The sequence below is a fragment of the Roseinatronobacter monicus genome, from assembly GCF_006716865.1.
GTDB lineage: Bacteria > Pseudomonadota > Alphaproteobacteria > Rhodobacterales > Rhodobacteraceae > Roseinatronobacter > Roseinatronobacter monicus.
The window spans coordinates 1-230,686 of record NZ_VFPT01000002.1 but is presented as its reverse complement, the minus strand read 5'-3'; the positions used below and the strand labels follow the sequence as shown (position 1 = coordinate 230,686).

The following is a 230,686-nucleotide window of genomic DNA, read 5'->3' as shown; positions in this document are numbered from 1 at the left end:
GTGATGACCTTCAGCCTTGTTTCCATGGGCAGCGGCGGCACCCGCGACGGCCTTGTCTTGTCACGCTTCAGCCCCGGAACGCCCTCGTCGAGATACCGCTCCTGCCAGCGCCAGACCGTCGGCTTCGACATGCCCGTCCGCCGCATGATCTCAAAGGTGCCGTGACCGTCAGCCGTGCCTAACACGATCCCGGCCCGCCAGACCAGCTTGCGTGGGGTGTTGCGGTTGGTGATCAGGGCTTGAAGCTCTGCGCGGTCGGCGGGGCCAAGATAAAGGCAAATGTCGGAGCGTCTCATGCCCCAACTGTGACATATCCCGCCGCCATTGGGAATCTACTGTCAGGTGGCGAACACTAGCATCATGGAAGGGCAAGCGAAGTGTCCTGTCGCGCGCTTGATAGCTGGATACTTCAGTGATCAGCATCCCTACATCTTCGGGCTTGTTAACGCTATATGCTTCGCCCGCACTCTCACGTTTCAGAGCGGTTTTCTGCAAGTCGCTTTTTGATCAAGGAAATCATTCGCATATGAATCAATGTTTCGAAGATAATTGATCTGATTGTATAAAAACACGTCAGACAAAAAAACCAAGAAAACAATATCCACGCCTCATCACTTGCAGTACCAGAAACGCCCCGAATATAAAATAAAAATACAACTGGATAGGCCAGTAGTAGAGCGAATAGCTCAAACATGCTTGCATTGAACAAAGGTTTACATGGATTATTCTTATAATAATCTTCTTTTAAAACGTCTATGCCGTCCCACCTGTAGAGATAATCCTCTCCACTCATTTCATAAAAATGCTTCAAATTTCGTGTTAAGTAGAAATGCGCTACTTGCGCATTGGAGCGATAAGTTTTCCACAGTGACCAAAAGCAAACACACACAGTAAACATCTGAATCTTCCATGAACCAATCACAAAAAAAGCGAAGAATACAGCGTTTAACAAAGGGCCCGTGTGGAACATGTAAGTGCCAAATAGGGAGCGAAAGAAAGGGCTCTTCAGTAAGGCTAGAACAATAAGAAATATCGCGAAAGCAACATGTATCGCAATCAATGCGATAAACGCACATCTGTAAATATCAAAGCTTATCTCTGTTCCGCTATCATTAAATGGATTCGGCGCCATTAGAAGCGGCAGCGCGTTAAACAACAAGCCCCCTAAAGGAGCAACCGATGCATACTTGTCACCGTTACGCTCCAATTTAACAATCAATTTTCCCACACATTCACCTTCGCAACATATTATCAATTCTATTCAGAACTGCGCGCAACATGTCTATCTGAACAAGCCCCCATTTCGGATCACATCGGCCCAGCCGCTGTTCCATGTCTGCCCAACCTCGCGGCCCATCTCACGATAAGCATCAACCGTTCGGCTCAAGCTGTCTGCGAAACGGCCTGTTACAACTTGCGCACCTTGCGCGGCAGCATTCAGCCCCTCGCCCAGTGCAGACAAAACACTGTTGATTTTCTGATTAACCCTTTCTATGGCCTGCTGGATACCGCTTACCGCACCGAATTTATCAGCCAGGCCTGTAAGGAACTGGCTTGTAAACGCAGCGGCGCCAATGCTCGCGATTCCAGCGGCGACCGCTGTCAAGAGCGTTGCTTTAACTGCTATCGCGGCGGCTGCCAAAATAATCATCCCCACCACTGCCGCAATTGCGACAATGGCAAATCCGACCAACAAACGGATGACCAGATTTATCCAGTCCTCGCGCGAAGCCGGATCGGCATACCATTCCAGTGTCTCGATTGCCCCCACAATCACGAAGCCCAGATAAGGCACGCGGCTGGCGCGATCCGCCGCAGGGCTGGACAGTACATTGCGCGCGCCGGTCACAATATAGGCCAGAGACCGGCGGGTCATCATAGCCGCAGCCCCCATGATGAAACCCCGCACAGCAGCAGACTTGATGCGAAATGAGACCATCAGCGCCCCGATCGCATTGCGAAACACATGAATTGTCTCGCGCGCGGCATCAACAAAAGTCCCGATCGCGGCCCGTGCATTCTGCGTGCGCAAGAATTCAATAACGTTCGCAAAAAACGGCACCCCATCCGTTCCACGAAGAGAAAAATCCATCCCTGTCCTGTCGCGCAACGCGGCAAGGCCCGTCGCCTCATCAATCCGGTCCAGCCCTGCAAGAATGGTAAGCGTAATGCGGGCCAGCATCCCCTCATCTGCGGTCGATATATCATACTCGCCCTCAGAAACACCAAAGCTCTCGGATATCTGGATCATCAGCGTATCGTCAGGATCCGCCGCCGCCCCCGCGCCTTGATAGCCGTCAGGCACCTCACTGATCAGCATCCCCACATCTTCGGGCGTGTTGCGGTAAGGTTCGATATCCTCGAACACGGTGTAGGTATTGTCGCCGATTTTGCATTCCAGACGTCCGCGCGTTCCCGCCAATGTGTTTGACAGCTTATAGACCCGCCCATCTGGCAGGGGGCCTGTGCTGTTGCCGTTCACAATGCCTTCAACCGATGTGTTCAGGTTCGCGGCATTCAACCGAAACAGGTTTCCGCTATCACAGCGTTGCAAAGGGTCGTTACACGCACGTGCATTCATTGATTTTCTCCTTACTTGGCCAGCTTCTCATTGACGAGCTGAAGTGCTTTTTTGGTTCGGTCAATCTGGTGCTGCGGCCCTTTCAAAATCTTGCGCAGGTCTTCAAAATTCTCTGGTGGTTGTCCAATGATCAGACATAACTTGCAATAATTTTCAACTGCTTCTTCATCGTCCAATCCGAATGCAAGGGCATGATCGACGATAGGATGGAGCATACTTTGTCCTTGATCAGGATCGAGCTCGCCAAAGGGCTGGAATGACTGCCTCAGGCTGTCCGCCAAATTGCGCTTAAACTTCTTCAGCTGTATGGCCTGAAAATCTTGCAGTAAATGAGGCCATCCCCCGCGCTGCTTGTCAGGCAATGTTGACAGCGGCACTGGTGCTGAGAAAGCTTGAGCGCAACTGGCAAGCTGTGAGACGAGTATAAATGTTTGCGTCCCAATAAACTGTTGTACATAGGCTTTCGCGTCCTCGTGATGTTCCTTGAGGTATTCGCCCAAAGGCCCCCCTTCCCAGAACCTGAAATAAAACCACTTGCCGGTTTCATCCTGCACGCGGGTAAACTTCCGCAGGTGTTTGCGCAGAGCGTCAAACCCGGCGCGGGAGCGGATGAAGATGCCGAGTTCCTTCTCCCACAGCCCGCCGATGCCGTCTGGCCCGGTGAACAGGCGGCGGGTGAAGTCGTGGCCGTCCTTCAGTTCCACAAGGTAAGGCGCGTGCTCGCCCAGTTCTTCCTGCGCCTCGCCCTGAAACAGCGACTGATATCGTAGGCCGGAACTTTCCAGCAGGCTGGTCAGCAGATAGGGCATCTTGGTCGCGTCCAGAACGGCATAGGTTGCCAGCGGTGGAATGTCCTGACCAAACGCCTCGCGCTCAGCGTCGCTTGGCGCTGGCTGGCCGAACAGAGCGTCACGCAGCGCATCGGGGGCAGATTTCTTCGGATGCACCCCGAATTGCGCGTCGAGCGGTTCAACCGGCCCCAGGTCCTCAACCTGCAGCCAATTCTGGTCTGGCGCGGCACCGGCTTCGCCCAGGGCCGCTAGTGCCATCATCGGCCCCAATGCGACCCGCCGCCCCGCATGCACCGAACGTGCGAGTTCAGCCCCGCCCGCCGCAGGGTGGCGCGCGACCCAGGGGCCTGCAGGCAGCACATCTTCGGCCCAATCCAGCCGGTAGCCCTGCGCCGCCAGCGCCGCGCCAACCAGCGCCTCAAACTCCGGGCGGTCTGCACAAAGCGCGGCCGCCACCAGCCGCATCTGATCCTCGCCGCGCGAGGCATGGCAATGCCCTAGAAAAAGGGTCATGGCGCCACCTTGCCCGTTGGTGATCCTGATGTGATGACCCCGCCGCAGCTGGTCTTGCAGCCTTGGTAGGCAATGGGTTGGCCGCCATCGCTGGACTGGCTTGACCCCTCGATGATCACCCCACCACAGGCGCAAACATCGCCCAGACGCGCCACAGGGCGGCCGTCAACCTTGCCCGCGCCCCCTGCTGCAATGCTGTTCTTACCATGGATCGGGCAATCATGTACGTCACCAAGACGTGCAATCGGGCGCATGTCTTATCCTTTGTCCTTGGGGCATTCTTCGGCCAATGGCAGCGCGTCATTCGCTGCCAGCGACAAGGTCGGCACTTGCGCCGAACCGGACCCGCCCATGCTGACCGCCCCTTTCAGGTTGATCTGGGCCGCTTCCAGTGTAATGCCGGAGGCATCAATCGTGATCTTGCCGCCCGGGCCGGAAATCTCGAATTTCTCGAATGCCATCAGTTTGTGCTGGCCGGTATTGGTCGTGATCGATGCGCCGACTTCAAGCTTGTAATCACCATTCACCTGACCGTCGAAATGACGCCCAGCCTGGTATAGGTGATCGGCAAATATATCTTGTTTGTAGATATTGCCTACATTGTGGATATGGTCTTTGCCGTAATCCTCAATCTGGTTCTGGCCGACGCTATAGGTCACGTCATTTGCGATGCTGTGGCGCGCATCATTGCCAATAGTCTCGGTGTGGTCATGGCCCACGGAAATGGTCTTGTCATTGCCAATTGCCTCGGATTGGTCATTGCCCACGGATTTTGACCTGTCACGCCCGATAGAATGGCTTTCATCGTTCAGGATGATCGTATTGTGGTCCTTCTGCGCATGCAGGAACACTTCCTCCCGCCCGGCCTCATCCTCAAACCGCAGCTCGTTGAACCCTGTCCCCTTGTGGGTGTCGGACTTGATGGTCATGCGGGTCTTGTGTTCGGGCAGTTTGTAAGGAGGGCGGTTGCGGGCGTTGTAGGTACGGCCGGTGATGATGGGTTGGTCGGCATCCCCGTCGAAGAAATCCACGATGACTTCCTGGCCAATGCGCGGGATGGCCATATGGCCCCAGCCGCCTCCGCCCCAGTTCTGGCTGACGCGGATCCAGCAGCTGGAGTGCTCGTCGGCAGGTGTGTGGCGATTCCATTCGAATTGGACCTTCACGCGGCCAAAATTGTCACAATAAATCTCTTCTCCGGGGGGGCCGGTGACCACGGCCATTTGCGGCCCGTCCACCACCGGTTTGCGCGGCACTGCGGGGCGATAGGGCAGATGTCCGGGCTGGGTGACGAAGCTGGCGGAATAGGTCGTGGGCGCGTCGCCTGCATCTTCTTCCAGCGCGGCGGATTGCTGGCCCGAATGCGACACGGCCAGCAGCCGGTGGCGGCTATTGGCGCGCGGGTCAGTATGGGCGGCCAGCGTCATCTGGAAGGCTGCGTTCAAATGCAGGCAATTCGTCTCACCCGCGCCAGTGGTGGCATCGACCCGCTCAGCCTCGATCCGGTGGCGGGTGAAGCGGTTGCCCACGCTGGCGGGGTCTTTGTAGCGGCCGGGATAGGCGAAATGCTCGTAGCGCCCTTTCAGCCCGTCCAGCCGCTCGCCCACGGCCAGCGTGCCCATCCCGGCGGGGGGGTTGTGGAACGTGTAATCCTCCATCGCATAATGCGAGGCGCGCAGCCGCTCGGTCTGACTGAAGCGGCTGACCCAGACCCCGCGCGACTGCCCGCCGGGATTGGCATTATAGGCCAGCACCGGATCGGCGATCATCGGCATGGCCAGCGGCGCATCGGTCACGATCAGCTTATGGCCGTCGGGCGAATGGGCGAAGGCGTAGAAAATCCCTTCCTCGGCCAGAATGCGCTCCAGGAACGCGCGGTTGGTCTCGCCCGCCTGGGTCAGATATTCGCGCGGCAGATAGGTCTCATCCAGCCGCCAATCCACATCCGTGACGCCCTGTTCGGACAGCAATTGCGCGGCCACTTCGGGCACGGTCATATCCTGCCAGATGCGCCAATCCGAGCCATGATCGAGCCGCGACAGGCTCGGGCGCAGCACCAGCGTATAAAAGGTGCGCCGGTACCCGCTATCGCCGCGCATGGCATCTGTGACAATCCCGTGGAAATGACGCGGGGTCTGGTATTTGCTATACAATCCCAGACAGGCCGGCGCATCCAGCAGGGCTGCCAGATCGATATCAGGGTCCAATGAGGCCAGATCCACAACGATCTCGAAGGGCGTGTTGATCGCCTCTTGCACCGAGAACCCCACAACCGTGAACCGCCCCGCCGCCGCTTCAAACCCGAAGGCCAAATCCTGATCCTGATCCAGAAACCGCTGCGCAAGGCTGGATATCGTCTCGAATGCACCCATCTGAACTTTCCTCTAATCATAATTACACCCGCCGCTGTGGCCACTCCAAGAGCTTCAGGGGAGCGCCGCAAGGGTGGTTCCGGCCCCATCTGCGCCACATGCACAGACAGGGCCGGAGGAGTGTGCCCCGAACGGGGCGTTACGAGATCCGCTGACATGCCGGTCAAACTTGTAACGCTCACACGTCCTCCCCGATAGCAATCAAGGAGCGCCCTGCACAGCCTAAGCGTGGCCAAGTGCAAGATATTCTGCCCGAGCCGAAATAGTGGGTTGGTTCGGGCGGAAATGCCTGAGGCGGATCAAATGGTTGCTAATTACGCCTGGATCGGATTGCGCCAGTCATCAGAGCCGGATGTGCCCGCGACCACATGATCCCACATGATCTTGCGGTAGGTCATCTTGACCTGCACAAGCTGGGTGTAATCCTTGGAGGTCATGTCCTTGCAATGTGGCATGTCGCAATTGATATCGACGATCAAAGCCTCTTCCAGCGCGGTGGTGAAGAAATGCACCTGCTCGGATGCCTGGGTGCGGTACCATTTCAGCTCGACCTTGGTGAGCAATTCGCCGGTGACCAGCGCGTTGTACAAAAGCGGCACCGATTTGTTCAGCGTGCAAGTAAAGGTAAAGGGCTGGTGGATGCGGGTGCCCGTGGGTGAGCCCGACTGCGGGTCGCGCGGTGTGATCACCGCATGTGAGAACGCCTGCACCATGATCTCGTCTTCATGGCCTGCTTGCCATTCATTGGTGATGGAATCAAATGTGGTCGCCCCTTGGGTGATCAGGCCCTGGGTTTCGCCTTCAATGGTCAGATACGCCGGCATTGGCATGGGAAGTCTCCTTATAAACACGCTACATCAGTCGCATCGCGGGTTTGGATGCACGCTGAGCCAAAACGGTCCGCCAGAAGTTTGAGCAAAATCAACAAAAATCTTCAAAAAAATGCACATCCTGTAAGCGGCTGTAATAAAACGATATTGCTGAACTTTCGACCGCTTGGTCGGGCGAAAATCCGCCCGATTTTGACCCCTCCGGGCGGATTTCCGCCCGCAGGTATTATGCTACCCCAAAAAACAGCCCAAAAAGGCGGTAGTTTAGCCATTGAATTATAGGGGGTATAGCACGAACACCGCTAGGTGATTCGAACCACCCCGAAAACCACCGATCATCACCCTGACTTGCAGCCTGCGCGCATAGCAACTGTCGCATCACGACGACCTAACATCCGCCTCGGTGTCCACATCACTCCAATCGATCGACACTTACAGCTTTGACACCCAACCGCGTGCCCGGCGCTGCAGGCCAGTGCCGCCACGACCGGCCGCTTTCATCAGATGCTGCAAGCGCAATTCCGCACTGCCGTCAGTCCGCTTTCCGCCCGTTGTGAAGGCGACCCGCGGGTCGTCGTGCCCGGCCCAAAGCCGCCTGTCGGAAAAGCAGAGGGCTTCCCCTAAAGCGGCCCTTCGTGCCATCTGTAGCGCTCGGCTGAAACTGCTGGTACTTGAATTCGTAGTTCCGATCAGGTCACCGGGATGAGATTAGATGATCTCACTCTCGGGCAAGAACCGTTGGGTTAGAACTGTTTCCTGCATCTGCATCAGACGGTGCGCATTTTTCATATGTTCAGACATGATCTGTCGGGCCGCGACAGCGTCGCCCATGCGCAAGGCCGCAATCAATTGGGATTGGTAATCAAGCCCTGACGACCACAACTCCCGGTTCGGTTGAGCATACAGACGGCGCGAAACAGTGATTTCGGCCAGCATGTTGGCGGTAAACCGGATCAGGAATCGCAGCAGCGGGTTGCCCGATATTTCGGCCAGAAGCGCATGAAATCTCAGGGACTCAACATGCTGCTCACGCTCTTCTTCGGCAGTGCGAGCTGGTTCGGCGTAACAGGCCATAACATCTTGCAGCGCGGCAAGCTGGCCATCGTTCAGGCGGCCTGCAAGGCTTGCTGCCAGTTCAGGTTCCAGCGCCTGCCGGATTTGGTAAACATCATCGATGGTCAGGTGCTCGAAGTAGAAGTAGTTCCCCAACAGCGCCATGGCCCGCTCTTCGGACACCTGATGCACAAAGACGCCACCGCCCGGCCCGGTGCGTGACTTTACCAACCCTTGAGCTTCCAGAATGCGGATGGCTTCGCGAATCGTGCCCTTGGCCATGCCAAAACGTGTAATCAGTTCCAGTTCCGAAGGCAGGCGATGACCTGGCCCCCATCCATTCGCCACGACCCAGGATTTGATCGCCTCGGCCACTTGTTGCGGTCGAGACAGGCGTTCATATTTCTCTGGGGTGGTGGCAGGCGGCAAACTGGTCTCCTTCGATCGCGCGCAATCTTGGCACTTCTGCGCGGCACTTGTCCGATACACGCGGACAACGCCCGGCAAAGGCGCAACCCGGCGGCGGGTTCAGCGGGTCCGGCAATTCGCCCGATTGCGCCCCCCCGAGCGGGCGGCCCACAACCGGCGCCGAGTCCGCCAGAAGCTTGGTATAGGGATGGCGCGGTGCTGCAAAGACCTTTTCGGCAGGGCCGGTTTCCACGACCGATCCGAAATACAGCACCGCGATGCGGTCGCTGACGGCCTCGACCACGGCCAGATCATGGCTGATGAACAGATAGGTCAGGTTGAATTCGGCTTTCAGATCGGCCAGCAGGTTCAGCACCTGCGCCTGTACCGACACATCCAGCGCCGAGACGGGTTCATCAAGGATCAGGATACGCGGGCTGGCCGCGAGCGCTCGCGCGATGCCGATGCGCTGCGCCTGTCCTCCGGAAAATTCATGCGGGTAGCGGGTCAGGAATTCGGGGCGCAGATTGACCGCGTCGAACAGTTCCGCGATGCGGTCGTCCAGCGCCTTGCCGCGAAGCCCGTGCAGCAGGCGCAGCGGCACTTCCATGATCTGACGGATCGTCTTGCGCGGGTTCAGGCTGGAAACCGGGTCCTGGAACACATACTGGATCAACCGACCAAACGCCGCCGGATCAGCGCGATTCAGCGCGCGGCCCTCGATTTCAATGCTGCCCGAAGTGGGTGGCAACAGCCCAACAAGCATCCGCGCAAGCGTGGATTTGCCGCAACCGGATTCGCCGACAATCCCCAGTGTTTCACCCGTTTGCACCTGCAAAGAGACCGGATGCACCGCATGAACCTGCGCACGCGGCGGGCCGATCAGGCGCTTGCCGATATCGAATGACTTGGCCAGATCGGTGGTCGTCAGCGCAATACTCATGATGCCCCCTCTGGATACAGGCAGCGGACCTTGCGCGCCTCGCCTGTCAGATCAATCTCGCCCGCGCGGCAAGCGGCCTGCGCCTTGTCGCAACGCGGGGCAAAGGCGCAGCCTTCAGGCAATTGGTCCACTGCGGGCGGCAGACCCGGAATCGCGGCCAGCACTCGCCGCCCGGCACCCAGTTCCGGCACGCAGGCAATCAGGCGTTTGGTGTAGGGATGGGCCGGCGCGGCCAGCACATCGGCGGTATCTCCGGCCTCGACAATGCGCCCGCCATACATGACTGCCACCCGGTCGCAAAGCTGGCCCACCACACCGAAATCATGGGTGATGAACAGGATCGCCAAACCGCGCGAGCGGCGCAGATCATCCAGCAGCGCCAGAACCTGCGCCTGCACCGTCACATCCAGCGCAGTGGTGGGTTCATCCGCAATGATGATGTCGGGATCATTGGCCAGCGCCATCGCAATGCCCACGCGCTGGCGCATGCCCCCCGACAGTTCATGCGGGTAAGCCTTCGCACGCGCAGCAGCATTGGGGATGCGGACATCCTCCAGCAGTTTAACCGCGCGCTTGTGCGCCTCGGCGTGGCTGACGGGTTCATGCACGCGGATCGCCTCGATCAACTGATCGCCGATGCGGTAGAGCGGGTGCAGGGTCGAGAGCGGATCCTGGAAGATATAGGCCACCTTGCGCCCGCGCAGACTGCGCAGTAACTCATAGGGCACGCCGATCAGATCCCGCCCTTCCAGCCGCACAGCGCCCCCGGTGATTACTCCGGGCGGCGAGGCGACCAGCCCCATCACCGACAGCGCCGTGACCGATTTACCCGAACCGCTCTCACCAATCAGCCCCAGACATTCGCCGGGTTTCAAATCCAGCGAGACCTTGTTGACCGCCTTGTAGATACGCTGGCCGACATGGAATTGCGTTTCCAGATCGTCAATGCGCAACAGCCCTTCGCCCTTGGGGGCGGGGGCCTCGGCCCGTTCCACCCGCGTCGTGGCCATGGGCCGCGCCAACGCACCAGAGCGCAGGCGCGGGTCAAGTGCGTCCCGGATGCCGTCGCCCAGCAGGTTGACGGACATCACGATCAGCAGGATCATCACACCCGGCACGATGGATGTATGCGGCGCCGTGATCAGCGCCGAGCGCGCCTCGCCCAGCATCGAGCCCAGATCAGCCTGCGGCGGCTGGCTGCCAAGACCAAGGAAGGACAGACCGGCGGTTTCAAGGATCATCCAGCCGATGGTGGTGGACATGGCGATCACCACGACGGGCACGATATTCGGCACGACCTCGGTCAGCAGAATGCGCGTGTGCCCCATGCCTGCCAGCTTCGCCGCGTCGATGAATTCGCGATGCGCGATGCCGACAGTGACCCCGCGAATGTTGCGCGCGAAGAACGGGATATTCACCACCGCGACCGCAATCAGCGCGTTCAGCAAGCCCGGCCCCAGCACCGCAACAATCGCCAGCGCCAGCAGGATATAGGGGAATGCCATCAGCATATCGATGCCGCGCATGGTGACGTTATCCGTGCGCCCGCCAAAATAGCCCGCCATCACGCCGATGGCCGCCCCCAAAAGCCCCGCGACAAGAGCCGCCGCGAAACCTACGGCCAGCGACAGCCGCGTGCCCCACATCAGGCGCGACAGCAGATCACGGCCCAGATGGTCGGTGCCCAGCAGATGCCCGTCCGACAAGGGGCGCAGAAAGCGGTTTGCGGTGTTGGTCTCATTCGGCGGATGCAAGGGCAGGATAGGCGTCAGCAACGCCAGCACCACGATAATTCCCAGCACGACCGCGCCAAACCCCGCCAGCTTGTTGCGAAACAGAAGACGCAGGAACAGGGTCATGTCTTGATCCCCCTCATGTCTTGATCCGGGGGTCGAGCCAGGCTTGCGCCACATCGACGATGATGTTGAAGCCGACATAACAGGCCGCGATGAACACAACGCCGCCCTGCACCAGCAGAATGTCGCGTTTCAGAATGCCATCGACCAGCATCCGCCCCACGCCGGGCCATTGAAACACCATCTCGATATAGACCGCGCCGGACAGCACGAACCCTGCCTGAATGCCCAGCACCGGAATGATGCTGACCATCGCGGCGCGCAGCGCATGGCCCCAGATCACGCGGCGCTCATGCACACCCTTGGCGCGCGCCGTGCGGATGAAATCCTGCCGCAGCACTTCCAGCATCGCGCCGCGCGACAGGCGCGCGACAACGCCCGTGGCCACGACCGACAGCGCAAGCGCGGGCATGGTCAGGTGGCGGATCAGGTCCGGCAGATCACCGCCGCCCCAGATCGAATACATCCCCGACACCGGAAACCAGCGCAGCTGCACAGCAAACAGCAGGATCATCATCATGCCGAGGAAAAACGACGGCACCGAAATGCCCAGGATCACGACAAAGGTGATCGCCTTATCCGCCAGCCCGTATTGACGCGCCGCCGAGACAACTCCGGCAAGGATGCCCAGAAGTGCACAGAGCACAAAGGCCGTCCCCGCCAGGATCAAGGTCGCCGAAAACCGATCAAGGATTTCGTCCAGAACAGGCCGGTTCAGCACGAAGGAGCGCCCGAAATCGCCTTGCAGCAGATTGCCCAGCCAGATGAAATATTGTCGCCAGAGCGGCTCATCCAGCCCCAGATGCCGGTTCAGACGCGCGACATTCTCGGGCGTCGCGTAACTGCCCAGAATAGCCGTGGCCGGATCGCCCGGAATCATCGCCATGATCAGGAACACGATCACTGTGATCCCCAGAAGCACTGGAATGGCCGAAAAAAGCCGTTTCAGGATATAGCCACCCATCCGCGCCCCCCTGCTGTTTCATCTTGCTGAAAATACTCAAAAAAGGGCGCGCGACAGCGCGCCCTTTCACCTGTATCAGTTCTTCACAACGTCTTTCAGCAGCAGAAAGAAAGAAGGCTCAAGCTGGAAATTCTCGACCGCATCCGAGGTCACGGCATTCTGCATCCAGTTCGCCACAAAGACCCAGGGCGCGTCTTCCTGCACGATCACCTGCATCTCGCGATACAGCCGCGCGCGCTCGTCCGGGTCAGTCTCGACACGGGCCGCTTCCAGCAGCGCATCGACTTCGGGGTTCGAGTAATAGCCCGAATTGAACCCACCCGCTTCGGGCCAGGCATCCGTGCGCAGCGCAAGGAAGGGCAGCGTGTCGGGGTCATTGGTCATCCAGGCCATCTGCGCCATGTCGGCCTTGCCTTCCAGACCGGGATTCACGCGGCCCAGAAAGGTGTTCCATTCATAGGTCTCAATCGTCACATCGAAGCCCACGGCGGCCAGATCGGCCTGAATCGCCGTGCCCATCGGGATCGGGTCCAGCATGCCAGAGCCGCCTTCGGTCACATAGAATGTCAGGCTTGCCCCTTCGGCCCCGGCCTCGGTGATCAGCTCGCGCGCGCGGTCGGGATTGTAAGGATAGGGTTCCAGCTCCTCGTTATAGGCCCATGCGAAAGCGGGCGGTGTCGGGCCCGCGGCGATGGTGGCCGTGCCTTCGAGCACGTCATTCACCAGCGCCTCCTTGTTGATCGCGTAATTCGCGGCCTGCCGGACGCGCTGGTAGGCAAAGGGGCCTTCCTTCGCGTTCAGGATCAGGAACCACAGATGCGGCCCGGCCTGTTCGTGGACCGTGTGCTGCGCGCCCTGAAACTGCGACACGGCAACAGGTGGCACTTCCACCATCACGTCAATCCCACCTGCCAGCATTTCGGCCACGCGGGTATTGGCATCCGTGATAGGGCGGAAGATCACGGCTTCGGTGCCTGCCGTGCCGTCCCAGTAACCCTCATTGCGGGTCACAACCACACGCTCGTTCGAGCGCCATTCGGCAAAGCGGAAGGGCCCGGTGCCCGAAGGGTTGCGCCCGAAATCCGCGCCATGTTCCATCACGGCGGCGGGCGACACGATCAGCCCGGTCGGATAGGCCAGATTCGACAGGAAGGGCGCATAGGGTTCGCTCAGCGTGAAGCGCACGGTCAGGTCATCGACGGCCTCGACCGTTTCGATCGCGCTGAAGAAAAACGACAGCGGGAACGGCCCGGTTTCGTGATAGGGGTGATCTTCGTTCAGCATCCGCTCGAAATTCCAGACCACGGCCTCGGCATTGAACGCGCTGCCATCATGGAAACTGACACCATCACGCAGGGCGAAGGTGTAGACGGTGCCGTCGTCGGAAATCTCCCATTCTTCGGCCAGGGCGGGTTCGACTTCCAGCGTGCCGGATGCGTAGCGCACCAGCCCGTCATAGATGTTCATCAGGATGCGGAAGTCGTTCACGGCAGTCACGGCATGGGGGTCCAGCGCCTGCGGCTCGGCGATCTGGCCTACGACCAGCACGCCCGGAGGGGTCTGGGCCGTCGCAGGCGCCACCAGCGCCGAACTGGCGAGCAATGCGGCGGCCAAAACCCCGAAGCCGCGACGGGTCAGTGATGAAAAAGCCATATTTGGCACTCCCTGTTGGTGATTTATTCCCCCCTATTTATCATGATAATTTGCATTCGTCAAAATTTTCATGATAATTGGACAAGACAGGGGAAACAAACAGATGACTTTCTCGATTCTTGCACAAGATTTGAACACCGGCGCATTTGGCGGCGCGGCGGCAACCGGGTCGCTCTGTGTGGGTGGCTGGGTCTTGCGGGGCGATTCGCGCGTCGGAATGTCGGCGTCACAAGGGGCAGCACCGTCGACCATGTGGGGCGAAGATGCGCTGGAGCGGATGCGGGCAGGTGACGGCGCCGAACAGGCGCTTTCGACTGTGACCGGGCAGGATGCCGGACGCGACTGGCGGCAGCTTGCGTTGCTTGACGGCGCGGGCGGCACGGCCTGTCATACTGGCTCGAAAAACACTGAATGGCGCGGATCGCTGGTTGCGCCCGGGCTGGTGGTGTCGGGCAATCTGTTGGCAGGGCCGCAGGTGCTGGAAGCCCTGCGCGACACATTCCTTGCCGCGTACGGCGATCTGGCCGAGCGGTTGCTGGCATCCATCGCCGCGGCAGAAGCTGCGGGCGGGGATACGCGCGGCCTGCAATCGGCAGCGCTGTTGGTGGTTTCTGACGACGCGCCCCCGCTGACCCTGCGTGTGGACTGGTCGGAAAACCCGATCTCTGACCTGCGCGACCTTTACCGGCGCAGCCAGAGCGGGGCCTATGCCGCATGGTTGCCCAGTGTTCCCACCCGCAATGATCCGGAGCGTTGCGATGACTGACATTAAATGGGGTGAATTGGCCCAGCACTGGCTGGACCGCTTGGCCGCCTGTTCCGAACCGGGCCCCGGCGTGACACGCCTGCCCTTTACCCCTGAACACCGCGCCGCGCTCGCCGTGCTAACCGAATTGATGCAACAGGCAGGGCTTGCGGTTCATCTGGACGCCGCAGGCACGCTGATCGGGCGGATGGAAGGACCAGAGGGCGTGCCTACGCTTTTGATGGGGTCGCATCAGGATTCGGTGCGCGAGGGCGGCGCTTACGACGGGATCATGGGCGTGGTCCTGCCCGTGCTGGCGCTGATGAAGCTGCGCGAGCATGGGGTGACGCTGCCTTTCGCGGTCGAGGTTCTGGCCTTCGCCGATGAGGAAGGCGTGCGCTTTCCCACCGCGCTGATGGGGCCGCGCGCGCTTGCCGGAACCTTCGACATGACTGCGTTGGATCTGCAAGACCACGACGGCATCACCCTGCGCCGCGCGATGGAAGATTTCGGGCTGAACCCCGACGCCCTGCCGGGGCTGCGGCGCGCGCCCTCTCAGACTCTCGGCTGGGTCGAAATTCATCTGGAACAGGGCCCCGTGCTGGCAGCCGCTGCACAGGATATCGGTATTGTCACCAGCATCTGCGGGATTGAGCGGCACATGATCACGCTGACCGGCAAGGCCGCGCATGCAGGCACAATGCCGATGCATCTGCGCCGCGATGCGCTGGCGGGTGCCGCGGAACTGACACTGGCCGCAGAATCACTGGCGCGCGAAACCGACGGGCTGCTTGCGACGGTCGGGGCCTTACAGGTTCGCCCCGGCGTGGTCAATGCCGTCCCCGGCGAGGTCGCCCTGACCCTAGAGATCCGCGCCCCCGAGGATGCCATGCGCGCGCAAGCCGGGGCAGAACTGACGCAAGCCGCTCATGACATCGCGCACCGTCGGGGGCTGGTATTGGAGATCGCGCGGACCTACGCGCAACCGGCAACCCCCTGTTCCCCACAGATCATCGAGGGCTTGTCAAAAACCGTCGAGCCAAGCGATCGGGGGGGGGCACAGCACATGGCATCCGGCGCGACGCATGATACCTCGGCCATGGCGGCGCTTTGCCGCGTAGGGATGCTGTTCACCGCTTGTCGCGACGGCGTCAGCCATCATCCTGACGAGCATGTGCCTGCAGCATCCATGTCATCCGGAATCACGGCGCTTGAACGGTATCTGCTGCAGCTTCAGCCGTCCGCTTGTCATCCATAAGACCCGGGTATCGTCAATACTATTGACAGCGTGTGATGACTTCGAACCTTGGGCCGAGGAAGGGCCGCTTTGCAGGTTTATGTAGATGCATCCACACCACCACAGCCCGCTTCCCGCCCCTCGCGAAGTGACGGTCACGCCGTCGAGGTCGGCCCGAAGCTGCCGGTCGGCTTGGCAGGCGTAGCGCGGTGCGGCTTCCCTAAAACTGTCACTCACCCTTTCTTGTTTGAAGGATGTGTTCCAACTTTCAGCTACTTGCAAACTGGCGGTCTTGGGATGAATGTGACTTCATGAAAAATGAAACCTTATGCCCCCGTCTGCGCATCCGCATCATCTTTGGGGATGAAGAGATGATTGGCCCTGGCAAGGCCGAGCTACTTGAACGGATTGATCGCTGCGGCTCCATCGCAGGTGCAGGCCGTGAGATGGACATGAGCTACAAGCGCGCCTGGCAGTTGATCGGTACGCTGAATGCCATGTTCAAAGAACCGCTTGTGGACAGCACGCGCGGCGGACCGGGCGGTGGTGGCGCGGTGCTGACCGATCTCGGGCGCGAGGTTCTGGGTCTCTATCGTGCCTTCGAGTCAGATGCACGTAATGCAGGCGCGGCCCGAATTTCAGCGATGCAGGCCCTGCTAAGGGATATTCCCGAAGAAAGATAACGGTTGACCGATCGGACATCTTCTGACGATATGTTTTCAAAAACATATCAACGGGAAGATGCCGATGTTCTTGATCCGCCGACTTGTCCTCGCCGCCACTGCGGCCCTTGGTCTCGCGTGGGGCCCCGCATTGGCGCAGGACGATGCTCCGGTCGTGGCGGCGGCCTCGGACCTGCAGTTCGCGATCGAGGAAATCGCCGCCGCTTTTGAGGTTGAGACAGGCATGCGGGTGCGGCTGTCGATGGGCTCGACCGGCAATTTCGCCCGGCAGATCCGTGAAGGCGCACCGTTCCAGATTTTCATGGCCGCCGACGAGCAATTCATCGCGGAACTTCATGCCGAAGGTCTGACCCGCGACGCGGGTGATCTTTATGCCATCGGAAGGATCGTGGTCATGGTGCCGCATGGCTCGACCCTGACGCCCGACGGCGAGATGGACAATCTGGCCGAGATGCTTGCGGCGGGCCAGATCACCCGCTTCGCCATCGCCAACCCAGACCACGCCCCTTACGGCATGCGCGCGCGGGAGGCGCTGATCACCCGCGGGCTGTGGGATGATCTGCAACCCTTCATGGTGTTGGGAGAGAATGTCAGCCAGGCTGCGCAATTCGCGCTGTCCGGCAATGCTGAAGGCGGCATCATCGCCTATTCGCTGGCGCTGTCACCACAGGTTGCCCCCCAAGGCAAATATGACCTGATCCCCGAGGACTGGCACGAACCGCTGCGCCAACGCATGGCGCTTCTGAGCAACGCAGGCCCCGTGGCCGAAGCCTTCTATGCCTATCTGATGGAGCCTATCGCGCGCGAGATCATGGAACGCTACGGCTTTGCCCTGCCCGAAGGCGAGTAACGCATGGACTGGACCGCACTCTGGCTGTCCCTGCGCCTCGCCGCCTGGACTGTCGCAATTCTACTACCAGTGTCCATATTCATGGGCCGGTTCCTTGCCTATCGGGATTTCCGGGGCAAGGGGCTGGTCGAGGCGTTGGTGATTCTGCCGCTGGTGCTGCCGCCGACAGTGCTTGGCTTCTACCTGCTGGTGTCATTCGGGCGGAACTCGCCCATTGGTCAATGGTGGCAGTCGGTCTTTGGCAGCCAATTGGTGTTCAGTTTCGAGGGGTTGGTGGTGGCGAGTGTGATCTTCAACCTGCCCTTTGCCATCCAGCCCGCACAGAGGGGTTTCGAGGCTATTGCCGTCGAGGTGCGCGAAGCTGCGCGGTGCTGCGGGATGTCCCCTATGGCCTCGCTTTGGAAGATCGAGCTGCCACTGGCCTGGCCAGGGGTGATGACCGCGATGGTGCTGACCTTTGCCCATACACTCGGCGAGTTCGGCATCGTCCTGATGGTGGGCGGGTCGATCCCGGGCGAGACAAAGACCATCGCCATCGCCATCTACGACCGGGTGCAGGGCTTTGACAACCGGGGCGCGGCGATCATGTCGGCCACGCTGGTCGCGATCAGCCTGTTCACGATCACCATCACCTACGGGCTGTCGGCCCGCATCGGCCGGAGGTTGTCCTGATGGCGCTGGAGGTCATGGTAAGGGCCAAGGCGCCGATTCCGCTCGACGTAGCTTTCCGGGTTGAACCGGGCGAGCTATTGGCACTGGTGGGCCATTCCGGATCGGGCAAGACCACGCTCCTGCGCACCATCGCTGGGCTATGGCGCCCTGAGACGGCGCGGGTCTCGGTGGAAGGCAAGACCTGGCTGGACACTGCCGGGCGGGTTGATCTGCCCACGCATCGGCGCCGGGTCGGGATCGTGTTCCAGAACTACGCGCTGTTTCCGCACATGACTGCGGCGCAGAACGTGATGGCGGCAATGGACGCGCAGGACCGGGCCGAGGCTGAACGCATCCTCGATCTGGTGAACCTGCACGGTCTGGCCGACCGCAAGCCCGGGCAGCTGTCAGGCGGCCAGCAGCAGCGGGTGGCCGTGGCGCGCGCATTGGCGCGACAGCCCCAAGCGTTGCTTCTCGACGAGCCGTTTTCTGCGGTCGACCGCGCAACCCGCGAAAAGCTTTATGGCGAGATCATCGACCTGCGCCGCCACTTGGCCATGCCGGTGGTTTTGGTCACCCATGACGTGAACGAAGCGCAGCTGTTGGCGGATCGCATGGTGGTAATCGAGAAAGGGCAGGTTGTGCGAACCGGCACCACAGCCGAAGTCATGGCCGATCCGGACGCATTGCGCGCCATGGGCATCCGCGAAGTCGCGGCGATGCTGCCTGCTGTCGTGGCCGAGCATTTTCCTGACGGCCTGACCCGCCTTGATGCGGCGACCGGGCCGCTGTTCTTGGCCGGAGTGGAGGGCCCGCCTGGAACGCGGTTGCGCGTGCGCATCATGGCGCATGAGGTTATCCTGTCGCGGCCGCGGCCAGAAGGGCTGTCGGCGCAGAATATCCTTGCAGGCACGGTCGCACAGATCGTTGAAGGCAAGGGGCCAGCCGTCACAGTCCATGTCGCCATTGGCGATCACGAGATTCTTGCCCGCATCACACGTCGTGCCGCCGAACAGATGGCTTTGCAGCCGGGTGAGAAAGTTCATGCAATCCTGAAATCCATGTCGATTGCCCGTGATCATGTTGCGCGCACCTATCATGAGGGCAATGTCGGATGACCCGCCCGAGCCGCCCCGTACTCTCCTTCGCTATTGGTGCGGCCGCAGGCTGGGCGGGCGGGCTGATCGGCCTTGGCGGTGCCGAGTTCCGCCTACCTGCGCTGGTGGGTGCCTTGCGCTTTTCGCCGCGCGAGGCCGTGGCCGTGAATCTGGTGGCCAGCCTCTTCGTGCTCGCTGCCGCGTTTCCGTTCCGGGCCGCCACCGTGCCAGTGTCCGACATCCTGCCGCATCTTCCGGCGATGATGGGAATGCTCGCGGGATCAATGTCAGCTGCATGGATTGGCGCGGGATGGTTGCGCCACACGTCGGATAAGTTGCTGGGGCGCCTGATTCTGCTCCTGCTTGTTGGGCTTGGTTGCATCTTGATCGCTGAAGGTCTGTTCGTGGCTGAACCAATCAGGCTCGTCGGCGAAGGTATGGTTCTGACCTTGCTTGTTGCCGCCGCCTGCGGAGTGGTGATCGGCCTCGTTTCATCCCTTCTGGGTGTGGCCGGTGGCGAGTTGATCATCCCTGTATTTATCCTTCTCTTCGGCGTCGATGTGAAGGTGGCAGGATCGATGTCAATACTCGTGGGAATACCAACGATCACAGTCGGGCTGACGCGGCATTTTGGGGCGGGCTCGGTTCTGCGCGCACGGGTGGTTTGGCGCGCCACCATCCTTCCTTTGTGCGCCGGCTCTATCCTCGGTGCTATCCTCGGGGCGCTGGCGCTCGGTGTAGTGCCCGGTCAGGCGCTTAAGGTCGGGCTCGGGATCATCCTGATCTGGTCGGCCTGGAGTGTGTTCCGGCATCTATCATCAGCGTCGTCATCTTCAGGTCCATGACATAGTCAGGACACTGTCTCTGCCGACATACGAGTGTCTGGTCTCGGGATCGAAAACCGATCAAAGACTGAAGACTGAATGACCGCAATCCGCCCTTTGCGGATCAATGGGTTGAACGCCCATGGGGATTTCCATGTACCAATGGCCACCACCGAGGCGGCGCTGGTCGCGTCCTATGCACGCGGGGCCTATGCCGCCACGAAATCGGGGGGCATCAGCACGGCAATCCTGTATGAAGGGGTCATCCGCACACCGGCATTTGTGTTGGAAAACCTGCTGAATGCAGGGCTGTTCGTCGAATGGGTCGTGACCAACGTGGACCAGTTGAAAGCGGCGGCGGAAGCCACGACACGGCATGGCAAATTGGTATCCGTAGAGCCGATGATCGACAATAACGTGGTGTTCCTGATCTGCCGCTTTACGACCGGCGATGCGGCGGGGCAGAACATGGTGACAATCGCCACGAATGCCCTGTGCGATGATATCGTCGCGCGCTGCCCTGTGCCCCTGAAAGCATGGTATATCGAGGGCAATTTTTCCGGTGACAAGAAAGCCTCGTTTCTGGGGCTGGTCACGGGGCGCGGGCGCAAGGTCAGCGCGTCGGTCACGCTGAAGGCAGATGTGGTGGAACGCATCTTGGGGACAACCGTTCAGGACATGCTTGATTATGGGCAGGTCGCAAATCTGGGGGCGCATCTATCCGGGCAATTGGGCGCACAGGCACATTACGCCAATGGGCTGGCGGCGCTCTATATCGCAACAGGGCAGGACGCTGCCTGTGTTGCCGAAAGCGCCATGGGCATCACCCGTATGGAAGCCCGCGGCGCGGATCTGTTTTGCAGCGTGACCATGCCCAACATTCTGGTAGGCTCGGTCGGCGGGGGCACATCGCTGCCCAGCCAGTCGGCGGGTCTGAACATCCTGGGGCTGAAAGGCGCAGGGCACGGGGCAGCGCTGGCCGAAGTGGTGGCCGCAACATGCCTGTGCGGTGAAATCTCGATTGTGGCGGCGATTGCGGCAGGGCATTTCACGCGTGCGCATGAAAATCTGGCGCGCCACAGATGAACCTTGCGGCACTCTGGACTTATCAGAAAGATCGTTTTCCGCTGGTCAGGACAGTACCATTGCTGGCGGTTTTCTCCGCCGCCAGCATCAGCGTATCCGCCGAGATGGCAGGGCGGCCGTTGCCGGGATGGGGCGCGTTTGCGGCAGGCTTCGCTGTGGCAATGCTGCTGTTTTTCCAGATGCGGGTCTGCAGACGTCTCAAAACCCGCGTAACACGCGTCATGTTGTGGCAATTTCAGAAATCGCTACAAACAAAATCAATCACTTAGCGTTTTTTCTGCTGAACTTGGGAGTCCTGAAACGCCGTCGGCAGCGATTCTCCCAGCCGTTGCCCAAGGGCCTGGAGCATTGCTTCGAGCCGCCGGTTCAGTCGGACATCTCCCAGATCGCATCCGGCAGTTTCCGTTTCCACCCAAGTCTGTCCCATGTCTGCACCTCAATCATTTGGTGCCACATGACGAATCATGATCGGGTCATTTCGAGCAAGACCAAGACTGACGGGTGAAGCACACTCGTCGCACCACACTTATGGGTAACTGCAAGTCAAATCGGGTGGTTACTCTTAACGCAACATTAACGCGAGCATAACGCGAGCATAACGCGAGCATAACGCGTCATTCCTAGCTTTGATCTTACCAAAGGTGGGGATGTTAGCACCTTTGGACTTTGAAGCCCTTCAAAAGGAGTAGATAAATGTCCACTGAACATGACAGTCTCAATAATGAACTTGACCAGATCCTTGAGGAACTGGGCGTTACCACCACCAGCGACGATGACAACGAAGCACTTTCCATGCTTAGCGCTGAACTGGACGGGACAGAATTTGACATGGGCGAAAGCGCCGATGTCATGACAATGCTGGGCATCGACGATGACCCAGAGATGCAGGAACTGGGCGTTGTTGCACGGACCTACGATGGTTTGAGTTTGCCCTTACCCGCTCATTTGGTCAAGCGACGACCTCGAACTTGGCACGGCCAAGCTCAGTCATCTTGTTCAGAATGTAGGTGCCGATCCTGGCTTCGGTTTTCTGGTTGGGAAAGCTGCGCGCTTTCAGTTTGGGGCCGATGACCATCTTCCAGCGACCCATTTGTGTTTCACCGCGGCTGCGCTGATTGTATCCGCTGCTCACCTGCCAGGCCATACGCCCGCCTGTGCGTATTGCGGCAATGCGCTGGTCGCGCAGCGTTGGATTGCCCACAGCCTCGGCGCTGAGAACCGCAGTCTTGGGAGGCGGAATAGTGATCTCGACATCAACCCCAAACAGCTTCACGAGCAAGTCGCTGGTCGGGTCGCCGTCATAGGCGCCGTCGGCGATGAAGCGTGTCACGTCCCCGTCAATCTGATCCAGAAGCTCTGGCAAGGCGGTGGGATCACCCACATCATCGGTGGTCAGTTCAGAGCAGGCAATTTCGCCGGTGACAAGGTCCAGCCCAAGATGCAGCTTGCGCCAGGATTTGCGTTTGGCCTTTGTTTTGTGCTTGTTTTCCAGCCACTCGCCTTCGCCAAAGATCTTCAGGCCCGTGCTATCTACCACCAAGTGGATAGGGCCATCCGTCGACGCGCGCGCTTTCATTGGCAAGATCAAACCGGCCCCGCGACGTGACAGGGTCGAGTAGTCGGGCACCAACAAATCCAGCCCCATGAGCTTCACCAGGCTGCCTACAAACCCTTCGGTCTGGCGCAGCGGCTGGTTGTAAACGATGCCAAGTGTCAGGCAGGTCACAATAGACAGGTCAGAATAAACTGGCTGGCCACCCCGTGTCTTGCGGCGCTCTGCACGCCATGCAGCTTCAACCTCGGGGCTTAGCCAAATTGTTACATCGCCCCGCCGACGCAGGCTTTCGTTATAGTCAGCCCAGTTCGTAATGCGGTACCGCTTCTTCTCGAATTTGTGCCGGCGGCCGTCATTGAATTTATGCGGCATCAACGCTATCCAATCGATCAGGGAAACGGCCTCCTAACAGAAACCGTAGGGTCCATGCAACAACGCCGGTCAGGTTGGTTTTGACGGAGGTTTCATCAATAAAGACAAGCCGATCAGGATGCGCTTGCATGGCAGGCAGGTGATGCCTGAACCAGTTCTTACGCCGCTCCTTCACATGAGCGCGCAACCGTTCGGTGGCAACCAGCGACTTTTTTTATATGTGTATCCGAGCTTGCGCAGAAACCGCCCGATGGAGGCCGCGTGCGCGGTAATGCCAGTGGCAGCTTCCAATGCACCGGCAAGTTCTGGCAAAGTGATATCACCATCCTGCGCCACCAATTCTTCCAGCAACGCTTGATGAGAAGACAGCTTCCCATGACCAGGAGGACGGCCTTGGGGCTCCGGCTCAATCGAACCCGTTTCCCGCAGCCTGCGTTGCCATCGCACACCGGTGGCGGCGGACAACTTCAGCCGTGCTGCTGCGGCACGACCGCTCAATCCTTCTACAATACACTGTATGCGCCGTTTCTGACCCATTGTTTTTTTCGATGCGCGCGGGTTGACATGCTTTGGGTTGGCGCGTTTTTGAGCTCGTCAGGGAGTCCCGGGCGAGCTCCTTTGTGAGGCGGCAGCATAGGCCCATGGCATCAAAGCATCGATATCTTTTTCGAGATGCCCATTGGCCAGCTTTGTGTATAGGTCATGTAGATAGGCGTATGGCTCGACGCCATTCATGCGACAAGTTCCGATCAGGCTCGCGAAGCGCGCCCAAGAACGGGCACCGTCATCGTGACCTGCAAAAAGTGTGTTGCGCCTTGTCATTGCGGGGGTTCTGATCGCGTTTTCGACCAGGTTGGAATCCATGTCCACATGACCGTCCTCGAGAAAGAGGCAAAAGCCATCCTGTCGGCTGAGCATATAGGCCAGAGCCTTGCCCAGTTCGGACTTGCGCGACACCCGGCCGGCTTGGGCATTGAGCCAGGCAAAGAATTTATCGACCAGTGGACGGGATTGATCCTGCCGGACGGCCCTACGCTGCTCGGGTGGCGCCCCTCGGATTTCGGCCTCAATCTTATATAGGGCTGCAATTCGCACCAGAGCCTCATCAACGATGGGCGATCCCGCTTTCGGCTGGGCTTTAATCAAGGCTCTTCGCCCATGCGACCAGCAATAGGCCAGTTTCAAGGGCTTGCCACCCACCCGCTTGGGCGTCGCCAATGCGCTATACCCGCCATAGGCATCAACCTGGATTGTGCCGTTGAAGCCGTTGAGGATTTCTGCCGCGTATTCCCCCTTTCGCCCGGGTCGATAGTGGAACACGACACCAGGTGGGGATGATCCGCTCCAACCACGATCATCTCGCAGCACGGCCCAGAAATATCCCGTCTTGGTTTGGCCGCGACCAGGATCAAGTACTGGCGCTGTTGTTTCATCGACGTAAAGCCGCGTGCTGCCCTTAAGCAGAACCATCGCCATGTGATCGACCACAGGGGCAAGCAGTGCCCCTGTGCGTCCCATCCAATCTGACAGGACGGCGCGATCAATTGGGGCGCCATTGCGGGCCATTGCTACGGATTGCCGGTTCAAAGGGTTGAAGTCACAGAATTTGGCTACACTGATATGGGCCAGCAAGGCTTCGGTCGGCCAGCTGTTTTCCAATAGATGCGCAGGAGCTTTGGCTTGGGTCACGCCCGTGCGGCCTTTCGGGCAGGCATACTTTGGACGCACGGTGACGATGACTTGGTACTGGGCGGGAATGATATCCAGCCGCTCCGAGCGATCCTCTCCGATCTTGACCATATCGCCGCAACCACATGGACACGCGATGCTGTCGGGTTCAATCACGCGCTCGACCCGGGGCAAGCCCTCTGGAAGGGCGCGAGGCTTGCGTGGTTTGCGCGGAGCCTTGCTCTTGTTTTGGGATTTTTTCTCGAGCGCGGCCTGAACAGCCTCGATTTCCGCCTGCGTCTCGGCGATGGCGGTCTCTTGATCTTCGAGTGCCAGCTCCAGCTGATCAGGGGTCAGCTTTTCGGATTTGGGTCCGAATTTTGTGCGCCGGTAGTCGGCCACCTGACTTTCCAGCTTCTCGACCAGCGCGGTCAACGTGACAACCAGCGCACCTTTTTCTTCGGCTTCCGCCTGATGATGCAGACGTGCTGCACGCTCAACAGTGACCTCGAACTGGGCCTTTTCGAGCGCTGCTTGCTGCGTCTCGAGGGCCTTGATGACCTCGGACGGCAAGTCAGGAAATCGGCTGAGATCGAGTAGTTTTGACATGACCATTTCTACCAAGAAACGTCAGAAATGGCCAGCAAAATAACACTATAATCAGTGTATTAGTTATCCTGCCGCAGTCGGCGGAGCAACCCGTTTGGGCACCATTTGTCGCCAATCCAGACCTTCGAACAGAGCCTCGTACAGAGGTGGTCGCGGAAATTCGGACCAGTTGCTAAGCTCTGGCAACTGAAGAAGGACGAACAATCGATATGGCGAAACAGAAGCGTTACACGGCAGAATTCAAGGCGAAGGTTGCCTTGGAAGCGATCCGTGAAGAGTTGACGACGGCAGAGCTGTCGAAGAAATATGAAGTACATCCGACGATGATCAACGGCTGGAAACGCACGGCAATTGCCAAGATGGCGCAGTCGTTTGACGCCAAGCCGGTTGGTGAACCAGTGATTTCCGGCAAGGATGTAGAGAAGCTGCACGCCAAGATTGGCCAATTGGTAGTGGAACGGGATTTTTTGGCGGATGCCTCCAGGCTCATTCTCGGGACTGGAGGCAAAAAGCCGTGAAGAAAGATCATCCCAAACTGAGTGTCCGGCGGCAATGCACACTGCTGTCGCTCGCCCGATCGACGCTGTACTATCAGCCCTGCGGTGAAAGCGCGGAAAACCTGAAATTCATGAAGATCATCGACGAGCAATTCCTGAAAACGCCATGGTACGGCTCGCGGCAGATGGCGCGTCATATGCAAAGAGAGGGTCACAAATGCGGCCGCCATCGCGCAAGACGGCTGATGCGGCTCATGCGTTTGGTGCCGATCTATCAGGAACCCAAGACCAGTAAGAAAAACCCCGAACACAAGGTTTATCCATATCTTCTAAAAGATCTGCCCATCACGCGTCCCAACCAGGTGTGGTGTACGGACATTACCTATATCCGCATGCAGCGCGGGTTTTTGTATCTGGTCGCCATCATGGACTGGCACAGCCGCAAGGTGCTGAGCTGGCGGCTGTCCAATACTATGGATGCCGGGTTCTGCGTCGAGGCCTTGAAGGAGGCACTGGCCACCTATGGCCCGCCCGAAATTTTCAATTCGGACCAGGGCAGCCAGTTCACCAGCACCGATTTCACCGACGTTTTGAAAGACGCAAAGGTGAAGATTTCGATGGATGGGCGCGGCCGCTGGATCGACAACCGCATGATCGAACGACTGTAGCGGCCAGACCGTCATGTCCCCGACGGAAGTCCACTGGTTTTGTCGCAATCACAATCGGCAGTCGCTGCCTGCAACAATCACGACACCCCCCGCACCAAACGGATCAATTCAGCCGCGCGCGCCACAGCAGCACTGGCCGGAACGCGGATAATGACATCAGATCCAATCGTCACCGTTATCTCATCACACGTCTCGTCGCGTTCACCGTACCCTGACATGCTGCCAGCGCCCTGTCGTGTCATTGCAACTTCCAATGGCACAAATGCAGGCTCAGACTTATCGGCTGACAGGGTTGCATCACTGACTGCTGTCATGACATCCGCAGGCAGAACCAATTTGCCATCACGCGCCATCCGCCGCCAATCTGACAACTGATGTGGGACAATGTCATAGCGTTTCGCAACGTCCACAACGCGCGCACCAGGTTGAAAACTCTCTGCCACAATCTGCGCTTTCACATCATCTGGCCAACGACGGTTGCCCCGAACAGGCTCAACGAGCCCCAGCCGTCCATCGAATCCACTTCCATCCGCCATAGCATCCTCCAACAATATCAGTCAGAGATTTATCGGCCCGAGACAGAAATGGCGAAAGACCTCAAATCAATGGGACGCAGACGGCGCATACAATACACTCTTGAAACCGCGCACGAAGCGCTGACGGCAATGCTGATGACATAAGACATCCTCCCAAGGAACATGAATCACAAATCAACCTCAAAGGGAATCCATCGATTCACGTTTCAAGCGCGGCGCTCTAAGTGCAACCCGAAGCCTGCGCTGGACATGGACGGTGCCCGCACCGGCGCCGGCACAGGCGGCGATTTCACCTGGACCGAGCCTGTGGCCGTTGTCCAGTATGGTCGCGCCCTTTTCCATCTGTTCTATGAAGCGGTCAAATATACAGCTTCGGGCCTGTTGGGCCTACTTCCGAATGGGACTTCTGAAAATAAAAATCACGCCTTATGATACCTCACCGTTCCAATCAGCCCGACGTCCCTCACTTGAGACATAAATAAGGTGCGTGCTCTCGCACGCACCTTACGAGAGGGTTTTACATCCTTACTTATACGCTTTGATCTGCCCAGATTTTAGCCGCTGCAGATAACTGTTTAACTCGCGCTTTACGATCGGCATCAGAAAATACAGCGCGATGATGTTGAAAATTGCCATTGAGAAGAGCGCCGCATCCGAGAAATCGATCACGGCATCCAGACTGGTGACCGCGCCCACGAAGATGAAGAAGCAGAAGATAAGCTTGAACGCCAGCTCCTTGCCCTCACCCTCGCCGAACATGTAGGTCCAGGCTTTCATCCCGTAATAGGACCAAGTGATCATCGTCGAGAAGGCGAACAGGAACACTGCCAGCGCCAGCGCATAGGGTGCCCATCCGAAGGCAGATCCGAACGCCGCCGAAGTCAACGGCACACCGGCTCCCACACCGTCGACATTGGCGATCCGGCCATTTTCGCCTAGGATATACATCCCCGTATTCGCATCGATCAGCAGTTGCTGCGTGATGATGATCACCAGTGCCGTCATGGTGCAAATGATCACCGTGTCGATGAACGGCTCCAGCAACGAGACAAACCCCTCGCTGATCGGCTCCTTGGTGCGCACCGCCGAATGGGCGATGGCCGCAGACCCGATCCCGGCCTCGTTGGAAAACGCCGCGCGCCGGAAGCCCTGAATGATCGCGCCCACCATCCCGCCGACAATGCCGCTATCAGTGAAAGCGCCGCGAATGATCTCGCTGAAGGCCCAACCGATCATGTCCCAGTTCAGGATCAGAATCGCCATGCCGACAATGAAATAGCCCCCGCCCATAAAGGGCACCACCTTTTCAGTGACCCGCGCAATAGATTTAATCCCGCCCACGATGACCAGAAACACGATCCCCGACAGCACCAACCCTGTGATCCATGTAGGCACGCCCAGAACTGAACTGACCTGCGACGCTGCCTGATTGGCCTGAAACATGTTCCCGCCGCCAAGCGAGCCCAGCACACAGAAGATCGAGAACATTACCGCCATGAACCCGCCAAGCGGCAAGCCGCGTTCTGCAAAACCCTTCTTGATGTAATACATCGGGCCGCCAGAGACCGTGCCATCAGGGTATTCATTGCGATATTTCACACCCAACGTACATTCGGTGAATTTGGATGCCATCCCCAATAAGCCCGCAAGGATCATCCAGAATGTGGCCCCCGCGCCGCCAATGGACACGGCCACGGCCACTCCAGCTATATTACCCAGACCCACAGTACCCGAAAGTGCGGCGGTCAGGGCCTGAAACGGGCTGACTTCGCCCGCATCCTTGGGGTCGGAATATTTGCCGCGCACGATCTGCAAGGCATGCCCAAAAGCGCGGAACTGGATGAAGCCGAAATACAGCGTGAACACCACCGCGCCGGCCACCAGCCAGCCCACGATCCAGGGCACGCCGGTTCCGGGCAGATTGGCAAAGATTAAATTGACAAACCACGTTGTCGACGCGGCAAACACCGCATCCACCTGCTCGGCCAGCGAGGCCTGCGCCGGCGCGGCCAGCACAGAGGCAGCGGCTAGAGCCGCAAAAGAATATTTCATATCAAATCTCCTGAAACCCGTTACGGAACAATCGTGCAAGGGACGAGTGCGGCTTGCGCCAAAGTGCCGGCCACCGATCCAAAGAGCCGCGCTTGCAACCCTTTCTCGCCGGAGCGCCCGACAATGATCTGCGTCGCGCTATATTCCGTCGCCAAATCACCCAGCACCTCAGCCACATGTCCATAGCGCACGACAGTTTCGACTCTTAGCCCCTGTTCGATCAGCTTTATGCGCACAGGCTCCAGAATGACGGTTTCAGCGCGGCCCACTTCCTCGGTGCGCCGCTTGTGCCGCTCGGCCACTTCTTCGGCGCTTAGAAAGGAATATGGGGACCATTCGAGCACATGCGCAAGCAGCAGCCGCGCCTTTGACGCATGCGCGCGCTCCGCCCCAAACTCCAGCGCTCGCTCGCTTGCGGCACTGCCGTCAAAGGCAATCAAATATGTTTCAGACATTTTACCTCTCTTGTCGGGTTTTCTCCGTTGGCTCAGAATACATGACTCTGTCATATTTCTATCAGGATTTTGTCTTTCACCAGCAAAATGCAGTAAATTCGATACTTCTGACTTTCAAAAATGGTAAATGCCATAAAATTGACTATTATTTTGAAGTTATTGGGATTTTTGCCTTTCCGGTAGTGGACAAAACTTGGTGACCTGCCTAGTAGCGTCATGCTGCCTGAAGCATCCTTCATTTCACTGGCGCTGCGGCTTCGCAGAAAGTCATCCATCATCTCTTGACTGACGGATGATCAAACTCGAAATCACCGCGCTGAAGATGTTTCAGTCGCAAATATTTCGGACAGGTAGCCCGGCAGGATGCTGCGATGCATAAGTTGATTTCTCTGGGCTGGTTGAGTGGTGACTATGATGGACTTCCATGACGCGCATTACCCGAATTCCTTGAACCTGTTCGAGTTGTTTTTCTATCTGCACTCCGTCATTCATGCGTGTCATCGGGCCTTGCATGCGCCGATGCTGTTGGTCCCGTTACCTGCGCATCATGCGCTTACAGTGTCTCAGCTGGGCTGTTCGGCAACAGCGGCGGTGACGATGATCTCGACCTTGAGTTCCGGCGCTGCCATACGCGCTTCGCCACAGGCGCGTGCAGGGGCATGACCTGCGGGAACCCAGGCATCCCAGACCGCGTTCATCTCGTCGAAATCGGCCATGTCGCGCAACCAGATGATGGCCTGAAGGATATGCGCGCGGGATGATCCCGCCTGGGCCAGAAGCGCGTCGATCCGCGCAAGGCAGTCATGGGTCTGCTCGGTCACTGTCGATCCGGCGCCGACCTGGCCGCACAGGAATATAGTTCCGTTGTGAATGACAATGCTGCTCATGCGGGTTTTGGTGTTCATGCGAGTGATCGACATCTGAAGATATTCCTGTGAGTTAGATTCCGAGAACGATGGTAGGAAGCCATAGTGATACAATGGGCACGAAGGTGGTGATCAGCACAACCGGAAGATAGGCAAACAGCACGAAAACAAGCGTTGGTGCCAGCATGCCGCCAATGCCCACGCGTCCGATAAGTGCTGCAAAATACAGGATCGGCGCAGTGGGCGGCGTGATCAGCCCCATGCCCAGATTGACGCCCATGATCGCAGCGAACTGGATCGGGTCAACGCCGGCCTGTATTGCGACCGGCAGCAAAAGTGGTGCGCCAAGCAGGATGCCCGAGACATCTTCCATGAACATTCCGATGATGATCAGCATCAGGTTGATCAGCAGCAACAGGATGATCGGCTCAGAGCTGATCGCCAGCAGGCCTGCCATGATCTGCTGCGGCACTTCTTCAAAGGTCCAGAGCCTTGCCAGCGTGGTCGCGAAGAAGATCAGCAGCATCAACACGCCTGCAATCTGGGCGGATTTCCAGATCACGTCGGACAATGTGCTCCAGGTAAGGTCACGATAGAGATAGATCGACACCGGAATCGCATAGACAACAGCCACGGCGGCGGCCTCGGTGGGGGGGGTGGTCACACCCAACAGCCTGTGGATATCTCGTGATTGACATCACCAAATCGGTCAAAAAAGCGACGAACACGTTTGAGTCTCGCCAATAGCGTTACCACGACAGAGGCGGAATAGTGATCTCGACATCAACCCCAAACAGCTTCACGAGCAAGTCGCTGGTCGGGTCGCCGTCATAGGCGCCGTCATAGGCGCCGTCGGCGATGAAGCGGGTCACGTCCCCGTCAATCTGATCCAGAAGCTCTGGCAAGGCGGTGGGATCACCCACACTGTCGGTGGTCAAATCCGTGCAGGCAATCTCGCCGGTGACAAGGTCCAGCCCAAGATGCAGCTTGCGCCAGGATTTGCGTTTGGCCTTTGTTTTGTACTTGTTTTCCAGCCACTCGCCTTCGCCAAAGATCTTCAGGCCCGTGCTATCTACCACCAAGTGGATAGGGCCATCCGTCGACGCGCGCGCTTTCATCGGCAAGATCAAACCGGCCCCGCGACGTGACAGGGTCGAGTAGTCGGGCACCAGCAAATCCAGCCCCATCAGCTTCACAAGGCTGCCTACAAACCCTTCGGTCTGGCGCAGCGGCTGGTTGTAAACGATGCCAAGTGTCAGGCAGGTCACAATAGACAGGTCAGAATAAACTGGCTGGCCACCCCGTGTCTTGCGGCGCTCTGCACACCATGCAGCTTCAACCTCGGGGCTTAGCCAAATTGTTACATCGCCCCGCCGACGCAGGCTTTCGTTATAGCCAGCCCAGTTCGTAATGCGGTACCGCTTCTTCTCGAACTTGTGCCGGCAGCCAGCATTGAATTTATGCGGCATCAACGCTATCCAATCGATCAGGGAAGCGGCCTCCTAACAGAAACCGTAGGGTCCATGCAACAACGCCCGCCCACTGCTTCTTCGCAATCGCGACTATCCCTCCTGAATTTTTCAGTTTCAGGATAGCTGCGCTACATAGATTGAGGCAGAGCCTCGTTAAGGGCAACGCGACAGCCGGACAAGGAAACGTTGCAGCCTCTCCGCGTCGGTCATGGCGCGCCCCCGTTGCGCGTGGCCTCCGCACTCAGCGCCCGCCAGAGCGCTTCGACCTCGGGGGCAAGCGCACGCCGCGGGCGATAGGCGCAGATTTCTACATCTAGCGCCCATTCCCGACCGCCAATCGGGCCGATCAGCGCGGCGGCGGCGGCATCGACGGCAGAGGCGGGCAGCCAGCCCACGCCGTGGCCTTCCGCGATCACCTCCTTGAGAACGTCCGACATGTCGCATTGTACGGTGATCTTGTAGCTTGGCTCGGCCTCGGCGCGTTCGAGGATATGGTCGAATAGCCGCATGAAATAGGCGCGGTGCGAATAGGCGACGAGGAGAAAGGGCGCTTGTGGCGTACCGGGAAAGCCGAAAGCGGCACGCCGTGCCGGATCGAGCACGGCATAGGGCGCAAAGAGATCGCGGCGCACCACCAGCCGTTCCTGCGCCTCAGAATGGACGGGGCTCGGCAGGGCGAGGCTGTCGTGGCACAGCAGGATATCCGCATCGCCCGCCAGATAGCGCGCGGTAACCTCGTGGGTATTGCCGACGCTGACCGAGAAGGACGAGCGCACCTTGCCCCCCAACATCCGCAGCACGGTTTTGAAATCCGACCGCGCCAGAACGTTGGGAATGGCGATGCGCACCTGACTCATCAGTTCGAACTGCTTGCCACGGATTTTGGCCCGCGCACCCAGCAGGCGTTCGACCGAGGCGGCGGCTTCCTCGCGGAACTGCGCGCCCGCCTCGGTCAGCCGCACTGGGCTTGCCCCTTTCACGATCAGCGCCGTTCCGACCCAATGTTCAAGCGACTGGATCCGTCGGCTGAAAGCAGCTTGCGAGACGTTGCGGAACTCTGCCGCGCGCGTGAAATTGCGCATCTCGACTAGTGTGAGGAAATCTTCGAGCCAGCGAATATCCATGGCCTGCCCTTCTACAACCCGATTGCGCGATAGTAGTCGGCTATCCGGGCGATGGAAACGGCATAGGCGGCGGTGCGCAGGTTGCCTGCCGTGCTGACCGAATGGGCGGCGATCTCATTGAAGGCGCGGGCCATGATCTCTTCGAGCCCCGACCGCACGAGGTCGATTTCCTGCGTCTCGCGCGCGATCTCGTGGCGCAGGTCTTCGGCCAGCGTGCGCCCGGCCACCTGTTCGAGTGCATTTATCATCGACACCCCGGCGCTGAGCTTCTGGCGCTTTTCCATCAGCCCGAATGGTAGGTGAGTGATGTTCTTGACCCATTCGAAATAGCTCACCACGACCCCACCAGCATTCACATAAAGGTCGGGTAGGATGCACACGCCCTGCGCCAGCAGCCGCGCCTCGGCCCCCGCCGTGATCGGCCCGTTCGCCGCCTCGACAATTAGTTCGTAGCGCATCGCGTCACAGTTCTGCTCGGTGATGGCGGCTTCGCGGGCGGCGGGAATCAGGATATCGGCGGCCATATGGGTCAGCCCCTCGTGGCTGGGCAGGCTCTGCGCACCCGCAAAACCGCCGATTGTGCCGTTTTCGCGCCGGTGCTGTGCTATAGCCTCGACATCCAGCCCCGCCGGGTCGAAGATCGCCGCGTCATATTCGACAATGCCGGTGATGCGCGCGCCGTCCTCGGCCAGAAACTTCGCGGCGTGATAGCCGACATTGCCAAAACCCTGAACCACGACGGACAGCCCCGCGATGCTTTTTTGTCCCGCCACCGGCGGCATGTCAGGATGGTCCAGATAGGCGCGAATCGCATATTGCACGCCTCGTCCGGTAGCTTCGATCCGGCCCTCGATCCCACCACGCGAGACCGGCTTGCCGGTGACGCAGGCATTGACGTTTATCGCGTCCGAGCGCCCCATCTTGCGGTATTCATCCGCGATCCATGCCATCTCGCGCTCGCCCGTTCCCATATCGGGCGCGGGCACGTTCCGGCCCGGGTGGATCAGGTCGCGCCGCGCCAGTTCCTGCGTGAAACGGCGGGTGATACGTTCCAGTTCGTCCTCGCTCCAGTCCGCCGGATTGATCCTCAGCGCGCCCTTCGAGCCGCCGAAGGGCACGTTCACCAGCGCGCACTTCAGGCTCATCAGCGCGGCAAGCGCCTCGACCTCGTCCATCGTTGCATCCGGTGCGTAGCGGATGCCGCCTTTGGCCGGTTCGATATGTTCCGAATGGACCGAGCGCCAGCCCTCGAAGCTGTGGATGCGCCCGCGCAGCTTGACGCCGAAGCGCACCGTATAGGTGGAGTTGCACTGGGTGATCCGTTCTGCCAGACCGTCAGGCAGCGGCAGATGCGGCGTGGCATTGGCGATGAAACGTTCGACGCTGGCAAAGAAGTTGTGTTCGGTCATGGTGGCCCACTGGGTTTCGGTTGCCCCGCTGCATCGCGGGTGTGGGCGCAGCCAAGCCCGGTTGGGTGGCGAAAGTCTAATGCCGTTTCTGCATAGGCAATGCACAGGCCGCATGACAGCGCCGGTGCCGCGCGGCGATATTGGAGAGCACCGTAAAGTGTGGGGCAACAATCTTGAACCTACGGATGGCCGCTGTGTGTAAAGCTTCAGTTGTCTTTGAAATAGGTGGTGCGATTGCGCTGCAAATTTGACTGCCCCACACTTTACGGTGCTCCCCCAAAAAGCGCATGCGCTGTAACTCGTCAGCCAACAGCCGTAATCGAATAGTGCGGCGTCCCATCCCAAACAAGATCCCAGGATACGCCCGGCCGGACGTTCTGGAGCGCGTGCGGCTCGAAGCAGACCAAGCAATTCCCGCCCGGCGCAGGCGCCCGGACTGAGGGGTAGATGAGGCCCCGTGATCCAGCCCGACGGAGCTGCTGGGCCAGGCTTTGGCCCTCGGGATATCCGACAGCCGGATCCCGAAGCAGTGCGGGATGGCCCGGCTCGTCGGTCATGTCGTCGAAGACGCCGATGAAATCTGCCAGCAATTCCACATAGCGAGCGCTGTCATGGAAGCTGCCGGTAAAGCCGAGTTCGCGCGTGCGGTGCCAGGCCACTTCGCTGACGGACACCATCACATCCCATGCGCAATACCACGCGCCGCGATCATCGGTGTTGAAGCGGTTTCCGCCGACACGGGTGTAAGTGAAGGCGGCGTTGACATGACTGTCGCCATAGATGCGCAAATCGCGGCTGCGGCGTTGCCAGGCAAGCTCGCGCGGGTCCAGATGCGGGTTACGCCCGCGCTCGGCCAAAAGACGGCCGCTGGTCATGCCCTCAATCTCTGCCAGAATCTCCATCTCGTCATCAGTATCGATGAGACCGCGCAAAGATGGCGGCTTGTGGTAGGTAGCGGGCAGAAGACGAACGAGACCGCGATCAGAAACCTCGGTCTGCTTCATGCCCCACCACGCAACGCATCCAGATAGGTCCGCACCGCGAGAATTTGCGGCAAGCCCCCGTCGATGGCGGTGTCAACCGGACGGCTACCCCCGAACAGCGGCCCTGTGTTCGGTCGGGTGAACCAGCTTCGCGCGAGCGGCTCGGAGAAGTAGAGTTCGAGCGATTTGTAGATGCCAATCACCGCACTGAGCCGCAGCAGTTGATCCTTGGTCAGTTCCCCCGCGAAATCCGGCTTCTTGGCGCGCTTCCAGGTGCTCTCTGACATGTCGGCAAGGCCAGCTGCTTCCTTGAGGCTGAGACCCCAGGCATCGGCCACACGAGCATAGGCTTTCAGCGCGACTGCGTTGATCTGTGCGGGTTCCCGGGTTTTCTCTGCAACGTACATGGCATCCTCCATTGACCTCAATATAGGCCATATGACCTCATTGTAAAGATCAAATGAACCTAGCGCAGTCTCACCCGAAGCGGCGCCCGGCTTCCGTGAAGGTGTACTCGTTCACGATGATCCCCTCCTCGATGGCCTCGTCCGAGGTCAGATGGTCGTATTCGCACTGCCAGCGGGCCATCTCAGGGTCATTCTGCCCATATAGGGGAGTTTGTGACCGTGCATTACCCTTACCATCGAGAGCACCGTAAAGTGTGGGGCAGTCAAATTTTCAGCGCAATCGCACAACCCATTTCAAAGACAATTGAAGCTTTGCGCACAGCGGCCACCCGTAGGTTCAAGATTGTTGCCCCACACTTTGCGGTACTCTCCAGACTGAGGCAGAGCCGATTTCAGGGCTACGCGACAGCGGCATGGCAAACTGATCAGTTCATCAGGCTCGCGATAACCTTTCCCACCTTGGGGTGATCAATGGTATCCAGCACAGCAATCACGACTTCGCACCATTCGGGTTTTTGACGCCCGAGCTGCCCAAGCCGGATGATGACATCCTCATTCGCGACAAAGCTGAGAGCCTCAAGCAGGGGCCGACTTGGCCGAACCAGCATCTCGCAGAGTAGCATATCGCGTGCCGCTTCTTCTCCAGCCTCGGCAAGGGTGATCGCTGCCGCTCGGCGGACCTCGCGTACAGGGTCCGTTAGGCTTGCATAGATGTCATCCCGCCCAAGACCGGATATTACTGCCAAACGCAGGGCCGCACAGCGCACATCTGCCTGTTTGTTGCGCAGACCAGCCTCTACCATTTCCGTTGGAAGCGCCGCCCCATTTGCTGCCGCCGCGCGGACCAGGAAAGGCTCAAAGCAAGGCAGAATCTGCCCCTCGACCATGATCGCGTCCAGCAAGCATCGATCTGCGGTTTCGACCGCCATTGTGAGGATGATCTCTTGTTCAACCATGGGTCTCTCACCCCCAAAGCCACGAAAGCGGCACCACAGCTTGATGGCGGCCTCTTGCCAGCCCGCTGGTCGCCGTTTGATTAGTTCAGCGCCCAGAGCCGAGACGGCGGCCACCGACGCCCTTGGAAACTCTGTAAGCAAGCACTCGTCGCTCATCTCCTCGGGTGGCACCGACGGGGCGGCAGCGGGTTTGTGTGCGGCTATGGTATCAGCGGGCGTCACGGGCTCTGACGGCGAACAATCCGGTGAAAAAAGGTCGAGCTGGACTTGGTTAGAGGGTGGTATGATCTTGCGCATATAATGATCCGAGTGTCGCGGGTGCCCATCATTTATTATGCTTTGGGCGGCATGTCATGTCGATGGGATTGAATATCAAGGGGGCATTGGGGGCGCACGCAGGCTTTGGCACGCTAAACAAGGCCCAACTGACGGGCTCGCGAGTCGTGACACGATCAAGCGACCGGCCCATTGTCGCCGATCAGGACGACCACAATGCTGCGGCGCAGCTCCCCAGAACCGGTACTCGTGCACTGCGCAGCATTTTGTACCCCGAATGTCGCTGATGCGGACCTTGCGGACGGCCGTCCAGCCACCGACCAATCGGATCACAGCTCAAGCTGTATCAAACCGGAGACGCGCAGCGGCAAATACGATCAGCAGACCACAGACAGCAGCGGCAACCAGATATGGGGCGTGAAGTGCATCGTTTCGCCCGATGACCGGAGTCAACACTGCTACCAACGCCCCCGCGCCCATGGCACCGAAGGGCATCGCCCCCCAACCGAAGAACCTGTAGACTGAGTTCACCCGGCCCAGCAGATCGTCGGGGATCAGGCGTTGACGGTAGCTGACCGTCACCACATTCCACAGCATCCCTGCCGCAGCTTGCAGAAACAGGGCAAAGCCCGCCACTGCCGGTGAACCGAACAGACCGAGCAGCAAATTAACAATAGCAAAGATGCCGAGCGCGGTCAGAAGGCTGCCCCTCATACCAAGACGCGTAGCTAAAGCGGGGGCAAGCAGGCCACCGGCCACCCCTCCCATCGCGCCGAAAGTCAGCAGCACCCCGTATCCCGTCGCGGACAGCGCCAGAACTTCCTGCGCGTAAAGCACTAGGATCGTCATGCCTCCTATGAAAACGGCGTTGATCGCACCCAGCATGATTGCCAGACGCAGGATCAGCGGATTGCGTCGCATCCATCCCAAACCTTCCAGCAGGGCAGGAAGAAACCGGGCAGAGACCGTAGTTTTCCGAGGCGGCAGGGCGATCAGCCAGATCAGCGCGGCGGACAGGGCATAGATCGAGGCGTCCACTCCGAACGGCAGCGCGACTGAAGATGCGATTAGCAGCCCTGCTACCGGCGGCCCGATGAACTGTCCGGTGACCTGCTCGGCGCTCCACATTTGGCCATTGGCGCGCTCCAGATCGCTATGCGCGACGATGGAGAGCAGGACGTTCTGGGCGGCGTTGTCGCGGATCACTTCGGCAGAACCGAACAGAAAGGCGATAAGTATCAGCGGCAGGATGGCCCCGTTGCCGGAACCCGGCGGGACAGACAACGCGGTATGAGATACTACCATCAGCAGGGTAATACCAATCAGCATTGATCAGAACTCTTGAGCCCAGTCGCGGGTTCCAATGGAGGTGATTGTGTCGGGCATGCTGACCAATTTGTTCCAAGCCTTGCAGCAATGATCTACGATGTCTTCATAGGTTTCGAAGATGAGGTTTGATAGCCAGTTGTCTCGCATGAATTGCCAGATGTTTTCGACTGGATTGAGTTCTGGGCATTTTGCGGGGATCGGGATGATGGTGATGTTGTCCGGAATGACCAGCTTGTCAGTCATGTGCCATGCGGCTTGATCCACGAGCACAGCCCCATGTGCTTTGGGTGCGACAGTTTGGGAGATTTCAGCAAGATGCAGGGCCATCGCTTCGGTATTGCACGCTGGCAGCACAAGACCTGCAGCTTTCCCGAGGGCTGGGCAAATCGCTCCAAAGATGTAGCTTGAACTCGTGCGCTGATCATGTGGGGCGGAAGGTCGCGTACCGCGCTTCGCCCATCGGCGCGTGATCTTGTTTTTCTGGCCGACACGCGCTTCATCTTGGAACCAGACTTCGATCACAGTGCCTTGCAGGAGCCGTGCGCGGAGCTTTGCTACTGCGGCTGCAAACCCTTTTTTTTAAAGTCCTCCAGTGCGGCTGTATCTTGCGCGTGATGGCGCGGGCGTGCTGTGAGTTTGACATAACCAAGCGCCCTGAGTTCCCGGCTTATCGACGTCTCGTGAAGTGAAATCCCAAATGTGTCTGCAATCCATTTCCTCAGATCACTCAGGCGCCAGCGGACGACCCCATGGACCGATAAGGTCGGACCGCTCTCAACAATTGCAGCAAGCGCCCTGCGCTGCTCATCGTTAAGCTTAGACTGCTGACCAGGAGCTTTGCCGTTGATCAAGCCGTCAGGCCCGCGGGCATTAAACCGCTCCACCCAGTCACGGACAATTTGTAGGCCAACACCACCAATCCGAGCAGCATCGCTGCGCCGACCGCCATCATAGATCTCCGCCAGCGCCAAAAGCCTGCGGGCTTGGTTGGCATCCTTTGTCTTTCGCGCAAGTTCTCTCAACTTCATGCCGTCGTAGTCTGTCCGTAACGCGAGCGCTGCGCCCATAGAGAGGCCCTCCCCAGAAAATCTGACGCCATTGAGTCAGATCTTCATAGATTTGGGAATCCCAAAACCCTCAGAAGAGTCAGATTTCGCGAGACTTGGTATAAGGGCCATCAAAGACATCCGTATCAGATCGGCGCGCACCATCAGCAACCTTCGATCCGCGCGGTCGGTCTAGACCCCGGCTGGCAGTGCGAACAGAAGCCATGGCAGGCGCTGAGCAGTGGCGACCGCCGCGATCAGAAGTGGGTCGCTCGTCAGCATGGTCGCCAGCCAAGGCAGCGCGACCATCGCGATTCCATCACCGAGGTTCGAGACCGAGCTGGCCGAGAGAAGCAGGCGATAGTCGCGATTGGTTATGACGAGATATCTGGACATGAAAAACCTTTAAACATGTTTCTCATACCGAGCATAGCGATTGCATCGAGCGGAAGGAAAGGTCTCCAAGCCGCCCTGCGGCAGTGCAGCATGGCCCGCCGACTCTTCGAGGTCGACCATCGACACACTCGGCCCATTGCCGACTTTCAGCCTTGCATTCATGCCGCGGCGCAGCATCACCGAGCCGGCCATCCGTGCGGCCCACAGCATTTTCCATTTTGCAGTGCGCCGATGCTGGGCAAGCCGGACACCCGCCCGATTTGCCCACTGAGTTGTCGCTAGAGCAAGAAGAGTCCCAACCCTTCGATCAACTGCCGTTTCGTAGCTGCTGTAGGCGGGTCGCATGGCGATTGAGCATCCTCTACAAATCCATCTGGACTTTCGCCCAATCCAGACCGAAACGCGCCAGGTATTTGCGCAGCCTGTCTGCATCATTCTGGCTGGTCTTGCTCTGACGTGAAGCGGCGAAGAGCCGCCTTCCTGCTGCCGAAATACTGGCGCTTTCGCGGCAGGCGCGCAGTACGGCGGCCAGTTGTGCGCGGTCGAATTCGTCGAACGCGTCGGGATCCGGCAGTACTTTCGCCAAGAGGGCTGCATCAGGATCAGACTGGGACACAGCCCATTGCGTTCGCAGGCGCGCGATCTCGGCCTGCACCATCGGCAGGGTGATGCGCCCGCGTTCGGCCAACGTTGCCATGCGGTGAACCGAGGCGCGCAAGTCCCGTAAATTGCCGGGCCAGAGCGTTGCGGGATTTGTCGCGAAGCGCAGATAGGCGTCTTGGGCATCCGTATTGAATCCCGTCTTGCGGTCAAGATTATGCTCGCTTTGGCCAATCAGATCCAGCACATGCGCCTGCATGTCACATTTCCGTGCCCTCAGCGGCGGCAAGTACAGGGCCCATTGTGACAACAGCGCGGCCAGTTCCGGGCGCATCGCGCCGCCGGCAACCGCTGCCGCTGGGTCATCGGCTGTCGTTGCAATCAGATGGAACCGGCTTGTCACCTCGGCATCCGATCCGACAGGGAAATAGCGCCCAGTCTCGACGGCCTGCACAAGTGCTGCCTGAAGATCAGGTGCGAGTTCATCCACACGATCCAGAAGCAGCACGCCGCCATCCGCCTCACGCAGCAGTCCCGCGCGCTCCTGCCTGGCCATGCCGCGCCGCTGGCCCAGAAGCGCCGCGAGGGCGGCATCTCCGCGCAGTGTGGCGCAATTCACGCTAACCAGCCGTCCCTTCACGCGTCTGCGGATCAGCTTCAACTCGTGCAGCCGCGCGGCAAGGACTGATTTGCCCGTGCCAGCCTCGCCCACAAGCGTGATCGGCGCATCGGAATGGCTGATGATCAGATCAAGTTCTGCAGCAAGCGCCAGCATCTCGGGGCTTTTCGTTTCCACGCCACCAAGCAACAGCGCGGAATGTTCGCGCGCCGCCGCTTCGAACCGGCGTTGCAGGGCATTGTAGCGCGCCAGATCAAGGTCGATGATATCGAGTGTGCCATTGGCTGTCTTGTCATCGCGCGGCGGGCCGGTCTGGATCAGTCGCGCCGGGATGTGACGGCTTTCAGTCAGCAGGAACCAGCAGATCTGCGCCACATGCGTGCCGGTGGTCAGGTGGATGTGATAGCGCTCGCGATCCTCGTCAAAGCCGTAATCCTTCGCGAAATCATAGAGCTTGCCATAGACTTCCTGGAAGTCCCACGGATCGGCCAGATCAATCTGGACCAGCCTGACTTCGGTTTCAGATGAGAGGCGTGCGATATCTGCCGCGACTTGGCAGGCCAGATGGTAATGACGCCCATCATGGATCAATTCCAGCCGATCAACGCCAAAACCATCATGCGCGCAAAGTTGGACGGATGGCCTCCATCCGCGCCGTTTGCCGCGATCGAGTTGCGTGCCGAGGAAGCCAATGACCACGTTGCGCATGATGTGTTATCCAAAGTTATAAAATACGCTACTATGGGATAGTAGCGAACGAGGCGAATTCCTGCAATTCAAGATTTATGTAAACAATATCATATATTTGCGTGATTTTCTTGCTTTTCTTGTGTCGCGTGGAGCGCCCTTTTATCTGGATGAGCACAAAGAAGGAGTCTCCAGATGTCGAGCGCTGCCACAATACCTGACACTGCCGTTACAGGCACAGAGTTGATCGACTGGGGCCACAAGCCTGGCCCGCAATTTCCTGCCCTGCTGGAGCGCGCCAAGGCTGCGCAGGCCAGCGGGCTTTGCCTCGCCGACATCCGCGCGATGCTGACCGCTGATCTGCCACCCCCTGACCCCGAGCCGCTGGCGCTGCAAAACGCAGGCGATGTGGCCCTTCATATCAATATCCGCGCCGAGAATGGCGATGAGCAGGACAATATCGCCAAGGTTCTGGAAACCATGGCCGCTGTGATGCGCACGCCCACGGTCACGGCGGGCGCGATCATGCCCGATGCCTGTCCGGCAGGGCCTGTTGGCACGATCCCTGTTGGCGGCGTGGTGGCGGCGCGCAATGCGATCCATCCGGGCATGCATTCCGCCGATATCTGCTGTTCGGTGATGATGACCGATCTGGGTGAGGTGGACCCGAAAGCAGCACTTGATGCCGCGCAGGCGATCACGCATTTCGGCCCCGGTGGGCGGACGCAGGGCAAACGCTTCACAGTTTCGCTCGATCTGCTGGATGCGTTTCGCGCCAATCCGTTCCTGGACAGCCAGCGCATGCTGCACGCAGCACAGGCTCATATGGGCACGCAGGGCGACGGGAACCATTTCCTGTTCATCGGGCGCTCAAAGGCGACAGGGCGCGTGGCGATGGTCACGCATCACGGCTCGCGTGGGCCGGGCGGTTTGCTGTACAAGGCAGGCATGCAGGTGGCCGAGCGGTTCCGCAAGGTGCTTTCGCCTGCGACGCTGAAGCAGAACGCGTGGATTCCGGCGGATAGTGACGAGGGCATTGCCTATTGGGACGCACTGCAACTGCTGCGCCGCTGGACCAAGGCCAACCACAATGCGCTGCATCAGGCCGTGGTCGAGGCTACGCGTGCCACGTCAGGCGACCGCATCTGGAACGAGCACAACTTCGTCTTCAAGCGCGGCGACATGTTCTACCACGCCAAGGGGGCAACCCCAGCATGGGACAGCTATGCCGAAGATGCGACGGGGCTGACGCTGGTGCCCTTGAACATGGCCGAGCCGGTGCTGGTCGTGAAGGGGCGCAATGCGGCGCATGGGCTGGGCTTCTCGCCGCATGGCGCGGGGCGCAACTTCTCGCGCACCGAGCATCGCCGCCGGATGGGCGAGAGAACGCCCGCGCAGGCGCTGGCCGCTGAAACGCAGGGGCTGGATGTACGTTTCCACTGCGGCGGGGTGGACGCGTCCGAACTACCATCGAGCTACAAGCGCGCGGGCGCGGTTGTTGACCAGATCCGCGACTACGCGCTGGCCGATGTGGTCGACATGATCGAGCCTTATGGCTGCATCATGGCCGGTGACGTGCCGCCCTTCTGGGCGAGCAAACGCCAGCGCCGGTAACATTCCCCCCGCCTGTCATGGGCGGGGGCTTGCGCGGAGGCATTGATGCAAGACACAATTGATTTTCTGATCCACGCGCTGATCTTCGCAACGGTCGGCATCAGCGCGGTCATGGTCCTGAGCCTGTTCTTCAAATTCCTGCCGCGTATTGGCAGGACGCCCGCCAGCGTCACGCTGCAAGAAGCGGGTGACCTGTTCGGGCGTGACCGCCGGTATGATCTTCTCTTGTCCTCTGGGCAAAGCATTGAGAACGTGGCGTTTCACGGCATGGTCACGACCGACGATCATGACCAATGGCCCCTGCGTGGTCTGGCGGCATTTCACCGCACTGACGGTGGGCGGGTTTTCGTGCGGCTGGATGCCGTGCGCGTGTTTCAAGAGAGGATAAGTGCAGATGATTGAACATTTCCTTTACGGCACGCGAGCAAAGCTCAAAGCCCTGCGCGCAGCCCTGCCCGATGGGCTGACCACCCGCGACATCAGCGGCGGGCTTGTTCTGCGCGAAGAGCTTGGCGCAGAAGACGACTTGGATGACGCCATATTAAGGATCGAAGCCCTCGCCGCGGCGCATGGTGTCGAATATGACGGGCATGGGGAATGGCTTGGCGAAGACCCCGAGGGCGTCGGCAAGGGGCTTGATATCCTGTCCCAGAGATTCACCAAGCGCACCGGCATTAAACCCGGTCACGGCTTTGCCTTTAACCTGCCGGACGGGCGGTATGGCCACGCGATTTATGTCGGCAGTGACCGGATGGGCTATGTTCTGCTCGATATCAGCACCCTGGTCACAGATCAGCCCGCGAGCCCGGATAAGCTACACGCGGGGTCCATCCCAACAAAGGTACGTAACCCACCACAGGATTTAACTACGTTTGGTGGACTTCGGCATGGTCCGCGCGTAGCTGTTTGATGCGATCTGTTGGGAAGTATCTGTAGAACGCTGTTCGTCCGATCTTGAGCTGATCGATTACATCTCCGATGAACGGGTAGTTTTCAGTGTCTTTGAGCATTGCCTCGGCATGTTTGATGGTTTGCTCATTCATAGCCCTTGGCCGTCCACCCCGTCGCCCACGTTTTGCAGCAGCCTTAAGACCGGCACGGGTATTTTCGACAATCAGTTCCCGTTGAAATTCATCAAAAGCAGCGGTCATGTGGAAGAACAACCGACCTTCGGGTGTGCTGGTATCTATATTTTTGGTAAGCACTTTCAATGCGATGCCACGTTCCGCGATATCTGCGGCGGTTTTGATGACTTGCGTCAGGGATCGCGCCAAACGCGATAATTTCCACACAACCAGAGTGTCGCCTTCCCGTAGATATTCGAGGGCTGCTTTGAGTTGGGGACGTTCCCGGTGAGAGCCGGATGCTTTCTCTATGTAGATTTTTTCACAACCCGCAGCCTGCAATGCATCCATTTGCAAAGCAGGGTTCTGATCCATGGTTGAGACACGAGCGTATCCGATGAGCATGATATTTGTTCTTAAAACCTATTTACACAACCGTATCGGAACTCGTGTTTCAGAACAAGGAAACTGTGTATGATTGACTAGCTTTAATCCCGTTTTGCATTCTGACGTGTTGGCATTCCCAAAACGACGGTTTTCAGAACATCAGTTTTTTGGAGTGACCATGGCCAGAATGCGGATTCTTACCGCCATTGAACAATACGCGTTTGATCAACCACCCGTCTTTGATCACAAGGAACGCAAGCAGTTCCTGACTCTCCCCAAAGGGCTGATGGATATCGCAAAGGGCCTGCGCACGCCTGATAGTCAGATCCGCTTCCTGCTGATGTGTGGGTATTTCAAAGCCACAAAGCGGTTTTATCAGCCCCAGGATTTTCGCGACCGTGACATTGCAGCAGCAATACACCAGTTGAAATTGCCCCAAAGCGCATTTGAACCGACCCAATATACGGAGACAACCCGCCTGCGTCACCAACGTCAAATTCTGGATTTCCATGGGTTTGCGCCGTTTGATCAAAGTGCGAGCTATGCCCTCGCTACCGAGGTCGCGACAATGGCACGGATGCATCTCAAGCCGCGTCTGATCTTTGATCGCTGCGTGGACTTCTTGATCCAGCACCGTGTGCAGGTGCCATCCGCCTATCGGCTGAATGATCTAATCCGCGCCGGTCTGCATGATCGCAAAGCAGAGCTGATTGCATTGATGGACAGTCAGTTACCCGCCGAAGCGCGGCACCTGCTCGATGATCTGTTCACGGCTCCTGACGATCAGAACCGGTATCGCCTGACCCTTCTGAAGAAACTGTCACAATCGACCAGCCCCTCAAGAATCAAAGAGGCCGTGGCCGATTTCGAGGTCCTGTCAGAGTTGCATGATCGGCTGGACGCCGTTCTCTCAATACTTGACCTTGGCACAGCCGGTATCCGGTATTTTGCAGGCAGTGTCCTGCGATCGGAAATCTTCCAGATGCAGCGCCGGGAGCGAAACGACCGTCACATCCATGCAGCCGCCTTTGTCGCCCATCAGTTCTATCGCTGTCAGGATAACATAATCGATCTCTGGTTCAGCGTGATGGCGTCGTTCAAGTCAGCGGCTTCTCGGGACTATCAGGAAGCCCTGGTGCAAGAACGCAAGGATCAGCAGCGGCAGATCGGCATTGTCATTGAGGGTCTGGAGAGAGCCGTCTTCGGTGTTCTGCGGGATATCCGCAGCGTCATGGCCGCTGCCAACCTGTCAGACGCAGAAAAGATCACTGCAACGCAGGCCCTTCTCGATCAAGGCAAGACAGACGATTTCAGCCGGCTCAAGGATGATCTGGCTGCAACTACCGGTGAAGCCGGTTGGCATGACATTCTGGAAGCGCGATCTGTGAAGCTGCAAAATCGCCTCAGCCCCTTGCTGCGGGCACTCACCTTTATGCCATCCAGTCGGGCGGCAGCGTTGCTGGAGGCGGTTGATCACTTCAGAAACGATGGGGATTTGTCCGCCAACCACGCGCCAATGGGTTTTCTCGACGCTGAACAGCGGGCGGCTGTTATGCGAGGTGATGGCTCTTTCCGGGTATCGCTCTACAAGGTATTTCTGTTTCAGGCAGTCACCGCTGCTATCAAGTCCGGTGATCTGAATGTCGAACGCTCGTACAAATACCGGCCCATGGACGCCTATCTGATCGACAAGAACCGCTGGCACCGGGAAAAGGCCCGGCTGTTGGAACGCGCAGGTCTAACGGAGTTTGCTGCTCCTGAACCCATTCTGGCGAGGCTGAATGCGGCACTCACGGAACAATACAAAGCAACCAACGATCGCGCGGCGGGTAATCCCCATCTCAAACTGCGCAAAGACGGTACATTCCACATTGCCACCCCGGCGCTTGATGCCCGCGACACTGATCCATTGGGCGATCTTTTTCCGCAGCGCCATGACGTGACACTCGCGCAGGTGCTGGAGACCGTCAACAATCACTGCAGCATGCTGCAATCATTCAAACACTGGCAGCAAACCCATGTACGACAGGCTACATCGCATCCCGCGTTGCTGGCTGGGATCATGGGACTGGGCTGCGGGATCGGCGTGCGCAAGATGGCAAGGATATCGTCCAGCGTCACAGAAAGCGAACTGGATCACACCGTGAATTGGCGCTTCTCACTGGAAAACATCCGGGCGGCCAATGATGCCGTGCTCAAGGCCATGGATGAAATGGAGTTGCCGAATCTTTATCGCCAAACACGGGATCAGCTCCATACCGCAAGTGACGGTCAAAAGTTCGTGGTGCGCGGCGACAGCCTGCATGCCAGCCGATCATTCAAGTACTTCGGGCAAGGTCAGGGGGGAGCTATGCTTGAATTTGGGTGACGCGCATTTTCAGGCGGCGCGGCTTGGTGCGTCAAAAATCACTTCGACGCCGTCGTTGAATGTGATTCCTTCGATGACTTTTGGCAACTGATTTCTGCCATTGAGGCGCAACCATTTCTTGGACGCGGCCTGAATGAGGGTAAAGACCATCAGTTTCGCGGTCTTTTGCGAGAGCGCACCCTTTGTGCGAACCGTTCTGTGCCGAACCGTGGCGAAGACGCTCTCAATGGGGTTCGTCGTGCGCAGATGGCCCCAGTGATCAGCCGGGAAGTCGAAGAAAGCCAGCAAGGCGTCACTGTCCTTGGTCAGGCAATTCACGCCTTTTTCGTATTTCTGCTTATATTTCTCACTGAACAGATCCATTGCGGCCTTCGCTTCCGCTTTCGTAGCGGCATGCTGGATATCATCGAGATCAGATTTCACGGCTGCGGCCATCTGCTTGGGAAAACAGTTCAGCACATTCTTCACCTTATGAACCCAGCAGCGCTGGTGCTTCGTGCTGCCAAATGCCTTGTCCAATGCATTCCAGAACCCCAAGGCGCCATCGCCCACCGCGATCTTGGGGGCGACAGACAGGCCCCGAGCCTTGAGATCGCTCAGCAATTCATGCCAGCTCTGCGAGCTTTCCCGAAGCCCAACCTGAAAGCCGATCAGTTCCTTCTTGCCCTCCGGTGTGGCTCCGATGATCACCAGCATGCATTCGGCATTTTCTTCCATGCGCGCCTGCAGATAGACGCCATCTGCCCATATGTAGACGTAATTGCGCGCAGACAAATCACGCCGCGCCCAGGCATCATATTCTGCCTGCCAACCTGCGGTCAGGCGGGATATGACACTCGGAGACAGGTTGGGTGCATAGCTCGGCCCATAATGGCTGACAGCGCTTCCTGGAAATCGCCCGTGGAAATGCCCTTCAGGTAGAGAACGGGCAACAGCGCGTCCAAGCTGACCGAGCGGCGCGCCCATTTCGGCAGTATATTCGAGGTGAAGCGGATCTTTTGCGCAGGATCGAGTGCCGCCATCCGGTCACGCACTTTGGGGCGCTGCACATTCAGAGCGCCAATGCCCGTCTGGATCTGACGTTCAGGGCCAAGTCCATGGCGGACGATCCGCTGGCGGCCATCGTCCAGCTTCTCGTCCGCAAAGCTGGCCACAAATGCATCAGCTTCGGCTTTCAGCGCTTCCGCCAGCATCCGGCGTGCGCCTTCCCGTGCCAGTTCTGTCAGCGGGTCGACGATAGTTTCTGATTGGCGAAACGGTAGAATGGTTGTATCGTTCTTCATAGGCGTATTGCTCCTCGTGAGGTTCTGGCTGGCTTTGACACCCGCCACAATACGCCGCCTTTCAATTCATGCCATCACCCAAATTCCCGCATAGCTCGTCAGGGGGTCAGCGCCTACACCTTTGTCGACGAGCGCAACTTCCTCTGGCATTCCTTGATGATCAGCGCCGCAGATCGCGAAAGCGCCTATGTGATCGACGGGCTCATGCACAACGACGTCGTGAAAAGCGATATTCATTCCACCGACAGCCATGGGTACACGGAAGCTGTCTTCGGGCTGACCCATCTGCTTGGGTTTTCATTTGCCCCACGTATCAAAGGCATCGGCAAACAGACCCTCTATATCTTCAAACCAAAAAACCAGGCCGATCCCGACTGGGTCATCCGACCGGACAAGACCATCAATGAGGACGCCATTCGCGACAACTGGGATGATCTTCTGCGCCTCGTGGCCACCATCAAACTCAAGGAAAACACCGCCTCCGATATTTTCCGGCGGCTGAATTCCTACTCGCGCCAGCATGCCTTATACCAGACCCTGAAAGCCTTTGGGCAGATCATCAAATCCCTCTTCATTCTGCGCTATGTCGATGGGCTGGCGCTCCGACAGGCCATCGAAAAACAGCTCAACAAGGTCGAACTCGCCAACCGTTTCACCCGCGCTGTGGCAGTCGGAAACCCACGCGAATACACCCAGACCGAAAAGGAAGAACAGGAGATCGCAGAGGGCTGTAACCGGCTGATCCGGAACTCCATCATCTGCTGGAATTATCTTTACCTCACCAGACAGGTCGAAAAGGCACCGGACGTCGGGGCCAGGGAAATTCTGCTGCGCCTGATTGCAGCCCACTCCCCCATGTCATGGGCTCACATCAACATGCTCGGCGAGTACGACTTCTCAGAAGAAAAGCTCCGCGACACGCTCGGTATCCTGCCCCCGAAAAAAGCAGCGTAGAAATGAAGTGAAAACAGGAGGACCAAAATCAACGAAAAGCGCATGAATGCAGGTCAACGCAGAAATTCCTGTGGTGGGTTACGTACCTTTGTTGGTATGAACCCACTGTGGCGTGTCGAAGTGTGATGGTTTGTGCTCTGCACAGCTCGCTTTGGCGCACGGATCAGGGGCATGATCATGAGTGTCCAAAAAAGGGTCAGCCGTAGGCTTTTAAAAAGATGTTTATATTTAATGCCTTAGGCGATAGCGCTGTGATGTCCAGAAAGGAAAACATTTGTGGACGACGCAATCTGGCCGAGCTTGCCAAAACCAGACCTGCAGCATGATGGTGAGCGTTCACTGTTGCCCTCTCGATTACGTCTTTTCAGAAAACGCGATTGCGCGCCTGACACTCCTCCCCGAGGCAGGTGTTTCAAATATCAGCCGATTGCCCATAAAAAACAGGTTCAAAACCGGGGTGCAGCCCTGTCGGCGACACAGCGGTACGTGATCAAGCACTGTTCGAGCAACAGCACTATCGACCGAGTGTGAACTTTTTACATGTACTTTCAACCTACCCCTGATAGACTTACAGGAAAGGTGGCAAGGCCCGCGGGCTATTCTCATGAGCCAATTTTTTGAAGAACTCGACTACTCCGTTACACAGATTGGCGCGCTCAGCCTTCGACGCAGACATGACCTGAGGCTCGGTATGGATGTCTTCGAGATAAAGCTTGGCGACGAATTCCTGATGACCAGCTATTTTACGGCGTCAGAGATCGCGCTGGCCCGGCTCGGGGTTTCAGCGTGTCAGGGCACCTCTCTCGATGTGTTGGTTGGTGGGCTCGGGCTTGGATATACCGCACAGGCCGTGCTGGAACATGCAGCGGTGAAAGAGCTGGTGGTCGTTGAATTCCTTGAGCCGGTGATCGAATGGCACCAGAGCGGTATACTTCCTATGGGTAACATGCTTGCTGAGGACACACGCTGTCGACTGGTGCAGGGCGACTTCTTTGCGATGGCGGCAAGCGAAACTGGCTTCGATGCGACCCGCCCAGGCAAGCTGTTCGATGTTGTTCTGGTGGATATTGATCATACTCCGGAAATGCTGCTTGATGCGCGCAGCGACAGTTTCTACCGGCCTGAGGGGCTTGCGAAGGTCCGCAAGCACCTGCGCCCCGGAGGTATCTTTGGCTTGTGGTCAAACGATCCCACAGATCAGGGGTTCTTGAGCCGGCTGTCTCAGGTTTTCCCATCCGCATGGGCTGAGCCTGTCACCTTCCATAACCCGCTGACCAACCGTCCCTTCACACAGACGGTTTATCTAGCAAGTAACAGTAACGACCAGATTTCCTGAAACTGGCCGCATGGTTTTTGTTCAGCGTGCGCAGTCGACACAGCGCATCAGCGCCGGGTCAAGGTCAAGCCGTTCGGTCCCGATGAAATCTCCGCATTCAGAACACCAGCCAAACTCGCCTTCCTCCTCCAGCCGCCGCAAAGCTGCTTCAATTGCAATCAACCGGGCGCGTCGGCGGCCTTCCTTTGCCGCCGACATTGCCTGCTGCTGCATCGCATCCATCCGGCTCAATCGACCCACGCTTTGCTGATCTAGCTCAACGGGGCGCCGATCTTTCGAAGTCTGTTCCGAGCTTACGCGCAACTCCTTCGCTTCTGACACAAGAAGCGGTCGGTAGCGTTGCGCCAACTCAGAGTCGGTAGGTTCCTTCATAATATCAGCGCAACAAAACAACCGGCACTTTGCACGACCGGATCATCGCGGTTGTGGTTGATCCGATGATCAGCGTGCGAATGCGGGAATGACCGTAAGCGCCCATGACCAGCATGTCAAAACCCGCCTCATCCACCATTTTGCCTAATGCGGTTTCAGGCTGGCCCGGGAGGACCGAGGTTTCTGCGTCCAGTCCCGCCGCCTTCAGCAGGGCTTTTGCATCCGCTAGACCTTTCTTGACCTCTGCGGTTGCTGTGCCCACTGTGACGACATGCACTGTCAAGCCCTGAAACAAAGGGCTGCGCAAAATATGATCGACAGCCTTCATGGCGGATGTGCCGCCATCATAGGCGACCAACACTTTCGAGATGGGCTTGAATGCGCGTGAGGCGACAAAGACCGGCTTGTGGCTGGCGCGGATGATACGCTCCAGATTAGAGCCAAGATGACCCTTGGCCAAATCCGCGTCCTCTCCGCGCTTGCCGATCATGATAACCCGGGCGTCTTCCTCAATTTCGCCAATCGCTTCGACAATATCCCCCTGGCGCAGCCGGGTGGTGATTTCATTGACCCCGGCCTTATCCAGAATCGCGCGCGCATCTTCCAGAATGGCCCGGCCCCGATGGCTGATCAGTTTCGCGCGTTGCGCATCAATATCTGCCAGTTCCTGCAACAGTGCAGAACGCGCGCCCAGTGCGATAGAGCCAGACAGATCGCGCTTCTCGGGCGCCTCGCGGCGGCCAAGCACATGGATCAACTCCACTGGTGCCTCGGTACGTTGCGAAATCCATGCTGCATGTTCGCACAGGCTGGCCGAATAGACAGACCCGTCGACAAGGGCCACGATTTTCTGTGGTTGTTCAGTCATGTCATGTCCCCCTTCAATGCGACATCAGCTTGTCCATCGCGCCCGGCTTGTCATGAATGGCAAGCTTGTCAACGATGGTTTCGGTCGCTTCATTCATGCCGATCACCTCGACCTCCGCCCCGTCACGGCGGAATTTCAAGATTGCCATGTCCAGCGCCTGAACGGAAGAGATATCCCAGATATGCGCGCGGCTGACATCAATGATGACCTTGTCCAGCGCTTCTTTGAAGTCAAAGGCGTCCATGAAATCCTCGACCGAGCCGTAGAACAATTGCCCCTCGACGATGTAGGTGCGTTCGCTGCCATCCTTGGAGATCATTGTCCGCATGGTGAAAAGCTGCGCAATCTTGCCGGCAAAGAAGATGCCCGACAACAACACGCCAACCAGCACACCAATCGCAAGGTTATGCGTGTAGACAACGGTCACCACGGTTGCGATCATCACGATGGAGCTGGAGCGCGGATGCACCCGCAGCGCCTTGATCGACGACCATGAGAATGTGCCGATCGACACCATGATCATCACCGCCACAAGCGCCGCCATCGGAATCTGTTTCACCAGATCGCCCAGCACCAGGATCATGAACAGCAGATAGACGCCCGCAGCGAAGGACGACAAGCGCCCCCGCCCACCGGATTTGACGTTGATGATGGACTGCCCAATCATCGCACAGCCTGCCATGCCACCGATAAAACCAGTGGCGGTGTTGGAAATGCCCTGCCCGATGCACTCCTGATCGCGGTTCGATTTTGTGTCGGTGAGGTCATCGACAATATTCTGCGTCATCAGGCTTTCCAGCAGGCCCACAACAGCGACGGCCACCGAATAGGGCAGGATGATCATCAGTGTCTCGAACGTCAACGGAATGTTTGGGATCAGAAAAACTGGCAATGTGTCGGGCAATTCGCCCATATCGCCGACAGTGCGCACATCCAGCCCCAGCACCACGGCCACGATGGTCAGCACCACGATGGTCACCAGAGGCGACGGGATTGCCTTGGTCAGCATTGGCAGGCCATAGATGATACCAAGCCCTGCAGCGACCAGAACATAGGTGATCCACGACACCTCGCGCGGGTCAAGTTCGGGCAATTGCGCCAGAAAGATCAGGATGGCCAGCGCGTTGACAAACCCGGTCATCACCGATTTCGACACATACCGCATGATGAAGCCCAGCTTCAGGATGCCCGCACCAATCTGCAACAACCCTGCCAGCACAGTGGCGGCCAGCAGATATTCCAGACCGTGATCGCGCACCAGCGTGACCATCAGCACAGCCGTGGCCGCAGTGGCCGCCGAGATCATGCCGGGTCTGCCGCCGGTAAAGGCAATCAGAACAGCAATTGAGAAACTGGCATAGAGGCCCACTTTCGGGTCCACACCTGCGATAATGGAAAAGGCAATCGCTTCGGGGATCAGCGCCAGCGCAACAACAAGCCCGGCAATCAGATCGCCGCGCACATTGCCAAACCACTGCTCGCGGTAAGCATTAAGTGAAATCATGTCATAGGTTCCTGACCGGCAGTGTCTGACACGCAGTGCGCCGGTGTTTCATGGTGTTTATTCAGGTTATCCGGCGGATCAGCGGCCGAAAGAGCCACCCGGGCTTGCACCGGGTCCATGCGATTAGTGCGACGCTTACGCGAAAAGACATATCTTGCGCAACTCGAAAAGGGCAAACTTCCGAAGCAGTGTGGCAAAGCCCGCTTCTGTTGCTATATTTCTAGTCGCCAGTATGGAAAAAGCGCGCGTCCCCGTTGATATCTATGAAGTCCTCTGCCAAGTCTATAAGTGGCGGTGGAGGCGCAATGCTCTTCGGGATCGCGCGCGTTGAGATCAGTGTGACGGGAACATCCATCTCTTCGAGCCGCCTGAACAAAGGCAAAAGTTTCGCATCTCCTGCGACGAACACGAGTTCAGCGCCTTTGTGAGCGGCGATAATTGCGTCCGCGGCAAGCTCGGCGAGATTTGTCCCATACCGCTCCCGTTGATACCAGGATTCGCTGAAATCTTGCGCTCCCCGGCGCTCGATGTCGTGCCGTTCCAGCCAGTCGAAAAAACGCGTCAAGCGATTGTATTCATCCATATCACGCGCATCCCGGTAATAAATCACCGAGACAGTCTTACCGTCTCCCTCAAAGAACTTTCGAAGCCTGATAAGATCAAGTGCCCGGCCAAGTTTTGAGCGCAGCCGATCTACATGACTGCCATCAATCAGCAATACTATCTGCTCAAAATCCTCAGGGTCGGTCATATGTTAGCAATCTAAACCATTTCCGGGGCGTCTGCGCTCAGGGGATAAGGTACAAGGTACCCGTCCTTGGGTGACTGATAACAGAAAGCGCACACCAAGGTATACCCAGCTCAAAATAATAGATTCTATACGAAGGCCATTCGATCAAATTCTTTCACCAAAGCTTCATTGCTTACGTCCAACCTAGAGGACCGACTTAAGGTTATCTTCGATGCTATCTCCCAAGCGGCAGTGGATGTGGGTTAAAAATCACCGATTATAAAGATAACGTAGCAGGGTAAAGGACGTAATTACGCAGGCTCGATTCGGGTCAAAGATAACTCCTGGGCCAGACGGTGAGAGATCATCCAGCATCCCAGCGCAAGCAAGAGGCACCAGCCCCCGATGAAAAGGCTCTGAACTGGAAAATTGATCCTGTAGTCGATCAATATGCCTGTGATGCCGGGCCCGATGGCTGTCGAGATGACCATGATGATCATGGTTAGGGAGCGGATCGAGCCAAGATGTTGGGTGCCATAAACCGCTGGCAACAAGACACCCCAGAGAGTGGTCGAAATACCTTGTGTGATCCCGATAAAGCCAAGCGCTGCATACCACGCCACCACATGCCCCGAAGGCGCCAGCAGGGCGATGCCGACCCCCATGGGCAAGAGCAGGATTGGCAGCAGACGATGTGGCCCCAGACGGTCAGCGGCCCATCCTGCGATGAGGGCAGAGGCCACGGTCGCAGTGGCGAAGGCCGAGTATCCGGGTGCCATGAGGGCGAGAGTCCAGCCCTTCACCTCTGCGATATGTGCCTGGTGGAAAAAGGTCACTGTGCTGATGAAGCCGGGCGTAAGGAGTACCGGCAGAAGTGCTGGCAAAAGCCAATGCTGTGCGGCATCACGCCTTTTCCATTGGCGGCCTTTAAGGCCGGGAGTGTTTGCCGCACGGGCATGACCCCTTGGCGCGCGATCATTTCGCAACAATCCCCAGAGCAGCGGAGCGATGACAAGGGCGAGGACCGCAGCGGTGCCCAGCCAAGCTGGCCTTGGACCGAACACCGCAATCGAGAGGACGATCAGGATAGGCACAATGATTTCGCCTGCGGGATGGCCAAGATTTGCAAGCGAAACCGCCTTGCCGCGTGTCGCCTCGAACCAACGACCCATGGCGGTCATGGCAATATGGCTGAACATGCCTTGGCCGCAGAATCTGAGCAAAAAAAGCGATATGCCCAGAATCCAAATCGATCCTGTCGCCGCCATCCCGACGCAAGCAACCGCGAACACAAGCGCCATAATAGGGGCAAGTCGTGACAGTGGGACCGTATCCGCCACTGATCCGCGCCAGAACATCAGCCCGGCGGCGCAGAGTGTGGCCACCGTGTAAAGGCTGCCCCATGCGCCATCTGTCAGCCCGTGCTCTGCCTTTATGGTGCTTGCGAACAGCGAGATGAACCATGTCTGACCAAATGCCGAGGCAAAGGTCAGCAGGAAGCCTGTTCCCAACCAACGCAGATTTGTCTTCAGGAAAGTGAGCATTCTTGCTGGCCAATCGTGATGTCAACAGATCGTTCCGGCTCGGAGTATGTTCCGAACGGTTATTACCGCGGGTTATGGATTTTGGAAACGTGTCGCCAAATGAAGTCTGACGCTCAGGGCGTATTTGCCTCCCATCACCAAGCACAGTTTAACAGTTTTCATAGCCTTCCGAGGGATGCAATCCCTCATGCGCGTAAAAGGGATGTGGTCATGCTTTGCGAGCATTATGCAGTCTGCTTGAGATGTATACAGTTTCACATCAGATTGCAGTTTCATGGGTTCAGTTTTGGTGGCATAGGCTTCGCCGAGGAACCAAGATTTCCCCCGATGGCAGGGACGGCTGTTCCGGGATGTCGAGTTCGACACGCTTTTGCTGGCCAAAAATTTCGATGCACGCTTGCGATAGTTGACTAAATCTTCAACTGCATGTGACGTCGCTCTCTATCTCTTTCTAAGCTCAAAAAGAAATGCTGCGAGACGAATGAATGGCAGCTTTTGGTAACCTGACAAAGAGAGCGGACCGACCCCCAAAGGGCCGATCTTACTCAGCCAGATCATCCAGACTTACGCCGAGCGCATTGGCCAAGGCCCGAAGGGTCGCGACCGAGCCCTGCTTACGGCCGGTTTCGATCTCGGCGACGGTCACGCGGTTCACGCCCGCTTTTTCTGCCAGGGCGGCTTGTGTCATCCCGCGCAGGTCCCGGTAGACGCGCAAAGCGTTTTCGCCGTTCAGCAGCCGGTTCACGTAATCCGCTGGGATCAGTTCATCCTCGCCCGCCGCAAGTGCGGCCTTGGCGCTGTCGTAATCTTGCAAATCGGCGAGATCTTCAGCCGCGGCCCGCAGGCGATCATATTCTTCGCGTGGAATCGTCACCATCTCGTTCATGTCATGCCCTTTCAGTCATAGATGCCGCCCCGAGGGCCGATGCCCAGCACGGCCAGGACATTGCCCTGATCGTCCATGATCACCCGCCAATCCCCGACACGCAGTCTTATCCCCTCTCGGCCTTTCAGGGATTTCACGTTGTTTGCCTGCGAGGCTGGGTCTGTCGCATATGCCTCAATTTTGGTGCGGATCAGCATAGCTGTGCTCGCCGGCATCCGTCGCAATACCTTGATGGCGGATTTCGTGTAGCTGATCTGCTTCATGATGTAGCCGTAAGCGACATGCGACCCAAAGTCAAGAAAATTGTCGCCCTTAGCGACATGCCTGGCCGGTATGAACCGGCCAGGCAAAGCTCAGAGATCGATCCCTTCCGACAAGGACAGCGCATCATCCAGATCAACGCCCAAATAGCGCACAGTGCTGTCCATCTTCGTGTGGCCAAGCAGCAGTTGGACTGCGCGCAAGTTGCCGGTCTTCTTGTAAATCTGGGCAACCTTGGTGCGCCGCATAGAATGGGTGCCGTAAGCGCTTGGTTCCAACCCGATCGAGAGCACCCAATCGCGCATGATCCGCGCATATTGCCGCGTGGACAGGTGCGGGCTGGCATGGAGACGGCTTGGCCAGAGATACTCACAACCGATCATTTCGGGATCCTTGATCCATCGCTCCAGCGACGCGCGCGTCGTATCGGTGATCTCGAACCGGACAGGTTTGCGCGTCTTGCTCTGCGTGACCGAAGCACGTTCCTTGACACGGCCTGCGGCGTAAACTTCGTTCACCTTCAGGCAGACCAGATCGCAACCCCTGAGTTTGCTGTCGACGGCCATATTGAACAGCGCGAGATCGCGCCTGTTGTCAGCCATTTCCAGCCGGACGCGGATGGACCAGACATGTTTCGGTAAAAGTGGCCGCTTCTGGCCAATGATGCGGCCTTTGTTCCAAGGGGCGCGAGTGGGGCGAAGGGCAGGTAAAGTTTCGATGGACATGGCTTCTCTCCTGTCCTCCAAACCCGCCACGTCCTCGGCCAGGCCGACGGACAAGCATAGCATGAGTCGCTATCTCTGGTGCTGATCAATCGCATCGGGCGGGGATCGACGGCGCTTCCAAGCTTTCTCAACAACAGCGCTGAAACCCTAGCGTGTCGCAGGCGCAGTCGAGCGTGACGGCGCGTTCATCCACATTGACCAGATCATGCAGCAAGGGGTCATTTCGTGCATCTTGAGTGAAGCCGAAGATCTCTGCCTCATTGCGCTGGCCAGGCGTGCCCGGCGGGGTCAGGCTGCCAAGGATGCCCTTGCCCTGCCGGTCCATTACGGCGATGCGGTGGGACAGCCGCGCGGCCTCGGTCAGATCATGGGTGATGAACAGCCCGCCAAAGCCGCGTGTTTGCGCCAGTGACAGCACCAGATCCTGCATCCGGCGGCGCAGCGCTGGGTCGAGGGCGGCAAAGGGTTCGTCGAAGATCAGGAATTCCGGTTCGACCACCAGCGCGCGGGCAATAGCCACGCGGGCGCGCATGCCGCCTGAGAGTTGCGCGGGCAGTTTGTCCAGATCCTCGGACAAAAGCGCCACGGCTTGGGCGGCGGCATTCGTGCGCGCAGTGATCTGAGAGCGGGGCAGTTTGCCAACGGTCAGCGGATAAGCGATATTGTCGCGCGCGCTGGCCCAGGGCAGCAGGCGCGATTGTTGAAACACCATGCCGTGGCGCTGATACTGGCGCAGGATGCGGCCTTGATCGGGCTTCATTATGCCGCCCGCAATTGCGGCCAGTGTGCTCTTGCCACAGCCAGAAGGGCCGACCAGCGCCACCAGCTCGCCCGGACGGATAACCAGCGAAACGGTATCCAGCACGCGACGCCCACTGAGGCTTTGGGTGATCGTGGCCAAGGTCAGCCCACTCATGCAGCACCCCGTTTCCATGCGCCCAGCCGCGTCTGAAACGGGCGGATGACCAGATGCTCGATGATGACCAGCCCCACCACCGCCAGTGCAACATTGGCCAGCGCCATATCAATATCCATATGCGACCGCGCCCGCGCCATTTGCGCGCCAAGCCCTGCGACATTGGTCACCAGTTCCGCCATAATCGCGACCTTGAACCCCAGCGCCAGAGCAATGCCGAAGACCGGACCAAGGCTGGACAGGATTTGCCGCAGCGCGATCGTGCGGAAGCGCGCCCAACGGGACGCGCCGAAACTCGCCGCCATATCCTCCAGCCGCCGGTCGCGGGTCAGCACGGCGTCAACCGTGCCGATATAGAGGATCGGGCCGATCACGATGGCGATCGTGAACAGGATCGAGCCATGCGAAGGGCCGAACCAGATCATCGTTAGGATCACCCAGGCTGTCGCAGGCATGCCCAGCAGGATCGTAGCCACCGGGGCCAGTGTCGCGCGGATCAGCCACAGATAGCCCGCAAGCAGCCCAAGCCCCCCGCCGATTACTCCCGACAACCCGAGCGCCAGCCCGACCCGTCCGAATGTCGCCCCCAGTGCAGCCCAGCCGCTGGCACTGGACAGCGTGACCGAGACCGCCAGTGCCGTCTGCAATGGCGAAGGCAGGATGAAGCCCCCGTAATGCCAATGCGCGGCTTGCCATGCCGCCAGAAACAGTATGATGCCCAAGGCTGGCGGCCCAAAACGCAACAGGTCGCGCGCGGCGAGAGTGGGCGCCATCTCTGCCCATTCCACCAGTCGCGCGCTTGCACGCTGGAGGACGAGATCAGAGGGCATAGAGCCCGTCATCCGGCAATGCGCCGCCGATGATGCCCGCATCAGCCGCAATCAGCGCCAGATACAGCGCCTCGATCTCGGGGCGGGCAACGCTGGCCGACAGCACGTTGATATTGGCGAAAGGAATCGCCTGCGCCAGCATGGGGGCGGCGCGCTCAAGAAAGGGGGCTGCGTTCTCGGCGGCCTGATCGGGCTTGGCGTTCAGGTCTTCAGCTGCCTCGGTCAGGGCCGCGGTCAATGCGCCTGCCAGCCACGGGTACTCGGCTGCGAAATCGGCGCGCATGGCCAGCGCGGCTTGCGGCAGTGACGGGCGCAGGCCGGTCACCAGGCCCAGTTCATCACGCATCTGCACGCCGCGATGCAGGTCTTGTCCATCTGCGCGCGCCCGCATCAGGGCCGCCGTGGCCCCCGGTTCGGCCAGAAGCGCCACATCGGCGCGGCCTGACAGCAGCACCTGCGCGGCCTCCATCTGTGTGGTGGCGGGGATCAGCGTCAGCGCATCCAGCCCCACGCCATGATGCGCCAGCGCCAGCCGCATCAAATGGCCAGTGAAATCGTTGAAGGCAGGCACCACCACCGATTTCCCGCGCAGATCGGGGATGGTGCAACCCTCCATCCCGCGCGCAACCAGCCCGCAATGCCCCTCGGTCAGCGTGGCGACCAGTTTGATGCCAAACCCGCGATTATGGAGGCTTGCCGCCGCCTGCGTCGGCACCACGGCCACAGGCACACTGCCCGACACCAGCCCCGCGCGCATTTCATCTCCCGTTGTCCAGATCGACAGATCGACCTCATCGGCGATCGGGGCAAACAGGCCCAAAGCACGTGCATGTGCCATCAGGATGCCAGGGCCAGAGCCGGGCGTTTGCAGCACCAGACGTGGCAGACGCACCCCTCCCGCCCTCAAGATCGCAGGCGATGCCAGCAGCGCCGCGCCCGCAAGCAGCGCCTTGCGGCGTGTGAAGTCGAATGAAGCCATGACAAATTCCTCTGTGTTGCTGGGGATGCATTGCGGTGCCACACGCCCTTTCATCCATGACACAGATCAAACCTTCCAGCGTGGGAAGGTTGGAACTAGTCAACTGTGCGCATCTGTCGCGGCGCAGATGCGACCCGCTGCCGCATGCCCGACAGAAAGGCCACACAACCACGTTGAAAGGCCACCACATCACAAAGGAAAACCAGATGACAAACACCCTGATCAGCGCCGGCACTGTCGCCCTGATGCTTGCGACCGGCGCACAGGCGCAAGGCAACGGCCAGCGCGGCGCAAGTTTCATCGCATCGTGGGACATGTCGCAAACCGGCTATGTCTCGCTGGACGATATGCAGACGCACCGGGGGGATATGTTCGACATGTTCGATCATGATGGTAACGGTTATCTGGCGGCGGATGAGTTGGCGCAGATGGCCGAGACGGTAACTGCCCAAGGGGAATTGCGGCTGGAGCGTCAGGCCGAGAACCGCGCCGAGCGGCAGGGCGAGGGGCGTCGCGGACAGGGCCAGAATGCCAACCCCACCGGTGCGATCATCCACTCTGCAATGTCGGTGGAGTTCAACGATACAAACGGTGACGGACGCATCTCGCGAGAAGAGTTCCTGACAGCGACCGAGCGCCTGTTTGCCGCGCTTGACCGAAATGGCGACGGACGCGTCGACCTGAGCGATTTTTGAAACAGTCACCCGCCGCGGGTGCGACCGCGGCGGGTCGATTATGACCTTCTCTCGAGTAGCAGGGCGCTGAAAGGTAACAGCGCAGTGCTTGCTTCTTGAGCGGCCGCTTTGGAGACACTAGCCTGACAGGCCGACCGTCAGCAAGGGCCGAACGCGTCGAGGTCGGGTCCGATCGTCGCAAGGGGCGGATGGACTAATACCAATCAGCATTGATCAGAACTCTTGAGCCCAGTCGCGGGTTCCAATGGAGGTGATTGTGTCGGGCATGCTGACCAATTTGTTCCAAGCCTTGCAGCAATGATCTACGATGTCTTCATAGGTTTCGAAGATGAGGTTTGATAGCCAGTTGTCTCGCATGAATTGCCAGATGTTTTCGACTGGATTGAGTTCTGGGCATTTTGCGGGGATCGGGATGATGGTGATGTTGTCCGGAATGACCAGCTTGTCAGTCATGTGCCATGCGGCTTGATCCACGAGCACAGCCCCATGTGCTTTGGGTGCGACAGTTTGGGAGATTTCAGCAAGATGCAGGGCCATCGCTTCGGTATTGCACGCTGGCAGCACAAGACCTGCAGCTTTCCCGAGGGCTGGGCAAATCGCTCCAAAGATGTAGCTTGAACTCGTGCGCTGATCATGTGGGGCGGAAGGTCGCGTACCGCGCTTCGCCCATCGGCGCGTGATCTTGTTTTTCTGGCCGACACGCGCTTCATCTTGGAACCAGACTTCGATCACAGTGCCTTGCAGGAGCCGTGCGCGGAGCTTTGCTACTGCGGCTGCAAACCCTTTTTTTTAAAGTCCTCCAGTGCGGCTGTATCTTGCGCGTGATGGCGCGGGCGTGCTGTGAGTTTGACATAACCAAGCGCCCTGAGTTCCCGGCTTATCGACGTCTCGTGAAGTGAAATCCCAAATGTGTCTGCAATCCATTTCCTCAGATCACTCAGGCGCCAGCGGACGACCCCATGGACCGATAAGGTCGGACCGCTCTCAACAATTGCAGCAAGCGCCCTGCGCTGCTCATCGTTAAGCTTAGACTGCTGACCAGGAGCTTTGCCGTTGATCAAGCCGTCAGGCCCGCGGGCATTAAACCGCTCCACCCAGTCACGGACAATTTGTAGGCCAACACCACCAATCCGAGCAGCATCGCTGCGCCGACCGCCATCATAGATCTCCGCCAGCGCCAAAAGCCTGCGGGCTTGGTTGGCATCCTTTGTCTTTCGCGCAAGTTCTCTCAACTTCATGCCGTCGTAGTCTGTCCGTAACGCGAGCGCTGCGCCCATAGAGAGGCCCTCCCCAGAAAATCTGACGCCATTGAGTCAGATCTTCATAGATTTGGGAATCCCAAAACCCTCAGAAGAGTCAGATTTCGCGAGACTTGGTATAAGCCGCCTTTGACCTGGCGGCATCTCAATCACGGCATTTGGCGATAGCGGCCAGTCTTAGTGCTGCTCTCGGTCGACAGTTGTCGCGTAGCAACGTCGCTTTGAAGAATCCGGCTTTGCCCATGTTCTTAAGTCGGTTCGAAGTAAATTTGTTTCCATGCCAATATCCCTTGATGATCGTCTTATACCGAACCGGGCTATACCAGGCACGCCGGACATTTACAGGACACTGGCCTGACAGGACGCGGCACCAGAGCATGACAGAACTGCTTGCCTAGCATAGGCGCTGTACGCCCAAGCCATCGGCAATCATGGGTCAGAGAATATAGGCGACATGCGGCGCGGGCAGAACTCTGGCCTGACCAGTCGGCAAAAATTTTGATCATTCGATCAAACCAATGTCTGATTCAGCGAGAACCGTCTTGCAAAACGACATTCGTACGGTCAGCATCGTCCCAATAAAAACCAGAAGTCTGAAACAGGGGGTATGATGATGAATACGCATTTTGGGTTGTTGCTACGGAGTACGGCGCTGGCAGGTGCAATCGGAGCAATCGGCGTGACGAGCGTAAGCGCGCAGGACACTACGGTCAGAATGTGGTTCAATGGCACGCCAGAAGCGCATGGCGCTGTGCTGGCGGAATTGATCCCGGCATTTGAGGAGGCCAACCCCGGTATCACGGTCGATTATGAGATCACCTCATGGTCGGCTTATCAGCAACAGATTGCGACTGCGGCAGCAGGTGGCACGTTGCCTGACATCATTTTCGGCTTCTCGAACCTTGTTGCAGGCTTTGCCGAACGGGGATTGCTGGCCGATCATTCAGAATTCTTCGATCCTGACGATTTTGTGCCCGCAACTGTCGAGTTGACGACTTGGAATGGCACATGGTCCATGCTTCCTACATGGTTTTCCGCAAATGGCCTGAGCTGGCGGTCCGACCTTATCGAGGCGGGTGGCAATGACGCCTCGGCGGCACCCCAGGACTGGGATGAATGGCTGGCCTGGGCTGAGGGTGCGACGGTGCGCGGGGCCGATGGTGGAATAAGTCAGTTGGGTTTCTATTCCTCGTCCTTTCCGTTCAACCGCTCCAACATGTTCACGCGCATGGTCGAGGGGAATGGCGGTGCGATGTTCTCAGACGACGGCATGACCGCCACCATGAATTCGCCCGAGGCTGTCGAGGCCGCGGCCTTTTTGCAGCAACTTGTGGAATGCTGTGACGTCCCCCGCTCGATTGAAGCAGATAATGTGGGCCTTGGTCAGGGACGCACCGCGATGGTGTATAACAATTTCGCCTTCCGCAACTGGCAGAATGAATTCCCGGATGTTCTGGAATATGCAGGCCTTGGGTTGGTCCCTCCTGGGCCACAGGGCACGCCCGATATGGCCGGCGCAGGCCTTGGGGCCAATGTGATCGGCATTACCTCTACATCGCAAAACAAGGAAGCGGCAGCAGCCCTGCTGCAATTCCTGATCGTCGAGCCTGACAATATCGTCCAGCTCGCCGGGCTTGGCGGGTCGATCCCTGGCGCGTTGCTCCCCGAAGGTCACCCGTATTTCGAAGAGAACCAGCTTGCCGCCCGGTATCTTGAATTGGCGCTTGAGGGGGGCTCGCCCGATCCGGCGCACCCGAATTTCTCAGAATATGAATCGATCATCAATGTCTGGTTGGATGAGTTGATGCTCAACGGTATGGACCCGCAAAAAGCCATGGACAACGCCGCTCGCGAAATCCAGTCTGAGATCATCGACCGCTCCGGCATCGGCTTCAACTGAGTTGCGCTGTCGGGCGGCACATGCCGCCCGACAGGGGCCAATAAGGGGACGGCATGTCCAAATCTGGCAAAGGCTGGTACAATCGCGATTGGGTCACACCCGCCGAGGCGCGTTGGGGCCTGATCCTTGTGTTACCTGTTATGGCACTGTTTTTGGCACTGAAAATCGCGCCGCTGCTGTATGGTGGCTATCTCAGCCTGACACAGTACTCATTGCTGCAACCACCGCGCTTCATTGGTCTTGCGAATTACGAGCGGCTGTTCAACGATCCACGCGCGATGCAGGCGTTTCGGGTAACGCTCTACTACACCGTGGGCACGGTGGTGCCTGCCACGATCTTGTCACTGGCAATCGCCGTGATGTTGGATACGAAACTGCGTGGCATGGCAGTCTTTCGCACTGTGTTCTACATGCCGCAGGTTGCCAGCTGGGTCGCGATCGGGGTGGCGTGGCTGTACATTATGAATCCGGCCTTTGGCCCTTTCAACTATCTGCTTAGCCTCGTGGGAATAGAGCGTCAGGGCTTTCTTGCCGACGGCTATCAGGCCTTGCCAACACTCATAGGTATCGGGATATGGCGACAGATGGGCTATTCGGTGGTCATCTTTTTGGCCGGCCTTCAGGGCATCCCGCAGCATCTGCGCGAGGCCGCGATCATGGATGGCGCGTCCGCATGGCGCAGCTTCCGGCATGTTACGCTACCAATTCTAATGCCAACGACAATGTTTGTTGTTGTGACTGCCGTGATCTTCAACCTACAGGTTTTTGACCAAGTGGTGGTTCTGACCGGCGGCGGACCGGGGCGCGCCACAACGACGGCGGTGCTTTTTTCCTACAATCAGGCGTTTCAGTCCTTCGCCATGGGCTACGCGGCAGCCGTGGCCGTGGTGCTGTTTCTGGCGATCATGGGACTGTCCATCGTGTTGCTACTGCTTTCCGGCCAGTTGCGCGCCAAGAAACGCTGAAAGGGCCTCATGAGCGATCTGGATTATTCCCCGCCCCTTGTTCGCAACACGCGCCGCACACTGGTCTATATGGCGTTGATCGCGCTCTCAGGCGTCATTCTTGCACCTTTCGTGATGATCCTTGTATTGGCCCTTTCCAGCCCTGCAGAGGTGTTCGCCTGGCCCCCGGTGCTCGTGCCCGACACGATCCGCTGGGACAATTTTGCGCGCGTGTTTGAGGTCACGAATTTCGGGCGCGCGATGTGGAACACCTTTATGATCGCCACAATCTCGACCATCGGAATTGTGTTCATTGACGGGCTGGCAGGCTATGCCTTTGCCAAGATGCGCTTTCCGGGGCGCACGACCATGTTCCTGCTGATCCTGGCAACACTGATGGTCCCGGTGCATGTGACAATTATTCCGCTGTTCATCATGTTCCGCAGCTTTCCGCTGGCGGGGGGGAATGACCTTTTCGGCTCGGGCGGCTTTGGTATCCTGAACACCTATCCCTCCATGATCTTGCCGTTTCTGGCCACGGCCTATGGCACGTATCTCATGACCTCCTTCATGAAGATGTTGCCCGACAATCTGGTCGAGGCTGCGCGCATGGACGGCGCGCATGAATTTGCAATCTTCTGGAAGATCTATCTGCCGCTGGCAGCCCCTGCGCTGGCGGTGATAGCCATGTTCAATTTCACCGCTGTCTGGAACGAGTTTTTGATCCCGCTGGTCATGACCTCGACCTCGGATATGAAGGTGATCCAGACAGCACTCGCTGATTTCTCCGACCAGGAAACAGTGCTCTGGAACCTGCTGATGTCAGCGGTTCTCATCTCGATATTGCCCTTGGTGCTGATGTTCATCATCGGGCAAAAACATCTGGTCCGCGGCGTGGCGGTCAGCGGCTCTAAGGGATAAGACATGACGAAAGCTGTGGAAGCGCGCGATCTGTGGAAAACCTATCCGGGTGACATTCATGCTGTGAAGGGGATTAATTTCCGGATTGAACCGGGTGAATTGATGGTTCTGGTCGGTGCATCTGGTTGCGGCAAGACCACCACCCTGAGGATGGTGGCAGGGCTGGAGAGGATTTCAGATGGCGAAATTCTGGTGGGCGACAAGCGGGTCAACGACTTGCATCCGGCCAAGCGCGGCGTGGCGCTGGTGTTCCAGAATTTCGCGCTTTACCCACACAAGACCACGTTCCAGAACATTGCCTTTCCGCTGGAATCGTCTGGCGTTGCACGTGATGAAATCCGGCGCCGCGTGACCGAGGTAGCTGAGATGCTCGAGTTGTCTGCGCATCTGGACAAGACGCCCGACGGTCTGTCGGGCGGCCAGCAGCAGCGCGTCAGCCTAGGTCGCGCCATCGTGCGTAACCCCGATGTTCTGCTGCTGGACGAGCCATTGTCGAACCTTGATGCGCGCTTGCGTGTGGTCATGCGGTCCGAATTGAAGCGCATTCAGCGCCGTGTTGGTTCGACCGCGCTTTATGTCACCCATGATCAGGTCGAGGCGATGACCATGGGCGACCGGATTGTGGTCATGTCTGGTGGCAATATTGCACAGATTGGCACACCGCAGGATGTCTATCTGCTGCCAGCCGACATGGCTGTGGCGCGCACCATCGGCAGCCCTGCCATGAACCTGATGCCGGGAACCGCCACCGCGTCTGGGGGGAATGTCTCGCTTCAGGGCGATGGCTGGAAGCTGGCTTTGTCTGGAGACGTGGCAGCAGCGCTTGCTGCGCGCCTGTCCGGACCAGAGCAGAAAATCACGCTGGGCATCCGGCCCGAAGATGTCAGGCTCGCGCCTGGAACGGAAGCCGCTGATGGGCTGGCCTCAGGGGTGTGCCTTACGGCAGAGCCGCTCGGGTCGGAAACGCTGTATACGGTCGATCTCAAGCCTGAAGGGCTGCGGATTTTGCACCGCGAAACCCATGTTTCATTGCCTGAAGGCACAAGAACCACTGTCCTGTCGAGGCAGGACGCACGCGTGCATGTTTTTGACAGCGCAAGCGGAGCGCGGCTGTTCTCGATGATTGATCGGGAAGGGGTTTGGCAGGTCACGGAAACCTCTGCCGCCTGAACTCTGGTCACCTTTGGCAATGCACTGAGAGTGGCCGCAGTTCTGATGAAAGCTGCGCATATTATGCCCGCATCCTCTGAGCGCGGTGTAGGGCGACAGGGAATGGCAGGGCGTGACGCTTCGTCCCGCTTGCCTGAAATGGAAGCGGTCAGCATGATCCTTTTCTCGGACATGCTTTCGGCCATTGGTACAGCACACGGGAACCTTGGTCAGCCAGAGACTGCTAGCAAGTTGCGATGCGTAGACCTATGATTTCTCAAAACGTTGCGCGAACTGAAGGAAGACTAAACACGACCCGCCATGCGATAGACATATCCGGCGACAATCACACCAAAGATACAGATGGCAATCGATAGGCCCGCCAGTCCCCACAGGCTGCCCGCCACCAACGCAAAGAGCGGCGTGCCGCTGAATGTTCCGACATTGCCCAGTTGCGCCATAGCCCCGTTGGCCAATGCCTGATCACGCGGGGCGTTGTTCAGCAGGGGTATAGCAGCAAAATTACCCCCCGCCACGACGCCTGTGGCCAAGAATGCAAGCACTGCTAGGGTGGGGAGGCCGCTCACCGCCATCGCTGCGAAAAGTAGCGCCGAAATACCAAACCCCCAGACCACAATGCGCGGTGCGGCCACATGGCGGGCAAGAAAACCGTATGCGCCGTTTCTGACCCATTGTTTTTTTCGATGCGCGCGGGTTGACATGCTTTGGGTTGGCGCGTTTTTGAGCTCGTCAGGGAGTCCCGGGCGAGCTCCTTTGTGAGGCGGCAGCATAGGCCCATGGCATCAAAGCATCGATATCTTTTTCGAGATGCCCATTGGCCAGCTTTGTGTATAGGTCATGTAGATAGGCGTATGGCTCGACGCCATTCATGCGACAAGTTCCGATCAGGCTCGCGAAGCGCGCCCAAGAACGGGCACCGTCATCGTGACCTGCAAAAAGTGTGTTGCGCCTTGTCATTGCGGGGGTTCTGATCGCGTTTTCGACCAGGTTGGAATCCATGTCCACATGACCGTCCTCGAGAAAGAGGCAAAAGCCATCCTGTCGGCTGAGCATATAGGCCAGAGCCTTGCCCAGTTCGGACTTGCGCGACACCCGGCCGGCTTGGGCATTGAGCCAGGCAAAGAATTTATCGACCAGTGGACGGGATTGATCCTGCCGGACGGCCCTACGCTGCTCGGGTGGCGCCCCTCGGATTTCGGCCTCAATCTTATATAGGGCTGCAATTCGCACCAGAGCCTCATCAACGATGGGCGATCCCGCTTTCGGCTGGGCTTTAATCAAGGCTCTTCGCCCATGCGACCAGCAATAGGCCAGTTTCAAGGGCTTGCCACCCACCCGCTTGGGCGTCGCCAATGCGCTATACCCGCCATAGGCATCAACCTGGATTGTGCCGTTGAAGCCGTTGAGGATTTCTGCCGCGTATTCCCCCTTTCGCCCGGGTCGATAGTGGAACACGACACCAGGTGGGGATGATCCGCTCCAACCACGATCATCTCGCAGCACGGCCCAGAAATATCCCGTCTTGGTTTGGCCGCGACCAGGATCAAGTACTGGCGCTGTTGTTTCATCGACGTAAAGCCGCGTGCTGCCCTTAAGCAGAACCATCGCCATGTGATCGACCACAGGGGCAAGCAGTGCCCCTGTGCGTCCCATCCAATCTGACAGGACGGCGCGATCAATTGGGGCGCCATTGCGGGCCATTGCTACGGATTGCCGGTTCAAAGGGTTGAAGTCACAGAATTTGGCTACACTGATATGGGCCAGCAAGGCTTCGGTCGGCCAGCTGTTTTCCAATAGATGCGCAGGAGCTTTGGCTTGGGTCACGCCCGTGCGGCCTTTCGGGCAGGCATACTTTGGACGCACGGTGACGATGACTTGGTACTGGGCGGGAATGATATCCAGCCGCTCCGAGCGATCCTCTCCGATCTTGACCATATCGCCGCAACCACATGGACACGCGATGCTGTCGGGTTCAATCACGCGCTCGACCCGGGGCAAGCCCTCTGGAAGGGCGCGAGGCTTGCGTGGTTTGCGCGGAGCCTTGCTCTTGTTTTGGGATTTTTTCTCGAGCGCGGCCTGAACAGCCTCGATTTCCGCCTGCGTCTCGGCGATGGCGGTCTCTTGATCTTCGAGTGCCAGCTCCAGCTGATCAGGGGTCAGCTTTTCGGATTTGGGTCCGAATTTTGTGCGCCGGTAGTCGGCCACCTGACTTTCCAGCTTCTCGACCAGCGCGGTCAACGTGACAACCAGCGCACCTTTTTCTTCGGCTTCCGCCTGATGATGCAGACGTGCTGCACGCTCAACAGTGACCTCGAACTGGGCCTTTTCGAGCGCTGCTTGCTGCGTCTCGAGGGCCTTGATGACCTCGGACGGCAAGTCAGGAAATCGGCTGAGATCGAGTAGTTTTGACATGACCATTTCTACCAAGAAACGTCAGAAATGGCCAGCAAAATAACACTATAATCAGTGTATTAGTTATCCTGCCGCAGTCGGCGGAGCAACCCGTTTGGGCACCATTTGTCGCCAATCCAGACCTTCGAACAGAGCCTCGTACTGAGCCCGAGACAGCTGCATGACGCCGTCCTGGATTTTGGGCCAGACGAAGTTGGAAATCTCCAACCGCTTGTAAATCAGCACCAGTCCGGTGCCATCCCAGAGCAGGATTTTCAACCTGTCACCACGCTTGGAGCGGAACACCACCGTCAGGCCAGAATGCGGATCCAACCCCAGTTCGTTTTGCACTGTAGCGGCCAGACCGTCATGTCCCCGACGGAAGTCCACTGGTTTTGTCGCAATCACAATCGGCAGTCGCTGCCCTGCAACAATCACGACACCCCCCGCACCAAACGGATCAATTCAGCCGCGCGCGCCACAGCAGCACTGGCCGGAACGCGGATAATGACATCAGATCCAATCGTCACCGTTATCTCATCACACGTCTCGTCGCGTTCACCGTACCCTGACATGCTGCCAGCGCCCTGTCGTGTCATTGCAACTTCCAATGGCACAAATGCAGGCTCAGACTTATCGGCTGACAGGGTTGCATCACTGACTGCTGTCATGACATCCGCAGGCAGAACCAATTTGCCATCACGCGCCATCCGCCGCCAATCTGACAACTGATGTGGGACAATGTCATAGCGTTTCGCAACGTCCACAACGCGCGCACCAGGTTGAAAACTCTCTGCCACAATCTGCGCTTTCACATCATCTGGCCAACGACGGTTGCCCCGAACAGGCTCAACGAGCCCCAGCCGTCCATCGAATCCACTTCCATCCGCCATAGCATCCTCCAACAATATCAGTCAGAGATTTATCGGCCCGAGACAGAAATGGCGAAAGACCTCAAATCAATGGGACGCAGACGGCGCATACAGAAAACCCGCAGCAAAGGTACCCAGCAGATTGGCTACCGGCAGCACCATCAGAAGCCACGCGGCCCCCATTGCGGCAGGTAAAAACGCCACCAGGGCGATAAAGAGCGCCGTGTAGGTGCCATGGCCCAGCCCCGATGCGGCCAGCCGCGGGTTGGTATAGATCCGGCGGTGGATCTCGACAGGGTTGGGCACAGGCGTGCGCTCTGCCATGATGCCACGCGGCAAGGCCCACCACAGCAAGGGAAACACCGCAACAAGCAAAAGCCCGTGGCCGACAAACACCGCCTGCAGCCCGCCCCAAGCCTCTACCGGCGGCACAACTACCGCCATCAGCGCATAGCCGACGCCGAAAAACGTGCCCCAAAGTCCCATAACCACGCTTTTGTCTGTCTTGCGCGCCCGCGAGGCCATCAGGGTCGGCAAGGCAACGACAAACAGCAAATGCCCGACCCCTTCAGCGATCCGCAGGGTCATATAGGCCCAGAACGGCAGTTCCAGCCCTTGAGCCAGCGCCAGCAATGCCGAGAGCCCACAGGCCCAGAGCACTGCATGGCGCAGTCCAAACCGCGCCACCACGAACCCCGCCATGGCCCCGCCCAAGATTCCCACTACCGCCACACCGGACACCGCATAGGCGACTGGCGCACCGGCATAGATTAACTTCAAGCTGTCCAGCGTCAGGGTCACTTTGGCAAATTGCGATGCGACCAGGAGGCCCGTTGTCCAGAGTAGGAGGATCAGCGGCCAGTCGGGTTCATACCAACAAAGGTACGTAACCCACCACAGGAATTTCTGCGTTGACCTGCATTCATGCGCTTTTCGTTGATTTTGGTCCTCCTGTTTTCACTTCATTTCTACGCTGCTTTTTTCGGGGGCAGGATACCGAGCGTGTCGCGGAGCTTTTCTTCTGAGAAGTCGTACTCGCCGAGCATGTTGATGTGAGCCCATGACATGGGGGAGTGGGCTGCAATCAGGCGCAGCAGAATTTCCCTGGCCCCGACGTCCGGTGCCTTTTCGACCTGTCTGGTGAGGTAAAGATAATTCCAGCAGATGATGGAGTTCCGGATCAGCCGGTTACAGCCCTCTGCGATCTCCTGTTCTTCCTTTTCGGTCTGGGTGTATTCGCGTGGGTTTCCGACTGCCACAGCGCGGGTGAAACGGTTGGCGAGTTCGACCTTGTTGAGCTGTTTTTCGATGGCCTGTCGGAGCGCCAGCCCATCGACATAGCGCAGAATGAAGAGGGATTTGATGATCTGCCCAAAGGCTTTCAGGGTCTGGTATAAGGCATGCTGGCGCGAGTAGGAATTCAGCCGCCGGAAAATATCGGAGGCGGTGTTTTCCTTGAGTTTGATGGTGGCCACGAGGCGCAGAAGATCATCCCAGTTGTCGCGAATGGCGTCCTCATTGATGGTCTTGTCCGGTCGGATGACCCAGTCGGGATCGGCCTGGTTTTTTGGTTTGAAGATATAGAGGGTCTGTTTGCCGATGCCTTTGATACGTGGGGCAAATGAAAACCCAAGCAGATGGGTCAGCCCGAAGACAGCTTCCGTGTACCCATGGCTGTCGGTGGAATGAATATCGCTTTTCACGACGTCGTTGTGCATGAGCCCGTCGATCACATAGGCGCTTTCGCGATCTGCGGCGCTGATCATCAAGGAATGCCAGAGGAAGTTGCGCTCGTCGACAAAGGTGTAGGCGCTGACCCCCTGACCTTGCCCGAAGTACTTGAATGATCGGCTGGCATGCAGGCTGTCGCCGCGCACCACGAACTTTTGACCGTCACTTGCGGTATGGAGCTGATCCCGTGTTTGGCGATAAAGATTCGGCAACTCCATTTCATCCATGGCCTTGAGCACGGCATCATTGGCCGCCCGGATGTTTTCCAGTGAGAAGCGCCAATTCACGGTGTGATCCAGTTCGCTTTCTGTGACGCTGGACGATATCCTTGCCATCTTGCGCACGCCGATCCCGCAGCCCAGTCCCATGATCCCAGCCAGCAACGCGGGATGCGATGTAGCCTGTCGTACATGGGTTTGCTGCCAGTGTTTGAATGATTGCAGCATGCTGCAGTGATTGTTGACGGTCTCCAGCACCTGCGCGAGTGTCACGTCATGGCGCTGCGGAAAAAGATCGCCCAATGGATCAGTGTCGCGGGCATCAAGCGCCGGGGTGGCAATGTGGAATGTACCGTCTTTGCGCAGTTTGAGATGGGGATTACCCGCCGCGCGATCGTTGGTTGCTTTGTATTGTTCCGTGAGTGCCGCATTCAGCCTCGCCAGAATGGGTTCAGGAGCAGCAAACTCCGTTAGACCTGCGCGTTCCAACAGCCGGGCCTTTTCCCGGTGCCAGCGGTTCTTGTCGATCAGATAGGCGTCCATGGGCCGGTATTTGTACGAGCGTTCGACATTCAGATCACCGGACTTGATAGCAGCGGTGACTGCCTGAAACAGAAATACCTTGTAGAGCGATACCCGGAAAGAGCCATCACCTCGCATAACAGCCGCCCGCTGTTCAGCGTCGAGAAAACCCATTGGCGCGTGGTTGGCGGACAAATCCCCATCGTTTCTGAAGTGATCAACCGCCTCCAGCAACGCTGCCGCCCGACTGGATGGCATAAAGGTGAGTGCCCGCAGCAAGGGGCTGAGGCGATTTTGCAGCTTCACAGATCGCGCTTCCAGAATGTCATGCCAACCGGCTTCACCGGTAGTTGCAGCCAGATCATCCTTGAGCCGGCTGAAATCGTCTGTCTTGCCTTGATCGAGAAGGGCCTGCGTTGCAGTGATCTTTTCTGCGTCTGACAGGTTGGCAGCGGCCATGACGCTGCGGATATCCCGCAGAACACCGAAGACGGCTCTCTCCAGACCCTCAATGACAATGCCGATCTGCCGCTGCTGATCCTTGCGTTCTTGCACCAGGGCTTCCTGATAGTCCCGAGAAGCCGCTGACTTGAACGACGCCATCACGCTGAACCAGAGATCGATTATGTTATCCTGACAGCGATAGAACTGATGGGCGACAAAGGCGGCTGCATGGATGTGACGGTCGTTTCGCTCCCGGCGCTGCATCTGGAAGATTTCCGATCGCAGGACACTGCCTGCAAAATACCGGATACCGGCTGTGCCAAGGTCAAGTATTGAGAGAACGGCGTCCAGCCGATCATGCAACTCTGACAGGACCTCGAAATCGGCCACGGCCTCTTTGATTCTTGAGGGGCTGGTCGATTGTGACAGTTTCTTCAGAAGGGTCAGGCGATACCGGTTCTGATCGTCAGGAGCCGTGAACAGATCATCGAGCAGGTGCCGCGCTTCGGCGGGTAACTGACTGTCCATCAATGCAATCAGCTCTGCTTTGCGATCATGCAGACCGGCGCGGATTAGATCATTCAGCCGATAGGCGGATGGCACCTGCACACGGTGCTGGATCAAGAAGTCCACGCAGCGATCAAAGATCAGACGCAGCTTGAGATGCATCCGTGCCATTGTCGCGACCTCGGTAGCGAGGGCATAGCTCGCACTTTGATCAAACGGCGCAAACCCATGGAAATCCAGAATTTGACGTTGGTGACGCAGGCGGGTTGTCTCCGTATATTGGGTCGGTTCAAATGCGCTTTCAGTCAATTTCAACTGGTGTATTGCTGCTGCAATGTCGCGGTCGCGAAAATCCTGGGGCTGATAAAACCGCTTTGTGGCTTTGAAATACCCACACATCAGCAGGAAGCCGATCTGACTATCAGGCGTGCGCAGGCCCTTTGCGATATCCATCAGCCCTTTGGGGAGAGTCAGGAGCTGCTTGCGTTCCTTGTGATCAAAGACGGGTGGTTGATCAAACGCGTATTGTTCAATGGCGGTAAGAATCCGCATTCTGGCCATGGTCACTCCAAAAAATTGATGTTCTGAAAACCGTCGTTTTGGGAATGCCAACACGTCAGAACGCAACACGGGATTAAAGCTAGTGCCTCGCTTCGGGGTATTTGACAGCTTTGATTTTTCCTGAATCTCTGTGGAGCGTAGCAGCTTTCTGGGGGTGAGATGATGACAAGAGGGTGCAAGCCGAAGTATGTAGTTCGACTGACGACAGAGGAGCGTGAACACCTTGAAGGGATGATCAGAACGGGTCGGCAAGCCGCCTACAGACTGCTGAAGGCGCGGATTTTGCTGAAGGCGGATGTGTCCTCTGATGGCCCGGGATGGGAAGATGCGCGCATTGCCGAGGCATTAGAGACCAGTCTCTCGACTGTTTTCCGCACCCGGCGCCAACTTGTGGAGGAAGGGCTTGAGGCGACTTTAGCGCGCAAAGTTCCAGCGTCGCTTTCACAACCTCGGATCTTCGATGGGCAAGCCGAGGCCAAGCTGATCGCGCTTGCCTGTTCCGAACCACCCGAAGGATATACGCACTGGACACTCAGGTTGTTGGAAAAGCGGGTTGTCGAACTGGGCATTGTTGAGCAGGCCAGTGATACCACAATCCAACGCACGCTTAAAAAAACGCGCTCAAACCGCACCGGAACCGGTACTGGGTAATCCCACCCAAAGCCAACGCTGGTTTCGTGGCGGCCATGGAGAATGTGCTGGACGTCTACACCCGTCCACACGATCAAAACCGTCCGCTGGTTTGTCTGGACGAGACCAGCAAACAATTGACCCGTGAGACCCGCACACCCATTCCCATGCAGCCAGGGCGCGAGGCGCGCCATGACTACGAATATGAACGCGCAGGTGTCGCCAGCCTGTTCATGTTATTCGCTCCTCTGGAGGGCTGGCGCCACGTCGAGATACGCGATCGACGCACTGCCATCGATTATGCCCATATCCTGCGCGATCTGGCTGATCTCCACTTTCCCTATGCCGAAAAGATCGATCTCGTGCAGGATAATCTGAACACCCACAACCCTGCATCGCTGTACGAGGCTTTCCCGCCTGCCCAAGCGCGCCGCATCGCACAACGGTTCGAATGGCACTACACGCCAAAACATGGGTCTTGGCTCAACATCGCTGAATGTGAACTCAGCGTCCTCGCTCGCCAATGTCTGGCCCGGCGCATCCCGGACAAAACTATGCTGAAGGCCGAAGTCGATGCATGGACAACAAATCGCAACTCCCAACGCGCCAAAACCAACTGGCAGTTCACAACTCAAGACGCGCGCACAAAGCTTATCCGGCTTTATCCGCAAATCGAGTGAATCGCAGGACTAGTCACTCATACACAGTTACCTTGTTCTGAAACACAAGTTCCGATACGGTTGCGTAAATAGGTTTTAATACCAAGTCTCGCGAAATCTGACTCTTCTGAGGGTTTTGGGATTCCCAAATCTATGAAGATCTGACTCAATGGCGTCAGATTTTCTGGGGAGGGCCTCTCTATGGGCGCAGCGCTCGCGTTACGGACAGACTACGACGGCATGAAGTTGAGAGAACTTGCGCGAAAGACAAAGGATGCCAACCAAGCCCGCAGGCTTTTGGCGCTGGCGGAGATCTATGATGGCGGTCGGCGCAGCGATGCTGCTCGGATTGGTGGTGTTGGCCTACAAATTGTCCGTGACTGGGTGGAGCGGTTTAATGCCCGCGGGCCTGACGGCTTGATCAACGGCAAAGCTCCTGGTCAGCAGTCTAAGCTTAACGATGAGCAGCGCAGGGCGCTTGCTGCAATTGTTGAGAGCGGTCCGACCTTATCGGTCCATGGGGTCGTCCGCTGGCGCCTGAGTGATCTGAGGAAATGGATTGCAGACACATTTGGGATTTCACTTCACGAGACGTCGATAAGCCGGGAACTCAGGGCGCTTGGTTATGTCAAACTCACAGCACGCCCGCGCCATCACGCGCAAGATACAGCCGCACTGGAGGACTTTAAAAAAAAGGGTTTGCAGCCGCAGTAGCAAAGCTCCGCGCACGGCTCCTGCAAGGCACTGTGATCGAAGTCTGGTTCCAAGATGAAGCGCGTGTCGGCCAGAAAAACAAGATCACGCGCCGATGGGCGAAGCGCGGTACGCGACCTTCCGCCCCACATGATCAGCGCACGAGTTCAAGCTACATCTTTGGAGCGATTTGCCCAGCCCTCGGGAAAGCTGCAGGTCTTGTGCTGCCAGCGTGCAATACCGAAGCGATGGCCCTGCATCTTGCTGAAATCTCCCAAACTGTCGCACCCAAAGCACATGGGGCTGTGCTCGTGGATCAAGCCGCATGGCACATGACTGACAAGCTGGTCATTCCGGACAACATCACCATCATCCCGATCCCCGCAAAATGCCCAGAACTCAATCCAGTCGAAAACATCTGGCAATTCATGCGAGACAACTGGCTATCAAACCTCATCTTCGAAACCTATGAAGACATCGTAGATCATTGCTGCAAGGCTTGGAACAAATTGGTCAGCATGCCCGACACAATCACCTCCATTGGAACCCGCGACTGGGCTCAAGAGTTCTGATCAATGCTGATTGGTATAATACCAAGTCTCGCGAAATCTGACTCTTCTGAGGGTTTTGGGATTCCCAAATCTATGAAGATCTGACTCAATGGCGTCAGATTTTCTGGGGAGGGCCTCTCTATGGGCGCAGCGCTCGCGTTACGGACAGACTACGACGGCATGAAGTTGAGAGAACTTGCGCGAAAGACAAAGGATGCCAACCAAGCCCGCAGGCTTTTGGCGCTGGCGGAGATCTATGATGGCGGTCGGCGCAGCGATGCTGCTCGGATTGGTGGTGTTGGCCTACAAATTGTCCGTGACTGGGTGGAGCGGTTTAATGCCCGCGGGCCTGACGGCTTGATCAACGGCAAAGCTCCTGGTCAGCAGTCTAAGCTTAACGATGAGCAGCGCAGGGCGCTTGCTGCAATTGTTGAGAGCGGTCCGACCTTATCGGTCCATGGGGTCGTCCGCTGGCGCCTGAGTGATCTGAGGAAATGGATTGCAGACACATTTGGGATTTCACTTCACGAGACGTCGATAAGCCGGGAACTCAGGGCGCTTGGTTATGTCAAACTCACAGCACGCCCGCGCCATCACGCGCAAGATACAGCCGCACTGGAGGACTTTAAAAAAAAGGGTTTGCAGCCGCAGTAGCAAAGCTCCGCGCACGGCTCCTGCAAGGCACTGTGATCGAAGTCTGGTTCCAAGATGAAGCGCGTGTCGGCCAGAAAAACAAGATCACGCGCCGATGGGCGAAGCGCGGTACGCGACCTTCCGCCCCACATGATCAGCGCACGAGTTCAAGCTACATCTTTGGAGCGATTTGCCCAGCCCTCGGGAAAGCTGCAGGTCTTGTGCTGCCAGCGTGCAATACCGAAGCGATGGCCCTGCATCTTGCTGAAATCTCCCAAACTGTCGCACCCAAAGCACATGGGGCTGTGCTCGTGGATCAAGCCGCATGGCACATGACTGACAAGCTGGTCATTCCGGACAACATCACCATCATCCCGATCCCCGCAAAATGCCCAGAACTCAATCCAGTCGAAAACATCTGGCAATTCATGCGAGACAACTGGCTATCAAACCTCATCTTCGAAACCTATGAAGACATCGTAGATCATTGCTGCAAGGCTTGGAACAAATTGGTCAGCATGCCCGACACAATCACCTCCATTGGAACCCGCGACTGGGCTCAAGAGTTCTGATCAATGCTGATTGGTATATACCCGCCTTACGCGAAAACCCGAAAATTGTCGTGTGAGATGACACGGAAGTTGTCGGAGATGGTGTCGCGGAAGCTCCGCCATTCGTTGGGGAGGGTTTTTCGAAAAAATGCGAGTATCGCATCGGCAAATTGCTTTTGCGTGGGATAATACTGATTGTGTGTGACACAGCGGTGCATGACGGCCCACAATCGTTCAATCGGGTTGAGATGTGGGCAATATGGCGGCAATGGGATCAAGTGGATGCGGCAGTCCGGCCTTGCAAGGAAGTCTCGCACCTCTTGCCCTTTATGATACGCCGCGTTGTCCCAGATCACGTGGATGAGGCGCTTGTAAGGGTTGGATGCCTCGATTTTGGCCAAGAGCTGGACAGCGCTGATCCCGTCTACCGTAATCGGCTCGACAAACGACAAATCGAATGTTTCCAAGTTCAGTGCACCATGGATGTTCACACGCCCACGCCCTGCTGTGGTCTGCACGGCAGGATTTGTCCCGGCCTTCACCCAACCATAAGCCGGTTTCGTCTGATACTCCGGATGCACGGCATCTGCGAAATAGACAGCTTCATCAGCCCCCAACTCGTTCAGCAAGCGCTGATACATCTCGATGAAGGCGGCTTGTGCTGCGGCAGGCGCAACGCGCGGAAGTCCCTTCGGCTTGCGATACTCAAACCCCAGACGCGTCAGAAGCTTGATGCAGCCAGAATGGGAATACTCCAAGCCATACGTCGCGGAGATATGGGCCCGGACCTCGGTCGTCGAACGACAAAAACGATCCTCCAGCCACGCGCTGAGTTCGGCCTCCTGAGCCGAGGTCATCCGGGATTGACCGCCCTTCCATCCATCAGTGGATAGGAGGTCCCAGCCCCCTTCGCGGTAAGCCTTGTACCAAAGACGAACCGTATCATCGTCAAGGTAAAGAAATTCGGCGATCAGTTGGCAGGATTTGCCCTCATCCAGCAGCAAAATCGCATTGGCGCGACGCGCAACACCGTGATCCTCGCGATGGCGTCGCACACAGGACATCAGCTCAGCACGTTCTGAAGATGTCAGGAATTTCGGCTCAATACGCATGAACCCATCAGAATCCAATCAAACCGAACCGTCAAGCAAAACTCGGGTTCCACAGGACTCGGAGTATAAGAATAAATATCATGCTCATCGGATACGCTCGTGTCTCAACCATGGATCAGAACCCTGCTTTGCAAATGGATGCATTGCAGGCTGCGGGTTGTGAAAAAATCTACATAGAGAAAGCATCCGGCTCTCACCGGGAACGTCCCCAACTCAAAGCAGCCCTCGAATATCTGCGGGAAGGCGACACTCTGGTTGTGTGGAAATTATCGCGTTTGGCGCGATCCCTAACGCAAGTCATCAAAACCGCCGCAGATATCGCTGAACGTGGCATCGCATTGAAAGTGCTTACCCAAAACATCGATACCAGCACACCCGAAGGTCGGTTGTTCTTCCACATGACCGCTGCCTTTGATGAATTTCAACGGGAACTGATTGTCGAAAATACCCGTGCCGGTCTCAAGGCCGCTGCAAAACGTGGGCGACGGGGTGGACGGCCAAGGGCTATGAATGAGCAAACCATCAAACATGCCGAGGCAATGCTCAAAGACACTGAAAACTACCCGTTCATCGGAGATGTAATCGATCAGCTCAAGATCGGACGAACAGCGTTCTATCGATACTTCCCAACAGATCGCATCAAACAGCTATGCGCGGACCATGCCGAAGTCCACCAAACGTAGTTAAATCCTGTGGTGGGTTACGTACCTTTGTTGGGATGGACCCGATTTTTTTGCGCTTCATGTGTCCCCCGAAAGACTGGTGCCACGCAGGGACCGACCATGATACAAATGCTCATAGAGCAGTGTCAGAATGGCAATACCAACCATCAGCGGAACGAACCATGTCAGGTTTTCGACCAGATAGGCCAGACGGACATCTATGCGCGCTGCTCCTGCCCCTAAAAGCTCCACCGCCGTTAACAGCCCGCTTTCGAACGCTGCGGCGACCCATAACGCTCCTGCCAGCGGGCGGGTTTCGAACCAGCTGTCGAAGATGGATCCTTTCTGCCCGATGGCGGCCTCCGGTAGCGCCAGGCTGAGGCGCATGATGACCCAGCCCGCGATGATGCTGATGGCTGCGCCAAAGAACAGCCATGATACCGGAAGGCGCGCATCATCCTGATGCTGGGCGAAATCGACAGAGAGAATAGAGACCGCGAATCCAAAGATCAGCACCACTGGCAACACCCCCAAAATGGTAGCGCCTGCCAACTTCCCCAGATAGCTGATCGGATGACGCAGCCCCAATGGCGCGATTGGCCCCACGCCATGCGCGCCCAGTACATGCCGGTGCCACAGGATCGCGATTGTGATCAGGCTCGACAGCCAGACGACCCAGATTGTCAGGATCTGCGACAGCGATGCCCCGTTTTCAGGCGCGCCGACATAGGGATCATTGACATGCCATTGCAGCGGGCCGCGCGTGATTTCCCCCATGACCTGCAGGCGTATCCATATGTCGATGGCGAAGGCCAGCAGATAAATCGGCAGGCAGACCCGCAGGGCAAAGCCGCGATACTGCCAGACCAGCCCCAATGCGCGGATGAAGATGAAAGCGCCGGTTTTTGCCGGGATCATCTCAGCACTCCTTCGCGTCTTGGGGCCGTGTAATCACACAAGCGCCCGACAAGGCATCTGCATCAGGTGACACGGCGATAACCACGAAATCCTGTGCCCGTGGCCAGTGGTCCTGAAGGCGGTTGCGCAGGTCACTTATGGTCAGCGCGTCAACCATTTCCAGCATGGTCAGAGAATGGCCGGTGGCGAACCCGTCCAAAGTCGTTTCCAGCTCCATATGGCCCTGGTCCACGACATAATTTTGGCTTTGCTCGAATGCGCCGCGAAAGGGCGCGGCGCGGTCCTTGATATCGCCATCCGGGCCACTGTCCCGAAATCCCGTGTAAGCTGCGCGCACGACATCGACAGCCTCGGCCAGTTTGGCGGCCTCCAACGCACCGGTCATTATCACAAAGCGGTTTTCGCGATTGTAGTTGGCCAGTCCGGCGTTAAAGCTGTAGCTGGCGCGCAGCCCGTCGCGCACGGCGGCAAATAGGACGCTGTCTTCACCGCCCCCAAACGCCGTGGCAAGGATCAGGTCTTCCAGATCCCCGCCGAGGCGCGTGGCAGGCAGGGGGGCGATGAAGGTCAGATGTGCCTCGGTCACATCCGGCAGGTGCAACAATATCTGGCGCGGGCGATAGTCCAGCACGATCTCGCGCGCCTGCGAACTCCCTTCCGGCAGCCCTGCGAGAAGTGCGTCAAGCCCTGCGCCTGCCTGCTCGGGCGCAATGTCGCCGGTGATTACAACAGAAACGGGCCGTCCCGTGACTGTGGCACTGTGCCATGCGCGCAGATCCTCCAGCGACAGGTTTTCGAAGGCGTCTGCGTCATCAAGCGACAACATGGCGCGGAGCGGGTGATCGCCCAGAATCGCCCAACGCAACGCATCAAAGCCCTGATGCATCGGCTGCGATTGCGCCTCTGCGATGTTCTGCGCGAACCCTGTGCGAATGCGGTCGAACCAGTCGGGGTCAAAACTTGGCTGTGTCAGATGGGCATTGGCGATTGCAATCGCGTCTAACCAATCGCCTTTCTTGGCAGCAAGCATCCCGTAAAGATGGTCGGCACTGACGGGCAATTCGCCATTGGCATCCATATCCGCGAAACGCTCGACCACCTCGCCCGCCGGATAGCCCTCGGCCCCGCCAGCTAGGATAAGCTGTGCCCCGATATAAGACGCGGTCGGGTTGCGCCCCTCGGCCCAGACCCAGTCATTGGGCCACGCGGCCAGAATCGCGGCATACTCATTGCCGGGCATCTGGATCAGGCGGTAGGGCGTACCATTCGGGCTGATCTGGTCGGACGCAGTCGGTGTCTTGTCGCCGTCACAAAAGGACAGACCAAGGACAAGCGGCAGGGCAAGGGCGAAACGGATCATTCCAAAAACTCCTTTGGGGCAATGAAGGCGATGGCCGTGCGGCCGTTTTGGGACAGCGCGGCAAGAATAGTGTTCACGCTTTCGCGGGTGATGTGTGGCGGGATCTCTTGCAACACGCGTTTGGATGCCGGATCGCGCAGCGCCAGCACACGGTCGGTTGTGTAATCGGCCATCCAGCGGCGGGTGTTGTCGCGGTCGCTCCAGTTGGGCCAATAGCGGTCCATCCGCCCCATGACGCGCGTGTAGGTCGGCACAGGGATGCCGCTGGCGGCGATTTCGTCCAGTGCGGCCTCAAACGCGGCGCGCAGCCCTGGCAGGCTGGTGCCTGTATCGGGGCTGGCCTGAAAGCGCAGTTCAATATGGCGCTCATCAATCGCGGTCAGATCAAGCCGGAACTCGCGCGCAATCCGGGCATCAAACCGCAATGGCCCCGCCAACCCACCGGGCAGATTGGTGTCGAGCATCGCGCGCAGGTGAGCAAGCTGCGCTTCCAGCAGATCGTAGGGCACAGGCGTGTCCAACGCCACCACCCGCCGCCAGATCATGCGCGGGGCGGCGCTCGGGTCGGGGAATTCGGCCAGATGCACCAGGTCCTGCCCCATGTCATAGGCGGGCGGTGTGCGCGCATCGCCCGTCAGATCAAGCTGCAACCCCATCAAGACGCACCAGACCTGCAAGCGCCCGACATCGCCGCGAAAGATGAACGCGGCGTTTTCCGGCAGGTGTGTGGCGCTGTGCCACGCGCGCGCGGCGTCATAATCCAGCGCGCCGATCTGCTCAGGCGTGCCGATGATCGAGGGGCCAAGCGGCGTACCCGCGTGCAGAATTTCCGACAGCGCTTCATCCGCGCGCGCCCCTACGTTTTGCCCCAAGAACATCTGATACTCGCGATGGATGATCTCGCGCTCTTCTTCGGCAAAACGTGGGGCAAGCGTGATCGGGTCAAACACCCGCGCCAGTGTGGCGGTCAGTTCGGGCAGGTCTTCGGGCTTGCCGCTCAGGCTGTAGAAAACCGCACGGTGGCTGGTCCATGCGCCCGAATGCCGATCCGGGCCGCGCGCCTCCTCGCCAATGGCGGAATACCACGCCAGATGCTCGGCATAATGGGCCAGCCCCACTTGCTCATCCGGGTCAAAGGGGCGCGCGATACGCAAGATCACCTCGGCGCGGCCAGCGGTGTCGGTGGGGGTGATATGGTAGCTGATGGCACGAATGGGCTGCATCAGATACCATGCACCGGCCCCCATGGCGCAGAGCGCGAGCGCAAAAAAGCTCATTTTCTTGAAAAGGGTCATTCTGAAATCCCGCAGGCGTTTTGATCAGTCGTCAGGCATGGCTTCCAGCAGGTCGCCCGGCTGGCAGTCGAGCGCGGCGCAAATCTTCGCCAGCGTTTCAAACCGGATGCCGCGCACCTGACCGGTTTTCAGCAGGCTGAGGTTTTGGGTGCTGATGCCGATGACCTCGGCCAGATCCTTGGATTTCATCTTGCGTTTGGCCAGCATCACATCCAGCCTGACGATGATTTGCATCAGACAAAGCCCTCATTGTCATCGGCAATACGTATTGCCTCGCGCATGATCCAGCCGACCAGCCAGAACATGGCCCCGCAGACGATCAGCCCGGCCGTGTCAGAGTGGAAGAAGACATCGGGCGCAAGCGCGCCGCCCTGGTTGTGCCAAGACAGGATGGTGGGCCTGAGCCACGATATCGCCATGCCCAGAATGCCCGAAACGGCTGTCGCCACCCCGGCCACGCGGAACCCCTGCGCGATGCGTTCATCAAACAGCACGCCTTGGCGCACAAGGTTAAGCACATAGATCGCCATGAACACGGCCACGAGCCCCGCGATGACCGGGCTAAGCATGGCAAAGGCCGCGATGATCCGCGTGCTTTGCGCGATTTGCGCTTGCGGATCGGCATATCGGCTTTCAAGCCAGCGCTCGGGCGTCAGGATGGCCAGATCAAGCGCATCATGCCCGGTGAAGATAACGTAAAACAGACAGAACACGCCCATCACGGGCAAAAGCGCTGTCGCCATGCGTTGAATGCGTTGCATCTGCCCCCCGAGTATAAATTCATGTCATGCATGAATTTATGCTTGCACGATGCTTGATATGCAAGTCATATTGCGCGTGTTGAGGATCGTTCGGGTATTTCGATGACAGACAAGGCGGAATTCGACCGCAAACTGGCCGCTGCACTGGCAGAGCTACGGGCAACCGGCATGTGGTCCGCGAATTATGACCCCCATATGGATCACGCCTTACGCAGACTGGGCCTGCGGTTGCGACCACCGCATTATCGGTCATGCATGCGCGTGTTCCTTGGATATGCGCTGTTTTTCGTCATCGGGTGGGGCGCCTTGATGTGGATGTGGGCCTGGCGGGAAGCGTGGGTTACGGCGGGATTCGTCGGGGTCCCGTGGGAGTATCTTGTCAGGTCTGGCATTTTTTGGAGTGTGATGGGCTTGGGCTTGGCCCTGTCGCTGCTTTATGACCGCCGCAAACACCGCTTGCGCGACTGGGACACGCTGTGAAAACCAACCGTGATGCGCTCTGGTCGCTGGTTTTCCTGGCCGGGCTGCCCGCGTTGTTCCTCGGGGCGATGCAAGTGGTGGCGCTAGCCATGCCTGACACCCCGCGCGAACCTTATCACACCGCACTGGTCATGGCCTTGGCGTTGATCTGGCTTGCGCCCTCTGCGTTGTGGCAAGAGCGAAACAGTGCGGTGCCGAACGGCCCACGCAAGATGCGGCGGCGCTTTATCAGCTTTGCAGGCATTCTGGCCCTGCTATTGGCGCCCGGCGAACCGCAGCTCAATGATGACCTTGCAACGATGCTTCTGAAATGGTTGCCCTTTCTTGGGGTGATTGCGGCTATGAGCCTGTGGGAACTTCTTTTTCATGTCAACCACATACGCCCGTCTGCCCGCCGCGCTTTGGGCCGCCGCGCCGCGCTTCGAGTGGGAATCACCTCGCTCTTGGCCGTGCCGCTTTGGCTGATTGCGCAGTCCACGCCGGCGCACGCCCTTTGGATATGGTTGATATGTCTGGGCGTGGTCAGCACTGTCGTGCTGCCCGAAACGCTGCCCCGGCATGGGGCCATCCGACTTGGACGCGGGGTCATCAGCATCGGCGAACATTTGTCCTTTGGCGCGGCGCTACTGACTTTTCTTGTGCTAAGCGGGTTTGGCCGCCCTGACGATCCAGATCAGCAGATTGCCTATCTCGTCATCTCGACCATCGGGATTGCAGGGGCATTGACTGCGGTGACGCTTGTCTTTGCATGGTTGGATTGGCGGGGGCAGACCCCGAACCGGCCTCATAAATTCTATCGCCATTAGCCCTGAGGCGGATTTTATTGATGGATATAAACAAATGACAACCGACCGCGATACCCACCTCTCGTTTGCCGTGCTCGCCTTTGTAGTATTTCTTTTCGTAGGATTGGGGGCTTTTCTGTGGTGGTTGGATTCTCCGGCAGCAGGCAGTTCAGATGATTTTCTCTGGCTGTCAGTCCTTGTCGTCATGCTGATGCCCGGCCTACTGATGCAACATAACTGGCCCGCATCCACCTATGGCCCACGCATGGCCCGACGTCATATCATGGTGATTTTCGGGATTCTGTCCCTGTTCATGGGCGCCGTGGGGTTTCTGCCGGTGGCTGTGGCACTGGATCGCGAAAGCATCTGGTGGCTGGTTCTGCTATGGATTGCTGTTGGCGGGGCTGTGTGGCTGTGGCGTTACCTTCCCAGTATTCGGAAAAACCCCCGAATGCGCCGTGTGTTGTTCAAAGAGATCAGCATGCTGATCGGGGCATCGCTTGCCCTTGCTGCATTTTTCGGGGTCATGAGCGGCTGGTCTGTGGCTGAAATGATCTGGGCATGGGTGTTCATGATCGGCCTGTTGGAAAATGTGATTTTCCCCATGGCACTTGCCCGAAGACACGGTGCGAGCGCACTGGCAAACCTGACCTTGCTGATCGGAGAATGGATGTCTACGGCCGCGTTTTTCAGCATTATATTCACGCTCACGTTGGGGCCTGATCACGACCCTGTCGCAAGTGTTATTGGGGCCGTGATCGGAGCGGGGATCGGGGCGATGATTTTCGTCCATGCGCGCAAAAACAACAACAAGCCACCCGCCTATACGCGCCGTTTTTGACCCGTGCCAGAAAGCACCCCATGACCACAGATCGCGGCGCTACAATCGCTTTGGCCATAATCTTTGGCTTTCCTGTGCTCATGGCACTGGCTTGGGCGTTGGTCTATTTGCACTGGGGTTTTGTCCCCGAATGGCGGCATCAGGCGTTTGCGATGGCGCTGGCCTATGTCGTGTTCATGCCGCTTGCCTTGCAGCAACATTTCAACCCAGCCAACCCCAAAGGCCCACGCATGGCCCGCCGCCATGCCATGTTCATTCTGGCGCTGCTGGCGTGGAACCTTTCCATGACCCCGCGAAATGGGCTGCCGCTGTTGGAGTATCTGCGTCTGTGGTGGCCAGGCTTTAGTATTCTTGCACTGCTCACCGCAGCGTGGCTTTTGCACTACCTGCCCGTGATCGTCGCGCAAAGGCGCGTGCGCAAAGCACTTCGGAGCGTTTTTCTTATTCCCACGATTTTCGCTTTCGGCTTCGGACTGGCCGTCGCGACACCGCAAAATGGCGGCCTGTGGACGATCCTGATCCTGTTCGGCGCAGGGGTGAACACACTGTTCCCCTACAGCTTGCCCCGACGCCATCGCGCACCGCGGGTCCACTGGACGTTGCTCTTAAAGCGTTTCGCGTTTACCTTGAAACATCACGTATCACGTAACGCGTTGAAATCGAAGATTTCAGGCAGAGTTAGGTGATTCAGGTTTAACGCGAAACGCTATAGGCGAAACATTATCGCTTGCTGGCTGGTGCGCTGTGATGATGTTCCTGTTGCGGCCTGTAATTCCAGCAGAGCACTATCCCATACTGACATTTGGCTTCATCGGGCTGTTCATAATGGTGCTCGCAGGGCTTTATCGGCGCCGCCAGCGCGGAAAGCTGTCGATGGGGTTGATACGGCTTTGAGGGTGGATGTTGAAATTGCCCCGCTTATTGCGTTGGTTGAAAGGAAACAGCTCAGCGACCGGCCGCTTTCGCGAGTTTCTGCAGACGCAATGCGGCACCGGCAACAGACAGCTTTCCGCCCCTTGCGTCGAAGGTAAGGTAATCGACGTGCCCGGCCCAAAGCGGCCGGCCGGCTTGTGGTGCGACATTCCGCGAAGCGGTCTTTCAGAATCCGCGCAGCGTCGGACAGAGAGGCAGCCTCTTTCGAATACGCCTGCAAGCGGCAGTATCGGCAGGTGGGCAGATTCTGGTCGCTACGCTAATCTCCGAAAAAAGAGGCTTCAAAAGGCCGGGTGCGTCTACAGAAAGTAGCTGTATAACCAGAATACGAAGCAATTACCGATGAAAGAGTGCCTGAATGATACCATCATTTTAGGGGATCAGCGAGTTCCAATTCATACAATAAACGGCGGTGCTTTTGTAAGGATCTCCAACATGCCAGAACATATATCGGAAGCGAGACCTTCAGAATAGCAATCCACGTGGCAGAGGTATGTTAATCAGTTGAACAAACAGAACCCAGATTACTGCTGTGGCAATGATCGGAACCACAATTGTACTGGGCCAATGCTGAAAAGGATGGCGCGTCAGCAGAAAGCTCGCTCCGATCAGCGTCGCGGCCACGCTGACGATCAATCCCAGTTTTCCAATCAACCAGAACATACCCATGCCTATTGCGACCAACCCCACGCCCGTCAGCAAAATCGCGCGCAGGTTTTCCGGGGGGTCATCAGATTTGCCGCGCAGCACATCAATCCAGATTGCAAGACCTGCAATGATCAGGGTGATGTAGGCAAGCTGCGGAAAGGCATGAGGCCCCAGTCCGGGCCCCGGACGCCAGTTGCCGTAGGTGATGTCCAGCAGGCCAACCACGCCAATAATTATGGTGACCAGCCCAGTGAAAAAGTCCAGACGGGTAAAGGCAGTTGAAAAGATATTCTTCATCTTTGGCACCCTTTCGGAACACAAGTTACTTTCGCTCGCGCATAACCACGGTAAAGGTGAAGATCATGATCGCAGCGGTCGCATACAGGCCAATGGCAATTGGGCTCGACAGCAAGTGTGTCCATTCACCCCGACCGATCAATAGCGATTGACGCAAGGCGCGCTCTGCTCCGGGTGCGACGATGAAACCAAGAATCAGCGGCGCCAGCGGAAAATTATAGACCCGCAACACAACCCCTAGCAGTCCGGCAAACAGCAGCACCCAGACATCAATCACCGAATTGCCTGCAGCGAAGGTGCCCAGAATAGCTAGCACGCAGACAATGGGCAGCAGAATACGCGACTTGATCATGGCAATCTTGGAATACAGTGGCAGCAGGAAATGCGATAGCGCGAGATTGATGATGTTGGCATAGATCAGGATCAGGAACAGCGCATAGATGACCTCAGTATGATCATAGATCAGTCGAGGGCCGGGCGTCATCCCCATCAAGATAAAAGCCGCCCCAAATAGCGCGGCAGTAGCACTGCCCGGAATGCCGAAGGCAAAAAGCGGAATGAGCGTGGAGCCGGAAGTCGCACTATTGCCGGCCTCGGCAGCAGCGACACCTTCAAGCGATCCTTTTCCGAACTCGCCAGGGTGCCGTGAAAAGCGTTGTGCAAGCCCATAGCTGATGAACGCCGCCAGAGATGACCCCGCGCCGGGCAGGGCCCCGATTAGCGTGCCCATCGTTGTGCCAATCCATGTGGCCTTCATCGTGGCGCGGAACTCGGCGAAGGTCAACTTGTCTTTGCTGGCGTCATAATCGCCCAGCAGTGATTGCGCCTGTTGTTTGGTCTCATCAACGATCCGGCGGACCCGCTCCATCCACGCCTTCGACAACTGTATGATTAGTTCTGACACCGCGAATATGCCGACAAGCACAGGGATCAGCGCAAGGCCACCCGACAGTTCAGGGATGCCGAATGTCAGCCGGACCGAGCCCCCGATAGGGTCGCGACCGATCATGGCCAGCAGAATGCCGAGCGCGGCCATCGCCACCCCTTTCGCCACTTTGCCTTTGGTCAGCGCCGAGATCAGCAAAAGCGAGAAAGCATAGAGCGCGAAGAATTCCACCGGCCCGAATGTGAGCGCAACAATAGCCAGCGGCAGCGCTAGGAAGATAAGCACAAAGTCACTTGTGGTGTCGCCGATCACCGACGAATAAAGCGCCGTATTCAGCGCTTTGTTCGGGTAACCTTTCAGCTTGGCCTGATAGCCATCAATCGCCGTTGCCGCAGAGCCGGGCGTGCCCGGCACCCCGAATGAGATTGCAGAAATCGACCCGCCAAACATCCCCCCCTTATAAATGCCCGTCAGCAATCCAAGTGCCGCAGCCGGTTCAAGGAAAAATACGATCGGCAGCAAGATGGCGATTGCCATGTCGCCGCTCAGGCCGGGGATTGCACCCAGTGTAACCCCCATGAAAACACCGATGGCCACATACAGAATGACTTCGGGGCTGAAGGCAAGGTAAAGCGCATCAACAAAGGCTTCCAGCATCATTGGGACCGCCTGAATGGTTGTTTTGAATTTTCAATCTGGCGGATCGGGAACCGCCGATGTTTGGGATCGAAAAAGGCCCCCGCGCGTTTCCACTTGCGGAGGCCGGAGCAGTTTAATCGATCTCGCCCATGCTGCGTAGGATGTCACCAATCGAGGCAACCGTCGCCTGATAAAGCGCTGTCGAATCCGCCGCGTTCAGAGGCTCGATACCCGCGTTGACACGATCGCTCATTGCGATCGCCGTGGGCGATGCCAGGGCTTCCATGAAGCAGTCCTGCAAGTATTCGACCGTTTCCGCAGGGACGTCAGAAGTAGCGATCACCATCAGCCATGCTGGCAACACAACATCATATCCGGCTTCGCGGAATGTCCGTGTATCGGGTAGGACAGGCGAACGTTCTGCCGAGAAAACCCCCAAGGCTGTCAATTCTCCAGATGCGACTTCTGATGCAATGCTCGGCGGCAGTGTCATGCCAAGGTCGATGTGACCACCCATGATCAGACTGCGGGTTTCGCCGCCGCCAGAGGTTGGTACGTGAATATTTTCCAGCCCGGTTTCCATTTCAAACAGGATGAGCGGCAGATGCACCAGCCCCATAGGATTGGCATGGCCGAAAGTGATGCTACCAGGATCAGCTTCGGCGGCCGCGACCCAGTCCTCTATGGTTTGGATCGGATGGTCGGGGCGTGTGTAAACAGTCGGCAGCCATTCCGTGAAATTCATGACAGGTTGCCAGTCATCGTGGCTCCAATCTACATCATCAAGAAAGCCTGATGTTACAACAGGGCCATAATCCGAGACGAGCAGCGTGTGCCCATTGGCAGGGGCATTACGGACAAAATTTACGGCCTCAAGGCCTGCGGCACCCGACATGCTGACCACGTCGATCCGCGGGCCACAAAACTCGGGTGCAGTCGCGGACAATACGCGTGCCGTAATGTCGCTGCCGCCACCGGGGCCGAACGGAATGACCAAGCGGATCGGATCGCTACCCAGCGGGCTTGCGCTTGCGAGCGCAGGTGCAAACGCCATAGCTGCTGTAGCTATCACCGCTGCAGAGCCTTTGAGTGAGGGTGTGATGTTGAACATGATTTTCTTCCTTGTTGGATTTCGCGGCGAAGGGTCGCGTTGGTGGTTGCTCTGATCAGGTTGTTCCTGAATTGGTATTTGCTGGATCTTAAATTATCTCGGAGCGGTTTAAGACGATGTCAGGCGACGGAGCTGGTGTTACAGTTGATTGGAATGGGTAACCATTCCAAGAACACGCTAGCAGCTAAACAGAAGGCTTTTCGACTACATTTTACATATAAATGAGGAAATGGACCGAAGAAATTGGAAAATTCAGGAGTGATGACTGCAATTGGCCATTTTGGCAGAGCACCGTCTGATCGGTATGTCATTTTGAAAGGTCTGATGCGATTGTTCCCCCTTACTGACCTGATTACAAGGTATCTCTGTGATGACCGCATTCCCGAAGGGCCCCCAGCAGATCTGGCCGCAATTTGGCCTGCTTGTCGGGGCGCACTGTCTGGGCGCTATGAATTTGCTGGCAGTTCTGGCTTGCAGCCCATTGATTGCCGCAGAACTCCAGCTTTCGGCAACTGAGATCGGGCTTATCGCAAGTGCCTATGCACTGGGTATCACCTTGCTATCGATTCCTGCCGGACGCTTGAGCGATGTCATCGGAGTGCGGATGTCACTGCTTTTGGCGGGGCTGGTCATGGTGGCCGGGACAGTGGTGTTCGCACTCGCGCAAGGTATCGGCCAAGCGTTTGCGGGGATGTTCATTGTCGGTTCCGGATACAGCCTTGTCAATCCGGCAGCGGGGCGTGCGGTCATGCTGTGGTATCCGACCGGGGTCCGCGCCACGCTCATGGGCATAAAGCAGACCGGCGTGCCATTGGGCGGCGCATTAGGCACCAGCGCGGCATTGCTCGCCCCGGTCGCAAGCTGGCAAGGTGTTGTCATGGGCGTCGGGGCTGTGACAGCCGCCTGCGGCGTGGCCTTCCTGCTTTTACCCGCTGACAATGATAAAAATGCCACTCCGAGAGTTGCTCTGTCAGAGGAACTCGCAGCCATCCGGTTGTTGTTCAGAAATCCGGTTCTGGGCCGCAATAATTTGGCCAGCGGCCTGAATAACGGCGCGCAGTTCATCCTGTGGAGCCACCTGATAGAATTCTTGCGCCTTGGTGCCGGGTTTGGCCTGCCTATGGCGAATGCCTGTCTCAGTCTGTTGCATATTTGTAGCATAGCTGGACGGGTTTTTTGGGGCTGGGCCACCGATTGGTTCTTTCGCGCGGACTCTCGCCTGACGCTGATGATTGTTACCGGGGTGTCCGCAGTCAGCTTGCTGGCGATGGCAACTATCGGTCCGAGCAATGCGGTCCTGCTTGCTCCGCTTGTGGTCGCAGTTCTCGGGCTTACGATTTGCTCTGCGACAGGGGTGCAGGTGGCATTGACCTTGCAGAGCATTGACCCGCCACGATCTGGTGGTGCGATTGGCTACAATATGGTTGCCACCAATCTGGGCGGGGTACTGGCGCCACCACTGTTCGGGATGATCGTTGAAACCAGCGGAGGGTTTGCGCTAGCGTGGTGTCTTATCGCAGCGGCCGTCATTTTTGCATTTGGTTTGCTGTGGGTCGATCGTCAAAATTTCTGAGCCGCAGGGGCTGAATGCTATGTTGTAACCATCAATGCATATGATGGAGGTCCGCTACAGGTTTATTCTGCGGGTGTCGCTTTGCCCTTAAATCGGCTCTGCCTCACTTTGTGTGGCACAACTATCCTGAAACTGGAAAATTCAGGAGGGATAGTCGTGAGCTCGAAGAAGCACTGGTCGCCCGGGAGCGATGTTGCCGTTCAAAGCGTTGAGCGAAGTGAATCCGGCGGGTGGATTGTATCTGGCGTCTTGGCACCCAACGGCATTTGCCCAGACTGTGGATTGCATTCACGACGACGTCACGGCTGGCGGCGTCGGCGACTGCAGGATTATCCCGCCCATGGAGATGGGGTTACGGTTGATCTCGCGGTTTGCCGTTGGCGATGTTTGGCGTCCGCTTGCCCGCGCCGGACTTTCTCGGACCAGGTCGTCTCGATTGCGCGTCCATTTGCACGTCGTACTTCGCGTGTCGGGGAGATTGTCAGCCATCTTGGGCATGCGACCGGCGGACGGCCTGCCGAGCGGTTGTTGCATCGTTTGGGCCTTGGGGTCAGCGATGACACGGTGCTCAGGCAGCTGAAGAAGCGTACTCAAGACATCGCCGAGGCGCCGACGGTCATCGGGATCGACGACTGGAGCTGGCGGAAGTCGAAAACCTACGGCACGATTATTGTGGATCTGGAGCGTCGCGTGGTGATCGACATTCTTGAGGATCGGGATGTCGTCACCTGCACCAACTGGCTGAAGCGACACCCCGAGGTGGAAGTGATCAGCAGAGATCGCTGTGGTCTCTACGCCCAGGCTGCACGGCAAGGGGCACCGCAGGCGAAGCAGGTCGCGGACCGGTTCCATATCGTGCAAAACCTGCGGCAGGCCATTGAGGAGCAAATGAACCTTCACGGCCGTGCGACCGGCAGGGCGCTGCTGTCCGACGCCGACAACATCGCCGCGGCCGGTAACCTTCTGAAGTCACGCCTTGCGCACAGGACGTCTCGAGAGGAGATTTTCACGACCATCCATGGGCTCCGAAATCAGGGGCTTTCCTGCAGCGAGATCGGGCGGCGAACAGGGTTCCCGCGTCGCAGCATCGCGAAATGGCTGCAGTTCGAGACACCACCGGACCGCAGGCGGGCAGCTTTGAAGCGGACTTCGCCGTGGTACTTTGAAGAGTTCCTGCGCCAAAGCTGGCAGGACGGCATTCGAACTGGAAGCGCCCTGTTCCGTCTGATCCAAGAGCGTGGTTACGAGGGGAGTCTAACGCATCTGCAGCGGTTGCTGGCGGGTTGGCGCAGAGCCGAACAGCAAGCAATCGACCCCAAGGTAGAGCACGAAATCCTTAAGCCAGTCCGGGACCCGGAAACTGGGCACGCGATTTCCCCGGTCATCGCGGCCGCGCTGTGCATCAAACCCCGCGGAAAGCTCACCCCGGATCAGGCGCGGAAAGTTGACGCGCTCAAAACCGGCTCTCCCGCCTTCGCAACGATGCGCCGTTTCGCCATGCGGTTCAACGTATGCGCCGTCTGCGTCCCATTGATTTGAGGTCTTTCGCCATTTCTGTCTCGGGCCGATAAATCTCTGACTGATATTGTTGGAGGATGCTATGGCGGATGGAAGTGGATTCGATGGACGGCTGGGGCTCGTTGAGCCTGTTCGGGGCAACCGTCGTTGGCCAGATGATGTGAAAGCGCAGATTGTGGCAGAGAGTTTTCAACCTGGTGCGCGCGTTGTGGACGTTGCGAAACGCTATGACATTGTCCCACATCAGTTGTCAGATTGGCGGCGGATGGCGCGTGATGGCAAATTGGTTCTGCCTGCGGATGTCATGACAGCAGTCAGTGATGCAACCCTGTCAGCCGATAAGTCTGAGCCTGCATTTGTGCCATTGGAAGTTGCAATGACACGACAGGGCGCTGGCAGCATGTCAGGGTACGGTGAACGCGACGAGACGTGTGATGAGATAACGGTGACGATTGGATCTGATGTCATTATCCGCGTTCCGGCCAGTGCTGCTGTGGCGCGCGCGGCTGAATTGATCCGTTTGGTGCGGGGGGTAGAGGTGGTCGCGGAAATTCGGACCAGTTGCTAAGCTCTGGCAACTGAAGAAGGACGAACAATCGATATGGCGAAACAGAAGCGTTACACGGCAGAATTCAAGGCGAAGGTTGCCTTGGAAGCGATCCGTGAAGAGTTGACGACGGCAGAGCTGTCGAAGAAATATGAAGTACATCCGACGATGATCAACGGCTGGAAACGCACGGCAATTGCCAAGATGGCGCAGTCGTTTGACGCCAAGCCGGTTGGTGAACCAGTGATTTCCGGCAAGGATGTAGAGAAGCTGCACGCCAAGATTGGCCAATTGGTAGTGGAACGGGATTTTTTGGCGGATGCCTCCAGGCTCATTCTCGGGACTGGAGGCAAAAAGCCGTGAAGAAAGATCATCCCAAACTGAGTGTCCGGCGGCAATGCACACTGCTGTCGCTCGCCCGATCGACGCTGTACTATCAGCCCTGCGGTGAAAGCGCGGAAAACCTGAAATTCATGAAGATCATCGACGAGCAATTCCTGAAAACGCCATGGTACGGCTCGCGGCAGATGGCGCGTCATATGCAAAGAGAGGGTCACAAATGCGGCCGCCATCGCGCAAGACGGCTGATGCGGCTCATGCGTTTGGTGCCGATCTATCAGGAACCCAAGACCAGTAAGAAAAACCCCGAACACAAGGTTTATCCATATCTTCTAAAAGATCTGCCCATCACGCGTCCCAACCAGGTGTGGTGTACGGACATTACCTATATCCGCATGCAGCGCGGGTTTTTGTATCTGGTCGCCATCATGGACTGGCACAGCCGCAAGGTGCTGAGCTGGCGGCTGTCCAATACTATGGATGCCGGGTTCTGCGTCGAGGCCTTGAAGGAGGCACTGGCCACCTATGGCCCGCCCGAAATTTTCAATTCGGACCAGGGCAGCCAGTTCACCAGCACCGATTTCACCGACGTTTTGAAAGACGCAAAGGTGAAGATTTCGATGGATGGGCGCGGCCGCTGGATCGACAACCGCATGATCGAACGACTGTGGCGGTCCTTGAAATACGAATGCGTCTTCTTGAACACCTTCGAAACTGGCCGGGAGGCGCGCCAGGGGATCGGCACCTGGATCGCTTATTACAATGAAGAACGCCCGCATTCATCCCACGGCCTGATGACCCCGGACGAAGTTTATGATAATCGCAAACCAAACATGAAACTTGCCGCGTGATAGGAAACCCATGCCAGAGCGCTGCGCGGCATAAAACTGGTCGAAAAACCAGGACCACCTCTAAGCAAGCTGAGCACGATCAATATGACGGCCCCCAAAAGCATGTTTTTTGCTTGTTTAAGGGTTCTGTGCGCCTGCTCTTGAGCGGCCTGCAGCGTAACAGTGGCCTGCGATGCCTTCGCAATTTCCTCTTTCAGCATTTCCCGCTTTGGTTCTGAGGCAATGATGGTTCGGGTGGCGGCTTCAGTTCGATTCTCAAGGTCTTCGATTTGCCGGTAAGCATGGCTGAGACCTTCTTTAAATTCATTGTATCCGCGCTTGATTGCTTCTTGTGCAGCAGAAAGTGTTTCTGAAGGTTCTGTCGCAAATATCTCGTGCATGCGGGTAGCACGGCATGATGCGGCGCTGTAGAAGCTGACTTCGCAGTGATGATTGGATGGAAACGATGATTGACTTCAAGGGCGCACATTACCCGAAATCGGTGGTCTTGTTCGCAGTGTTTTTCTATCTACGCTACCCTGTGTCCTATCGTGACCTCGAAGAGATAATGCAGGAGCGCGGTGTCGATGTTGACCACGCAACCCTGAACCGTTGGGTGGTCAAGTACTCCCCATTGATTGCGGCAAAAGCTCAGGCGAAAAAGCGTCCGACGGCCATCTCTTGGCGGATGGATGAGACTTACATCAAGGTTAAGGGCAAGTGGATGTATCACTACCGCGCGGTGGACCGGAACGGCCAAACCCTTGATTTCATGCTATCTGAGCGGCGTGACAAGCCGGCGGCGCGGCGCTTCTTCCGACGTGCAATCGGCAACAACGGCATCCCCGACCGCATCGTTATCGACAAAAGTGGGGCAAATCTGGCGGGCCTGGAAGCCGTGAATGTGACCCTCAAATTCACAGGAACTGGGCAGACCATCAAGATCCTGCAGGTCAAATACCTGAACAATATCCTCGAGCAGGACCACCGGTTCATCAAGCGCATCACAGGTCGAATGCTCGGCTTCAAGGCATTCCATTCGGCGTCTGCTACGCTTGAAGGAATCGAGACCGCGCATATGATCCGTAAGGGACAATTCGGCGCCAACGGCATGACCGCATTCCAGCAGTTCGCCCAGCTCGCAGCATAATTATGTCCAGCGCCAGCCTGATCTCAACCTGACTGAAAATTTGCGACAGAACCCTTCGCGCGCTCGCACGCTGGATGGGATCACGCGATGAGCGAAGTACCGTCAGTTCCAGAATTTCAGATGCTGCCGTTGGATCGACGGCAGGAGGCCATCGCACTGTTGGGGCGGATGGCGCTGCGCCAGATCCGCAGCGCGATCGAGACCAAGGAGAGCGATGATGACGTCAGAATCGATCATGGTCCCGCGCGCCCAGAGTTTACCCGAGAAAGTCTGCGGACAGCATCGCGATCGCCAAGCGATCGTTTATATTCGCCAATCAACGCTGCAGCAGGTTGAGCGCAATCAGGAATCGACACGGCTGCAATACGCTCTGGTTGACCGGGCTTTCGCACTTGGCTGGCCGCGGGAAGCGATCGTCGTGGTCGACGATGATCTGGGACGCTCGGGCGCCTCGATCGAGGGACGGCTTGGCTTTCAGCGGCTGGTAGCAGAAGTCGGACTGGGTCGTGTCGGATTGGTCCTTGGGGTCGAGATGTCACGGCTTGCGCGCTCGTGCCGGGACTGGCACCAGTTGTTGGAGATTTGCTCCCTATTCGATACATTGATTGCGGATGCCGATGGCGTTTACGACCCATCGAATTTCAACGATAGGCTCCTGTTAGGCTTAAAGGGGACAATGAGCGAGGCCGAACTGCATATTATCAAGGCAAGAATGCTGGAGGGGCGACGTGCGAAGGCCCGGCGCGGCGAACTCGCAAAGAGTTTGCCAGCGGGTTATGTAGCGCGCCCGTCGGGGGAGGTCATCTTCGAACCTGATGAACAGGCCCAGGGCGTCATCCGTCTTATCTTTGATTTGTTTGAGCGGCTGCGGTCGGTTGGAGGTGTGCTGCGGTATCTGAACGAGCACAATATACAGATGCCGATACGCAGGAAAGATGGCCCGACCAAGGGTGATCTTGAGTGGCGCCGCCCAAGCCGAGCCACGCTGCATAACCTGTTCAACAATCCTATTTATGCCGGTGTGTATGCCTGGGGTGCGCGGCCCGTCGACAGGCGGCGCCAGAAGCCGGGGCGTCCTGGAACCGGGCGCTGCGTGAAGGCGCCGGACAATGTCGAGGTGTTTCTGCCAGACCGGTTGCCGGCCTATATCAGCTTGGAGCAATTCGAGAGCATCCAAGCGCAGATTAGGGCCAACCTGCCGAGCGCGCAGGGGCCGGTCCGGGCTGGAAGCGCTTTGCTATCGGGCATGGTGATTTGTGGCGCGTGCGGCTTGAGGATGCAGCCAACCTATAACAACAATGGTCAAGTCGCGCGCTACATCTGCAATGGCATGCACATGGCCTACGCAGAACCAATCTGTCAGTCGCTTAAAGCGGCCCCGGTTGATGAGGCTGTGTCGCGCGCTATCCTGCGATCGCTGGAACCAGCCGCGCTCGAGATCAGTCTTGCGGTCGCCAGCGACCTTGAAGCGGAACGCAAATCTCTCGATCGTCAATGGCAGCAGCGTCTTGAGCGCGCCCAATTCGAGGTTGATCGCGCCCGGCGGAGTTATGCCAGCGTCGAGCCAGAGAACCGACTGGTTGCGCGTAGTCTCGAGAAGAGTTGGGAAGAGGCGCTGGCGAGCCAAGCGCGCCTCATGGTTGATTATGACCGCTTCCAGCGCGAACGTCTGCAAGCACCGAGCCGCACTGAACTGGAGGCGATCCGTACCCTTACCCAAGATCTCCCCGCGCTTTGGCAGGCGGCAACAACCACACAAAGAGAACGACAGGAAATTGTACGGCTGCTGCTCGAAAGGGTTATCATCAAGATGGTTGATGACACCGAGCATGTGGAGGTCACGTGTCATTGGCATGGCGGCAATCAAACGATGCACAAGGTGATCCGTCCTGTCGCGCGGATCACCGCGCTCAGCAGCTATCCGGCACTGATTGCGCGCATGAAGGAACTCTACGAAGCTGGCCACAGTAGCCGCTGCATTGCCAATATTCTCAACGAAGAAGGCTTTGTCCCCCCCAAGCGTCGTAACACCTATACCCCCGAAATGGTCCGCCACCGCCTGGTTGCGGCGGGCATCGCCAAACCACAGCGCAAAAAACCCAGCGCCTCAGCGATGATTGTGCGCGAACCCGACGAGTGGACAATCCGAGAATTAGCCGAAGCCATCGGCATGCCTCAAGCGACCCTGTATTATTGGGTCGCCAACGGCCGCCTAAGCAGCCGCCTGGTTAAACATGACCGCAAACCGGTGAAGCTGGTGACTGCTGACGCGACAATGATCGAGGATCTTAAAGCGATCCGCGCGAGCCCGCCCCACCTGAGGCGCCTGCCGCCCCGGCAAAGCGCAGAACAACTTAAACTTATCACTTGAGAGTCGAAATGTCTGGTCGATATCGATATCTGCCAGTGCCTTGTAGCGCCCGACTGCGTCAGCGGGGGTGATCTCGGGGACATTGGTCAGCAGGACGAGCTTCCCATCAAACAGGGCTGCCCGAGCGATGGCGTCTTCATCTATGTCCCAACTGAAGCGATCCGCTGTCAGATCGGCCTTGATGAAGCGCGTCAGTTCCGCGTCTGAAATGGCGCGGACAAACCGGCTATAGGCCCCCCGGTCTGAGGCGCGGCGGCCTTTCTCGCTTTTTCCTTCATCTTGTCGATCGAGCTTGGCGACCATGGCATTGCCCATGGCATCGAGCTCATCAATCCTTGCACGACGCGCCGCACCCTGTTCCTTCGCGCGCCCGGCATCATGCGCGACAATCAGGCGGTGCCCTTCAAAGCTGCCTTCGCGCAACCCGTCACGGTCGCTGAAGTCGAAGTTCTGGAAGGTTTCCAGAAGGTCGCTGTAGCGCCGTGCAGGCACGGCCAGGATGAACTCCAGCTTGCGCCCGTCCTGATCGGCCATGTCCGTTAGGTGGTGGATGTTGTCGAGGCTTAGCAGGCCCCGATCTGCGACAAGAATGATGCGCTGGATGGGGAAGCGTTCCAGCACTGTCGAGAGCATGCCCTGAAGGGTCTTGGTCTCGGACACATTGCCCGGATGGACTGTGTGCATGAGCGGCAGGCCTTCAGCGGTCTGAACCACGCCCAACACGAATTGGCGTGCGATGCCGCCGGTTTCCTTGTTCATGCCAAAGGCACGGACATCATCTTCCAGTCGAGCCTCACCATGAATGCGTACGGTCGTCAGATCATAAAAGACCATCGTCAGCTCATGATCGACAAGCGGGCGGATCTGGCGCGCCAAAGCTTCCTCGACCCCTTCAGCGTTGTCCATCAACGCGTCCATGGCGCGCAGCAAATGCTGATGGGTGACGGTCTCGGGCATGGCCGGCGTGGCCACGGTCTCCAGCCAGCGCAGGCAACCCAGCTTGCTTTTGGCATCGCAAAGCCGGTTGAACACCATCGCCCGGACGAGTGCTTCGGCATCAATGCTGCGCTTGCCCGAGCGCAGCGCGCGGTTGAGGGCGCGATCAAACCCAAGGTCTTTCCACAGCTCATGCAGCGCAAAGACCGTGCCATAGGTGCGGGCGGGATCGTGTGTAATCTCGTGCGCTGTGTTCTCTATGCGCCCGATGGCTCTGTTCAACCCGTTGATCAGGGGGTCGAGCTTCTCGGGTGACAGCCTGTCCAAGCGACCAAGGTTGGCGACCACCTTGATCCTGACCTTTCCTTCCGCGTCGCGATGCCCCTCCACCAGTTGGAGATAGCTTCGCCCGCCTGATTTTGAGATGCGCGTATACATTGGACTAACGTTAAGTCCGAATGCACCAAACATGCAAGCTAATTATCAGTCAAACGTGTTACAACAAAGCTTCGCCGAAGCAGGAGGCCAGAGGGCGGTAACTCATTGAAAACTATAGTGTCAGAAAGTTGCAGACAGCGAATTTACCGGATTTGCTGTCGAACTTCGGGGTACCGCTTCTTCTCGAATTTGTGCCGGCGGCCGTCATTGAATTTATGCGGCATCAACGCTATCCAATCGATCAGGGAAACGGCCTCCTAACAGAAACCGTAGGATCCATGCAACAACGCCGCTTCAAGGCATTCCATTCGGCGTCTGCTACGCTTGAAGGAATCGAGACCGCGCATATGATCCGTAAGGGACAATTCGGCGCCAACGGCATGACCGCATTCCAGCAGTTCGCCCAGCTCGCAGCATAATTATGTCCAGCGCCAGCCTGATCTCAACCTGACTGAAAATTTGCGACAGAACCCAAAACCCGCAACGCTGGTCAGGCAAAACCCGAAACTGGCAACCTGCTGGACCCGTCTGGCTCAATCCAGAAACCGATATCAGCGCCCCTGAAATCAGAGACGCTGCATGAAATCGGCGGACAACTTGTTTGACAAACACCGAGCCTGATCTCAACCTGACTGAAAATTTGCGACAGAACCAGCGCGGTATATCCAATCGATCAGGGAAACGGCCTCCTAACAGAAACCGTAGGGTCCATGCAACAACGCCTTGTTCAGGATGAACTAACGACACAAAAGTTCTAAAATCGCACCGGGTTCAAAATCCGGCACTTCTACCGCACAGGCGCTGCGATCCTCAGTTACCGTTATTCGTGTTCCTGGTGTGGCAAAGTTAACCCAAGCTTCCCCATCAACACCTACTACCGAAGTTTCGGACTGCCCCGCCACGGTTATCTTTGCTCCTCTCGAAACAGGCTTACCTGATGTCGAAACGAACCTAATCGTTAATCCACTAATCTCGCGCACACCCATAGAAAGGGCTAGGCCTGAATTAGGATACACTGCGAGCGTTCGAGAACTCATTTCAGAGAACGTGCCAGATATTGGCTCGTGACTAATCCGTTGACGATTGAACGAACCGATTGGGACGACAACACCACCCAGCACAGAACTACTGCCAACATGAATGCCCGAACGGGTAATGCGGACATTTGGCCTCCCGGTATCAACCAGCGCAAATGAATCGTGCACGTATTGGCCGTAATACAGACCGCCCGCGCCGGCACCAATCGAACCGGTCAACCGTAGCCGCTGTTCACTGTAGCTGGCCCGTTTTGCGATGGAGCCTTCGACCGTCCCCGCGACTGTTCTTACTTGGGCACGGGCTTCACCGCGGATACCGCTGTCAGAGCGGCTCAACATTGCCGAGTATCCAACATCACCGATTTCGCGGCCTAGTGGCTGACGAATAGACGCTGTAGAAACTGTTCTGTCGTTAGCACGTCTTACAGTGCTGCTAACAGACCGGCCACCAAGCTTGAAGGATACGCCCGCGCGAAGTGAGGTGTCGTTTCTGCTGAAATCATGTCTAAGCGACGCGAAAACATTCATCCGATCAGATGGACTACCAGAAATATTTAGATTTGCACGGTGTGCCATTTCACCATTAATGCTTCTGGAAGCGGCGGTGAAGCTATAGCGATAATCATTCCAAGTCGTAGAGTAGTTCGCGTAGGCCTCAAAGCGACTCGGGGCCTCGGCCAAAGTCGAAAGACCTTGTATTTCATTGAATTGGACCGCGTAGCCCAGATCGCTATAGCCTTTCTCTCTGTATGTAACATTCAAACTGGCATTGCCGTTTGCGATTCGGGTACCCATTGAAACCCGACCAGCTGCCGCTAGGTTTCTTTTAAACCGGCTTATGCTGACATCGGCATTTGCAATCACCCCGCGACCGAAAATCGTGTATGCACCAATACCGATATTTTGATAACCTTGGGTGAAAGATCCCTCGAATTTCGTAGTCAAATTGTCGCTTAAACCAAAGACTAGGTTACCATGGAACACAGGAATATTGGTATAGCTTTCAGTATTCCCGATGGTTCTGCGTGCAACACCCGCTTGTAATTGGTATTCAATAGCGCCTTCTGGCAATAGCCGGCTATTATCGGCAGCGCTGACAGCCACGTAGGCATCATTGCCGTTCTCGTCGGTTACACGTGCGACTAAGCCCCCATCTTCTGCTCGAGTTACCGGCATTCCCAGGGCCTCTGAGTAATCATCAAGCGTCCAAGTGTCTTCAAGCGAAAGCGAGTCGTAGACCACCTCCGCATCCGTACGTTGCAATCCGCGGTCGAAGTAGACATAAGGTCTGGTGCGCCGGTTACCGCCCTGCTGGAAACGCATTTCGGTTCGAACGCCGACACCGGCAATTTGGACACGACGATCCGAATTCGGCGTTATCTGCATATCACCAAAGGTGAAAATGCGGCCTTTATCAGGATTGAAGACTTCGATATAAGTTTCATTGCGCCGGTAATCCAGCGCTCCATCCAAAAGGCTTACCCGCCCGGTGTTCACCAATGTTCCAAAGGGCGTGGAGAAAATACCCTTCAAACGGCCTTGGATGCTGTCATCCACCGACTGTGTGTCCGCGCGACGGTTGCGGTAATTCAGGTCATAACTGAGAACTGCACCATATCCGGCCTCAAACCGATCTGCCCGCATGGAACGGTTCTGGTGGGGGGCTTCATAGTACTCGTCGGGAACAAACACTTTAACTGTAAGCTGTCGGTGATCTACCACAACTTTCATATAGTCTACCCTCTCAGGCCCCACTCTTCCGAGAACATACCAAGGCAGCTTAATACCATTATCTTTTAGCAAGCGCGCCGTTAGGGGCGGAGCATTACCATTCTTGCCTTTAATCAAGACATTTGTTCGCTCCCCATTAATAAGCAGTGCATACTCGAAAACCGTAGAACGTGCTAAACTGGGTTCATACACCCACCCTCTCTCTTCAGAGAAGACCAGCCCAGAATTGAAAATCGATTGTGTTTCCGCACGAAGCATTCCGGACTGCAACGCAGTGGACAGCAGCAACACAGATGTGAACTTTGAGAGCTTTAGTATCTTCGGTCTGTACGATGCCATGAACAGAACGCCTTCAGAAGCAGAGAGGAATGGAGTGGCGGACGCTAATCAACGCCCCAGTTGTCACAGCCGACTCCGAAGAAGGTCCCGGTGGCGTCGGGGCGACGTCGACAAGCACACGATAGCATCCGGGCTTTACCGAAGGTGAGGCTATTATTGAGATTTCCTGACGAGCACGAGGGCCAACATCCAAACTTGTGGTCGAGATAATGAACCCACTCGTACGCTCAAGCCGGTTTGGGTCGTCACCAATCTGTCGAAACACACGGACTTGGGCCAGTTCACGTCGTATTCCAGTGTTATCAAACTTCAGAACTGCCGTTCTGCTTTCAGCATCAAGCGAAAGTCGTGTGGGGTGCACCAGAAGGGCAGCAAGGGCCTGATTGGGCAACCAGTTTATTAAGAGCATTGCAATCAGGAAATGCAATACGGAATAGCTAGTTCTTTTCATCATGGTTCCCTCGATGCGTCGTTGATTCATAAGGTATGAACCAATTATCTATAAAACGGTAGCAATACTTCTATATTGCTACCGTTACTTTTTATGTAAAGACAATCACTCGCAATAAAGCGATATGAATATCTACCGATTAGTTATATACAATCGTAAACAGGTTGGTAATTACGTATTGGCCCGCCGGAATGACATTATTCTCATAGTCTGCGAAACCTTCAGCTAGGTAGCGAGTGACGATTTGTGCCGCCTGATTTGGGAAGAAAACATCCGACACCTCGTCCGCCGGGTCCAAGCGGCGCCCCAGGGTAACGTTTCCGGTCATACCTGCATCGATCATTGACTGGCTGAAGTTCTGTTCATAATTAATTTCATCAATATCAACCGTTCCTTCGCAAGCCAACGTAACTTGGCCAAAAACAATTTCAATTTGCCCTGAGCCAAACTGATTGTCGAACATGTTTTCGCCAACTTCCCTTGTGACTTCTTGGTCACCACCGGTGTGATCTACAACACAGGTTTGAGCTGGCTCTTCGACGTTCAGCGTGGTTTCATAGGTGACTTCTTCCGCAAAAGCGCTGCCCGACACCATGATGGCAGCAGCGGCAACGGACAGCTTGAGCTTTACATTCATTTAGTTGTTTCCTTTTTATTGGATCTCAGGAGTTTTTAACGCACCCTTTTTCAGGGCGATTCTAGTGTGCGCTCGATCGCGAATTTCACCTTAGCTACCTGCCCCCGCAGTGTCGGGTCCTGTGTCGCGAAATAGTCTAAAATGTCGCGAAAACGGCTGCGATTCTGAGGTGAGCAGAATCAAAACGGCCCTCAGGTGGGTGAGGATCTTACGGATGTTGTGGAATTGGTTCTGTCGGCGTTGTTGCACGGACCTACGGTGGTTTGAGTTTGGCCCTTACCCGCTCATTTGGTCAAGCTACGACCTCGAACTTGGCACGGCCAAGTTCGGTCATCTTGTTCAGAATGTGGGCGCCGATCTTGGCTTCGGTTTTCTGGTTGGGAAAGCTGCGCGCTTTCAGTTTGGGGCCGATGACCACCTTCCAGCGCCCCATTTGTGTTTCACCGCGGCTGCGCTGATTGTATCCGCTGCTCACCTTCCAGGCAATACGCCCGCCTGTGCGTATTGCGGCAATGCGCTGGTCGCGCAGCGTTGGATTGTCCGCAGCCTCGGCGCTGAGAACCGCAGTCTTGGGAGGCTGTTGAGCGACAACCACCTTGGCCGGTAGCGACAACCACCTTGGCCGGTGGCGCTGATCGGAGGGCGGGCTTGCCCGCCTGGAGGTCAGCGCCACCGGCCAAGGTGATTTTGGGTTAGGTGCTGGTCGCTGTGGGTTGATAAGCCGGAAGCCTCTGCGTTCCAACGGAGGACCCCGGTTGGCCTATCAATCCATCACCGACCAGCAATTGAGATTATACATGACCGACCTCAAAAATCACAGCCAATGCACATCAGCCGCCCGTGCTGGGTTCAGCGAAAGAACCGCTCGGCGATTTGATGCAGATCCAACGCCCCCTTCACAGCGCAAGATTGTTCACGGGCGTACAGTATCCGATCCGCTTGAAGGGTATTGGGAGAATGACATCCTTCCTGTTCTGGAGAACGACAATGCCCTGCAGGCCGTGACGTTGTTGCGCTACCTTCAGGGTCTACATCCTTTGGCTTTTCCAGATGATCGCATCCGCCGAACCCTGGAGCGAAGGGTCCGGCAGTGGCGCGCGCTCAAAGGCCCGGAGCGCGATATCATTTTCCGCCAGACACCAGAGCCAGGCTATATGGCACAGTCCGACTTCACCCAAGCAGCCGAGCTGGAAGTGACCATTTCAGGCGCACCATTCCCGCACCTGCTTTATCATTTCGCTATGGTCTATAGCCGCTGGGAACATGTTGGTGTTGTCTTGGGCGGGGAGAGCTTTACGGCCTTGGCCGAGAACCTCCAGCACGCGCTGTGGTCCTTGGGGGGTGTTCCACAAAACCATCGAACGGATAGTCTTTCAGCCGCATTTCGTAATCTGACGCGTGACGAGTGTGAGGATATTACCAAGCGCTATGAAGCTTTCGTCGGTCATTATGGTATGGATGCCAGTCGCAACAATCGTGGTGAAGCCCATGAGAATGGCGCCGTGGAATCGCAGAACCGTCACTTGAAGAAGGCCATCGCACAGGCACTGATCCTGCGCGGCAGCCGTGATTTTGCATCTGTGGCCGAGTATCGTCGCTTCATTGACATTCTGGTGGCGCGGCGCAACCGACAGCGGACGCAAGCGGTTGAGGTAGAGCAGATGTATCTTAAACCTTTGCCGCCGCGGCGCACCACAGACTACACGGAAGTCATCGTGCCGGTCACAAGAATGGGCGGCTTCAGGGTCAAAAGCATCTTTTACAGCGCGCCATCACAGCTCATCGGGCAGCGTTTGCGCATCCATCTATATGATGACCGCCTCGACGCATTCTTGGGCAGCACCCTTGTCGCAACGCATCCCCGTGGCCGAGGCCGTAACGATGGCCATCGTGTCCATGTCATCAATTACCACCACGTCATCCATGCCTTGAAGCGCAAACCACAGGCCCTTTGGAGCTCGATCTACCGCGATAGCCTCTTCCCCCGCACCGAATACGCGCAAGCTTGGGAAGTGCTGCAGCACAGCCTGCCGCGACGCGACGCCTGCCGCCGCATGGTCGCTCTGCTCTTTATTGCCCACGATCAAGCCTGCGAAGCGGAATTGGCACATCTTCTTGCTGACGATCTCGGCTCTGGTTTGATACCGGACCCAAAGTCGCTCGCGGCCCAGATCACCCCTAAACACACGGCGCTGCCAAAGGATGTTGTGGTTTCTCATCCGTCGCTGGACAGCTTCGATGCGCTGCTGGAGGCACGCGCATGACCTCCCGGGAGATCGACATCCACACGCTGCCCAGCATGCTGAGCGCCCTGCGCTTACCCAGCTTCCACAAGCTCTGGCAGGAAATCGCCACACGAGCCGATACCGAAGGCTGGCCGGCTGCGCGCTTCCTGGCCGTGCTGGCCGAATACGAACTCGCCGAGCGGGACATGCGCCGCATGCGCCGTCATCTGAATGAATCCCAGCTCCCAGCTGGAAAGACTTTGGCAACCTTCGATTTCAAAGCCCTGCCTACCTTACCACGCGCCCGGGTCGAAGCTCTGGCTGCGGGAGATTGGTTGGACGGCGGCGCAAACCTGATCGCCATTGGCAACTCCGGCACGGGCAAGACCCACATTCTCTGTGCCATTGGCCATGCCCTGATCGAAGCAGGCCATAGGGTCTTCTATACCCGGACCAGCGATCTCGTCCAAAGACTGCAAGCCGCACGTCGGGATCTGGTGCTCGAAGCAGCTTTGGCCAAGCTCGACAAATTTGACCTGATCATCCTTGATGACATTACCTATGCCCACAAGGATCAGGCCGAAACCGGGGTGCTCTTCGAACTGATTGCCCGGCGATACGAATATCGCAGCATCGCCATCGCGGCCAATCAGCCGTTCAGTGGATGGGATCAAATCTTTCCCGACAAAGCCATGACCGTCGCGGCCATCGACCGACTTGTCCACCATGCCAGCATTCTTGAGATGAATGCGCAAAGCTTTCGCCAAAGAAGCGCTGTGGCCAACATGAAAATGCAAAACGAAGCCTCAGCGACAACCAAAAACGACAACCAAGAAGAAGGAAAAAACCTGACCTAAAGAAAGCAAAAAACACAACCCCGGCGGCCGCTATAACCGGCCAAGGTGGTTGTCGGCACCGGACAAGGTGGTTGACGCGCTACACTTTCGCGGGCGGGGTGTTGGTGGTCGGTCCGGTCATGGTCTTGTTTCCATTATGCGATGGGGGGGAGTTATGCGGTCGCAAGAGCATTCATTGCAGCGGCGCGGTCGGATGCTTTCTTTTTCAAAAGAGCGGCGCGCGCGCGGTAATCTTGCTGGTCATTGTGCAAGGCTGCGAAGGCATCTGCTTCACTTGGTGTGTTGAAGAAAAACCGCTGGACCACGACAGAACGTGCCATGTATGCGCGCCCTCCCAGTGCCAGTGATACCAGCTTCGGCTCATAGGCCATGATTGCGACCGTTGGCTCGCGCGTCTCGGCATCGGATGTGGCGAATGCGTATGTCATGGTGTTTCGTCCTCTTGAGCGATGGGCGGTTGGGGTTTGTCCCTGTTCCCGCCGATGGGCTGCGCCTCGGCCAATCTGTTGCCGGATACGCATGTGTTCGGCGGAACAGAGTGGGAGAGGGCGAAGCCCGACCCACGGGCCTGAGCGAGACTGTCACGGGGTCAGAACACCCACTGGCGCGGCCCGCAGACCGCAGGTCGAGGACACGGGTGGGTGGGCTGACGACGCGCCCCGCGCGGCGCTTGCCCCTTGACCAGCTTGATCAGGTCTGTTGGGCGGACAAGAAGAACAGCAAGATCGTCAGCGCGGGCGGTGAGCGGGCCACAGGCCCGTCGATCCCCCGCGCTGTCCTTCGGATCACCTCAACCCGCGCAATCGCGCGCGGGTTTCCCCTGATCTATTGCGATAGCGGTCGTGACCCGTAAGGGCCGAGACGGGCGGGGCAGGGGTGGCAGGACCGGACGGGCAGATGGCTGGCTCGGAGAGACGGCCAACGCCCATCCGCAGCCGCCACCATCGCCCTGGCTGGCTTGGGTCTGGCCTTGGCCAGACCAGGACACGGGCGACCGCGCGGGATCGCCCTGTTCAATATCTTCAATCTGGGTATAAGGCCCAACCAACTGATGATGCTTATTTTGCGGGTGGATTGATGGGTGCTGACCTGAAGAGCCGTTACGGCACTGGCAGGCTTTTTTTCGAGCTTCTGGTGATCATTGGCATATTGATGATCGTGGCCGGCCTTTTGTTGATTGCATTTGGGTGGCTGTCGGGGTGGGGAGCGACCTATCTATGGATCGGTGCGGGTGTTGGGTTTTTGGGGCTGGTCGAGATAGCTGCGGCACAGGTTTCGATAGCGATCTTGGACATGGCGGATGATATGAGATTGATGCGCGAGAAGATCCTCGTGCTGACCGTGCTGACGGGCGACAACAAGAAGGCGACATCGCACAATCAACGATCGGAGCCGACGCTGAGGAAACCGGATGAAAAAGCGTCTTCTTGAGTGGTTGAACAACCCCTGGAGCGTAGCGATTGTGAGCGGGTTGTTTTTGATGACAGCGGCGCCGGTTGTGACGGGTTTTGTTCAACTGACGTTCAGCGTGAAAAGTTGGCAGGTGTTCGGAGCGTCTAATGCGACGGGAGCGCCAGGGTCATTTTTGCGCGCGGGCGCGGTCTATAGAATGCCCAATGGCGAGCGGTTCCGCGTAGCGGATGATTTATTCGCGACAGTCCGGTGGGAATACATCAACAGCGTCCGCGCTTCGCTAACGACCATCGAAGGGCAAGGGTCAAGTCAAGACATCATGCGTGGGCAATCCGTTTCACTGTCTGGCGCATGTCAGACAGTGACACTGATGCTGAAGAAAAGTGGCGCGGAATTGGCAAGCGCCTGCGCGAGACCAGACAAGCCCTTGGGCTTTCGCAGCGAGAAATGGCTGACAATATGGGCGTTGGGTTTAGAGCTTACCAGAATTACGAAAAAGGGGTGCGCGGTGTGCCTGTCGAGGCCATAGCCAAGCTCATGCAGTGGCGCGGTTAGAAGGACGCAAGCTGGATTCTTCTGGGCAAACGTGTTGTCCGAATCCCGGAAGATCTGGATGCCTTAAAGCGGATCAGCGCGCAGCTCGATGAGCGCCTGATGTTACGCGATCAGACCATTCCAAGCCAGAAGCGCGCGCGCCTGATGGCACGTTGGTATGAGAGTTTTCTGGACGGGCGGGAAATGACGCAGAACGACATCGATGCCTTGATCGATATGGCCGCGTGATTGCCGGTATTCGACGCCAATTGTCCTTGTCGGACTGAAGATGGGACAGGTGGCCAAGGGGCGCTTTGAACAGCGGGTGATGGAGCTGGTCGAGGGCAATCCTATGCTGGAAGCCGCAGCCAAACCGATCCTGAGCGCGCGGAGCGCGCTGCGCCAGGAGCTGGCTGGCGTGGAAAAGATCCTGCGTGATCATGCCAAATCTGATCCCGTCTGCCCTCACCTGATGACCATGCCAGGGGTCGGCGCCCATGTCGCTTTGACCTACAAGGCTGCGATCGATGATCCTGATCGCTTTTCATCCTCCAGGGATGTTGGTCCTTGGGTTGGTCTGACCCCGCGGCGCGAGCAATCCGGAGAACGGGACATCATTGGCGAAATATCACGGGCAGGCGATGCTTCGTTGCGCACGGCGCTTTATCAAGCGGCGACAGTGATGTTGAATCGTGGTCGCCCGAATTGGCTGAGTGCCTGGGCATGGACTATCGCCAAGCGGCGCGGCAAAAAGCGCGCCACGGTTGCACTGGCGCGACGGATCGGGGTGGTTCTGCACCGTATGTGGCAGGACAGCACTGAATTTCGTTTCACCCGTGCTGACACCGCGGCCGCAACAGCCGCCGCATAGCCTACGCGTCTCCATAACGCCCATGCACATCAGAGATTTTGCAGCAAAAGGAGAGATAGGCCGCGCCTGAAGGCGCAGGCTTACCGAAGTCCCAAGCCGGGACGCGGTCCCCGATGATGCCGATGTGCTCGTGGATTAATAGCCACGGTCCGCTCCGTCCCGCATCAGCGACGTTCAATAGCAAAAAATGCTGCGCGATACACGATTGGCCGGTTTGGTGAAGCCGCACTGCAGCGTGCCACCGACGCTGATTGACCGCAATGCGGGTTTATTTGTCACGCAAGACTATACCGCCAAAGAGCTTACATGCGCTGTCGGCCAAATCATCAGCGGTGAATATGAGACGCATGGCTGGGTTTACTGCCGTTCAGAGGACGGTTCCGCCGGTTGGGTTCCTCGGAGAAATCTGACACCCATTGGCGCATGAACCCTCCGCACCGTCCTTGGGCATCTTTGTGCAGACGCAAGCCCAAGGGCGGCAAGGCACATTACGCCGTGCCTTGCTACAACCGTATCAGCATCTTGGGATTATCAGCTCTCCGCCAGAGCATCCTTGATCGCCTTGAGCGGCGTTGCTGCCACACGACGATCTGCGGGTTTTTCAATGGACTCGCCTGTCGCCGGATTGCGCACTGTACGCGCGCCCCGGTGCTTTGCAACGATTTTGACAATCCCAGGGAGTGTCACGCCACCGCCATTGACCACTTCAGACTGGATCGTGTCAGCCAGAGCATCCAGCACGCTGGACGCGGTTTTCTTATCAACACCAGCGCTATCGGCCAGAACAGCGACCAACTGAGTTTTCGTGAGCGGTTTCGTCATTTGGCATCCCTTCTTTGCTTCGAATTCACCATAACTTTATTGACGGATGGCAGCGCTATGTCCAGACGCCACCTAATCAATGCAAAGTCCGGTTCGGATATTGCATCCCAAAACGCTCTGTCTGGCCAATACAGACGAGGCAGTGGCTATCGCCTTCGCCCGCTTTCACTCGGCCTTGCTGAACTCCCGCGAGAGAACTGCCCGCGCATGCGCGATGCCTTCGGGCGTCAGGCTCAGCGATTTCGCCTTGTCTTTGGGATCATAGATCAGACCCTTTTCGTGCAGCCTGTTCGTGATGTCCCAATCGATCCCCTTCCAGACCCGATCACCGTCATGCAGCGTCAGGCTGAGGATCGCGAGGGCCGCATCATCGATCTTGTCGGAGTCGAGCGTCATCATCCCCCCGATGTCCGGTCAGGCTTTGCACCGTGTCCCCGCGCCCGCGTCACGCATATCCCCGCCGCTGTTTCGCGCGTGCGAGTTTCATCAGCGCGGTCACGGCCTGCCCTTCATCGGCATGCGGCTCGCTCATCATCTGGCCGCGATATCCGATCCGGCCCCATTCGCGCACAAGGCTGGCACCGCCGAACAGGTCCGGCTGGATGCTCATGCGGTAGAACCGACGCATGTTGCGCGCAGGATCGACCCGGCGCATCTGCAGGTCGGTCGGGAAGATTTCCAGTTGGCTGTTTGAAGCCGCGCCGCTCTTGCGGCAGGACTGCCACCATTTACACACAAGATGTCATTTCCAGCGCAGTTCAATATTGCCATTCTCGTCCTCAGCTTCCGCCTCGATGCGCTGTAGCAGGCGCCACATGCGCCAAATGGGGGGCATGAAATAGCCAATCGCCGGAATGGCCACGGCACCGAGCGTGGTCATCGCTGTGGCATGAAGATCAGGGCCCGTGCCCGGATCTACCCACCGCGCGAGAAGCGTCAGGATGATATAGCCCGCACCACCGCCGAGGGGCGCCCCAACGATGACCACGGCCCCATAGACCCAGAACACGATCCGGATCATGGCGTCGATCCGATCACCCGGGCGTGCCGGTCTGTACATTCCGGCAGTGCTTTGCCTTTCGTCAATTGTCATGGTGCCTAGACCAGCGCGGAAGCGTCGCCGCAGGCCGCGTTCCATCACATCCGCATCAAGTATCTGATGCCGGCCAGCAAGAATGCCAAGCATTAGTCCCAATAACAGCACGGCCTGCACCGCAAGCCCGGGTGCTGTCCAGGGTGCCAGATAGGCAGCAGGCACAGACATGAAAGCCGCAATGGAAAGGACACATAACGCAAACATGGATGCGCCATAATAGCTTTGCCGAAATCTACCCAGCCGACAGAAGCGCAGCGACAACACAAATGCGATGATGGGGACAACGCCGAACGGGATGGCAAGCCATGGGCCCCAATGCGTAGCAGAGAAAGCGCCTAGGGAACCAATCATCGGCGGAATAAAGCTGAGGATCACGGTATGCGCCGTTTCTGTCCCATTGGTTTTTTCGAGGCGCGCGGGTTGACAGGGTTTGGGTTGGCGCGTTTTTGAGCTCGTCAGGGAGTCCCGGACGAGCTCGTTTGTGAGGCATAGGCCCATGGCATCAAAGCATCGATATCTTTTTCGAGATGCCCATTAGCCAGCTTTGTGTATAGGTCATGTAGATACGCGTATGGCTCGACGTCATTCATGCGACAAGTTCCGATCAAGCTCGCGAAGCGCGCCCAAGAACGGGCGCCGTCATCGTGACCTGCAAAAAGCGTGTTGCGCCTTGTCATTGCGGGGGTTCTGATCGCGTTTTCGACCAGGTTGGAATCCATGTCCACATGACCGTCCTCGAGAAAGAGGCAAAAGCCATCCTGTCGGCTGAGCATATAGGCCAGAGCCTTGCCCAGTTCGGACTTGCGCGACACCCGGCCGGCTTGGGCATGGAGCCAGGCAAAGAATTTATCGACCAGTGGACGGGATTGATCCTGCCGGACGGCCCTACGTTGCTCGGGTGGCAAACCTCGGATTTCGGCCTCGATCTTATAGAGGGCTGCAATTCGCACCAGAGCCTCGTCAACGATTGGCGATCCCGCTTTCGGCTGGGCTTTGATCAAGGCTCTTCGTCCATGCGACCAGCAATAGGCCAGCTTCAAGGGCTTGCCACCCACCCGCTTGGGCGTCGCCAATGCGCTATACCCGCCATAGGCATCAACCTGGATTGTGCCGTTGAAGCCGTTGAGGATTTCTGCCGCGTATTCTCCTTTGCGTCCGGGTCGATAGTGGAACACGACACCAGGTGGGGATGATCCGCTCCAACCACGATCATCTCGCAGCACGGCCCAGAAATATCCCGTCTTGGTTTGGCCGCGACCGGGATCAAGTACTGGCGCTGTTGTTTCATCGACGTAAAGCCGCGTGCTGCCTTTGAGCAGCACCATTGCCATGTGATCCACCACAGGAGCAATCAGTGCGCCTGTGCGTCCCATCCAGTCTGATAGGACTGCACGATCAATTGGGGCACCATTACGGGCCATGGCCACCGATTGCCGGTTCAAAGGGTTGAAGTCGCAGAATTTGGCCACAGTGATATGGGCCAGCAAGGCTTCGGTCGGCCAGCTGTTTTCCAATAGATGCGCAGGAGCTTTGGCTTGGGTCACGCCCGTGCGGCCTTTCGGGCAGGCATACTTTGGACGCACGGTGACGATGACTTGGTATTGGGCGGGAATGATATCCAGTCGCTCCGAGCGATCCTCTCCGATCTTGACCATATCGCCGCAGCCACATGGGCAAGCGATACTGTCGGGTTCAATCACGCGCTCGACCCGGGGTAACCCCTCTGGAAGGGCGCGAGGCTTGCGTGGTTTGCGCGGGGCCTTGCTCTTGTTTTGGGACTTTTTCTCGAGCGCGGCCTGAACGTTCTCGATTTCCGCCTTCGTCTCGGCAATCGCTGTCTCTTGATCTTCGAGTGCCAGCTCCAGCTGATCAGGGGTCAGCTTTTCGGATTTGGGTCCGAATTTTGTGCGCCGGTAGTCGGCTACCTGACTTTCCAGCTTTTCGACCAGCGCGGTCAACGTGATCACGAGCGCGCCTTTTTCTTCTGCATCAGCCTGATGATGCAGGCGCGCCGCACGTTCAACGCTGACCTCGAACTGGGCTTTTTCGAGCGCCGCTTGCTGCGTCTCGAGGGCCTTTATGACCTCGGGCGGCAAGTCAGGAAATCGGCGAAGATCGAGTGGTTTTGACATGACCATTCCTACCACAAAGTGGCAGAAATAGCCAATAAAATAACACCAAAATCAGTGTATTAGTCACCCTGCCGCAGTCGGCGGAGTAACCTGTTTTGACACCATCTGCAGCCAGTCCAAACCCTCAAACAGGGCCTCATACTGGGCGCGAGAAAGCTGCATGACGCCGTCCTGGATCTTGGGCCAGACGAAGTTGGAAACCTCCAACCGTTTGTAGATCAGCACAAGACCCGTCCCATCCCAGAGCAAAATCTTCAACCTGTCCCCCCGCTTGGATCGGAACACCACAGTCAGACCAGAATGAGGATCCAACCCCAGTTCGTTTTGCACTGTCGCGGCCAGCCCGTCATGTCCCCGACGGAAGTCCACAGGTTTTGTCGCAATCACAATCGGCAGTCGCTGTCCTGCAACAATCACGACACCCCCCGCAACGCCCGGATCAACTCAGCAGCGCGCGCCACATTGGCATGCGTTGGAACGTGGACCACGATATCTGATCCAATCGCGATCGTTATCTCGTCAATCTCAGCCTGCTGTAATGCGCGATCAGTGCCTTGCGATGTCAAAGCAATCTGCAACGGAACAAAAGCTGGCTCCGACTGCTTGGTGGGCGTAGCTGCATTGCGGGGTGATTTCACAACATCCGCAGGCAGAACCAATTTGCCCTCGCGCGCCATGCGCCGCCAATCTGACAACTGATGCGGAACAATGTCATGGCGTTTCGCAACGTCCACAACGCGCGCACCAGGTTGAAAACTCTCCGCTACAATCCGCGCTTTCACATCATCTGGCCAACGCCGGTTGCCCCGAACCGGCTCAACAAGCTCCAGCCGACCGTCAAATCCACTTCCATCCGCCATAGCGTCCTCCATCACTAACAATGGAGAATTAATCAGTCCGATCAGGAATTTGCGAAAGACCTCAAATCAATGGGACACAGACGGCGCATACGGATCACGAGTTTGAAACGCAATTTCTGAGCCTCGTTGCACATGGAGTTGCTGCACGGACGCTCTGCGTTCTGTTTGCGCGGGGCTTTCAGAGGTGGTCCTGGTTTTTCGACCAGTTTTATGCCGCGCAGCGCTCTGGCATGGGTTTCCTATCACGCGGCAAGTTTCATGTTTGGTTTGCGATTATCATAAACTTCGTCCGGGGTCATCAGGCCGTGGGATGAATGCGGGCGTTCTTCATTGTAATAAGCGATCCAGGTGCCGATCCCCTGGCGCGCCTCCCGGCCAGTTTCGAAGGTGTTCAAGAAGACGCATTCGTATTTCAAGGACCGCCACAGTCGTTCGATCATGCGGTTGTCGATCCAGCGGCCGCGCCCATCCATCGAAATCTTCACCTTTGCGTCTTTCAAAACGTCGGTGAAATCGGTGCTGGTGAACTGGCTGCCCTGGTCCGAATTGAAAATTTCGGGCGGGCCATAGGTGGCCAGTGCCTCCTTCAAGGCCTCGACGCAGAACCCGGCATCCATAGTATTGGACAGCCGCCAGCTCAGCACCTTGCGGCTGTGCCAGTCCATGATGGCGACCAGATACAAAAACCCGCGCTGCATGCGGATATAGGTAATGTCCGTACACCACACCTGGTTGGGACGCGTGATGGGCAGATCTTTTAGAAGATATGGATAAACCTTGTGTTCGGGGTTTTTCTTACTGGTCTTGGGTTCCTGATAGATCGGCACCAAACGCATGAGCCGCATCAGCCGTCTTGCGCGATGGCGGCCGCATTTGTGACCCTCTCTTTGCATATGACGCGCCATCTGCCGCGAGCCGTACCATGGCGTTTTCAGGAATTGCTCGTCGATGATCTTCATGAATTTCAGGTTTTCCGCGCTTTCACCGCAGGGCTGATAGTACAGCGTCGATCGGGCGAGCGACAGCAGTGTGCATTGCCGCCGGACACTCAGTTTGGGATGATCTTTCTTCACGGCTTTTTGCCTCCAGTCCCGAGAATGAGCCTGGAGGCATCCGCCAAAAAATCCCGTTCCACTACCAATTGGCCAATCTTGGCGTGCAGCTTCTCTACATCCTTGCCGGAAATCACTGGTTCACCAACCGGCTTGGCGTCAAACGACTGCGCCATCTTGGCAATTGCCGTGCGTTTCCAGCCGTTGATCATCGTCGGATGTACTTCATATTTCTTCGACAGCTCTGCCGTCGTCAACTCTTCACGGATCGCTTCCAAGGCAACCTTCGCCTTGAATTCTGCCGTGTAACGCTTCTGTTTCGCCATATCGATTGTTCGTCCTTCTTCAGTTGCCAGAGCTTAGCAACTGGTCCGAATTTCCGCGACCACCTCTTTCCTGATCGATCGGATAGCGTTGATGCCGCATAAATAAGGATCGCCTAACGAGTTTGGCGATCCTTGCAAAGTCTGCCTGAGCACAGCTACCGCTCAGGCCTGCATATGCTGCGCTAGCCGCGACCGCACGCCCCATCCCTCTAAGTGATTGCTCATGGACCATTCATTTCGCAGGTACAGCATGGCCAGCGCTGCACCCTGCATGACCTTCCGCTATGAGGCTGGCTACGGAAATATGCTGCGCCGGATACGAATGGCCGGTTCGGGGGACCCAGCGCAATGGGACGACCGGCCGTTATGGGCCGGGTGCGCAGATCGAGCCATCACCTTCGCACAGGGCGGAAAGCCGACTGTGATCTTGCAGCATTGCGCCCGCGGCATGTGATCAAGAAGGCAGCAGCCATCGCCTTTCGGCGTCAAATGCTGCTGTAAAGTCGGCCATTCATGAAAACTATGTTTGTTATACCCGCCTTACGCGAAAACCCGAAAATTGTCGTGTGAGATGACACGGAAGTTGTCGGAGATGGTGTCGCGGAAGCTCCGCCATTCGTTGGGGAGGGTTTTTCGAAAAAATGCGAGTATCGCATCGGCAAATTGCTTTTGCGTGGGATAATACTGATTGTGTGTGACACAGCGGTGCATGACGGCCCACAATCGTTCAATCGGGTTGAGATGTGGGCAATATGGCGGCAATGGGATCAAGTGGATGCGGCAGTCCGGCCTTGCAAGGAAGTCTCGCACCTCTTGCCCTTTATGATACGCCGCGTTGTCCCAGATCACGTGGATGAGGCGCTTGTAAGGGTTGGATGCCTCGATTTTGGCCAAGAGCTGGACAGCGCTGATCCCGTCTACCGTAATCGGCTCGACAAACGACAAATCGAATGTTTCCAAGTTCAGTGCACCATGGATGTTCACACGCCCACGCCCTGCTGTGGTCTGCACGGCAGGATTTGTCCCGGCCTTCACCCAACCATAAGCCGGTTTCGTCTGATACTCCGGATGCACGGCATCTGCGAAATAGACAGCTTCATCAGCCCCCAACTCGTTCAGCAAGCGCTGATACATCTCGATGAAGGCGGCTTGTGCTGCGGCAGGCGCAACGCGCGGAAGTCCCTTCGGCTTGCGATACTCAAACCCCAGACGCGTCAGAAGCTTGATGCAGCCAGAATGGGAATACTCCAAGCCATACGTCGCGGAGATATGGGCCCGGACCTCGGTCGTCGAACGACAAAAACGATCCTCCAGCCACGCGCTGAGTTCGGCCTCCTGAGCCGAGGTCATCCGGGATTGACCGCCCTTCCATCCATCAGTGGATAGGAGGTCCCAGCCCCCTTCGCGGTAAGCCTTGTACCAAAGACGAACCGTATCATCGTCAAGGTAAAGAAATTCGGCGATCAGTTGGCAGGATTTGCCCTCATCCAGCAGCAAAATCGCATTGGCGCGACGCGCAACACCGTGATCCTCGCGATGGCGTCGCACACAGGACATCAGCTCAGCACGTTCTGAAGATGTCAGGAATTTCGGCTCAATACGCATGAACCCATCAGAATCCAATCAAACCGAACCGTCAAGCAAAACTCGGGTTCCACAGGACTCGGAGTATATTCCCATTAAATATTTGCAGAATGCTCGGTCTGCTGTAAAAGATTTCGATCATAACAAGAGCCAACATGGGAGATGCTCGATGAATTTTTCCAATATTTCCAGAGCCTTGACTGCGGGCGCGCTGAGCGCGTTGATGTCGACATCTGCACTTGCAGATGTTGTTACATTGCGCTTCGCAGGTGTTTTTCCGATTGATCACCAAGGCACAAAAATGATGCAGCAGATTGCAGATGAGGTTGCTGCTGCAGATGTCGGCCTCAACATTGACATTTACCCTGCAAACCAGCTGGGTTCCGGCGAAGCCCTTTTCGAGATGGTGGCACGCGGCAATCTCGATCTTGCGTCAGCATTCATCTATGCTGACACGGACCCGCGTCTCGAATTTCTTTCCATGCCATACCTTGTGGGCGACTGGGATGACATGGACAATATCATGCGCAGCATGGAGTCCGAGTATAACAAGATCCTTCAGGAAATTACGGACGAGTATCGCGTGCATGTCTTTGCACAGAACCCCGAAGGTTTTGTTGGTGTCGTCGCAACGCAAGAACCGGCGAACTGGAACACACTTGGCGACAAAGGCATGAACATCCGGGTCTGGTCCTCGACGCTTGTCAGGTCCATGATGCAAAACAAGGGGTATAACACCACGACAATGGCGTGGGGCGACATCTTCCCTGCGATCCAATCTGGTATCGTTGACGGCGCGATCTGTTGCACCAAAACAGCGACCTACAACATCTTTGCCCAGTCCGACGTGGGCACGCATTTTGTAGAATATAACTCGATCTCCGAACTCACCAGCTATTATGCGTCACAGCGCACCCTCGACCGGCTGACCCCTGAGCAGGTTGAAGTTCTGCAAGCGGCCATGACCAAAGCGTCCGATGAGTTCTTCGAGTTCAACCGCACTAGCGACGAGGAGTACGCGCAAAGATTGCGGGACAGAGGGTACACGATCCTGAGCCTGAGCGAAGAAGAAATGGCCGTTATGATAAACATGGTCCGCGAAGAAATCTGGCCTTCGATGGGAGACAGCATCGGTCACGACATCGTTGATCGACTCAAAAGCTCGCTGGAGTGAGTCATCAAGAAAGAAAGCGCCGGCAGGAATGCCGGCGCTTTCTTCTTGCAGGAATAAGCAGACCAACAGCAGAGGGCGAACGGCTTGTCACATCCACATCCTGAATTGCCGATTGGGCCCGATGGCGCGGTTGTCAACCATCCAATAAAAATCACAGATGAGCTGCCCAGGTTCATAGGCGCGCCCCTGAACTGGATATCGATCGCGATGATGGGTATCGTGATTTTCTCCGGCTTTTTGATGGCCTGCACCTTTGGTGCCGTCGTCGTCATCAGATACGGTTTCGGTGGCGATCTTTTCGCTTATGAGGAATGGCTGCTTGCCATCAGCATCGTCGGTTTTTTTGCCGGTGCTGTTGTGGCTTCCGAACGCCAGGCGCATATCAGGGCCGATGTACTTGGCAGCGCCATTACGAATTCAACAGCGATCTGGTGGCGCAACTTCGTCGTCCTGGTGATTGAATTGTTCGTGACGTTGTTCATTGTCTATGCCTGCTATATCTCTATTGCTGAAGACTTTTCTTTCCCCAGACTACGTTCCACGCCCGTTCTGGGTATTCCATTCGTATCGTGGCGCATCGCAATCATGATCGGTTTCACCCTGATGGCCGTGTTCACAGCCGCTTATCTTTACGTCCATATCCGGAAGGGGCTGGGCTTGCCACTCAAGTCCAATAGCGCGAAAGAGTCAAAGAAATGATCGTCACCGTAAGTCTCTTGATTGTAGTTGGTATGCTGCTGCTAGGCGTCAGCGTCTATGTAGCATTCGGGTCTGTATTGCTGTTTATCGCGCTTGTCGGGGATCAAGGTGTCGCAGGATTCCTGCCTAGAGGATCAGAGGGCCTTCGTTCGCTGGTCCTGCTCGCGGTACCATTGTTCATGATAGCCGGCGCCATCATGGAGAGAGGCAAGATCGCGGCCCCTCTTGTTTCTCTGGCCGAAATGTTCATTGGCCATATTAAAGGCGGCCTCAGCGCCGCGGCCGTTCTGGCCAGCGGTGTATTTGGGTCGATTTCGGGCAGTGCGAACGCGACACTGACCTGCATTGGCGGCATCATGATGCCGCACCTCAGACGCGCAAATTACCCGGAAGGAACATCTGCCGCGCTGATCGTGTCGGCAGCTCCTCTGGGCCTGCTTATCCCGCCAAGCGCATCACATATCCTGTATGGGTGGGTTGCGCAGCAAAACGTCTTGAGATGCTTTTTGTCAACGGTCATTCCAGCTCTTATCCTGATCACGCTTCTGATTGCGACGAACCAGTTCTTGCTGAGGAAAGTAACGGACCTCAAGCTCACAGATCGTCCAACCCCGTTCATACCAACATTCATCGGTCAAGGCCGTCTTGCCGGTCCTGCACTGATGATGCCCGTGATTATTCTGGGTGGTATCTATGGCGGGATCATGACCCCGACAGAAGCGGCTGGTATCGCAGTGATCTATGCCATTCCGATTGCGATCTACTATTACAAAGGGCTTACATGGAAAACGCTTGCCGAGACCGTCGGTCGTTCGGGCATCACAATCGGTGTCGTATTGTGTATGGTCTTCATGGTTCTGATTGTCTCTGACAACCTGATCGCTCAGGGCGCACCGAGAATGGCCCAGCAGATGGTCTACACGATTTCAGAAAATCCGATTGTGATCCTGTTGATGATCAATGTCGTGATGATCTTGATCGGGATGCTGATGGACGACATTTCGGGAATGCTTCTGGCAACTCCGATCCTGCTGCCCATCGCACAGAGCACAGGCATGGATCCTATTCACTTTGCCGCAGTGATTGGTGTGAACCTTGGCATGGCGAATATCACCCCGCCGACAGCCCCCTTGCTTTATCTGGGCGCGCAGGTTTGTGATGTTTCAGTTTCGCGGATGCTGTGGCCAACCGTCATCTTCATCGTGTTCGCTTGGCTGCCGACACTCATGCTGACGACGTTCATTCCGGAACTGGCACTTTGGCTGCCCGATCTTCTCCTCAGCGGCAGGTAAGCTGGCAGGTTCACAAAAAAGGCACCCTATCATCGGGTGCCTTTTTCTTATCCGAAGTTTGATCAGTGTTGATCAAGTGTATATTCCCCATCCGGGAAGCTCGGACAGCGCGCTGCCTTGTGCCTTACTGGACAAACATCCATGAATGCAGGCCGATAAATGCCGCGGTGACCGCGACCAAAGATGCGATCCCGAAAGCGTCTTTAGCGAGTTTCGTCATTGTAGTTTCCTTGTTGCCAGAGACCAATTTTTCAGCCACCTACAGCAGAAATCCGGACCGGAGTAGAACTATTTTCACATAGTTGATATGCAACTTGTGCACGGGTGCATAGCGAACCATTTGTTTCCGCGCCGCCAGAAGGAGAGTACCGCAAAGTGTGGGGCAATTGCCGTTGGCAGCCATTGATGGCACGATAGGTACATGGATGCGCTCGGTGAGATTATTCAGCTGAAGGTTCGGCTTTTGGGGATCAGTCCGATGATCTGGCGCCGCGCGATGGTTCCAACAACCATGACGTTGCACGAGCTGCATGGGGTTTTGCAGGTGGCCATGGGATGGGAGAGCATTCATCTGTACGCCTTCGATATCTATGCGGTGCAGTACGGCTCCTTTGAATTGATGATGGGCAGTCCGAGGGTGCCGCTGGCGCAATTTTCGTTTCGAAAGAACGGCAAGTTTTCCTACACCTACGACATGGGCGATGGCTGGGTGCATGAGATCCGTATTGAGAGCGTCAGCGCTGCTGATCCGAAGCAGTCTTATCCCTTGTGTGTTGGCGGTTCCGGAGCCTGCCCACCTGAAGAATGCGGCGGCCCGCAGGGTTATCTCGAGCGCCGCGATGAGGCGGATGGGTATGGCGCGTGGCAGGATTTCGGCGTCATGGCTGAGTGGCTGGATGACTTGATTAAGCGGGATACGACTGATCTGACAGTGCGAGACGTGCTGACTGATGAGGTCGAAGCCGCGATGCAACGTGTTGTTGCAAGAGAGCCTTACCAGGCAGGCAAGTTTTCGCGAAAGTTGGTCAACCAAGCATTTCGGGACGGGCGGCACCGCGATCTGATGCATCAGCAGTTCGGATAAACCGTCCGAAACCGACCGGTTCCGGACAGGGCGTGTAAACCTGTCCACAAACTATCTTGAACCTCTATCGAACAGGTGTATAATTCTGGACAGCTTTTCCGGACAGAATTGCAATGCTGTGACCAGAACATTTGCCTACGCCAGAGTATCGACTCTCGAACAAGACCCCGAGAACCAGATCCGGGAGATCGCTGCCGCGGGATTTGCGGTGGAGCCACACCGGATAATCGCTGAGACAGTTTCCGGCTCACAGGCCATCGCACAGCGGAAGGGCTTTGCGCGTCTTCTGGACAAGATGGAGCGTGGCGATGTTCTTGTCGTGACCAAGTTGGACCGGCTGGGGCGCGATGCGATTGATGTCAGCACCACCGTGGCCAAGCTGGAAACCCTGGGCATCCGTGTGCATTGCCTCGCCTTGGGGGGTGTTGATCTGACCAGTTCTGCAGGCAAGCTGACGATGGGTGTGATCAATGCAGTTGCCCAGTTCGAGCGCGACCTTCTGATCGAACGCACGCAATCGGGGCTGGCGCGCGCCAAGGCTCAAGGCAAAACACTGGGGCGTCCATCCACGCTTTCGGCTGATCAGCAGGCGCTGGTCCGTGAAAAACTCGCCACCGGCGCGACAGTTTCCGCCATCGCACGCGAAATGGGCACCAGTCGGCAGACGATCATGCGGACAAGGGATTCAGAACCAACATAGCCAATCATGCAGGACCCCGAAGATGGATATTGAAATCAGCGTCACTATCACTGCGCCAGACGGCGCCGCCCACACGGACAGGATTGGCACCTTCTCCAAAGGCTTTGAGGCCGCTGGTGACATTGGCCTGTCCATAGAGGAAGGCAAAGCCGTTCTTTTGGGCATCCAGCAGAAAGTTGTTGCCGCGCAGTGCGAGGCATTTTGCATCAAACGCGCGCGCTGTACGTGCTGCGATCGAAAGCTGCGTGGCAAAGGGTGGCGGCAAATTCGGTATCGGACTGTCTTCGGCGACATCGCCATTGAAAGTCCGCGCGTCTATTCCTGCCAGTGCCACAATGGCCCAGCCAAAACCTTCAGCCCCCTGAACGAACTCTTGCCCGACCATATCGCCCCGGAGTTGCTCTGGCTTGAGACGAAATGGGCTTCGCTTGTGTCCTTCGGGGTCACGTCCGACCTGCTGAAAGATGTGCTGCCGATTGATGCACGGCTCAATCCAAATACCATCCGCAGGCATTTGGGGCGCGTGGCCACGCGGATGGAGGCAGAACTGGCCGATGAGCGTTACAGCTTCATTGAAACCAGTTCCCACCAGCGTGCCCAACTTCCCAACCCTGAGGGTCAAATCACCGTCGGCATCGATGGCGGATATGTGCGGTCCCGCGATGCTCGCCAGTCGCATTTCGAGGTCACAGTCGGTAAATCCATACCCACAGATCGCCCGAGCCGCTACCTTGGGCTGGTCCAAAGTCATGATGAAAAGCCCAAGCGGCGGCTACATGAAGTTCTGAAGGACCAAGGGTGGCAGGAAAATCAGCCTGTAACATTCATGACCGACGGCGGAGATACGGTCATCAACATGGCGCGACACATGGCACCCGCCTCTGAGCATATCCTGGATTGGTTCCACATCACCATGCGCATCACCGTCATGCAGCAATACGTCAAAGGGCTTGCACATCACAATCCCGCAGAGGCCGAAGCCATTGCCCGTCTGTTGCGCCAGATCAAAGGGTTCCTTTGGAATGGTAACCTTCACGATGGTCAGGCAGTAATCGAGGAACTTGTCATCGATCTGGAAGTTGTCGAGACGGGCTATGCCAGCATCAAGGCACTTCGCAAGGCCGCGTCCGAGTTCGACACCTACATCGCCAACAACGCCTCGATGATCCCGAATTATGCGGAAAGACGGCGGTACGGTGAACGTGTTTCAACTGGCTTTGTCGAAAGCACCGTCAACACTGTCGTTGGAAAGCGCTTCGGCAAGCGTCAGCAAATGCGCTGGTCAAAACGCGGCGCGCACCTCATGCTGCAAACCCGAACCAGAGCCTTGGATGGCACCCTGCGCACTAAGTTCGAGCAATGGTATCCCGGACTGAAACCATCGTCCGAAATCGCAATGGTTGCATGATTGCCCCACACTTTGCGGTACTCTCCTATTACTGCCAAACGCAGGGCCGCGCAGCGCACATCTGCCTGTTTGTTGCGCAGACCAGCCTCTACCATTTCCGTTGGAAGCGCCGCCCCATTTGCTGCCGCCGCGCGGACCAGGAAAGGCTCAAAGCAAGGCAGAATCTGCCCCTCGACCATGATCGCGTCCAGCAAGCGTCGATCTGCGGTTTCGACCGCCATTGTGAGGATGATCTCTTGTTCAACCATGGGTCTCTCACCCCCAAAGCCACGAAAGCGGCACCACAGCTTGATGGCGGCCTCTTGCCAGCCCGCTGGGCGCCGTTTGATTAGTTCAGCGCCCAGAGCCGAGACGGCGGCCACCGACGCCCTTGGAAATTCTGTAAGCAAGTACTCGTCGCTCATCTCTTCGGGTGGCACCGACGGGGCGGCAGCGGGTTTGTGTGCGGCTATGGTATCGGCGGGCATCACGGGCTCTGACGGCGAATAATCCGGTGAAAAAAGGTCGAGCTGGACTTGGTTAGAGGGTGGTATGATCTTGCGCATATGATGATCCGAGTGTCGCGGGTGCCCATCATTTATTATGCTTTGGGCGGCATGTCATGTCGATGGGATAGAATATCAAGGGGGCATTGGGGGCGCACGGAGGCTTTGGCACGCTAAACAAGGCCCAACTGACGGGCTCGCGAGTCGTGGCACGGTCAAGCGACCGGTCCATTGTCGCCGATCAGGACGACCACAATGCTGCGGCGCAGCTCCCCAGAACCGGTACTCATGCACTGCGCAGCATTTTGTGCCCCGAATGTCGCTGATGCGGGACCTTTCTGCCGTTCGCTGCATCTGCGCAAAGACCATTCGCGGTCGCAGCATCACCGACGTGCGGGGCGCAAAGCGGCCTGACTGCGGTGCGGCATGGAAAGTGCTTGCCCGTGCATACCGTTGAATCAGCCAAAAACTATTCAACGAGACCGACGAAAATCGTTCCATGCCTCGAGAACCAGACTTGTGAACGATTCAGAAGCCTGACCGAGATGGGCACTCCCTGCCGAAGCTATCCATTTGGTATCTTCCGGAAAGTAGGCCACAGCCTGCTCAAAGAGGCACACCCACTGCTCGGCCGTATCAAGGCCCATCCGCTCGAGCTCCTGAACAGGGATACGCAATACGTCTTTATTGTCCCAGTTTGTCTTTTGGGTAGAATGTGTAATCGCCAGCGCGATTACACCGCAGCGGGTCTTCCCGTCTTTCTGTCCGACCCGGCTCATCACGACTATGCCGGGATGCGGATACCGAATATTTTGTTCGCCAAACGAGAACCGGAAGCCATGGACAGACCCAACAGCAGGAACTTGGGTCCCCGCAGGCACAGCAGCAGCGTCTCGCAACTACTCAGCGCTCCAGTCCGAAGAACGCCAAGTCCTCATCACGCATGTTGCGGGGATCCCCACACCACACTTCCATCGGCTCAACCACCGCAAGGCCAGCATAAGCCAAGTCAGGTTGACGATAAGCAAGATCAACGGTGACCTGAACAGCCTCAACCTTGGTCGCGCGCTCTTTGGGTCGTTCCAATTTCGAAAATATTGCGTGCTTCTTGACCATAAATTCGCTGGTCTTGGCCTCCGCGACGACTTTGGAGCCATCCATTTGTAAACCCATCCCGCTCGTCGCGAAGCCTGCAGTCAACTTTCCAGAGCTTCGAGTCATCGCACCAATCCTTCGCCAGAGGCTATGAATGTAAGGTGTAAGTCCTTTAGAGTCAATGAACAGAGCGTCCACGGAACGTGTCAACGACTTTGAGACAGTGGGCCAAGCGATAGATCAAGCCTAACAAGACGCGGGATCGGACAGCTAAACACGCGTCGCTCCGACTGCAAGTCCAGTGCAGCAGGAAGTTTATCCGAAGAAGCACGGTGTCCCATTGGGAAATGCTGCGTCGCTGCATGCGCCCGATGCCGACCGTCCGCTATGGGCCGGGCTCGTTGCTGCAGATGCGAAAGGCTTCAGCTCGCTGCGACATGCCTGAATGTCGCTGATGGGGCTCGAAGCCGCCCTGCGGCGGTGCAGCATGACCCGCCGACTCTTCGAGGTCGACCATCGACACACCCGGCCCTTTGCTGACGGTCGGGATGACCACAGCGCCGCGGTGCAGCTTTTCCCGAACCGGTCACTCGTGCATTGCGCAGCATCGTAGCAGCCGCGCAACTGAGCCCGGCGCAGAGGTCTTGTCCCCGCTTGGCATCACGCCGGAACCTCGCCGGTATCTGAGCCGCTGGTGATTGTGCCGCCGCAGCTGGTTTTGCACCCAACATATGCGACGGGTTTGCCGACAAGCTCGGCCACTGATGATCCCTCGGTGATTAGCGCGCCGCAGGCGCAGGCGTCGCCGAGGCGGGCAATCGCGCGGCCATCGACCTCGCCTGATCCTCCTTCGGTGATCGTGTTCTTTCCATGCCTGGGGCAGTCATGAACATCTCCAACGCGGGGCGATTGCGGGCATTACGCGGCCTCCCATATGTCGAACTCCGTGCCCTTTACCGTCGCAGTCCAGATCACGATCAGCTGGTCTTCATCAGGGCTTCGGACGGGTTTTTGCAACATGCGTGACTTGAAGAAAGCTGCGAGCTGGGGTTGGGGAACTGACTGGAGGGTCTCAAGTGACATGTCGAAGTCCAGCGGCTCGGGGGAATGGGCAATCATGACGCAGAGCGCAAAGGCATTGGGTTGCGCGGCCTCTACCAGCGCCGAGAGGCTGCGGGTCTGGGGCAAAAGCGTCGGGTTGAGGAGGCGTGCAGGGCGTTCATACTCGGGCAGAGGCTTGAGCGAGAACCCCGATGCGAGCCATGCGTCGAGGACCTGCGGCAATGTGGCGCCTTGGCACCAGGAGAGGGCAACCGCACCGTAGGAGGTCCAGCCAGCTGCGGTGCAGAGAGCGGACCAACCTGCGCCAGGATAGGCTGCAAGGGCACGCAATACACTTAAATCCGTCCCATCAATCAGCGTACGGTTCTGGGCTGCACTGGCCAAACCGTATGGATTCACCGGCCAGGCTTTCGCATTCGCATGCAATCCCTGCCAAATATCAACGACCGTCAATCCATCGCCCAAATCGGTGACACCGGCCATTGGATTACATAAGTTATCCTCCGGCATAGACATTTCCTGAAGCTGCTGCCATCGCACCGCCGCAATCTACAGAATCGCCCAATCTGGCAACGGGGCGACCATTGACAAACACAGTTGCGGACCCACCTGCCACACTGCGGGGATGTGGGGGGCATTTGCCACACCCGTGCGCAGCGACCGCATCCCCCTGCCGCAAGGCTGGGATGTCGTTGATATAGACATTCGGGCTTGCAGATACTGCCGATGTTGGCGGAAAGCAACCATGTCCGGATGCACTATCGCCCTTGCGTGAAATGGCGGGCATCAATCTGTCCTCTGTGGTGGCGCGGCGAACGGGTTGTGTTGCTCCGCCAGTGGTGGGCGCGGGCCAGTTCTTCGGCTGACCTGGTTGCGATCAGCAATGCTGAGCAAGTTGGCAACCTCACAACTTGCGAACAGCTCGCTCAGATAATAGCCACTTTCCGGCGTGAGGGATAAGGGGGGGCGGCAGCGACGGCTGCTTTCAATTGTATACAATACGCCACCTGTGCATCGCCCCCGCGCAAGCGATACGGTTTCCTCGGGGTGGAAAGATCGGCGAGGGCGCGGTTCAACATCGGAACACATTTCAAGCGCGCCATGCATCAGTTGCGCCCCCGGAATACCCTCAAATGCCTCCGGTGGTATCTGCCCCAGCAGCTCCGTCGCGACATCATCCATCTCGTAATTCAACAAGCCGCAGATATAATCGGCTGTTTCAGAGAGCTTTGTCTTATCCATCACTTGCATGAGTGGTATACATAGACCACTCAACGCCATCGCATCTTGCAAAGTCTCTGACGGTGTGGGTTGCGTACGCAGCCAGGACCAAAAGCTGTCATCGTAATGCCATGCAGACCATGCCTGAAACGCTATTCTTACCTGTTCCGGCGCGACATGTTCGAACCATTCATCCGGTGGTGGCGCTTCGCCACGGTTCAGAAGCGGGTATGGCCGTCCGCGCGTCACATGCCCATTCAAGAAAAACAAATGCGCGTAAATATCTGCCCGCAACAGCGTTGAAAAAGGTTCCTCCGGCAGTTCCGGCAGCTCGGAAATCACAAGGTCCCGCTGGGTCATCACGCAGCTTCTTTCATCCTCGTGTTGATACGTCGGATTGATCGCCTGCATGAATATCTGGCACATACTGCGTTGATCGGACAGCCCCTGTGCCGCGCGATCCCACAATCCATCTCTCCCGAATTGTGCACGATAGCTATAATGAATGGCCCGTTTTCTGTTTTCTGGCTGTGCCGCATAATCCGCAAAACGCTGTGCGATCTGATCTGCATAGATGGTGCGCAACCGAAATGCGCGTGGGATTTCAACATGATGCATTTCGCGCGCGCGCACGGGCGAGACCAGGTTGGATGCAAGGTAAAACAGGTCATCCGGGTCAGTCGGATCCCCGCGTTCCAGCGCATCAAAGAACAGGTTCACGTTCTCCTCGAAGCTCAGGTCCAGATCAAGCCGCAAGGGCGTATCCGCATGCGCCGAAGGCACAGCCCACAGGCATGTCGAGAGTGCAAGGCCTCTGAGCAGGTGATCAATTTTCAATCGTGTCAACATCGCTATGACCTACAGCCCTTGCGTGAAATGCCGGGCATCAATCCGTCCTCTGTGGTGGCGTGGCGAACGGGTTGTGTTGCTCCGCCAGTGGTGGGCGCGGGCCAGTTCTTCGGCTGACCTGGTTGCGATCAGCAATGCTGAGCAAGTTGGCAACACGGCAACTTGCGAACAGCTCGCTCAGATAATAGCCACTTTCCGGCGTGAGGGATAAGGGGGGGCGGCAGCGACGGCTGCTTTCAAGTGTATGCAATACAACACCTGTGCATCGCCCCCGCGCAAGCGATACGGTTTCCTCGGGTTGGAAAGATCGGCGAGGGCGCGGTTCAACATCAGAACACATTGCAAGCGCGCCATGCATCAGTTGCGCCCCCGGAATATCCTCAAATGCCTCCGGTGGTATTTGCCCCAGCAGCTCCGTCGCGACATCCATATCCATCTCGTAATTCAACAAGCCGCAGATATAATCGGCTGTTTCAGAGAGCTGTGTCTTATCCATCACCTGCATGAGTGAGATACACAGGTCGCTCAACGCCATCGCATCTTGCAAAGCCTCTGGCGGTATGGGTTGCGTACGTAGCCAAGACCAGAAGCTGTCGTCGTAATGCCATGCGCGCCAGACGTCGAACGCGGTTTTGACACGTTCCGGCGCGACGTTTTCGAACCATTCGTCAGGTGGCGGCTCGCTGCCACGGTCATACGTATATATCCGGCCGGTGAAACGGGCGTGGTCATTTAAAAAAAATAAATAGGCATGAATATCTGCCCGCAACAGCGTTGAAAAAGGTTCCTCCGGCAGCTCCGGCAGCTCGGCAATCACAAGGTCCCGCTGGGTCACCAGGCAGCTTCTTTCATCCTCGTGTTGATACGTCGGATTGATCGCCTGCATGAATATCTGGCAGATGCTGCGTTGATCGGACAGCCCGTCTGCGTCGCGATCCCAAAGACTGCCCCCCCCAAATCTGGAGTGATAGCTGTAATAGATCGCCCGCTTCTTGTTCTCTGGCTCTGCAGCATAATCCGCAAAACGCTGTGCGATCTGATCTGCATAGATGGTGCGCAACCGAAATGCGCGTGGGATTTCAACATCATGCATTTCGCGCGCGCGCACGGGCGAGACCAGGTTGGATGCAAGGTAAAACAGGTCATCCGGGTCAGTCGGATCCCCGCGTTCCAGCGCATCAAAAATCAGGGTCACGTTCTCCTCGAAGCTCAGGTCCAGATCAAGCCGCAAAGGCGTATCCGCATGCGGCGAAGGCACAGCCCACAGGCATGTCGAGAGTGCAAGGCCTCTGATCAAGTGATCAATTTTCAATCGTGTCAACATCGCTATGACCTACAGCCCTTGCGTGAAATGCCGGGCATCAATCTGTCCTCTGTGGTGGCGTGGCGAACGGGTTGTGTTGCTCCGCCAGTGGCGGGCGCGGGCCAGTTCTTCGGCTGACCTGGTTGCGATCAGCAATGCTGAGCAAGTCAGCAACACGGCAACTTGCGAACAGCTCGCTCAGATAATAGCCACTTTCCGGAGTGAGGGATAAGGGGGGGCGGCAGAGACGGCTGCTTTGCACTGTCCCGCTTGCTCCCCTTGTACAAACACCTCGCGCGCGCGCGACAGTTTCCTCGGGGTGGAAAGATCGGCGATGGCGCGGTTCAACATCGGAACACATTTCAAGCGCGCCATGCATCAGTTGCGCCCCCGGAATATCCTCAAATGCCTCCGGTGGTATCTGCCCCAGCAGCTCCGTCGCGACATCTATATCCATCTCGTAATTCAACAAGCCGCAGATATAATCGGCTGTTTCAGAGAGCTTTGTCTTATCCATCACTTGCATGAGTGGTATACATAGACCACTCAACGCCATCGCATCTTGCAAAGTCTCTGACGGTGTGGGTTGCGTACGCAGCCAGGACCAAAAGCTGTCATCGTAATGCCATGCAGACCATGCCTGAAACGCTATTCTTACCTGTTCCGGCGCGACATGTTCGAACCATTCATCCGGTGGTGGCGCTTCGCCACGGTTCAGAAGCGGGTATGGCCGTCCACGCGTCACATGCCCATTCAAGAAAAACAAATGCGCGTAAATATCTGCCCGCAACAGCGTTGAAAAAGGTTCCTCCGGCAGTTCCGGCAGCTCGGAAATCACAAGGTCCCGCTGGGTCATCACGCAGCTTCTTTCATCCTCGTGTTGATACGTCGGATTGATCGCCTGCATGAATATGTGGCAGATGCTGCGTTGATCGGACAGCCCCTGTGCCGCGCGATCCCACAATCCATCTTCCCCGAATTGTGCACGATAGCTATAATGAATGGCGCGTTTTCTGTTTTCTGGCTGTGCCGCATAATCCGCAAAACGTTGCACCAGATAGTCGGCATAGATGCTGCGCAACCGAAATGCGCGTGGGATTTCAACATCATGCATTTTGCGGGCCAGAACGGGGCTGAGCAGATTGAATGCGATATAAAACAGGTCATCCGGGTCAGTCGGATCCCCGCGTTCCATCGCATCAAAGAACAGGTTCACGTTCTCCTCGAAGCTCAGGTCCAGATCAAGCCGCAAAGGCGTATCCGCATGCGCCGAAGGCGCAGCCCACAGGCATGTCGAGAGTGCAAGGCCTCTGAGCAGGTGATCAATTTTCAATCGTGTCAACATCGCTATGACCTACAGCCCTTGCGTGAAATGCCGGGCATCAATCCGTCCTCTGTGGTGGCGCGGCGAACGGGTTGTGTTGCTCCGCCAGTGGTGGGCGCGGGCCAGTTCTTCGGCTGACCTGGTTGCGATCAGCAATGCTGAGCAAGTCAGCAACCTCACAACTTGCGAACAGCTCGCTCAGATAATAGCCACTTTCCGGCGTGAGGGATAAGGGGGGGCGGCAGCGACGGCTGCTTTCAAGTGTATGCAATACAACACCTGTGCATCGCCCCCGCGCAAGCGATACGGTTTCCTCGGGTTGGAAAGATCGGCGAGGGCGCGGTTCAACATCAGAACACATTGCAAGCGCGCCATGCATCAGTTGCGCCCCCGGAATATCCTCAAATGCCTCCGGTGGTATTTGCCCCAGCAGCTCCGTCGCGACATCCATATCCATCTCGTAATTCAACAAGCCGCAGATATAATCGGCTGTTTCAGAGAGCTGTGTCTTATCCATCACCTGCATGAGTGAGATACACAGGTCGCTCAACGCCATCGCATCTTGCAAAGCCTCTGGCGGTATGGGTTGCGTACGTAGCCAAGACCAGAAGCTGTCGTCGTAATGCCATGCGCGCCAGACGTCGAACGCGGTTTTGACACGTTCCGGCGCGACGTTTTCGAACCATTCGTCAGGTGGCGGCTCGCTGCCACGGTCATACGTATATATCCGGCCGGTGAAACGGGCGTGGTCATTTAAAAAAAATAAATAGGCATGAATATCTGCCCGCAACAGCGTTGAAAAAGGTTCCTCCGGCAGCTCCGGCAGCTCGGCAATCACAAGGTCCCGCTGGGTCACCAGGCAGCTTCTTTCATCCTCGTGTTGATACGTCGGATTGATCGCCTGCATGAATATCTGGCAGATGCTGCGTTGATCGGACAGCCCGTCTGCGTCGCGATCCCAAAGACTGCCCCCCCCAAATCTGGAGTGATAGCTGTAATAGATCGCCCGCTTCTTGTTCTCTGGCTCTGCAGCATAATCCGCAAAACGCTGTGCGATCTGATCTGCATAGATGGTGCGCAACCGAAATGCGCGTGGGATTTCAACATCATGCATTTCGCGCGCGCGCACGGGCGAGACCAGGTTGGATGCAAGGTAAAACAGGTCATCCGGGTCAGTCGGATCTCCGCGTTCCATCGCATCAAAGAACAGGTTCACGTTCTCCTCGAAGCTCAGGTCCAGATCAAGCCGCAAAGGCGTATCCGCATGCGCCGAAGGTGCAGCCCACAGGCATGTCGAGAGTGCAAGGCCTCTGAGCAGGTGATCAATTTTCAATCGTGTCAACATCGCGTTGCAACCTTTTTAAATAATCCAGCATCTGTTGGGCCTCGGCAAGATCAGCTTCACGGCGCGGGATGGTCGATTCCTCAATCCTCCTGCGTGCTCTATGATCACGCTCCGTGGCGAGCATGCTATAGATCCTGCGCACAGAGTCGAACAGGTTGGAGCCCGGATCAAGCTCTTGTTGGCCAGTCTGTCTTTCGGTGATCTGCTGGGGTAGGTCGACCTGCATTCTTCGCATCTCTGCGATGATCTGCGCTTCGATCGCCGCAATCCCGGCTTCATAGGCAGCGATCGACTCTGCGATCGGCCCTCTGGGGATCAGCGCCGGATTGGACAATATCGCCATGTCTTCAACACTTGCCCCCCAGTTCTTGATGGCCTGCCCTTCCGCGTAGAGATTGGCAAAAACATCCACGGCATCAGGTGGCACATCGCCCGCAGCGCGTGCAAAATCGATCAAGAACGACCGCACATGATTGGAGTAGACCACGGCAGATTCCACATGTTTCTTTAGTTCGGCATCATCCTGGTAAGAACTCTCAATCACCTGCAACAGACCTTGCTGTGTTCTGTATGTGATATGCATATGGACGAATTGGAAGGCCGCATGGTTTCCTAGATCCTCGCCAATTCCAAGCTTCCCCCAGGCGCGCCCAAAACTGCGAACTGCGCGTTCGAATCTGGGGCGCGAAAAACCTCGATATTGTCGCGCCACATCTTCACCAACATCCTCATAGGTCTCGATGAAGTATTCCCATTCCGGACTATCCTTCTCAGTCAACCTGCTCACGCCATCGGCGATTTGTTCGACCGCCGTGCCCAGATTCTCCGCCACGCTGTCAGAGGCCTGCTCGTTATAATACCACGCCCCCGAAGTGACCAGTTCACCGCGCGTGAATTTGGCAATCTCCAGTCCCATCTGTTTGAACTCTGCCAGCACCAGTTCCTTGAAATCATCCGCGTCTGCCATCAGTTCAACCTTATCTCGCCTGCTTTGGCGTCTATCTTGTCTTCCATATCGATCTTGAAAGATTTCCCCGACAAGATAACTCGCCCATCCTTATGCATCGTCAAAACCGATTTCCCCACCTTGATTGCGACAAGAGAATGAGCGGAAAGATCCAGAACCCTATTTGCGGTCACCGTCACATTGGTGCCCGCATTCAGGCTGATTTGTTGACCGGCGCTGATGTATTTATGCGAGCCCACAGTTTCCGATGACAACACGCCAACAGCCTCGGTCTTACTTTTTTCCACGGTCAAGGCGTAGTTGCCCGTCCCTGGATTGATCACACCGGGCAGTCCAAGGGCACTCGCAACTTTGCCAATGCCTTCCGTCAGGGTTTGCAGCCCGCGAGAGAACATTTGCCCAAGATTGGAAGGGCCGACAGATATGAAAACATTTCCACCGATACGTTCGATGTGATTGTCTCCGACCTCTATGACCTTTTCCGCACCTACACTCTGCACCCAGTTATTGTCGATGCGCTCTGTGTGGTTGTTACGGGTCTTCTCGTTCCTGTCCTTCTGCGCATGCAGGAACACTTCCTCCCGCCCGGCCTCATCCTCAAACCGCAGCTCGTTGAACCCTGTCCCCTTGTGGGTGTCGGACTTGATGGTCATGCGGGTCTTGTGTTCGGGCAGTTTGTAAGGAGGGCGGTTGCGGGCGTTGTAGGTACGGCCGGTGATGATGGGTTGGTCGGCATCCCCGTCGAAGAAATCCACGATGACTTCCTGGCCAATGCGCGGGATGGCCATATGGCCCCAGCCGCCTCCGCCCCAGTTCTGGCTGACGCGGATCCAGCAGCTGGAGTGCTCGTCGGCAGGTGTGTGGCGATTCCATTCGAATTGGACCTTCACGCGGCCAAAATTGTCACAATAAATCTCTTCTCCGGGGGGGGCGGTGACCACGGCCATTTGCGGCCCGTCCACCACCGGTTTGCGCGGCACTGCGGGGCGATAGGGCAGATGTCCGGGCTGGGTGACGAAGCTGGCGGAATAGGTCGTGGGCGCGTCGCCTGCGTCTTCTTCCAGCGCGGCGGATTGCTGGCCCGAATGCGACACGGCCAGCAGCCGGTGGCGGCTATTGGCGCGCGGGTCAGTATGGGCGGCCAGCGTCATCTGGAAGGCTGCGTTCAAATGCAGGCAATTCGTCTCACCCGCGCCAGTGGTGGCATCGACCCGCTCAGCCTCGATCCTGTGGCGGGTGAAGCGGTTGCCCACGCTGGCGGGGTCTTTGTAGCGGCCCGGATAGGCGAAATGCTCGTAGCGCCCTTTCAGCCCGTCCAGCCGCTCGCCCACGGCCAGCGTGCCCATCCCGGCGGGGGGGTTGTGGAACGTGTAATCCTCCATCGCATAATGCGAGGCGCGCAGCCGCTCGGTCTGACTGAAGCGGCTGACCCAGACCCCGCGCGACTGCCCGCCGGGATTGGCATTATAGGCCAGCACCGGATCGGCGATCATCGGCATGGCCAGCGGCGCATCGGTCACGATCAGCTTATGGCCGTCGGGCGAATGGGCGAAGGCGTAGAAAATCCCTTCCTCGGCCAGAATGCGCTCCAGGAACGCGCGGTTGGTCTCGCCCGCCTGGGTCAGATATTCGCGCGGCAGATAGGTCTCATCCAGCCGCCAATCCACATCCGTGACGCCCTGTTCGGACAGCAATTGCGCGGCCACTTCGGGCACGGTCATATCCTGCCAGATGCGCCAATCCGAGCCATGATCGAGCCGCGACAGGCTCGGGCGCAGCACCAGCGTATAAAAGGTGCGCCGGTACCCGCTATCGCCGCGCATGGCATCTGTGACAATCCCGTGGAAATGACGCGGGGTCTGGTATTTGCTATACAATCCCAGACAGGCCGGCGCATCCAGCAGGGCTGCCAGATCGATATCAGGGTCCAATGAGGCCAGATCCACAACGATCTCGAAGGGCGTGTTGATCGCCTCTTGCACCGAGAACCCCACAACCGTGAACCGCCCCGCCGCCGCTTCAAACCCGAAGGCCAGATCCTGATCCTGATCCAGAAACCGCTGCGCAAGGCTGGAAAGCTGCTCAAATAAGCTCATGAAATCTCCTCTATGCTGTCAATTTTAGCCGTCCGCGCCATCTGGGCTGACGAGTAATCAGGGGGCTCTGCAAAGGCCAGTGCCAGGCCGGAAGCGCCCGCACCTTCAGGCGCCATTTACGGTCCGCCGGAAATTGGAATTCCAACGCATGATCCTGTGTCACCGAGGCAGAAATTTTCGGCGGCGTCCCGGCGAGGGGCTGTGAAATGTCAATCTGCTCTTGCAGCCTGTTCTCACCAATCAATAACAGGCTCAGCTGCTCTTCGTGCAACACACCATGGGTGACGAAGGCCAGATATTCCTGCGCGTTGCCCAGCTGCCAAACTTGGTCGATGTAGCGTCCCGCTATGGGCAGATCGATGGCGGTCATCGTGCTGCGCAGGATCGCGGGCGTATCCTCATCCCCATCTGACTGATCCAGCCAGAAATTCGGCGTAACATCGCGCATCAAACCCCCACCACCACAAAGCTGCCCGCCGCCGCCTCAAACCCAAAGGCAAGGTCCTGATCCTGATCAAGAAACCGCTGTGCAAGGCCCGAAAGCTGCTCGAATAATCCCATTATATACCCTCTACCTTAAAACTGGATCGCGCTGCCTGCAGACAGGCGCAGGAAATCCACGCCTTCGGGCGCGGGCGTGATTGTCTGAAACACGGCGGGCAAGCGGCGCGCCTGACCGGCACAATCATCACGACACATCAAAGCGGTTGTGTCATCGACTGCAGTGGCCTGAAGCTGCGGCTTGAAACTGTAGTTCTTATGGCTGCCAACTGCGCCTTGTCGGCGCCAGATATCTTCAGCCGTCGCCTGGCCGACCGGATGGCAGGCTGCTATGGCTTCTGACTTCGACAGGATCCCCAAGCCTATATAGAAGCCGATCAGATTGGACACGAGATCTTCCTGGGAATAGCCGCTATCAGTCATCCAGCGCGGCGGAATGCTGCTTTGAAATCTCTCGAAACGGTGCGAGACATCCATGAAGATCGACAATGCCACAGCGCGGGCGCGCGTCTGGGTCAAGCCATGTTTGATCAGAAAAATGCCCTCGCGGCCTGGACGGCCCGGGTAGCCCGCATGATCCTGACGGTAGCGGACCCGAAACCCGGTCGACCCATCGGCAAAGCGCAGATAGGGGTCATCTGCGCATCGCGCCAGCCGCGCACGCAGAATGCTGCCCGCCACACCGTACATCACCCTGTCACCCAATGTCGGGTCGCAAGCATTGCGCATGACTGCCGGTCCTTGGGCGTTCATCGCACGCCATAGATTTGCAGCCCCGATTTCAGGGCGGGTGCTGAAGGGGTTCAGATGGCCCAGATCAACCCAGCCACAATTGCATGTGTAGATCAGCCCGTAATTCACCCCATCCCAGGTTCGGCGCTGATTGTATTGGTTCCATGCACGCGCGATGTCAGCGAATTCACTCATCTCAACCTCGCGTCAAATACCAGGTCGATCTGGCTTGGCACGCAATTGGCTTGCGTATCTTCCGACCAATAATGAACATCATCAGCGCGGCTTTGAGCCTGAAGCGCGGCAAGATCAGGTTCGGATGACAATGGCAGATGCAGGGAAATCCGCGTGCCACATATGCCGCCGCATTCCAGAAAGGCGCGGCTGTAGCGCATTGGTCCGCACTGCCCGTCAATCTGCAGATGTCGGATGTTTCGGGTGATGCCAAAGACAACGCGCGGATCATGTGCTGAAACAGACGAGAATTCCATCGGCACCAGCCGGACAAAAGCCCAAAGGAGCCCAGCACTCGCAACCCCGAAAGCGCATAGCACAAGTACAAGACGCTTCATTTGCGCCTCGCAGACGGGCCCTTGCGCAACGGGTTTGAGAAGCGAGCGTAGATGCGGGTTACGTATTTAAGGATATCTTCGGGCAGCCAGTATCGGGCGGGGCGGGCGTTGCGTTTGGTGGCGGCTACGGCAAGGGTCTCGGGGCGGGCGGCTTCAACGGGGCTTAACGCCTCGGGCTCGATCAGAGAGAACACCCCCTCACGCGCGACCACCGGATCAGGCTTGCGCCGCTCGGGGCTGCGGTCATCTGTGATCTCGAGTTTGAACATGGCGCGCTTCCAAATGCAGACGGGCCCGCAATATCCCATCTGGCAGGGATTGGGGCCGGTTTAAGTAAGATAATCCTTCAGCCCTGCCTGAAATACGGACAGGGCTGAAGGGGTACCCAGCCGCCCGTGTAATCGGGCGGCACTCGTTACAGACACTTTTGTGCCCCCGAGGCCGCGCAGTTGGGCTGCATGCCCGCGCGTGGCCCCGGGGCTAATGGATCAGGCCTGGATCGGATTGCGCCAGTCATCAGAGCCGGATGTGCCCGCGACCACATGATCCCACATGATCTTGCGGTAGGTCATCTTGACCTGCACAAGCTGGGTGTAATCCTTGGAGGTCATGTCCTTGCAATGTGGCATGTCGCAATTGATATCGACGATCAAAGCCTCTTCCAGCGCGGTGGTGAAGAAATGCACCTGCTCGGATGCCTGGGTGCGGTACCATTTCAGCTCGACCTTGGTGAGCAATTCGCCGGTGACCAGCGCGTTGTACAAAAGCGGCACCGATTTGTTCAGCGTGCAAGTAAAGGTAAAGGGCTGGTGGATGCGGGTGCCCGTGGGTGAGCCCGACTGCGGGTCGCGCGGTGTGATCACCGCATGTGAGAACGCCTGCACCATGATCTCGTCTTCATGGCCTGCTTGCCATTCATTGGTGATGGAATCAAATGTGGTCGCCCCTTGGGTGATCAGGCCCTGGGTTTCGCCTTCAATGGTCAGATACGCCGGCATTGGCATGGGAAGTCTCCTTATAAACACGCTACATCAGTCGCATCGCGGGTTTGGATGCACGCTGAGCCAAAACGGTCCGCCAGAAGTTTGAGCAAAATCAACAAAAATCTTCAAAAAAATGCACATCCTGTAAGCGGCTGTAATAAAACGATATTGCAAAACTTTCGATCGCTTGGTCGGGCGAAAATCCGCCCGATTTTGACCCCTCCGGGCGGATTTCCGCCCGCAGGTATTATGCTACCCCAAAAAACAGCCCAAAAAGGCGGTAGTTTAGCCATTGAACTATAGGGGGAATAGCACGAACACCGCTAGGTGATTCGAATCACCCCGAAAACCACCGATCATCACCCTGACTTGCAGCCTGCGCGCATAGCAACTGTCGCATCACGACGACCGAACATCCGCCTCGGTGTCCACATCACTCCAATCGATCGACACTTACAGCTTTGACACCCAACCGCGTGCCCGGCGCTGCAGGCCAGTGCCGCCACGACCGGCCGCTTTCATCAGATGCTGCAAGCGCAATGCCGCACTGCCGTCAGTCCGCTTTCCGCCCAGTGCGACGGCGAAGGCAAGATCGTCGTGGTCGGCCCACAGCTGCCGGTCGGGATGACCACAGCGCCGCGGTGCAGCTTTCCCGAACCGGTCACTCGTGCATTGCGCAGCATCGTAGCAGCCGCGCAACTGAGCCCGGCGCAGAGGTCTTGTTCCCGCTTGGCATCACACCGGAACCTCGCCGGTATCTGAGCCGCTGGTGATTGTGCCGCCGCAGCTGGTTTTGCACCCAACATATGCCACGGGTTTGCCGTCAAGCCCGGCCACTGATGATCCCTCGGTGATTAGCGCGCCGCAGGCGCAGGCGTCGCCCAAGCGGGCAATCGCGCGGCCATCGACCTCGCCTGATCCTCCTTCGGTGATCGTGTTCTTTCCATGCCTGGGGCAGTCATGAACATCTCCAACGCGGGCGATTGCGGGCATTACGCGGCCTCCCATATGTCGAACTCCGTGCCCTTTACCGTCGCAGTCCAGATCACGATCAGCTGGTCTTCATCAGGGCTTCGGACGGGTTTTTGCAACATGCGTGACTTGAAGAAAGCTGCGAGCTGGGGTTGGGGAACTGACTGGAGGGCCTCAAGTGACATATCGAAGTCCAGCGGCTCGGGGGAATGGGCAATCATGACGCAGAGCGCAAAGGCATTGGGTTGCGCGGCCTCTACCAACGCCGAGAGGCTGCGGGTCTGGCGCAAAAGCGCCGGGTTGATGAAGCGCGCAGGGCGTTCATACTCGGGCAGAGGCTTGAGCGGGAACCCCGATGCGAGCCAACCGTCGAGGACCTGGGGCAATGTGGCGCCTTGGCACCAGGAAAGAGCGGCGGCGCCCGTTGCCGTCCAACCGGCTGCTGCGCAAAGGTTTTCCCAATCCTGTACAGCAACGCTTGCAAGGTCAGCGGCCAATTCGGCTTCCGAATCTGCGATCATGCGCAATGTGCTCCCGTCTCCGCTAGGTGTGTCAATCATCCCGAAGCGAAGTTTGAGGAACATATTGTCATGCAAGATGCGCCAAAGGTTGGGTAAAGTCTGACCACCTGCGCTGCGGATTGCCCCAGCCAAAGCCATGTTTTTTGGATCATCGAACACGGTATCGTGCATCTGCCGGTTCTCAGTCATTGGGGGAGCAACGAAGCGGGGTTGAACTCGGTTTCTGAAATGCTGCAGCCAGCTGGTGGTAGTTGGGCGATAATTGGATGGACATCTGCAATTTGCCTGTAGGGCTGAGCGTAACCTGGGATTTGGTCTTTAATGGCGCAGCTGGCTTGAGCTGAAGCTCCTAGTTCAAGATACAGATTATACCAACGCTCAACGCTCCAGACGCCTGACAACATTCCTAAGCCTGCGTTGACCAGGCCATCACCTGTATTCACAATTGACTTTCTGAAGTATACAGGCGACACGCCGCCCTCGATGATGTAACTTCCCGCGGCGGCCCCAAGCTCGATGTGGGCACCCGCCACTGCCCCCGACATACCTGCAAGATCCGAAAGCGAAAATGGCTGTAAAGCTTGCATAAAATTAGGATATCCGCTCTGCATCCGTTGATATAAGGCCATCCCCTCCCCGGCACTACGTTGCGCCTGCTCCATTTCAATTGTCGAAGCCACGTCATACGCATTTGAAATAATGCCGTGGCCGTGCTCAACGCGGCGCGCTGCTCGCGCATTTGCTCCCGCTGCACCAAATAGCTTTCCAACGGGAAGACCAACTGAAACACCGCAGCCATAGAAACGGACAACTGCAATTGTCAAACTTTCCAGCCCAAGAAAAATAAAGCTGTGATAACCACATATGACTGAAAGCCCGCCATCATAAAACACGTACCAATTGGTAGATTTTGCATTCATATGCCCTAACCAAGATTCGGCTTGGCTAAGTTCATTGCCAAATGGAAATGTATTGCTCATTGGTCCCCCTGAAATGGTGCGATCAGGCAGTGGTCTTGCTCGCGAAAGCGTACTGCTAGATGTCTACAAAAATTTCCTAGATCTACACTGATCGTAGCTTCGCCACATTCGGACCGCGCTCGCGCGTATTCTCCCCAAGTGCAACGTTCTTCTTCGCAAGTGTAGGTATAGGTGTCACCGGTCGGGATATGTGCGGCAATGAAGACTGTTTCCGGCCCATCAAGTTCGAGTGCGTCATAGGCGGCCAAAAGGCGATCAACATCCTCGGCGCTTTCAAGGGTTGACATCCCTATATTGGCACCAATTTCGGGGCTAATTCGAACATACTCCATATGCGCTTCCTCGGAACATATCAGCCTGCCCGAAGGCGATATCACCTCTCCGCGCAGAGCGCCCTGTTGTATTCGATACCTTGCAAACTCCCCTAGGGCGACCACAAAAATAACGAAACCAACAACTGCGAAAATAGCGACTTTTACTAACCGAGCCATCTTATTTCCCTCAATTCAGATTTATCTTTGAAGCGGCCATCTTGATCTCTTTGCCGCCCTCAACCTCAACGCCATTTTCGAAATCGAGGTAGAGCGTGTCTCCCTTGAGCCTGATGAAACCATCCGCAGTCATCCGCAATTCCGCTTTACCGACCCGGATTTCAATCTCGCCTCCACTGGTGACAGTAACCGTGTCCCCTGCATCTATGGACATCTGAGAGCCGGAAGCAAGCTGGATTGAGTTCCCTGCTTGCTCGACCAAAGTGCTGCCAACCTGGACGGATTTACTCACACCAATGACCTGCGACTTCACGCCAGGCGTTGTTTCTGAGATGACCGCATCAGCATGTAATGAATAGAATCCGGCCGCAGCATCGCGCAGGCCCGGGATTCCTAACTTCACCGCGATGTCGCCAATACCTTGCTGCGAAGACCTATCTGAGTTTGCAAGAGCGCGTCCCCGACTGCTTCGACCGATGTGAACCGCCATACTGCCGTGCACGGATTCACTATGGCTGCCATCCACTTCTACGACCTTGTGGTTACCAATAGATTGCACCCAGTTATTGTCGATGCGCTCTGTGTGGTTGTTACGGATCTTCTCGTTCCTGTCCTTCTGCGCATGCAGGAACACTTCCTCCCGCCCGGCCTCATCCTCGAACCGCAGCTCGTTGAAACCCTTGCCCTTGTGGGTGTCGGACTTGATGGTCATGCGGGTCTTGTGTTCGGGCAGTTTGTAAGGAGGGCGGTTGCGGGCGTTGTAGGTACGGCCGGTGATGATGGGTTGGTCGGCATCCCCGTCGAAGAAATCCACGATGACTTCCTGGCCAATGCGCGGGATGGCCATATGGCCCCAGCCGCCTCCGCCCCAGTTCTGGCTGACGCGGATCCAGCAGCTGGAGTGTTCGTCGGCAGGTGTGTGGCGATTCCATTCGAATTGGACCTTCACGCGGCCAAAATTGTCACAATAAATCTCTTCTCCGGGGGGGCCGGTGACCACGGCCATTTGCGGCCCGTCCACCACCGGTTTGCGCGGCACTGCGGGGCGATAGGGCAGATGTCCGGGCTGGGTGACGAAGCTGGCGGAATAGGTCGTGGGCGCGTCGCCTGCATCTTCTTCCAGCGCGGCGGATTGCTGGCCCGAATGCGACACGGCCAGCAGCCGGTGGCGGCTATTGGCGCGCGGGTCAGTATGGGCGGCCAGCGTCATCTGGAAGGCTGCGTTCAAATGCAGGCAATTCGTCTCACCCGCGCCAGTGGTGGCATCGACCCGCTCAGCCTCGATCCGGTGGCGGGTGAAGCGGTTGCCCACGCTGGCGGGGTCTTTGTAGCGGCCCGGATAGGCGAAATGCTCGTAGCGCCCTTTCAGCCCGTCCAGCCGCTCGCCCACGGCCAGCGTGCCCATCCCGGCGGGGGGGTTGTGGAACGTGTAATCCTCCATCGCATAATGCGAGGCGCGCAGCCGCTCGGTCTGACTGAAGCGGCTGACCCAGACCCCGCGCGACTGCCCGCCGGGATTGGCATTATAGGCCAGCACCGGATCGGCGATCATCGGCATGGCCAGCGGCGCATCGGTCACGATCAGCTTATGGCCGTCGGGCGAATGGGCGAAGGCGTAGAAAATCCCTTCCTCGGCCAGAATGCGCTCCAGGAACGCGCGGTTGGTCTCGCCCGCCTGGGTCAGATATTCGCGCGGCAGATAGGTCTCAGCCAGCCGCCAATCCACATCCGTGACGCCCTGTTCGGACAGCAATTGCGCGGCCACTTCGGGCACGGTCATATCCTGCCAGATGCGCCAATCCGAGCCATGATCGAGCCGCGACAGGCTCGGGCGCAGCACCAGCGTATAAAAGGTGCGCCGGTACCCGCTATCGCCGCGCATGGCATCTGTGACAATCCCGTGGAAATGACGCGGGGCCTGGTATTTGCTATACAATCCCAGACAGGCCGGCGCATCCAGCAGGGCTGCCAGATCGATATCAGGGTCCAATGAGGCCAGATCCACAACGATCTCGAAGGGCGTGTTGATCGCCTCTTGCACCGAGAACCCCACAACCGTGAACCGCCCCGCCGCCGCTTCAAACCCGAAGGCCAGATCCTGATCCTGATCCAGAAACCGCTGCGCAAGGCTGGATATCGTCTCGAATGCACCCATCTGAACTTTCCTCTAATCATAATTACACCCGCCGCTGTGGCCACTCCAAGAGCTTCAGGGGAGCGCCGCAAGGGTGGCTCCGGCCCCATCTGCGCCACATGCACAGACAGGGCCGGAGGAGTGTGCCCCGAACGGGGCGTTACGAGATCCGCTGACATGCCGGTCAAACTTGTAACGCTCACACGTCCTCCCCGATAGCAATCAAGGAGCGCCCTGCACAGCCTAAGCGTGGCCAAGTGCAAGATATTCTGCCCGAGCCGAAATAGTGGGTTGGTTCGGGCGGAAATGCCTGAGGCGGATCAAATGGTTGCTAATTACGCCTGGATCGGATTGCGCCAGTCATCAGAGCCGGATGTGCCCGCGACCACATGATCCCACATGATCTTGCGGTAGGTCATCTTGACCTGCACAAGCTGGGTGTAATCCTTGGAGGTCATGTCCTTGCAATGTGGCATGTCGCAATTGATATCGACGATCAAAGCCTCTTCCAGCGCGGTGGTGAAGAAATGCACCTGCTCGGATGCCTGGGTGCGGTACCATTTCAGCTCGACCTTGGTGAGCAATTCGCCGGTGACCAGCGCGTTGTACAAAAGCGGCACCGATTTGTTCAGCGTGCAAGTAAAGGTAAAGGGCTGGTGGATGCGGGTGCCCGTGGGTGAGCCCGACTGCGGGTCGCGCGGTGTGATCACCGCATGTGAGAACGCCTGCACCATGATCTCGTCTTCATGGCCTGCTTGCCATTCATTGGTGATGGAATCAAATGTGGTCGCCCCTTGGGTGATCAGGCCCTGGGTTTCGCCTTCAATGGTCAGATACGCCGGCATTGGCATGGGAAGTCTCCTTATAAACACGCTACATCAGTCGCATCGCGGGTTTGGATGCACGCTGAGCCAAAACGGTCGTGCAGAAGTTTGAGCAAAATCAACAAAAATCTTCAAAAAATGCACATCCTGTAAGCGGCTGTAATAAAACGATATTGCCGAACTTTCGACCGCTTGGTCGGGCGAAAATCCGCCCGATTTTGACCCCTCCGGGCGGATTTCCGCCCGCAGGTATTATGCTACCCCAAAAAACAGCCCAAAAAGGCGGTAGTTTAGCCATTGAACTATAGGGGGAATAGCACGAACACCGCTAGGTGATTCGAATCACCCCGAAAACCACCGATCATCACCCTGACTTGCAGCCTGCGCGCATAGCAACTGTCGCATCACGACGACCGAACATCCGCCTCGGTGTCCACATCACTCCAATCGATCGACACTTACAGCTTTGACACCCAACCGCGTGCCCGGCGCTGCAGGCCAGTGCCGCCACGACCGGCCGCTTTCATCAGATGCTGCAAGCGCAATGCCGCACTGCCGTCAGTCCGCTGTCCGCCCCTTGCGAAGGTGATGGCCCGATCTGCGCACCCGGTCAGTCAGCGTCGGTGGCTTGCTGCAGTGCGGCTTCACCAAACCGGCCAATTGTGCATCGCGCAGCATTTTTTGCTATTGAAGGGACGTCGGGCTGAGCGGAACGGTGAGGTATCATAAGGATTTTGGCCGATAGCATCATTTATTGATGGCGCCATAGAATATCATTTGTTATCAATGCCCTGGCCTTCGATTCTGCTTTTTGCTATGGCTTTCAGCTCAGAGAGACTCTCCGCGGAACTCCCATTTCTGGGCGCGCGAAACGTCATGCAAAATGCGCTTAGTTTCACACATGACTTTTGCCACCAGATTTTCCTTTGGTTTCAGTAGCAAGCACTGGCTGTGCGGAACTTACGACATTTGCGAAACCTGAATTGCGCACAGGTGTTGTGAGGCGGTTTTGGCGCGCTTATGATACTTGGGCGTTCCGCTCAGCCCTACGTCCCTTGTCGGCAGGGCGGGGTTTGCGGACCGCGCCCGCTGTCTGTCAGAACTTCATTGCGGGCCCTTGCGACATTCGCGCCATTTCGCGAGTATGGTTGTACAAGGCAGCCGTTCTTGATGAAACACCGTGGCAACAGGCAAGCATTATGGAATTCCTCCTGACTTTGATAAGCGTGGCGGCATTATGGATCGCCCTGTCATCGCGCACGCGCATAAAGAAGCTGGAGCAGGACCTTGCGACATTGCGCGCACAGGGCGTTGCGGCGGAAACCGATCCGGTGGCCCTTACCGACGTGCCCGCTACCCCTGCGCCCGACATTCCTGCGCCTGAAACATCCGCACAGAAGGGGCCTTGGGGTGTTTCTTCGCGCAATGGTGCGACAAAAAAAGGCAGCGCGACAACAGCAAGCGTGCCCAAGGCCGGTGCAAAATCGTCCAAAGAAAGCACATTCGCGCGGCTGCGGCCATGGTTGCGCGATAACTGGATTTACCCCGTTGCGGGGGCTGCACTGGTGCTTTCGGGGGTGTTTTTGGTGCAGTACGCGGTTGAAACCGGCAAACTGACCCCCCTGACGCAAATTGTGCTGGCGCTGGTTCTGGCCGCCGGGCTGGTCGCGGCGGGCGAATGGCTGCGCCCGCGCCCTGTTGCCGGCCCTGTTCTGCCCGCGACGCTGACAGGGGCGGGGCTGGTGATTGCAATGGCGGCAGTTCTGGCCGCGCTGCATTTGTATGCGATGATCGGGCCTGCCACAGCGTTGGCCTGTCTGGCGATATTGTCATTCGCGGCCATCGGGCTTGGCTGGCTATACGGACCCATGCTGTCGGCATTGGGGCTGGCTGCGGGGACTTTGGTTCCTTTCGTCCTTGGCGGCGGGGGACCACCGCCCGCTGCGCTGTTGGGCTATTTCGCGCTGCTGGCCCTTGCCGGACTTGGAATCGACGCAAAACGGCGCTGGGGCTGGGTTACATGGCTGGCGCTTGCAGGGCCGCTGGGCGCTATGGTCATTTGGCGGATGGCAGGCGCGGATGAGTTGGGTTTCGCGCTGGCCGTGATCATTGTGGCTGGCGCTGCGATGACGCTGCCTTTCGGCTATATCGCGCCAATGGTGCAGGGGCCGCGCGCCTTGGGGCGGGTCAGACCCGCGCAAGGGGTGCGCGCCAGTTTCGTGGCCTCCGCGGTGGCGGGGTTTGGTCTGGCGCTGTTGGTGGACGGGGGGATGGCAGGGCCGATAGGCATTGCCGCGCTGGCGATATTGATTGCTGTCTGGTGTCTGCGTGCGCCTGCGTTGTCCGACCAGATGGTGCTGCCCATTCTTGCGCTGCCGCTGTGGATTGTGGTGCAGGCATGGCTGGGCGGCGGGTCGGTCGTCTATGGCTTTCATCTGCCGCGTCCGCCGGAATCGCCCATGCCGCTACAGGCCAGCTATGTCTTGGGGTTGGCGCTGCTGGCCGGTCTGGCCATGATCTGGCGGGGCGAGGCGGAAGCCCCCGACCGCTACGCGCCCTTCACACTTGCCGGGCTTATCCTGCCCGGTGGGGCATTGGTCGCGCTTGAAACCATGTGGCAACCGGCAAACGTGATCGGCCCCTACGCATGGGCATTGCATGCGATGGCTGCGGCTGGGTTGGCGACCATGCTGGCCTTGCGCTACGCCGCGCGCGACAACGGCCAGGGGCCGCGACTGGGCGCTGCTGCTGCTGCGGCCTTCGCCTTCGTGGGGCTGGGCATGATGCTGCTGCTGGGGCAGGCGGCACTGACGATTGCGCTGGCGGTGCTGATGGTGGCCGCAGCCGCAATGGACCGCCGCTTCGATATTCCCGGCATCGGGGCGTTCATGGTGCTGGCATCGCTTGCGTTGGGCTGGCGGCTGGTGCTGGATCCCGGCATCACATGGCATCTGGATCAGGCGCATAGCGTTCAGTTTCTGGCGTCCATCGGTGCGACACTTGCGGGGCCGTTTTTGGCGCTTTGGCTGATGCAGCGCCTTGCGGATGTGCATATTCGCCGCGAGGCGCGTCTGGTTGTCGAAACCGGATTGATGGGCAGTGCAGCGGTCGGTGCGGGGCTTGTTATTGCGCGGCTGTTACCCGACCAGATTGGCCCTCATGCGCAGTTGGGGTTGCAAGCCGGTGTCCTGATTGCGTTGACATGGGTGCAGGTCCGGCGTGCCGCATTGCCGTTACTGCAACGTGTCCGCAAAACCCTTGCATGGCTGCTTGCACTTTGGGCCGCGGTGGCGCTGGTCGCGGCCGCGATTTTCCCGGCTTCGCCGCTTGTCGGCATTTGGCCATTCTGGGGAGAGGTTGCGGGATGGCCGGTGTTGAATGACCTGCTGCTGGCATATCTGTTTCCCGCCCTTCTGCTGCTGGCCTTGGCGCGGGCGCGCTATCTTCAGTTTGTGGCGTGGGGACTTTGTGCGCTGTGGGTCGCAACAGCAATCCGTCACCTGTGGCAAGGCCCCGATCTGCGCCTATTGAACGGAATCGCACAGGGAGAGCTTTATGCCTATACATTTGCATTGCTGTTGGCCGGTGCTGTAGCGTTGGCATGGGCCTTGCACACGCGGCGGCCGGACCTGCGCAAACTTGGCGTGGCACTTGCTGGGCTTGCAGCCGCCAAGGCGTTTCTGGTCGACGCGTCCGAACTGGAGGGGCTGTTGCGTGTGGGCGCATTTCTGGGGTTGGGGCTGACGCTGGCGGGGCTGGCATGGTTGAACGGCTGGGTCGTTGCGCGCGAGGGCACGCCCGAGGCGCGCGACACCTGACCGAAAATCGTGACCTACCAGCCATCTGGCGGCCCTGATCGCGCGGCGCCGCCCCGTCTGGTCTCGACGCTAAGGCTGATCCTGTTGTCGCGTTGCCGTTAAATCTGAGATATAAAATCAAATGAAATCAAAGACCTTCCTTTGCCCTTAAATGTGATATTTTGCCCTTTCCAGCCCCCTCACTGCGCTGGATCTGCTTGCACGCATCCAGAAGCATACTGCCCATATCGGCGATCGCACATTCAACGGCACCAGCAAAACCACACTGGAGCAACTGGACCTCTTCGAGGCCATGGGCCTCAAAAAACCCGCCTGACCGGCGCTGTAGTCACACAAACACGATTTCCGTGCCGACCTGGACCGATGCGCTGGCGCTTGCGGATGGGACGCTGCTGCTGGCAGGGAATACCAAGATGCCAGAGCGGCGTGATCGCTTTGCAGACATGCCGCCGCCACCTGTGACCGACAGGCCGCTGACGCCTGCGGAGCAAGCCGCTTATCAGCAAGTCTTGCAATCCTATTTCCTGACGCAAAACGCCGAACGCGCCACCCGCTTCCCGATGGAGACACTCGGCTTTATCGCGCGGCGCGACGCGCAGGGCTGGGATCTGGCCCGGACGGTTCAGAAAGGCGCGATCTTCGGGCTTGCGCAGGACCCTGACGGGGCCATCTGGGCGGTGGAAGATGGCGGACATAAATGCACAACAGGGACACCTTCATGAGCGAGGCGAGAAGTTTCAAATCGGTAGCTGAATTATAGGCAAAATGGAAGCACCCCCCTACTTTCCGCTAGGCGATTCACACATTTCTGAGTTTCCATCCGTGTGAGACGGATTTGAAGTATTGTAGGCCATGTCGGAATGTAATTGGACCTGGCGGTTTGGATTTTGGGTAGCCGTCCCATCCGCCGAGCTTGGCGATGATCCACGCGGCCCAGGCAAGTGTTTCCGGCGGGTGAGGGTTTTTCTGGAGCGCGGTCTTGCCTTCGAGTTCGGGCAGGAGAGCATGAAGGGTCTGGATTTCGGAGGATGAGAAGGCGATTTTGGCGTCTTGCCCGGACTTGCCATCGCGCGCCTGAACGAGTTGCATGATGGTGCAGGCCGCGCGGGCGGCAATCGCGGTCAGCTTGATCAACCGCTCGGCATTTTCCAGTTGGCTGTCCTCCAGTTGCAACCCCTGTTGCTTCAGGGTGCGGAAGAATTGTTCGATATGCCAGCGTTGCCGGTACCAGCTTACCGCGCGCCAGGCCATGTCCGCATCCTCGACCTTGTGAGTGGTCAAAAGCCGCCATGAGATGGGCTCGGCGCCCGGTGGCGCATTCACCTCGCTGACTTCGATCAGGCTGACCTCCACCGTCTCGGCCAGCCCCGGCTGTCTGGCCAGATTGGCAGGACGCTTGATCGTAACGGGGCCAAATCGGGCCTCAAGTCTGGCGGTGCGCGCCGGGCGCCCTGGGCGTGCGCGCATCGCCACTTGTGCCGTACCTGCCAATTTCAGCGGGGCAGAGGACAGCTTGCCGCCACCTTCCAGGATTGAGCGATCCGTCATGGCACGGGTCAGGATGTGAAAGCCCGGCTCCGGCAATCGTGCCCATTTCTCATAGATATCGCTCTCGCGATCGCCGATTTCAGTCACCATATGCGCCTGGGCCAGAACTGTCTTGGCAGCCTCTGCCGTGCTCAGCCACCGATGCGATTCCTTCTCGGACAGGGGGCGGGCCCGGTGGGGAACACTTACGCGGCCATCGCGTGTCCATATCCGGCCCGCGGCCAAACCCAGAATGCCACCCGTCTCGGCATCCACACCCAGCATCGCGTGGAGCAAAACACCGCGCCCAGACCCCTTGCCGATTGCACCCAGTCCGCGACTGCGCTCTTTGGTTGTCGAGAAATTGAAGTCGCTGCTGTCCTGAATCGCAAGAATATGCCGCCCCGCGCAGGCTTGCGAAAGCTCCGCTCCCCAGCCTTCAATCACCGCCTCAGCCGTCACGCGCGGATTGGCCAGAAAGCGCGAAAATCCGACAATCCCACTGCGGCGGCCACCCGCCAGACGCCGAAGACAGGTGCTCGTGCGCGCCACCATTGCTGCGAGCAGCAGACCCCCCTTTTTGCCAGGCGTTCGTCTCCGAAATCACCCAGCCTCCAGCCTTCCGAAGTCACCACAGACGCCCTCCCACTTTAGGTAGAGCGATCGAATCATGCGCAACAAAAACGGTCAAGTGCCGAAAACCGGAGCGCACAGCCAAAGATGTGTGCATCCCTTAGCTACTTTCCGGCGAGGTGTGCAGCAGTTTGGGCTCCTTTGAATATTTTGGGGCCATTGTGAGAGGCGGTGACATCCGCGCCTCAATCGCCATTGAGCTTGAGGATATCATCCCGACCGGCCGCTTACAGAGGTTGCTGCAGGTGCAATGCCGCAACGTCACAGTCAGCAAATTCCGCCCGTCACGTCGATGTCCACCGCAAGAATACTGGTCAACTGCCACGCCACTACCCGCGTTCCCAACCGCCATACCGGCCCAACCTCGATCACACAGATCCGCTATCCGCTGCCTATTTCACATCATCCCCCCACCATTGCCTTGAATATGGTCTCGCCGATGATCCGGATCGGGTGGCCTGCGGCCTGCATTTCGTTAGCTTTACGGTGCTTGCTGCTTTTGGAATGCCCGCCAAGGACGGTCAGATCCTGGTCCCCCACCACCAGATAGGTGGTCAGACGGGTGACGCCGGCTTTCACGGTCATCCCGGATTGTGCAGCAAGATCGGCCGCGGCTTCGCGTGACAGGCCCAGTGCGCCGGTGAACACCACGACTGCCCCGGCATACGGGCCAGCGGCATTGCCTTTGCGGGTGACAGGTGACGGATAGGCCTTGCGTTTCGGGGCGACCAATTCATCAAAGGGCACACCCATATGCGCTTCGGCATGCAAGACCACCTGGGCGGCGGCGCGGGCGTCTTCGCCTGCGTCGTGGTGGCGGAAATTCAGGTTCAGGACTTTCTTGAGGTTCCCCAAGCCATGCCCGCCATTGCCTTTCAACTCGGGCCAGGCGCGGCGGGCGATGGTCACGCTGTCGATCCAACGGAAATCGGGTGCATCACGCCCGTAGGTGCGGCTGGCGGCATTCACGGCCTGTTTGTCGAAATTGCTGTGCTGAACCAGATGATGGCGGGACAAGACTGGAAAAAGAAGGTCAATCACTTCATCAAATCCAGGGGCATTCCTGACATGATGCGGGCCAATCCCGTGCAGGCGAGTGTTGAAAGCATCGAAATCGGTGTGGGGGTTTACAACAGCATAGCTGGCACCGACAGTTCTGGCTGCACCTTCTCGTTGGCTAGATAACCAATCGTTAACTTGCCGCTTCAAGAGCAACATTTGGAGTTTAAGATGAAATCTGCTGCCCTCTTTTTGATAATTGTGCTTTTTGCGTTTTCAGGTTGCTCCGAAACCACAAGTGCTTTGTATGGCGGCGGGGCTTCCATCAACCAACCTCGTGAAATTGCGCCTTCCCTATACAGCATCACGTGCCAGCGTGGGCGCGCAACCGAGTGCATGGTCGCCGCAAGAAATGCCTGCGGAAGCAATATTGAAATAATTGAACAATTTTCACGAACTGGATTTGTGCGTGGTGATCCAGCGCACTTGATCGATGCATCCTTTAAGTGCAAAGCTTGAGCCTTTCGCGAGCATCGGCATTATGGTCGTAGTGACTGGTTCGCAGAACCTGCACCGCGGCGCAATGGTAGTCCCGCCGGCGGCTTTGGGCCGGGTGTGTCGATGGTCGACCTCGAAGAGTCGACGGGCCATGCTGCACCGCCGCAGGGCGGCTTCGAGCCCCTTGCTGACGGTCACTTTAGCTTAAGGTTCCGACGATCACGGCCAAAATGGCGGAGCCAATCAGAGGCGCTGTTGCGGTCAGGCACTTGACGGATAGGTTGAGGTCGAGGGCAAAAACACGCCAGATGATCGCAGCGGAAACAAGCCCCGAAAGCACCAACGTCCAGCCGACATTCGCGTTCACCGCATACCACACTGCTTCATCGCTCAAGGTCCTGCCGGTGCGGAAGGTTCTGTCGCAAATTTTCAGTCAGGTTGAGATCAGGCTGGCGCTGGACATAATTATGCTGCGAGCTGGGCGAACTGCTGGAATGCGGTCATGCCGTTGGCGCCGAATTGTCCCTTACGGATCATATGCGCGGTCTCGATTCCTTCAAGCGTAGCAGACGCCGAATGGAATGCCTTGAAGCCGAGCATTCGACCTGTGATGCGCTTGATGAACCGGTGGTCCTGCTCGAGGATATTGTTCAGGTATTTGACCTGCAGGATCTTGATGGTCTGCCCAGTTCCTGTGAATTTGAGGGTCACATTCACGGCTTCCAGGCCCGCCAGATTTGCCCCACTTTTGTCGATAACGATGCGGTCGGGGATGCCGTTGTTGCCGATTGCACGTCGGAAGAAGCGCCGCGCCGCCGGCTTGTCACGCCGCTCAGATAGCATGAAATCAAGGGTTTGGCCGTTCCGGTCCACCGCGCGGTAGTGATACATCCACTTGCCCTTAACCTTGATGTAAGTCTCATCCATCCGCCAAGAGATGGCCGTCGGACGCTTTTTCGCCTGAGCTTTTGCCGCAATCAATGGGGAGTACTTGACCACCCAACGGTTCAGGGTTGCGTGGTCAACATCGACACCGCGCTCCTGCATTATCTCTTCGAGGTCACGATAGGACACAGGGTAGCGTAGATAGAAAAACACTGCGAACAAGACCACCGATTTCGGGTAATGTGCGCCCTTGAAGTCAATCATCGTTTCCATCCAATCATCACTGCGAAGTCAGCTTCTACAGCGCCGCATCATGCCGTGCTACCCGCATGCACGAGATATTTGCGACAGAACCCCTCGACCTGCGGTCTGCGGGCCGCACCAGTGGGTGTTCTGACCCCGTGACAGTCTCTGTGGATTCGCAGGCACTTTTGCCTTGCGAAGCCGACCATGGCACGCGCAATCGGTATGCTGCGCCACGCATTTTTGCCTCATTCGTCAGGCAAAGTTGCCTTTGCGCTGGACGAGCCCACACTTCTGACGCTTCACATGGCACGGGCAAGGATCGAACACCCGATATGGGCCGGGCAGGTTGCTTCACCAACAAAAAGGACTTCCGTGCTGCGTCATGTCTGAATGTCGCTGATGGGCTCTACCTCCCCTGCGGCGCTGCAGCATACGAAACGCGGTCCGACCGGCAGCTGTGCGGACCTTGCAGTCATTCGCTGCATCGGCACAATAATTGTTCGCGGCTGCCGCATCATCGACGCAGAGGGCGGATTGCGGACCGATGCAGGTGCGGCAGCGGGCTCACCGCGTACGGCCAAAGCGGCCGTTCATCGAGGCGCCGGCACGGGTCGAGCATGCCCCACTGCGCCTTTGCCCATCGAGCGAGCCCACGGTTGGTCATTCCCCTCTGCCACAAGTCCTGGCAAAACGCGGGCTTATGGGTAGAATTTCGAGCCCGTGCGCGCGCCTCTGAAGTCACAGGCGTTCTTGTTGCACCCGCTTGACTTCCTGTCCCGAGAACCGCAAAAATCTTGCGATTGTGTGTATGGGGTTTGGGATGAGTGTCTTTCTTGGCTTTTGCCATGTCAGCGGTGGGGATGCCCCGTCTCAGCTTATAGCCGCTGCCTTTTGCGCGGATCGCCCCGAGTTTGAGGCGCTTGTTGGTGCTGCGCTGGCGGCGCAGGGTTATCGGCTGGACTGGGCAGAGGATGTGCTGCCCGCAGGCCCATGGGTTGGCCGGCACCCTTCCGCAGGCGGGGCGGCGCTTGCACGTTTGGTACATGAGGGTCGCCACGTTGCCCTTGGGCCAATGACACCGCTGGGTGGGGTCAACGCGCCGCAGGATGAAGATCAGGACTGGCTGCATGTCGAAGAGATCGGCCCCATTACTCCGCTGGATGCGCAGTTTGGGGTGCATCCGAAGAAATCCGTCCCCGATGCCCTGCATGACGCGCTGTTCGGCCAGCCCGAGCCGAGCGAGGCCGAGCGCGCGGCTGTGGGCGACGCCCTGCCGCCTCTGGCCACCTATGCCGTTCTGGACGCGGCCAAGATGCCCTATCTGCTGACCAGCCTGCTGGAAAGTTCCGGCCTACGATATCAGTCGCTGTTTCAGGGCGCGGCGCAAGAAGACTTGGGCGAGCACGCGCCTTACCTTGTGGAACTGAAGGACGGCCACGACTTCACCCGCCGCCTGTTCACCGGACCCAACGGCATCGGCGGGCTGTGGGGGAAAGAACTGGGCATCTTCCTGCGCTCCCGCGCCGGGTTCGATGCCCTGCGCAAGCATCTGCGGAAGTTTACGCGCGTGCAGGATGAAGAGGGGAAGTGGTATTATTTCAGGTATTGGGAAGGTGACAGAACCTGCAGTCTATGCATGAGGCTGGATCATCCCACGGCCAGCACGATGCTGTGCCTGAATGGGTTGCCCCTCCGCGTTATCGTGGCTCCTTCACATCAGGGCGCTTGCGTGTTTTGGTTGAAGCTGTTGGCAGAACCCAGGCCTTTCCGGCTACCCAGTGATCTGCTGCAAGACCTTCGTCAGCAGCAAGGTGAATCCTTTTTGCGTGAAACGCTTGACTGGATGAAATCCCATTACACGCCCCTTCCACCCGATGATGATGTGATGGCGTCATTCAGGCGCGCATTAGCTCCGCTTTCAAGCGTTGCCATCAGATCGGCCTATGCAACGCGCTATGCGCTGGCGGGGCTGGCTTTGCTCGAAGCCCATGGCAAGCCCCTTGATGCAGCCATGCGAAAAACGCTTGAACAGAAAGATCGCGACGATGCCCGACGGGCTGAGGAGTTTCTGACGATGGTGCAGCAACATGTGAGGCCGGGTATATGACAACAGCGGATACGCTTCCTCCGAACGACGCCTCGCGGCTGGATTATGATGCCATTTTTGCGCCCTGTCTGGGGGCGCTGACCGTTAACCTGCACTACGGAAACGATGCCGATACCCAGCCGCCCTATATGCGTGACAGCCGGGTGCTGGTTGGGGGCGAGGTCACTGTAAGTATTTCAGGGCCAGCAAACCGTGAAGAAAAAACCACGAATGGCCGCGCAACCTTCGATGCCATTCCGTGCGGCATCTATACCGTTGAAGCCAAGTTCACCGGAACTGATCGAATGGTGGAAGAAGCCTTGCCGCATGTGGGCAGCAGAAGGTGGGCCTATTGGCGCTCTATATCTTCGTTTGACGGCCAGATGAGCATGAGGCCTGCAACGAACAAATGCAACTTCTTTGCTTATGACATGATTGAACGCACCTTCGGTGTCTCACCAAGTTTTACACGTTCACGCGAGGGCTGGCGGAGCTTTTTTGGCGATGTGACAGCCCCTGTTCTGGCGCGCCATTGGAGCGAAACTCAAGAACCCGATCTAACGCCGGACTGGTTGAATATTGAGTTTCAGAATCGCCGGACCCCTGTTCCCCCTGGGGCGATTCTGGCAATCGCGCGCGAGTCAATAGGGGCTTCAGGTCATGTGGGTATCATCGCCTATCCGGAAGAAGGCAGGGCAACGGTTCGGGTCGATCATGCCACCACTTACGGTGCCAGTGTAATCATGCAGGGCAGGACGATTTCAGCCGATTTTGAAAAAGTGGTTCACAATGACTGGGGTTTTCGCACAAGTAGAGGCGACGGTGGGGCAAGTCTGAACAATCCCACGGCAGGGATTGAGGTGCGGGAGGAAACCGAGGGATGAAGCGGAAGTTACTGTTAGCATTATTGGCAGGAGCGCTCATCGCCTTCACGAGCAGTTTCTGGATCATGACACGTGATCACAGCATAAGGTTGGTAGAAATGGAATATACGGAATTCAAAGAACTGGCCGAGCAGCATTTGGCTCCAGATTATCCAGATGTCAGCTTTTCTCCCCCTAGTACCGATTTTTTCCAAGAAATGCGGCAGGACCCATCAGGGTGGAGCTTGCTTGTTAGGCAGCTTGTTGTTGATCCCTTGGTTGATATGGGAACAAAAGCGGGAGCATCGGCGGCTTTGCTGGATCTTCCGCCAGACCAACTGGCCGAGTTTCTGGAGTTTCTGCTGACCCGAGCCTATGAAGATGCGGAATATATGAGGATTGCGATAAACATCGCCTTCAACAGCTATCGCGGTGCCATCGACGTTACGCCAGACATGCTGCCGAAGGGCAGTATCTTCGATCACTCGCACCGCCCTGCAGTGCGGCGTGTCTTGCAGCGCATGTGGGAGCATCCTGCATATCCTGAGCGGGGCGATGATTACTATGGGATGGACCCGCTCGAAGAACTGTTTCTCCAAAGGTGATCATTCGCATAAAGCACGTTCACTGATATCGCCCACCACAGCCTCAATGCCGCAGTCGCGGAGGCAGCGAATGACCGAAAGGCCCCGCATCAGCGACATTGGCCTGCAAGAATCGCTGCGGCATTCCTGAGTGACCGGTTCGGGGAAGCTGCACCGCCGCGCAGTGGTCATCCCGACCGGCAGCTGGGGGCCGGGGCACGTCACCGCACCCGCATCCTTGTCGTGAGCGCGGCATCGAGGGCGAACGGCCGGTGTTGGGCTCAAACCTGCCAGTGGCAAGCCCCGCGAGCGGGGCCAGGCTGCTGAGGCTACGCCCCGAACCCTGACAGCCATCGCTCCCTGATCCAATGCGCCCTGCCCCGTCTCTTCCAGAGCCGCGCCAGAACACTTGTCTCATGGTCGCCATGACTGACAGGTTTCGGCCCCTGCGGGTCTGCATCCTTCTTGCAAGACCGTACCGCCAAGCGGTTATGCACGGCGCTTGCGGGAAGGTGGCCTGTCTCGTCGATCAGCCCATGGAAGATCCTACAAACTGACTTTTGCAGCGAAGGACAAGACGCGGATCACAAGCAAGGGCGAAGGGCGGTGACATAGGGAGGAGAGATGTCACCGCCGAGTTTTGTCTGGCCTAAGGAGGAGAAGTGACCAGTCTGAAACTGGATGTGCCTCTATTGGGAGTTTCTCAAGCCCGCAACCAGATTTGCCGCAGCGCAGCATTGGTGGTTGCATTTTTACAACGCCCGACTTGTGCCGGGCCTGTTGTGCGCTGCCCTTTTTATTAGCCGCGCCTGCCGCGCGAAGACCTGCGGGGGATTTGGGCAAGCCAAACGCCCCGCTTTGTTGGGCCGCGCAAGCGCGTCCGGCCTGTGGGGACGCTGTCCCCCCCACGCAACCAGAAAATGCTGCGCCGCCTACGGGGCCGTGTCCTCGACCTGAAGGTCTGCGGGCCGCACCACCCCCTTGTCGGCTGGATTTTCAAGTTGCGTGGACCCCCCCCTGCGTTCGCCACGTGGCAGGGTTTCAGGAGAGGGGCCGCTACGCGGAACCTCACCAGAAACCCATGCCCGATTTTAAGGGCACCCCAGACCGAAGGCCCGGACCAAGGCGGGGATCGCTAGTCCTGCGATTCACTCGATTTGCGGATAAAGCCGGATAAGCTTTGTGCGCGCGTCTTGAGTTGTGAACTGCCAGTTGGTTTTGGCGCGTTGGGAGTTGCGATTTGTTGTCCATGCATCGACTTCGGCCTTCAGCATAGTTTTGTCCGGGATGCGCCGGGCCAGACATTGGCGAGCGAGGACGCTGAGTTCACATTCAGCGATGTTGAGCCAAGACCCATGTTTTGGCGTGTAGTGCCATTCGAACCGTTGTGCGATGCGGCGCGCTTGGGCAGGCGGGAAAGCCTCGTACAGCGATGCAGGGTTGTGGGTGTTCAGATTATCCTGCACGAGATCGATCTTTTCGGCATAGGGAAAGTGGAGATCAGCCAGATCGCGCAGGATATGGGCATAATCGATGGCAGTGCGTCGATCGCGTATCTCGACGTGGCGCCAGCCCTCCAGAGGAGCGAATAACATGAACAGGCTGGCGACACCTGCGCGTTCATATTCGTAGTCATGGCGCGCCTCGCGCCCTGGCTGCATGGGAATGGGTGTGCGGGTCTCACGGGTCAATTGTTTGCTGGTCTCGTCCAGACAAACCAGCGGACGGTTTTGATCGTGTGGACGGGTGTAGACGTCCAGCACATTCTCCATGGCCGCCACGAAACCAGCGTTGGCTTTGGGTGGGATTACCCAGTACCGGTTCCGGTGCGGTTTGAGCGCGTTTTTTTAAGCGTGCGTTGGATTGTGGTATCACTGGCCTGCTCAACAATGCCCAGTTCGACAACCCGCTTTTCCAACAACCTGAGTGTCCAGTGCGTATATCCTTCGGGTGGTTCGGAACAGGCAAGCGCGATCAGCTTGGCCTCGGCTTGCCCATCGAAGATCCGAGGTTGTGAAAGCGACGCTGGAACTTTGCGCGCTAAAGTCGCCTCAAGCCCTTCCTCCACAAGTTGGCGCCGGGTGCGGAAAACAGTCGAGAGACTGGTCTCTAATGCCTCGGCAATGCGCGCATCTTCCCATCCCGGGCCATCAGAGGACACATCCGCCTTCAGCAAAATCCGCGCCTTCAGCAGTCTGTAGGCGGCTTGCCGACCCGTTCTGATCATCCCTTCAAGGTGTTCACGCTCCTCTGTCGTCAGTCGAACTACATACTTCGGCTTGCACCCTCTTGTCATCATCTCACCCCCAGAAAGCTGCTACGCTCCACAGAGATTCAGAAAAAATCAAAGCTGTCAAATACCCCGAAGCGAGGCACTAGAAGGATGCACGACATGACAAAGTTTGATCTTTACGAGACCGTCACCAACGAAATCATCGCTTCCATTGAAGAGGGCACCCCCGCATGGCGCAAGCCGTGGACAGGTGAGACAGGTGGCGCAGCTTTTCCTTTGCGCTCCAATGGCGAAGGCTATCGCGGGATCAACGTGTTGATGCTTTGGCTGGTCGCATCCAAGCGCGGATATCGGAGCGCCTATTGGTTCACATATCGCCAAGCGAAAGAGGCAGGCGCACAAGTCAAGCGCGGCGAAAAGGGCGCAACCGTGGTCAAATATGGAACCGTTGCGCGTGAAGACGAGGCGACCGGCTCAGAAAAGGCCATTCCCTACCTGAAATCTTACACGGTATTCAACGCCGAGCAGATCGAAGGATTGCCCGCGTCATTCTATGGCACAGCAGCCGAGGAAGCGCGCGATCTTGGGACCAAGACGGACCCCGAGCTTGAGGCATTTTTTGCCGCAACAGGTGCAGAAATCCGCACCAGCGAAGACCCGCGCGCCTATTATGACCTGATCGGGGATTTTATCCATATGCCCCCTGTCAGCACGTTCCACAGCGCCGCCGGATATTTTTCAACCCTTGCCCATGAAACTTGTCATTGGACAGGCGCGTCAAGTCGCCTTGACCGGTTTGAGAAATTCAACGACTGCAAGGCGTATGCGTTTGAAGAACTGATCGCCGAGATCGGAAATTGCATGGTCTGCGCCCATCTTGGCCTGACCCCCGACTTTGGCCAGTCAGGGGCTTACATAAAGGGATGGTTGCGCTAATGGTGAGCTCATCATTAGCGCAATTATCGTGAGGACGGCATAATGCGGAGGAGAATTTCGTAGCCCGTTTGATTTCAATGTGTTGGGCTGGGGTGCGGTTGCCCTTGCTGCGCATTATTTGAGACAAGAGGCTCCCTTGGTTGACCCAAAAACCAAGGAGAACCAAATGTCATCATCGCAATCTGAGGAACTTTCCAAGCTTCGCGACACGCTGAGCCGTCAGCGCTATAGCCCTACTGTCATTCACAATTATTGCCTCTACGCGGGTCAATTCCTCGCTTATCTAGTCCCATGTGTCACGGTATTTGACTTCGTTGAGGTTTTCTGAATCACTCTGGGATAACTTTCAGAGGAGGCTGAAATGGGCAAATGTGGACCCGCTGTGAAATATGTTGTTCGTCTGGATGCTGAAGAGCGCCAACAACTGGAAGGTATAATCCGCACGGGTCGTGGCGCGGCGTATCGGCTGCTCAAGGCGCGAATATTGTTGAAGGCGGATGTGTCCACGGAAAATTGCGGCTGGGATGACGCGCAGATATCTGAGGCGTTGGAGACCAGCCTTTCGACCGTCTATCGCACCCGTCGTCAACTTGTGGAAGAAGGGCTTGAGGCTGCTCTTGCACGCAAGACACAGTCAACACCGCCACCGAGGATCTTTGATGGGGAGAAAGAAGCAAAGCTGATCGCTCTGGCTTGCTCCGAACCTCCCAAAGGCTATGCGCGCTGGTCGTTGCGGCTCTTGGAAAAGCGCGTGGTTGAGTTGGGTATCGTAGATCAGGCCAGTGACAGCACGATCGGGCGCACGCTCAAAAAAACGCTCTCAAACCGCACAAGAGCCGCTATTGGGTGATCCCCCCCAAAGCCAGCGCTGCTTTTGTCGCGGCCATGGAAGATGTGCTCACCGTCTACACACGCCCATACGACCCTGCGCGTCCGCTGGTCTGCCTGGACGAGACTTCCAAACAATTGACCAAAGAAACCCGCGCCCCCATCCCGATGCGACCGGGTCAGCCCGCGCGGTCTGACTATGAATACGAACGCAACGGCGTCGCCAGCTTGTTCATGGTATTCGCTCCGCATGAGGGCTGGCGCCATGTCGCCGTTCGGGCCAGACGCACCGCCGTCGACTATGCTCATGTTCTCAAAGAGCTGGCTGACATCCACTTTGCGAAGGCTGACAAGATTGATCTGGTTCAAGACAACTTGAACACCCATAGGCGCGCGTCTCTTTACGAAGCCTTTCCCCCGGCCGAAGCTAAACGCATCGCTGATCGCTTCGACTGGCATTACACGCCCAAACACGGGTCTTGGTTAAACATCGCGGAGTGCGAACTTAGTGTTCTGGCGCGCCAATGCCTCGATCGGCGCATTCCAGATCACGCTACTCTGGAAACAGAGGTTGCTGCTTGGACCCAAAATCGGAACAACGCACAAGCCAAAACCAACTGGCACTTCACCACCAAAGACGCCAGAACCAAACTCCTTTACCTTTACCCGCAAATCGCCTGAATCAGGGGACTAGAAGAGCATGCGATTGACGTGCAGGACGTCACCCCGGACCTTGTCGCACGGTACCTGCGCCACGCAGTCCGGCAGTTCCAACTGGATCGCGGGCGCGCACCGGGGTCCAGCTGGGCATCAATCCCGCGGTCGGGCATTCACGCTTTGCTCCGCTCCGCTTTGTCAGAATGGCCGCCAGCGCCGCCTTCCATGACCGAAGCGGAGCGCTTCGCCCGCGATATCTGCGATCAGTATGAGCGATGGCTGCGGGCCGAACGCGGTCTCGCCGAGCCCTCGATCACGGCGCTGATGTGGGAGGCGCGCCATTTTTGCAAATGGCTCATCCAGCGAAATGGGAAAGCCGGTTTTGCCGATCTGAGCGTGCGCCACATCGATGCCTACATGGATATCAGGGCGCCTGGCCTGGCTCGCAAATCGCTCAAGGACGTGGCCGAACGGTTGCGTGGCTTCCTGCGACATCTACACCGGAGCAAGCTGCATCCGGATGATCTCTCGGGTCATGTGATTGCCCCGCTTCTCTACGCCTACGAGGGCATTCCGTCGGTCCTGACTGCGGATCAGATAACGGAGGTGCTTATACTTGCAGGGCAGGACAACTCGCCTTTGGGGTTGCGCGATCACGCGATCCTGCAGCTTCTTGCCAAGTATGGCCTTCGATCCGGTGAGGTCGGTCGCCTGCAGATCGAGGATATCAACTGGCGGTCGGATACCATTCGGGTGCATCGCTCCAAATCCAATGCCACGGCTGTGCTGCCCTTGATGGAATCCGTAGGGGAAGCGATCCTGCGTTACCTGCGGGACGGCCGTCCGGACACTGATATGCGCACCGTCTTCGTGAGAAGCCGTGCGCCTTATCAACCGATGACGGCAGGCGGCCTCTATGGTGTGGTCAAGCGACGTCTCGCAGTCGCCGGAATTGAACCGGTCGGCAAGCGTGGTCCTCATGTCTTCCGCCATGCCCGCGCGGTCAGCATGCTGAGGGCATCCACCCCGCGCAAGATCATTGGCGATGTGCTGGGCCATCGATCCCCGGAAGCGACAGCTCCCTATCTGAAGCTCGCCACCGAGGACTTGCGTTCGATTGCTATCAACCTTCCAGGTCTGGAGGTGAAGCAATGACGCGCTGGCCTGAAGATGGCGATGTGATCATCGAGAACTACATCGCCCAGCTTCCACTGCATTACGCGATAACGCCAATCTACTATCGCCAGGCGCTGAACAGCTTCTGGCAGGCGGTGTTGCGGTTTGGCGCAACCGACCAGCAAACACTTGAATACTGGCTGCGTGAGCGCGGTGAGGTCTGGGCCCATTCAACGGTGCAGAACCGCGCCCGGATTGTGGCCCGTTTCCTTGATACTCTGGCGGATGATGGAAGAATTACCAGCAACCCGATCTCCGACCTTCGCCGCAACTATAATGCCAGTAGCGACACCGGCGTTGTCAGGGCCTTGATGTCCCCCAATCCCGATCGGGCGCTCGAGGCATTGCGACAACCCCGACCCTACGCGAGTTCGTTGGGCGAGTTGATGCGCGACCATGTCGAGCGGATGCAGCGCCGGGGATATCGATATGAGGCGGCCGATGTCATTTGCCGCCGGTTCGACCGCTTTTTACAGCAAAGGCGCGATCTCGATGACCAGCCGCTGGAGATCATGCTCGAGCACTACCGCCGGGTAAAGGCGAACGCGAACCATCTGGCCGAATGCGAGAAATTGGCCCGTATCCTGAACAAGGTCCTGTGTCACGACGATCCATCACGGCCCGAAAGGCGACCGGACAACCGGCCAGTGAAGCAGGTTGCTCGCGGCTGGCGGCGTCCGCATATCTACAGCCCCGAGGACATCCAGAAACTGCTTGCAATCGCCCGGACCTACCCGTCGCCGCGCGCTCCTTCGCGTCCGATCAACCTCTACACGATGCTGGTTCTGACCTATTGCGCCGGATTGCGAATTGGCGAGATTGCAAGGCTGACACTTGGCGACGTTGACATGCAGGTGGGGAGCATCGCGATCCGGGAAACGAAGTTCTTCAAATCCCGCATCCTGCCGCTGTCGGAGAGCGCGATGGATGCCTTGTCTGCGCTTCTCAAGGCGCGGCAGGAGGCCAACGTCTCGCGTAGCCTTGACGCTGGCTTGTTCTGGCATGATCAGAATAACCGGCAGTACTGTCGGGCATCCATCAGCACCCACTTCGTCGCCATTCTGCGCATGGCTGGTTTGAAACCAGCCGCAGGCAAGATCGGGCCACGCATCCATGATCTGCGCCATACTTTCGTTGTTCACCGGATCCTCGACTGGTATCGGCAAGGCGTAAATCCGCAGGAAAAACTGCCGTATCTCGCCACGTACCTGGGCCATCGCGACATCAACTCAACCCTGGTTTACATCACCGTAACCCAGGAGCTGTTGCACGAAGCGAGTGAGAGGTTCCGGTCCTTCGCTTCGCCCGGTAATGCTGAACCGGTGGAGGTGACATCATGAAATCTGATCCGCTCCCACAGTTGCTGCGCATGTTCTTCACCGATTGGATGGTCCAGCAACGCAACGCGTCCCAACACACCGTCAAATCCTATCGGGATACCTGGCGGCTCTTTCTGCGTTTTGTCGCGGACCGGCGTGGCAAGCCGGTTGTTCGTCTGGCGCTGAGCGAATTGACCGCGGCAGAGGTCATCGCCTTCCTGCAATATCTTGAGATCGAACGCGGTGACACCATCGGTACCCGGAACTGCCGTCTTGCGGCCCTGCGCGGCTTCTTTGGCTTCGTGGCGACACGCGAACCGCAGCTCATGGCGCAATGCGCGGAGGTTTTGAACGTGCCGACGAAAAAAGCGCCGATCCGCGCGCCAGACTACCTTGAACCCGAAGAGGTGCAGGCGATCCTGGCGCAACCCGACCAGTCCACGTTGATCGGCCAGCGAGACCATACCTTGCTGTCGGTTCTATACAATACTGGCGCGCGTATCCAGGAAGCGCTCGACCTTTGCCCCCAGGCGATCAGGTTCGATGCTCCGGCCTGCGTGCGATTGTACGGGAAAGGCCGTAAAGAACGGATCAGCCCGCTTTGGCCGGAGACGGTCGCCTTGCTGAAGTCGCTGCTTGAGCGAACACCGAGGCCGGTCGATGCGCCACTCTTCGTGAACCGCTATGGCAAACCGCTGAGCGCCTCCGGCGTGCGGTTCAAGCTTGCGGAATATGTCCGGGCGGCTGAGAAGACCGTGCCAACCTTGGTGGCAAAACAAGTGACGCCACACAGCTTCCGGCACGCAACAGCCGTGCACCTGGTCGCCGCCGGCGTGGACGTCACGGTGATCCGCAGCTGGCTGGGTCATGTCAGCCTCGAGACCACAAACCACTACGCCCAGGCCAACTTGGAGACCAAACGCAAGGCGCTAGAGCGGGTCGAAAGACCAAAGACCGATAGTCCGCCATCGTGGCGGCGCGACGAGAGCGTGCTCGACTGGTTGGACACACTCTGACGCGCATCAAAGATAATGCGGAGGAAAAATGCGGGAAGTACCGAGAAACAAGGGGCTTGTCGGACGTCCTCCGCATTATGCCGTCCTCACGATAATTGCGCGCCTTGCAAGATGACAAGCGTCTGATCTTCAAAGCCGCCGCCGAAGCCCAGAAAGCCGCCGATTTTATCTTTGCGGCGCAGTACGAGCAGCAACACGCTATCGCTGCAGAATGAGCCAACGGTGAGGGGCTGGACAACAGCCCCCACCAAAGCCGCCAAGGCGATGATTTGCCCGCCCCGAAATGGGCGGGTTTTGCTTGGGGCAAGCACAGTACATGACCGGGCGGGTTTTGGTGTCTGTCGCGGGGCCGGGTGGAACCCCCCCCGCCCCTCGACAGACCGGCGCTTTCAGCGCCTGAGCCGCTGCGCGGCGGTCATTCGGCTCGCTGTGACAGCTTGATGTAATCACTGAACTTTGGAGATAAGTATCGGGTCAGAACAAGCGTCTCCGGTTCGAGGGAATGATTGCGATGCGTGTGGAGGATTTGGTCTATCACGTCTGCGCTCAAGCTTAAAACGATGCGGTAAGGACGCTGGTTGCGAGACTTTCCTGTGTTAGGTTTCCAGTCAGCCTTGATGGTTTTTGCAAAGGATTTCGCGATCGTCGCTTTGACGTGCTTGCGCAGCTTTGCGGGCATATCCGCAACTTGGGCCTCAAATGTCGCCAAGACATCTGCGTCAATGTCGAGCCTCAAATCGACGCGTCGTGACAGGCCGGGTTTATCGGTCTGCGCGGGGCTTTTCGGGAGGGGTGGCTTTTGGGGGGGCACTTGGGTTTCGGAGGGGCGCGGCGAAGAAGAGGCCGGTGCGATCGGCCGTACAGGATCGGCTGGAGATGCCGCGTGGCTGACCGTTTCGGCTTCAGGGTCCGGTTTTTTGAAATCCAGGGGGCTGCGCGCGCGTAAACCTTTGTTGATCATTTTTCCGCCTCATCGATTATAGCATTGATCTCGGTAAGTAGATCGCGGCAATCTTGTAGCGCTGTCTTTAACCTGGGGATTTCAGCCTTTTCCAAGCCGACAGCATGATCCTCATAATAAGCCAGCGTTCGCCCAAGTAGGCCGCGCATGACAAGATCCGCGATGATGGCAGTGTCTTTGATTTGCGTCTGAAGCACCGGGAAGTTTTGAAGAACGGCGTCAATATCCCTGTTATTGGCTGCTGTTCGCCTGGTCTCAGATTTCATGCGCGTAAATAAAACTCTGGCTTCGCCCACCCTTCCCTCTTTGGAGAGCTGGCGGATCACGTCCAAGGCGGGGGGCACTTCCATCAAATCCAGGGCGGATGGGGCAAAAGGAATGAGAGTAACCTCCGCGTATTGTAAGGCGCAGCGGTTGAAAGGGTGATCGACACCCGGGAGGTTGATCAGGCAGTAATCATACCTGCCGGTATCATTGGCGTTGAGAAGATTGCCTTCAAGCGTCAAAGCATCAACTTTGTCATAGGGATAGTAAACCACATCAAAGCGTTCGCTCCACGCTCGCGTTAGTGCGCAAACACTGTGGTTTCGGTAGGCTGCAAATGATTGGTGGGGGTCGCTGTCAATCAAGAGCGCGGATTTGCCCTGTGCATCTATAGCCGAGGCGAGCATCATAAGGGCGGTCGTTTTGCCTGTTCCGCCTTTGTGGCTGTAGGCGGTTATCAATTTCATGGGGTTATGTGTCCCTGTCTCTATGTATGTGGGGAGATAGGGCTGTCTTGGCGGGCAAGTCAATTGGAAAGTCGGAAGATTGGAAGATTGTACAAATGGAGCATTGGAGACTCGGAATATCGGAAAGGCGGGACGTCGGAGCATAAGGACATAGGAGGATTGGACCTGTGGAAAATCGGTACGTCGGTGGATTGGATGATAGGAAGATAGGACCATTGGGTTATTGGTTAGTTGAAAGGTCGGAACAGTGGAGAGTGGGGGGGATGGGCCGTTGGACAGTAGGTAGATTGGGCAATTGGAGTGTCGGTCCGTTGGAACATTGGGCAGTCGGATAGTTGAACCCATGGAAGATAGGGCCGTTGGAGCATTGGAACGTCGGAGCATAGGAACGTCGGAGCATAGGAACGTCGGAGGGTTGGTTTGTTGGGTGATTGGACGGCTGCCAAAACGGACCGCTGAGCGCGCCCTTCTGCTCTGCCTTGTGTCCAGGTGCGATTTTGCGCGACCTGGCAGTGTGAGCGCGCCTTCTGCGCTCTGCGGGGGCATTCGGGGGGCTGGCGGTGCCTATCTGTGCGCGCGTGGTTTCTTCAGGCGCGATAGAGGGTAACTATTGGGGCGCTGCAGGAGGCGCAGCCCTGCGGGGGAGACCTGGCCCCTCAGTGGGGAGCTGAGGGGCTTTCAGGGGTATTTTGGGCCTGCTGCGTGGGGAATATCTTTTCCATTGCATTCTCGAAGGCTTCTCTTGTGATTGTGGCCTTGTTGCCTGCAATGCCTTGATAGCGGCTTTGGCCGTTGGGCAGGGGGAAGCCGGCCCAGATTGCGGCGAGATTATCCATGAAGGCTGCGCGGCTGATCTGGCCTCTACGGAAGCGATGATATCCGGCCTCTTCGATCAGCATATTGGCGAATAGGTCCTGTGTGTCGGGAGTGAAGGGAGTAGTGCTGCTGATGCCGCTATTTCGGACAAGGCCAGCGAGGGTCGCGGGGATGATCTGATAGCGCCCGATTGCGTGATGCTGGCCTGGGGTTGCCTCAATCCATGCGAAGATTTCGGCGATGGTCATCTGTGTGGGTTTTTTGGGGGGTAGGAAGCGGGCTTGATACTGGACAGCGTTATAGTCTGCGGATCCGGCTTCGGCGGCTGCGATGAGGGCGCGCAGCTGGGCAAGCTGTGAAGCGTTTGGGGGGAGGTTGATAGAAGACCGCGCCTTTTGCGGGTTTGCCGGGGCCGGGGTGTCGAATGTGGACATGGTCGATGTTTGGAACGAAGATCCTGCTGGCGGGGCCCGGCGTGTTGCGGGTGGATTTGGGGAAGGGCGCGCGGCATTCCAGGGTGAGCTGGTTTGGGACCATGTCGAGGAAGTGGCTTCGCCCTTTTGGGGGCTCAGGGTGAGGGAGATAATGAGCAGGCATCCGCCTGCGTTGGCGAGCGAGACGCGGCCTATGGCGCGAGAGGAGCAAATCAACATATTGTTTCTTGCTCCTGAGAGGGAGCACACCTGACGCAGCAAGCTGCAAACGTTGGTAAGGCATTGCTTTGCAATGCTTTTTAAACAATTGTAAGCCAATATCGCTGAGATATTATATTTTAGATTATATTTCATAGTGTTATCTTGTCCGCGAGATGTCCGTGCCACTTTGTGGCTGGCGAAAGCCATAAAATGGCACAGCCTGACATACTATATATAGTATGTTGTCGCGCCGCATCACCGTTCCATTTCCTGCTGTCTTGACTCTTTTTGCTGCTGCTGGGCAAGGGCGCGGGCATTGATCATGCGTGCCTCGGCGAGCAGTCTCTCATGTTCCTCTTGCATCTTCTGGCGGTCATATTCGGGCATCTCCAACCCCTCACGGGCACGCCAAAAGGCGAGTGTGTTGCGCGTCTCGGCGACAAGATCCTCGACCACTCTCATCGCGGCATCGAAGTCACCTTCGCGCATTTCATCGGAGCTTTTTGCTGAAACCAAAAGCCCGACTAACCCAAGAATTCCCTTCAGTTCTCGATGGATTTGACCATGCAACATCAGGTGGCCACAGTCACTTCGGACACGCAATTCTTCGGTTTTGTCGAAACGATGCAACAGCTCCGAGAGGGTGTCTTGCGCCTGCTTCAGCGCCGCTTTCGTCTCTCTGAGCTCTGTCTTGAGCGCAACAATTCCACGATCCAAATCCCGTGATGTGATGCCTGCTTGCGCGTCACCGGCTGACTTTGCAAGCTCGATCGCGTCATCCCCGAGGACCATTCTAGGGCGCTCAGTATCGACATTGGCACTTCTCATCTGGTGGGACCTTCCTTGATTTTCTGTTTCTGGTTATCGTTTATGCGGTCTTGGATCCGCTGCAATTCGGCGTCAAACCGATCCTGTTTGATCTTCAGCTGCTTGGCGAAGTTTTCAAATTCGGGGTCTTTGGTGTGTCCACTTATGTCGTATTGCTTGTGCTGATCGTGCTGTTTGCCTTGCTCAAGCGCCTTATCCTTGTCGTCATTATCCATCCTGAGCTTCAATGCATCGAGCGCCGTTGAGCGCTCACCGGTGTTTTTTTCGATCCTGTCAGCCAGTTTGGCGGGGTCATCTGTAACCAGAATCGCGCTATTTCGAGCCCGTGAGATGTCCACATAAAAGGATTTCTGGTCGCTCAGGCGTTCGTTTGCCGTCATGCCGACGAGGATATTGTTGACCGTAGCACCCTGGAAATCATGCGCTGTGGCCGCGTAGATATGCTGCAATCCGCGCGCGGCGGGGCTATCTATGGGCAGCCGGACAGGCTCCCGGCCCTCCGCTTGCAGCTCGATTTCGTCTCTGCCAATCCTTTTGACGCTCATTCGAGCGCCGTTGATGATGCCGGTTTCCTTATCGGCGATGGTGGCTTTGACTTTATCACCCGTAGCGAATTCGCGCGGCTCCGTCTCATAGGCTGCGGTGTTTTTGATGATGTTCTTGCCATGCCCCAGCCGGACGGTCACGGCGTCACCGCCCTGCTCGGGGGTCAGTGTCAACGTATTATAGCGCTGGTGGGTATCAGTGACGACATAAGGCCTGTTGAGTTCAAGCACGCCGGCCTTTGCGAAGGGGACGATAATATCGCCGCGGGTATAGCTTTGGGCGTCGCGTTTTTCCGCATCACTGAGATTGAGCGGGCTGAGGCCGCGCGCCTCAACATCTTGCTGACCTAACCCTCCCTCGGCCTTGAGCGTTGCTCTGATCTTTGTATTGACCGCAGCGCGCATTCTATTGGTCAGCACAACGATCCCGGTCTGCTCACGCTCGTCCGGCGAATGTGCCAGCCATTTTCTGGCGAGAGTGTCGGCTACGCTTTCTTTGTACTCGCGGTCGGGTGTCTCAATGCCTTGCAGCTTGGTAAAGGCCTGGTGGATTTCGCCGCGAATGGAGTGCAGAACCGCGGCGTGTAGCGCAGGGGTGTCGCGTTGGCGTTGGATGTCGGCCATGACAGCCGTTGGCATGCCGGCCTTTTGGAGCTGGGCAAAGGGGCTGCCTGCGGCGACTGCGTCGAGCTGTTTGATGTCGCCCACCATGACCACGCGCGCATAGCCTGCCTTATTGGCGTGGGTCATCAATGCTTTCATATCTTGCGTGGACATCATGCCAGCCTCATCGACCACGAGGATGGTTTTTGCCTTGCTCTGCCTGCGGGCTTGCGGGTCTTCCATCATCATCAAGCGGCGGGCGACTGTGCTCGCATTGGGAATGGCCTCTTGCAACTCTTGGGCGGCTTTGTTGGTGGGCGCGGCGCCTTCAACCGTATAGCCGGATTTCTCGGCATAGCGCGCCAATGTGGCCAGCATGTAGGTTTTGCCCGTCCCCGCATAGCCCTGCACGCCAACGTATCGACCCTTCTCAGACAGGCCCAGCTTCACAGCTTCTTTCTGGCCGTCGGTCAAACTGGTTTTTCTAAGGGTATGTTCGAGATATGCTTCCGGTGATGCCTTAACTACACCAGTGACACTATATCTCGCACGAAGATTAACGCCACCCTGCCGCTTGCCTTGCTGAAACGCTGTCAGCACGGCCTTCTCGTTTGCGATCGTCGTGTCGTCAGAATACATTCGCACCGTTTTGGTCGCAAAGCCTTTACCTTGGGCAGGCGTGGCATCGACCTGATTGGCGGACCACAGATTGCGCTGCACTGTTCTGGTTACGCCAGTACTGTCGTCGGTGATCGTGACCTCCCGGGAGCCTGTCACGGCCAGATGTACCATTGTGCCAGACCGATACATCGTGCGTTGCATTTCCTGCTTCAGGCCCGCACCCCACAAGGTATGCGTTCCCGAGCTGTTCTGGATCGTGACGTAATAGCTCATGCGGTTGCCTGGCTTGTATTCATAAGGCAACTCGCCATGGCCGATCAGCCGCCCGGTAAAGCCGTCGCCAGGCCGGAACGATTCTGCTTGATGCTTGTGATCGCGAATTTCGACATCGACAGGTACAAGCCTGCCTTCCTTCTCCTTCGCGGCGATCGCTTTTTCCAAGGCCGGCAGCGGAGCCGCGCCATTGCGGCCGAGCGCTGTGCGGATGATATCGTCTCGTGAGTAAACCGCATCGCGCTCGCTGATATGTTTGATCGCAAATTCGACGGCAGCCAGCGCACGCTGATCGGGGCTTTCGATCACTTGCCCGTCTCGCGTTTGCCCCGGCAGCCTTAGCGCCTTGTCACGCGACGCGGCCTGAACGATCCGATCAAGCTGGTCTTTTCCAAAGCCCATCTTCCCGGCTTCATCAAGCCAGGCCTGTTTCAACTCGTCACGATCAACACCGCTCTGCTTGTTGCGCCGCGTGGCCAATGTGGCCAGAGCGCTGTCGATAGCATCGGGTGTCTCCTTGCCGCGTGCGGACAGAGCTTGTTCAATCTCTTCGCGCCGCTTCGACCACGCGGCGACAGCGTGCTCGGGCACAGCGGAAATTTCGGGGATCGCATGTTTGCCGTTGCGCGATACCTCATAGCCAAGCTCGATCAGGTTCTCGGCCAAAGCACTGCGATAGAGCGCGCCAATCAGCATCTTGTTGTTGTAGATCTCTTCGTTGGTCAGCGCGGTCCATTTCCCATCAGATCCGAGAACCATGTTCTGGATCACGGCATGCGTGTGCAATTGCGGGTCCATCGCGCGCGACGTGTCATGGCGAAACAGCCCCGCGATCATCTCGCCCTTTTTGTGGACGATCTCGCCATTCTCTTCACGGCGGGTATAGACGAAGCGCGTTTCGACAATCGACATCGCTTCTTTCACCGCCGCATCATGCGCGGCCACGACACGTTCATCGCCGGCGACCAGTGCCATGATCGAGACAGTCTTCGGCGCCGAGAACGTCAGATCAATGCCGGGTCGATGCTGCCGTTCTCCATCCACATAGCGCCCCATGGTCTGGCCCTCGCGCCAGGCGCCAGAGATATCCTTCTGTGCGGGCGGGGCATGGCCTTCAAGCATTTCGGCGAATGTGGGGTCATCGACGCGCCCCCCGAAAACACTCTGGCCTTTCTCAGCCAATGTTTCGGCGGCTTTGCCAAACCAGCTGGCGGCCGCCTCGGCTTCGGGACTGCCCGCGATATAATACCCTTCGGCTTTGTAATAGCCGCTGGCAGCGGCACCAGCGGAGACATTGCTGACTGACAGCATAAGGAGGCACCTTTGCTTGTGGACTGTTTGAATTTCGAATGGCTGGGTTACTTGCTGGGCGCGGCAGCTTGAATCATATCGCGCATGCCCCCGAGTTCCGGGGCGGCATCTGCCCGGTCGCCGGCACCCTTGAGCTGGCTTTTGGGCTGCTTTGCCGCCGTCTGTTCAGCGTCGCTCGAGGGAAAGGCAGGGGGAGCGCCGGCATTGTCGTCGCATGCCGGAATATCCCTTTTCGCCAATTCGCGTATCTCTCTTAATTTAGGGATATGCACCCGAGGCTTGTTTTTCGGGCGGGGCGTGTTGCTCATCATATCTTCAGCATAATAGGTAAGGACGACATAACTTGGCATGTCATTGCCATGCAGGCGTTGTCGATAGTAATGCTCCCAGAGCATGTAGTCGTCTTTTTCAGCGTCAATCTGTGGGACAAACTTCATCTGTTGGGGATCGAATTGCAGCTTGCGGCCTTCGGCCCACCACTCTTCAAATGCCGTCAATTGCTCGCGCGGTGTCCATGTCGCAAACTTACGCTTATTTTCTTGCTTGATGGTGTCGAGCAATTCCGGCGCGTTTTGTTGCGCTATTGATTGCATTTCGCCCTCTGGCACAGGCGCGTTCGCATCCATGCTGTCGAGATCAAAGCCGGTGCCAGTATATTTGATGAATTTCTCCGCGCATGGCTCCACATCGATTGGCCCGAAAGTAATCTGGGCAGTCGGGCTGTCATAGGCAAAGCGGATATAGGCTTCGAACTGGGGCAAAGACTGGATCTCGGAGGCGGTGACGATCGGGCGTTCCACACGCTGGCTGACGACATTGACACCGTCTCGGGTTTCATGCGCACCAAAGCTGAGGTTCTCTCGGTGCTCGATGACATCTTCAAAGCCAAGGCTTTCCGAAAATAGCTTGGCTGTGCGCGCATCAGGGGTGTTGAAGACGATGCGGTTGTTGAGATTGCCCGCAATCGTTTGGGCGCCTTTCTCTCCATAGATGTCTTCGAGCTGTGAAAACACCTGATAGCCCAGAACGAAGGCTCCGCCGAATTGCCGGATTTCGGCAAGCTTTGCAGTCAGAAAGGGAAGCTTGTTGAGCGTCGGGACTTCGTCGATGAAAAACCACAGCGAAGGGTCGCGCTGTTCCTCGCAGGTCATCAGCGCATTGGCCGCCACTTCCAGACACGCACTGATGATGTTGCGGGTGGCGGCCGAATGTTCGGCATCCCCGCTTAGGAACACAAAGCCGGGCTTGTCGCTGATAACCCAATCCTTGATCGAGACGGGGTCGCCGTCATCGCGCAAGAATTCCAAAAAGCGCAGCTCGGCAATCATATTGGCGCGGATCGAGGCGGAGGTCTTTTCGACATGCTCGCCGAAGAAGTGGCCACCTGGTGTCCCTGCGATCAGGTTGGACAGCTCTTGCGCCGACATGGTCATGATCGCGCGGCGCAGCTGCGCGTTGGTCTGGGTTTTGCGCTTGATCAAAGAGCGTGCGGCGTATTCGAAGACAAGCCGCGCTGTCTGCGACCAGAACGGATCGTTGCTGCCAGGGCGTTGTGGTATCAGGACCTCTGCCAGCTGGGCAATCGCGGCGGGGTCTTTGGCCTCGAAAAAGGGCGACCAGATTTTGGATCGCTCATCAAAAGGGTTGATGATGATGTCAGTTTCGGGATCATAGAAGTCGCGCACCAACGAGCCCATGCGGTCGTAGATGATGGCGCGTCCATTGTTGGCTCGGATCGTCTTTAGCAGTTCTTTCATGGCGTTGGTTTTGCCGACGCCCACCGTCCCGAAAATACCCGTCTGTGCTTCGACTGCGTTCGGGGGAAAGGGGATGCCGCCGATTGTGTATTGGGGCCCTGTTTTGGCATCACGGCCAAAATTCTTGAAATAGGTTTTCCACTTGTGCTTCGACCATTTCACAAGGTCGTCGCGGTCTATGAGCCGAGTACCTCGAACATGTTCCTTCTGTGCCAGGGAGTTCCCGACGAAGATGAATACAAACAGGGAGACTGCGAACCCAAGCAGGGCCAGCACACCTGCTATGACCGCAAAGCGGACAGCGTTATCGTTGTAGCGTTGTGATAGCGCGCTTAGACGCGGGTCTTCTGCGATCTCCGAGGATGTGCGAACCTGGCGATGGTTTTTGTGGTCGAGGTAGCTGACAATCTTGTCACCTCGGCCGAGCTTAATGTTAAAGTCTGCCACCCATGTAGCGGCGGTTTCGCGCACGTGCTTGATTTCGTAATTCCGGTATACGAGTGCCGCGTAAATGACGATAAAGACTGCCAGGGTCACGAACAACGACGAGCGCAGAACCTGCGTGGCCATTCTGACCCAATGCTGGGTCGTCTGTCCGCCGCGAACGAATTGCGTCGAACGATTTTTTGCGGAATTTGCCATGGCCTGCCCTTTTTTTGTTCTCTTTTTGTAGCCCATCGAATTTGCTTGTGCTAGGTGTGGAGGGCATCGTAAGCGAATTTATCGCTTCAATTCTTACTTTTGGTGGCGGTTCATGAAATACGGAAAATTCTTTTGCTTTGCGGCTTGTGTCGCATTGGTAGGACCTGCGGCGCAGGCCGAGCCTAAGCCTTACTCCGAAGAGTTTGGAGCGGCGGTCAGAGCCTATCTTCTGGATAACCCGAATGTGTTTCTGGAGGTTTTTGCGAGGATCCAGGAGTTGGAAGAACAAGAGGCGGAAGCGGCTAAGCAGGCGATGATCGAGCAGTACGCCTCTGAACTGTTCAATAGCCAAGCGCCACGCATTGGGTCTCCCAATGGTGATTATGTTGCGGTCGAATTTTTTGATTACGCTTGTGGTTTCTGCAAGCAGGCTCTCGGTGAGGTAGATCGCGCTCTGGATGGCCGTGATGACATTACCGTGGTTCTCAAAGAGTTTCCCATTCTTGGTGCTGCGTCTGAACTGGCTGCAAGGGTCGGTATGGCATTGAGGCAGAGTGAAGGCGATGAAGCCTATGTCAGCTATCACAGAGCTCTGATGTTGCATCCCGAACGGCTAGATGAGGATTTGGTTGAAAGCGTAATCGACGAGCTTGGTTTCGACTTTGGGGCGTTGAAAGAGCACGGCCAGAATCCCGATATATCGGCAGAACTGCGTGCAAACCGTCAGCTTGGTGTTGCCTTGGGGATCAACGGGACGCCGGCTTTTGTCTTTCGCAATGACATAGTTGCGGGGCTTATTCGCGCGGACGCTTTCGTTGAGAAAATCGAGCAAGCGGCACAGAGGGTTGAGTAAATCGGGACGTTTCCCTGCTCTACATCTGAACAGTCTGTAATCAGTATTAAGTACGTCAGCATCACTGACTTTGTCGCCCGCAGAATACATCTAAAAAGGACCCAATGATGTCAGTGAAAATATGACCCGTAGCGGCTATCCTGGCGCTGTCCGGCTGTGCCATGGCCTAAGGCCCTAAAATAGTGAAGGTTGGTCCGTGAGATTCTTTGGTAGAAATGACTCCGGGCAAGCGGACGCCAAACATCGCCAACGGCAAACCGCGAGATCAACCGTAACCCCATCTCCATGGGCGGGATAATCCTGCAGTCGCCGACGCCGCCAGCCGTGACGTCGTCGTGAATGCAATCCACAGTCTGGGCAAATGCCGTTGGGTGCCAAGACGCCAGATACAATCCACCCGCCGGATTCACTTCGCTCAACGCTTTGAACGGCAACATCGCTCCCGGGCGACCAGTGCTTCTTCGAACTCACGACTATCCCTCCTGAATTTTCCAGTTTCAGGATAGTTGCGCCACACAAAGTGAGGCAGAGCCGATTTAACGGCAACGCGACAGCGGGTGAGATGCCGGTTGTTTCAAGGTCGTAGAACGCGAAATTCATGAAATCAGCATAGCTCGCATCAAAACAAATTCCGAGGCAAAGAATACCTTTGAGGCAATGTTGTTTACTCCAGTACAATCTCGGGTAAAACGACTTCCCAAAGTTCTCGGTTGAGCTTTGTGCGATGTTCCTCGCCACTCTCATGCGCGTGGCGCGTCACTATTGCTCCGACCCGAGCAGAAACGATCCGTCGTCCTGATGGCACAGCCCAATCACCCCGCATTGCAGACAATCGCCGCCCCTGTCTGTCCGTCACAAACCAGCGCCCGTGCATTTGCGAGATGGTCACAGGGGCACCGACCTGCACTTGCTCGATCGCTTGGACACTGCGGTCGCGCGCAGGCAATCGCCCGGCCCAATCAATGAACACCTGTCCAAGCTCGGGCAGGATATAGTGCCGTTCCGGCGGCAGATCGCGCAGGTCCAGAACCGCTGCTTCGCGCCGCAGGATGTTGACCCCATTGGCAGGAACAAAGGCATGCCCGCCTTGCGTCATCACAGCAAGGCTACGGCGGGCGCGGGTCATCGCAACATAAAAAAGCCGTCGGGGCGCGTCGACATCCTCGTTATCTGATGGGTGGTCCCATCCGCCGTTCAGGATCACCACATCATCGAATTCGAGACCCTTGGCGCGGTGTGCCGTCATCAAAAGCAGCCCGCGCTGTTCGCCTCGCGCATCGCGCGCCCATTCGCCAAACCATTCGATCAGGCCGGGAACCGATGCCGCGCCCACTCCGATCTCCTGCGCGAGCGCGGCAATGCCCTCGGCCACCAGATCAGACCAACGGTTGCGCGGCAGTGTATTCGCAATCTCCAACAGATCGGTCACGTTCAGCAGGCGGGTCCGGTCACGACAAATCGCCTCGATGAACAGGCGCATTTCTCGCATGCGCCAGAGACTCGGCGTGTTTTCATTGGCCATTTCGACCGGGATGCCCTGCGCCTCGGCATAGGCGCGCCCCGGGACCAGCTGCCGCCAGTTGCGCGCGATGATCGCCGTGCGCGACCAGTTCCACCCCTCTTCCAGCGCGGCCAGACGCTGCAACTCGCCGATCGCTGCTACAGCCTGCGCCCGGTCACCCGGCGGGCAATGCAGCAGTTGAACACGCCCCTGCCCGACCGGATCGGGTTGTGCCATCACGCCACCTCCCGGGTCACGACGGCGCTTGCGGTCGATCGTGATATCATGGCCCAGCTTCATCCGGCCTGCGGCCCTGGAGATCACGATATTCGACGCTTCGATGATATGCCGGGTCGACCGGTAGTTCTCGACCAGGTATTCCGGCTTCGCCCGGTAATCCTGTTCAAACTGACGAATGTAGCGGATCGACGCCCCGGAAAAGGCATAGATGTTCTGATCGTCGTCCCCGACAGCAAAAAGGCTCAGCCGAAGGTCTTCATCCTCAATCGTCCGCCCGGCTACTGCTGCTATCAGCGCATACTCCTGGGGCCCAACATCCTGATACTCATCCACAAGGATCCACCGATAGCCCTGAATCAGCGTCTCGCGCTGGGCTTCGGCCTCGGTCTTGCTCAGACCCTCGCCGTTCAACTGGCGCACGGCTTCTGCAACGACGTTCTTGAAATCATCGCTCTCAGCACGCGTACCCGCGAAGCTCGCGCCCACAAGCCGCATAGCCAGCGCATGGCAGGTGGACACCGTCACGCCGTAAGCCTCGTCGCCCACGAGATGCCTGAGCCGCGCCCGGATTTCGACTGCGGCGTGACGGTTATAGCTGAGCACAAGTATGCTGCGCGGATCCTCACGCCGGACCCGAATCAGATAGGCGATGCGATGCACCAGCACCCGCGTCTTGCCCGACCCCGGCCCGGCCAGGACTAGCACATTGGTGCTATCTCGTTTGTCGGCCACGATCTTCTGTTGAACCGGGTTGCCCAATGCCTCGACAACGGCGGCCCATGACTTGCCGGTTGTCTGGCGCTTGACCTCTGTGCTTCTGCCTTTCATCCAGCGGCCCATGAAGGCCTGTTGATCGAGAGTGAAGTAATCCTCTGACAGGCGCATCGCATCGGGCATGGAATTCAGCCCTGTTTCAGCATAAGCGGCCATGACATGGGTCTGGACAGTCTGTTCCTCGTAATGCTCGAGCAGGGGCGCGAAATCTTCGTCTACAAACCGCGCCTTACCGGGTGCAAGCTGCACTGTCATTGCAGGCCGAAACACGGTCAAACCCTTGCCCAGCGTTACGACATCTTGTTCGTGGAGCCACATGAGCGCGCGATCCATCAGCCGCGTCATTTCCTTGACCTGTCCGCGCAGAAACGCATCGCCGGACAGGCTTGCGAGCAGGTCGCCCAGCGTGGTTTCGACCTGCAAATCCTTGCCGCGCTGACCTTTCTCCAAACGCCCCAGAAGATGCCCGACCAACGCTTCCCCTGCTTGCTGGCGCAGGGCAGCTGACTGTTCGATCACCCGCCATGACCGTTGCAACGCCACCGAGAGCGTATGCCGCGACGGTTTGCGCAGGCGCAGATTGCCCTTTCCACCATCAAGATCCCGGCCATCGCGTGCCATGCCGCGCAAAAGCTTCTCAACGATATCGGGGCGTACATGGCTATGCCCGCCGTCGCGCAGTTTCTGGCTGGCCAGTTGTAAGTTCAACGGTGTGGTCGCGTGATCGTCGGCGTCAGGTGCCTCCTCCCGCATGAGCGCGATCAGGTCACTTTCAAGCCGTGTGGCCACCCCTAACCGATTGACCGAACTGTCCTGCACGGAATTATGCACAAACACAGTCACAGCAGTGTCGTTGCGCGCAATCCCCAGCGATTCAAGATCGGCCAGCGCCTTGGTCAGCTGTCCACCGGTCAGCCCGCTGATCCCGGTCAACTCGTCCGTGGAGATACCCTCATCGGGCGGCGCGTTGATCAAGTGGCGGACTATGTCCATCAACTGTGTGCGCCGCATGCCCGTGATCTGCGCCTTGTCCAGCAGAACCTTGGCCTCATCGATGCTGCGCACCCGCAGTGAGGACGGGAAAACCTGCACGCGGTTTTCCTCTCGGGTCAGCAGTTTCGCTTCTTCCAGCCAGGACAGCGCTGTCTTGACCCGCGTATCATCCGTGGCGCTTTCACGCTGAAACTCGCGATCCTGCTCGTTGCGCACGATTTCACCTGCGGTCGCAACCACAGTGCCTGTGCTGCGCGACCTCGCATCCATGCGCCGCACAGCCTTCAGGATGGCACCGATCTCGTGCCGGGCGAGGCGCGAGCGCGCAGAAAGCTGGAACTGTCGTTCAACATCATCGGCCGCAAACAGAAGAACGCAATTTGCATGGTCCCGGTCGCGACCGGCGCGGCCTGCCTCCTGCAGGTAGTTCTCGAGCGAGCCGGGAATGTCGCCATGCACGACCAGCCGGATATCCGGCTTGTCGATCCCCATCCCGAACGCATTGGTCGCCGCGATCACCCGTAACTCACCGATCCGGAACCTTTCCTGAATGGTCTTCTTCTCGTCGGGCGTCAGCCCGGCATGGTAGCGTTCCGCCGAAAGGCCCTGCCCTTGCAGGAACTGCGCCACATCCTCGGTCGCCTTGCGTGTCGCGCAATAGACCACGGCGCCAGAGACGCCCTCTGGCGGCAAGCGCTGTTCGATGACCTCAAGAATGTCAGCCAGCTTGGTGCGCTTCCCCGTTTCACGCACCTCGAATCTCAGATTTGTCCGAGATGCACCCCCGTCTAGCAACAACAGCTCCATCCCGAGCCGCTGCTGGAAATGGTCACGGATATCGCGCACGACCTCGGGCTTCGCAGTCGCGGTCAGACAGATCACGGGGGCGGGGGCCGCATCGCCTGCGGTTTCCTTGATGAACCGCGCGATGTAGCGATAGTCGGGCCTGAAATCATGCCCCCATTTCGAGACGCAATGCGCCTCGTCCAGCACCCAGAGGCCGATCTCGCGCTGCGAGAGCACGGATCGCACACCGACGCTGCGCAACTGCTCGGGTGAGATCAGCAGCATCGCCGCCTCGCCCATGCGCACCTTTTCCAGTGCGTCCTGCCTCTCGGGCAATGAGAGCATCCCGTTCACCGTGACGGCAGATGAAATACCCGAGCGCTCCATGCCCGCCACCTGGTCGGCCATCAGGGCGACAAGCGGCGAGATGACGACGCTCAGCGCACCGGTCCGATCAAACTTGGCCAGCGCCGGGATCTGGTAGCAGACGGATTTCCCCGTCCCGGTGGGCAGGATGCCAAGTATACTCTTGCCGCGCATCCCCTCGTCGACGATGCGTTCCTGCAAGGGGCGCCCGTCAGCATCCACCGGCACAGGGCGAAAGGCGTCAAAGCCGAACCACCGCGACAACGCTTTGACCGGGTCGCCCTTCTCGCGGCACCAGGCGCAGTCCGGCGCATCGCAGCCCGTGTCACGCAGGCGCTTCACCATGCGCGCGGCACCCGGAAACTGCATCCGCACCCAGGGCGGCATGACAGAATCGCCGCCTGCAACAGATATCCATGACAGCGCAAAGGCGAGTGGCCAACCCATGGTGGTGGACGCTATTTCATCCAGAACTGCTTCGAGCGCCGGGGCACAGGTCTGCCCGTCAAGCAGCCGCCTGATCGCTTGCCGCGCCTGCTCGGAGGATGGCACATCAGCCCCGCGCACATACCGAAACAGCGCGCCGAAGCCGGTGTCATTTTCCCCACGCGATGTGAGGAAGTGATAGGCGGCAACGGCATCGGGTGACTGCGCATTCAGGGCACGAAAGGCGCCCAGCTGGTTGCTCAGCACATCAAAGACAAGACGCGCATCCGCTTCGGGGTCGTTGACATGGCCCGACAGCAACCGCCCGTCGTGGTAGTGCTTGACCAGATGGTGGTAAGGGTTGCGCGGAAAAGCGAGCGGATTGAGCCAGAGCGTGTCAATGGGCGCCTTCGCCAGCTTCGCCAGCCGCGGACGCAGAGAGGCCAGATGCGGCAGGTCATGGCGCAGAATGTTGTGGCCGATCAGATGCCGTGCATCTCCCAGAGCGGCCTCCAGCCTATCCAGCGCGGATTCCACGCCGCCCTTCTGGCCGCGAATTGGCTCAGCCTTCAAGAAGTGGACAGCGGCCAGGTCGAACACACGCGCTGTCTTGGGATCGACCTCGATGTCAACAGACACACAGGTCTTCAAGAACGGGTCGGGCTGTTGGACGATCTCTGACAGGGTGCTACCGGTGATGTTATTCAAATTATAAGTCCATTTGATCCGTCGCAGCGCATTGGGTCAAGCGTGGCTGATCCGATCAGGGATCGCGCACCCTCAAGGCCGCGCTCCACCGATCGCGCGAGCACCGGTGGGGGGGCCTCGTGAGGCGCGCGGCGTACGCATCAAAGCCTCCCCGCCATGCGCAGGGCATTCCCCTCGACAGCTTCCGCGGTCTGCACGACATAGCCTTCACTCGCGCCGGGCAGGGCTGCCACCTCGTTTGTGATCTTCGCCCTGTTCGCCACCAGTGCATCGACGATCTGCTGGACACGGTGCTTCACATCGGTTGGACGATATCCAACCTCCCGCGCGAGGGCTTCCCAGTGCCGCCCAGAAATCGTATCCGGGCGTCGCTTCTTGCCGTCGATGGATTGAGCGTAGGTCTTTACGACATGGGGCCAGGACAGCACCGTCGAGACATCATAAAGCGGCGCGAGACGCGGGCCACCGCCCACCGGCAGGATCAGGGAATAGTTCTTCGCATGCGCGTCGGTGTTGGCGACGAGGATGTTGAAGATGACCTGATCGAGCAGCGCAAGTGCATCGGTTGCGCTGACATGGCGACCGGTTTCCAGCAGGGTTTTGAGGTCGAGCCCCCGCAGCGTGCCGCGCTCATACTTCCGCCCCGGAGGCAGGCCATTGGCCTGCGCGAAGTCTTCCTGGTGCAGACGCAAAAGCTGGCCGCTGCGCCCGATCCTGCGATCATAGCGCAGCACACCGATCGCTGTCCGTTTTGACGACTGGAGGATCGTCACTTGTGCAGCATCCATACCGATCGCCTGCGCCATACGCAGACACCAGACCTCGTTTTCGGTGATGCCGGGAAGGTTGGAATTGTCGGGCTTCACGATCAAGGTGGAGGGGGCGCCATTGAGAGGGATGGCAAGAACGTCGTCATCTTGTGGCAGACGAAGAACAGGCGCTCCGTCCGGGCCCAGCACGGCCAGCGCCGTCTTCATCTGGCCACCCGCGAGCGACTGGCGCACGCCCTCCTCGCCAACCAGAAACGGCCTGCGACCAAGATCCTCAAAGTGCCGCTCGAGCGCCTGATGCGGATCGGCCGTGTCATAGAAGGTCGTGAGTGGCGCATAGGCCCAATGCGCACGATCCGCAGCCGCGCCGAAGGACAGAGCGCCGGCGGTGTCACCCCCGATCTCTGCGAGCACAGCCAGAACGTCCGCCTGGTCGAGGCCGAGTGACCGGGTCAGAACCTGAAGTTGCTCTTCCTCTGGCAAGAGGTTCGCGAGCCAGGGAGAGATGACATCGGAGGGATAGGGATCGGCGCGCAGCGGCATGGTGACAGACAGGGGGAACGCCCCGGCCGTCTGCAGCCACAGCTCTTCATACCGCAAAGAGAGAGACCCATCGGCAGCAACGTCGACCTGCCCCACCGCGAGGCCATCAAACCAGATGGGCACGGACACCGTCACTGGTAGTCTCCAAGATCATAGCCCTCTGATGGCGACGGAGCACTGCGCTCGACGGCGCAAGAGCTGTCCGCGATCAAAGCCGCGAGGGGCACACGTAGCGCATCAGCGATCCGGTTGAGCGTCGTCAGCCGCGGATCGCGTTTTCCGTTTTCTATCACGGACAAGGCAGGCGCGCTGATTCCAGTCAGCCGGGCCAGCTGTTCCAGGCTCAAACCCTGCGCGACCCGGGTCTCGCGGATCCGATGGCCGGCATCCGCCAGCAGCTTCTTCTCGGCATTATCGACCATCTTCGCAACCTTACCCTTTTCGGTAAAGATAGCGGCGAACTGGGCTGCGCTCAAGGAAATTTATCTTTACCGGTAATTTCGACTTTACAGGGCAGCATCGCGGCCCGCCCTTATCGAATAAGGTAAATCGCAAAGGAGGCGTCAACGGACATTTTATTGGGTTCGATTACGCGTTAATGCCGCCGCGTGCACGCCAGTGCGGGCGAATGCACGCGACTGCGGTTTTTCTGTTATGGTGTTGATGTGGCGTTGATGTAAAACGCGAAATGGCCTGTGGTATAAATATACATCAGGCTAAGCATTTGTAATATCGAGATAATCTGGTTGCGGGGACAGGATTTGAACCTGTGACCTTCAGGTTATGAGCCTTCCCAGCCAGATTTTCACTAATTGAATCAATTCAGTAGCTTAAATTTCAAGCCTTTGAAATCACGAAACTTGATTGCTGTCGTTCGGTGGCCAAGGGCGGATTTCAGCGGTGTTCGTCTGAACAAATCGCGCCAAAACCGCGTACGCGGGTTGAGGTGGCGTTGAGTCAAGGCACTCGTAGATCCCTGAACAACGATCGCAGATCAGGCCAGTAATGGAGGCATCGCCCGCCTCCTCCTGTCGGCCCAGAGCCACCCTAACTTGGCGCACCCTGCCCAAACCTGCCATTGGCTTCATAGTCGAGCGCTGCAGTGCAGCTTCACGAGCTGTTGGTGTGCGGCGCGGCATTCGACCATGAGTCGATTCGAAGAGCTAGGTGTGATTGGTCGCTGTATCGCACACGAGCCGCACTTGCGGTGGCGCACTGCAACTTGGTCGATGCCGAAAAGAAACCCAGCTGACTTGGTCTGCCCGATTGGATTGTGCTTTAGCAGGTTCATATCTCCGGAAGAAGCCTGCGGCTAGTCACGCAGATAGCATTGGCTCGCCCCACACTTAAGTCCGATCGTTTCTATGTGTCGATGTCGTCGAATGTCGATCGCATCGCCGCAGGCGGCACGGGTGCTTCTTCCTTTTTTTGCGTCACGATATGGGTCCAGTCGGTATTGTTTTCGTCCTCCTCATCGCGCTTGCGCTCTTCGATCTCCTCAACCGAGCGTCCGACCTGATCACGTACTTCTTCGATTAAAGCGGCGGCGTCGGCATCTACGCCAATCGCCTCCACACGATCCAGAAGGTCGAGCAATTTGACGAAATGGCTATCGGGTTCATCGTCGAGATCGGCATTTTCCACAATCTCGTCTATCCGATTTTCTAGGGATGGTAAGACCGTGGTCCGCAAGCCCATACCCATGCTGACCAAACGTAACGGCGACAATAGGCCCAACATGTCCTCTTCGTCGAAGAAAGAAGCATCAAGCTCATCTTGCGCCGCCGACACAAGCCTTTCTGCTGCTTCCTCGCGCAGATAGTCGGGCAACAGTCCCAGGCGATTTGCTCGACCGTAGGTTACAAGCTTCGGGTCGTCAACAACGGGATCGCTCCGCCAAGACGATCGCTCCAACAAGTCCGGATACTGCTGAACAACTTTGGAGAAAACCACCTCGCTCGCGCGATAGTATAGAAAATGGAACAACATTCGATTTCGATGGCGTTCGTCTGGGGTACGACCGAGGCGGGCGACCAAAGCGTCGTCCAGTGCAGATGGTATGACCAGCGCGTCTCGTATGATTGGAGATCCTTCGCACGTGAAGCTTCCGAGAATGGTGTCGATAGGCGCCCCGCGGATCAACGCGGCCATCATGTGCGGCTTCTGCCGCATGACCTCAGTCAGGGCGTCCGATATGGTCGGGTGTGCGAAGGTCCATCTGGGTCCGGAGAGCTTAAGGAACGACCCCTCTAGCTCCATGAAGCAATCCTGAATCTTGGTGACCGAATAACCGGTAAGTTCTGCGACTGCCTTCGCAGCCAGCGGATCATGGTTGCCAGGATCAAAACCGGCCTGATGGACATAAACCAGAATAAGCGCCGCCTTCAGCTGCTCGTCCAAGGCGTTGACGGTGTCGATAAGGTGCTCGGTCGGCTCTTCCATGAAGCGGACGAGCGATGGCTTGCGCGGCGTGAGCCCTTTGGTGAAGTTCGGGTCCCCAAGCCGTTCAGCAATGCCGGGAAGAAAATTCTCGACTGCGGCAACGGCGGCAAGGTGCGGTTTTACGATAGATCGCCAGCTCTGACTCTGTTCACCGAAATTGATGTGGTTATAAAGGATCTGGGCTTTTTCATCAAAAGTCAGATCGCCCACGTCCACCACGGAGCTTCCGTCTGTGAATTGCGTGAGATTGCGCTGGCCAAGTTGCCGCCGCGCACCCTCATAGATGTGCTTGCGCGATGTCAGCAAAAAGCGATTGCCGTGCCTGATCGCCGCACGCAATTTCGTAAACGCTGAGGCCCAGTCTTGGACATAATCGTCGCGAAGCACATTCGAACCGAATGCGTCGTCGATCCAGAAAAATCGGCCGGGATCGTTTGGATTCCAGCCCGCTTCGAAATCCCGCGGACTTGTGAGAGCGAGAACGGTGCTGTCCGGATTCTCGGATGCTATTGTGGAAATGATCGCGCCGATCGCCGATTTCCCGCTCGATGGATTGCCGAGCAGGAGCACAACTCCATGATCCGAAATGGCGTTCACGGCGTCGCGATGGGCCTTGGTGGGTACATAAGTCCGCAGCTTCGGGATCCAACTATCGAGGAGCGCCCGACTTTGTTCACTGAGCCGCTCGTCTACGATCGAAGTCAAATCGCCAAGACCGTAGACCTGTGGCACCAGCGCGCGCAGACGAGCGCTGCTCCTAATGACCCTGACGATATACTGGCTGCCTAGGATATGCGGCTTACGCACCCCGAGCTCGCGCAAGCGTGCGCGCATCTTGACGGCTACAGGCGCATCGATGCTCATATTAGTCATGAAGACGTAAGTGTCAGCCAGACCAGCCTTGACCAGTTCCTTGACGTTTTCGATCTCGCCCGATAGTTCGCCCGCCTTCAGCGCCTTGCCCGCCTCTGAGGTGTGCTTGCACTGAATTGTGCCAATGGCGGGCGCATCCGATCCCGACGGTATCAGAAATACCGCGTCCTGGCCGCCATCCTGAGCTTCCCGGAAAATCTCGACCGGACGACTGAGCACCACCTCGCAGACTTGCGAGCAGAGATCTTGGAATGCCCGCCAACCAATCGTATGCAGCGCGAGGTCGCTCCAAGGGCCGTGCGCGCGGCGATTTCGGGCTGGCACAACCTCGCCCATCCCGTCGTCGACATTCATGCGACTAGGACCGGCGGTTGCGCCTGTGGCGGATCAGGCAGGTCCTCATCGTGGAAAAATCGCCACATTGCGCGAACGACGTTCTTCAACATATCACTCTCGCGCCCTTGCTCCTGTGCGCGCTGCAAGGTTTGATAAACGACCTCGGGGATCTTCTGGGTGTCATTGTTCGGCTCCACACCGAATGGATCGCAGGCAGCAGCAAGGCACTCGGCGTGAAGTTCCGGGGTGATATCTTGCTTGAGGCGGTGTTCCAGCGAATCGCCGAAATGCGCATAGCAATCGCTGACATGGTCATCGGTCGGGGCGGCATCGAATTCGTGGTCTGGCTTTGCGAGCTTACTCAAGGCAAGGTCGGTTGCGGGCTTGCGCTTGGCCGCAGGGAGATGGTGATCGCAATCCCAGAGCAGGAAAGTCGGAATGCCCAGCTCGCGGAAAATGACAAACGGACGGTCGAGGTTTGACTTGCCCTCGGCCGACAGGATGGCAATCCCTGCGGCCTCAAAGTTGACGCCGAGCATCCGTGCGGTCGCCGTGAGCGCAGCCTTGTCGCTGCGGCCCTCGACTAGGATGACTCCATTCGCGAAGAAACCTTCAGCTAGTTCGGCCCCAAGAATATGGAGCCGCGGCATCAAGGTTTGCGCGTTGTACGAGCCAGCAGGTTTGTCCCAGCCGCGTTCGAGCTCCTGCGCCACAATGCCGAGGTCAAGGGCCTGTAAGCTACACTGCTTGAACTCGCTATCATCGCAGGCAGAGCGGCGGGTGAGCCGGATCTCATCAGCTTTGCCCATCGAAATAAACATCGGCGAGTGCGAGCCAAAGATGATCTGGGTATGCCCTCGGGCGCCTGGAAGTGTGCCGCTGCTTAGACCGCGAAGCACCTCTGCGAAATGCCGCTGCTTGGTCGGATGCTGATAGAGCTCAGGCTCTTCGATGGCGAGTATCAGTGTTGGCGCTTGTGCGGCGACAGCATTATCACCTAGAGCGTCGCCACCCGCATTCCCAGCACCTTCATCGTCAACTTCCGGGGCAGTCGTGCGCGCCAGATGTTGGAGCAGCGTGAAGATGAAGGCGCGTTGCAGACCGTGACCCTGCCTGTCGACCGGACCACCGAAACCGTCGTCCTTTAGAAAGACGTCTGCCATCGGCAACGGGATTGGCATCTCCCCGACATCCCGCCAGTTCAGGGTGACCTCCGCATCTTGGTACAGACCTCGCAGATCGGCGGTGAGCGCACCCGCCAATGTACCAAGCTCAGGCATGTTTTCAGCCGATACCAACGTCTGATAGGCATCCGTCATCTGCGCTTTGAAGGCTTGGACGTCAGGCCGTTGCAAGATTTGGCTACGTACAAGCAACTCTAGCAGCTTGCCAATAACGCTCGTCTTGCCATCGGCGGCATCGGCCGACGCTTCGCGAACGGCTGGAATGAACATGAAACTCGTGTGCCTCTGGAGCTTGCCACGGCTGTTGTTCTGGAAACCGAAGAACTGCCCATCGTCAGGCAACAGGACTAATTGCTCCGGATGGTCTGCCTCCCAAGCCAACAGTGCCTCTTCAACCGCGGCGGCGTTACCAGCGGTGGGCAGGCCTGCGTAGAGCGGATTGCCTTCGCGCAGGGCGTTGTAGGCCTCGCGTTTCGCCCTCGCTGCGGATTCGGATCGGATTGCGACGAAGTCAGGGATCTGGGGAACTACACCATGATATCGACCGCTTGAGGCGCTATCATCGAAAACACGGGTTACGACCAGCTTGCCTTCGCGAACACGCCCCTCAAACGACGCAGCTTCCTGATCGCTTAGCTGATGAAAGGTAAGTTCTATCTCGATCGGCTGCCCTTGATCGCGCCCGAAGAAGTCGTCGGCATCGCAGCTTTTGGATGTTGAGTAGAATTTCTCAATCGCTTTCAGTATCGAAGACTTGCCCGCGCCGTTGCCGCCGATAAGCGCGGTATGCGCGCCAAAGCTGACTTCGATATCTCGAAGCGACCGAAAATTTTTGATGCGCGCGCGTTCAAGCTGCATTGGTACCCCAGTATCCCGAATCTTCAATTTTGATCGATATGAAACCAACACAATTAAAAACATCCGGACCGCCACCTTGCAAGGTGGCGTGGCCGTTGAACCCGCATTTACCGAAGCTCTTCTGAATTTGGAAAAATTTCGCTTTTGGTTTCGACGTATAAGCACTGAAATTACACCAATTGGGAGGCGACGCGCACACTATCTCTGATGCCATTGATATGCGCCAATGGCGTTTACGCCAGCCGAAGCATGCGCCTTCTATGTATCTCGACCGTTCGTCCAAGACGCAGCGAACCAATGCTTCCTGCCCTTCACGTCGACCCCACCGGAACGCCCCTCCCCACCCCAATTCCGGTCACTGCCTGCATTCCGGTCCCCTGGCCATGCTTTGCTTGATATGGGCGCGAATCCACGCCTCATGTCGGACGAGCTGCAGGGGAGTATTGCATGATCAAGAGGCTGAAACTGAATGAGAAATCCGTGCGCGAGGCCGAGCGCGCTGTGCGCGTCTACCAGATCTTCGACACCGATGTGCGCGGGTTCTCGCTCTCGGTCTATCCGTCCGGCAATCGTGCTTTCACACTCGATTACCGGACTTCCGGTCGCCAGCGGCGCATGGTGATCGGGCGTTGGCCGGAATGGACGACGGTGGCCGCGCGCGAGCGCGCCAAGGAAATGCGGCGCAGCATCGATGAGGGGACCGACCCGCTGGCCGAACGTCAGTCGGCGCGCGAAGCCCCGCGCGTATCAGACATGATCACGCGCTATCTGGAAGAGCACACCCCCCATCTGGCCCCGCGCAATGCTGCAGATCAGCATACGATCATGCACAAGATGGTGGCACCGGACTGGGGCAACCGTCTCGTGCGTGACATCACCAAATCCGATGTGGATAAACTGCTGAACAAGGTTGCCGCAGGGCGCGCGCGCCCGTCCAAGACCAAGCCCAACAACCGCGCGCGCAAGCTGCAGGGGCCAAAGCCCACGCCAGTGCGCGCCAATCGCGTGGGCGAAGTTCTGCGCAAGATGTTTGGCCTCGCTGTGGAATGGGGATGGCGCGAGGATAATCCAGCGAGTGGCTTTCGCCGCCGGATCGAGACCGCGCGCGAGCGGTTCCTGACCCATGAGGAGATCGGCCGACTGGCACAGGCGCTGGATACCGCCGAGGACCAGCGCGCGGCCGGGATCATCCGGCTCTGCATGCTGACCGGCGCGCGCGTGGGCGAGGTGCAGAATGCGCGGTTTGAGCAGTTCAATCTGGAACTCGGGACCTGGTCCAAGCCCGCAGCGGCCACCAAACAGCGCAAGGTTCACCGGATCCCGATATCGTCAGAAGTCGCCGCGATCGTGCGCCAGCGCCAGTTGGTCGTGCCGCGTGGCAATCCATGGCTCTTTCCCGGCGACGTGCCCGGCAAGCCCGTCCGCGAAATCCGCCGTTTCTGGCTGGCGATCCAGAAAGAGGCTGATCTCCCCGGCGTGCGCGTGCATGATCTGCGCCACACGTTTGCGTCGCTTCTGGTCAGCGGCGGGGCCTCGCTCGAGATGATCGGCAAGCTGCTGGGCCATAGCCAGATGCAGACAACCCAGCGCTATGCGCATCTGATGGATTCACCGCTGCGCGAAGGGCTCAGTGCTGTGGCCAGTGTGTTCCGCCCCCGCCCACAGCTGGTGCATAACGCCGATCAGCTGCACAAAGGCGCCTGAAGGAGAAGGGCGCCAGAGGCGTTGTTGCATGGATCCTACGGTTTCTGTTAGGAGGCCGTTTCCCTGATCGATTGGATAGCGTTGATGCCGCATAAATTCAATGACGGCCGCCGGCACAAGTTCGAGAAGAAGCGGTACCGCATTACGAACTGGGCTGGCTATAACGAAAGCCTGCGTCGGCGGGGCGATGTAACAATTTGGCTAAGCCCCGAGGTTGAAGCTGCATGGCGTGCAGAGCGCCGCAAGACACGGGGTGGCCAGCCAGTTTATTCTGACCTGTCTATTGTGACCTGCCTGACACTTGGCATCGTTTACAACCAGCCGCTGCGCCAGACCGAAGGGTTTGTAGGCAGCCTTGTGAAGCTCATGGGGCTGGATTTGCTGGTGCCCGACTACTCGACCCTGTCACGTCGCGGGGCCGGTTTGATCTTGCCGATGAAAGCGCGCGCGTCGACGGATGGCCCGATTCATCTTGTCGTAGATAGCACGGGCCTGAAGATATTTGGCGAAGGCGAGTGGCTGGAAAACAAGCACAAAACAAAGGCCAAACGCAAATCCTGGCGCAAGCTGCATCTTGGGCTGGACCTTGTCACCGGCGAAATTGCCTGCTCTGAACTGACCACCGATGATGTGGGTGATCCGACCGCCTTGCCAGAGCTTCTGGATCAGATTGACGGGGACGTGACACGCTTCATCGCCGACGGCGCCTATGACGGCGACCCGACCAGCGACTTGCTCGTGAAGCTGTTTGGGGTTGATGTCGAGATCACTATTCCGCCTCCCAAGACTGCAGTTCTCAGCGCCGAGGCTGTGGGCAATCCAACGCTGCGCGACCAGCGCATTGCCGCAATACGCACAGGCGGGCGTATGGCCTGGCAGGTGAGCAGCGGATACAATCAGCGCAGCCGCGGTGAAACACAAATGGGTCGCTGGAAGATGGTCATCGGCCCCAAACTGAAAGCGCGCAGCTTTCCCAACCAGAAAACAGAAGCCAAGATCGGCACCCACATTCTGAACAAGATGACCGAACTTGGCCGTGCCAAGTTCGAAGTCGTCGCTTGACCAAATGAGCGGGTAAGGGCAAACTCAAACCATCGTAGGTCCGTGCAACAAGGCCCTAATGAACGCCACACATCTGTTCAGACAACTAGAACCATCTCAATGACGCTTTGCCGTTCCAATCAACCTTGCGACCCGCTCCCCCAGGTTTCGGTTCTGCTGCCGGCTTACAATGCAGAGGCATTTTTGGGGCGCGCCATTCGCTCTGTCCGCGACCAAAGCTTTCCCGACTGGGAGCTTTTGATTGTTGATGATGGATCAGCGGATGGCACTGCTGGATTGGCCCAGGCAGAGTCAGTGAAAGATGCACGCATCGCGGTATATTCTTCGCAGCGAAACATGGGTGCAGCCGCTGCACGGAACTTAGGATTGGAGCATGCTCGCGGGCGATATATCGCCTTTATCGATGCGGATGATGAGTGGCTGCCCGAAAAGCTAGAAGCGCAGTTAGCACATTTGCACAAAACTGGCGCAAGCTTTGGTTATAGTGGGTTTTGGCGCGTCATTGGCAGCCAGCGCCGCCGCATCAAGGTGCCACAGCAGGTGACGCGAGATCAGTTGCTTCATGGCAATGTTATTGGCTGTTTGACCGCCATTTATGACAGCGCAGTATTGGGCAAGATGCCGATGCCTGATTTCGCATTGTCGCATGATTACGCGCTTTGGCTCGATCTTCTCGAACGGGGGCCTGCGGTGGGTGTCGACCGGCCGCTAGCGATTTATCACCGGCAAGAATACTCACTGTCTTCAAACGCTTGGCGCTCTGCCAAGGGGACTTGGGAGATCTACCGCGAACATCTGCAGATGCCCCGCCATGAGGCAGCATATTGTCTTTCCACTCATCTTTTGCGCCGGATATTTCGGGGCTGAAGAACACTGTACCCGCATTGCTCACAAATCTCTAACGCAGATTAAAGGTAAGCGTGAATTTCTCTGCACCTTCCGAGCGAGGCCAGCGTTTCCGCAAGTGTGGTTTCCGCATTATAAAAGGGGATTATAACGGAAAATATGGGTATCTGTTCCATACTAACGATTAAGGAGGTCGCGATGAAATTGACGCATCAACATCAATCCAACCACCATAGGGATGAGTGCGCACGCTAATACATACAATATTGAAATATACCTCGGTGAGTATGTTGGATAAAAACCATCACGCATAACTCCGGTGATATGAATCAGGGGATTCCACCACAAGATTTGTTGAGCAAGAGTTGGCAAGTCTTCATACAAAAATATCACACCGGATATAATGAAAAGAGGAGCTGTCAGTATGGCCCATATGTTTTGCCAAACCGGAAAACGCATGAATAAAAAGCAATTTAAACTTCCCACACCCAATCCAAACACTAAAGTTAAGAAAAGTCCAAGAAAAATTTTGGACCAGTCCAGCACGGTACGAACATCATCGTAAATTATGATACCAGTCAAAATAATAAATGTAACCACTAATGTCACAAGACCATTTAACAAAAACCGTGCAACAACTGCATCAAGCCACGTAACTCGGGGGTAAAACAAAAGTGATTTTGAGTACGACATCGATTGACCTACGCTTCCACCTACGTTGTTGAACAACTGCAGTATTAGCATACCCGTCGCTTTGAACAGCAAAAAACTAGTTCCAAGAGCCGGTGACCTCGCCAGAAGGGAGAAAGCGAAGCTAAGCAAGATGATCATGCCCAAGGGTTGGACCAATGCCCAAACATAACCACCGGGCTGACGACCATAACGTGTGCCCATCTCTCTGAGCACCAAAGCTGCGATACAACGGATGGCCGAAACCATATAAGACTCGGTATGTCGAGGCGAGCGGGTCGTAGATCGTTCGACGGTAGACATGCGCACTCTCTCCGCTGGCTTCTCTAGCCACAATATGTCAACGATGGAGCAGAGCATCAACCGACAATTTAGCCCGGACATATCCCCGTGAACACACTAACCCAAGCGCAGAAGGCCCAGTCACTCCCGGAATCAGGACCAGACTTAGCTAGCCGCACAGCGAAAAAAGCACAAAAGAAGCCGCGCCACCTTAAACTTGCGTCGAGTCTCGGTCTTCTGGTTGTACTACCGACGTTAGCGGCCATCGCATATCTAACAGTATTTGCCCAGCCGCAATATGCGTCAAATTCTGGTTTTGTCGTACGTCAGGAAGAGGGTGCCTCAGCGAGCGCCATGCTAGGTGGGCTAAGCCAGATTTTGGGAGCGCAAACAGCGGGAAATTCCGACTTATTGTTTGAGTTCATCCAGAGCCAGAGTTTGGTCTCGGGCGTTCAGAGTGAACTAGACATCCTTTCCCATTACTCTCAAACTTGGCCCCTCGACCCAATATTCTCTGTTCATCCGGAAGCCACGATAGAAACCTTACTCAGATTTTGGCGACGTATGGTGCGCATAACCTACGACAAATCTTCGGGCGTAATCATGGTCGAAGTCCGCGCTCGAAGTCCAGACATGGCGTATAATATTTCGCGAGAAATTATTTTCCAGAGTGAGAATATGGTCAATATGTTGAATGCTACAGCCCGGCGCGATAGTATGGCCAACGCACAAGGCGACTTAGAAGAAGCGGCGCAGAGTTTGCGTTTGGCCCGTGAAGCGCTCATCGCTTTTCAGGCGCGCACACAAATTTTGGATCCACAAGCTGATATCCAAGGCCGCATGGGTGTCGTTGCGAGCTTACAGCAGCAGTTGGCTCAGGCATTGGTCGATTATGATCTTCTGATACAATCCGCCAGTATGAACGATCCGCGGGTAAGACAACTTGACCTGCGTATTTCTACGATAAACGAGCGTATTGCGATCGAGCGTCGAAGCAGCACCGAATCTGATGTGACTGTGGACAATACCGATTTTCCAACCCTACTGGGGCAGTATGAAAGGCTTCGGCTCGATGTACAGTTTGCCGAAGAGAATTATCGCGCGGCTCTAACCGCTCTCAGCCAAGCACGCACGAATGCGGAGAGAAAGCAGGTTTATCTAGCCACGTTCATTGCACCGACTATTGCAGAAACAGCCGAGTATCCGAAGAAGGCTCTCATTGTCGGACTAACCGCATTCTTTGCTCTAATGTTCTGGTCAGTGGGTGCGCTAGTCTACTATAGCCTACGTGATCGGGGTTAAACAAGAAACTGAAAATATGATCCAACTTGAGAATCTCAGCAAGGTTTTTTTTACACATACTGGCGACCACACGGTATTTAAGGGGCTCTCATTGAGCCTTCCGCCTGGACGGTCTCTCGGGCTGCTTGGACGTAATGGTGCGGGCAAGTCGACTTTACTTCAGATTATTGCTGGGACGATGCAACCTACGACAGGACGTGTTATTCGCAAAGGCATGATATCATGGCCAATTGGTGCAGCGAGCAGCTTTCACCCCGAGATGACGGGACTGCAAAATACACGCTTCTTGGCAAGAATATACGGGATTGATAGCGACTCTTTGGCCAGTTTTGTTGAAGATTTTGCAGATATAGGGAAGCATTTTTATATGCCGTTGCGGACTTACTCTTCAGGGATGAAATCGCGTCTTTCATTCGGCGTGGCGATGGGAATCCCTTTTGATACCTATTTGATCGATGAGGTCACTGGCGCGGGAGATGCAAGCTTCAAAGAGAAAAGTAAATCTCTATTCAGGGCCCGTATGAATAATGCGGATGCTATTATGATCAGCCACTCTATGTCAGAAATGCGAAACTTTTGTGATAGTGGCCTCGTGCTACATAACGGCGAATTAGAATTTTTTGATAAAATCGAAAATGCTATTGAGCGTCATGAGAATTTATTAGAGGATATGAAAAGGAAAAAAATACGATGAAAATCCTTTATTTGACTATTACGGACCTCGCCAGATTCAGGGGTTGATCAACATCCGCACCCCGATGCAGTGCAGGGCAATCGCTTTTGGCCTAAGCCGTTGAGATATTTGTGAGGAGTTTGCGCAGGAAGGCTTCATCCCAGCCTGCTCGTTTGAGTTTGAGGGACAGCGACGTTTTGGATGTATCGCGGCGGACAACGTCAAGGGCGCGGCGTCGGAGCACGGCGATGTTGGCTGGCCCATTGTCCTTGCGGTTACGCGCGTCATCCTCGCGAAACGACACGTCGAGTTGCCAATGTAGGGCGTTCTCGATGGCCCAGTGGGCGCGGACCGTGGCTAGCAAAACCTCGGGCGTGGGCAGCCAGGACAGGGCGAAGAAGCGCGTCTCTGAGGTCACCTTGCCGTCTACTTCGCGGGTAGCCTCGATGCGACCGAAGCCCTTGAGGCCAGGGAATTCATGATGTTCTGCCAATGACTTGGCTGATACTACGACAGCCTTTCGGATCTCCCGGCGACCATGGTTCATCTCATCCGTGATAGCTTCTGGGTGACCTTCGGGCGGCTCAGAAAAGCAGCCCCGCGCATCCGACAAGAGTGACTCCTGATTACCCTTGAGCGCCAGGCACCAATCGCCACCTTGGGCGTTGATTGCGGCCACGGTGCGGCGGTTGCAATGGAGCGCATCGCCCGTCACCACCTTGCCCTTCAGCGCGATCAGTCCGAGGGCTTCGATCGCGGCCTCCAACTCCGCGCCCCGATCAGCGGGCACCGTGGCCAGCGTCAGGCGCAGGCGTGAGGCGCAGGCTGAGACCATCATCCGCGTTTTCGCATTCTCGGTTTTGCCCCCGGCGCCGCGCAATGCCTTGCCGTCGATGGCGATCACATCACCGTCTTGCAACAGTGCCGCGACCTCGGCCAACACCTTGCCGAAGGTCGCATCCAGCGCCTTGGGGTCGATCATCGCGAACACATCTGAAAACGTGTCATGCGAGGGTATGGCGTGCTTGAGCTTCAGGAAGTCTCTGAAAACGTTCTCTTTTGCACGCCCGAACTCTGCCATCTCCGCGCAGGAACTGGAGCCGCAGAGCACTGAAACAAACGCAATCACAAGCAACTCGCCAAGGTCATGACGGGCATTGCTGGCCCGCGGGTCGGGAATATTGCCAAAGGCGTCGAGGAAAATCTGCATGACCGGAGGCTCCAAAATGATGACGCCACCATCCAGAATCCATCACGTCAACAAGCGCAACCCACTCAATGACGCAGTCATGTCCAAAAGCCATTCTCCTGCGATGCAGTGCGGTATGATAGGCATTGATGATGTGACCGCCCTCCTGTATGGATCCTCAAAGACCCACCATGGCCCAAAGATGCGGGCGAGGGTTGGTCATATCAGTGCAATGATATTGTATTTTGACAAAGAACGACTCTTACTGCGTCAGCGCCTTGAATCGATGGACCACAATGGAGTGACCAATGCATTACAATGTGAAAGTGGAGAAATAGCCCTTAGTCTGCAAGCTGCTCAGCAAATCTGTTGCGTCGAGGCGTAGCTACAGAGGCGAGGCACAGGAACTTTATTGGAACTAAATGTTTGCTTCATGATCAAAATAAGTCGCCAAAAAGCTCTGTGCAGCGGGGAAACGGAAAATCTCACTAAAATCATAACAGGCTCAATTGTAAATGACACGCAAATCATCTAGCAGGGGTATTTTCCGTGATGCAATCCAACTCTTAACTGGAACACTGGGTGGAAGATTAATCCTCCTGGTGGCCCTACCGTTCCTCACACGGTTATACGAGCCGGATGACTTCAAGCTTCTCGCTGTGTTTATTGCGCTAATAAGTTCGATCTCTGTCGTTTCTTGCCTGCGCATGGATGTTGCAATCCCATTAGCAGAGAATGATGACGATGCAACTAATTTGTTGGCCATTTCTCTAATCGCAGCCGCGATCAGCTCTATATTGATATTTGTATTGTCGATGATCTCGCCAGAAGCGCTGGCATTATCAATTGGTACACCAGGAATTGAACCCTATTTCTGGTTGATCTCGCTGGGCATTTTTTTGGGTGCAGGTTACACGGCGCTTCAGTATTGGGCAACGCGCATGCATCGGTTTGGCCTGATCGCCCGCACGCGGATTAGCCAGTCGGCTACTGGAGCTGGTAGCATGCTAGGGTTAGGATGGTTTGGGATCGCACCGCTTGGGTTGCTTATTGGAAATCTCTTAACATTGAGCGCTGGTGGTTTTTTGCTCTCTATACAGACTTGGAAGAATGACCAAAGAAAATTTGCCAAGATTAACCGTAAGCGCATCAGAGAAACTCTCGTTAAGTATCGTCGTTTCATGATATTCTCTACGCCCGAGGCGTTTACTAATGTCATAAGCGTACAGATCCCAATACTTATTTTCGCAGCACACTCTGGTGCAGAAGCCGGACAACTTTATTTGTCTATGCAAGTAGTAGCTATACCTATGACTTTAATGGGGGCCTCTTTCGCTCAGGTTTACGCATCACGTGCTGCCGCGGAGCAAACCAATGCAACACTTCATAAGTTTACTGCAATGATGATGCGCCGTTTGTTTTTCACCGGATTGTTACCAATGATATTGGTGATCTTATTTGGCCCAATGGTATTTACTTTTATTTTTGGGACCGAATGGCAACGCGCGGGTCAAATCGCGGCGTGGATAGCTCCTTGGATGCTGGCCCAGTTAATCAGCTCCCCTGTTTCGATGGTGATGTCCTTGATAGGGTATCAAAAAGAGATGCTTTATATATCAGTATTTGGAGCAGTGGCTCGTATAGCGGTTGTTGTAATAGCAAGCCATCTCTTTTCTTCTATTATTCTTGAAGCTTACGCAGTAGCATCCGCTATATTTTTTATAGCAAGTTCCATAGTTTTTTATCGAGCTTCCAAGCTCCCACCCCGATTGCATGGAGGATCGACGAGCGGGTGAGGCAGATCTCGAGCTTCACATTTTCTCCAACAACTCTTCATATACGTCAGAGAGTGAATGTTCTTGTGCTTGCCAGCAATAAGCTTCACTCGCGGCGCGAGCGCGACTAGACAGCACAGCGCGTAGCGCTGGGTCAGCGGTCATTCTGCGCAAAACTCGCGTCAACTCTTCTCGGTCACCAGATGCGAACATCAAGCCCGGATTCCCCCCCGGCGCTTGCCTCAAGGCATGACACATTCCCGGCAGGTTGCTTACCACCACCGGTAGTCTCGCATGCAAATATTCGAACAGCTTGTTGGGGCTAGCATGGGCATGATTCAGGCACCCTGCCTCGAGTGGATGAACCCCAAAGTCGGCAGTCATGGAAGTCGGCAAGAGTCGCTCCAGCGGCTCGGGTGGCACCAGATGGACCCGTCCCAACAGTCCCAACTCCGCAATCTGTTTTTTGAGCGCTTCGCGCAACCGCCCATCACCCATCAGCACAAGGTCTAGATCGGGCACTTCGGGCATCGCCGCAACAAGAAGCTCAAGACCGCGATGTGGTTGTAGGCCGCCCTGATATAACGCCACTGGCCTGCTGGGTTCTATTCCTAATCGAGCGCGCAGATCTGGTATCGCAGGGCTTAAACCCGTATCCAGAACTGGCCAGTTAGCTAACACTGTTGGCCTCCTAACACTATAGAACCGCGCTAGCGCCTTGGCGATCCCTGGTGACGGCACAATCACTCTCGCCGCGCGTGTAAGCGCAAACCCCTCGATCTGTCGAAATACTGGGCGCAGCCAGTTGTTCTGATCAATACGGTCCATATTGAACTCATGCGCATCATAGATCAATGGTACCCGAGCAAGACGCGCGGCCTGCAGCGCCGGGATCAGCGTGTTTAGGTCATGGGCATGTATCACGCTAGGACGCATCGCCACCATTGCACGGACCATTTGCTGCTGTATCAGTAGCTGCCGTGCCATATGAAGCAGCTGTCTCACCCCGCTACGGCGCTGAGGGGTAGCAACAAATCCAGCAGCCCCCAGGGTGTCACGTCCAGCTTTGCGAGGAAACCGCTCGACAATCAGTTCGGGCCCGCGCTGCTCTCTTGCAGGTCCGTCCGGGTCGGCACGGCGGCAAAAGACATGAACCGTGTAACCGGCCTTGTTCAGAGTTGCGATTTCCTTTTGAACACGCGCATCGGAGTCGAATGTATTCCACACGATCATCGCAATTCGTCCACGCGATAGGCTCGTCCCGTATGGAGCCAATGTTACTCCGCCGACCTTCACTCGACTGATAGGCCGGTATCGCTGGCCTTCCGGCGCAAGGCCTTAAGTGCCAGTGCTGCGCCTCGAGCAAGATGCATCTCCTGACGGAAGTCTGCGCCGAAATGTTCAGGAAGCATCTGCACCGGAAAACGTCGGATCTGACTGAGCCAGTAATCAGGCTGCTTTCCTTCGACAGCGAACAACCCGAAGCTGCCCAGCATTCCGCCGAGCGACCATACCCTTGCAGGATCAGCTCGGGCAGTTAGCACCCGATCTCCCCGGAATACGATATAATTCTTGCCTGACCGCCCTACTGACTCTATTGCTTTGGCGCGATCACTCAGCGTCATACTATCGATATATCCTACTCCGGAGCGAAAAGAAGCAAAGGTCTCGATGGCTAGTTGTTCTGGGTCGTTTATGCTGCGGCAGCAGAGCAGCCCCTCTAGAATATATACCTGATGCATCAAGTCGAAGACTGGCCGCGTCTTGGAATAAGTCCAGCCCAGACCGGGCATGAAGCTCCCATTAAGCCACTCCAGCGCCTGCTCAGCTTCACGCAGCGTCGCTGATCCTGATTCGGACAACTCGGGGTTATCGAGAACTACCTGCGCCCAAAGTGCGATCGTATTTTCCACCACTTCAGGTAGAGCGGGAGCATAGACGGGCAACGCGACTGCCTTGTCATTGATTACAACCTCTCGACGAGGCAGGCGGGCAAGACCCCGAAACCCTTCCTGCACCAGTCCGGCACACGGGATGAGACCATCCGCTGCCGCCAGCGCGCGTGTGACCAGCGCCGTGGTGACCAGAAAAGGCTCATCAGACGGGAAATCCTGCCAGCGGAACCCCAGCCCCCATTGCGCGGATACGCCTGTTTCGCGGTGCAGGGCACCCGATTGCAGCCGCGCGACGCTGGCCTTCGCGCGCAGGCGAGCCTGTGCGTCTGACAACAGGCCCGCCTGATGCGCGATGACCACAGCTTCCAGATATTGCGCTTCGGCCATGGCGTGCCATTGCGGGGTGTCGCAATACGCATCACAACTGATCCCGCGCGTGCTCTCATAGGTGTCGAGCAGCGCACTCAGCAGATCGCGCAGACGGGTGGCCGTGGGAACAGCCGGGGATAGCGGGGCCGACACCGGCGCGGGCGCAGCCCGCAGGCGCGCATTTTCAAGTTCGAGTGCCTCGATCCGCGCGGCCATCCGCGCAGATTCCTGCCCTGCGGAGGTGAGGCGGGCATTCAGGCGTGGAATGTCGAAACCCAAAGTGCGGGCAAGCCTTGTGCGCAGAGACCAAGCTTTCATCGTCATTCCTTTTCATTAAGCATAGCAGTAACAAACTGAGAGAAACCAACGGGATAGTCGAGATGCGGCGTCAAGGCATAGACGTCGGAAAATCCAAGCTCCGACCATCGCTCCTGATAACCAAGGAAGCGCAGCGCGTAATCACGAAAGATCGTCCGCCCGCTGAACCGAAAAATCTCGGCGCAATCGATGATGTGTACGAAATGATAGCCGTTGAAAAATCTGTCGCCAATCTTCTTCTTGAAGTTCGTCGGATAGGCAAACATGTTTTGCGCATCGAACGGGATCTGGCAGTGGATCGTGTTCGCTCCGGGCGTGGATGTGGCAATCCGGGCGAAGTCGTTCCAGCGCTCGGTTGGCATACCGGTGCTGTCTGGACGATAGTTCCCCTGTGCTACCCGCAATCTCAGCGTGCAGGGGGCTGTGCAGGTGAAGGAAAGATGCAGTAAATTGGGCTGTGGTGCCGAAATAAGTGACATGACAACATTGAATTGATGCAGCCGCCCCTCGGCGCGCTCCAAATAGTTCTTCCAGCGCGAGTCCTGGGGTTCCAGGCTCCCAGGAAAATACCCCTCGTCGGGAATCTCGATGGCGAAGGACTCGGCCTGAAAACCGGCCTCGCGATCCACGATTACCTGCAATCGCGTGAAGCCAGTCAACTGATAACGGCTGTTCAGACAGAATTCCGCATCATAGAGGGGCAGCATAGTGGCGGCGGCGTCGATGTTCCGATCCAGAAATTCACCCACCGCCACATCGCATCGCTTCAGGTCGTCAACGCTTTCGATGATCCATCTTACGACGGTCAACCAGCCATTGAGCGTATAGAATGTCGGCTCATGAGGATATTCCTCGACAATCCAGCCAAAGGATTTCCTGACCAGCACACCACCCTCGGATTTCGGAATCATCAGGCTCCGAAACAGAAGCCGGACAATCTGGGCATGAGCGGGGTTATGGCGGCTCAGACGGCAGAAGGCCCGAACAAACCACGACTGGGTTAGCGCAGAATAGAACCTGCCGGGGACGGAAGACAGGCCATCTTCCTCGGAATAATAAAAAACCAGAGCGTCCTGAAATTCCGTGCCCCGTTTCAGCGTTTGCAGCGCCACCGCCTCGGCGGCCCGAAGCGCCTCAGGGTTGCCACAGCCCTCATACGCACGGACGAGGTCGAAAATCAGATAGGCTGCGAGGATCGGGTGAAAAACTTGTCTTGTCCCAAGCTGCTTCATCGGACAACCCTGCGCGTCGAAGCAGAGGTTGTAGTAGTTCAAGTACATTTCCTTACGAGCAACTGGAAGCAACGCTAGTAGCGAGTGCCCCGAACTGGCGCGGGTATTCAATGATTCATCTTGCGGTAAACTGATCACTAAACTTTACGTCCTTGTCGTTCTGAGATCATCTAGACTGAATCGTACGTTCGAATAAACACCTCGCTGAAATTCATTTGATGACGCAATGACAGCAGAATATATTCCGAAAAGTAGGAAGCGATGACCATAATTTACCCCAGTTGCCCTGAGGGACTCCAACCGATCACGATCTACAAAATCGAAAACCACCGAGCTGGGGCTTGATAGGATAAAGTCGAAAAGGTGCTCTCCGATAACATCGACCCAGTTGGCCCGCCAATCAAGGTTGGCCCCTGACCGCTGATCACCTCTCGATCTGAAAGCATCAGGCCATTTCAGCTTGAATTTTTCGATCTGCTCTGAATCCCAGAACGCCCAATAATCATTGGCAAGGGGGATATCCACAAGATCCCGATTAACCCTTCTGAGAACCTCGTACAATAGACGGTCATTGCTTCTATATTCGACCGGAGCAGAGTAAACCGCCTCCATAAATGAGTTATCCAACAAAGGATAAGTAGGTATTCGCGCCATCGAACCACTGCGGGCTAGAGCCGCCGCCCACCGCCCCATCCTACAATAAAGATATGCAGCATCAGCGGCCAGCGGCATGTTTTCGGAAAGTTCGTTCTCTTCCAACCAGTCAGTTATATAATTCCCGTACCTCTCAGAGGATTCTTTTTTAAAAAACGTTGAAAAACGGCCCCACTTTGATATCAGAAGAGAGTGAGAGTTATATTTTACTTTCTGCTTAGTAAGGCCCTTTGAGTAACCTCCTCGAAGCAATTCACCACCCAACCCATTGAACACACGGACATCTCGAAAACTACGATTAAACCCTAGATTTCCGAAAGAAATCAAACCAAAATCGGTTGCCTTAAGTGTGTCAACGGTTCGAGTATAAAAATCGTCTGGAGAGATAGTAGCCTCAACAGAGCGCTGTGCAGTCTTTGTAATAATATGTTCGACCTTCAGCGCGTCGGCTACCAATTTGGCACAGTACACATCTGTAAAATTATGAGAGCCACCGTCCGTCGTTTTCGCAACCACGTTCATTCCTGAAGCTGTCATACCTGCCAAAACGAGCCTGCTATCCTTCCCACCGCTAAGTTGAATTTCAACACTGGAAGCCCCTTTCAGAGCGCTGAAACCGCTTATGAATCGGTCTGTGATCGAATCAAAGTACTTGCTGGAATCGTAATCTTTATCATCGCCACCCAGCTTCCCGCTCAAAAGCTCTGAGAATTCGCATTTCTCTTGAGAGCGACCACCTGATACATGCAAAGTTGCATAAGGAGGGATAGCAGTTACCCTCGGATAAAAAGTTTCATCGTTTCCAAAAAATCCAGCATTCATGAATGAGTATATGTCTGGAGTTTCCGAAGCATTAAGCCGACATTTCCCAAGTGGCCTGCCGTCTGACGTCAAGATCGCCTGATTGCGCCAGTTGATCAAGCGTTTTTCGTCCCGAGCGGCGTCTGCGGTCGCGCAAACGCCTGGAGTTGGGCGGATCGGGCCAGGAGCCCGCAGCATCCCGGCTCGGCGGCGACGTTTTTCAGCGCGGTGGACGGACCTGTCCTGCCGCTTTCGTTCAGTTTGGGTCCGGATCGCGGTCATGCGCATAGCGGTGGCGCTCGCAATCGGCGGATGGCGGCAAGGATGGCGCGCACCATTGGGCCAGTCACCGCGACCTCGGCCAGTTGGAAGGTGATGGCGCGGGCGTGGCGGACGACACGCGCCCCGATCTTGATCAGCTTCAGTTGCAGGCTGGTCAATGACCAGTCGGCCATGGCCTCGGGCAGCTCGATGCAGCGCAGGAAGGTTGCCAGATTGTAAGCCAGCGCGTGCAATTGCAGCCGCACCTCGTTGTCGCGGAACTTCCGGCATGACAGCCGCGTCCAGTGGAAGGCGTATTTGCCCTCCTTGATATGCTGCTCGGCCGTGCCGCGCTGGTTGTAGAACCGAACCACCCAATCCGGTTCCATCGGCAAGTTGGTGACGATGAAGCCAACACGCGGGAACAGCTCGCCTGGGTGCCATTCGATCTTGGCAATCACGCGGCGCTCCTTGTCCCAGGACGCGGCCTGATAGTGGAAATCCTCAAAGAACCGCTTCACCTTGGTCAGCGAAGGCCGCCCTACGGGCCGGTTCAGCCGATGCGCGATCTTCTCGCGCAGGACGCTGTTGGCGGGTAGTCGGATGGCGTAGAAATAGCCTACTTCTTCCAGCCGCGCATAGATCGCGGGGTTCGCATAGGCGGCATCGGCGCGGAATAAGCGCATGATGTCGCGCTTGGCATATCGGGCGATGACGGGGTCGAGGACGTCCCGCCAGCCATCAGCACTATGGACGTTGCCATTGCGTAGGGCGCAGCGTTCCAGCATCCCGAACTGGTTGAACAGAAAGTTCGGATGATAGCAGGTGCAGTCGAAATGCCCGTTCCAGGCGGAACCTTCCTGATCGCCGTGGGTGGGGCTGACCGAGCTGTCCATGTCCAGCACGATGAACTTCAGCCCGTTGCGGTCATGAAACCGGTCGATCCACTGGCCGTTCAGGTCGGCCAGTGCCGCCCGGTTCTCGGGCAAGGCCAGCGTCTCGGTCTCGAACCGCCCCATCTGTGAGGCCGAGGCCGCTTGCGCATCGACAGCCCGACCACCAACAACCTGACGCATCACGGGATCGAGCGCGAGACGGTCGGCATCGTTGACGTCCTCGTATCCGGCCAGCCGCCCGAACACTGACTGCCGGAACAGCCCGTCGAGCCGATGGACGGTGTTCTTGCCGGTGCGGTTGTCGCACAGCGCCGCAGACGCGAGGCCAGACAGCCCGAGCGCGTCATCCAGCTCGCGCATCACCAGAAGGCCACCGTCGGAGCTGAGCTGAGTGCCGCGAAATTCCAGTCGCACGCGAGGGTCGAAATCCACCCGATCTGCTCGCTGCAAGCCCGCACCCTCTGGGTGATCCATAAAACTCGCCCCCTGCATCCATCAACACCATGATTTATATAAGAAATACCATGGTTAGGACAGCAAAATCATAGATTTACTTGGGGAATGCGGGTTAAGACCCAATGCACTGATAACTTCGTTGATTGAATATGCCCATGTGCTGACGACAATCAGATCCGAGTTCTCAAATTTGTATACTGGCTCCATTCGCGTTATGGTTGTCGCTGCGGAAAGTATGTTGTCATCAATGCTAAGTGAAAGAACAGAAAACCGCCCATTCATCGCGTTTACTCTCCTATGAAAATCAACGCTTGGCGCAATAACTTCGTCATGGCCAGGAGCCACATCACCATAATAAAAGTTTAATACCTTACCCTGGGCGGGAGTATTGGATGTTTGAATAAGCGCATGGACCTCATTTTCGTTTGTCGAAAAATAGTAAAATATCGAGCCATTTTCAGAGAGACCAAAGGTTGCGTCACGCTCATACTGATATAATGGAGATGCCTGCGAACACAATCGCGCAATAAAATCGGTTCTTTCCTTGGCGAAAGCACCACTTTTTAAGCAAATGACAATACCGTAGTTCATCTATCTAATCCTCATACGATACGCTGGGACGGTCATGTGCGGAGCTTTTCAATAATCCCCAGTATCCGCTCCGCACTATCCCCGTCCCCATACTCTGCAATGGGCTGACGTGGTTTATAATCCTCCACTGTCCATAACCGGTTCCAGCCGCAAGCGATCGTTTCAACCCATTCGGTTTCATCGCGCAGGGTAATGCAATCGACGCCGTGGAAATAGGCCTCTTTCTGCATGCCGCCGGAATCCGTCAGGATCAGGTCACAGGCCGCCAGCAATTCCTGGGTTTCCAGATAGGGCAGCGGGTCGATGACGGTAAGCCCGCTCAGGTCAATTTCTGCCGCACTCATGCGCGCGCGGGTGCCGGGGTGCAGGGGCAGGACAATGGCATGACTGCCCGCAAACCCGCGCACATACTCCACCACCTGTTGCAGGCGCGCAGGATCGGCAGTGTTCTCGGCGCGGTGGATGGTGCTCATGGCCAGCTTCTTGCCCGGCTGGCCATAGGTTTCGCGCGCGCGGTCGGGTCGGACCAGCCCCAGCACCGCGCGGGTCACGTCATACATGATATCGCCCACATGATGCACGCCCTTGCGGATGCCCTCATTCGCCAGATTGGTCACACTCTCAGAGGTGGAGCAGAACAAGAGATCGCTGACATGGTCGGTCATGATCCGGTTGATTTCTTCGGGCATGCGTTTGTTGAAGGACCGCAGGCCCGCCTCGACATGGATCACGGGCACATGCAGCTTGGCCGCCGCTAAGGCTCCCGCCAGTGTTGAATTGGTGTCGCCATAGACCAGCACGGCATCGGGGCGTTCCGACAGGATCAGCGATTCAATCGCGGCCAGCATCTCGCCCGTCATGGCACCGTGGCTTTTGCCGTTGATCCCCAGCGCATGTTCGGGCGCGCGGATGCCCAGCTGGTCGAAGAAGACCTGAGACATGGCGAAATCATAATGCTGACCGGTATGGACCAGAATTTCATCCACCTGATCCGAGGCATCGATCACCTTGCGCAGGGCGGCGCATTTGACGAATTGCGGGCGGGCACCAACGACGGTCAGGATTCTGAAAGGCATGAATTTATCCGGATACTGTGGGTGTCAGGTTGTGCTGATCTGCAAGGGCCTGTTGCACCGCAACAATAACCCGGTCCTGTTCTTCGGCACCCAGATAGGGATGCATCGGCAGGCTGAAGACCTGCGCGGCGGCGGATTCAGATGCGGGCAGACCGGCAGGGTCGTGCGGGAAACCGGCATAGGCGCTCTGCATATGCAGCGGGCGGGGGTAATAGACAACGCTCGGCACTCCGGCGCGTTTCAGGGCGTCCATCAGCGCGGCACGGTCCTGGCCGGGGCGGGTGCGCAGCGTGTATTGCGCCCAGGCCGAACGCAGCCCTTCGGGCACGACCGGCGTGTCAATCAGCCCCGACAGCGCAGTCGTGTAGCGCGCGGCCACGGCCTGCCGGCGTTCCAGTTCATCGCCAAAGATCGCCAGCTTTTCCAGCAGGATTGCGGCCTGAATCGTGTCTAGACGGGAATTCCGGCCAATGCGGACATTGTCATATTTGTCCGACCCCTTGCCATGAACCCTGAGCGAGCGCAGGATCCCGGCGGTTTCGTCATCATCGGTGAAAATCGCGCCGCCATCACCATAGCAGCCCAATGGCTTGGCCGGAAAAAACGAGGTGGTGGCGATATCGCCAATCGTACCACTGGCCCGGCCCTTATAGTTTGACCCGAAACCCTGCGCGCTGTCTGCGACCAGCTTCATCCCATGCGCGGCGCAGATCGCCTTAATGGCATCGTAACCGGCCGGCAGGCCGAACAGGTCCACAGCGTTGACGACTGCCGGGCGCAGGCCCAGATCGCGGGCATGGGCCACAGCCCGCGCAAGGCTTTCAGGACACAGGTTAAAGGTAACGGGGTCGATGTCGCACATCACCGGGACAGCACCGGTCGCGGGCACCACTTCGGCCGTGGCGGCAAAGGTGAAGGAGGGACAGAAAACGGCATCCCCCGGCCCCACCCCCAGCACCACCATCGCCAGTTCCAGTGCATCGGTTCCGTTGGCGCAGGTGATCACATGACGCGCCCCGCAGAATTCGGCCAGCGCATCCTCGAACGCGGCGACTTCCGGACCCATGATATAGCCGCCATGCGCCAGCACCGCCTGGATGCGGGCGTCGATCCGGTCCTTGATGCGGGCCTGCTGCGCGGCAAGATCAATGAACTGCATCACGCTGCATTCTCCTCGGGAATCAGGGTTTCGCCGTCCAGACGGTAACGCGCGCCCGTGCGCGGGCATGTCAGATCATCGCCCAACCGCTCGCCGGCGTGGCTGACCCAGCCAATGCGGCGGGCGGGTATGCCTGCCATCAGCGCAAAATCGGGCACGTCTTTCGTAACCACGGCACCGGCAGCGACCATGCAATAAGCGCCAAGCGTGTTGCCGCAGACAATGGTGGCATTGGCCCCGATAGTCGCGCCCTTGCGTACCAGAGTAAGGGCAAATTCCTCCTTGCGCTCGACATGGGCGCGAGGGGTCAGAACATTAGTGAAGACACAGGACGGGCCGCAGAATACATGATCTTCCAGTGTCACCCCACGATAGAGGGCCACATTGTTCTGGATTTTGCAGCCATCGCCGATGGTCACTTCCGGCCCGGCCATGACATTCTGACCCAGAATGCAGTTTTCTCCGATCACCGTGCCCGGCAGGATATGGACAAAATGCCAGATCCGGCTGCCTGTGCCGACACGCGCGCCCGCATCGATCCAGGCGCTTTCATGCACGAAAGCCCCCGGCGCGACGTCACCATGCACACTCATGCTGCGACCAGTCCGGCCAGTGCGGGATGCGCCGCACCCTGGTCCGGTTGCAGGGGCACGTGGCGGATATGCTCGACCATCCCGATGGCCGGGCGGACATCCGACAGGCCAAAGCCATTGCCCTCCAGAACATGCCGATAGCTGAGCGTGTGCAGATCAGTGAACCCGCCAGAGAACTCGATCTCTTCGCCATCAACAGTGATGGAACGATAGGTGGTCTGCCCTGCAGGTGTCTGCGGCGGCAGATTGGCGCGATTGATCGACAGCATCCAACGCACCCGCGCACGTTCGAATTCCAGATATCCGGCGGCCGTGTCAGTGCTGCGATGATGGACCAGATTTTCCGTATTCGCCCCAAACAGGAAATGCAGCATGTCATAGAAATGCACGCCGATATTTGTGGCGATCCCGCCTGACTTGTGCTCAAACCCCTTCCAGCTGGCATGATACCACGCCCCGCGCGAGGTGATATAACTCAGATCGACATCGAAAACCTTGCCTGCGGGGGCCGCCCGGATCTTTTCGCGCAGCGCGATGATGGCCGGGTGCAGGCGCAATTGCAGGATCGAATAGACCCGCTTGCCGGTCTCGGCCTCGATTTCAGCCAGCGTATCCAGATCGGCAGCATGCAGAACCAGCGGTTTTTCGCAGATCGCATCGGTCCCCGCGCGCAAGGCAAAGGCCGAATGGGCCTTGTGCAGGTAGTTCGGGCTGCAAATCGCGACATAATCCACCCCCGCACGCATCTGGCGCAGGCCGTGGATATGGCTTTCAAACTGCTCGAATTCGGTATGGAAGGCCGCATCGGGGAAATGGCTGTCCATGATCCCCACGCTGTCATTGATATCATAGGCCGATACCAGCGTGCCGCCGGTCTCGCGGATGGCTTTCAGATGGCGCGGCGCAATATAACCGGCGGCGCCGATCAGGGCATAGCGGGTCTGATTAGTCACGAACAGTTCTCCTCATATAACATCATCTGCGCGTCTGAAGGTCATGCAGCAACCTCGTCTACAAGGGTAAGCAAGCGTTTTTCGTGAAGTGTATAATTGTCAGATTCAATAAAACGTTTGCAAGCTGCACGCTTCTCTTCTAGCTCCTCATCTGTGATCGCCCGAACGGCCGCAACGATTTCGGCAACTGTTGGATCGGATGCAAGGGTCCAACCGATATTCCATTTCTGGATCGTCTGGGTCAGATAATTCAAACGCGAAGCCAGAATCGGAACCCCGGCATTGGGATATTCCCAGATCTTGTTGGGCGAACAATGCCAGTGATTAAGGCCGATATTTTCATAGGGGATGATGCCGATCGTTCCGCCCGAAGTCCATTCCACCAATTCAGAATGGGGCGCCATGGGCACAAAGCGCGCCTTCTCGAACTTGCGGGAAAAACGTACGCCGTCGATAACGCGGCGTATTTTCCGCTCGGCGGAAATCTGATACTCAGCGTCGCGCAATTCGGCAACTGTTTTCCCGATTGTTTCCTTGATGGTATCTTCTTCTGTCATGGCTCCCAACGCCCGGGACAGGGCGAATTCCTCAAGCGGAACTTCCCGCATGACGGGCGTGCCATTCTCGCCAACAGACACCTGCGCCAGGGCTGTGAGCCTTTCAAAATCATCGTTACCTGCCAAAGCCTCAAGCGTCAGCCCATTGCGCAGTCTGGTAAGGGTTTCTGCCTGAAATGCGATTGCCGCATCCCGAAGCTGGTCTTCCAGCGGGCCGCGCCCCATGAAGACCACATACCAGTCTTCAGGCAGGCTGAAGGCCGCTTCGAGCAGGATTGGCAGACCGCGGTGGGGTGAAAACCCGCCCTGATACAGGATGATCTTTGCCTCTGGGGGCAGCTTGGCGGCTTCGTGCAACCGCCCGTCATAGGTGACGGATTTCGGATACACGGAATTCGGCATCACGACGGGACTGGGCAGCGCCGGATATGTGCGGGCGTAATAATCTGCAATGGCCTCGTTAACGGTTACGAAACCATCGACATGAGGCAAACATTCTTTGTGAATTGCCTGATGGGCCGCCGACATGCGCAAAGATGCATTGGCCAGATCGTCATATATCTCATGTGCCTCGTAGATTACCTTGCACCCCAACTCCTTTTTCAACGCGATGGCTGCCGGAAGGGGACCGATTTCATGGCAATGGATGATATCGGGGCGAAACACACGGCCTGTTTCGACGAAGCCGTTGATGCGTGATTTCGCGACAAAATGATGTGAAATCCGTTCATGAAATCCACCTTGTGCAGTGTTGGTGGGTGCCAGCAACGATTCCAGCAATGTGTATTGCTGAACATTCTCGTTTTCGCCGTAATTGCGGGCGTAGCGCACCTTTTGCCGCACAACCGAAATCGCCGGGTTGTTGATGACTTGCTTATACAGATGCCCAATAGCGCTGCCAAACCGGTTAAAAGGCCGTCGCAATACGAGGTAGATCAAGTAAAGAATAATCACTACAACAACGTGATAAGCCATCGGATGCGCGGCGGCGATATCCTCGATGCTGTATCCTGTTGCAAACAGCAGGGCCTGCGATGAACTGATCAGCCCATGAAACCAGTTGCCCAGCAGTCTTAACAGATCGCTTGCCGCATTAAAAAGCGCGCCGGCCAGCGGGGCGAGCAAGCCATTGTAAACATACCACCCAAGAGCAACCGCAACCAACGTGACGATTGCCAGCAACGGTAACAATATAGCAGCATAAACCATCGCAATCTGCGAAAAGGCACGATACTGCCAGTCAATTCTCTGTATCCGCACGCCTTTAGGTGAGAATGCCTCGGATCCCGGCAGATTTGGCAGGCGCAGGCCAACCAGCAGCACATCATGGCCCGCCGCCTTCAGGCTTTCTGCCTCGCGAACAACCCTGTTGTCTGTCGAGGCACCGTTCGGCACAAAAGCAAGGATCCTTTTGGGTTCGCTCATCTTGGGTATCCGTTTGTTGGCTGATCGGAAAACCTGGTATCAGGCTCTGTAAAGATTGGGGGCGGTTTGCCCGCGATATCTGCCACGCGTATCCAGAAGCAATGGTGCATGTTCCAGGATCATCGGATAGTCGATATCATTGTGATCAGTCAGCACCACCACAGCATCGAAATCTGCCAGAACATCCGGCGTCAAATCAACCGAAGACAGGTCGAAATCATGTTCCCGCATTTGCGGGAAGTTCGGGACATGCGGATCGCTGTAGGCCACTTCGGCCCCCCAAGCCCGCAACCGTTCCATGACAAAGACCGAGGGGCTTTCGCGCATGTCGTCGACATTGCGCTTATAGGCGATGCCCAAAGCAAGCACCCGTGAACCCTTGAGGGCTTTTCCACTTTCGTTCAGCGCGGCGATCAGCCGGCTCACAACATATTCTGGCATGCTGGCATTGATTTCCCCAGCCAATTCGATGAAGCGGGTATGAAGCCCATACTCGCGCGCCTTCCAGGTCAGGTAAAACGGGTCGATCGGAATGCAATGCCCGCCGATCCCGGGGCCGGGGTAATAGGGTGTAAAGCCAAAAGGCTTAGTTGCGGCAGCATCCACGATCTCGAAGATATCGACTCCCATACGGTCGGTAAGGACTTTCATCTCGTTCATCAGCCCGATATTGACTGATCGGTGGATGTTCTCAAGTAGCTTGACCAATTCTGCCGCTTTGGCAGAGCTTACAGGCACAACGCGCTCGATAAAGACTTCATAGAATGCCTGCCCCACGATCCTGCAGGAATCTGTTACTCCGCCCAGCACTTTGGGAATAGAATATGTCACAAAATGTACATTTCCTGGATCTTCGCGTTCTGGGGAATATACCAGAAATGCATCTCTCCCCAGGGTCAGGCCGGCACGGTCAAAATAGGGGGCCAATATCTCGTCGGTGGTGCCGGGCCAAGTGGTGCTCTCCAACGCGACCAACTGACCTTTACGCAGATATGGGGCGATGGCGTCCATAGTGGCAGTCACGAAGCTCAAGTCGGGTTCACGCTGACGGTTCAGCGGCGTTGGTACGCAAATTATCAGCACATCACACTCTGCGGCTCGCGACATGTCAGTCGTTGCCGCGAACCCCTGCGTCCGCATCCGGATGATGTCTTCAGCAGGTATGTGTCGGATCGGGCTCTTCCCCGCGTTCAGCTCATCGACTCGCTGCCGGCTGACATCGAACCCAAGCACCGTTAACCCCACTTCAGAAATAGCAAGAGACAATGGAATACCAACATATCCTAATCCGAAAACTCCGACGGTCAGGGAGCGTTCGGCCAGTTTATCCAAGAAAAAATTCACCCACTTATTCCTTGCTTCTTCGTTTAGGTTCTAGATTTTCGATAACGCCAGCTAAATCGCGTGGCCTAAATTTTAGATCACACGCGCCTCAGCGTACGGCCTTGTTGCACGGACCTACGATGGTTTGAGTTTGCCCTTACCCGCTCATTTGGTCAAGCGACGACTTCGAACTTGGCACGGCCAAGTTCGGTCATCTTGTTCAGAATGTGGGTGCCGATCTTGGCTTCTGTTTTCTGGTTGGGAAAGCTGCGCGCTTTCAGTTTGGGGCCGATGACCATCTTCCAGCGACCCATTTGTGTTTCACCGCGGCTGCGCTGATTGTATCCGCTGCTCACCTGCCAGGCCATACGCCCGCCTGTGCGTATTGCGGCAATGCGCTGGTCGCGCAGCGTTGGATTGCCCACAGCCTCGGCGCTGAGAACTGCAGTCTTGGGAGGCGGAATAGTGATCTCGACATCAACCCCAAACAGCTTCACGAGCAAGTCGCTGGTCGGGTCGCCGTCATAGGCGCCGTCGGCGATGAAGCGTGTCACGTCCCCGTCAATCTGATCCAGAAGCTCTGGCAAGGCGGTCGGATCACCCACATCATCGGTGGTCAGTTCAGAGCAGGCAATTTCGCCGGTGACAAGGTCCAGCCCAAGATGCAGCTTGCGCCAGGATTTGCGTTTGGCCTTTGTTTTGTGCTTGTTTTCCAGCCACTCGCCTTCGCCAAATATCTTCAGGCCCGTGCTATCTACGACAAGATGAATCGGGCCATCCGTCGACGCGCGCGCTTTCATCGGCAAGATCAAACCGGCCCCGCGACGTGACAGGGTCGAGTAGTCGGGCACCAGCAAATCCAGCCCCATGAGCTTCACAAGGCTGCCTACAAACCCTTCGGTCTGGCGCAGCGGCTGGTTGTAAACGATGCCAAGTGTCAGGCAGGTCACAATAGACAGGTCAGAATAAACTGGCTGGCCACCCCGTGTCTTGCGGCGCTCTGCACGCCATGCAGCTTCAACCTCGGGGCTTAGCCAAATTGTTACATCGCCCCGCCGACGCAGGCTTTCGTTATAGCCAGCCCAGTTCGTAATGCGGTACCGCTTCTTCTCGAACTTGTGCCGGCGGCCGTCATTGAATTTATGCGGCATCAACGCTATCCAATCGATCAGGGAAACGGCCTCCTAACAGAAACCGTAGGATCCATGCAACAACGCCCCACAGACCGCGCTTTCCGCATCGGACAGAAGCGCAACGTATTGGTTCATAAGTTTGTCTGCGCCGGAACCGTCGAGGAAAAAATTGATGCTATGATCGAGTCAAAGAAATCCTTGTCAGAGGAAGTGCTGGGGGGATCAGCCGAAATGAACTTGACCGAAATGACCGATGACGCTTTGCTGCGCCTCGTCGCCCTTGATCTTGCATCGGTCTCAAAGGAGTAAGTTCCATGTCGCAGTGGGGTCGATATGTGCCAGTGGCTGAACGCAGAAGAAAAGCTGAACGGGCAATGGCCAAACTGCGCAAGGCGGGGCACCCTGTTTCACCTGTTGCTATCTCTGGTCGTACGATCGCAACCACAGCCTGGGGCAAGGCATGGTGCAGCACCATGGAGAGTTTTGGCGATTATAACAGCCGCCTGCCACGCGGTCGTACCTATGTGCGTAACGGCTCGGTCGTCGACCTACAGATCACCTCTGGACAAGTAACCGCGAACGTCGCTGGTTCCTCGCTTTATACAGTTAAAATAACAATTGAGCCGCTGCCAAAAGACCATTGGAAAGCTCTGCGCGACGACTGCGCCAATGGCATCGACTCTTTGGTCGATCTGCTGCAAGGCAAATTGTCAAAACCAGTTATGGAGCGATTATGTCAGCCAGGTACGGGGCTGTTTCCTAAGCCTTCAGAGATCAAGCTTTCCTGTACCTGTCCTGATTGGGCGTCCATGTGCAAACATGTTGCTGCGACTATCTACGGCATTGGTGCGCGTCTTGATCAACAACCCGAACTTCTCTTTGTTCTACGCGGGGTCAACCATCAGGATTTAATCGCTAATATCGACCTTAAAACGCCGCTTGCGAAACCTTCTCCGTCACCAGATAATATTTTGAAGACCGATGATATGGCCGCCTTGTTTGGCCTGGATATGGAAGAGGCTGCACCCGTAAAGGAGCCGATTCCGAAAATCGCCCCGGCCGTAAAGAAAAAAACCCGGCGCAAAGAAACCAAGATATAATTGAACAGCTCGACAGGACCCTTTTGGCGACCTTAGTCGGCCAGATCATCCAAGCTTACGCCGAGCGCATTGGCCAAGGCCCGAAGGGTCGCGACCGAGCCCTGCTTGCGACCGGTCTCGATCTCGGCCACGGTCACGCGGTTCACCCCCGCTTTTTCGGCAAGGGCAGCTTGCGTCATCGCGCGCAGGTCGCGGTAGACGCGTAAAGCGTTTTCGCCGTTCAGCAGCCGGTTCACGTAGTCCGCGGGGATCAGTTCATCCTCGCCTGCCGCAAGTGCGGCCTTTGCGCGGTCATAGGTCTGTAGGTCGGCCAGATCTTCAGCCGCGGCCCGCAGGCGATCATATTCTTCGCGTGAAATCGTCACCATCTCGTTCATGTCATGCCCCTTCAGTCATAGATGCCGCCCCGAGGGCCGATGTCCAGAACGGCCAGGACATTGCCCTGATCATCCATGATCACCCGCCAATCCCCGACCCGAAGTCTGATCCCCTCTCGGCCTTTCAGGGATTTCACGTTATGGGCCTGCGCGCCTGGATCCTGCGCATAAGCCTCGATCTTGGTGCGGATCAGCGTGGCCGTGTTTGCAGGCATCCGTCGCAATGCCTTGATGGCGGCTTTCGTATAGCTGATCTGCTTCATGATGTAGCTTTAGGCGACGCGCGGCGCAAAGTCAAGGAAATGTCGCTTTTGGCGACATGCCTGGCCGGTGTAATCCGGCCAGGCACAGCTTAAAGGTCGATCCCTTCCGACAAGGACAGCGCATCGTCCAGATCAACGCCGAGATAACGCACAGTGCTGTCCATCTTCGTGTGGCCAAGCAGCAGTTGAACGGCGCGCAAGTTGCCGGTCTTCTTGTAAATCTGGGCAACCTTGGTGCGCCGCATAGAATGGGTGCCGTAAGCGCTTGGTTCCAACCCGATCGAGAGCACCCAGTCGCGCATGATCCGCGCATATTGCCGCGTGGACAGGTGCGGGCTGGCATGGAGACGGCTTGGCCAGAGATACTCACAGCCGACCATTTCAGGATCCTTGATCCATCGTTCCAATGAAAGGCGCGTGGTTTCGGTGATCTCGAAGCGCACAGGCTTGCGCGTCTTGCTTTGCGTGACTGAAGCACGTTCCTTGACACGGCCTGCAGCGTAAACATCGTTCACCCTCAGGCAGACCAGATCGGAACCCCGGAGTTTGCTGTCGACAGCCATATTGAACAGCGCGAGATCGCGCCTGTTCTCCGCCATTTCCAGCCGCACACGGATGGACCAGACATGTTTCGGTAAAAGTGGGCGCTTCTGGCCAATGATGCGCCCCTTGTTCCAGGGGGCACGCGCGGGACGAAGGGCGGGTAAGGTTTCGATGGACATGGCTTCTCTCCTGTCCTCCAAACCCGCCACGTCCTCGGCTAGGCCGACAAGGCAGTTTAACATCGACCGCATCTTTCCTGTTGAACTTCCGTGAACAATCCGTCCACGCTGGATGTCGATTGAATATTCCAGCCGGATTTGCCAATCAGGTGAAGCAACAGAACAACAATATCAAAGCGCTTACATTCAAGGAGTGAGTATATGAACAAACCAATCGCTAAGTCCGATCTTGTGGCCGCAATCGCTACCGCGCTCGGTTCTGATAAGGCATCAGCTGCCGCTGCCCTCGATGCCGTCTGCGATGTCGTGGGGAAAACTGTCGCCGGGGGCGACGCTGTCACACTGCCCAATATCGGCAAGCTTTCGGTGCGCGATCGCGCCGCGCGCCAAGTGCGTAGCCCCGCAACCGGCGCAATCATCGACAAGCCGGCCGATAAAGTCGTCAAATTCACTGTTGCGAAGCACCTCAAAGACAGCGTCAACGGCGCTTGATCCGCATCATTAAATCATCAACATGATTGTTTCGATGCGCGGCCTATTTCAGCAAGCAGCCTTGTGCATCTCGGCTGCTTGCTGTTTCGCGTTTACGGCTTGTGCGACAGTTCCAATTGCTCTTCGGTGCGACATTCACCTCTAAAGTCGAGGCGGCTTTGTCAGACAAGACCCTGCCGGTCAGTCGGACAACCCTGCATCAGTCAGCTGCTCGGTGTCCGGAAGATCTTGCAGGCTCTCCAATCCGAAGGTGATCAGGAACTGCTCGGTGGTGACGAAAGTATAGGGCGCGCCGCGTCTAGGGGACCTTGGCCCGGTCCCGATCAGCTCGCGGGCATGCAGCCGACCGATCAGGTCACGGCTGATCTCCTTGCCGAAGATGTCCTTGAGCCCATCGCGCGTAATTGGCTGGTGGTAGGCGACGGCCGACAACACCGCGACGTCGAATTCGCTTAGGTCGAGCAGCTGATCCCCAACATCTGCCGCGGCGCGGATCGCCGGCGCGTAGGCGGGTCGCGTCCGAAACATCCAGCCGCTAGCCACCTTGGCTATTTCAAACGCCCGCCCTTCCAGATCAGCGAACAAGTCCTCGACCAGTAGGTCGACCGAGGCCCCCTGCCCCACGACCCGCGACAAATCCTCCCGCGACACCGGCGCGGCGCTGGCAAACAATACCGCCTCGATCCTGCGCATCCATTCCCGCCAGCGCAGCTCCGGCGGCAGGTCAGCCAGATCGCGGTCGAGGTCCTGCTCGCATTTATCCTTGGCCATCGCTACACCCCGTAGAGGCGGAAGGTGTCACGCCCAGTCAACTCGCGGATGGCATCGAGTGCGACCAGTCGGTCGCAGAGACGGCGCGCCGCGCGGTCCGGCAAAGGCAAAGCAGAGGGCGCAACCGCATCACAGGTCAGGAACATCTCGACCGCCTGCCCCGCCCCTTTGGCACGGAGCTTCGGCGCGACCGCTTTCAAATGCGCGGCCCGACGCGCGAGATCGATCGCGGTGCGCCCGGCCTCGATCACCGAAGCAATGACGGCACGATGACAGGCCAGCGCCAAGCCTTCACCACGCTTACGCAGGTCGGCCCGTTTCAAACCTGCTGCCAAGAGTGGCACTGCGTGATCCCAACCAAGCGCCTGCGCCAGCGCGGCATCTGCGAGGATCAGGGCTGGGACCTCCGCACGCGGGGCCGCCTCAAGAACCACCTCCAGCACCGCGGCTGCCCGCGTGACTGGCGCGCCAGACCCCGCACCGAGCCAGCGCGCGATCTGTTCGGTCTGAAGTTCCGGTAACGCCCGACAAAGCGCCTTGATTGTAACCGGTCGCTCCACAGCCCGCCGCCAGGCCAGAAAGGTTTCTCCTGCTGGTCCCGGCAGGTCGCCGGGTCGCAAGAGATGCACCGCATCGCGCAGCTCTGCTGCGCGCTCAGGGCGTCCCGTGAAGGCGACGCAAGCCTCCGCCGACCACAGCGCCAGCCGCTCCCGCAACAAAGCATGGGGGACCTCCGCCTGCCCTAACACCAGATGCAGGTGAGCAAGCGCGGCCCCCGACAGAAACGCCACATTTTCAGGGGCTTCTGCACGGCCCGCGATGACCCAAGGCGGCATCCGGGGTATTGTTACTGGGAGGTTGGCGGGGGTGTTGCGGGCAAAAGTCATGCAGACAGCCTACATTGCAGCGGCGCTTAGATCTATAAAAGAGTGAATAAACCGCCCTGCCTTGCACGATCTACCTATGTCCAGTAAGATTGCATTATCGGACAATATGGGACATGCTGCAGCACAGTCTCAAAATCAACGGATTTTCGGGGGAAAAATGTCGCCAGAACACGAGAAATCGATCTCAGCGTCCATGAACACGGTTGAGAGTACTCAGCTCGACGAGAGCGCGCAAGAAGGAAGTGATGGCATTGCACTGCCCGCGCATGTTGCGGGCTCTGGCGTGCTCGATCGCCTTGTGGATACCGCGCGGGACTATGCAAGCGCTGCGGCGTCTGACAATACACGATCCGCCTATGCCAAGGATTGGGCGCATTTCGCCCGCTGGTGCCGGATGCGCGGCGCGGACCCCCTGCCCCCGTCGCCGGAACTTGTGGGCCTCTATATTGCGGATCTGGCCGCGCCCCAGGGACAAGGGTCAACCAAGCCCCCTGCCCTGTCGGTCGCGTCAATCGAGCGACGCCTGTCGGGGCTGGGTTGGGGCTATGCGCAGCGCGGGCTGCCGCTGGACCGTAAGAACCGCCATATCGCCACCGTGCTGGCCGGTATCAGGCGTAGACATGCCCGGCCGCCAGTGCAGAAAGAGGCCATCTTGGCCGACGACATTCGCGCCATGGTCGCCACCCTGCCCCATGATCTGCGCGGCTTGCGTGACCGCGCCATTTTGCTGATCGGGTTTACCGGCGGGTTGCGGCGATCAGAGATCGTCAGCCTCGACCGGCACAAGGATGACACGCTTGATAGCGGCGGCTGGATCGACGTTCTCGACGGCGGCGCGTTGATCACCCTGCGCGGCAAGACCGGCTGGCGCGAAGTCGAAATCGGGCGCGGGTCATCCGACCAGACCTGCCCTGTTCATGCGCTGGAGCAGTGGCTTCATTACGGGCGGATCGATTTTGGGCCGATCTTCACCGGCGTCACCCGCGATGGCAAGCGCGCGCGGGAAACTCGGTTGAATGACAAGCATATCGCCCGGCTGATCAAGGCCTGCGTGCTGGATGCAGGTCTGCGCCCCGATCTGCCTGATGCGGAGCGCGTGAAGCTCTATTCCGGCCATTCCCTACGCGCGGGTCTGGCCAGCAGCGCCGAGGTGGATGAGCGCTATGTGCAGAAACAACTGGGCCATGCCAGCGCAGAGATGACCCGCCGCTATCAGCGCAGGCGTGACAGGTTCCGCGTCAATCTCACCAAGGCGGCGGGTTTGTGACTATTTGCCTTCGGGTCCGACATGCGGACGCTATCTGCCACATGGAAACAGGTCGAGATATTCCTTGATCAGGAGCCGGGTTTCAAGAAACACTCAGAAGATACCGCGTTGATCTGCCGCCTTCGGCCCCTTTGAAAACTGCTCCGACTGCTTCCAGTTCAGCCAGGTCGCGTGTTGCAGTGGCAAGAGAGACGCCTGCTATCTTCGAATATGGACCCGCGCTGATACCCTCGGATACACGCCGAGGTCCTTCAGCGAAGAGGCGGCGCAACACCTTCTCACCCCGCTGTGAAAGGTTGGAAAAGCGCATGAAATATGCGTTGCGCATAACCAAGAACCTGGCCTCTGCCTCTGCCTCAACGATCCCGGCCGTCAGGCGCTCGAGGAACCACAAGACGAATGGAGTTGCGTCAATATGATCCCCAGACACCATTCGCCCAGCCTGAAGCGCCCGGTAGTAACCTTGTTTATCAGACTCAATCTGGCGCGACAGAGAAAACGGCAAGGCAGCGTCTTGCGCAAAGATATATTCAATAAGGGCCCGGCCAATCCGCCCATTCCCGTCGCTGAAAGGGTGAATCGACTCAAACCAAAGGTGAGCGAGGGCCGCACGGACAGGCACTGGACGACGGTCAGTTTGCAGGTTGGTCAAAAATTCTTGCATCATAGCAGGCACGCGGTCATGCGGTGGTGCTGAGTAAAGAACCTCTTCCTTGCCGAGATTCGCACCACGCACGATCACGATCGGGAAGCTCCGCCACCGTCCTTTATCTTCCAGATCGACACCGTGAAACAAAAGTTGGTGCCAGTGGAACAAGCGATCCTCGGATAAAGCCCCCTGCCCTTCTCTGGCTTCCAGCATCAAAGTTGCAATGGCGTCTGTACGTCGTTGGGGCTCCGCGCCCCGATGGGCCAGTGACGCTACGACGGATGCTTCGATATCCTCTGCACGAAGGATCGCCCCCTCGATTGCGAAACTGGCTACAGCTTCGTTGGTTACGGCCCGCATAAAGGTTTCGCGCCGCTCTTCCGCGCTCAAAGCCATCTGCAACCCTTTGATGGACCCGAGACGTGCGGAGAAATCTGCCAGCGGGCCTTCGGTCGCCGCTGCATCATGTCGAAAGTTGGGCCAGGATGGTGTTTGCCAGATATCCATGAGGGGAATATGCCAGCTATTCCCCTCATAATCTAGCGCTTTATGATAGGATTAACGACGCTATTCTCATTATCTGATCCAGTTCTGCGCAAGACCGCCTGGCGCGAGATCGGGCGCAGGTCTGGCCGGCAGCGTCGAGATCGATGAACGCTATGTCCAGAAACAACTGGGCCATGCCAGCGCCGAGATGACCCGCCGCTATCAGCGCAGGCGCGACAGGTTCCGCGTGAATTTGACAAAGGCGGCGGGACTGTAGCCCCCTGCCCTACTCTGTCGGACCCGAAAGCAAGCGCGCCAGCATGTGGCGAATATGATCCTGCGCCCCGAAGAAAACCGCGATCACGACAACACAGGCCCGATCTTGGTCTGGCAGAAACCAGATCGCCGTCTTCTCAAGTCGAACGAAACGAAGATTTGCCCTGATGTCAGGACGTAGCGTTCCGATGAAGGGCGACTTCGCCAGCGTATCTATTGAAGACCGGATACCTCGGACCCGCGCAGCTGCCCGTTTGAGCGCCTCATCCGGACCTTCGCCCAAGTCGACATATGACCGCGCGAGATGATCGAAAATCAGCTCGAAGTCCCATTCCGCTTCCGCCGAAAATTCAAGCTCCCACATTGCCCGACTTTTGTTTGCGGGCAATCATTTGCTCGATCTGGGCATCCTGTTGAGCGACAACCACCTTGGCCGGTAGCGACAACCATCTTGGCCGGTGGCGCTGATCGGAGGGCGGGCTTGCCCGCCTGGAGGTCAGCGCCACCGGCCAAGATGATTTTGGGTTAGGTGCTGGTCGCTGCGGGTTGATAAGCCGGAAGCCTCTACGTTCCAACGGAGGACCCCGGTTGGCCTATCAATCCATCACCGACCAGCAATTGAGATTATACATGACCGACCTCAAAAATCACAGCCAATGCACATCAGCCGCCCGTGCCGGGTTCAGCGAAAGAACCGCTCGGCGATTTGATGCAGATCCAACGCCCCCTTCACAGCGCAAGATTGTTCACGGGCGTACAGTATCCGATCCTCTTGAAGGGTATTGGGAGAATGACATCCTTCCTGTTCTGGAGAACGACAATGCCCTGCAGGCCGTGACGTTGTTGCGTCACCTCCAGGGTCTACATCCTTTGGCTTTTCCAGATGATCGCATCCGCCGAACCCTGGAGCGAAGGGTCCGGCAGTGGCGCGCGCTTAAAGGCCCGGAGCGCGACATCATTTTTCGCCAGACACCAGAGCCAGGCTATATGGCACAGTCCGACTTCACCCATGCAGCCGAGCTGGAAGTGACCATTGCAGGCGCACCATTCCCGCACCTGCTTTATCATTTCGCAATGGTCTATAGCCGCTGGGAACATGTTGGTGTTGTCTTGGGCGGGGAGAGCTTTACGGCCTTGGCCGAGAACCTCCAGCAGGCGTTGTGGGCCTTGGGGGGTGTTCCACAAAACCATCGTACGGATAGTCTTTCAGCCGCATTTCGAAATCTGACGCGTGACGAGTGTGAGGATATTACCAAGCGCTATGAAGCGTTCGTCGGTCATTATGGTATGGATGCCAGTCGCAACAACCGTGGTGAAGCCCATGAGAATGGCGCCGTGGAATCGCAGAACCGTCACTTGAAGAAGGCCATCGCACAGGCACTGATCCTGCGCGGCAGCCGTGATTTTGCATCTGTGGCCGAGTATCGTCGTTTCATTGATATGCTGGTGGCGCGGCGCAATCGACAGCGTATGGAAGCGGTTGAGGTAGAACAGCTGCATCTTAAACCTTTGCCGCCGCGGCGCACCACAGACTATACGGAAGTTATCGTGCCGGTCACAAGAATGGGCGGCTTCAGGGTCAAAAGCATCTTTTACAGCGCGCCGTCACAGCTCATCGGGCAGCGTTTGCGCATCCATCTATATGATGACCGCCTCGACGCATTCTTGGGCAGCACCCTTGTCGCAACGCATCCCCGTGGCCGAGGCCGTAACGATGGCCATCGTGTCCATGTCATCAATTACCACCACGTTATCCATGCCTTGAAGCGCAAACCACAGGCTCTTTGGAGCTCGATCTACCGCGATAGCCTCTTCCCCCGCACCGAATACGCGCAGGCCTGGGAAGTGCTACAGCACAGCCTGCCGCGACGCGACGCCTGCCGCCGCATGGTCGCTCTGCTCTTTATTGCCCACGATCAAGCCTGCGAAGCGGAATTGGCACGTCTTCTTGCTGACGATCTCGGCTCTGGTTTGATACCGGACCCAAAGACGCTCGCGACACAGCTCACCCCTAAACACGCGGTGCTGCCAAAGGATGTTGTGGTTTCTCATCCGTCGCTGGACAGCTTCGATGCGCTGCTGGAGGTACGCGCATGACCTCCCGGGAGATCGACATCCACACGCTGCCCAGCATGCTGAGCGCCCTGCGCTTACCCAGCTTCCACAAGCTATGGCAGGAAATCGCCACACGAGCCGATACCGAAGGCTGGCCGGCTGCGCGCTTCCTGGCCGTGCTGGCCGAATACGAACTCGCCGAGCGGGACATGCGCCGCATGCGCCGTCATCTGAATGAATCCCAGCTCCCAGCTGGAAAGACTTTGGCAACCTTCGATTTCAAAGCTCTGCCTACCTTACCACGCGCCCGGGTCGAAGCTCTGGCTGCGGGAGATTGGTTGGACGGCGGCGCAAACCTGATCGCCATTGGCAACTCCGGCACGGGCAAGACCCACATTCTCTGTGCCATTGGCCATGCCCTGATCGAAGCAGGCCATAGGGTCTTCTATACCCGGACCAGCGATCTTGTCCAAAGACTGCAAGCCGCACGTCGGGATCTGGTGCTCGAAGCAGCTTTGGCCAAGCTCGACAAATTTGACCTGATCATCCTTGATGACATTACCTATGCCCACAAGGATCAGGCCGAAACCGGGGTGCTCTTCGAACTGATTGCCCGGCGATACGAATATCGCAGCATCGCCATCGCGGCCAATCAGCCGTTCAGTGGATGGGATCAAATCTTTCCCGACAAAGCCATGACCGTCGCGGCCATCGACCGACTTGTCCACCATGCTAGCATTCTTGAGATGAATGCGCAAAGCTTTCGCCAAAGAAGCGCTGCGGCCAACATGAAAATGCAAAACGAAGCCTCAGCGACAACCAAAAACGACAACCAAGAAGAAGGAAAAAACCTGACCTAAAGACAGTAAAAAACACAACCCCGGCGGCCGCTATAACCGGCCAAGGTGGTTGTCGGCACCGGACAAGGTGGTTGACGCGCTACAGCATCCATTTCACCGGCAGAGATTATCGACCCGGACATGCGTCGGTCCACGAGTTGCCGCAACGCAGCCAGCTCTAACTCTTCAGCCTCATTCTTTTGCCGAAGCAGTTCCAGACCCTGCTGTAGCACGGAACTGACGCTGGAATACTGCCCCGACTCTACGAGGGTTCGGGCAAAGCGTGCTTGCGGGTCTGTCAGGGAAATCGAAGATTTTACGGTCATGCCAAGGCTCCTTTGCTCAAAGGGTAGCACCTGGTAGCACCTAATTCAAGTTCAGGATCGCCCGATGGCGTTTGAACAGTCCCACTTCATAGACGTCTGCATGATAAGGCGTTCGGAGGAATAGGGGAGCCTTCCACACGGGCGCAATGGGTCGTTTATTGGTCGTACATGAAGCTGCAAAAGGCAGGTTTTGATGCCCCTGATAGGCTACGCGCGTGTATCTACTGAGGATCAGACCCCCCTGCCCCAGTCGCAGGCCCTGAAATCAGCGGGCTGTGTCGAAATCCATGAGGAACAGGCTTCTGGCGGTGATCGTGCGCGGCCGGTGCTGGCGCGGGTGCTGGAGCGCGTTGGCAAGGGCGACACGCTGGTAGTTGTGCGTATCGACCGGTTGGCGCGGTCACTGTCGCATTTGCTGGAGGTGATTGAGCGGCTGGAGGCCAAGGGTGCTTTCTTCCGCTCGATCCAGGACCCGATCGACACCGCATCCCCGCAGGGCAAGTTTACGCTGCAGGTTCTGGGTGCAGCCGCCGAATTCGAGCGCGCCCTGATCCGCGAACGCACCAAAGCTGGGCTTGCCAGCGCGCGCACCAAGGGGCGGGTCGGCGGAAACCCTGGCCTGCGCGCGCGGGATCCGGCTGCGCTACGCAAGGTGCGGCTTGCACGACAGGACGGCTACATGGAACGCCTGAATGAAACCGCGCAGGACTGGGTGCCGCATGTGCGCCGCTTGCGCCCCGACCTGGCTTGGGAAGATATGGTGCGTATCATCAACGGCCCCCTGCCCGAGGCCCGGCGCTGGACGCAAAGCCGTCTGCTGCGCGCTGTGAACGCCTATGTCCGCGATGGGTTCCTCCCCGCGACCGTGCTTGATCGCGCGGGCCCACGTGCGCGAGATGATCGCCTGCCGGCCATCGTGGCGGGCATCAAGGGCGCTGATCCAGACATCACGCTGCAAGCCATCTGCACCCGGCTGGAAGCGATGCGCGAGCGCACACCACGTGGGCGGACAAGCTGGCAACCATCATCAGTGAAGATGTTGCTGGAGCGGGCGAAGCGGCTTGGGATGCTATGAGTGAGTTTTGACGCTAAGCCTGTTCGTCACATCTGGCGACATCTCCAATTGAGTGGCAACTTTACCCGCTAAGCAGTTTATCCTTGCAAATATTCCATCGTGTGGAGTAATTGCAAGGTATGTATAAGCGCCAAACTCATCACTTTGTGCAATCCGCGCTCGAGAGCCAAGCCGCTGTTGTCCTCCTTGGCCCCCGGCAGGTTGGGAAAACCACGCTTGCTCTCGACATCGCCTCAAAGCAACCATCGGTATACCTTGATCTAGAGCGAGATGCGGACAGGCAGATCCTGACCGAACCGGATCTATATCTGGATGAACAGGCGGGAAAACTCGTCATCCTCGATGAGGTGCAGCAGATGCCTGGCCTCTTCAAGAGCCTGCGTGGTCAAATCGACCAGCGCAGGCGGGCCGGTTTTCGAGCGGGCCAGTTTCTGCTCTTGGGATCAGCCTCCAACGTCCTGCTCCAACAGTCGGCAGAATCCCTCGCTGGACGTGTCAGGTATATCGAAATGCCCCCTCTACAGCTTACCGAGGTGGGGGCTGATCAGTTGAATGCGCTCTGGCTGCGTGGTGGCTTTCCTGACAGCTTCATGGCTTCAAGCGATCAAACCAGCATGGATTGGCGTCTGGATTTTCTGCGTACTTATCTGGAACGTGACATCCCTGCCCTTGGACCGCGTATTCCAGCCGCAACCTTGCGGCGCTTCTGGACAATGCTTGCGCATGTGCAAGGTGGTCTATTGAACGCTGCAGCCCTCGCCGAGGGGCTGGGTGTCTCGGGCCAAACGATTGGACGCTACCTCGATCTGCTCGTTGATCTCATGCTGGTGCGGCGACTGCAGCCCTGGCATGAGAATGTCGGCAAGCGTTTGGTGAAATCGCCAAAGGTTTATGTCCGCGACAGCGGGGTTGTGCATGCCCTGTTAAGCATTGGGACAATCGAGGGCTTGCTCGGGCACCCCGTCGTTGGCGGCAGTTGGGAGGGGTTCTGTATCGAAGCCCTTCTTGCCGCTGCACCAACCGGCACCGAACCCTTCTTCTATCGCACTTCTGCCGGAGCTGAACTTGACTTGGTCCTTCGCCTGCCTGGCGGCGACATCTGGGCCGTTGAGATCAAGCGCACGACTGCGCCAAAGGTTTCGCGCGGGTTCCATACGGGAGCGGAGGACATCAAGGCCGACCAAAAGCTGTTGATCTATGCCGGAGAGCATGACGTCCCGGTGGCCGAAGACATTCGCGCAATGCCCCTCGAAAAAGGGATCGAGCTGTTGAGGACGCCTTAGCGCCGCGCTGGTTCTTTCCGCTGCATGAGGTCAAATTACTTTGCTTGTTTTGTTCGATCTCAAGACGTTGCCACATTTCCATGTGGCATTTTCCTCGACCGCTAGACGTCTCCCGATGCGTTCCAGTTTCATGGATACCACGTCTCAGCGGCGGCCCCATCTACAATAGCTGTCTCCCATCTCTCCGCTGTCCTTCTCCGCAGCGCTTCGCATTCGGCGGCGCCAAGAATTGGTCACCTACGCAACTGCCCTTCGGGCTGCATCAGCTTCACAAGCGTCGATATTAAAGCCACCAAACGCTTTTGCCCAATCTCTATCCTGACCGCCGTCCTCTAAATTGCCGCCGGACCCGTCGAAAGCTCGAACCCGATCATCCCCACGCACCACGTTGGAGGCCGCATCATGCGATGCGAGCTGGTCGAGCGCGACGGCATCATGAAGATTCAAGGCAGGGACAGCGGCACTGGCTGATTCACGCCAAGCGTCCGTAATCGCGGATTCAACGTGGACCTAGGCAAGGCAACGAACTAGGACGGTTATGCCCCGGGGTCCGAAAGGCGCGGCGTGAATCAGGCAATATCGGGCGGCTTCGCGCCGGTCAGCCGACGTAAACTCCAATCTTGAACGCGTTCAAGATTGGAGTTTCTGGAGCCACTAAGCCACAAAAAAAGCGCCTGAAGCCTATAGGCGCGCGGTATCTTTACATTTTGTCCAAAAACATGCTACCAAAGAGGCAGAATCGAGTCGAACTCGGACACAACCGAAGTCAGGGCTTAGAAATGAGCGGTAGCTTAGAGCAGTTTTTGACGGATCTGTCACGTGGGCTTGAGCGCACGATGGTGGCAGTTAACAAGGAACTCACCCTGCGTCAGCGCATCAAGCGCACGTGGTCCATGCGCCAGTGCGCAAGGTTTCTTAATGTGAGTATTCAGTATCTCACGAAGTTCGCAAATTCGAGTGATGACTTCCCAGCAGGCGAATATGTTGGAAGAGAGCGCGTTTTTACGCTGTCCGAATTGATGCACATGCGTGCCCTTCTGGCAGCCTCGGCAAAGCGGCCGTACGATTACCTGGCCTGGCGGAAGCCTGGTGCACCTTTGCCCGTTATCTCGTTTGCAAGCCAGAAAGGCGGCACTGCCAAAAGCTTGAGCGCCGCGCATTTTGCCCAGTATCTCAGTTTGCACTACGGCATGCGTGTTGGTGTTATGGATGCTGACCCGCAAAGTACAATAACGCTTTACTTTGTCGGGGGGGAAGGTCTTCCCCAGATGCCCGACGAAAACACCGCCTCCATGGTGGACTTTGCTGGACTCTTTCAGTCGGAAGACGCGCCATATACCGACCACGATGCGCAAACGCTCGATAGCTTCCTTCTCAAGACCTCCTGGCCAGGCCTGCGCCTGCTTCCAGCTCACGGCGAAACATCCGAGGGTGAGATCCAGATTGCGCGGCTTGTCCGCGAAGCCCCCGCCGGAAAGAGCTTTTACCGCTACCTGCGCGATGCCATCGACCGCTGGAAAGCGGGCCACCCACCGAAAACGCTACCCAACGAATTGGTAGTCGACGGCAAGGTCGACCAAGAGCGGCTCGACACCGCACTAGCGGAGACGCTGGATGTCATCATCATCGACTATCAACCCGCGCTCACACTGTTCCAGTTGAATAACGTGATTGCATCGACTTCGCTGGTCATACCGCAAACCATGAAGGGGTTCGACATTGCGACGTTGTCGACCTTTGTGACTGGCCTGCTAGGGATGCTTCAGCACATCCTGGCCCATGAAAGGATCGAGATCGGAACCGGTGCGAACATGCTGTTGCCGACGATCGTCCAACGGTCCAATGCGCAGGACCTTAACCACATCGGAAACCTACTAGAACATTGCCCCACAGAAATTCTTCCGGTGTTTTATCTGCGTTCTGACGCGATCTCGAACGCGTCAGACGTCTATCAGTCCGTATACGAGTACGAGCCGGACACGCCGGGAAAGCGCAAGGGGATCAACCGGTTTATCACGAATGCCGATGCCGTGAACGACGCCATAGTATCGCGGCTCTGGCCGGGGCTCGAACGTGGCTATGCCGATACATGGATGGACGAATTCTACGACGATGACGGCGAGGGTGAAGCATGAAACGTAGTATTCCAAGGTCGCTGGTCAGCAAGGCTACCAATGTTGATACATCCAAGGAGCGTGCGAGCGATTCCGAAGGCAGGACAGAATCGAGAGATGCGGTTTCAACTCCCTTCAAGGGGGCCGGTAGTGCCTGGAAATCAGGGGCGCTTGCGCAGTCGCAAGCTGCAGTGGAGCGAAGCAGAGCCGAGCTTTGTTCGGATATCCTCAACGGTCGCCACGAGATAAGCCTGTCGCCAGATCAAATCTCCGATCCGATGGGAACCGACCGCAGACAAGATTGGATGTCCCAAGAAGCATTCAGATCTCTGGTAAACAGCATTGCCTCGAACGGGCAAGACACGCCCATTCTAGTGTGGCCGGAGGATCCGGATTGGCAGCCGGATCCGTTGGACCCGTCGAATGTCGCTGAGGTTCCATTCGTGATGCTTACAGGGCGCCGCCGACTGGCTGCCGCGTCAGAGCTCGGTGTACCCCTTCGTGCAATCCTTGCCCCGCCTGACGCGCGAAACGCAGAAAACAGCAAGTTTGAGATGTTGTTTCTGCGATTCCGCGAGAATGAGGAACGTGAGAATCTTAGCCCATTTGAGCGATTGGTTTCGATTGGCGAAATGTATGAGACTCTGGCTGCTGGCGAAGGAAAACTGACAGCTGTGGCCTTCGCCAAAAAAATAGGTGTGCATGAGAGTCTTGTCTCGCGAGCGCGGTCCGTATTCGCTGCGCAGGATCAAATCTTGAACGCGTTCAAGAACGTCTACGACATGAGTTTTCGCGATTTACAGGGGGCCTTGGCAAGCTTGGAGAGGACGAACAAAACCAAGCAAAAACCAAAGACAAAGCCCCAAAAACTCACCGTAAAGCGGAAGGTGGGCAACCGAAATCTCTCGGTCACTTCCATCGATGGAAACCTCTCAATCAAGGTTGCAGGAGTGCCGATTGACCAAGAGCGTCTCGAAAAGCTTGGGGACTTAGTCGCAAGCTATTTGAACGTCGAAGACTCGGAGAAAGATACCGACTGAAGACAGCGTTGGTGTGATGTTCTCTGGAACTATGAGGCAAGGAGTAAGAAGAAACGACAAGTGAATTAACGGCAAAAGAAAAGCCCCCAAGCGGTGTGGCCTGAGAGCTAATCTTAATGGTTTGGTCGCCTTCAAGATAAGTCGCACAGGGTTCACTGTCAACAAAAACGCTCTTGAGCGAACGCGTTTCTTTTGCCTCCACAAAACTGGAAGTGCGATACAGGCATGAAACATACAGGTTGGCGCAAGCCGACACCGGGTCTTGGGGTTGCTGAGCAACTCGCCCAAGCCGGTGAACGGGTCTCTGTACCCAAAAGCAGAGCATTCGTTGCAGTCAAGCGCGTCGGCGCACATATCGGGCTCAAA

At 57.4% G+C, this 230,686-nt stretch carries 212 protein-coding genes, 12 pseudogenes and 1 other annotated feature (1 of these 225 cut by a window edge); of the genes and pseudogenes, 84 read left to right on the top strand and 140 right to left on the bottom strand.

Translation table 11 applies throughout. From position 1 onward, the window contains the following. The 12 genes from BD293_RS19075 to BD293_RS19020 form a co-directional block, all read right to left on the bottom strand. Positions 1-296 carry the beginning of an IS630 family transposase gene (locus tag BD293_RS19075; protein ID WP_142085032.1) on the bottom strand. 796 nt of this gene lie to the left of the window's left edge, so the window shows 296 of its 1,092 coding nt (coding positions 1-296); its start codon is at positions 294-296; the stop codon falls past the left edge of the window. Between the two features lie 173 nt (positions 297-469). Beyond that, positions 470-1,228 (bottom strand): hypothetical protein, encoded by a 759-nt coding sequence (locus tag BD293_RS19070; RefSeq protein ID WP_142085030.1) that lies wholly within the window; start codon positions 1,226-1,228, stop codon positions 470-472. A 54-nt stretch (positions 1,229-1,282) separates the two neighbouring features. Continuing rightward, on the bottom strand, positions 1,283-2,581 hold the full coding sequence (locus BD293_RS19065) for a hypothetical protein (protein WP_142085028.1): 1,299 nt from the start codon (positions 2,579-2,581) through the stop codon (positions 1,283-1,285). 11 nt (positions 2,582-2,592) lie between these two features. Next, complete coding sequence (locus BD293_RS19060) at positions 2,593-3,633, bottom strand: DUF4123 domain-containing protein (protein WP_170207230.1); 1,041 nt, start codon at positions 3,631-3,633, stop codon at positions 2,593-2,595. A 248-nt stretch (positions 3,634-3,881) separates the two neighbouring features. After that, positions 3,882-4,139, bottom strand: a complete 258-nt coding sequence (locus BD293_RS19055) for a PAAR domain-containing protein (RefSeq protein ID WP_142085024.1) — start codon at positions 4,137-4,139, stop codon at positions 3,882-3,884. Between the two features lie 3 nt (positions 4,140-4,142). Next, positions 4,143-6,257 carry a type VI secretion system Vgr family protein gene (locus BD293_RS19050; protein ID WP_142085022.1) on the bottom strand — a complete coding sequence of 705 codons (2,115 nt, stop codon included), beginning with the start codon at positions 6,255-6,257 and terminating at the stop codon, positions 4,143-4,145. Between the two features lie 314 nt (positions 6,258-6,571). Continuing rightward, a complete protein-coding gene (locus tag BD293_RS19045) occupies positions 6,572-7,087 on the bottom strand; it encodes an Hcp family type VI secretion system effector (protein ID WP_142079274.1) in 516 nt (171 codons plus the stop codon). A gap of 708 nt (positions 7,088-7,795) precedes the next feature. Then, complete coding sequence (locus BD293_RS19040) at positions 7,796-8,569, bottom strand: FadR/GntR family transcriptional regulator (protein ID WP_142085020.1); 774 nt, start codon at positions 8,567-8,569, stop codon at positions 7,796-7,798. Next, the gene (locus BD293_RS19035; RefSeq protein ID WP_142085018.1) at positions 8,538-9,491 is read right to left on the bottom strand and encodes an ABC transporter ATP-binding protein; all 954 of its coding nucleotides are present in this window, start codon (positions 9,489-9,491) and stop codon (positions 8,538-8,540) included. The genes BD293_RS19040 and BD293_RS19035 overlap by 32 nt, the downstream gene beginning before the upstream one ends. Then, positions 9,488-11,350: a dipeptide/oligopeptide/nickel ABC transporter permease/ATP-binding protein gene (locus tag BD293_RS19030; protein WP_142085016.1), complete on the bottom strand. Its 1,863-nt coding sequence runs from the start codon at positions 11,348-11,350 to the stop codon at positions 9,488-9,490. The genes BD293_RS19035 and BD293_RS19030 overlap by 4 nt, the downstream gene beginning before the upstream one ends. 13 nt (positions 11,351-11,363) lie before the next feature. Beyond that, on the bottom strand, positions 11,364-12,311 hold the full coding sequence (locus BD293_RS19025) for an ABC transporter permease (protein WP_142085014.1): 948 nt from the start codon (positions 12,309-12,311) through the stop codon (positions 11,364-11,366). A gap of 75 nt (positions 12,312-12,386) precedes the next feature. Beyond that, a complete protein-coding gene (locus BD293_RS19020; protein ID WP_142085013.1) occupies positions 12,387-13,964 on the bottom strand; it encodes an ABC transporter substrate-binding protein in 1,578 nt (525 codons plus the stop codon). Between the two features lie 103 nt (positions 13,965-14,067). Here BD293_RS19020 and BD293_RS19015 point away from each other — a divergent pair, with 103 nt between their 5' ends. From BD293_RS19015 to BD293_RS23625, 9 genes are all read left to right on the top strand, one after another. After that, a complete protein-coding gene (locus BD293_RS19015; protein ID WP_142085011.1) occupies positions 14,068-14,730 on the top strand; it encodes a DUF1028 domain-containing protein in 663 nt (220 codons plus the stop codon). Beyond that, the gene (locus BD293_RS19010; protein ID WP_142085009.1) at positions 14,723-15,967 is read left to right on the top strand and encodes a M20 family metallo-hydrolase; all 1,245 of its coding nucleotides are present in this window, start codon (positions 14,723-14,725) and stop codon (positions 15,965-15,967) included. The genes BD293_RS19015 and BD293_RS19010 overlap by 8 nt, the downstream gene beginning before the upstream one ends. Positions 15,968-16,257: 290 nt before the next feature. Continuing rightward, positions 16,258-16,629 carry a winged helix-turn-helix domain-containing protein gene (locus tag BD293_RS19005; RefSeq protein ID WP_142085007.1) on the top strand — a complete coding sequence of 124 codons (372 nt, stop codon included), beginning with the start codon at positions 16,258-16,260 and terminating at the stop codon, positions 16,627-16,629. Between the two features lie 64 nt (positions 16,630-16,693). After that, complete coding sequence (modA, locus tag BD293_RS19000) at positions 16,694-17,479, top strand: molybdate ABC transporter substrate-binding protein (RefSeq protein WP_142085005.1); 786 nt, start codon at positions 16,694-16,696, stop codon at positions 17,477-17,479. 3 nt (positions 17,480-17,482) lie between these two features. After that, positions 17,483-18,151: a molybdate ABC transporter permease subunit gene (modB, locus tag BD293_RS18995; protein WP_142085003.1), complete on the top strand. Its 669-nt coding sequence runs from the start codon at positions 17,483-17,485 to the stop codon at positions 18,149-18,151. Next, positions 18,151-19,248 carry a molybdenum ABC transporter ATP-binding protein gene (gene modC, locus BD293_RS18990; RefSeq protein ID WP_142085001.1) on the top strand — a complete coding sequence of 366 codons (1,098 nt, stop codon included), beginning with the start codon at positions 18,151-18,153 and terminating at the stop codon, positions 19,246-19,248. The genes modB and modC overlap by 1 nt, the downstream gene beginning before the upstream one ends. Then, entirely contained in the window at positions 19,245-20,072 is an 828-nt protein-coding gene (locus tag BD293_RS18985; protein WP_142084999.1) for a sulfite exporter TauE/SafE family protein, read from the top strand. The genes modC and BD293_RS18985 overlap by 4 nt, the downstream gene beginning before the upstream one ends. Before the next feature lie 78 nt (positions 20,073-20,150). Next, complete coding sequence (locus BD293_RS18980) at positions 20,151-21,137, top strand: hydroxymethylglutaryl-CoA reductase (protein ID WP_246086399.1); 987 nt, start codon at positions 20,151-20,153, stop codon at positions 21,135-21,137. Continuing rightward, complete coding sequence (locus tag BD293_RS23625) at positions 21,112-21,642, top strand: hypothetical protein (protein ID WP_425467951.1); 531 nt, start codon at positions 21,112-21,114, stop codon at positions 21,640-21,642. Before BD293_RS18980 ends, BD293_RS23625 begins: the two co-directional genes overlap by 26 nt. A gap of 444 nt (positions 21,643-22,086) precedes the next feature. On the opposite strand, the gene BD293_RS18965 is transcribed toward BD293_RS23625, so the two are convergent. The 3 genes from BD293_RS18965 to tnpC (BD293_RS18955) form a co-directional block, all read right to left on the bottom strand. Then, the gene (locus BD293_RS18965) at positions 22,087-23,064 is read right to left on the bottom strand and encodes an IS5 family transposase (protein ID WP_142084997.1); all 978 of its coding nucleotides are present in this window, start codon (positions 23,062-23,064) and stop codon (positions 22,087-22,089) included. 171 nt (positions 23,065-23,235) lie between these two features. After that, positions 23,236-23,601, bottom strand: a complete 366-nt coding sequence (locus BD293_RS18960) for a winged helix-turn-helix domain-containing protein (RefSeq protein WP_142084995.1) — start codon at positions 23,599-23,601, stop codon at positions 23,236-23,238. Positions 23,602-23,658: 57 nt separating this feature from the next. Further along, positions 23,659-25,341, bottom strand: a complete 1,683-nt coding sequence (tnpC, locus tag BD293_RS18955) for an IS66 family transposase (protein ID WP_142079750.1) — start codon at positions 25,339-25,341, stop codon at positions 23,659-23,661. 209 nt (positions 25,342-25,550) lie between these two features. On the opposite strand from tnpC (BD293_RS18955), the pseudogene BD293_RS18945 reads away from it, so the two are divergent. Further along, positions 25,551-26,503, top strand: a pseudogene (locus BD293_RS18945) (IS3 family transposase); the annotation flags it as partial. Between the two features lie 80 nt (positions 26,504-26,583). Here the strand turns inward: BD293_RS18945 and tnpA (BD293_RS18940) are convergent. Next, positions 26,584-27,042 carry an IS66-like element accessory protein TnpA gene (gene tnpA, locus BD293_RS18940; RefSeq protein WP_142079748.1) on the bottom strand — a complete coding sequence of 153 codons (459 nt, stop codon included), beginning with the start codon at positions 27,040-27,042 and terminating at the stop codon, positions 26,584-26,586. 162 nt (positions 27,043-27,204) lie between these two features. Between tnpA (BD293_RS18940) and BD293_RS22810 the strand changes: the two genes are divergently transcribed. Next, positions 27,205-27,474 carry a hypothetical protein gene (locus BD293_RS22810; RefSeq protein WP_170207227.1) on the top strand — a complete coding sequence of 90 codons (270 nt, stop codon included), beginning with the start codon at positions 27,205-27,207 and terminating at the stop codon, positions 27,472-27,474. Positions 27,475-27,567: 93 nt separating this feature from the next. Here the strand turns inward: BD293_RS22810 and BD293_RS18935 are convergent, their stop codons facing one another. From BD293_RS18935 to BD293_RS18860, 16 genes and pseudogenes are all read right to left on the bottom strand, one after another. Then, positions 27,568-29,094: an alanine/glycine:cation symporter family protein gene (locus BD293_RS18935; protein WP_142084990.1), complete on the bottom strand. Its 1,527-nt coding sequence runs from the start codon at positions 29,092-29,094 to the stop codon at positions 27,568-27,570. 20 nt (positions 29,095-29,114) lie between these two features. Continuing rightward, on the bottom strand, positions 29,115-29,549 hold the full coding sequence (locus BD293_RS18930; protein WP_142084988.1) for a universal stress protein: 435 nt from the start codon (positions 29,547-29,549) through the stop codon (positions 29,115-29,117). A gap of 50 nt (positions 29,550-29,599) precedes the next feature. After that, positions 29,600-29,827, bottom strand: a complete 228-nt coding sequence (locus BD293_RS18925; protein ID WP_170207226.1) for a hypothetical protein — start codon at positions 29,825-29,827, stop codon at positions 29,600-29,602. Positions 29,828-30,112: 285 nt separating this feature from the next. Continuing rightward, a complete protein-coding gene (locus BD293_RS18920) occupies positions 30,113-30,469 on the bottom strand; it encodes a RidA family protein (RefSeq protein WP_142084984.1) in 357 nt (118 codons plus the stop codon). Positions 30,470-30,488: 19 nt separating this feature from the next. After that, complete coding sequence (locus BD293_RS18915) at positions 30,489-31,079, bottom strand: TRAP transporter large permease subunit (protein WP_211841090.1); 591 nt, start codon at positions 31,077-31,079, stop codon at positions 30,489-30,491. Positions 31,080-31,176: 97 nt separating this feature from the next. Then, positions 31,177-31,884 (bottom strand): annotated as a pseudogene (locus tag BD293_RS18910) (IS5 family transposase); the annotation flags it as partial. 209 nt (positions 31,885-32,093) lie between these two features. Then, on the bottom strand, positions 32,094-33,011 hold the full coding sequence (locus BD293_RS18905) for a LysR family transcriptional regulator (protein ID WP_142084981.1): 918 nt from the start codon (positions 33,009-33,011) through the stop codon (positions 32,094-32,096). Positions 33,012-33,022: 11 nt separating this feature from the next. Beyond that, the gene (locus BD293_RS18900) at positions 33,023-34,420 is read right to left on the bottom strand and encodes a Glu/Leu/Phe/Val family dehydrogenase (RefSeq protein ID WP_142084979.1); all 1,398 of its coding nucleotides are present in this window, start codon (positions 34,418-34,420) and stop codon (positions 33,023-33,025) included. Between the two features lie 302 nt (positions 34,421-34,722). Beyond that, entirely contained in the window at positions 34,723-35,424 is a 702-nt protein-coding gene (locus tag BD293_RS18895) for an RES family NAD+ phosphorylase (RefSeq protein ID WP_142084977.1), read from the bottom strand. Continuing rightward, on the bottom strand, positions 35,421-35,822 hold the full coding sequence (locus tag BD293_RS18890) for an MbcA/ParS/Xre antitoxin family protein (RefSeq protein WP_142084975.1): 402 nt from the start codon (positions 35,820-35,822) through the stop codon (positions 35,421-35,423). Before BD293_RS18890 ends, BD293_RS18895 begins: the two co-directional genes overlap by 4 nt. A gap of 413 nt (positions 35,823-36,235) precedes the next feature. Next, positions 36,236-36,766: a hypothetical protein gene (locus BD293_RS18885; protein ID WP_142084974.1), complete on the bottom strand. Its 531-nt coding sequence runs from the start codon at positions 36,764-36,766 to the stop codon at positions 36,236-36,238. Between the two features lie 612 nt (positions 36,767-37,378). Further along, positions 37,379-38,371 (bottom strand): MFS transporter, encoded by a 993-nt coding sequence (locus BD293_RS18880; RefSeq protein WP_142084972.1) that lies wholly within the window; start codon positions 38,369-38,371, stop codon positions 37,379-37,381. A gap of 3 nt (positions 38,372-38,374) precedes the next feature. Continuing rightward, positions 38,375-39,438 (bottom strand): IS630 family transposase gene (locus tag BD293_RS18875; protein ID WP_142079576.1). Its coding sequence is split into 2 segments (ribosomal slippage): positions 38,375-38,950 and positions 38,953-39,438, totalling 1,062 coding nucleotides; the frame shifts between segments, so codons are not numbered across the junction. A 171-nt stretch (positions 39,439-39,609) separates the two neighbouring features. Beyond that, positions 39,610-39,813, bottom strand: coding sequence for an MFS transporter (locus tag BD293_RS18870; protein WP_246086396.1), 204 nt, complete (start codon positions 39,811-39,813; stop codon positions 39,610-39,612). A gap of 9 nt (positions 39,814-39,822) precedes the next feature. Further along, the gene (locus BD293_RS18865) at positions 39,823-40,158 is read right to left on the bottom strand and encodes a hypothetical protein (protein ID WP_142084970.1); all 336 of its coding nucleotides are present in this window, start codon (positions 40,156-40,158) and stop codon (positions 39,823-39,825) included. Positions 40,159-40,174: 16 nt separating this feature from the next. Next, the gene (locus BD293_RS18860; RefSeq protein ID WP_211841089.1) at positions 40,175-41,740 is read right to left on the bottom strand and encodes an RNA repair transcriptional activator RtcR family protein; all 1,566 of its coding nucleotides are present in this window, start codon (positions 41,738-41,740) and stop codon (positions 40,175-40,177) included. A gap of 174 nt (positions 41,741-41,914) precedes the next feature. Between BD293_RS18860 and BD293_RS18855 the strand changes: the two genes are divergently transcribed. Genes BD293_RS18855 through BD293_RS18845 form a run of 3 tightly spaced genes read left to right on the top strand, consistent with a single transcriptional unit; the run spans position 41,915 to position 44,243 of the window. Then, complete coding sequence (locus BD293_RS18855; protein ID WP_142084967.1) at positions 41,915-43,333, top strand: RtcB family protein; 1,419 nt, start codon at positions 41,915-41,917, stop codon at positions 43,331-43,333. Between the two features lie 45 nt (positions 43,334-43,378). Beyond that, positions 43,379-43,735 carry a hypothetical protein gene (locus BD293_RS18850; protein ID WP_142084965.1) on the top strand — a complete coding sequence of 119 codons (357 nt, stop codon included), beginning with the start codon at positions 43,379-43,381 and terminating at the stop codon, positions 43,733-43,735. Next, positions 43,728-44,243, top strand: a complete 516-nt coding sequence (locus tag BD293_RS18845) for a ribonuclease E inhibitor RraB (protein WP_142084963.1) — start codon at positions 43,728-43,730, stop codon at positions 44,241-44,243. The genes BD293_RS18850 and BD293_RS18845 overlap by 8 nt, the downstream gene beginning before the upstream one ends. On the opposite strand, the gene BD293_RS18840 is transcribed toward BD293_RS18845, so the two are convergent. Beyond that, entirely contained in the window at positions 44,200-44,802 is a 603-nt protein-coding gene (locus tag BD293_RS18840; protein WP_142084961.1) for a recombinase family protein, read from the bottom strand. The two genes, BD293_RS18845 and BD293_RS18840, sit on opposite strands and share 44 nt — an antisense overlap. Positions 44,803-44,962: 160 nt before the next feature. On the opposite strand from BD293_RS18840, the pseudogene BD293_RS23620 reads away from it, so the two are divergent. Together BD293_RS23620 and BD293_RS18835 are read left to right on the top strand one after the other, a co-directional pair. Further along, positions 44,963-45,403 (top strand): annotated as a pseudogene (locus BD293_RS23620) (DUF4158 domain-containing protein); the annotation flags it as partial. Between the two features lie 237 nt (positions 45,404-45,640). Further along, entirely contained in the window at positions 45,641-47,152 is a 1,512-nt protein-coding gene (locus BD293_RS18835; protein ID WP_246086394.1) for a Tn3 family transposase, read from the top strand. A gap of 9 nt (positions 47,153-47,161) precedes the next feature. Here the strand turns inward: BD293_RS18835 and BD293_RS18830 are convergent. Then, a pseudogene (locus BD293_RS18830) lies at positions 47,162-48,435 on the bottom strand (IS256 family transposase). On the opposite strand from BD293_RS18830, the gene BD293_RS18825 reads away from it, so the two are divergent. Together BD293_RS18825 and BD293_RS18820 are read left to right on the top strand one after the other, a co-directional pair. Beyond that, on the top strand, positions 48,424-49,389 hold the full coding sequence (locus BD293_RS18825; RefSeq protein ID WP_142084957.1) for a Tn3 family transposase: 966 nt from the start codon (positions 48,424-48,426) through the stop codon (positions 49,387-49,389). The pseudogene BD293_RS18830 and the gene BD293_RS18825 overlap by 12 nt on opposite strands. 604 nt (positions 49,390-49,993) lie before the next feature. After that, on the top strand, positions 49,994-50,725 hold the full coding sequence (locus tag BD293_RS18820) for a spermine/spermidine synthase domain-containing protein (RefSeq protein WP_142084956.1): 732 nt from the start codon (positions 49,994-49,996) through the stop codon (positions 50,723-50,725). A gap of 21 nt (positions 50,726-50,746) precedes the next feature. Here BD293_RS18820 and BD293_RS18815 read toward each other — a convergent pair whose 3' ends face one another. The 11 genes from BD293_RS18815 to BD293_RS18765 all read right to left on the bottom strand — a co-directional run bounded on the left by BD293_RS18815 (position 50,747) and on the right by BD293_RS18765 (position 60,340). Beyond that, a complete protein-coding gene (locus BD293_RS18815) occupies positions 50,747-51,097 on the bottom strand; it encodes a TraR/DksA family transcriptional regulator (protein WP_142084954.1) in 351 nt (116 codons plus the stop codon). A gap of 4 nt (positions 51,098-51,101) precedes the next feature. Next, positions 51,102-51,965, bottom strand: a complete 864-nt coding sequence (locus tag BD293_RS18810; protein WP_142084952.1) for a universal stress protein — start codon at positions 51,963-51,965, stop codon at positions 51,102-51,104. A 13-nt stretch (positions 51,966-51,978) separates the two neighbouring features. Then, the gene (locus BD293_RS18805; RefSeq protein WP_142084950.1) at positions 51,979-53,469 is read right to left on the bottom strand and encodes a SulP family inorganic anion transporter; all 1,491 of its coding nucleotides are present in this window, start codon (positions 53,467-53,469) and stop codon (positions 51,979-51,981) included. A gap of 64 nt (positions 53,470-53,533) precedes the next feature. Further along, positions 53,534-53,589, bottom strand: a sequence feature (sul1 is cis-regulatory element that is thought to sense ions involved in sulfur or methionine metabolism; They are found in Alphaproteobacteria). A 100-nt stretch (positions 53,590-53,689) separates the two neighbouring features. Further along, on the bottom strand, positions 53,690-54,220 hold the full coding sequence (locus BD293_RS18800) for an NYN domain-containing protein (protein WP_142084949.1): 531 nt from the start codon (positions 54,218-54,220) through the stop codon (positions 53,690-53,692). Between the two features lie 290 nt (positions 54,221-54,510). Continuing rightward, on the bottom strand, positions 54,511-55,743 hold the full coding sequence (locus BD293_RS18795; RefSeq protein ID WP_142084947.1) for an MFS transporter: 1,233 nt from the start codon (positions 55,741-55,743) through the stop codon (positions 54,511-54,513). A 541-nt stretch (positions 55,744-56,284) separates the two neighbouring features. After that, positions 56,285-56,629, bottom strand: a complete 345-nt coding sequence (locus BD293_RS18790) for a helix-turn-helix transcriptional regulator (RefSeq protein WP_142084945.1) — start codon at positions 56,627-56,629, stop codon at positions 56,285-56,287. An 11-nt stretch (positions 56,630-56,640) separates the two neighbouring features. After that, entirely contained in the window at positions 56,641-56,892 is a 252-nt protein-coding gene (locus tag BD293_RS18785) for a type II toxin-antitoxin system RelE family toxin (RefSeq protein WP_142084943.1), read from the bottom strand. 90 nt (positions 56,893-56,982) lie between these two features. Continuing rightward, positions 56,983-57,615: a tyrosine-type recombinase/integrase gene (locus BD293_RS18780; protein WP_142084941.1), complete on the bottom strand. Its 633-nt coding sequence runs from the start codon at positions 57,613-57,615 to the stop codon at positions 56,983-56,985. Positions 57,616-57,742: 127 nt separating this feature from the next. Next, entirely contained in the window at positions 57,743-58,531 is a 789-nt protein-coding gene (locus BD293_RS18775) for an ABC transporter ATP-binding protein (protein ID WP_142084939.1), read from the bottom strand. Then, complete coding sequence (locus BD293_RS18770) at positions 58,528-59,304, bottom strand: ABC transporter permease (protein WP_170207225.1); 777 nt, start codon at positions 59,302-59,304, stop codon at positions 58,528-58,530. Before BD293_RS18770 ends, BD293_RS18775 begins: the two co-directional genes overlap by 4 nt. A gap of 46 nt (positions 59,305-59,350) precedes the next feature. Beyond that, complete coding sequence (locus BD293_RS18765) at positions 59,351-60,340, bottom strand: ABC transporter substrate-binding protein (RefSeq protein ID WP_170207224.1); 990 nt, start codon at positions 60,338-60,340, stop codon at positions 59,351-59,353. A 206-nt stretch (positions 60,341-60,546) separates the two neighbouring features. On the opposite strand from BD293_RS18765, the gene BD293_RS18760 reads away from it, so the two are divergent. Then, positions 60,547-61,035 (top strand): EF-hand domain-containing protein, encoded by a 489-nt coding sequence (locus tag BD293_RS18760; RefSeq protein WP_170207223.1) that lies wholly within the window; start codon positions 60,547-60,549, stop codon positions 61,033-61,035. Positions 61,036-61,248: 213 nt separating this feature from the next. Here BD293_RS18760 and BD293_RS18755 read toward each other — a convergent pair. After that, positions 61,249-62,312 (bottom strand): IS630 family transposase gene (locus BD293_RS18755; protein WP_142079576.1). Its coding sequence is split into 2 segments (ribosomal slippage): positions 61,249-61,824 and positions 61,827-62,312, totalling 1,062 coding nucleotides; the frame shifts between segments, so codons are not numbered across the junction. A 661-nt stretch (positions 62,313-62,973) separates the two neighbouring features. Between BD293_RS18755 and BD293_RS18750 the strand changes: the two genes are divergently transcribed. Genes BD293_RS18750 through BD293_RS18735 form a run of 4 tightly spaced genes read left to right on the top strand, consistent with a single transcriptional unit; the run spans position 62,974 to position 67,229 of the window. Beyond that, the gene (locus BD293_RS18750) at positions 62,974-64,194 is read left to right on the top strand and encodes an ABC transporter substrate-binding protein (RefSeq protein WP_170207222.1); all 1,221 of its coding nucleotides are present in this window, start codon (positions 62,974-62,976) and stop codon (positions 64,192-64,194) included. A gap of 53 nt (positions 64,195-64,247) precedes the next feature. Beyond that, positions 64,248-65,159: a carbohydrate ABC transporter permease gene (locus tag BD293_RS18745; protein ID WP_142084931.1), complete on the top strand. Its 912-nt coding sequence runs from the start codon at positions 64,248-64,250 to the stop codon at positions 65,157-65,159. Positions 65,160-65,168: 9 nt separating this feature from the next. Next, positions 65,169-66,059: a carbohydrate ABC transporter permease gene (locus BD293_RS18740; protein WP_142084930.1), complete on the top strand. Its 891-nt coding sequence runs from the start codon at positions 65,169-65,171 to the stop codon at positions 66,057-66,059. A gap of 3 nt (positions 66,060-66,062) precedes the next feature. Next, on the top strand, positions 66,063-67,229 hold the full coding sequence (locus BD293_RS18735; protein ID WP_142084928.1) for an ABC transporter ATP-binding protein: 1,167 nt from the start codon (positions 66,063-66,065) through the stop codon (positions 67,227-67,229). A gap of 284 nt (positions 67,230-67,513) precedes the next feature. Here BD293_RS18735 and BD293_RS18730 read toward each other — a convergent pair whose 3' ends face one another. The 6 genes from BD293_RS18730 to BD293_RS18705 all read right to left on the bottom strand — a co-directional run bounded on the left by BD293_RS18730 (position 67,514) and on the right by BD293_RS18705 (position 74,475). After that, positions 67,514-67,795, bottom strand: a complete 282-nt coding sequence (locus BD293_RS18730) for a hypothetical protein (RefSeq protein ID WP_142084926.1) — start codon at positions 67,793-67,795, stop codon at positions 67,514-67,516. 163 nt (positions 67,796-67,958) lie between these two features. Further along, positions 67,959-69,641 (bottom strand): IS66 family transposase, encoded by a 1,683-nt coding sequence (gene tnpC, locus BD293_RS18725; protein ID WP_142079750.1) that lies wholly within the window; start codon positions 69,639-69,641, stop codon positions 67,959-67,961. A gap of 63 nt (positions 69,642-69,704) precedes the next feature. Next, positions 69,705-70,058 carry an IS66 family insertion sequence element accessory protein TnpB gene (tnpB, locus tag BD293_RS18720; RefSeq protein WP_142079749.1) on the bottom strand — a complete coding sequence of 118 codons (354 nt, stop codon included), beginning with the start codon at positions 70,056-70,058 and terminating at the stop codon, positions 69,705-69,707. Further along, complete coding sequence (tnpA, locus tag BD293_RS18715; RefSeq protein WP_142079748.1) at positions 70,055-70,513, bottom strand: IS66-like element accessory protein TnpA; 459 nt, start codon at positions 70,511-70,513, stop codon at positions 70,055-70,057. The genes tnpB (BD293_RS18720) and tnpA (BD293_RS18715) overlap by 4 nt, the downstream gene beginning before the upstream one ends. A gap of 66 nt (positions 70,514-70,579) precedes the next feature. Then, positions 70,580-71,293, bottom strand: coding sequence for an MFS transporter (locus BD293_RS18710; protein ID WP_246086393.1), 714 nt, complete (start codon positions 71,291-71,293; stop codon positions 70,580-70,582). Positions 71,294-71,460: 167 nt separating this feature from the next. Next, positions 71,461-74,475 (bottom strand): Tn3 family transposase, encoded by a 3,015-nt coding sequence (locus tag BD293_RS18705; protein ID WP_142084923.1) that lies wholly within the window; start codon positions 74,473-74,475, stop codon positions 71,461-71,463. Positions 74,476-74,637: 162 nt separating this feature from the next. On the opposite strand from BD293_RS18705, the gene BD293_RS18700 reads away from it, so the two are divergent. The 3 genes from BD293_RS18700 (at position 74,638) to BD293_RS18690 (ending at position 78,213) form a co-directional block, all read left to right on the top strand. Then, a protein-coding gene (locus tag BD293_RS18700) for an IS630 family transposase (protein WP_142084307.1) occupies positions 74,638-75,785 on the top strand; the annotation gives its coding sequence in 2 pieces (ribosomal slippage) (positions 74,638-75,085 and positions 75,085-75,785; 1,149 coding nt in all). 180 nt (positions 75,786-75,965) lie between these two features. After that, positions 75,966-77,029, top strand: a protein-coding gene (locus BD293_RS18695; protein ID WP_142079576.1) for an IS630 family transposase whose coding sequence is annotated in 2 segments (ribosomal slippage) — positions 75,966-76,451 and positions 76,454-77,029 — 1,062 coding nt in all. Because the reading frame shifts where the segments join, the coding sequence is not laid out codon by codon here. Between the two features lie 120 nt (positions 77,030-77,149). Further along, positions 77,150-78,213, top strand: a protein-coding gene (locus BD293_RS18690; RefSeq protein WP_142079576.1) for an IS630 family transposase whose coding sequence is annotated in 2 segments (ribosomal slippage) — positions 77,150-77,635 and positions 77,638-78,213 — 1,062 coding nt in all. Because the reading frame shifts where the segments join, the coding sequence is not laid out codon by codon here. Between the two features lie 26 nt (positions 78,214-78,239). Here BD293_RS18690 and BD293_RS18685 read toward each other — a convergent pair. After that, positions 78,240-79,304, bottom strand: coding sequence for an IS630 family transposase (locus tag BD293_RS18685; protein WP_142079384.1), 1,065 nt, complete (start codon positions 79,302-79,304; stop codon positions 78,240-78,242). An 80-nt stretch (positions 79,305-79,384) separates the two neighbouring features. Between BD293_RS18685 and BD293_RS18680 the strand changes: the two genes are divergently transcribed. Then, positions 79,385-79,987, top strand: coding sequence for a recombinase family protein (locus BD293_RS18680; protein ID WP_142084921.1), 603 nt, complete (start codon positions 79,385-79,387; stop codon positions 79,985-79,987). Between the two features lie 57 nt (positions 79,988-80,044). On the opposite strand, the gene BD293_RS18675 is transcribed toward BD293_RS18680, so the two are convergent. From BD293_RS18675 to BD293_RS18655, 5 genes are read right to left on the bottom strand one after another with little or no spacing between them, the layout of a single operon-like run. Next, complete coding sequence (locus BD293_RS18675; RefSeq protein WP_142084920.1) at positions 80,045-80,884, bottom strand: hypothetical protein; 840 nt, start codon at positions 80,882-80,884, stop codon at positions 80,045-80,047. 1 nt (position 80,885) lies between these two features. After that, positions 80,886-82,244, bottom strand: a complete 1,359-nt coding sequence (locus BD293_RS18670) for a M16 family metallopeptidase (RefSeq protein ID WP_142084918.1) — start codon at positions 82,242-82,244, stop codon at positions 80,886-80,888. Next, positions 82,241-83,539, bottom strand: coding sequence for an insulinase family protein (locus BD293_RS18665; protein ID WP_142084916.1), 1,299 nt, complete (start codon positions 83,537-83,539; stop codon positions 82,241-82,243). The genes BD293_RS18670 and BD293_RS18665 overlap by 4 nt, the downstream gene beginning before the upstream one ends. Positions 83,540-83,563: 24 nt before the next feature. Further along, on the bottom strand, positions 83,564-83,773 hold the full coding sequence (locus BD293_RS18660) for a helix-turn-helix domain-containing protein (protein ID WP_142084914.1): 210 nt from the start codon (positions 83,771-83,773) through the stop codon (positions 83,564-83,566). Further along, positions 83,773-84,300, bottom strand: coding sequence for a DUF2975 domain-containing protein (locus BD293_RS18655; protein WP_142084912.1), 528 nt, complete (start codon positions 84,298-84,300; stop codon positions 83,773-83,775). The genes BD293_RS18660 and BD293_RS18655 overlap by 1 nt, the downstream gene beginning before the upstream one ends. 102 nt (positions 84,301-84,402) lie before the next feature. Between BD293_RS18655 and BD293_RS18650 the strand changes: the two genes are divergently transcribed. The 4 genes from BD293_RS18650 to BD293_RS18635 all read left to right on the top strand — a co-directional run bounded on the left by BD293_RS18650 (position 84,403) and on the right by BD293_RS18635 (position 87,092). Then, positions 84,403-84,780, top strand: coding sequence for a DUF6404 family protein (locus BD293_RS18650; protein ID WP_142084910.1), 378 nt, complete (start codon positions 84,403-84,405; stop codon positions 84,778-84,780). Continuing rightward, positions 84,777-85,586 (top strand): hypothetical protein, encoded by an 810-nt coding sequence (locus BD293_RS18645; protein ID WP_142084908.1) that lies wholly within the window; start codon positions 84,777-84,779, stop codon positions 85,584-85,586. Before BD293_RS18650 ends, BD293_RS18645 begins: the two co-directional genes overlap by 4 nt. 34 nt (positions 85,587-85,620) lie before the next feature. Then, positions 85,621-86,406, top strand: a complete 786-nt coding sequence (locus tag BD293_RS18640) for a hypothetical protein (RefSeq protein ID WP_142084907.1) — start codon at positions 85,621-85,623, stop codon at positions 86,404-86,406. Between the two features lie 80 nt (positions 86,407-86,486). After that, complete coding sequence (locus tag BD293_RS18635) at positions 86,487-87,092, top strand: hypothetical protein (RefSeq protein ID WP_142084905.1); 606 nt, start codon at positions 86,487-86,489, stop codon at positions 87,090-87,092. A 712-nt stretch (positions 87,093-87,804) separates the two neighbouring features. Here BD293_RS18635 and BD293_RS18630 read toward each other — a convergent pair. From BD293_RS18630 to BD293_RS18620, 3 genes are all read right to left on the bottom strand, one after another. Then, entirely contained in the window at positions 87,805-88,284 is a 480-nt protein-coding gene (locus BD293_RS18630; RefSeq protein WP_142084903.1) for a tripartite tricarboxylate transporter TctB family protein, read from the bottom strand. Positions 88,285-88,309: 25 nt separating this feature from the next. Continuing rightward, the gene (locus BD293_RS18625; protein ID WP_211841088.1) at positions 88,310-89,830 is read right to left on the bottom strand and encodes a tripartite tricarboxylate transporter permease; all 1,521 of its coding nucleotides are present in this window, start codon (positions 89,828-89,830) and stop codon (positions 88,310-88,312) included. A 112-nt stretch (positions 89,831-89,942) separates the two neighbouring features. Then, entirely contained in the window at positions 89,943-90,920 is a 978-nt protein-coding gene (locus BD293_RS18620; RefSeq protein WP_142084901.1) for a tripartite tricarboxylate transporter substrate binding protein, read from the bottom strand. A 370-nt stretch (positions 90,921-91,290) separates the two neighbouring features. On the opposite strand from BD293_RS18620, the gene BD293_RS18615 reads away from it, so the two are divergent. The 4 genes and pseudogenes from BD293_RS18615 to BD293_RS18600 all read left to right on the top strand — a co-directional run bounded on the left by BD293_RS18615 (position 91,291) and on the right by BD293_RS18600 (position 95,748). After that, positions 91,291-92,493: an MFS transporter gene (locus BD293_RS18615; protein ID WP_170207221.1), complete on the top strand. Its 1,203-nt coding sequence runs from the start codon at positions 91,291-91,293 to the stop codon at positions 92,491-92,493. Positions 92,494-92,649: 156 nt separating this feature from the next. Then, positions 92,650-94,002 (top strand): annotated as a pseudogene (locus tag BD293_RS18610) (ISL3 family transposase); the annotation flags it as partial. Between the two features lie 91 nt (positions 94,003-94,093). Beyond that, positions 94,094-94,579 (top strand): IS66-like element accessory protein TnpA, encoded by a 486-nt coding sequence (tnpA, locus tag BD293_RS18605; protein WP_142084896.1) that lies wholly within the window; start codon positions 94,094-94,096, stop codon positions 94,577-94,579. 33 nt (positions 94,580-94,612) lie between these two features. Further along, positions 94,613-95,748, top strand: a protein-coding gene (locus tag BD293_RS18600) for an IS3 family transposase (RefSeq protein ID WP_246086208.1) whose coding sequence is annotated in 2 segments (ribosomal slippage) — positions 94,613-94,880 and positions 94,880-95,748 — 1,137 coding nt in all. Because the reading frame shifts where the segments join, the coding sequence is not laid out codon by codon here. Here BD293_RS18600 and BD293_RS18595 read toward each other — a convergent pair. After that, positions 95,709-96,128: a hypothetical protein gene (locus tag BD293_RS18595; protein WP_142084894.1), complete on the bottom strand. Its 420-nt coding sequence runs from the start codon at positions 96,126-96,128 to the stop codon at positions 95,709-95,711. The two genes, BD293_RS18600 and BD293_RS18595, sit on opposite strands and share 40 nt — an antisense overlap. Before the next feature lie 65 nt (positions 96,129-96,193). Here BD293_RS18595 and BD293_RS18590 point away from each other — a divergent pair, with 65 nt between their 5' ends. The 3 genes from BD293_RS18590 to BD293_RS18585 all read left to right on the top strand — a co-directional run bounded on the left by BD293_RS18590 (position 96,194) and on the right by BD293_RS18585 (position 99,248). Next, the gene (locus BD293_RS18590) at positions 96,194-96,877 is read left to right on the top strand and encodes an IS6 family transposase (protein WP_142085063.1); all 684 of its coding nucleotides are present in this window, start codon (positions 96,194-96,196) and stop codon (positions 96,875-96,877) included. Between the two features lie 87 nt (positions 96,878-96,964). Continuing rightward, positions 96,965-97,213 carry a hypothetical protein gene (locus tag BD293_RS23190; RefSeq protein ID WP_170207012.1) on the top strand — a complete coding sequence of 83 codons (249 nt, stop codon included), beginning with the start codon at positions 96,965-96,967 and terminating at the stop codon, positions 97,211-97,213. Continuing rightward, positions 97,095-99,248, top strand: a complete 2,154-nt coding sequence (locus BD293_RS18585; RefSeq protein ID WP_142084381.1) for a recombinase family protein — start codon at positions 97,095-97,097, stop codon at positions 99,246-99,248. Before BD293_RS23190 ends, BD293_RS18585 begins: the two co-directional genes overlap by 119 nt. Here BD293_RS18585 and BD293_RS18580 read toward each other — a convergent pair. Beyond that, a pseudogene (locus BD293_RS18580) lies at positions 99,207-100,622 on the bottom strand (IS1634 family transposase); the annotation flags it as partial. The gene BD293_RS18585 and the pseudogene BD293_RS18580 overlap by 42 nt on opposite strands. Before the next feature lie 293 nt (positions 100,623-100,915). On the opposite strand from BD293_RS18580, the pseudogene BD293_RS18575 reads away from it, so the two are divergent. Continuing rightward, positions 100,916-101,041: pseudogene (locus BD293_RS18575) on the top strand (IS6 family transposase); the annotation flags it as partial. A 318-nt stretch (positions 101,042-101,359) separates the two neighbouring features. Here BD293_RS18575 and BD293_RS18565 read toward each other — a convergent pair. From BD293_RS18565 to BD293_RS18550, 4 genes and pseudogenes are all read right to left on the bottom strand, one after another. After that, positions 101,360-103,648 carry a fimbria/pilus outer membrane usher protein gene (locus tag BD293_RS18565; RefSeq protein WP_170207219.1) on the bottom strand — a complete coding sequence of 763 codons (2,289 nt, stop codon included), beginning with the start codon at positions 103,646-103,648 and terminating at the stop codon, positions 101,360-101,362. A 94-nt stretch (positions 103,649-103,742) separates the two neighbouring features. Further along, positions 103,743-104,138: a fimbria/pilus periplasmic chaperone gene (locus tag BD293_RS23615; protein ID WP_425467952.1), complete on the bottom strand. Its 396-nt coding sequence runs from the start codon at positions 104,136-104,138 to the stop codon at positions 103,743-103,745. 181 nt (positions 104,139-104,319) lie between these two features. After that, positions 104,320-104,817 (bottom strand): hypothetical protein, encoded by a 498-nt coding sequence (locus tag BD293_RS18555; protein ID WP_142084889.1) that lies wholly within the window; start codon positions 104,815-104,817, stop codon positions 104,320-104,322. A 292-nt stretch (positions 104,818-105,109) separates the two neighbouring features. Further along, a pseudogene (locus BD293_RS18550) lies at positions 105,110-105,394 on the bottom strand (IS5 family transposase); the annotation flags it as partial. Positions 105,395-105,572: 178 nt separating this feature from the next. Here BD293_RS18550 and istA (BD293_RS18545) point away from each other — a divergent pair. Together istA (BD293_RS18545) and istB (BD293_RS18540) are read left to right on the top strand one after the other, a co-directional pair. After that, a complete protein-coding gene (gene istA, locus BD293_RS18545; RefSeq protein ID WP_425467950.1) occupies positions 105,573-107,081 on the top strand; it encodes an IS21 family transposase in 1,509 nt (502 codons plus the stop codon). Next, positions 107,078-107,899, top strand: coding sequence for an IS21-like element helper ATPase IstB (gene istB / locus BD293_RS18540; protein ID WP_211841087.1), 822 nt, complete (start codon positions 107,078-107,080; stop codon positions 107,897-107,899). Before istA (BD293_RS18545) ends, istB (BD293_RS18540) begins: the two co-directional genes overlap by 4 nt. A gap of 152 nt (positions 107,900-108,051) precedes the next feature. Here the strand turns inward: istB (BD293_RS18540) and BD293_RS18535 are convergent, their stop codons facing one another. Beyond that, positions 108,052-108,327, bottom strand: coding sequence for a hypothetical protein (locus BD293_RS18535; RefSeq protein ID WP_142084887.1), 276 nt, complete (start codon positions 108,325-108,327; stop codon positions 108,052-108,054). Positions 108,328-108,536: 209 nt separating this feature from the next. Here BD293_RS18535 and BD293_RS18530 point away from each other — a divergent pair, with 209 nt between their 5' ends. From BD293_RS18530 to BD293_RS23605, 6 genes and pseudogenes are all read left to right on the top strand, one after another. Further along, positions 108,537-108,752 (top strand): hypothetical protein, encoded by a 216-nt coding sequence (locus tag BD293_RS18530; protein ID WP_142084885.1) that lies wholly within the window; start codon positions 108,537-108,539, stop codon positions 108,750-108,752. 224 nt (positions 108,753-108,976) lie between these two features. Then, complete coding sequence (locus tag BD293_RS18525; RefSeq protein ID WP_142084883.1) at positions 108,977-109,330, top strand: hypothetical protein; 354 nt, start codon at positions 108,977-108,979, stop codon at positions 109,328-109,330. Between the two features lie 333 nt (positions 109,331-109,663). Further along, complete coding sequence (locus BD293_RS23610) at positions 109,664-109,867, top strand: helix-turn-helix domain-containing protein (RefSeq protein WP_142084881.1); 204 nt, start codon at positions 109,664-109,666, stop codon at positions 109,865-109,867. 99 nt (positions 109,868-109,966) lie between these two features. Further along, positions 109,967-110,095: a hypothetical protein gene (locus BD293_RS23380; protein ID WP_281286708.1), complete on the top strand. Its 129-nt coding sequence runs from the start codon at positions 109,967-109,969 to the stop codon at positions 110,093-110,095. Between the two features lie 31 nt (positions 110,096-110,126). Continuing rightward, positions 110,127-110,717, top strand: a pseudogene (locus tag BD293_RS18515) (transposase); the annotation flags it as partial. 187 nt (positions 110,718-110,904) lie between these two features. Continuing rightward, on the top strand, positions 110,905-111,144 hold the full coding sequence (locus BD293_RS23605; RefSeq protein ID WP_142084877.1) for an SH3 domain-containing protein: 240 nt from the start codon (positions 110,905-110,907) through the stop codon (positions 111,142-111,144). Between the two features lie 104 nt (positions 111,145-111,248). On the opposite strand, the gene BD293_RS18505 is transcribed toward BD293_RS23605, so the two are convergent. The 9 genes from BD293_RS18505 to BD293_RS18465 all read right to left on the bottom strand — a co-directional run bounded on the left by BD293_RS18505 (position 111,249) and on the right by BD293_RS18465 (position 118,610). Further along, complete coding sequence (locus BD293_RS18505; protein ID WP_142084876.1) at positions 111,249-111,539, bottom strand: HU family DNA-binding protein; 291 nt, start codon at positions 111,537-111,539, stop codon at positions 111,249-111,251. Between the two features lie 165 nt (positions 111,540-111,704). After that, positions 111,705-111,938 carry a DUF6429 family protein gene (locus tag BD293_RS18500; protein ID WP_246086390.1) on the bottom strand — a complete coding sequence of 78 codons (234 nt, stop codon included), beginning with the start codon at positions 111,936-111,938 and terminating at the stop codon, positions 111,705-111,707. 46 nt (positions 111,939-111,984) lie between these two features. Beyond that, positions 111,985-112,194, bottom strand: a complete 210-nt coding sequence (locus BD293_RS18495; protein WP_142085067.1) for a WGR domain-containing protein — start codon at positions 112,192-112,194, stop codon at positions 111,985-111,987. Between the two features lie 87 nt (positions 112,195-112,281). Continuing rightward, positions 112,282-112,803, bottom strand: coding sequence for a hypothetical protein (locus BD293_RS18490; RefSeq protein WP_142084874.1), 522 nt, complete (start codon positions 112,801-112,803; stop codon positions 112,282-112,284). A 287-nt stretch (positions 112,804-113,090) separates the two neighbouring features. Continuing rightward, the gene (tnpC, locus tag BD293_RS18485; protein WP_142084872.1) at positions 113,091-114,767 is read right to left on the bottom strand and encodes an IS66 family transposase; all 1,677 of its coding nucleotides are present in this window, start codon (positions 114,765-114,767) and stop codon (positions 113,091-113,093) included. 63 nt (positions 114,768-114,830) lie between these two features. Next, positions 114,831-115,184 carry an IS66 family insertion sequence element accessory protein TnpB gene (gene tnpB / locus BD293_RS18480; protein ID WP_142079383.1) on the bottom strand — a complete coding sequence of 118 codons (354 nt, stop codon included), beginning with the start codon at positions 115,182-115,184 and terminating at the stop codon, positions 114,831-114,833. Beyond that, positions 115,181-115,627, bottom strand: a complete 447-nt coding sequence (gene tnpA, locus BD293_RS18475) for an IS66-like element accessory protein TnpA (RefSeq protein ID WP_142079382.1) — start codon at positions 115,625-115,627, stop codon at positions 115,181-115,183. Before tnpA (BD293_RS18475) ends, tnpB (BD293_RS18480) begins: the two co-directional genes overlap by 4 nt. A gap of 242 nt (positions 115,628-115,869) precedes the next feature. Continuing rightward, a protein-coding gene (locus tag BD293_RS18470) for an IS3 family transposase (protein WP_246086208.1) occupies positions 115,870-117,005 on the bottom strand; the annotation gives its coding sequence in 2 pieces (ribosomal slippage) (positions 115,870-116,738 and positions 116,738-117,005; 1,137 coding nt in all). A gap of 540 nt (positions 117,006-117,545) precedes the next feature. Continuing rightward, positions 117,546-118,610: an IS630 family transposase gene (locus BD293_RS18465; RefSeq protein ID WP_142079384.1), complete on the bottom strand. Its 1,065-nt coding sequence runs from the start codon at positions 118,608-118,610 to the stop codon at positions 117,546-117,548. On the opposite strand from BD293_RS18465, the gene dctP reads away from it, so the two are divergent. The 6 genes from dctP (at position 118,609) to BD293_RS18435 (ending at position 124,946) form a co-directional block, all read left to right on the top strand. Beyond that, positions 118,609-119,763 (top strand): TRAP transporter substrate-binding protein DctP, encoded by a 1,155-nt coding sequence (gene dctP / locus BD293_RS18460; protein WP_342781417.1) that lies wholly within the window; start codon positions 118,609-118,611, stop codon positions 119,761-119,763. The two genes, BD293_RS18465 and dctP, sit on opposite strands and share 2 nt — an antisense overlap. 84 nt (positions 119,764-119,847) lie before the next feature. Continuing rightward, a complete protein-coding gene (locus BD293_RS18455; RefSeq protein ID WP_246086389.1) occupies positions 119,848-120,462 on the top strand; it encodes a TRAP transporter small permease in 615 nt (204 codons plus the stop codon). After that, positions 120,459-121,754 (top strand): TRAP transporter large permease, encoded by a 1,296-nt coding sequence (locus BD293_RS18450; RefSeq protein WP_142084869.1) that lies wholly within the window; start codon positions 120,459-120,461, stop codon positions 121,752-121,754. Before BD293_RS18455 ends, BD293_RS18450 begins: the two co-directional genes overlap by 4 nt. A gap of 421 nt (positions 121,755-122,175) precedes the next feature. Then, positions 122,176-122,838: a plasmid pRiA4b ORF-3 family protein gene (locus BD293_RS18445; protein WP_142084867.1), complete on the top strand. Its 663-nt coding sequence runs from the start codon at positions 122,176-122,178 to the stop codon at positions 122,836-122,838. Positions 122,839-122,956: 118 nt separating this feature from the next. Further along, positions 122,957-123,538 (top strand): recombinase family protein, encoded by a 582-nt coding sequence (locus BD293_RS18440; protein ID WP_142084865.1) that lies wholly within the window; start codon positions 122,957-122,959, stop codon positions 123,536-123,538. 22 nt (positions 123,539-123,560) lie between these two features. Then, positions 123,561-124,946, top strand: coding sequence for an ISKra4 family transposase (locus BD293_RS18435; RefSeq protein WP_142084863.1), 1,386 nt, complete (start codon positions 123,561-123,563; stop codon positions 124,944-124,946). Positions 124,947-125,904: 958 nt separating this feature from the next. Here the strand turns inward: BD293_RS18435 and BD293_RS18430 are convergent. From BD293_RS18430 to BD293_RS18325, 22 genes and pseudogenes are all read right to left on the bottom strand, one after another. Then, the gene (locus tag BD293_RS18430; protein WP_142084862.1) at positions 125,905-126,210 is read right to left on the bottom strand and encodes a hypothetical protein; all 306 of its coding nucleotides are present in this window, start codon (positions 126,208-126,210) and stop codon (positions 125,905-125,907) included. A gap of 124 nt (positions 126,211-126,334) precedes the next feature. Continuing rightward, a complete protein-coding gene (locus tag BD293_RS18425) occupies positions 126,335-126,592 on the bottom strand; it encodes a hypothetical protein (protein ID WP_142084860.1) in 258 nt (85 codons plus the stop codon). Positions 126,593-127,186: 594 nt separating this feature from the next. After that, positions 127,187-127,417, bottom strand: a pseudogene (locus BD293_RS23600) (PAAR domain-containing protein); the annotation flags it as partial. A gap of 27 nt (positions 127,418-127,444) precedes the next feature. Then, positions 127,445-128,071 (bottom strand): hypothetical protein, encoded by a 627-nt coding sequence (locus BD293_RS18415; RefSeq protein ID WP_142079286.1) that lies wholly within the window; start codon positions 128,069-128,071, stop codon positions 127,445-127,447. 13 nt (positions 128,072-128,084) lie between these two features. Beyond that, entirely contained in the window at positions 128,085-128,375 is a 291-nt protein-coding gene (locus BD293_RS18410; protein WP_142079285.1) for a PAAR domain-containing protein, read from the bottom strand. After that, positions 128,375-129,658 (bottom strand): hypothetical protein, encoded by a 1,284-nt coding sequence (locus BD293_RS18405; protein ID WP_142084858.1) that lies wholly within the window; start codon positions 129,656-129,658, stop codon positions 128,375-128,377. Before BD293_RS18405 ends, BD293_RS18410 begins: the two co-directional genes overlap by 1 nt. Positions 129,659-129,695: 37 nt before the next feature. Next, the gene (locus BD293_RS18400) at positions 129,696-130,982 is read right to left on the bottom strand and encodes a hypothetical protein (RefSeq protein ID WP_170207217.1); all 1,287 of its coding nucleotides are present in this window, start codon (positions 130,980-130,982) and stop codon (positions 129,696-129,698) included. 37 nt (positions 130,983-131,019) lie between these two features. Next, positions 131,020-132,306, bottom strand: coding sequence for a hypothetical protein (locus BD293_RS18395; RefSeq protein ID WP_142084854.1), 1,287 nt, complete (start codon positions 132,304-132,306; stop codon positions 131,020-131,022). Positions 132,307-132,343: 37 nt separating this feature from the next. Beyond that, positions 132,344-133,630: a hypothetical protein gene (locus tag BD293_RS18390; protein ID WP_142084852.1), complete on the bottom strand. Its 1,287-nt coding sequence runs from the start codon at positions 133,628-133,630 to the stop codon at positions 132,344-132,346. Next, entirely contained in the window at positions 133,608-134,597 is a 990-nt protein-coding gene (locus tag BD293_RS18385) for a hypothetical protein (RefSeq protein ID WP_142084850.1), read from the bottom strand. Before BD293_RS18385 ends, BD293_RS18390 begins: the two co-directional genes overlap by 23 nt. Further along, positions 134,597-136,693 carry a type VI secretion system Vgr family protein gene (locus BD293_RS18380; protein WP_142084848.1) on the bottom strand — a complete coding sequence of 699 codons (2,097 nt, stop codon included), beginning with the start codon at positions 136,691-136,693 and terminating at the stop codon, positions 134,597-134,599. The genes BD293_RS18385 and BD293_RS18380 overlap by 1 nt, the downstream gene beginning before the upstream one ends. A 10-nt stretch (positions 136,694-136,703) precedes the next feature. Further along, positions 136,704-137,141, bottom strand: a complete 438-nt coding sequence (locus BD293_RS18375; protein WP_142079278.1) for a hypothetical protein — start codon at positions 137,139-137,141, stop codon at positions 136,704-136,706. A 128-nt stretch (positions 137,142-137,269) separates the two neighbouring features. Next, positions 137,270-138,121, bottom strand: a complete 852-nt coding sequence (locus BD293_RS18370) for a hypothetical protein (protein WP_142079277.1) — start codon at positions 138,119-138,121, stop codon at positions 137,270-137,272. Further along, positions 138,118-138,498 (bottom strand): hypothetical protein, encoded by a 381-nt coding sequence (locus tag BD293_RS18365; protein WP_142079276.1) that lies wholly within the window; start codon positions 138,496-138,498, stop codon positions 138,118-138,120. The genes BD293_RS18370 and BD293_RS18365 overlap by 4 nt, the downstream gene beginning before the upstream one ends. Next, positions 138,495-138,767, bottom strand: a complete 273-nt coding sequence (locus tag BD293_RS18360) for a hypothetical protein (protein WP_142079275.1) — start codon at positions 138,765-138,767, stop codon at positions 138,495-138,497. The genes BD293_RS18365 and BD293_RS18360 overlap by 4 nt, the downstream gene beginning before the upstream one ends. 219 nt (positions 138,768-138,986) lie before the next feature. Next, the gene (locus tag BD293_RS18355; protein ID WP_142079274.1) at positions 138,987-139,502 is read right to left on the bottom strand and encodes an Hcp family type VI secretion system effector; all 516 of its coding nucleotides are present in this window, start codon (positions 139,500-139,502) and stop codon (positions 138,987-138,989) included. 714 nt (positions 139,503-140,216) lie between these two features. Continuing rightward, a complete protein-coding gene (locus tag BD293_RS18350) occupies positions 140,217-140,474 on the bottom strand; it encodes a PAAR domain-containing protein (RefSeq protein WP_170207216.1) in 258 nt (85 codons plus the stop codon). Continuing rightward, on the bottom strand, positions 140,474-140,974 hold the full coding sequence (locus BD293_RS18345; protein ID WP_142084843.1) for a hypothetical protein: 501 nt from the start codon (positions 140,972-140,974) through the stop codon (positions 140,474-140,476). The genes BD293_RS18350 and BD293_RS18345 overlap by 1 nt, the downstream gene beginning before the upstream one ends. Before the next feature lie 185 nt (positions 140,975-141,159). Continuing rightward, complete coding sequence (locus BD293_RS18340) at positions 141,160-141,954, bottom strand: hypothetical protein (RefSeq protein WP_142084840.1); 795 nt, start codon at positions 141,952-141,954, stop codon at positions 141,160-141,162. Beyond that, on the bottom strand, positions 141,951-142,445 hold the full coding sequence (locus BD293_RS18335) for a hypothetical protein (protein WP_142084838.1): 495 nt from the start codon (positions 142,443-142,445) through the stop codon (positions 141,951-141,953). Before BD293_RS18335 ends, BD293_RS18340 begins: the two co-directional genes overlap by 4 nt. Before the next feature lie 10 nt (positions 142,446-142,455). After that, complete coding sequence (locus BD293_RS18330; RefSeq protein WP_142082487.1) at positions 142,456-144,600, bottom strand: type VI secretion system Vgr family protein; 2,145 nt, start codon at positions 144,598-144,600, stop codon at positions 142,456-142,458. Between the two features lie 314 nt (positions 144,601-144,914). After that, positions 144,915-145,430 carry an Hcp family type VI secretion system effector gene (locus BD293_RS18325; RefSeq protein ID WP_142079274.1) on the bottom strand — a complete coding sequence of 172 codons (516 nt, stop codon included), beginning with the start codon at positions 145,428-145,430 and terminating at the stop codon, positions 144,915-144,917. A gap of 1,172 nt (positions 145,431-146,602) precedes the next feature. Here BD293_RS18325 and BD293_RS18320 point away from each other — a divergent pair. Together BD293_RS18320 and BD293_RS18315 are read left to right on the top strand one after the other, a co-directional pair. Further along, positions 146,603-149,221 (top strand): DUF2339 domain-containing protein, encoded by a 2,619-nt coding sequence (locus tag BD293_RS18320; protein WP_142084836.1) that lies wholly within the window; start codon positions 146,603-146,605, stop codon positions 149,219-149,221. A 347-nt stretch (positions 149,222-149,568) separates the two neighbouring features. Further along, positions 149,569-149,943: a hypothetical protein gene (locus BD293_RS18315; protein ID WP_142084833.1), complete on the top strand. Its 375-nt coding sequence runs from the start codon at positions 149,569-149,571 to the stop codon at positions 149,941-149,943. Between the two features lie 76 nt (positions 149,944-150,019). Here the strand turns inward: BD293_RS18315 and BD293_RS18310 are convergent, their stop codons facing one another. Both BD293_RS18310 and BD293_RS18305 read right to left on the bottom strand, forming a co-directional pair. Continuing rightward, positions 150,020-151,303: an IS4 family transposase gene (locus tag BD293_RS18310; RefSeq protein ID WP_142079747.1), complete on the bottom strand. Its 1,284-nt coding sequence runs from the start codon at positions 151,301-151,303 to the stop codon at positions 150,020-150,022. Between the two features lie 480 nt (positions 151,304-151,783). Then, positions 151,784-152,599: an exonuclease domain-containing protein gene (locus BD293_RS18305; protein WP_142084831.1), complete on the bottom strand. Its 816-nt coding sequence runs from the start codon at positions 152,597-152,599 to the stop codon at positions 151,784-151,786. A gap of 12 nt (positions 152,600-152,611) precedes the next feature. Between BD293_RS18305 and BD293_RS18300 the strand changes: the two genes are divergently transcribed. Next, positions 152,612-152,899, top strand: a complete 288-nt coding sequence (locus BD293_RS18300; RefSeq protein ID WP_142084829.1) for a hypothetical protein — start codon at positions 152,612-152,614, stop codon at positions 152,897-152,899. Positions 152,900-153,077: 178 nt separating this feature from the next. Here BD293_RS18300 and BD293_RS18295 read toward each other — a convergent pair whose 3' ends face one another. Both BD293_RS18295 and BD293_RS18290 read right to left on the bottom strand, forming a co-directional pair. Further along, a complete protein-coding gene (locus tag BD293_RS18295; RefSeq protein WP_281286711.1) occupies positions 153,078-153,305 on the bottom strand; it encodes an SdpI family protein in 228 nt (75 codons plus the stop codon). Positions 153,306-153,343: 38 nt separating this feature from the next. Next, entirely contained in the window at positions 153,344-154,027 is a 684-nt protein-coding gene (locus tag BD293_RS18290; RefSeq protein ID WP_142085063.1) for an IS6 family transposase, read from the bottom strand. A gap of 802 nt (positions 154,028-154,829) precedes the next feature. Between BD293_RS18290 and BD293_RS18285 the strand changes: the two genes are divergently transcribed. From BD293_RS18285 to BD293_RS18275, 3 genes are read left to right on the top strand one after another with little or no spacing between them, the layout of a single operon-like run. Next, positions 154,830-156,116, top strand: coding sequence for a DUF4123 domain-containing protein (locus tag BD293_RS18285; protein WP_170207214.1), 1,287 nt, complete (start codon positions 154,830-154,832; stop codon positions 156,114-156,116). Next, complete coding sequence (locus tag BD293_RS18280) at positions 156,113-156,979, top strand: hypothetical protein (protein ID WP_142084823.1); 867 nt, start codon at positions 156,113-156,115, stop codon at positions 156,977-156,979. The genes BD293_RS18285 and BD293_RS18280 overlap by 4 nt, the downstream gene beginning before the upstream one ends. After that, positions 156,976-157,563 carry a hypothetical protein gene (locus BD293_RS18275; RefSeq protein ID WP_142084821.1) on the top strand — a complete coding sequence of 196 codons (588 nt, stop codon included), beginning with the start codon at positions 156,976-156,978 and terminating at the stop codon, positions 157,561-157,563. Before BD293_RS18280 ends, BD293_RS18275 begins: the two co-directional genes overlap by 4 nt. Before the next feature lie 1,127 nt (positions 157,564-158,690). Here BD293_RS18275 and BD293_RS18270 read toward each other — a convergent pair. Then, positions 158,691-159,838, bottom strand: a protein-coding gene (locus BD293_RS18270) for an IS630 family transposase (RefSeq protein ID WP_142084307.1) whose coding sequence is annotated in 2 segments (ribosomal slippage) — positions 158,691-159,391 and positions 159,391-159,838 — 1,149 coding nt in all. Because the reading frame shifts where the segments join, the coding sequence is not laid out codon by codon here. A gap of 96 nt (positions 159,839-159,934) precedes the next feature. On the opposite strand from BD293_RS18270, the gene BD293_RS18265 reads away from it, so the two are divergent. The 5 genes from BD293_RS18265 (at position 159,935) to BD293_RS18245 (ending at position 165,707) form a co-directional block, all read left to right on the top strand. After that, positions 159,935-160,711, top strand: coding sequence for an ArdC family protein (locus BD293_RS18265; RefSeq protein ID WP_142084820.1), 777 nt, complete (start codon positions 159,935-159,937; stop codon positions 160,709-160,711). A 361-nt stretch (positions 160,712-161,072) separates the two neighbouring features. After that, a protein-coding gene (locus BD293_RS18260) for an IS630 family transposase (protein WP_142081793.1) occupies positions 161,073-162,220 on the top strand; the annotation gives its coding sequence in 2 pieces (ribosomal slippage) (positions 161,073-161,520 and positions 161,520-162,220; 1,149 coding nt in all). 201 nt (positions 162,221-162,421) lie between these two features. Further along, positions 162,422-163,351: a site-specific integrase gene (locus BD293_RS18255; RefSeq protein ID WP_246086388.1), complete on the top strand. Its 930-nt coding sequence runs from the start codon at positions 162,422-162,424 to the stop codon at positions 163,349-163,351. After that, positions 163,348-164,712, top strand: coding sequence for a tyrosine-type recombinase/integrase (locus tag BD293_RS18250; protein ID WP_142084816.1), 1,365 nt, complete (start codon positions 163,348-163,350; stop codon positions 164,710-164,712). The genes BD293_RS18255 and BD293_RS18250 overlap by 4 nt, the downstream gene beginning before the upstream one ends. Beyond that, positions 164,709-165,707, top strand: a complete 999-nt coding sequence (locus tag BD293_RS18245; protein ID WP_246086387.1) for a site-specific integrase — start codon at positions 164,709-164,711, stop codon at positions 165,705-165,707. The genes BD293_RS18250 and BD293_RS18245 overlap by 4 nt, the downstream gene beginning before the upstream one ends. A gap of 86 nt (positions 165,708-165,793) precedes the next feature. Here the strand turns inward: BD293_RS18245 and BD293_RS22800 are convergent, their stop codons facing one another. From BD293_RS22800 to BD293_RS18215, 7 genes are all read right to left on the bottom strand, one after another. Continuing rightward, positions 165,794-165,967 carry a hypothetical protein gene (locus tag BD293_RS22800; RefSeq protein WP_170207213.1) on the bottom strand — a complete coding sequence of 58 codons (174 nt, stop codon included), beginning with the start codon at positions 165,965-165,967 and terminating at the stop codon, positions 165,794-165,796. A 155-nt stretch (positions 165,968-166,122) separates the two neighbouring features. Beyond that, positions 166,123-166,668, bottom strand: coding sequence for a hypothetical protein (locus BD293_RS18240; RefSeq protein ID WP_142084813.1), 546 nt, complete (start codon positions 166,666-166,668; stop codon positions 166,123-166,125). After that, a complete protein-coding gene (locus tag BD293_RS18235; protein WP_142084811.1) occupies positions 166,665-167,399 on the bottom strand; it encodes a ParA family protein in 735 nt (244 codons plus the stop codon). Before BD293_RS18235 ends, BD293_RS18240 begins: the two co-directional genes overlap by 4 nt. A gap of 656 nt (positions 167,400-168,055) precedes the next feature. Then, positions 168,056-169,003, bottom strand: coding sequence for a lysozyme family protein (locus BD293_RS18230; RefSeq protein ID WP_142084810.1), 948 nt, complete (start codon positions 169,001-169,003; stop codon positions 168,056-168,058). Positions 169,004-169,105: 102 nt separating this feature from the next. Beyond that, on the bottom strand, positions 169,106-169,678 hold the full coding sequence (locus BD293_RS18225) for a hypothetical protein (RefSeq protein ID WP_142084808.1): 573 nt from the start codon (positions 169,676-169,678) through the stop codon (positions 169,106-169,108). Then, complete coding sequence (mobF, locus tag BD293_RS18220; protein ID WP_142084806.1) at positions 169,675-173,031, bottom strand: MobF family relaxase; 3,357 nt, start codon at positions 173,029-173,031, stop codon at positions 169,675-169,677. The genes BD293_RS18225 and mobF overlap by 4 nt, the downstream gene beginning before the upstream one ends. 47 nt (positions 173,032-173,078) lie before the next feature. Continuing rightward, complete coding sequence (locus BD293_RS18215) at positions 173,079-175,466, bottom strand: type IV secretion system DNA-binding domain-containing protein (protein WP_246086386.1); 2,388 nt, start codon at positions 175,464-175,466, stop codon at positions 173,079-173,081. 76 nt (positions 175,467-175,542) lie between these two features. Here BD293_RS18215 and BD293_RS18210 point away from each other — a divergent pair, with 76 nt between their 5' ends. Then, positions 175,543-176,283 (top strand): DsbA family protein, encoded by a 741-nt coding sequence (locus BD293_RS18210; RefSeq protein ID WP_142084805.1) that lies wholly within the window; start codon positions 175,543-175,545, stop codon positions 176,281-176,283. Between the two features lie 174 nt (positions 176,284-176,457). Here BD293_RS18210 and BD293_RS23595 read toward each other — a convergent pair whose 3' ends face one another. The 6 genes from BD293_RS23595 to BD293_RS18180 form a co-directional block, all read right to left on the bottom strand. Then, positions 176,458-176,883: a transposase family protein gene (locus tag BD293_RS23595; protein ID WP_170207211.1), complete on the bottom strand. Its 426-nt coding sequence runs from the start codon at positions 176,881-176,883 to the stop codon at positions 176,458-176,460. A gap of 64 nt (positions 176,884-176,947) precedes the next feature. Continuing rightward, positions 176,948-182,008, bottom strand: coding sequence for a RecQ family ATP-dependent DNA helicase (locus tag BD293_RS18200; RefSeq protein ID WP_211841086.1), 5,061 nt, complete (start codon positions 182,006-182,008; stop codon positions 176,948-176,950). Positions 182,009-182,217: 209 nt separating this feature from the next. Beyond that, entirely contained in the window at positions 182,218-183,525 is a 1,308-nt protein-coding gene (locus tag BD293_RS18195; protein WP_142084801.1) for a type II toxin-antitoxin system HipA family toxin, read from the bottom strand. Next, positions 183,522-183,866, bottom strand: a complete 345-nt coding sequence (locus BD293_RS18190) for a helix-turn-helix domain-containing protein (protein ID WP_246086385.1) — start codon at positions 183,864-183,866, stop codon at positions 183,522-183,524. The genes BD293_RS18195 and BD293_RS18190 overlap by 4 nt, the downstream gene beginning before the upstream one ends. 886 nt (positions 183,867-184,752) lie before the next feature. After that, positions 184,753-187,059 carry an nSTAND3 domain-containing NTPase gene (locus tag BD293_RS18185; RefSeq protein ID WP_211841085.1) on the bottom strand — a complete coding sequence of 769 codons (2,307 nt, stop codon included), beginning with the start codon at positions 187,057-187,059 and terminating at the stop codon, positions 184,753-184,755. Further along, complete coding sequence (locus tag BD293_RS18180) at positions 187,056-189,083, bottom strand: ATP-dependent nuclease (RefSeq protein WP_142084799.1); 2,028 nt, start codon at positions 189,081-189,083, stop codon at positions 187,056-187,058. Before BD293_RS18180 ends, BD293_RS18185 begins: the two co-directional genes overlap by 4 nt. Positions 189,084-189,530: 447 nt before the next feature. Here BD293_RS18180 and BD293_RS18175 point away from each other — a divergent pair, with 447 nt between their 5' ends. From BD293_RS18175 to BD293_RS18165, 3 genes are all read left to right on the top strand, one after another. Further along, positions 189,531-190,787: a tyrosine-type recombinase/integrase gene (locus tag BD293_RS18175; protein ID WP_142084798.1), complete on the top strand. Its 1,257-nt coding sequence runs from the start codon at positions 189,531-189,533 to the stop codon at positions 190,785-190,787. Positions 190,788-190,871: 84 nt separating this feature from the next. After that, entirely contained in the window at positions 190,872-191,849 is a 978-nt protein-coding gene (locus BD293_RS18170) for an IS5 family transposase (RefSeq protein ID WP_142084769.1), read from the top strand. Between the two features lie 99 nt (positions 191,850-191,948). Beyond that, positions 191,949-192,716: a glycosyltransferase family 2 protein gene (locus BD293_RS18165; protein WP_142084796.1), complete on the top strand. Its 768-nt coding sequence runs from the start codon at positions 191,949-191,951 to the stop codon at positions 192,714-192,716. Positions 192,717-192,872: 156 nt separating this feature from the next. Here the strand turns inward: BD293_RS18165 and BD293_RS18160 are convergent, their stop codons facing one another. Continuing rightward, a complete protein-coding gene (locus BD293_RS18160) occupies positions 192,873-193,688 on the bottom strand; it encodes an ABC transporter permease (protein WP_246086384.1) in 816 nt (271 codons plus the stop codon). A gap of 87 nt (positions 193,689-193,775) precedes the next feature. Between BD293_RS18160 and BD293_RS18155 the strand changes: the two genes are divergently transcribed. Next, entirely contained in the window at positions 193,776-194,969 is a 1,194-nt protein-coding gene (locus BD293_RS18155) for a KpsE/RkpR family capsule polysaccharide export protein (protein ID WP_170207210.1), read from the top strand. Between the two features lie 16 nt (positions 194,970-194,985). After that, on the top strand, positions 194,986-195,663 hold the full coding sequence (locus tag BD293_RS18150; protein ID WP_142084793.1) for an ABC transporter ATP-binding protein: 678 nt from the start codon (positions 194,986-194,988) through the stop codon (positions 195,661-195,663). A 91-nt stretch (positions 195,664-195,754) separates the two neighbouring features. On the opposite strand, the gene BD293_RS18145 is transcribed toward BD293_RS18150, so the two are convergent. Next, entirely contained in the window at positions 195,755-196,852 is a 1,098-nt protein-coding gene (locus tag BD293_RS18145) for an ISAs1 family transposase (RefSeq protein ID WP_142084791.1), read from the bottom strand. A 16-nt stretch (positions 196,853-196,868) separates the two neighbouring features. Here BD293_RS18145 and BD293_RS18140 point away from each other — a divergent pair, with 16 nt between their 5' ends. Continuing rightward, positions 196,869-197,216, top strand: a complete 348-nt coding sequence (locus tag BD293_RS18140) for a hypothetical protein (protein WP_142084790.1) — start codon at positions 196,869-196,871, stop codon at positions 197,214-197,216. 130 nt (positions 197,217-197,346) lie between these two features. Then, positions 197,347-198,627 (top strand): lipopolysaccharide biosynthesis protein, encoded by a 1,281-nt coding sequence (locus BD293_RS18135; protein ID WP_142084788.1) that lies wholly within the window; start codon positions 197,347-197,349, stop codon positions 198,625-198,627. A 15-nt stretch (positions 198,628-198,642) separates the two neighbouring features. Here the strand turns inward: BD293_RS18135 and BD293_RS18130 are convergent, their stop codons facing one another. The 13 genes from BD293_RS18130 to BD293_RS18070 all read right to left on the bottom strand — a co-directional run bounded on the left by BD293_RS18130 (position 198,643) and on the right by BD293_RS18070 (position 214,316). Further along, complete coding sequence (locus BD293_RS18130) at positions 198,643-199,839, bottom strand: glycosyltransferase (protein WP_142084786.1); 1,197 nt, start codon at positions 199,837-199,839, stop codon at positions 198,643-198,645. A 59-nt stretch (positions 199,840-199,898) separates the two neighbouring features. Next, positions 199,899-201,188, bottom strand: a complete 1,290-nt coding sequence (locus BD293_RS18125; protein WP_142084785.1) for a hypothetical protein — start codon at positions 201,186-201,188, stop codon at positions 199,899-199,901. Positions 201,189-201,190: 2 nt separating this feature from the next. Beyond that, positions 201,191-202,462, bottom strand: coding sequence for a D-glucuronyl C5-epimerase family protein (locus BD293_RS18120; protein ID WP_170207209.1), 1,272 nt, complete (start codon positions 202,460-202,462; stop codon positions 201,191-201,193). A 102-nt stretch (positions 202,463-202,564) separates the two neighbouring features. Beyond that, a complete protein-coding gene (locus tag BD293_RS18115) occupies positions 202,565-203,995 on the bottom strand; it encodes an asparagine synthase-related protein (RefSeq protein WP_170207208.1) in 1,431 nt (476 codons plus the stop codon). 158 nt (positions 203,996-204,153) lie between these two features. Further along, on the bottom strand, positions 204,154-205,506 hold the full coding sequence (locus tag BD293_RS18110) for an IS1380 family transposase (protein WP_142081982.1): 1,353 nt from the start codon (positions 205,504-205,506) through the stop codon (positions 204,154-204,156). 54 nt (positions 205,507-205,560) lie between these two features. Continuing rightward, positions 205,561-206,079: a hypothetical protein gene (locus BD293_RS18105; RefSeq protein ID WP_142084780.1), complete on the bottom strand. Its 519-nt coding sequence runs from the start codon at positions 206,077-206,079 to the stop codon at positions 205,561-205,563. 32 nt (positions 206,080-206,111) lie between these two features. Continuing rightward, positions 206,112-207,155, bottom strand: a complete 1,044-nt coding sequence (gene wecB / locus BD293_RS18100; protein WP_142084778.1) for a non-hydrolyzing UDP-N-acetylglucosamine 2-epimerase — start codon at positions 207,153-207,155, stop codon at positions 206,112-206,114. A gap of 4 nt (positions 207,156-207,159) precedes the next feature. Next, a complete protein-coding gene (locus BD293_RS18095) occupies positions 207,160-208,314 on the bottom strand; it encodes a DegT/DnrJ/EryC1/StrS family aminotransferase (RefSeq protein WP_142084777.1) in 1,155 nt (384 codons plus the stop codon). Further along, positions 208,314-208,907, bottom strand: coding sequence for an acyltransferase (locus BD293_RS18090; RefSeq protein ID WP_142084776.1), 594 nt, complete (start codon positions 208,905-208,907; stop codon positions 208,314-208,316). The genes BD293_RS18095 and BD293_RS18090 overlap by 1 nt, the downstream gene beginning before the upstream one ends. Then, a complete protein-coding gene (locus BD293_RS18085; protein ID WP_142084774.1) occupies positions 208,904-209,860 on the bottom strand; it encodes a Gfo/Idh/MocA family protein in 957 nt (318 codons plus the stop codon). The genes BD293_RS18090 and BD293_RS18085 overlap by 4 nt, the downstream gene beginning before the upstream one ends. 41 nt (positions 209,861-209,901) lie before the next feature. Further along, positions 209,902-211,842, bottom strand: coding sequence for a glycosyltransferase (locus BD293_RS18080; protein WP_142084772.1), 1,941 nt, complete (start codon positions 211,840-211,842; stop codon positions 209,902-209,904). A 39-nt stretch (positions 211,843-211,881) separates the two neighbouring features. Beyond that, positions 211,882-213,174: a nucleotide sugar dehydrogenase gene (locus BD293_RS18075; protein ID WP_246086383.1), complete on the bottom strand. Its 1,293-nt coding sequence runs from the start codon at positions 213,172-213,174 to the stop codon at positions 211,882-211,884. Between the two features lie 164 nt (positions 213,175-213,338). After that, entirely contained in the window at positions 213,339-214,316 is a 978-nt protein-coding gene (locus tag BD293_RS18070) for an IS5 family transposase (RefSeq protein WP_142084769.1), read from the bottom strand. On the opposite strand from BD293_RS18070, the gene BD293_RS18065 reads away from it, so the two are divergent. Beyond that, entirely contained in the window at positions 214,308-214,607 is a 300-nt protein-coding gene (locus BD293_RS18065; protein WP_211841083.1) for a DEAD/DEAH box helicase, read from the top strand. The two genes, BD293_RS18070 and BD293_RS18065, sit on opposite strands and share 9 nt — an antisense overlap. 65 nt (positions 214,608-214,672) lie before the next feature. Further along, a complete protein-coding gene (locus BD293_RS18060) occupies positions 214,673-215,398 on the top strand; it encodes an SWIM zinc finger family protein (protein ID WP_211841082.1) in 726 nt (241 codons plus the stop codon). A 32-nt stretch (positions 215,399-215,430) separates the two neighbouring features. Here BD293_RS18060 and BD293_RS18055 read toward each other — a convergent pair whose 3' ends face one another. From BD293_RS18055 to BD293_RS18045, 3 genes are all read right to left on the bottom strand, one after another. Continuing rightward, a complete protein-coding gene (locus tag BD293_RS18055; protein ID WP_142084766.1) occupies positions 215,431-215,775 on the bottom strand; it encodes a helix-turn-helix transcriptional regulator in 345 nt (114 codons plus the stop codon). Positions 215,776-215,786: 11 nt separating this feature from the next. Beyond that, a complete protein-coding gene (locus BD293_RS18050) occupies positions 215,787-216,038 on the bottom strand; it encodes a type II toxin-antitoxin system RelE family toxin (protein ID WP_142084764.1) in 252 nt (83 codons plus the stop codon). An 89-nt stretch (positions 216,039-216,127) separates the two neighbouring features. Then, positions 216,128-216,760 (bottom strand): tyrosine-type recombinase/integrase, encoded by a 633-nt coding sequence (locus BD293_RS18045; protein WP_142084761.1) that lies wholly within the window; start codon positions 216,758-216,760, stop codon positions 216,128-216,130. 201 nt (positions 216,761-216,961) lie between these two features. Here BD293_RS18045 and BD293_RS18040 point away from each other — a divergent pair, with 201 nt between their 5' ends. Next, complete coding sequence (locus tag BD293_RS18040) at positions 216,962-217,252, top strand: HU family DNA-binding protein (RefSeq protein WP_142084760.1); 291 nt, start codon at positions 216,962-216,964, stop codon at positions 217,250-217,252. Positions 217,253-217,432: 180 nt separating this feature from the next. Here BD293_RS18040 and scpB read toward each other — a convergent pair whose 3' ends face one another. Then, positions 217,433-218,023 (bottom strand): SMC-Scp complex subunit ScpB, encoded by a 591-nt coding sequence (gene scpB, locus BD293_RS18035; protein ID WP_142084758.1) that lies wholly within the window; start codon positions 218,021-218,023, stop codon positions 217,433-217,435. Positions 218,024-218,025: 2 nt separating this feature from the next. Beyond that, positions 218,026-218,910: a DUF1403 family protein gene (locus tag BD293_RS18030; RefSeq protein ID WP_142084756.1), complete on the bottom strand. Its 885-nt coding sequence runs from the start codon at positions 218,908-218,910 to the stop codon at positions 218,026-218,028. 157 nt (positions 218,911-219,067) lie between these two features. Here BD293_RS18030 and BD293_RS18025 point away from each other — a divergent pair, with 157 nt between their 5' ends. Next, positions 219,068-220,177: a tyrosine-type recombinase/integrase gene (locus BD293_RS18025; protein ID WP_142084755.1), complete on the top strand. Its 1,110-nt coding sequence runs from the start codon at positions 219,068-219,070 to the stop codon at positions 220,175-220,177. 82 nt (positions 220,178-220,259) lie between these two features. Here BD293_RS18025 and BD293_RS18020 read toward each other — a convergent pair whose 3' ends face one another. Next, a complete protein-coding gene (locus BD293_RS18020; protein WP_142084753.1) occupies positions 220,260-221,333 on the bottom strand; it encodes a Fic family protein in 1,074 nt (357 codons plus the stop codon). A 115-nt stretch (positions 221,334-221,448) separates the two neighbouring features. Here BD293_RS18020 and BD293_RS23170 point away from each other — a divergent pair. After that, positions 221,449-221,589: pseudogene (locus tag BD293_RS23170) on the top strand (integrase); the annotation flags it as partial. A 9-nt stretch (positions 221,590-221,598) separates the two neighbouring features. On the opposite strand, the gene BD293_RS18010 reads toward BD293_RS23170, so the two are convergent. Then, entirely contained in the window at positions 221,599-221,952 is a 354-nt protein-coding gene (locus tag BD293_RS18010; RefSeq protein ID WP_142084751.1) for a type II toxin-antitoxin system RelE/ParE family toxin, read from the bottom strand. Positions 221,953-222,176: 224 nt separating this feature from the next. Between BD293_RS18010 and istA (BD293_RS18005) the strand changes: the two genes are divergently transcribed. Both istA (BD293_RS18005) and istB (BD293_RS18000) read left to right on the top strand, forming a co-directional pair. Beyond that, positions 222,177-223,685 (top strand): IS21 family transposase, encoded by a 1,509-nt coding sequence (gene istA / locus BD293_RS18005; RefSeq protein WP_425467918.1) that lies wholly within the window; start codon positions 222,177-222,179, stop codon positions 223,683-223,685. A 35-nt stretch (positions 223,686-223,720) separates the two neighbouring features. Further along, positions 223,721-224,503 (top strand): IS21-like element helper ATPase IstB, encoded by a 783-nt coding sequence (gene istB, locus BD293_RS18000; RefSeq protein WP_246086342.1) that lies wholly within the window; start codon positions 223,721-223,723, stop codon positions 224,501-224,503. Here the strand turns inward: istB (BD293_RS18000) and BD293_RS17995 are convergent. Beyond that, on the bottom strand, positions 224,500-224,808 hold the full coding sequence (locus BD293_RS17995; protein ID WP_142084750.1) for a ribbon-helix-helix domain-containing protein: 309 nt from the start codon (positions 224,806-224,808) through the stop codon (positions 224,500-224,502). The two genes, istB (BD293_RS18000) and BD293_RS17995, sit on opposite strands and share 4 nt — an antisense overlap. 193 nt (positions 224,809-225,001) lie before the next feature. Here BD293_RS17995 and BD293_RS17990 point away from each other — a divergent pair, with 193 nt between their 5' ends. The 5 genes and pseudogenes from BD293_RS17990 to BD293_RS23455 form a co-directional block, all read left to right on the top strand. Beyond that, positions 225,002-225,883: a recombinase family protein gene (locus tag BD293_RS17990; RefSeq protein WP_142084748.1), complete on the top strand. Its 882-nt coding sequence runs from the start codon at positions 225,002-225,004 to the stop codon at positions 225,881-225,883. 119 nt (positions 225,884-226,002) lie between these two features. After that, a complete protein-coding gene (locus tag BD293_RS17985; RefSeq protein WP_142084746.1) occupies positions 226,003-227,166 on the top strand; it encodes an ATP-binding protein in 1,164 nt (387 codons plus the stop codon). A gap of 779 nt (positions 227,167-227,945) precedes the next feature. Then, complete coding sequence (locus BD293_RS17980; RefSeq protein WP_211841081.1) at positions 227,946-229,301, top strand: ParA family protein; 1,356 nt, start codon at positions 227,946-227,948, stop codon at positions 229,299-229,301. Further along, positions 229,298-230,320: a ParB N-terminal domain-containing protein gene (locus BD293_RS17975; protein WP_142084744.1), complete on the top strand. Its 1,023-nt coding sequence runs from the start codon at positions 229,298-229,300 to the stop codon at positions 230,318-230,320. The genes BD293_RS17980 and BD293_RS17975 overlap by 4 nt, the downstream gene beginning before the upstream one ends. Positions 230,321-230,545: 225 nt before the next feature. Continuing rightward, positions 230,546-230,686: pseudogene (locus tag BD293_RS23455) on the top strand (plasmid replication protein RepC); the annotation flags it as partial.

Coding starts and splice junctions, on each gene's coding strand:
- BD293_RS19065 (WP_142085028.1), bottom strand. CDS start 2,581: ATGAATGCACGTGCGTGTAACGACCCTTTGCAACGCTGTGATAGCGGA.
- BD293_RS19060 (WP_170207230.1), bottom strand. CDS start 3,633: ATGATGGCACTAGCGGCCCTGGGCGAAGCCGGTGCCGCGCCAGACCAG.
- BD293_RS19055 (WP_142085024.1), bottom strand. CDS start 4,139: ATGCGCCCGATTGCACGTCTTGGTGACGTACATGATTGCCCGATCCAT.
- BD293_RS19050 (WP_142085022.1), bottom strand. CDS start 6,257: ATGGGTGCATTCGAGACGATATCCAGCCTTGCGCAGCGGTTTCTGGAT.
- BD293_RS19045 (WP_142079274.1), bottom strand. CDS start 7,087: ATGCCAATGCCGGCGTATCTGACCATTGAAGGCGAAACCCAGGGCCTG.
- BD293_RS19035 (WP_142085018.1), bottom strand. CDS start 9,491: ATGAGTATTGCGCTGACGACCACCGATCTGGCCAAGTCATTCGATATC.
- BD293_RS19030 (WP_142085016.1), bottom strand. CDS start 11,350: ATGACCCTGTTCCTGCGTCTTCTGTTTCGCAACAAGCTGGCGGGGTTT.
- BD293_RS19025 (WP_142085014.1), bottom strand. CDS start 12,311: ATGGGTGGCTATATCCTGAAACGGCTTTTTTCGGCCATTCCAGTGCTT.
- BD293_RS19020 (WP_142085013.1), bottom strand. CDS start 13,964: ATGGCTTTTTCATCACTGACCCGTCGCGGCTTCGGGGTTTTGGCCGCC.
- BD293_RS19015 (WP_142085011.1), top strand. CDS start 14,068: ATGACTTTCTCGATTCTTGCACAAGATTTGAACACCGGCGCATTTGGC.
- BD293_RS19010 (WP_142085009.1), top strand. CDS start 14,723: ATGACTGACATTAAATGGGGTGAATTGGCCCAGCACTGGCTGGACCGC.
- BD293_RS19005 (WP_142085007.1), top strand. CDS start 16,258: ATGAAAAATGAAACCTTATGCCCCCGTCTGCGCATCCGCATCATCTTT.
- modA (WP_142085005.1), top strand. CDS start 16,694: ATGTTCTTGATCCGCCGACTTGTCCTCGCCGCCACTGCGGCCCTTGGT.
- modB (WP_142085003.1), top strand. CDS start 17,483: ATGGACTGGACCGCACTCTGGCTGTCCCTGCGCCTCGCCGCCTGGACT.
- modC (WP_142085001.1), top strand. CDS start 18,151: ATGGCGCTGGAGGTCATGGTAAGGGCCAAGGCGCCGATTCCGCTCGAC.
- BD293_RS18985 (WP_142084999.1), top strand. CDS start 19,245: ATGACCCGCCCGAGCCGCCCCGTACTCTCCTTCGCTATTGGTGCGGCC.
- BD293_RS18980 (WP_246086399.1), top strand. CDS start 20,151: ATGACCGCAATCCGCCCTTTGCGGATCAATGGGTTGAACGCCCATGGG.
- BD293_RS23625 (WP_425467951.1), top strand. CDS start 21,112: ATGAAAATCTGGCGCGCCACAGATGAACCTTGCGGCACTCTGGACTTA.
- BD293_RS18965 (WP_142084997.1), bottom strand. CDS start 23,064: ATGCCGCATAAATTCAATGACGGCCGCCGGCACAAATTCGAGAAGAAG.
- BD293_RS18960 (WP_142084995.1), bottom strand. CDS start 23,601: ATGGGTCAGAAACGGCGCATACAGTGTATTGTAGAAGGATTGAGCGGT.
- tnpC (WP_142079750.1), bottom strand. CDS start 25,341: ATGTCAAAACTACTCGATCTCAGCCGATTTCCTGACTTGCCGTCCGAG.
- tnpA (WP_142079748.1), bottom strand. CDS start 27,042: ATGGCGGATGGAAGTGGATTCGATGGACGGCTGGGGCTCGTTGAGCCT.
- BD293_RS22810 (WP_170207227.1), top strand. CDS start 27,205: ATGAATCACAAATCAACCTCAAAGGGAATCCATCGATTCACGTTTCAA.
- BD293_RS18935 (WP_142084990.1), bottom strand. CDS start 29,094: ATGAAATATTCTTTTGCGGCTCTAGCCGCTGCCTCTGTGCTGGCCGCG.
- BD293_RS18930 (WP_142084988.1), bottom strand. CDS start 29,549: ATGTCTGAAACATATTTGATTGCCTTTGACGGCAGTGCCGCAAGCGAG.
- BD293_RS18925 (WP_170207226.1), bottom strand. CDS start 29,827: ATGATGGATGACTTTCTGCGAAGCCGCAGCGCCAGTGAAATGAAGGAT.
- BD293_RS18920 (WP_142084984.1), bottom strand. CDS start 30,469: ATGTCGATCACTCGCATGAACACCAAAACCCGCATGAGCAGCATTGTC.
- BD293_RS18905 (WP_142084981.1), bottom strand. CDS start 33,011: ATGGATATTCGCTGGCTCGAAGATTTCCTCACACTAGTCGAGATGCGC.
- BD293_RS18900 (WP_142084979.1), bottom strand. CDS start 34,420: ATGACCGAACACAACTTCTTTGCCAGCGTCGAACGTTTCATCGCCAAT.
- BD293_RS18895 (WP_142084977.1), bottom strand. CDS start 35,424: ATGAAGCAGACCGAGGTTTCTGATCGCGGTCTCGTTCGTCTTCTGCCC.
- BD293_RS18890 (WP_142084975.1), bottom strand. CDS start 35,822: ATGGAGGATGCCATGTACGTTGCAGAGAAAACCCGGGAACCCGCACAG.
- BD293_RS18885 (WP_142084974.1), bottom strand. CDS start 36,766: ATGGTTGAACAAGAGATCATCCTCACAATGGCGGTCGAAACCGCAGAT.
- BD293_RS18880 (WP_142084972.1), bottom strand. CDS start 38,371: ATGCTGATTGGTATTACCCTGCTGATGGTAGTATCTCATACCGCGTTG.
- BD293_RS18870 (WP_246086396.1), bottom strand. CDS start 39,813: ATGTCCAGATATCTCGTCATAACCAATCGCGACTATCGCCTGCTTCTC.
- BD293_RS18865 (WP_142084970.1), bottom strand. CDS start 40,158: ATGCGACCCGCCTACAGCAGCTACGAAACGGCAGTTGATCGAAGGGTT.
- BD293_RS18860 (WP_211841089.1), bottom strand. CDS start 41,740: ATGCGCAACGTGGTCATTGGCTTCCTCGGCACGCAACTCGATCGCGGC.
- BD293_RS18855 (WP_142084967.1), top strand. CDS start 41,915: ATGTCGAGCGCTGCCACAATACCTGACACTGCCGTTACAGGCACAGAG.
- BD293_RS18850 (WP_142084965.1), top strand. CDS start 43,379: ATGCAAGACACAATTGATTTTCTGATCCACGCGCTGATCTTCGCAACG.
- BD293_RS18845 (WP_142084963.1), top strand. CDS start 43,728: ATGATTGAACATTTCCTTTACGGCACGCGAGCAAAGCTCAAAGCCCTG.
- BD293_RS18840 (WP_142084961.1), bottom strand. CDS start 44,802: ATGCTCATCGGATACGCTCGTGTCTCAACCATGGATCAGAACCCTGCT.
- BD293_RS18820 (WP_142084956.1), top strand. CDS start 49,994: ATGAGCCAATTTTTTGAAGAACTCGACTACTCCGTTACACAGATTGGC.
- BD293_RS18815 (WP_142084954.1), bottom strand. CDS start 51,097: ATGAAGGAACCTACCGACTCTGAGTTGGCGCAACGCTACCGACCGCTT.
- BD293_RS18810 (WP_142084952.1), bottom strand. CDS start 51,965: ATGACTGAACAACCACAGAAAATCGTGGCCCTTGTCGACGGGTCTGTC.
- BD293_RS18805 (WP_142084950.1), bottom strand. CDS start 53,469: ATGATTTCACTTAATGCTTACCGCGAGCAGTGGTTTGGCAATGTGCGC.
- BD293_RS18800 (WP_142084949.1), bottom strand. CDS start 54,220: ATGACCGACCCTGAGGATTTTGAGCAGATAGTATTGCTGATTGATGGC.
- BD293_RS18795 (WP_142084947.1), bottom strand. CDS start 55,743: ATGCTCACTTTCCTGAAGACAAATCTGCGTTGGTTGGGAACAGGCTTC.
- BD293_RS18790 (WP_142084945.1), bottom strand. CDS start 56,629: ATGAACGAGATGGTGACGATTCCACGCGAAGAATATGATCGCCTGCGG.
- BD293_RS18785 (WP_142084943.1), bottom strand. CDS start 56,892: ATGAAGCAGATCAGCTACACGAAATCCGCCATCAAGGTATTGCGACGG.
- BD293_RS18780 (WP_142084941.1), bottom strand. CDS start 57,615: ATGTCCATCGAAACTTTACCTGCCCTTCGCCCCACTCGCGCCCCTTGG.
- BD293_RS18775 (WP_142084939.1), bottom strand. CDS start 58,531: ATGAGTGGGCTGACCTTGGCCACGATCACCCAAAGCCTCAGTGGGCGT.
- BD293_RS18770 (WP_170207225.1), bottom strand. CDS start 59,304: ATGGCGCCCACTCTCGCCGCGCGCGACCTGTTGCGTTTTGGGCCGCCA.
- BD293_RS18765 (WP_170207224.1), bottom strand. CDS start 60,340: ATGGCTTCATTCGACTTCACACGCCGCAAGGCGCTGCTTGCGGGCGCG.
- BD293_RS18760 (WP_170207223.1), top strand. CDS start 60,547: ATGACAAACACCCTGATCAGCGCCGGCACTGTCGCCCTGATGCTTGCG.
- BD293_RS18745 (WP_142084931.1), top strand. CDS start 64,248: ATGTCCAAATCTGGCAAAGGCTGGTACAATCGCGATTGGGTCACACCC.
- BD293_RS18740 (WP_142084930.1), top strand. CDS start 65,169: ATGAGCGATCTGGATTATTCCCCGCCCCTTGTTCGCAACACGCGCCGC.
- BD293_RS18735 (WP_142084928.1), top strand. CDS start 66,063: ATGACGAAAGCTGTGGAAGCGCGCGATCTGTGGAAAACCTATCCGGGT.
- tnpC (WP_142079750.1), bottom strand. CDS start 69,641: ATGTCAAAACTACTCGATCTCAGCCGATTTCCTGACTTGCCGTCCGAG.
- tnpA (WP_142079748.1), bottom strand. CDS start 70,513: ATGGCGGATGGAAGTGGATTCGATGGACGGCTGGGGCTCGTTGAGCCT.
- BD293_RS18705 (WP_142084923.1), bottom strand. CDS start 74,475: ATGGCCAGAATGCGGATTCTTACCGCCATTGAACAATACGCGTTTGAT.
- BD293_RS18685 (WP_142079384.1), bottom strand. CDS start 79,304: ATGCGTATTGAGCCGAAATTCCTGACATCTTCAGAACGTGCTGAGCTG.
- BD293_RS18680 (WP_142084921.1), top strand. CDS start 79,385: ATGCTCATCGGATACGCTCGTGTCTCAACCATGGATCAGAACCCTGCT.
- BD293_RS18675 (WP_142084920.1), bottom strand. CDS start 80,884: ATGATCCCGGCAAAAACCGGCGCTTTCATCTTCATCCGCGCATTGGGG.
- BD293_RS18670 (WP_142084918.1), bottom strand. CDS start 82,244: ATGATCCGTTTCGCCCTTGCCCTGCCGCTTGTCCTTGGTCTGTCCTTT.
- BD293_RS18665 (WP_142084916.1), bottom strand. CDS start 83,539: ATGACCCTTTTCAAGAAAATGAGCTTTTTTGCGCTCGCGCTCTGCGCC.
- BD293_RS18660 (WP_142084914.1), bottom strand. CDS start 83,773: ATGCAAATCATCGTCAGGCTGGATGTGATGCTGGCCAAACGCAAGATG.
- BD293_RS18655 (WP_142084912.1), bottom strand. CDS start 84,300: ATGCAACGCATTCAACGCATGGCGACAGCGCTTTTGCCCGTGATGGGC.
- BD293_RS18650 (WP_142084910.1), top strand. CDS start 84,403: ATGACAGACAAGGCGGAATTCGACCGCAAACTGGCCGCTGCACTGGCA.
- BD293_RS18640 (WP_142084907.1), top strand. CDS start 85,621: ATGACAACCGACCGCGATACCCACCTCTCGTTTGCCGTGCTCGCCTTT.
- BD293_RS18635 (WP_142084905.1), top strand. CDS start 86,487: ATGGCACTGGCTTGGGCGTTGGTCTATTTGCACTGGGGTTTTGTCCCC.
- BD293_RS18630 (WP_142084903.1), bottom strand. CDS start 88,284: ATGAAGAATATCTTTTCAACTGCCTTTACCCGTCTGGACTTTTTCACT.
- BD293_RS18625 (WP_211841088.1), bottom strand. CDS start 89,830: ATGATGCTGGAAGCCTTTGTTGATGCGCTTTACCTTGCCTTCAGCCCC.
- BD293_RS18620 (WP_142084901.1), bottom strand. CDS start 90,920: ATGTTCAACATCACACCCTCACTCAAAGGCTCTGCAGCGGTGATAGCT.
- BD293_RS18615 (WP_170207221.1), top strand. CDS start 91,291: ATGACCGCATTCCCGAAGGGCCCCCAGCAGATCTGGCCGCAATTTGGC.
- tnpA (WP_142084896.1), top strand. CDS start 94,094: ATGGCGGATGGAAGTGGATTCGATGGACGGCTGGGGCTCGTTGAGCCT.
- BD293_RS18595 (WP_142084894.1), bottom strand. CDS start 96,128: ATGCACGAGATATTTGCGACAGAACCTTCAGAAACACTTTCTGCTGCA.
- BD293_RS18590 (WP_142085063.1), top strand. CDS start 96,194: ATGATTGACTTCAAGGGCGCACATTACCCGAAATCGGTGGTCTTGTTC.
- BD293_RS23190 (WP_170207012.1), top strand. CDS start 96,965: ATGAGCGAAGTACCGTCAGTTCCAGAATTTCAGATGCTGCCGTTGGAT.
- BD293_RS18585 (WP_142084381.1), top strand. CDS start 97,095: ATGACGTCAGAATCGATCATGGTCCCGCGCGCCCAGAGTTTACCCGAG.
- BD293_RS18565 (WP_170207219.1), bottom strand. CDS start 103,648: ATGCTTCGTGCGGAAACACAATCGATTTTCAATTCTGGGCTGGTCTTC.
- BD293_RS23615 (WP_425467952.1), bottom strand. CDS start 104,138: ATGCTCTTAATAAACTGGTTGCCCAATCAGGCCCTTGCTGCCCTTCTG.
- BD293_RS18555 (WP_142084889.1), bottom strand. CDS start 104,817: ATGAATGTAAAGCTCAAGCTGTCCGTTGCCGCTGCTGCCATCATGGTG.
- istB (WP_211841087.1), top strand. CDS start 107,078: ATGACCTCCCGGGAGATCGACATCCACACGCTGCCCAGCATGCTGAGC.
- BD293_RS18535 (WP_142084887.1), bottom strand. CDS start 108,327: ATGACATACGCATTCGCCACATCCGATGCCGAGACGCGCGAGCCAACG.
- BD293_RS18525 (WP_142084883.1), top strand. CDS start 108,977: ATGGGTGCTGACCTGAAGAGCCGTTACGGCACTGGCAGGCTTTTTTTC.
- BD293_RS23610 (WP_142084881.1), top strand. CDS start 109,664: ATGTCAGACAGTGACACTGATGCTGAAGAAAAGTGGCGCGGAATTGGC.
- BD293_RS23380 (WP_281286708.1), top strand. CDS start 109,967: ATGTTACGCGATCAGACCATTCCAAGCCAGAAGCGCGCGCGCCTGATG.
- BD293_RS23605 (WP_142084877.1), top strand. CDS start 110,905: ATGCTGCGCGATACACGATTGGCCGGTTTGGTGAAGCCGCACTGCAGC.
- BD293_RS18505 (WP_142084876.1), bottom strand. CDS start 111,539: ATGACGAAACCGCTCACGAAAACTCAGTTGGTCGCTGTTCTGGCCGAT.
- BD293_RS18500 (WP_246086390.1), bottom strand. CDS start 111,938: ATGATGACGCTCGACTCCGACAAGATCGATGATGCGGCCCTCGCGATC.
- BD293_RS18495 (WP_142085067.1), bottom strand. CDS start 112,194: ATGCGCCGGGTCGATCCTGCGCGCAACATGCGTCGGTTCTACCGCATG.
- BD293_RS18490 (WP_142084874.1), bottom strand. CDS start 112,803: ATGTCTGTGCCTGCTGCCTATCTGGCACCCTGGACAGCACCCGGGCTT.
- tnpC (WP_142084872.1), bottom strand. CDS start 114,767: ATGTCAAAACCACTCGATCTTCGCCGATTTCCTGACTTGCCGCCCGAG.
- tnpA (WP_142079382.1), bottom strand. CDS start 115,627: ATGGCGGATGGAAGTGGATTTGACGGTCGGCTGGAGCTTGTTGAGCCG.
- dctP (WP_342781417.1), top strand. CDS start 118,609: ATGAACCCATCAGAATCCAATCAAACCGAACCGTCAAGCAAAACTCGG.
- BD293_RS18465 (WP_142079384.1), bottom strand. CDS start 118,610: ATGCGTATTGAGCCGAAATTCCTGACATCTTCAGAACGTGCTGAGCTG.
- BD293_RS18450 (WP_142084869.1), top strand. CDS start 120,459: ATGATCGTCACCGTAAGTCTCTTGATTGTAGTTGGTATGCTGCTGCTA.
- BD293_RS18445 (WP_142084867.1), top strand. CDS start 122,176: ATGGATGCGCTCGGTGAGATTATTCAGCTGAAGGTTCGGCTTTTGGGG.
- BD293_RS18435 (WP_142084863.1), top strand. CDS start 123,561: ATGGATATTGAAATCAGCGTCACTATCACTGCGCCAGACGGCGCCGCC.
- BD293_RS18430 (WP_142084862.1), bottom strand. CDS start 126,210: ATGAGCCGGGTCGGACAGAAAGACGGGAAGACCCGCTGCGGTGTAATC.
- BD293_RS18425 (WP_142084860.1), bottom strand. CDS start 126,592: ATGGATGGCTCCAAAGTCGTCGCGGAGGCCAAGACCAGCGAATTTATG.
- BD293_RS18415 (WP_142079286.1), bottom strand. CDS start 128,071: ATGGCCGGTGTCACCGATTTGGGCGATGGATTGACGGTCGTTGATATT.
- BD293_RS18410 (WP_142079285.1), bottom strand. CDS start 128,375: ATGCCCGCCATTTCACGCAAGGGCGATAGTGCATCCGGACATGGTTGC.
- BD293_RS18405 (WP_142084858.1), bottom strand. CDS start 129,658: ATGTTGACACGATTGAAAATTGATCACCTGCTCAGAGGCCTTGCACTC.
- BD293_RS18400 (WP_170207217.1), bottom strand. CDS start 130,982: ATGTTGACACGATTGAAAATTGATCACTTGATCAGAGGCCTTGCACTC.
- BD293_RS18395 (WP_142084854.1), bottom strand. CDS start 132,306: ATGTTGACACGATTGAAAATTGATCACCTGCTCAGAGGCCTTGCACTC.
- BD293_RS18390 (WP_142084852.1), bottom strand. CDS start 133,630: ATGTTGACACGATTGAAAATTGATCACCTGCTCAGAGGCCTTGCACTC.
- BD293_RS18385 (WP_142084850.1), bottom strand. CDS start 134,597: ATGGCAGACGCGGATGATTTCAAGGAACTGGTGCTGGCAGAGTTCAAA.
- BD293_RS18380 (WP_142084848.1), bottom strand. CDS start 136,693: ATGAGCTTATTTGAGCAGCTTTCCAGCCTTGCGCAGCGGTTTCTGGAT.
- BD293_RS18375 (WP_142079278.1), bottom strand. CDS start 137,141: ATGCGCGATGTTACGCCGAATTTCTGGCTGGATCAGTCAGATGGGGAT.
- BD293_RS18370 (WP_142079277.1), bottom strand. CDS start 138,121: ATGAGTGAATTCGCTGACATCGCGCGTGCATGGAACCAATACAATCAG.
- BD293_RS18365 (WP_142079276.1), bottom strand. CDS start 138,498: ATGAAGCGTCTTGTACTTGTGCTATGCGCTTTCGGGGTTGCGAGTGCT.
- BD293_RS18360 (WP_142079275.1), bottom strand. CDS start 138,767: ATGTTCAAACTCGAGATCACAGATGACCGCAGCCCCGAGCGGCGCAAG.
- BD293_RS18355 (WP_142079274.1), bottom strand. CDS start 139,502: ATGCCAATGCCGGCGTATCTGACCATTGAAGGCGAAACCCAGGGCCTG.
- BD293_RS18350 (WP_170207216.1), bottom strand. CDS start 140,474: ATGCCCGCAATCGCCCGCGTTGGAGATGTTCATGACTGCCCCAGGCAT.
- BD293_RS18345 (WP_142084843.1), bottom strand. CDS start 140,974: ATGATCGCAGATTCGGAAGCCGAATTGGCCGCTGACCTTGCAAGCGTT.
- BD293_RS18340 (WP_142084840.1), bottom strand. CDS start 141,954: ATGAGCAATACATTTCCATTTGGCAATGAACTTAGCCAAGCCGAATCT.
- BD293_RS18335 (WP_142084838.1), bottom strand. CDS start 142,445: ATGGCTCGGTTAGTAAAAGTCGCTATTTTCGCAGTTGTTGGTTTCGTT.
- BD293_RS18330 (WP_142082487.1), bottom strand. CDS start 144,600: ATGGGTGCATTCGAGACGATATCCAGCCTTGCGCAGCGGTTTCTGGAT.
- BD293_RS18325 (WP_142079274.1), bottom strand. CDS start 145,430: ATGCCAATGCCGGCGTATCTGACCATTGAAGGCGAAACCCAGGGCCTG.
- BD293_RS18320 (WP_142084836.1), top strand. CDS start 146,603: ATGGAATTCCTCCTGACTTTGATAAGCGTGGCGGCATTATGGATCGCC.
- BD293_RS18310 (WP_142079747.1), bottom strand. CDS start 151,303: ATGGTGGCGCGCACGAGCACCTGTCTTCGGCGTCTGGCGGGTGGCCGC.
- BD293_RS18305 (WP_142084831.1), bottom strand. CDS start 152,599: ATGTTGCTCTTGAAGCGGCAAGTTAACGATTGGTTATCTAGCCAACGA.
- BD293_RS18300 (WP_142084829.1), top strand. CDS start 152,612: ATGAAATCTGCTGCCCTCTTTTTGATAATTGTGCTTTTTGCGTTTTCA.
- BD293_RS18290 (WP_142085063.1), bottom strand. CDS start 154,027: ATGATTGACTTCAAGGGCGCACATTACCCGAAATCGGTGGTCTTGTTC.
- BD293_RS18285 (WP_170207214.1), top strand. CDS start 154,830: ATGAGTGTCTTTCTTGGCTTTTGCCATGTCAGCGGTGGGGATGCCCCG.
- BD293_RS18280 (WP_142084823.1), top strand. CDS start 156,113: ATGACAACAGCGGATACGCTTCCTCCGAACGACGCCTCGCGGCTGGAT.
- BD293_RS18275 (WP_142084821.1), top strand. CDS start 156,976: ATGAAGCGGAAGTTACTGTTAGCATTATTGGCAGGAGCGCTCATCGCC.
- BD293_RS18265 (WP_142084820.1), top strand. CDS start 159,935: ATGACAAAGTTTGATCTTTACGAGACCGTCACCAACGAAATCATCGCT.
- BD293_RS18255 (WP_246086388.1), top strand. CDS start 162,422: ATGACCGAAGCGGAGCGCTTCGCCCGCGATATCTGCGATCAGTATGAG.
- BD293_RS18250 (WP_142084816.1), top strand. CDS start 163,348: ATGACGCGCTGGCCTGAAGATGGCGATGTGATCATCGAGAACTACATC.
- BD293_RS18245 (WP_246086387.1), top strand. CDS start 164,709: ATGAAATCTGATCCGCTCCCACAGTTGCTGCGCATGTTCTTCACCGAT.
- BD293_RS18240 (WP_142084813.1), bottom strand. CDS start 166,668: ATGATCAACAAAGGTTTACGCGCGCGCAGCCCCCTGGATTTCAAAAAA.
- BD293_RS18235 (WP_142084811.1), bottom strand. CDS start 167,399: ATGAAATTGATAACCGCCTACAGCCACAAAGGCGGAACAGGCAAAACG.
- BD293_RS18230 (WP_142084810.1), bottom strand. CDS start 169,003: ATGAAATATAATCTAAAATATAATATCTCAGCGATATTGGCTTACAAT.
- BD293_RS18225 (WP_142084808.1), bottom strand. CDS start 169,678: ATGAGAAGTGCCAATGTCGATACTGAGCGCCCTAGAATGGTCCTCGGG.
- mobF (WP_142084806.1), bottom strand. CDS start 173,031: ATGCTGTCAGTCAGCAATGTCTCCGCTGGTGCCGCTGCCAGCGGCTAT.
- BD293_RS18215 (WP_246086386.1), bottom strand. CDS start 175,466: ATGGGCTACAAAAAGAGAACAAAAAAAGGGCAGGCCATGGCAAATTCC.
- BD293_RS18210 (WP_142084805.1), top strand. CDS start 175,543: ATGAAATACGGAAAATTCTTTTGCTTTGCGGCTTGTGTCGCATTGGTA.
- BD293_RS23595 (WP_170207211.1), bottom strand. CDS start 176,883: ATGAATTTCGCGTTCTACGACCTTGAAACAACCGGCATCTCACCCGCT.
- BD293_RS18185 (WP_211841085.1), bottom strand. CDS start 187,059: ATGAATGTCGACGACGGGATGGGCGAGGTTGTGCCAGCCCGAAATCGC.
- BD293_RS18180 (WP_142084799.1), bottom strand. CDS start 189,083: ATGCAGCTTGAACGCGCGCGCATCAAAAATTTTCGGTCGCTTCGAGAT.
- BD293_RS18175 (WP_142084798.1), top strand. CDS start 189,531: ATGATCAAGAGGCTGAAACTGAATGAGAAATCCGTGCGCGAGGCCGAG.
- BD293_RS18170 (WP_142084769.1), top strand. CDS start 190,872: ATGCCGCATAAATTCAATGACGGCCGCCGGCACAAGTTCGAGAAGAAG.
- BD293_RS18165 (WP_142084796.1), top strand. CDS start 191,949: ATGACGCTTTGCCGTTCCAATCAACCTTGCGACCCGCTCCCCCAGGTT.
- BD293_RS18160 (WP_246086384.1), bottom strand. CDS start 193,688: ATGTCTACCGTCGAACGATCTACGACCCGCTCGCCTCGACATACCGAG.
- BD293_RS18150 (WP_142084793.1), top strand. CDS start 194,986: ATGATCCAACTTGAGAATCTCAGCAAGGTTTTTTTTACACATACTGGC.
- BD293_RS18145 (WP_142084791.1), bottom strand. CDS start 196,852: ATGCAGATTTTCCTCGACGCCTTTGGCAATATTCCCGACCCGCGGGCC.
- BD293_RS18140 (WP_142084790.1), top strand. CDS start 196,869: ATGATGACGCCACCATCCAGAATCCATCACGTCAACAAGCGCAACCCA.
- BD293_RS18135 (WP_142084788.1), top strand. CDS start 197,347: ATGACACGCAAATCATCTAGCAGGGGTATTTTCCGTGATGCAATCCAA.
- BD293_RS18130 (WP_142084786.1), bottom strand. CDS start 199,839: ATGATCGTGTGGAATACATTCGACTCCGATGCGCGTGTTCAAAAGGAA.
- BD293_RS18125 (WP_142084785.1), bottom strand. CDS start 201,188: ATGAAAGCTTGGTCTCTGCGCACAAGGCTTGCCCGCACTTTGGGTTTC.
- BD293_RS18110 (WP_142081982.1), bottom strand. CDS start 205,506: ATGGATCACCCAGAGGGTGCGGGCTTGCAGCGAGCAGATCGGGTGGAT.
- BD293_RS18105 (WP_142084780.1), bottom strand. CDS start 206,079: ATGAACTACGGTATTGTCATTTGCTTAAAAAGTGGTGCTTTCGCCAAG.
- wecB (WP_142084778.1), bottom strand. CDS start 207,155: ATGCCTTTCAGAATCCTGACCGTCGTTGGTGCCCGCCCGCAATTCGTC.
- BD293_RS18095 (WP_142084777.1), bottom strand. CDS start 208,314: ATGCAGTTCATTGATCTTGCCGCGCAGCAGGCCCGCATCAAGGACCGG.
- BD293_RS18090 (WP_142084776.1), bottom strand. CDS start 208,907: ATGAGTGTGCATGGTGACGTCGCGCCGGGGGCTTTCGTGCATGAAAGC.
- BD293_RS18080 (WP_142084772.1), bottom strand. CDS start 211,842: ATGAGCGAACCCAAAAGGATCCTTGCTTTTGTGCCGAACGGTGCCTCG.
- BD293_RS18065 (WP_211841083.1), top strand. CDS start 214,308: ATGCGGCATCAACGCTATCCAATCGATCAGGGAAACGGCCTCCTAACA.
- BD293_RS18070 (WP_142084769.1), bottom strand. CDS start 214,316: ATGCCGCATAAATTCAATGACGGCCGCCGGCACAAGTTCGAGAAGAAG.
- BD293_RS18060 (WP_211841082.1), top strand. CDS start 214,673: ATGGCCAAACTGCGCAAGGCGGGGCACCCTGTTTCACCTGTTGCTATC.
- BD293_RS18055 (WP_142084766.1), bottom strand. CDS start 215,775: ATGAACGAGATGGTGACGATTTCACGCGAAGAATATGATCGCCTGCGG.
- BD293_RS18050 (WP_142084764.1), bottom strand. CDS start 216,038: ATGAAGCAGATCAGCTATACGAAAGCCGCCATCAAGGCATTGCGACGG.
- BD293_RS18045 (WP_142084761.1), bottom strand. CDS start 216,760: ATGTCCATCGAAACCTTACCCGCCCTTCGTCCCGCGCGTGCCCCCTGG.
- BD293_RS18040 (WP_142084760.1), top strand. CDS start 216,962: ATGAACAAACCAATCGCTAAGTCCGATCTTGTGGCCGCAATCGCTACC.
- scpB (WP_142084758.1), bottom strand. CDS start 218,023: ATGGCCAAGGATAAATGCGAGCAGGACCTCGACCGCGATCTGGCTGAC.
- BD293_RS18030 (WP_142084756.1), bottom strand. CDS start 218,910: ATGACTTTTGCCCGCAACACCCCCGCCAACCTCCCAGTAACAATACCC.
- BD293_RS18025 (WP_142084755.1), top strand. CDS start 219,068: ATGTCGCCAGAACACGAGAAATCGATCTCAGCGTCCATGAACACGGTT.
- BD293_RS18020 (WP_142084753.1), bottom strand. CDS start 221,333: ATGGATATCTGGCAAACACCATCCTGGCCCAACTTTCGACATGATGCA.
- BD293_RS18010 (WP_142084751.1), bottom strand. CDS start 221,952: ATGTGGGAGCTTGAATTTTCGGCGGAAGCGGAATGGGACTTCGAGCTG.
- istB (WP_246086342.1), top strand. CDS start 223,721: ATGCTGAGCGCCCTGCGCTTACCCAGCTTCCACAAGCTATGGCAGGAA.
- BD293_RS17995 (WP_142084750.1), bottom strand. CDS start 224,808: ATGACCGTAAAATCTTCGATTTCCCTGACAGACCCGCAAGCACGCTTT.
- BD293_RS17990 (WP_142084748.1), top strand. CDS start 225,002: ATGCCCCTGATAGGCTACGCGCGTGTATCTACTGAGGATCAGACCCCC.
- BD293_RS17985 (WP_142084746.1), top strand. CDS start 226,003: ATGTATAAGCGCCAAACTCATCACTTTGTGCAATCCGCGCTCGAGAGC.
- BD293_RS17980 (WP_211841081.1), top strand. CDS start 227,946: ATGAGCGGTAGCTTAGAGCAGTTTTTGACGGATCTGTCACGTGGGCTT.
- BD293_RS17975 (WP_142084744.1), top strand. CDS start 229,298: ATGAAACGTAGTATTCCAAGGTCGCTGGTCAGCAAGGCTACCAATGTT.